This is a genomic window from Sphaerisporangium flaviroseum (genome assembly GCF_039537005.1).
Taxonomy (GTDB): Bacteria; Actinomycetota; Actinomycetes; order Streptosporangiales; family Streptosporangiaceae; genus Sphaerisporangium; species Sphaerisporangium flaviroseum.
In genome coordinates this window covers 254,426-485,111 of sequence record NZ_BAAAZR010000002.1, presented here as the reverse complement: position 1 = coordinate 485,111, position 230,686 = coordinate 254,426, and the positions used below count along the sequence as shown (strand labels likewise).

General features: G+C 70.2%; 200 protein-coding genes, 1 other RNA gene, 2 pseudogenes and 2 riboswitches (2 of these 205 cut by a window edge). Of the genes and pseudogenes, 94 read left to right on the top strand and 109 right to left on the bottom strand.

The features are described 5' to 3' along the window. Positions 1-1,651, bottom strand: the 5' portion of a protein-coding gene (locus tag ABD810_RS08425; RefSeq protein WP_344936428.1) for a hydantoinase/oxoprolinase family protein. Its footprint begins 461 nt before the window's first position; 1,651 of the gene's 2,112 nt are visible here — the first part of the coding sequence; the start codon lies at positions 1,649-1,651; its stop codon lies beyond the left edge, outside the window. A 153-nt stretch (positions 1,652-1,804) separates the two neighbouring features. Between ABD810_RS08425 and ABD810_RS08420 the strand changes: the two genes are divergently transcribed. Further along, complete coding sequence (locus ABD810_RS08420) at positions 1,805-3,076, top strand: hypothetical protein (protein WP_344936425.1); 1,272 nt, start codon at positions 1,805-1,807, stop codon at positions 3,074-3,076. Positions 3,077-3,245: 169 nt separating this feature from the next. Here the strand turns inward: ABD810_RS08420 and ABD810_RS08415 are convergent, their stop codons facing one another. From ABD810_RS08415 to ABD810_RS08395, 5 genes are all read right to left on the bottom strand, one after another. Then, positions 3,246-4,148, bottom strand: a complete 903-nt coding sequence (locus ABD810_RS08415) for a hypothetical protein (RefSeq protein ID WP_344936424.1) — start codon at positions 4,146-4,148, stop codon at positions 3,246-3,248. 220 nt (positions 4,149-4,368) lie between these two features. Further along, positions 4,369-5,106, bottom strand: coding sequence for an SRPBCC family protein (locus ABD810_RS08410; protein WP_344936422.1), 738 nt, complete (start codon positions 5,104-5,106; stop codon positions 4,369-4,371). A 156-nt stretch (positions 5,107-5,262) separates the two neighbouring features. Further along, complete coding sequence (locus ABD810_RS08405; protein WP_344936420.1) at positions 5,263-6,516, bottom strand: tetratricopeptide repeat protein; 1,254 nt, start codon at positions 6,514-6,516, stop codon at positions 5,263-5,265. 11 nt (positions 6,517-6,527) lie between these two features. Then, complete coding sequence (locus tag ABD810_RS08400; protein ID WP_344936418.1) at positions 6,528-7,262, bottom strand: hypothetical protein; 735 nt, start codon at positions 7,260-7,262, stop codon at positions 6,528-6,530. 58 nt (positions 7,263-7,320) lie between these two features. After that, positions 7,321-8,070, bottom strand: a complete 750-nt coding sequence (locus ABD810_RS08395) for a Crp/Fnr family transcriptional regulator (RefSeq protein WP_344936415.1) — start codon at positions 8,068-8,070, stop codon at positions 7,321-7,323. 268 nt (positions 8,071-8,338) lie between these two features. Here ABD810_RS08395 and ABD810_RS08390 point away from each other — a divergent pair, with 268 nt between their 5' ends. The 3 genes from ABD810_RS08390 to cydB all read left to right on the top strand — a co-directional run bounded on the left by ABD810_RS08390 (position 8,339) and on the right by cydB (position 11,978). After that, the gene (locus ABD810_RS08390) at positions 8,339-9,337 is read left to right on the top strand and encodes a polysaccharide deacetylase family protein (protein WP_344936413.1); all 999 of its coding nucleotides are present in this window, start codon (positions 8,339-8,341) and stop codon (positions 9,335-9,337) included. A 220-nt stretch (positions 9,338-9,557) separates the two neighbouring features. Beyond that, the gene (locus tag ABD810_RS08385; RefSeq protein ID WP_344936410.1) at positions 9,558-11,006 is read left to right on the top strand and encodes a cytochrome ubiquinol oxidase subunit I; all 1,449 of its coding nucleotides are present in this window, start codon (positions 9,558-9,560) and stop codon (positions 11,004-11,006) included. A gap of 9 nt (positions 11,007-11,015) precedes the next feature. Beyond that, complete coding sequence (gene cydB, locus ABD810_RS08380; protein ID WP_344936408.1) at positions 11,016-11,978, top strand: cytochrome d ubiquinol oxidase subunit II; 963 nt, start codon at positions 11,016-11,018, stop codon at positions 11,976-11,978. Between the two features lie 38 nt (positions 11,979-12,016). On the opposite strand, the gene ABD810_RS08375 is transcribed toward cydB, so the two are convergent. The 6 genes from ABD810_RS08375 to ABD810_RS08350 all read right to left on the bottom strand — a co-directional run bounded on the left by ABD810_RS08375 (position 12,017) and on the right by ABD810_RS08350 (position 19,647). After that, complete coding sequence (locus tag ABD810_RS08375; RefSeq protein ID WP_344936406.1) at positions 12,017-13,426, bottom strand: family 16 glycosylhydrolase; 1,410 nt, start codon at positions 13,424-13,426, stop codon at positions 12,017-12,019. Between the two features lie 167 nt (positions 13,427-13,593). Then, a complete protein-coding gene (gene cutA / locus ABD810_RS08370) occupies positions 13,594-15,984 on the bottom strand; it encodes an aerobic carbon-monoxide dehydrogenase large subunit (protein WP_344936404.1) in 2,391 nt (796 codons plus the stop codon). Next, entirely contained in the window at positions 15,981-16,469 is a 489-nt protein-coding gene (locus ABD810_RS08365; RefSeq protein ID WP_344936401.1) for a (2Fe-2S)-binding protein, read from the bottom strand. The genes cutA and ABD810_RS08365 overlap by 4 nt, the downstream gene beginning before the upstream one ends. Next, positions 16,462-17,355, bottom strand: a complete 894-nt coding sequence (locus tag ABD810_RS08360; protein ID WP_344936399.1) for an FAD binding domain-containing protein — start codon at positions 17,353-17,355, stop codon at positions 16,462-16,464. The genes ABD810_RS08365 and ABD810_RS08360 overlap by 8 nt, the downstream gene beginning before the upstream one ends. Then, the gene (locus ABD810_RS08355) at positions 17,352-18,728 is read right to left on the bottom strand and encodes a uracil-xanthine permease family protein (RefSeq protein ID WP_344936397.1); all 1,377 of its coding nucleotides are present in this window, start codon (positions 18,726-18,728) and stop codon (positions 17,352-17,354) included. Before ABD810_RS08355 ends, ABD810_RS08360 begins: the two co-directional genes overlap by 4 nt. 433 nt (positions 18,729-19,161) lie before the next feature. Then, entirely contained in the window at positions 19,162-19,647 is a 486-nt protein-coding gene (locus ABD810_RS08350) for an Lrp/AsnC family transcriptional regulator (RefSeq protein WP_344936394.1), read from the bottom strand. Between the two features lie 127 nt (positions 19,648-19,774). Between ABD810_RS08350 and ABD810_RS08345 the strand changes: the two genes are divergently transcribed. Next, positions 19,775-20,527 carry a PQ-loop domain-containing transporter gene (locus ABD810_RS08345; protein WP_344936391.1) on the top strand — a complete coding sequence of 251 codons (753 nt, stop codon included), beginning with the start codon at positions 19,775-19,777 and terminating at the stop codon, positions 20,525-20,527. Between the two features lie 240 nt (positions 20,528-20,767). Here ABD810_RS08345 and ABD810_RS08335 read toward each other — a convergent pair. Continuing rightward, positions 20,768-21,310, bottom strand: a pseudogene (locus ABD810_RS08335) (ATP-binding protein); the annotation flags it as partial. Positions 21,311-22,125: 815 nt separating this feature from the next. On the opposite strand from ABD810_RS08335, the gene ABD810_RS08330 reads away from it, so the two are divergent. From ABD810_RS08330 to ABD810_RS08320, 3 genes are all read left to right on the top strand, one after another. After that, complete coding sequence (locus ABD810_RS08330) at positions 22,126-22,671, top strand: hypothetical protein (RefSeq protein ID WP_344936389.1); 546 nt, start codon at positions 22,126-22,128, stop codon at positions 22,669-22,671. Between the two features lie 275 nt (positions 22,672-22,946). Continuing rightward, positions 22,947-23,228 (top strand): hypothetical protein, encoded by a 282-nt coding sequence (locus ABD810_RS08325; RefSeq protein WP_344936386.1) that lies wholly within the window; start codon positions 22,947-22,949, stop codon positions 23,226-23,228. Further along, entirely contained in the window at positions 23,225-23,746 is a 522-nt protein-coding gene (locus tag ABD810_RS08320) for a DUF433 domain-containing protein (RefSeq protein WP_344936384.1), read from the top strand. The genes ABD810_RS08325 and ABD810_RS08320 overlap by 4 nt, the downstream gene beginning before the upstream one ends. Positions 23,747-23,922: 176 nt before the next feature. On the opposite strand, the gene ABD810_RS08315 is transcribed toward ABD810_RS08320, so the two are convergent. Continuing rightward, complete coding sequence (locus ABD810_RS08315) at positions 23,923-25,488, bottom strand: PucR family transcriptional regulator (RefSeq protein WP_344936382.1); 1,566 nt, start codon at positions 25,486-25,488, stop codon at positions 23,923-23,925. A gap of 155 nt (positions 25,489-25,643) precedes the next feature. Between ABD810_RS08315 and ABD810_RS08310 the strand changes: the two genes are divergently transcribed. The 4 genes from ABD810_RS08310 (at position 25,644) to ABD810_RS08295 (ending at position 32,052) form a co-directional block, all read left to right on the top strand. After that, on the top strand, positions 25,644-26,540 hold the full coding sequence (locus tag ABD810_RS08310) for an oxamate carbamoyltransferase subunit AllH family protein (protein WP_344936379.1): 897 nt from the start codon (positions 25,644-25,646) through the stop codon (positions 26,538-26,540). 86 nt (positions 26,541-26,626) lie between these two features. Beyond that, complete coding sequence (locus ABD810_RS08305) at positions 26,627-28,009, top strand: AllF/FdrA family protein (RefSeq protein WP_344936377.1); 1,383 nt, start codon at positions 26,627-26,629, stop codon at positions 28,007-28,009. Continuing rightward, positions 28,006-29,388 (top strand): YlbE family protein, encoded by a 1,383-nt coding sequence (locus ABD810_RS08300; protein WP_344936375.1) that lies wholly within the window; start codon positions 28,006-28,008, stop codon positions 29,386-29,388. The genes ABD810_RS08305 and ABD810_RS08300 overlap by 4 nt, the downstream gene beginning before the upstream one ends. Before the next feature lie 174 nt (positions 29,389-29,562). Next, on the top strand, positions 29,563-32,052 hold the full coding sequence (locus tag ABD810_RS08295; protein WP_344936372.1) for a protein kinase domain-containing protein: 2,490 nt from the start codon (positions 29,563-29,565) through the stop codon (positions 32,050-32,052). Here the strand turns inward: ABD810_RS08295 and ABD810_RS08290 are convergent, their stop codons facing one another. Together ABD810_RS08290 and ABD810_RS08285 are read right to left on the bottom strand one after the other, a co-directional pair. Further along, complete coding sequence (locus tag ABD810_RS08290) at positions 32,053-33,657, bottom strand: metallophosphoesterase family protein (protein ID WP_344936370.1); 1,605 nt, start codon at positions 33,655-33,657, stop codon at positions 32,053-32,055. 81 nt (positions 33,658-33,738) lie between these two features. Further along, a complete protein-coding gene (locus ABD810_RS08285) occupies positions 33,739-35,331 on the bottom strand; it encodes an FAD-binding oxidoreductase (protein ID WP_344937561.1) in 1,593 nt (530 codons plus the stop codon). Between the two features lie 97 nt (positions 35,332-35,428). On the opposite strand from ABD810_RS08285, the gene ABD810_RS08280 reads away from it, so the two are divergent. From ABD810_RS08280 to ABD810_RS08270, 3 genes are all read left to right on the top strand, one after another. Further along, the gene (locus tag ABD810_RS08280; RefSeq protein WP_344936368.1) at positions 35,429-37,018 is read left to right on the top strand and encodes a glycerol-3-phosphate dehydrogenase/oxidase; all 1,590 of its coding nucleotides are present in this window, start codon (positions 35,429-35,431) and stop codon (positions 37,016-37,018) included. Positions 37,019-37,194: 176 nt separating this feature from the next. Continuing rightward, positions 37,195-38,103, top strand: a complete 909-nt coding sequence (locus ABD810_RS08275) for a sucrase ferredoxin (protein WP_344936366.1) — start codon at positions 37,195-37,197, stop codon at positions 38,101-38,103. A 112-nt stretch (positions 38,104-38,215) separates the two neighbouring features. Further along, on the top strand, positions 38,216-38,527 hold the full coding sequence (locus ABD810_RS08270; protein WP_093171423.1) for a WhiB family transcriptional regulator: 312 nt from the start codon (positions 38,216-38,218) through the stop codon (positions 38,525-38,527). 358 nt (positions 38,528-38,885) lie between these two features. Here the strand turns inward: ABD810_RS08270 and ABD810_RS08265 are convergent, their stop codons facing one another. The 5 genes from ABD810_RS08265 to ABD810_RS08245 form a co-directional block, all read right to left on the bottom strand. Next, positions 38,886-39,542: a phosphoribosyltransferase gene (locus tag ABD810_RS08265; RefSeq protein WP_344936363.1), complete on the bottom strand. Its 657-nt coding sequence runs from the start codon at positions 39,540-39,542 to the stop codon at positions 38,886-38,888. A gap of 1,521 nt (positions 39,543-41,063) precedes the next feature. After that, positions 41,064-42,173, bottom strand: a complete 1,110-nt coding sequence (gene rsgA, locus ABD810_RS08260; RefSeq protein ID WP_425566869.1) for a ribosome small subunit-dependent GTPase A — start codon at positions 42,171-42,173, stop codon at positions 41,064-41,066. Between the two features lie 404 nt (positions 42,174-42,577). Beyond that, positions 42,578-43,831, bottom strand: coding sequence for a serine hydroxymethyltransferase (gene glyA / locus ABD810_RS08255; RefSeq protein ID WP_344936359.1), 1,254 nt, complete (start codon positions 43,829-43,831; stop codon positions 42,578-42,580). A gap of 22 nt (positions 43,832-43,853) precedes the next feature. Further along, positions 43,854-43,933, bottom strand: a riboswitch (ZMP/ZTP riboswitch). Beyond that, the gene (locus ABD810_RS08250) at positions 43,932-44,942 is read right to left on the bottom strand and encodes a YihY/virulence factor BrkB family protein (protein WP_344936357.1); all 1,011 of its coding nucleotides are present in this window, start codon (positions 44,940-44,942) and stop codon (positions 43,932-43,934) included. Its footprint overlaps the riboswitch before it by 2 nt. Before the next feature lie 212 nt (positions 44,943-45,154). Next, positions 45,155-45,958: a TIGR03084 family metal-binding protein gene (locus ABD810_RS08245; protein ID WP_344936355.1), complete on the bottom strand. Its 804-nt coding sequence runs from the start codon at positions 45,956-45,958 to the stop codon at positions 45,155-45,157. A gap of 498 nt (positions 45,959-46,456) precedes the next feature. On the opposite strand from ABD810_RS08245, the gene ABD810_RS08240 reads away from it, so the two are divergent. The 6 genes from ABD810_RS08240 to ABD810_RS08215 all read left to right on the top strand — a co-directional run bounded on the left by ABD810_RS08240 (position 46,457) and on the right by ABD810_RS08215 (position 51,842). Next, positions 46,457-48,139 (top strand): nitrite/sulfite reductase, encoded by a 1,683-nt coding sequence (locus ABD810_RS08240; RefSeq protein WP_344936353.1) that lies wholly within the window; start codon positions 46,457-46,459, stop codon positions 48,137-48,139. A gap of 43 nt (positions 48,140-48,182) precedes the next feature. Further along, positions 48,183-48,326: an Insertion element protein gene (locus tag ABD810_RS08235; protein ID WP_114029255.1), complete on the top strand. Its 144-nt coding sequence runs from the start codon at positions 48,183-48,185 to the stop codon at positions 48,324-48,326. 76 nt (positions 48,327-48,402) lie between these two features. Beyond that, positions 48,403-49,131, top strand: a complete 729-nt coding sequence (locus ABD810_RS08230; protein ID WP_344936350.1) for a phosphoadenylyl-sulfate reductase — start codon at positions 48,403-48,405, stop codon at positions 49,129-49,131. Then, the gene (locus ABD810_RS08225) at positions 49,113-49,955 is read left to right on the top strand and encodes a sirohydrochlorin chelatase (protein WP_344936348.1); all 843 of its coding nucleotides are present in this window, start codon (positions 49,113-49,115) and stop codon (positions 49,953-49,955) included. Before ABD810_RS08230 ends, ABD810_RS08225 begins: the two co-directional genes overlap by 19 nt. 184 nt (positions 49,956-50,139) lie before the next feature. Next, positions 50,140-50,958, top strand: a complete 819-nt coding sequence (locus ABD810_RS08220; protein WP_344936345.1) for a class I SAM-dependent methyltransferase — start codon at positions 50,140-50,142, stop codon at positions 50,956-50,958. Between the two features lie 116 nt (positions 50,959-51,074). After that, complete coding sequence (locus tag ABD810_RS08215; protein WP_344936341.1) at positions 51,075-51,842, top strand: hypothetical protein; 768 nt, start codon at positions 51,075-51,077, stop codon at positions 51,840-51,842. 7 nt (positions 51,843-51,849) lie between these two features. On the opposite strand, the gene ABD810_RS08210 is transcribed toward ABD810_RS08215, so the two are convergent. After that, on the bottom strand, positions 51,850-52,146 hold the full coding sequence (locus ABD810_RS08210; RefSeq protein WP_344936337.1) for a helix-turn-helix domain-containing protein: 297 nt from the start codon (positions 52,144-52,146) through the stop codon (positions 51,850-51,852). Positions 52,147-52,341: 195 nt separating this feature from the next. On the opposite strand from ABD810_RS08210, the gene ABD810_RS08205 reads away from it, so the two are divergent. From ABD810_RS08205 to ABD810_RS08195, 3 genes are read left to right on the top strand one after another with little or no spacing between them, the layout of a single operon-like run. After that, the gene (locus tag ABD810_RS08205) at positions 52,342-53,253 is read left to right on the top strand and encodes an SPFH domain-containing protein (protein WP_425566868.1); all 912 of its coding nucleotides are present in this window, start codon (positions 52,342-52,344) and stop codon (positions 53,251-53,253) included. Then, positions 53,250-53,501: a type II toxin-antitoxin system antitoxin gene (locus ABD810_RS08200; RefSeq protein ID WP_344936334.1), complete on the top strand. Its 252-nt coding sequence runs from the start codon at positions 53,250-53,252 to the stop codon at positions 53,499-53,501. Before ABD810_RS08205 ends, ABD810_RS08200 begins: the two co-directional genes overlap by 4 nt. A 3-nt stretch (positions 53,502-53,504) precedes the next feature. Beyond that, a complete protein-coding gene (locus ABD810_RS08195; RefSeq protein WP_344936331.1) occupies positions 53,505-54,137 on the top strand; it encodes a GOLPH3/VPS74 family protein in 633 nt (210 codons plus the stop codon). A gap of 49 nt (positions 54,138-54,186) precedes the next feature. On the opposite strand, the gene ABD810_RS08190 is transcribed toward ABD810_RS08195, so the two are convergent. The 3 genes from ABD810_RS08190 to ABD810_RS08180 all read right to left on the bottom strand — a co-directional run bounded on the left by ABD810_RS08190 (position 54,187) and on the right by ABD810_RS08180 (position 56,610). Next, the gene (locus tag ABD810_RS08190; RefSeq protein ID WP_344936329.1) at positions 54,187-54,990 is read right to left on the bottom strand and encodes a DUF1707 SHOCT-like domain-containing protein; all 804 of its coding nucleotides are present in this window, start codon (positions 54,988-54,990) and stop codon (positions 54,187-54,189) included. 118 nt (positions 54,991-55,108) lie between these two features. Next, positions 55,109-56,050, bottom strand: coding sequence for a maleylpyruvate isomerase family mycothiol-dependent enzyme (locus ABD810_RS08185; RefSeq protein WP_344936327.1), 942 nt, complete (start codon positions 56,048-56,050; stop codon positions 55,109-55,111). A 2-nt stretch (positions 56,051-56,052) separates the two neighbouring features. Next, positions 56,053-56,610: a sigma-70 family RNA polymerase sigma factor gene (locus ABD810_RS08180; protein WP_344936325.1), complete on the bottom strand. Its 558-nt coding sequence runs from the start codon at positions 56,608-56,610 to the stop codon at positions 56,053-56,055. Positions 56,611-56,742: 132 nt separating this feature from the next. On the opposite strand from ABD810_RS08180, the gene ABD810_RS08175 reads away from it, so the two are divergent. The 7 genes from ABD810_RS08175 (at position 56,743) to glgX (ending at position 65,367) form a co-directional block, all read left to right on the top strand. Continuing rightward, the gene (locus ABD810_RS08175) at positions 56,743-58,371 is read left to right on the top strand and encodes an isovaleryl-CoA dehydrogenase (RefSeq protein ID WP_344936322.1); all 1,629 of its coding nucleotides are present in this window, start codon (positions 56,743-56,745) and stop codon (positions 58,369-58,371) included. A gap of 138 nt (positions 58,372-58,509) precedes the next feature. Continuing rightward, a riboswitch (guanidine-I (ykkC/yxkD leader) is annotated at positions 58,510-58,608 on the top strand. Positions 58,609-58,656: 48 nt separating this feature from the next. Further along, positions 58,657-59,811 (top strand): agmatinase family protein, encoded by a 1,155-nt coding sequence (locus tag ABD810_RS08170; protein WP_344936319.1) that lies wholly within the window; start codon positions 58,657-58,659, stop codon positions 59,809-59,811. Beyond that, positions 59,808-60,797: an ABC transporter substrate-binding protein gene (locus ABD810_RS08165; RefSeq protein ID WP_344936315.1), complete on the top strand. Its 990-nt coding sequence runs from the start codon at positions 59,808-59,810 to the stop codon at positions 60,795-60,797. The genes ABD810_RS08170 and ABD810_RS08165 overlap by 4 nt, the downstream gene beginning before the upstream one ends. Beyond that, positions 60,794-61,639, top strand: coding sequence for an ABC transporter permease (locus ABD810_RS08160; RefSeq protein ID WP_344936312.1), 846 nt, complete (start codon positions 60,794-60,796; stop codon positions 61,637-61,639). Before ABD810_RS08165 ends, ABD810_RS08160 begins: the two co-directional genes overlap by 4 nt. After that, positions 61,636-62,403: an ABC transporter ATP-binding protein gene (locus tag ABD810_RS08155; protein ID WP_344936309.1), complete on the top strand. Its 768-nt coding sequence runs from the start codon at positions 61,636-61,638 to the stop codon at positions 62,401-62,403. Before ABD810_RS08160 ends, ABD810_RS08155 begins: the two co-directional genes overlap by 4 nt. 41 nt (positions 62,404-62,444) lie before the next feature. Then, positions 62,445-62,873: an OsmC family protein gene (locus tag ABD810_RS08150; protein WP_344936306.1), complete on the top strand. Its 429-nt coding sequence runs from the start codon at positions 62,445-62,447 to the stop codon at positions 62,871-62,873. Positions 62,874-63,237: 364 nt separating this feature from the next. Next, on the top strand, positions 63,238-65,367 hold the full coding sequence (gene glgX / locus ABD810_RS08145) for a glycogen debranching protein GlgX (protein ID WP_344936302.1): 2,130 nt from the start codon (positions 63,238-63,240) through the stop codon (positions 65,365-65,367). A 33-nt stretch (positions 65,368-65,400) separates the two neighbouring features. Here the strand turns inward: glgX and ABD810_RS08140 are convergent, their stop codons facing one another. Next, positions 65,401-66,225 (bottom strand): class I SAM-dependent methyltransferase, encoded by an 825-nt coding sequence (locus ABD810_RS08140; protein ID WP_344936299.1) that lies wholly within the window; start codon positions 66,223-66,225, stop codon positions 65,401-65,403. 34 nt (positions 66,226-66,259) lie between these two features. On the opposite strand from ABD810_RS08140, the pseudogene ABD810_RS40975 reads away from it, so the two are divergent. Continuing rightward, positions 66,260-66,457, top strand: a pseudogene (locus tag ABD810_RS40975) (TetR family transcriptional regulator); the annotation flags it as partial. A gap of 245 nt (positions 66,458-66,702) precedes the next feature. Here the strand turns inward: ABD810_RS40975 and ABD810_RS40970 are convergent. The 5 genes from ABD810_RS40970 to ABD810_RS08110 form a co-directional block, all read right to left on the bottom strand. After that, a complete protein-coding gene (locus ABD810_RS40970; protein WP_425566867.1) occupies positions 66,703-67,191 on the bottom strand; it encodes a helix-turn-helix transcriptional regulator in 489 nt (162 codons plus the stop codon). A gap of 32 nt (positions 67,192-67,223) precedes the next feature. Continuing rightward, positions 67,224-67,634 (bottom strand): VOC family protein, encoded by a 411-nt coding sequence (locus tag ABD810_RS08125; protein ID WP_344936294.1) that lies wholly within the window; start codon positions 67,632-67,634, stop codon positions 67,224-67,226. A 96-nt stretch (positions 67,635-67,730) separates the two neighbouring features. After that, entirely contained in the window at positions 67,731-67,862 is a 132-nt protein-coding gene (locus tag ABD810_RS08120; protein ID WP_344936292.1) for a hypothetical protein, read from the bottom strand. 155 nt (positions 67,863-68,017) lie between these two features. After that, positions 68,018-68,428 (bottom strand): hypothetical protein, encoded by a 411-nt coding sequence (locus tag ABD810_RS08115; RefSeq protein ID WP_344936289.1) that lies wholly within the window; start codon positions 68,426-68,428, stop codon positions 68,018-68,020. 148 nt (positions 68,429-68,576) lie between these two features. Then, the gene (locus tag ABD810_RS08110) at positions 68,577-68,972 is read right to left on the bottom strand and encodes a hypothetical protein (RefSeq protein ID WP_344936286.1); all 396 of its coding nucleotides are present in this window, start codon (positions 68,970-68,972) and stop codon (positions 68,577-68,579) included. A gap of 168 nt (positions 68,973-69,140) precedes the next feature. Between ABD810_RS08110 and ABD810_RS08105 the strand changes: the two genes are divergently transcribed. Further along, on the top strand, positions 69,141-69,863 hold the full coding sequence (locus ABD810_RS08105; RefSeq protein ID WP_344936283.1) for a pyrimidine reductase family protein: 723 nt from the start codon (positions 69,141-69,143) through the stop codon (positions 69,861-69,863). Further along, a complete protein-coding gene (locus tag ABD810_RS08100) occupies positions 69,860-70,966 on the top strand; it encodes an ATP-dependent DNA ligase (protein ID WP_425566866.1) in 1,107 nt (368 codons plus the stop codon). Before ABD810_RS08105 ends, ABD810_RS08100 begins: the two co-directional genes overlap by 4 nt. Before the next feature lie 89 nt (positions 70,967-71,055). Here the strand turns inward: ABD810_RS08100 and ABD810_RS08095 are convergent, their stop codons facing one another. The 3 genes from ABD810_RS08095 to ABD810_RS08085 form a co-directional block, all read right to left on the bottom strand. Further along, entirely contained in the window at positions 71,056-71,526 is a 471-nt protein-coding gene (locus tag ABD810_RS08095; RefSeq protein WP_344936281.1) for a hypothetical protein, read from the bottom strand. 87 nt (positions 71,527-71,613) lie between these two features. After that, positions 71,614-72,033, bottom strand: coding sequence for a hypothetical protein (locus ABD810_RS08090; protein WP_344936279.1), 420 nt, complete (start codon positions 72,031-72,033; stop codon positions 71,614-71,616). Between the two features lie 143 nt (positions 72,034-72,176). Further along, positions 72,177-72,911 (bottom strand): AfsR/SARP family transcriptional regulator, encoded by a 735-nt coding sequence (locus ABD810_RS08085; RefSeq protein WP_344936276.1) that lies wholly within the window; start codon positions 72,909-72,911, stop codon positions 72,177-72,179. 298 nt (positions 72,912-73,209) lie between these two features. Between ABD810_RS08085 and ABD810_RS08080 the strand changes: the two genes are divergently transcribed. The 3 genes from ABD810_RS08080 to ABD810_RS08070 all read left to right on the top strand — a co-directional run bounded on the left by ABD810_RS08080 (position 73,210) and on the right by ABD810_RS08070 (position 75,596). Then, on the top strand, positions 73,210-74,661 hold the full coding sequence (locus tag ABD810_RS08080; protein ID WP_344936273.1) for an aldehyde dehydrogenase family protein: 1,452 nt from the start codon (positions 73,210-73,212) through the stop codon (positions 74,659-74,661). Between the two features lie 123 nt (positions 74,662-74,784). Next, positions 74,785-75,024: a helix-turn-helix domain-containing protein gene (locus ABD810_RS08075; RefSeq protein WP_344936270.1), complete on the top strand. Its 240-nt coding sequence runs from the start codon at positions 74,785-74,787 to the stop codon at positions 75,022-75,024. Further along, complete coding sequence (locus ABD810_RS08070; protein ID WP_344936267.1) at positions 75,021-75,596, top strand: Clp protease N-terminal domain-containing protein; 576 nt, start codon at positions 75,021-75,023, stop codon at positions 75,594-75,596. The genes ABD810_RS08075 and ABD810_RS08070 overlap by 4 nt, the downstream gene beginning before the upstream one ends. Before the next feature lie 9 nt (positions 75,597-75,605). Here ABD810_RS08070 and ABD810_RS08065 read toward each other — a convergent pair whose 3' ends face one another. Together ABD810_RS08065 and ABD810_RS08060 are read right to left on the bottom strand one after the other, a co-directional pair. Further along, entirely contained in the window at positions 75,606-76,964 is a 1,359-nt protein-coding gene (locus ABD810_RS08065) for a 6-phospho-beta-glucosidase (RefSeq protein ID WP_344936265.1), read from the bottom strand. Positions 76,965-77,031: 67 nt separating this feature from the next. Continuing rightward, complete coding sequence (locus ABD810_RS08060) at positions 77,032-77,790, bottom strand: DeoR/GlpR family DNA-binding transcription regulator (protein WP_344936263.1); 759 nt, start codon at positions 77,788-77,790, stop codon at positions 77,032-77,034. Between the two features lie 133 nt (positions 77,791-77,923). On the opposite strand from ABD810_RS08060, the gene ABD810_RS08055 reads away from it, so the two are divergent. Further along, entirely contained in the window at positions 77,924-79,075 is a 1,152-nt protein-coding gene (locus ABD810_RS08055; protein WP_344936261.1) for a carbohydrate kinase family protein, read from the top strand. Between the two features lie 40 nt (positions 79,076-79,115). Here the strand turns inward: ABD810_RS08055 and ABD810_RS08050 are convergent, their stop codons facing one another. The 3 genes from ABD810_RS08050 to ligD (ABD810_RS08040) form a co-directional block, all read right to left on the bottom strand. Continuing rightward, positions 79,116-79,781 (bottom strand): class F sortase, encoded by a 666-nt coding sequence (locus ABD810_RS08050; RefSeq protein WP_344936259.1) that lies wholly within the window; start codon positions 79,779-79,781, stop codon positions 79,116-79,118. A 51-nt stretch (positions 79,782-79,832) separates the two neighbouring features. Further along, the gene (locus ABD810_RS08045; protein WP_344936257.1) at positions 79,833-80,348 is read right to left on the bottom strand and encodes a hypothetical protein; all 516 of its coding nucleotides are present in this window, start codon (positions 80,346-80,348) and stop codon (positions 79,833-79,835) included. Positions 80,349-80,530: 182 nt separating this feature from the next. Next, the gene (gene ligD / locus ABD810_RS08040; protein ID WP_344936255.1) at positions 80,531-81,541 is read right to left on the bottom strand and encodes a non-homologous end-joining DNA ligase; all 1,011 of its coding nucleotides are present in this window, start codon (positions 81,539-81,541) and stop codon (positions 80,531-80,533) included. Positions 81,542-81,692: 151 nt separating this feature from the next. Between ligD (ABD810_RS08040) and msrB the strand changes: the two genes are divergently transcribed. Next, the gene (gene msrB, locus ABD810_RS08035) at positions 81,693-82,094 is read left to right on the top strand and encodes a peptide-methionine (R)-S-oxide reductase MsrB (RefSeq protein ID WP_344936252.1); all 402 of its coding nucleotides are present in this window, start codon (positions 81,693-81,695) and stop codon (positions 82,092-82,094) included. 395 nt (positions 82,095-82,489) lie between these two features. Here msrB and ABD810_RS08030 read toward each other — a convergent pair whose 3' ends face one another. The 3 genes from ABD810_RS08030 to hemG all read right to left on the bottom strand — a co-directional run bounded on the left by ABD810_RS08030 (position 82,490) and on the right by hemG (position 85,459). After that, entirely contained in the window at positions 82,490-83,107 is a 618-nt protein-coding gene (locus tag ABD810_RS08030) for a hypothetical protein (RefSeq protein ID WP_344936249.1), read from the bottom strand. 149 nt (positions 83,108-83,256) lie between these two features. Continuing rightward, positions 83,257-83,898: a hydrogen peroxide-dependent heme synthase gene (hemQ, locus tag ABD810_RS08025; protein WP_344937553.1), complete on the bottom strand. Its 642-nt coding sequence runs from the start codon at positions 83,896-83,898 to the stop codon at positions 83,257-83,259. Positions 83,899-84,013: 115 nt separating this feature from the next. Then, entirely contained in the window at positions 84,014-85,459 is a 1,446-nt protein-coding gene (gene hemG / locus ABD810_RS08020) for a protoporphyrinogen oxidase (RefSeq protein ID WP_344936246.1), read from the bottom strand. Between the two features lie 135 nt (positions 85,460-85,594). On the opposite strand from hemG, the gene ABD810_RS08015 reads away from it, so the two are divergent. Continuing rightward, positions 85,595-86,650: a DUF4349 domain-containing protein gene (locus tag ABD810_RS08015; protein WP_344936244.1), complete on the top strand. Its 1,056-nt coding sequence runs from the start codon at positions 85,595-85,597 to the stop codon at positions 86,648-86,650. A gap of 18 nt (positions 86,651-86,668) precedes the next feature. Here the strand turns inward: ABD810_RS08015 and hemE are convergent, their stop codons facing one another. Next, positions 86,669-87,706 carry a uroporphyrinogen decarboxylase gene (gene hemE, locus ABD810_RS08010; RefSeq protein ID WP_344936241.1) on the bottom strand — a complete coding sequence of 346 codons (1,038 nt, stop codon included), beginning with the start codon at positions 87,704-87,706 and terminating at the stop codon, positions 86,669-86,671. 714 nt (positions 87,707-88,420) lie between these two features. Here hemE and ABD810_RS08005 point away from each other — a divergent pair. Both ABD810_RS08005 and ABD810_RS08000 read left to right on the top strand, forming a co-directional pair. Further along, on the top strand, positions 88,421-89,023 hold the full coding sequence (locus tag ABD810_RS08005) for a DUF3000 domain-containing protein (protein ID WP_344936238.1): 603 nt from the start codon (positions 88,421-88,423) through the stop codon (positions 89,021-89,023). Beyond that, the gene (locus tag ABD810_RS08000; RefSeq protein ID WP_344936236.1) at positions 89,020-90,267 is read left to right on the top strand and encodes an HRDC domain-containing protein; all 1,248 of its coding nucleotides are present in this window, start codon (positions 89,020-89,022) and stop codon (positions 90,265-90,267) included. Before ABD810_RS08005 ends, ABD810_RS08000 begins: the two co-directional genes overlap by 4 nt. Positions 90,268-90,279: 12 nt before the next feature. On the opposite strand, the gene ABD810_RS07995 is transcribed toward ABD810_RS08000, so the two are convergent. The 3 genes from ABD810_RS07995 to dxs form a co-directional block, all read right to left on the bottom strand. Beyond that, the gene (locus ABD810_RS07995; protein WP_344936234.1) at positions 90,280-91,308 is read right to left on the bottom strand and encodes a LacI family DNA-binding transcriptional regulator; all 1,029 of its coding nucleotides are present in this window, start codon (positions 91,306-91,308) and stop codon (positions 90,280-90,282) included. Positions 91,309-91,410: 102 nt separating this feature from the next. After that, positions 91,411-92,883 carry an amino acid permease gene (locus ABD810_RS07990; RefSeq protein WP_344936232.1) on the bottom strand — a complete coding sequence of 491 codons (1,473 nt, stop codon included), beginning with the start codon at positions 92,881-92,883 and terminating at the stop codon, positions 91,411-91,413. Between the two features lie 117 nt (positions 92,884-93,000). Beyond that, positions 93,001-94,902, bottom strand: coding sequence for a 1-deoxy-D-xylulose-5-phosphate synthase (gene dxs, locus ABD810_RS07985; RefSeq protein ID WP_344937550.1), 1,902 nt, complete (start codon positions 94,900-94,902; stop codon positions 93,001-93,003). A gap of 284 nt (positions 94,903-95,186) precedes the next feature. Between dxs and ABD810_RS07980 the strand changes: the two genes are divergently transcribed. Together ABD810_RS07980 and ABD810_RS07975 are read left to right on the top strand one after the other, a co-directional pair. After that, a complete protein-coding gene (locus ABD810_RS07980; protein WP_344936230.1) occupies positions 95,187-95,936 on the top strand; it encodes a neutral zinc metallopeptidase in 750 nt (249 codons plus the stop codon). 109 nt (positions 95,937-96,045) lie between these two features. Further along, positions 96,046-96,864, top strand: a complete 819-nt coding sequence (locus tag ABD810_RS07975) for a neutral zinc metallopeptidase (protein ID WP_344936228.1) — start codon at positions 96,046-96,048, stop codon at positions 96,862-96,864. 11 nt (positions 96,865-96,875) lie between these two features. On the opposite strand, the gene ABD810_RS07970 is transcribed toward ABD810_RS07975, so the two are convergent. The 6 genes from ABD810_RS07970 to ABD810_RS07945 all read right to left on the bottom strand — a co-directional run bounded on the left by ABD810_RS07970 (position 96,876) and on the right by ABD810_RS07945 (position 103,241). Then, complete coding sequence (locus ABD810_RS07970; RefSeq protein WP_344937548.1) at positions 96,876-98,078, bottom strand: ROK family transcriptional regulator; 1,203 nt, start codon at positions 98,076-98,078, stop codon at positions 96,876-96,878. 177 nt (positions 98,079-98,255) lie between these two features. Next, positions 98,256-99,506, bottom strand: a complete 1,251-nt coding sequence (locus tag ABD810_RS07965) for a sugar ABC transporter permease (protein ID WP_344936226.1) — start codon at positions 99,504-99,506, stop codon at positions 98,256-98,258. Further along, a complete protein-coding gene (locus ABD810_RS07960) occupies positions 99,503-100,279 on the bottom strand; it encodes an ATP-binding cassette domain-containing protein (protein ID WP_344936224.1) in 777 nt (258 codons plus the stop codon). Before ABD810_RS07960 ends, ABD810_RS07965 begins: the two co-directional genes overlap by 4 nt. 96 nt (positions 100,280-100,375) lie before the next feature. Further along, positions 100,376-101,497 (bottom strand): sugar ABC transporter substrate-binding protein, encoded by a 1,122-nt coding sequence (locus ABD810_RS07955; RefSeq protein WP_344936222.1) that lies wholly within the window; start codon positions 101,495-101,497, stop codon positions 100,376-100,378. 229 nt (positions 101,498-101,726) lie between these two features. Further along, on the bottom strand, positions 101,727-102,452 hold the full coding sequence (locus tag ABD810_RS07950) for a sulfite exporter TauE/SafE family protein (RefSeq protein WP_344936220.1): 726 nt from the start codon (positions 102,450-102,452) through the stop codon (positions 101,727-101,729). Positions 102,453-102,899: 447 nt separating this feature from the next. Beyond that, positions 102,900-103,241 carry a VOC family protein gene (locus ABD810_RS07945; protein WP_344936218.1) on the bottom strand — a complete coding sequence of 114 codons (342 nt, stop codon included), beginning with the start codon at positions 103,239-103,241 and terminating at the stop codon, positions 102,900-102,902. Between the two features lie 198 nt (positions 103,242-103,439). On the opposite strand from ABD810_RS07945, the gene ABD810_RS07940 reads away from it, so the two are divergent. The 6 genes from ABD810_RS07940 (at position 103,440) to ABD810_RS07915 (ending at position 107,295) form a co-directional block, all read left to right on the top strand. Next, positions 103,440-104,168, top strand: coding sequence for a VOC family protein (locus ABD810_RS07940; RefSeq protein WP_344936216.1), 729 nt, complete (start codon positions 103,440-103,442; stop codon positions 104,166-104,168). Positions 104,169-104,435: 267 nt separating this feature from the next. Further along, a complete protein-coding gene (locus tag ABD810_RS07935) occupies positions 104,436-104,762 on the top strand; it encodes a PadR family transcriptional regulator (protein ID WP_344936214.1) in 327 nt (108 codons plus the stop codon). Next, entirely contained in the window at positions 104,759-105,115 is a 357-nt protein-coding gene (locus ABD810_RS07930; RefSeq protein ID WP_344936212.1) for a DUF1048 domain-containing protein, read from the top strand. The genes ABD810_RS07935 and ABD810_RS07930 overlap by 4 nt, the downstream gene beginning before the upstream one ends. 1 nt (position 105,116) lies before the next feature. Further along, the gene (locus ABD810_RS07925; protein ID WP_344936210.1) at positions 105,117-105,443 is read left to right on the top strand and encodes a DUF1048 domain-containing protein; all 327 of its coding nucleotides are present in this window, start codon (positions 105,117-105,119) and stop codon (positions 105,441-105,443) included. A 359-nt stretch (positions 105,444-105,802) separates the two neighbouring features. Continuing rightward, complete coding sequence (locus ABD810_RS07920) at positions 105,803-106,291, top strand: RNA polymerase sigma factor (protein WP_344937545.1); 489 nt, start codon at positions 105,803-105,805, stop codon at positions 106,289-106,291. Then, positions 106,288-107,295 carry a hypothetical protein gene (locus ABD810_RS07915; protein ID WP_344936208.1) on the top strand — a complete coding sequence of 336 codons (1,008 nt, stop codon included), beginning with the start codon at positions 106,288-106,290 and terminating at the stop codon, positions 107,293-107,295. Before ABD810_RS07920 ends, ABD810_RS07915 begins: the two co-directional genes overlap by 4 nt. A gap of 357 nt (positions 107,296-107,652) precedes the next feature. On the opposite strand, the gene ABD810_RS07910 is transcribed toward ABD810_RS07915, so the two are convergent. The 3 genes from ABD810_RS07910 to ABD810_RS07900 form a co-directional block, all read right to left on the bottom strand. Then, positions 107,653-107,877 (bottom strand): helix-turn-helix transcriptional regulator, encoded by a 225-nt coding sequence (locus ABD810_RS07910; protein WP_344936205.1) that lies wholly within the window; start codon positions 107,875-107,877, stop codon positions 107,653-107,655. Between the two features lie 13 nt (positions 107,878-107,890). Further along, positions 107,891-108,292, bottom strand: coding sequence for a hypothetical protein (locus ABD810_RS07905; protein WP_344936202.1), 402 nt, complete (start codon positions 108,290-108,292; stop codon positions 107,891-107,893). 906 nt (positions 108,293-109,198) lie between these two features. After that, positions 109,199-110,794 (bottom strand): NsdA family TPR-like regulatory protein, encoded by a 1,596-nt coding sequence (locus ABD810_RS07900; protein ID WP_344936199.1) that lies wholly within the window; start codon positions 110,792-110,794, stop codon positions 109,199-109,201. A 642-nt stretch (positions 110,795-111,436) separates the two neighbouring features. Between ABD810_RS07900 and ABD810_RS07895 the strand changes: the two genes are divergently transcribed. After that, positions 111,437-111,841: an ATP-binding protein gene (locus tag ABD810_RS07895; RefSeq protein ID WP_344936196.1), complete on the top strand. Its 405-nt coding sequence runs from the start codon at positions 111,437-111,439 to the stop codon at positions 111,839-111,841. 350 nt (positions 111,842-112,191) lie between these two features. Here the strand turns inward: ABD810_RS07895 and ABD810_RS07890 are convergent, their stop codons facing one another. The 3 genes from ABD810_RS07890 to ABD810_RS07880 all read right to left on the bottom strand — a co-directional run bounded on the left by ABD810_RS07890 (position 112,192) and on the right by ABD810_RS07880 (position 116,734). After that, on the bottom strand, positions 112,192-115,002 hold the full coding sequence (locus tag ABD810_RS07890) for an aconitate hydratase (RefSeq protein WP_344936193.1): 2,811 nt from the start codon (positions 115,000-115,002) through the stop codon (positions 112,192-112,194). A 202-nt stretch (positions 115,003-115,204) separates the two neighbouring features. Further along, positions 115,205-115,936 carry a metal-dependent hydrolase gene (locus ABD810_RS07885; protein WP_344936191.1) on the bottom strand — a complete coding sequence of 244 codons (732 nt, stop codon included), beginning with the start codon at positions 115,934-115,936 and terminating at the stop codon, positions 115,205-115,207. Positions 115,937-116,176: 240 nt separating this feature from the next. After that, positions 116,177-116,734 carry an MFS transporter gene (locus ABD810_RS07880; protein WP_344936189.1) on the bottom strand — a complete coding sequence of 186 codons (558 nt, stop codon included), beginning with the start codon at positions 116,732-116,734 and terminating at the stop codon, positions 116,177-116,179. Between the two features lie 183 nt (positions 116,735-116,917). Here ABD810_RS07880 and ABD810_RS07875 point away from each other — a divergent pair, with 183 nt between their 5' ends. The 3 genes from ABD810_RS07875 to ABD810_RS07865 all read left to right on the top strand — a co-directional run bounded on the left by ABD810_RS07875 (position 116,918) and on the right by ABD810_RS07865 (position 119,073). Beyond that, positions 116,918-117,649, top strand: a complete 732-nt coding sequence (locus ABD810_RS07875) for a PadR family transcriptional regulator (protein WP_344936187.1) — start codon at positions 116,918-116,920, stop codon at positions 117,647-117,649. A 7-nt stretch (positions 117,650-117,656) separates the two neighbouring features. After that, positions 117,657-118,163 (top strand): DUF1707 SHOCT-like domain-containing protein, encoded by a 507-nt coding sequence (locus ABD810_RS07870; protein WP_344936185.1) that lies wholly within the window; start codon positions 117,657-117,659, stop codon positions 118,161-118,163. Positions 118,164-118,428: 265 nt separating this feature from the next. After that, positions 118,429-119,073: a DUF6879 family protein gene (locus ABD810_RS07865; RefSeq protein WP_344936182.1), complete on the top strand. Its 645-nt coding sequence runs from the start codon at positions 118,429-118,431 to the stop codon at positions 119,071-119,073. Between the two features lie 21 nt (positions 119,074-119,094). On the opposite strand, the gene ABD810_RS07860 is transcribed toward ABD810_RS07865, so the two are convergent. The 3 genes from ABD810_RS07860 to ABD810_RS07850 are packed head-to-tail and all read right to left on the bottom strand — an operon-like array spanning position 119,095 to position 124,068. After that, a complete protein-coding gene (locus ABD810_RS07860) occupies positions 119,095-121,608 on the bottom strand; it encodes a polynucleotide kinase-phosphatase (RefSeq protein WP_425566864.1) in 2,514 nt (837 codons plus the stop codon). Further along, a complete protein-coding gene (locus tag ABD810_RS07855; RefSeq protein ID WP_344936178.1) occupies positions 121,601-123,088 on the bottom strand; it encodes a 3' terminal RNA ribose 2'-O-methyltransferase Hen1 in 1,488 nt (495 codons plus the stop codon). The genes ABD810_RS07860 and ABD810_RS07855 overlap by 8 nt, the downstream gene beginning before the upstream one ends. A 56-nt stretch (positions 123,089-123,144) precedes the next feature. After that, positions 123,145-124,068, bottom strand: coding sequence for an LLM class F420-dependent oxidoreductase (locus ABD810_RS07850; RefSeq protein ID WP_344936176.1), 924 nt, complete (start codon positions 124,066-124,068; stop codon positions 123,145-123,147). 86 nt (positions 124,069-124,154) lie between these two features. On the opposite strand from ABD810_RS07850, the gene ligD (ABD810_RS07845) reads away from it, so the two are divergent. Beyond that, the gene (ligD, locus tag ABD810_RS07845) at positions 124,155-125,147 is read left to right on the top strand and encodes a non-homologous end-joining DNA ligase (protein WP_344936172.1); all 993 of its coding nucleotides are present in this window, start codon (positions 124,155-124,157) and stop codon (positions 125,145-125,147) included. A 3-nt stretch (positions 125,148-125,150) separates the two neighbouring features. Here ligD (ABD810_RS07845) and ABD810_RS07840 read toward each other — a convergent pair whose 3' ends face one another. Both ABD810_RS07840 and ABD810_RS07835 read right to left on the bottom strand, forming a co-directional pair. Then, complete coding sequence (locus ABD810_RS07840) at positions 125,151-125,348, bottom strand: transposase (protein WP_344936170.1); 198 nt, start codon at positions 125,346-125,348, stop codon at positions 125,151-125,153. A 171-nt stretch (positions 125,349-125,519) separates the two neighbouring features. Then, on the bottom strand, positions 125,520-126,059 hold the full coding sequence (locus tag ABD810_RS07835; RefSeq protein WP_344936168.1) for a MerR family transcriptional regulator: 540 nt from the start codon (positions 126,057-126,059) through the stop codon (positions 125,520-125,522). Between the two features lie 71 nt (positions 126,060-126,130). On the opposite strand from ABD810_RS07835, the gene ABD810_RS07830 reads away from it, so the two are divergent. Next, positions 126,131-126,751, top strand: a complete 621-nt coding sequence (locus tag ABD810_RS07830; RefSeq protein WP_344936166.1) for a class I SAM-dependent methyltransferase — start codon at positions 126,131-126,133, stop codon at positions 126,749-126,751. A gap of 127 nt (positions 126,752-126,878) precedes the next feature. On the opposite strand, the gene ABD810_RS07825 is transcribed toward ABD810_RS07830, so the two are convergent. Continuing rightward, the gene (locus ABD810_RS07825) at positions 126,879-128,144 is read right to left on the bottom strand and encodes a class I SAM-dependent RNA methyltransferase (RefSeq protein ID WP_344936164.1); all 1,266 of its coding nucleotides are present in this window, start codon (positions 128,142-128,144) and stop codon (positions 126,879-126,881) included. After that, the gene (locus tag ABD810_RS07820) at positions 128,141-130,171 is read right to left on the bottom strand and encodes an APC family permease (RefSeq protein WP_344936161.1); all 2,031 of its coding nucleotides are present in this window, start codon (positions 130,169-130,171) and stop codon (positions 128,141-128,143) included. The genes ABD810_RS07825 and ABD810_RS07820 overlap by 4 nt, the downstream gene beginning before the upstream one ends. 123 nt (positions 130,172-130,294) lie before the next feature. On the opposite strand from ABD810_RS07820, the gene ABD810_RS07815 reads away from it, so the two are divergent. Further along, positions 130,295-130,963 (top strand): potassium channel family protein, encoded by a 669-nt coding sequence (locus ABD810_RS07815; RefSeq protein ID WP_344936159.1) that lies wholly within the window; start codon positions 130,295-130,297, stop codon positions 130,961-130,963. Then, positions 130,963-131,622 (top strand): potassium channel family protein, encoded by a 660-nt coding sequence (locus ABD810_RS07810; protein ID WP_344936157.1) that lies wholly within the window; start codon positions 130,963-130,965, stop codon positions 131,620-131,622. Before ABD810_RS07815 ends, ABD810_RS07810 begins: the two co-directional genes overlap by 1 nt. 171 nt (positions 131,623-131,793) lie before the next feature. Here ABD810_RS07810 and ABD810_RS07805 read toward each other — a convergent pair whose 3' ends face one another. From ABD810_RS07805 to valS, 6 genes are all read right to left on the bottom strand, one after another. Next, on the bottom strand, positions 131,794-132,471 hold the full coding sequence (locus ABD810_RS07805) for a DUF3159 domain-containing protein (RefSeq protein ID WP_344936155.1): 678 nt from the start codon (positions 132,469-132,471) through the stop codon (positions 131,794-131,796). A gap of 116 nt (positions 132,472-132,587) precedes the next feature. Beyond that, complete coding sequence (locus ABD810_RS07800; protein WP_344936152.1) at positions 132,588-132,977, bottom strand: OB-fold nucleic acid binding domain-containing protein; 390 nt, start codon at positions 132,975-132,977, stop codon at positions 132,588-132,590. Positions 132,978-133,028: 51 nt separating this feature from the next. Beyond that, the gene (locus ABD810_RS07795) at positions 133,029-133,700 is read right to left on the bottom strand and encodes a DUF3710 domain-containing protein (RefSeq protein ID WP_344936150.1); all 672 of its coding nucleotides are present in this window, start codon (positions 133,698-133,700) and stop codon (positions 133,029-133,031) included. A 22-nt stretch (positions 133,701-133,722) separates the two neighbouring features. Beyond that, positions 133,723-134,157: a dUTP diphosphatase gene (gene dut / locus ABD810_RS07790; RefSeq protein WP_344936148.1), complete on the bottom strand. Its 435-nt coding sequence runs from the start codon at positions 134,155-134,157 to the stop codon at positions 133,723-133,725. A gap of 189 nt (positions 134,158-134,346) precedes the next feature. Next, positions 134,347-135,492, bottom strand: a complete 1,146-nt coding sequence (locus ABD810_RS07785; RefSeq protein ID WP_344936145.1) for an AI-2E family transporter — start codon at positions 135,490-135,492, stop codon at positions 134,347-134,349. Between the two features lie 135 nt (positions 135,493-135,627). Continuing rightward, on the bottom strand, positions 135,628-138,186 hold the full coding sequence (valS, locus tag ABD810_RS07780) for a valine--tRNA ligase (protein WP_344936142.1): 2,559 nt from the start codon (positions 138,184-138,186) through the stop codon (positions 135,628-135,630). Positions 138,187-138,264: 78 nt separating this feature from the next. Between valS and ABD810_RS07775 the strand changes: the two genes are divergently transcribed. Further along, on the top strand, positions 138,265-138,573 hold the full coding sequence (locus ABD810_RS07775; RefSeq protein WP_344936139.1) for a DUF4235 domain-containing protein: 309 nt from the start codon (positions 138,265-138,267) through the stop codon (positions 138,571-138,573). A 72-nt stretch (positions 138,574-138,645) separates the two neighbouring features. On the opposite strand, the gene ABD810_RS07770 is transcribed toward ABD810_RS07775, so the two are convergent. From ABD810_RS07770 to ABD810_RS07750, 5 genes are all read right to left on the bottom strand, one after another. Then, complete coding sequence (locus ABD810_RS07770; protein WP_344936137.1) at positions 138,646-140,025, bottom strand: alpha,alpha-trehalose-phosphate synthase (UDP-forming); 1,380 nt, start codon at positions 140,023-140,025, stop codon at positions 138,646-138,648. A 203-nt stretch (positions 140,026-140,228) separates the two neighbouring features. Continuing rightward, positions 140,229-141,035 (bottom strand): hypothetical protein, encoded by an 807-nt coding sequence (locus tag ABD810_RS07765; RefSeq protein WP_344936134.1) that lies wholly within the window; start codon positions 141,033-141,035, stop codon positions 140,229-140,231. Positions 141,036-141,051: 16 nt separating this feature from the next. Next, entirely contained in the window at positions 141,052-141,351 is a 300-nt protein-coding gene (locus ABD810_RS07760) for a DUF4193 domain-containing protein (RefSeq protein WP_114029376.1), read from the bottom strand. Between the two features lie 275 nt (positions 141,352-141,626). Then, positions 141,627-143,003, bottom strand: coding sequence for a sensor histidine kinase (locus ABD810_RS07755; RefSeq protein ID WP_425566877.1), 1,377 nt, complete (start codon positions 143,001-143,003; stop codon positions 141,627-141,629). Between the two features lie 206 nt (positions 143,004-143,209). Further along, positions 143,210-143,863: a response regulator transcription factor gene (locus ABD810_RS07750; RefSeq protein WP_344937540.1), complete on the bottom strand. Its 654-nt coding sequence runs from the start codon at positions 143,861-143,863 to the stop codon at positions 143,210-143,212. Between the two features lie 327 nt (positions 143,864-144,190). Here ABD810_RS07750 and ABD810_RS07745 point away from each other — a divergent pair, with 327 nt between their 5' ends. After that, the gene (locus ABD810_RS07745) at positions 144,191-144,355 is read left to right on the top strand and encodes a hypothetical protein (protein WP_344936126.1); all 165 of its coding nucleotides are present in this window, start codon (positions 144,191-144,193) and stop codon (positions 144,353-144,355) included. Between the two features lie 67 nt (positions 144,356-144,422). Here ABD810_RS07745 and ABD810_RS07740 read toward each other — a convergent pair whose 3' ends face one another. Continuing rightward, complete coding sequence (locus tag ABD810_RS07740; RefSeq protein WP_344936124.1) at positions 144,423-145,223, bottom strand: inositol monophosphatase family protein; 801 nt, start codon at positions 145,221-145,223, stop codon at positions 144,423-144,425. Next, positions 145,220-147,163, bottom strand: coding sequence for a prolyl oligopeptidase family serine peptidase (locus tag ABD810_RS07735; protein WP_344936121.1), 1,944 nt, complete (start codon positions 147,161-147,163; stop codon positions 145,220-145,222). The genes ABD810_RS07740 and ABD810_RS07735 overlap by 4 nt, the downstream gene beginning before the upstream one ends. A 111-nt stretch (positions 147,164-147,274) precedes the next feature. Between ABD810_RS07735 and ABD810_RS07730 the strand changes: the two genes are divergently transcribed. Next, positions 147,275-148,237: a ferrochelatase gene (locus ABD810_RS07730; RefSeq protein WP_344936118.1), complete on the top strand. Its 963-nt coding sequence runs from the start codon at positions 147,275-147,277 to the stop codon at positions 148,235-148,237. 36 nt (positions 148,238-148,273) lie between these two features. On the opposite strand, the gene ABD810_RS07725 is transcribed toward ABD810_RS07730, so the two are convergent. Next, a complete protein-coding gene (locus ABD810_RS07725; protein ID WP_344936115.1) occupies positions 148,274-149,545 on the bottom strand; it encodes a lytic transglycosylase domain-containing protein in 1,272 nt (423 codons plus the stop codon). Positions 149,546-149,748: 203 nt separating this feature from the next. Here ABD810_RS07725 and ABD810_RS07720 point away from each other — a divergent pair, with 203 nt between their 5' ends. Then, positions 149,749-150,933: an MFS transporter gene (locus ABD810_RS07720; protein ID WP_344936113.1), complete on the top strand. Its 1,185-nt coding sequence runs from the start codon at positions 149,749-149,751 to the stop codon at positions 150,931-150,933. 78 nt (positions 150,934-151,011) lie between these two features. Beyond that, the gene (locus ABD810_RS07715) at positions 151,012-152,292 is read left to right on the top strand and encodes a D-arabinono-1,4-lactone oxidase (protein WP_344936111.1); all 1,281 of its coding nucleotides are present in this window, start codon (positions 151,012-151,014) and stop codon (positions 152,290-152,292) included. Positions 152,293-152,307: 15 nt separating this feature from the next. Here the strand turns inward: ABD810_RS07715 and ABD810_RS07710 are convergent, their stop codons facing one another. After that, positions 152,308-153,165: a hypothetical protein gene (locus ABD810_RS07710; RefSeq protein WP_344936109.1), complete on the bottom strand. Its 858-nt coding sequence runs from the start codon at positions 153,163-153,165 to the stop codon at positions 152,308-152,310. A gap of 684 nt (positions 153,166-153,849) precedes the next feature. On the opposite strand from ABD810_RS07710, the gene sepH reads away from it, so the two are divergent. Further along, complete coding sequence (gene sepH, locus ABD810_RS07705) at positions 153,850-156,555, top strand: septation protein SepH (protein ID WP_344936106.1); 2,706 nt, start codon at positions 153,850-153,852, stop codon at positions 156,553-156,555. Positions 156,556-156,764: 209 nt separating this feature from the next. Here the strand turns inward: sepH and ABD810_RS07700 are convergent, their stop codons facing one another. After that, a complete protein-coding gene (locus ABD810_RS07700) occupies positions 156,765-158,492 on the bottom strand; it encodes a PH domain-containing protein (RefSeq protein WP_344936104.1) in 1,728 nt (575 codons plus the stop codon). A 214-nt stretch (positions 158,493-158,706) separates the two neighbouring features. Continuing rightward, positions 158,707-159,222: a PH domain-containing protein gene (locus ABD810_RS07695; protein WP_344936102.1), complete on the bottom strand. Its 516-nt coding sequence runs from the start codon at positions 159,220-159,222 to the stop codon at positions 158,707-158,709. A 471-nt stretch (positions 159,223-159,693) separates the two neighbouring features. Here ABD810_RS07695 and ABD810_RS07690 point away from each other — a divergent pair, with 471 nt between their 5' ends. Next, entirely contained in the window at positions 159,694-160,668 is a 975-nt protein-coding gene (locus tag ABD810_RS07690; RefSeq protein WP_344936100.1) for an ATP-binding cassette domain-containing protein, read from the top strand. After that, on the top strand, positions 160,665-161,477 hold the full coding sequence (locus ABD810_RS07685) for an ABC transporter permease (RefSeq protein WP_344936098.1): 813 nt from the start codon (positions 160,665-160,667) through the stop codon (positions 161,475-161,477). Before ABD810_RS07690 ends, ABD810_RS07685 begins: the two co-directional genes overlap by 4 nt. A 45-nt stretch (positions 161,478-161,522) precedes the next feature. Here ABD810_RS07685 and ABD810_RS07680 read toward each other — a convergent pair whose 3' ends face one another. Further along, positions 161,523-165,227, bottom strand: coding sequence for an AfsR/SARP family transcriptional regulator (locus ABD810_RS07680; RefSeq protein ID WP_344936096.1), 3,705 nt, complete (start codon positions 165,225-165,227; stop codon positions 161,523-161,525). Between the two features lie 129 nt (positions 165,228-165,356). Here ABD810_RS07680 and ABD810_RS07675 point away from each other — a divergent pair, with 129 nt between their 5' ends. The 6 genes from ABD810_RS07675 to ABD810_RS07650 all read left to right on the top strand — a co-directional run bounded on the left by ABD810_RS07675 (position 165,357) and on the right by ABD810_RS07650 (position 172,098). Beyond that, positions 165,357-165,899 carry a YbhB/YbcL family Raf kinase inhibitor-like protein gene (locus ABD810_RS07675; RefSeq protein WP_344936094.1) on the top strand — a complete coding sequence of 181 codons (543 nt, stop codon included), beginning with the start codon at positions 165,357-165,359 and terminating at the stop codon, positions 165,897-165,899. A 183-nt stretch (positions 165,900-166,082) separates the two neighbouring features. Continuing rightward, on the top strand, positions 166,083-168,068 hold the full coding sequence (locus tag ABD810_RS07670) for a hypothetical protein (protein ID WP_344936092.1): 1,986 nt from the start codon (positions 166,083-166,085) through the stop codon (positions 168,066-168,068). A gap of 81 nt (positions 168,069-168,149) precedes the next feature. Continuing rightward, positions 168,150-170,417 carry a SulP family inorganic anion transporter gene (locus tag ABD810_RS07665; protein WP_425566863.1) on the top strand — a complete coding sequence of 756 codons (2,268 nt, stop codon included), beginning with the start codon at positions 168,150-168,152 and terminating at the stop codon, positions 170,415-170,417. A 60-nt stretch (positions 170,418-170,477) separates the two neighbouring features. Beyond that, complete coding sequence (locus ABD810_RS07660; RefSeq protein WP_344936088.1) at positions 170,478-171,491, top strand: NAD-dependent epimerase/dehydratase family protein; 1,014 nt, start codon at positions 170,478-170,480, stop codon at positions 171,489-171,491. Positions 171,492-171,525: 34 nt separating this feature from the next. Continuing rightward, entirely contained in the window at positions 171,526-171,651 is a 126-nt protein-coding gene (locus ABD810_RS07655) for a hypothetical protein (RefSeq protein WP_344936086.1), read from the top strand. Between the two features lie 213 nt (positions 171,652-171,864). Then, the gene (locus tag ABD810_RS07650; protein ID WP_344936084.1) at positions 171,865-172,098 is read left to right on the top strand and encodes a cell division protein SepF; all 234 of its coding nucleotides are present in this window, start codon (positions 171,865-171,867) and stop codon (positions 172,096-172,098) included. Positions 172,099-172,184: 86 nt separating this feature from the next. Here ABD810_RS07650 and ABD810_RS07645 read toward each other — a convergent pair whose 3' ends face one another. After that, positions 172,185-172,757: a hypothetical protein gene (locus ABD810_RS07645; protein WP_344936082.1), complete on the bottom strand. Its 573-nt coding sequence runs from the start codon at positions 172,755-172,757 to the stop codon at positions 172,185-172,187. A 454-nt stretch (positions 172,758-173,211) separates the two neighbouring features. Here ABD810_RS07645 and ABD810_RS07640 point away from each other — a divergent pair, with 454 nt between their 5' ends. Together ABD810_RS07640 and ABD810_RS07635 are read left to right on the top strand one after the other, a co-directional pair. After that, entirely contained in the window at positions 173,212-174,087 is an 876-nt protein-coding gene (locus ABD810_RS07640; protein WP_344936080.1) for an SIR2 family NAD-dependent protein deacylase, read from the top strand. Further along, positions 174,084-175,886 (top strand): nSTAND1 domain-containing NTPase, encoded by a 1,803-nt coding sequence (locus tag ABD810_RS07635; protein ID WP_344936078.1) that lies wholly within the window; start codon positions 174,084-174,086, stop codon positions 175,884-175,886. Before ABD810_RS07640 ends, ABD810_RS07635 begins: the two co-directional genes overlap by 4 nt. On the opposite strand, the gene ABD810_RS07630 is transcribed toward ABD810_RS07635, so the two are convergent. Further along, positions 175,870-176,862 (bottom strand): pentapeptide repeat-containing protein, encoded by a 993-nt coding sequence (locus tag ABD810_RS07630; protein ID WP_344936076.1) that lies wholly within the window; start codon positions 176,860-176,862, stop codon positions 175,870-175,872. The two genes, ABD810_RS07635 and ABD810_RS07630, sit on opposite strands and share 17 nt — an antisense overlap. A gap of 159 nt (positions 176,863-177,021) precedes the next feature. Here ABD810_RS07630 and ABD810_RS07625 point away from each other — a divergent pair, with 159 nt between their 5' ends. Further along, entirely contained in the window at positions 177,022-178,872 is a 1,851-nt protein-coding gene (locus ABD810_RS07625; RefSeq protein ID WP_344936073.1) for a glycoside hydrolase family 43 protein, read from the top strand. 199 nt (positions 178,873-179,071) lie between these two features. Here the strand turns inward: ABD810_RS07625 and ABD810_RS07620 are convergent, their stop codons facing one another. After that, the gene (locus ABD810_RS07620) at positions 179,072-179,641 is read right to left on the bottom strand and encodes a TetR/AcrR family transcriptional regulator (RefSeq protein WP_344936071.1); all 570 of its coding nucleotides are present in this window, start codon (positions 179,639-179,641) and stop codon (positions 179,072-179,074) included. Between the two features lie 74 nt (positions 179,642-179,715). Between ABD810_RS07620 and ABD810_RS07615 the strand changes: the two genes are divergently transcribed. Then, positions 179,716-180,240, top strand: a complete 525-nt coding sequence (locus ABD810_RS07615; protein WP_344936069.1) for an FBP domain-containing protein — start codon at positions 179,716-179,718, stop codon at positions 180,238-180,240. Between the two features lie 407 nt (positions 180,241-180,647). Then, positions 180,648-181,520 carry a hypothetical protein gene (locus ABD810_RS07610; RefSeq protein WP_344936067.1) on the top strand — a complete coding sequence of 291 codons (873 nt, stop codon included), beginning with the start codon at positions 180,648-180,650 and terminating at the stop codon, positions 181,518-181,520. A 175-nt stretch (positions 181,521-181,695) separates the two neighbouring features. On the opposite strand, the gene rnpB is transcribed toward ABD810_RS07610, so the two are convergent. From rnpB to ABD810_RS07590, 4 genes are all read right to left on the bottom strand, one after another. Further along, positions 181,696-182,091: RNase P RNA component class A (gene rnpB, locus ABD810_RS07605), an RNA gene on the bottom strand. A 92-nt stretch (positions 182,092-182,183) separates the two neighbouring features. Beyond that, on the bottom strand, positions 182,184-183,377 hold the full coding sequence (locus tag ABD810_RS07600) for a bifunctional RNase H/acid phosphatase (protein ID WP_344936065.1): 1,194 nt from the start codon (positions 183,375-183,377) through the stop codon (positions 182,184-182,186). Continuing rightward, on the bottom strand, positions 183,374-184,114 hold the full coding sequence (locus ABD810_RS07595; RefSeq protein WP_344936063.1) for a zinc ribbon domain-containing protein: 741 nt from the start codon (positions 184,112-184,114) through the stop codon (positions 183,374-183,376). The genes ABD810_RS07600 and ABD810_RS07595 overlap by 4 nt, the downstream gene beginning before the upstream one ends. Further along, positions 184,115-184,930, bottom strand: a complete 816-nt coding sequence (locus ABD810_RS07590; protein WP_344937537.1) for a Nif3-like dinuclear metal center hexameric protein — start codon at positions 184,928-184,930, stop codon at positions 184,115-184,117. Positions 184,931-185,014: 84 nt separating this feature from the next. Between ABD810_RS07590 and ABD810_RS07585 the strand changes: the two genes are divergently transcribed. The 5 genes from ABD810_RS07585 (at position 185,015) to menC (ending at position 190,749) form a co-directional block, all read left to right on the top strand. Beyond that, the gene (locus ABD810_RS07585; protein ID WP_344936061.1) at positions 185,015-186,457 is read left to right on the top strand and encodes a flavin-containing monooxygenase; all 1,443 of its coding nucleotides are present in this window, start codon (positions 185,015-185,017) and stop codon (positions 186,455-186,457) included. Positions 186,458-186,645: 188 nt separating this feature from the next. Continuing rightward, the gene (locus tag ABD810_RS07580; protein ID WP_344936059.1) at positions 186,646-187,725 is read left to right on the top strand and encodes a dipeptidase; all 1,080 of its coding nucleotides are present in this window, start codon (positions 186,646-186,648) and stop codon (positions 187,723-187,725) included. After that, entirely contained in the window at positions 187,722-188,822 is a 1,101-nt protein-coding gene (locus tag ABD810_RS07575) for a M20 family metallopeptidase (RefSeq protein ID WP_344936057.1), read from the top strand. Before ABD810_RS07580 ends, ABD810_RS07575 begins: the two co-directional genes overlap by 4 nt. Continuing rightward, complete coding sequence (locus ABD810_RS07570; RefSeq protein ID WP_344936054.1) at positions 188,819-189,643, top strand: GNAT family N-acetyltransferase; 825 nt, start codon at positions 188,819-188,821, stop codon at positions 189,641-189,643. The genes ABD810_RS07575 and ABD810_RS07570 overlap by 4 nt, the downstream gene beginning before the upstream one ends. Then, a complete protein-coding gene (gene menC, locus ABD810_RS07565) occupies positions 189,640-190,749 on the top strand; it encodes an o-succinylbenzoate synthase (RefSeq protein WP_344936051.1) in 1,110 nt (369 codons plus the stop codon). The genes ABD810_RS07570 and menC overlap by 4 nt, the downstream gene beginning before the upstream one ends. 27 nt (positions 190,750-190,776) lie before the next feature. Here menC and ABD810_RS07560 read toward each other — a convergent pair whose 3' ends face one another. The 3 genes from ABD810_RS07560 to ABD810_RS07550 all read right to left on the bottom strand — a co-directional run bounded on the left by ABD810_RS07560 (position 190,777) and on the right by ABD810_RS07550 (position 194,673). Continuing rightward, positions 190,777-192,321 carry an AMP-binding protein gene (locus ABD810_RS07560; RefSeq protein ID WP_344936048.1) on the bottom strand — a complete coding sequence of 515 codons (1,545 nt, stop codon included), beginning with the start codon at positions 192,319-192,321 and terminating at the stop codon, positions 190,777-190,779. Between the two features lie 91 nt (positions 192,322-192,412). Beyond that, positions 192,413-193,492: an acyl-CoA dehydrogenase family protein gene (locus ABD810_RS07555; RefSeq protein ID WP_344936046.1), complete on the bottom strand. Its 1,080-nt coding sequence runs from the start codon at positions 193,490-193,492 to the stop codon at positions 192,413-192,415. Next, positions 193,489-194,673 (bottom strand): acyl-CoA dehydrogenase family protein, encoded by a 1,185-nt coding sequence (locus ABD810_RS07550; protein ID WP_344936043.1) that lies wholly within the window; start codon positions 194,671-194,673, stop codon positions 193,489-193,491. Before ABD810_RS07550 ends, ABD810_RS07555 begins: the two co-directional genes overlap by 4 nt. A 180-nt stretch (positions 194,674-194,853) precedes the next feature. Between ABD810_RS07550 and ABD810_RS07545 the strand changes: the two genes are divergently transcribed. Beyond that, positions 194,854-195,198, top strand: coding sequence for an avidin-fold protein (locus ABD810_RS07545; RefSeq protein ID WP_344936040.1), 345 nt, complete (start codon positions 194,854-194,856; stop codon positions 195,196-195,198). Positions 195,199-195,202: 4 nt separating this feature from the next. Here ABD810_RS07545 and ABD810_RS07540 read toward each other — a convergent pair whose 3' ends face one another. Continuing rightward, on the bottom strand, positions 195,203-195,847 hold the full coding sequence (locus ABD810_RS07540) for an Lrp/AsnC family transcriptional regulator (protein WP_344936036.1): 645 nt from the start codon (positions 195,845-195,847) through the stop codon (positions 195,203-195,205). Positions 195,848-195,966: 119 nt separating this feature from the next. Here ABD810_RS07540 and ABD810_RS07535 point away from each other — a divergent pair, with 119 nt between their 5' ends. The 7 genes from ABD810_RS07535 (at position 195,967) to ABD810_RS07505 (ending at position 203,753) form a co-directional block, all read left to right on the top strand. Then, positions 195,967-197,580, top strand: a complete 1,614-nt coding sequence (locus ABD810_RS07535) for an ABC transporter substrate-binding protein (protein WP_344936033.1) — start codon at positions 195,967-195,969, stop codon at positions 197,578-197,580. Beyond that, positions 197,555-198,652: an ABC transporter permease gene (locus ABD810_RS07530; protein ID WP_344936030.1), complete on the top strand. Its 1,098-nt coding sequence runs from the start codon at positions 197,555-197,557 to the stop codon at positions 198,650-198,652. Before ABD810_RS07535 ends, ABD810_RS07530 begins: the two co-directional genes overlap by 26 nt. 64 nt (positions 198,653-198,716) lie before the next feature. Then, on the top strand, positions 198,717-199,568 hold the full coding sequence (locus ABD810_RS07525; RefSeq protein WP_344936028.1) for an ABC transporter permease: 852 nt from the start codon (positions 198,717-198,719) through the stop codon (positions 199,566-199,568). Continuing rightward, positions 199,565-200,425 carry an ABC transporter ATP-binding protein gene (locus ABD810_RS07520; RefSeq protein ID WP_344936025.1) on the top strand — a complete coding sequence of 287 codons (861 nt, stop codon included), beginning with the start codon at positions 199,565-199,567 and terminating at the stop codon, positions 200,423-200,425. Before ABD810_RS07525 ends, ABD810_RS07520 begins: the two co-directional genes overlap by 4 nt. Further along, a complete protein-coding gene (locus tag ABD810_RS07515) occupies positions 200,422-201,336 on the top strand; it encodes an ABC transporter ATP-binding protein (protein ID WP_344936023.1) in 915 nt (304 codons plus the stop codon). Before ABD810_RS07520 ends, ABD810_RS07515 begins: the two co-directional genes overlap by 4 nt. Further along, positions 201,333-202,313, top strand: a complete 981-nt coding sequence (locus ABD810_RS07510; RefSeq protein WP_344936021.1) for a M24 family metallopeptidase — start codon at positions 201,333-201,335, stop codon at positions 202,311-202,313. The genes ABD810_RS07515 and ABD810_RS07510 overlap by 4 nt, the downstream gene beginning before the upstream one ends. A gap of 81 nt (positions 202,314-202,394) precedes the next feature. Beyond that, complete coding sequence (locus tag ABD810_RS07505) at positions 202,395-203,753, top strand: sensor histidine kinase (protein WP_344936019.1); 1,359 nt, start codon at positions 202,395-202,397, stop codon at positions 203,751-203,753. A gap of 57 nt (positions 203,754-203,810) precedes the next feature. Here the strand turns inward: ABD810_RS07505 and ABD810_RS07500 are convergent, their stop codons facing one another. From ABD810_RS07500 to ABD810_RS07435, 14 genes are all read right to left on the bottom strand, one after another. Continuing rightward, complete coding sequence (locus tag ABD810_RS07500) at positions 203,811-204,791, bottom strand: AurF N-oxygenase family protein (protein ID WP_344936017.1); 981 nt, start codon at positions 204,789-204,791, stop codon at positions 203,811-203,813. Between the two features lie 121 nt (positions 204,792-204,912). After that, positions 204,913-207,594, bottom strand: a complete 2,682-nt coding sequence (locus ABD810_RS07495; protein ID WP_344936014.1) for an exo-rhamnogalacturonan lyase family protein — start codon at positions 207,592-207,594, stop codon at positions 204,913-204,915. A gap of 58 nt (positions 207,595-207,652) precedes the next feature. Beyond that, on the bottom strand, positions 207,653-208,198 hold the full coding sequence (locus tag ABD810_RS07490) for a hypothetical protein (protein WP_344936012.1): 546 nt from the start codon (positions 208,196-208,198) through the stop codon (positions 207,653-207,655). Beyond that, a complete protein-coding gene (locus ABD810_RS07485) occupies positions 208,195-209,025 on the bottom strand; it encodes a carbohydrate ABC transporter permease (protein WP_425566862.1) in 831 nt (276 codons plus the stop codon). Before ABD810_RS07485 ends, ABD810_RS07490 begins: the two co-directional genes overlap by 4 nt. After that, a complete protein-coding gene (locus ABD810_RS07480; RefSeq protein WP_344936010.1) occupies positions 209,022-209,972 on the bottom strand; it encodes a carbohydrate ABC transporter permease in 951 nt (316 codons plus the stop codon). Before ABD810_RS07480 ends, ABD810_RS07485 begins: the two co-directional genes overlap by 4 nt. A 48-nt stretch (positions 209,973-210,020) precedes the next feature. Then, positions 210,021-211,298, bottom strand: a complete 1,278-nt coding sequence (locus ABD810_RS07475) for an ABC transporter substrate-binding protein (RefSeq protein ID WP_344936008.1) — start codon at positions 211,296-211,298, stop codon at positions 210,021-210,023. Between the two features lie 291 nt (positions 211,299-211,589). Continuing rightward, complete coding sequence (locus tag ABD810_RS07470; protein ID WP_344936006.1) at positions 211,590-213,203, bottom strand: cellulose binding domain-containing protein; 1,614 nt, start codon at positions 213,201-213,203, stop codon at positions 211,590-211,592. Between the two features lie 327 nt (positions 213,204-213,530). Beyond that, complete coding sequence (locus ABD810_RS07465; RefSeq protein ID WP_344936004.1) at positions 213,531-215,237, bottom strand: formylglycine-generating enzyme family protein; 1,707 nt, start codon at positions 215,235-215,237, stop codon at positions 213,531-213,533. Between the two features lie 290 nt (positions 215,238-215,527). Further along, positions 215,528-217,063 carry a glycoside hydrolase family 43 protein gene (locus ABD810_RS07460; protein ID WP_344936001.1) on the bottom strand — a complete coding sequence of 512 codons (1,536 nt, stop codon included), beginning with the start codon at positions 217,061-217,063 and terminating at the stop codon, positions 215,528-215,530. A 22-nt stretch (positions 217,064-217,085) separates the two neighbouring features. Beyond that, positions 217,086-220,082, bottom strand: coding sequence for an endo-1,4-beta-xylanase (locus tag ABD810_RS07455; protein WP_344935999.1), 2,997 nt, complete (start codon positions 220,080-220,082; stop codon positions 217,086-217,088). 197 nt (positions 220,083-220,279) lie between these two features. Then, complete coding sequence (locus ABD810_RS07450; RefSeq protein ID WP_344935997.1) at positions 220,280-221,653, bottom strand: glycoside hydrolase family 5 protein; 1,374 nt, start codon at positions 221,651-221,653, stop codon at positions 220,280-220,282. A gap of 61 nt (positions 221,654-221,714) precedes the next feature. Continuing rightward, a complete protein-coding gene (locus ABD810_RS07445; RefSeq protein WP_344935995.1) occupies positions 221,715-222,572 on the bottom strand; it encodes a carbohydrate ABC transporter permease in 858 nt (285 codons plus the stop codon). After that, a complete protein-coding gene (locus ABD810_RS07440; RefSeq protein WP_344935993.1) occupies positions 222,569-223,567 on the bottom strand; it encodes a carbohydrate ABC transporter permease in 999 nt (332 codons plus the stop codon). The genes ABD810_RS07445 and ABD810_RS07440 overlap by 4 nt, the downstream gene beginning before the upstream one ends. A gap of 410 nt (positions 223,568-223,977) precedes the next feature. Continuing rightward, positions 223,978-225,270 (bottom strand): extracellular solute-binding protein, encoded by a 1,293-nt coding sequence (locus ABD810_RS07435; RefSeq protein WP_344935991.1) that lies wholly within the window; start codon positions 225,268-225,270, stop codon positions 223,978-223,980. A gap of 247 nt (positions 225,271-225,517) precedes the next feature. Between ABD810_RS07435 and ABD810_RS07430 the strand changes: the two genes are divergently transcribed. The 4 genes from ABD810_RS07430 (at position 225,518) to ABD810_RS07415 (ending at position 229,441) form a co-directional block, all read left to right on the top strand. Then, positions 225,518-226,534: a LacI family DNA-binding transcriptional regulator gene (locus tag ABD810_RS07430; protein WP_344935989.1), complete on the top strand. Its 1,017-nt coding sequence runs from the start codon at positions 225,518-225,520 to the stop codon at positions 226,532-226,534. Between the two features lie 236 nt (positions 226,535-226,770). Next, complete coding sequence (locus tag ABD810_RS07425) at positions 226,771-227,802, top strand: Gfo/Idh/MocA family protein (RefSeq protein WP_344935987.1); 1,032 nt, start codon at positions 226,771-226,773, stop codon at positions 227,800-227,802. Between the two features lie 29 nt (positions 227,803-227,831). Beyond that, on the top strand, positions 227,832-228,770 hold the full coding sequence (locus tag ABD810_RS07420; RefSeq protein ID WP_344935985.1) for a DUF6807 domain-containing protein: 939 nt from the start codon (positions 227,832-227,834) through the stop codon (positions 228,768-228,770). A 20-nt stretch (positions 228,771-228,790) separates the two neighbouring features. Beyond that, entirely contained in the window at positions 228,791-229,441 is a 651-nt protein-coding gene (locus tag ABD810_RS07415; protein ID WP_344935983.1) for a cupin domain-containing protein, read from the top strand. Between the two features lie 13 nt (positions 229,442-229,454). Here ABD810_RS07415 and ABD810_RS07410 read toward each other — a convergent pair whose 3' ends face one another. Then, on the bottom strand, positions 229,455-230,686 hold the 3' portion of the coding sequence (locus tag ABD810_RS07410) for an MFS transporter (protein ID WP_344935981.1). Its footprint extends 55 nt past the window's final position; only the last 1,232 of its 1,287 coding nucleotides appear in the window; its start codon lies beyond the right edge, outside the window — the gene reads right to left on this strand; its stop codon occupies positions 229,455-229,457.

Sequence of the window (230,686 nt, the reverse complement as noted above, 5' to 3'; positions counted from 1 at the left end):
CGACGGGCCCGGCCGGCGCGGGCACGCGCACCTCGTACGCCTGGCCGTAGTAGCGCAGGTCGGCGCTTCGCGCGTAGACGTGCCGGTCGCCGGGGAACCCCTCGCGGTCGAGTGCGCCGGCGGCCTGGGCCTCCAGGTCACCGAGGATGGCCGCGGCCGTCTCCAGGGACAGCTCGCGGGTGACGTGCGTGCGGACGTAGTCGTTCTTCACATCGACCGTGAGCAGCCCGAACGCCGACACGTTCCCCGGGTTGGCGGGCACCACGACCGCCGGGATCGACAGGATGTCTATCAATCGGCACACCAGCAGCGGCCCCGAACCTCCGAAGGCGACCATCGGGAAGTCGCGCACGTCGAGCCCGCGCTTCACCGTGATCTGCCGGATGGCGTTCGACTGGTTAAAGGCGCTGATCTCCAGGATTCCGGCGGCCGTGCGTTCCGGCGTAAGGCCGAGCTTGCCGGCCAGTGCCTCGATGCCGGCCCTGGCCGCGCCCGAGTCCAGCGGGATCTCGCCGCCGAGCAGGTGGGGCGGCACGCGGCCGAGGTAGACGTGGGCGTCGGTGACCGTCACCTCGGTGCCGCCCTTGCCGTAGCAGATCGGGCCGGGGTCGGCTCCGGCGGACTTCGGGCCGACCTTCAGCGTGCCCTCGGGCGAGATCCAGGCGATGGAGCCGCCGCCCGCACCGACGGTGACGATGTCGATCATGGGGATCTTGCAGGGGTACCGGCCGATGGTGCCCTCGGTGGTCAGCGACGGCTCGCCGTCGACGACGACCGCGACGTCGGTCGAGGTGCCGCCGCCGTCGAGCGTGATCACCGAGGGGTGCCCGGCCGTGCCGGCGATGAGCGCGGCGCCGAGCGCGCCCGCGGCCGGGCCGGACAGCACCGTCGTGATCGGCTGGTGCACCACCTCGGCCGCGGAGAGTACCCCTCCGTTGCTCTTCATCACCGAGAACGGCATGCCCAGGCGGGACGCCAGGTTCGCGATGTAACGCCGCATGGTGGGTTTGACCGCCGCGTCCACCAGGGTCGTGACCGAGCGCTCGTACTCGCGGTACTCGCGCAGGACGTCACTGGACAGGGACACGACCGCGTCGGGATGCTCGCGCTCCAGCACCTCGCGCATGCGCCGCTCGTGGGCGGGGTCGGCGTACGAATGCAGGAAGCACACACCGATGGCGTTGATGCCCTGGTCTCGGAACCACCGCGCCACCGCCACGGCCTGCGCCTCGTCGAACGGCCGCACCTCCTCGCCGAGATGGTCGAGACGCCCGCCCACGGTCTTCACGCGATGCACTGGCACGATGCGCGGCGGCTTGACCCAGAAGTACGAGTTGCCGTACCCGTCCGGGACGCTCTGCCGGGCGATCTCCAGGATGAACTCGAATCCCTCGGTCGTGACGAAGCCCAGGTCGACGGGGCGGTCCTCGAGCAACTGGTTGGTGGCCACGGTCGTGCCGTGCACGATGCCGGCCACCTCCGAGAGGCTCCGTCCGGACAGGACCTTGTGCACGCCGTTCATGAACCCGTCGGCGGGGTTGGCCGGGGTGGAGGGGGTCTTGGTGGTGGTGATCTCACCGGTCTGCTCGTCCACCGCGACCACGTCGGTGAACGTGCCCCCGGTGTCGACGCCGATACGGACGCTGCGCATGCTCTCAGTGTTTACTGAACGTCTCCAGCCACCGGAATCAGCAAGCTTCGCCAAGGAATCGACCTCTCATCGGCAGTTCTCGCCGTTCGGCCGGGTGCAGGACCCGGTCACCCGCACCGGGAACCTCGCGCTCGGGGGAACGGTAGTAAGGGCATGGAGCGACGCGACTTCTTCACGATAACGGGCGGTCTGGCCGGCGCGGCACTGCTCGCGTCCTGCACGCGGGACCCGGCGGGCACTCCCGCCTCCCCCGTACGGGCACAGGCGAGCGGGACCCCGGCGCCCGCGGCCCACGTGCTCTACGCCGACGTCTCGACCAACCTGTCGGCCATCGACGCCGGTACCGGGGCCACGATCTACTCCTCGGCACGGCCGGTGCCGGCGGCCGACTGGAGCCGCCTCTACACCGTGTCACCGGCGGGCCGGCTGCTGACGCTGGACGCCCGTACCGGCAGGGAGCTGAGCCGGACGCCGGTCCCGCCCGGGCTCGTCGCCCGCGCGGTGTCCCCCCTCGGGACCAGTGTGGTGCTCGGCGCCCCGGCACAGGCCGACCCGTACGGCAAGCCCGGGCGCCGCATCACGACCCTGGTGGTCGCCGACCCCAGGGAATCCACCGCGCCGCAGGTGCTGCGCCTGGACGGCAACTTCGAGCCGGACGGCTTCTCCAGCGATGGGAGCGTGCTGTTCCTCCTGCAGTACCTCCCCGCGACCGCCCCGGAGGGCTACCGCGTCAAGGCGTACAGCGTTGGGCAGCGGAAGTTCCTCAGCCTGCTCACCCGCGACAAGACGCCGGTGCCGAAGGGCGCCGAGGAGACCATGCGAGGGGAAGGCCGTATCGCCGTGATGGACACCAGCGGCCGGCGGCTCTACACGCTCTACACCCACCAGCCCGACCACCTGCACACCCGTGACCTGGTCGCCGGCCGGACGACGGGCGTCCACGCTTTCGTCCACGTACTGGACCTGACGCAACAGTGGGCCTACTGCCTCGACCTCCCCGAACCGTTCGGACGGGGCCCGGCGGAGAACCACACGCTGGCGATCTCCTATGACAGCCTGTACATCTACGACGGCACCACCGGCACGCTGGCCCAGGCCGCCACCGAGTCGCTGGCGATCGAGCGGACGGTGTCGATCGGCGCCTCCTCGGGGACCGCGTGGGCCTCCGCCGCCGGCGACTCGCTGTACATCGCCGCCGGTCCCTCGGTACGGGCCGTCGGCACCGGCGCCCTGACCATCCGGGGCGCGTGGCGGTTGCCGGCCGCCGCCCTGGGCGTCGCGATCTCCCCGGACGAGAAGAGCGTCTACGCGGGGATCAGCGGCGGTGTCGTGCGGCTCGACGGCCAAGGAGGGCGCGAGCTCTCACGGCTGGCGGTGCCGGGCATCTCCCGGCTACGCCATGTCGCCTCCTCGCCGACCGGGTGAGCGAAAGAGCGGGCGAGCGGGGAGCCACGGGGGAGAGAGGCCGAGCCGCGGAGCGGGTGAGACCGAGCCGCGGAGGGTGCGACCGAGCCGCGGAGCGGGTGCGACCGAGCCGACGTGCGGCGAGCGGGCCCTCGGACCGGCCCGCGGGCCGGACCGTATGATCCGCGGTTCAGGGTTCGGAGGAGATGTCCTCCATGCGGGCCGCGAGCTGGGCGGGGTCGCCGCCGACCAGCGCCGAGGTGGCGCGCCACCAGGCGAACCACTCTCCGCTGCGCCACATCCAGTCGACACGCTCGATCGCCGTGATCACGTCGCCCTTGACCTCCCACCACGGGCCCACCTGCTCCTCCGTGGCGCCGTGGCGCAGCGCCCACTGGCGGAGCCGTTCGCCCGCGTTACGGTCGACCGTCACGGCGTAGGGGTCGGGGTTCTCGCCGGGCAGCGGGTGCGGGCCGAGCCCCGCCGCCACGCCCCAGCTCCACTGGGTCTCGGCGGGCCCGGAGTAGCGCAGTGACGCGAAGTCGAGGTTGGAGCCGAGCGTGCCGTCCGGCCGTTCCAGCACCACCGCGTCCAGGCGGCCTCCGGCGTCGAACGAGACGACGAGGCGCCGGCCGGGAACGGCGTCGCCGGGAAGCTCGACGCGGTCCTCCCCCTGCCAGGAGTTGAGGTCGACCGACCCGATGGGCACACCCCACGCCGCGTCTGCCGAGTCGTCGGCGATCCACGCGGCCAGCATCTCCAGCACGGTGAGATCGGTCCACGGTTCGATGGCGGTGTTGGCGGCGAGCACCTCATCGGGAGCGGGGATCTTCCCGCCGCGTCCCGCCGTCCACCAGCCCGTGCCCAGCAGTCCGGTGCCGGTGAACAGGCCGGCGATGGCGGCCAGCTCGGAGGACCGCCGGGTGAGCGACGCTCCTTGAGCCAGCTCGACGCAGCGGGCCATGCGGTCGTCGCCGAGCACGGCTTTCGCCTGGCTCAGCAGTAATCCGGCCGTCGGGTGCTCCTCACCCAGAAGATCGCGGATGAGTCGTCGGGCCTCCGATCGAGCGTCCTCCGCACGGAACTCACGCATATCACCACGTTACGCCGGGAGATCCTCTTCCGCGAGGTTCCGTAACAAGCTCGGGATCTACCTGGAGCTGAGACGTGCCGGCCCATCGGCGACGCGGCCGTCCCGTCCATGGCCGGACGCAAGCCCGGCCGTCAGCCTGGTCGCCTAAAGGGTCCATCGATCGCCGGCGCGGGCACGCCTCCCCGTTGCCGGAGGCAGGGGAAAGATCTAACGAACCCGGCTACCGGCGGCCGGTGCGCCCGAGCAGCCACCCGATGACCGCGCTGCCGAGGGCGACGCCCGCGCCCATGCCGAAAGCCGTGAGCACCGGCCAGACCGGAGCGGAGCCGGCGCGCTCGGCTCGGGGCCGCTCGAACACCTCGCCCGTCGCGGCTCGGGGCCGCTCGAACACCTCGCCCGTCGCGGCTCGGGGCCGCTCGAACACCTGGCCCGCGACGCCGACCGCCTCGGCCAGGGCCGGGGCCCCGGCGCCCGGCGACGCGAGGACCACCTCGGCCGGGCCGCCGGCCGGCGGCGCGCCGACCTGGAGATGCTGCTCGACCGCGCTGAAGAACTCCCCGGCCGTCTTCTTGGCGACCGAGCCCAGCATGCGCTGCCCCACGCCGCCGATCATGCCGCCGACGACGGCCTCGGCGTCGTAGTCGACCCGGGTGGCGCCGCCGTCGGCCTCGCTCAGCCGGATGCGCACGGTGGCGTCCACGGTGCCGGGGGCTCCCGCGCCGCGCGCGCGGAGCGTGAACCGCTCGGGCTCCTCAGGGTCGGACAGGGCGACCTCGCCCTGGTAGACACCCTTGATCGAGGCGACCCCCGCGCTCACCGTCATGCGGTAGGTGTCGGCGCCCGTGGCCTCGAGCCGCTCGCATCCGGGGATGGTGCGGACGAGAACCGCCGGATCCCGGAGCGCGGCCCACACCCGCCCTCGATCGACTCCGACGAGGGCACTGCCGACGACCTTCATGGACACCTCCGATGCCGAGAGACTAGAGACTTGCCCGCGACCTGGATAAGGGCAACATCTGCCTGGCGGTGGCTCCCGGGCTCGTCAGGTTGCGCCGGGTCACCGTCACCCGTCCCGTGTGCACGTCACGCTAACACCACCGCCAGCACCGGCGGGCTAGGAGATGTCGTCGCCGGTCATCGCCGTCCCTCCGTTGAGGCTGTAGGCGGGCCTGACGCCGGACACGAGCGCTCCGTGCCCGGCGACGACGCCGTTGTAGTAGTGGTGGACGGTCGTGGATCGTTCCCGTGTGGAGCGCTGGTGTTCCCACGCTTCCAGGCGCCGGCGCAGCTCGGCGCGGTCGATGAGGCCGCACTCCCCCATCGCGGCCAGCGTGATGTCCCCGTATTCGCCGGTGAACGCCTCGTTCAGCATGTGCGCGATCAGGCGCCGGTCCGTGTGCCGGACCTTCGGGACGGCCTCCCCCATGTGCCGCCGGAACGCGGCGAGATCGCGCAGTTCCTCGTCGATCCCCGCATGGTTGACCAGCGGATAGGGACTCTCCGGGCACAGCCGGGCGGCCCTGTCGAGGAACGCACGCGCCTGCTCGTGGTCCCTGGGCGGCTCCAGCATGATGAGCGCCGCCTCCACCAGCAGGCCGGCGCCGGCCTGCCGCGCGGCGAGCCCCCCAGGACGCCCGTCCTGTTCCCGGCCCGGCTCCTCAGGCGGGGCGCCCGGCCCGGCCCGCTCTGGCGGGGCGATGAAGTCCTGCCCGTGTTCCAGCAGCTTGCAAGCGGCCGGCCGGTCGCTCTCTGCGACCAGACGCGCCAGGGCGATCCACGCCTCGACCGCCAGCGGCCGATGCGCCAGCACCGTACGGAACGCGCGCTGGGCCCCCGGCTCGTCCCCCATCTCCATCAGGCAGGTGCCGAGGAGGTACCACGCCGTGGGCGCCGGATCGGCTCCCGGGTCGGGGAGCACGGTCACCGACGAGGACAGCTCGGCTACCGCTTCGGAGTACCGCCCGAAGCAAAGGTGCAGGCGCGCGCGCTGGATCCCCACGCAGGCCCGCTTGCCGGGGTCCGTCGTCGCCGCCGTGGCCAGGTCCAGCGCCCGCGCCGCGTCCTGGAGGCTCACGCCGTGGTCGATCCAGATCTGCGCCGCGTTGGTCAGCGCCACCGGGTCGTTGGGCGACAGTTGCAGGAGCGCGCCGTACCCGCGCAGGGCCTCCGCCGGCTCCCCACCGGCGTGCTGCCCTATCGCCGCCTTCAACGCCTCGGCGTACCGGCGGCGCTCCTGCTCGGAGAGCCCTACGCCATCGTGCTCCCGGCGTCTGAGCGAGGCCCGGTGCGCGTGCAGCGCCCGTACGACGGCCAGACCCGCGACGGCGATCAGCGACTCGGTCCCGTTCCTGCCGTCTTCGCCATCCATAGCCGCTTCCGTCAGTACTCGTCGATGTTGACGATGGGTCCGTACAGCGTGGAACGCTCCCGCGCCGGTGAACGGTTGGCACGGGCCTGGCGCGAGAAGGGTAGCCTGCCCCCGACGGTGTCCGGGAGGCCGATCCAGGCCTCGGCGACGACCTCGCCCGCGTTCACGGTCACCGGGCGGAACATGTGCTTGCGCAGATCGCGGTGCTCGTGCTCGATCACGTCCTCGAAGAGCTGCGCCGAGACGATGACGGCCAGGTCGGCGTCCGGGTTCCGCTCCAGCGCGCGGCGCGGCTCCTCACCGTCGCGCAGGTGGCACACCATGGCGACCGCCCTGCCGGCGAACCCGCTGTCGCCGACCTGCGTGGGGCCCTGGTGGAACGCCACACGAAGCCGCAGCCGCTCGGGGTCGTCCCTGCGCAGCTGGCGGTTGTGCCGGCGGAGGGCGAGGCGCATCTCGCCGATGAAGCCGGCGATGACGCGTGCCTCGCTCACGCCCGATGGCAGCAGGAGCAGCAGCCCGTCTCCCTGTTCCTCTCGGTACATGACGGTGGTGGTGCCGCTCTCGACGGGGGTGCCGCGCTCGGCGACATAGAGCCGGTCGAGACCGGCCTCCTTGCCCACGTCGGCGATCACCTCGGCGAGGCGGCGCCGGATCTTCCTCCGCTCGGGATCGGTACGCCGGCCGTTCTCCTCGACCTCCAGCGCGATGCAGAGCCGACGGACCTCTCCGCTCAGGTCGTTCACCGGTTCCCTCCTTGTGATGAGGCGGCGGGGCTGGAGTGCACACAGCGACCCGCCGCGCTCACGCCGGAACCTCATAGTCCAACGGGTTGCCGCCGAGTCCGGCGAAGGTCTGCAACCGGCGAAGGTCGTGGACGACGATGTGGGGGTAGCCCGTGCCGAGGACGCCGGCCCTGCGCAGCACGCTCAGCGCCTTGTGCACGGTGGGGTCGGCGGCGCCGACGAGTGCCGCGAGCTCCGGCTGGGTGAAGGTGACGCCGATCTCGACGCCCTCGCGCACCGGCTCGCCGTACGACCACGCGAGCTCGACCAGGACGCGGGCCAGCCGCGTGAGGGCCGAGAACGTGTCGTATTCGACCCGGCGGCGGGCCGTCCAGCGCGCCTGGTCGACGGCCGCACGGTCGACCGCAAGGGAGGCCTCAGGACAGCTTCGGAGGAAGCCGACGAAGGCGTCCTTGGTGATGAGCTGCACCAGGCAGGGCCCGGCCGCGGTGACAGTGGCCGCCCGGGGCCGGCCGTCCAGGGCCGCGGACTCCCCCACGAGGTCGCCGCCGGCCCGTATGCCCAGCAGCGCGACCTTGCCGTTCTCGGTGCTCGCCGTGACCTTGGCGCAGGCGTCCACGAGCAGGAAGACGTCGGTGCAGCGGTCGCCCTCGACCATCAGCGCCTCGCCCACCGTGTACTGCCGCGGGCGCCCCAGCCCGAGCAGTCCTTCTCTGGCGGGCTCGCTGAGGCCGCCGAGGAAGCTCCCCCGGGGCCAGCCGCCTACCTTGCGAATCACGCGGCGCCGTCTGGGTTCGGGGCCGGTCATGGTGATCCTCCCAGTGTGATGGGCTCAGGGCCGGATGGTTGAAGGCCGGGCCCCCATGACCGGCCTTCCGCGGATGAGGGGTGGTGCCCACGACGGTTCGAGCAGCTCAGTGAGCGTTTCCTGTGGATCTGGACTGGCCTCACCGTGCTTCGGATGTCGCGAAATTCGTTTTGCCCTTCAACTATGCGTAAGAGTCCTTGCGAAGACCTTGCGGCCGACCAGCAGGAAAACCAGTCTGACCGTGGGCTTTCTGCAAGGGATCGTCTCGATGGCAAGATGGCTCACCATGATCTCGGGACGGAAGGCGGTACGCGCCGCGCTTGGCATCGCACTGGCCGGGGTCTGCTCGGCGAGCGGCACCTCGGTCCCTGGGGCCTCGGAAGCCCCATCGGCATCGAAGGCAGCCCTCGCGGCGCCACCTGCCGCGTTATCCGGCGCGACTCCAGCGGCACTCGCGGACGCGACCCCCGCACCCGTGTACCCGCCCCCCGCCGCGTCGCCCGGCGTGACCCCCGCGACGTCCCCCTACCCCAGCCCTTCGCCCTCGGCGGTGACCACTCCCGCCCGGCCCGCGGGGGCGCTCCCCCGCCCGGGTGAGGTCGGCCGCATCAGGAAACGCGCGAGCTCGTCGCCTCCGGTGATCAGCGCCATCCCGACGAAGCGCAAGGTCGTCTTCCTCACCATCGACGACGGCTGGGAGCAGGATCCGGGCTTCGTCGAGCTGGTCAGGGAGCGCGCGGTGCCGATCACGGTGTTCGCCCTGCGCGACGCGGTGGAGGCCCGGGGCGTGCCGGACGCCTCCGCGGCCGGCGGGCGGTACGTGGGCGCGGGCAAGTGGTCCTACTTCCGTGAACTGCGCGATCTCGGCGTGCCGATCGAGGACCACACGCTCACCCACCCGAACCTGTGGCAGCTCGGGTACAAGGCGCAGAAGGCCGAGATCTGCGGCTCGGCGAAGGTCATCACCGAGGAGACCGGGCGCCGCCCCACGCTGTTCCGCCCGCCGTTCGGCAACCTCAACGAGACGACCATCCGGGCCGCCAAGGCATGTGGCATCTCGGCCGTACTCCTGTGGACGGCGAGCGTGCAGCCGGGCGGGAAGATCTCCTACCAGACGCCGGACATGCGACTCCATCCCGGCGACATCCTGCTGCTGCACTTCCGGCCCCATCTGGCCAGGGATTTCCGCATCCTGCTCGACAAGATCGAACGGCGTGGCTTCGAGCTGGGCGATCTGGGCGCCTACCTCCAAGCGGGCGGGATCTGACCTTTACTCCGCCGGGCGGCGTACTCCGTCATCAGCCCCGTGGGTGACGCGCCGGGCACGCACGGCGAGCGATCATTGCATACGCCGCCAGGAGGATCCGGCGCCGGTGTGACAGAGATCGCAAGGCTCGCGGTGCCTTCCTCGGCTCTTTGCTCTACAGCCTGTAGTACTACTAGAAGTAGAACTACAGCTTGTAGAGCTCGTGCACTAGTGAGGGGAAATGGACGCACTGGACCTGGCGCGGTGGCAGTTCGGGGTCACCACCGTGTACCACTTTCTCTTCGTACCCCTCACGATCGGCCTGGGCGTCTTCGTCGCCGGGCTGCAGACGGCCTGGCACCGGACCGGCAAGGAGCACTACCTCAGGCTGACCAGGTTCTTCGGCAAGCTCTTCCTGATCAACTTCGCGATGGGCGTGGTCACGGGCCTCGTGCAGGAGTTCCAGTTCGGGATGAACTGGAGTGAGTACTCCACGTTCGTCGGTGACGTGTTCGGCGCGCCGCTGGCGATGGAGGCGTTGCTCGCGTTCTTCCTGGAGTCCACGTTCCTCGGCCTGTGGATCTTCGGCTGGGACCGGCTGCCCAAGAGGATCCACCTGGCGTGCATCTGGGCCGCCGCCATCGGGTCCAACCTGTCGGCGTACTTCATCCTCGCGGCCAACGCCTGGATGAAGCACCCCGTGGGCTACGAAGTGGTCGACGGGCGGGCGAGGATGACCGACCTGTGGGCGGTGCTGACGAACTCGACGGCCCTCGCCCAGGTGCCGCATGTGGTCGCCGCCGCCTTCATCGTCGCCGGGGCCTTCGTCATCGCGGTGAGCGGCTACCGGATCCTGCGCGAGCGCCGTGACGCCACCGGGGACACGACCGTGCCCTTCACCCGGACCCCGCGCGGACGGGCCGCCCGCGTCCCGGCCGAGCCGGCCATGTGGCGGACGAGCCTTCGGGCCGCGCTGGTCATGACGGCGATCGCCGGGGTGGTCGCCGCGGGCAGCGGCGACACGTCGGCCCGGTTGCTCCACGAACAGCAGCCGATGAAGCTGGCCGCGGCGGAAGGGCTGCGGCACGACGTCGAGGGCGCGCCGTTCTCCCCCGTGCCCGGCATCGAGGTGCCCAAGCTGCTGAGCCTGCTGTCGGCGCACGACCCGTACGCCGAGATCCAAGGGCTCGACGACATCCAGAAGCGGTACGAGCAGAGCTTCGGCCCCGGTGACTACCAGCCGAACCTGCCGGTGGTGTACTGGTCGTTCCGCGTCATGATCGTGTTCGGGCTCTCCACGGTGGGCCTCTCGGTCCTCGGCCTCTGGCTGACCCGGCGCCGCCGCACGACGCCGGAGTGGTTCGCCCGGGCCTGCGTGCTGGCGCTCCCCCTGCCCACCCTCGCCATGATCTCCGGATGGCTGCTCAGCGAGATCGGGCGGCAGCCCTGGACCGTGCAGGGTGAGCTGCTCACGGCCGCGAGCGTGTCCCCGGGAGTGAGCCTGAGCGAGGTCGCGATCTCCCTGTCGGTCTTCACGGTCCTGTACGGCGTGCTGGCGCTCGCCGAGGCCAGGCTGCTGGTCCGCCACATCAAGGCCGGCCCGGAACCGGTCACGCCGATCGTCGAACCCGGCCGTCCCGGCGACCTCGACGCCGAGCCCGCCCGGCTCGCACCGACCCTCATGTACTAGGAGACCGCCATGGAGCTCACCACCGTCTGGTTCCTGGTCATCGCGTTCCTGTGGACCGGCTACTTCGTGCTCGAAGGCTTCGACTTCGGTGTCGGCGCGCTGCTTCCCCTGCTCTCCCGCGACGAGGGCGAGCGCAAGCAGATGCTCGCGACGATCGGCCCGGTGTGGGACGGCAACGAGGTCTGGCTGATCACGGCCGTCGGCGCCATGTTCGCGGCCTTCCCCGCCTGGTACGCCGGGCTGCTCAGCGGCTTCTACCTGCCCCTGGTCATGGTGCTCATCGGGCTCATCATGCGTGGCGTGTCCCTCGAGTGGCGCGGCAAGGTCCTGGCAAGGGAACGCGCGCTGTGCGACGCCGGCATCGTGGCGGGAAGCGTGCTGACCGCGTTCCTGTGGGGAGGGATCTTCGGCAACCTGCTGTACGGCAGCCTGCCCGGCACCCTGCTCGGCGGCGCGCTGTCGCTCACGCTGGCCGTCCTGCACGGCGCGGTGTTCGTCGCGCTGAAGACGACGGGACCGCTGCGCGCCAGAGCCCGCCGCGCGGCGCTGGCCGCCGCCGTCGTGGTCCTTCCCGTCGCCGTCGTCGCGCTTCCCGCCCTGCCGTCGGCGAGCACGGCCGAGGCCGCCGGATCCGGCGGGGCGGAGGTGGCGGGCGCCGGCTGGACTTCCCATCCCCTGTTGTGGGCGGCGGCCCTGGCCGCCATGATTGCCCTGGCCGCCGCCGTCGCGCTGATCTGGCGGCGGCGCGAGGGCTGGGCGTTCACCGCCACCGCCGCCTCGATCGTGCTGATCACCGGCACGCTGTTCGGAACCCTGTGGAGGGCCCCGCTACCCGGCCTCACCGTCGCCGAGGCGGCCTCCGGCCCGTACACGCTGGGCATGCTCACGTGGATCGGGCTGGCCGCGCTGCCGTTCGTGCTGGCCTACCAGGGCTGGACCTACTGGGTCTTCCGCAGGCGCGTCACCGCCTGACTCAGGCAGGTGCCGCCCACGGCGTCGATCCGCCTGCCCTAGCGCTGCCAGACGCGCACGTAGTCGACCTGGAAGTCGGCCGGGAAGACGGTCGAGGCGTCCGGGTCGCCCAGCCAGCCGCCGACCTGGAAGTTCAGCCGCAGGTTGAACTTCCGGTTGTAATTTAAGTCGCCGCCGAGCGTGTCCTTCAGCCACGTGGGCGTGTTGCCCTCCCGCCGCCAGATCTCCCTGCCGTCGACGTACCACCGGATCACGCCGGGCTCCCACTCGGTGGTGTAGGTGTGGAACCCGTCCCCCGGATACCCGCTCGGGAAGGTGTACCGGAAGTCGTTCTTGGTGGGCGTGTAGTCACGGAAGATCGCGACGGTCGACGCCTTGTAGTACTGGGAGCCACCGGGGAGCTCGGTGACGTCGATCTCACCGTTGCCGCCGTCGTTGGGCCTCATCCAGAAGGCGGGCCACAGTCCCTTGGAGTTGGTCGGCCCGTTCGGCGACTTGGCGCGGGTCTCGAACCGGCCGTAGGTGAACGACGCCTTGCCGCCCATGGTGTCGACGTAGCCGGTCGAGTAGTGACGGGTCCCGCCGGCGCAGGTGCGGTCTTCCTTGATGGCCCGCAGCGTCAGCATGCCGTTGCTCACGAAGTTGTTCTGCGGCCGGCTGGTGATGCAGGCGCGGTCGTAGTCCACGGAGCTGTCCCGAGTGTTCCACTTGGTCTTGTCGAGCGTGGTGCCGTTGAACTCGTCGGACCAGACGAGCCGCCACCCGGGCGGGTTCGTCGCCGTCGCGGTGGGCTTGGGCGTCGCGGTCGCGGTGGGCTTGGGCGTCGGCGACGCCGTGCCGCCCGCGGTGTAGGACACGATCAGGCGCGGCCGGATCGCCGTGCCGGCGTTGTCGGCGGAGGCCCAGTAGACGCGGCTGTTCCGGGTCGACTGGCGGACGGCGAACGTCACCGCGCCGTTGCCCGTGACGGCGGAGGACACGTCCCAGGCGTTGTAGCCCTGGGTGACCGCCGTGCTGGAGTCCAGCGCGGCGCCGAGCGTCGGCCGGGTCGCCCAGGTTCCCGCGCCCGAGGCGCCGCCACTGGCCTTGTAGGCGGTGGTCGTGGTCGCGGTGAAGGCATTCCAGGAGTACAGCTCCAGGCGGGCCGTCACGTTGGTGGCGCCGGAGGGCAGGCCCGAGACCGTGAACCCGACGACCGCTTCCCGCTCGCCGTTGGGATTCCCCTCACAGGAGGCCGGGCACGTCACCAGGGTCGTCTTGGCGCTGCCGTCGCCGTCCTGGGGCACCTGCGAGTAGGAGGTGTCGGCCGTCGGCTTGATCGTGACGCTCTGCGCCGCCGCGGAGGCGACACCGCTTCCGCAGATCATGGCGACGGCGCCGGTGGCCACGATCGCCGCGACGGCACGCTTGCGTAAGAAAAGCGGGCTCGTCGATCGCGGGTCAGCCATCTTTCTCCCCCTCAAATGTCACCAGAGCACTCCCGTGAGTGATCCTTGATCATGTGAATTGGAAGAAGATAACAGCCCAGATCAGGCCCCGTCGGTTTTTCGTTTTTTGGACGGTTCCAAGGTCAGAAAGGGGTTCGACGGCCTTTTCCCGAGGTTCCCGGCCCTGGTCAGGATCGCGGGCGGTCACGCAGTTCGTACAGCTCAGAGGGTGAGATGGGCATGCGGTCGATGGTGATTCCCTCGGCGTCCTCGACGGCCGAGGCGATGACGGCGGACACCGGAATCACCCCCGCCTCCCCCGCGCCCTTGATTCCCAGAGGGTTCAGCGGCGACGGCGTTTCCAGGTGCGCGGTCTCGATGAACGGGACCTCGGTCGCATAGGGCATCAGGAAATCCATGAACGAGGCGTTCAGCAACTGGCCGTGGCCGTCGTAGACCATGCGTTCGTACAGCGCGCCGCCCACGCCCTGGGCGACTCCCCCGTGGATCTGCCCCTCGACGATCATCGGGTTGATGAGGTTGCCGCAGTCGTGCACCACCGCGTACCGCAGGATGCGGATCTCCGCCGTGTCCGGATCGGTCTCCACGATGGCCGCGTGCATGCCGGAGGCGAACGTCGAGCGGACGGGAGAGTAGTAGTCGCGCCCCTCCAGCCCCGGCTCGTCACCCTCGTCCACAGGCGGCCGGTCCATCGAGGCGACCCCGGTGAACTGGGTGGCCCGCTTGGTCTCCTCGTCGAAGGCGTACCGCAGGGGGTTCGACAGCACGGCGACCGTCGCCAGCGGGATGGAGGCCCCGGGGTTGCCTGCGACCCGGACGACGCCGTCCTCGATCTCCAGGTCGCGGGGATCGGCCTCCAGCGCCTCGCCGGCGATCCTCAGCGCCTTGTCGCGCACCTTGCGGCAGGCCAGGGCGATGGCGTTGCCGCTCATCACGGCGGCCCGCGAGGCGAAGGTGCCGACGGCGTAGCCGAAGCGCCGGGTGTCGCCGGTCACCACCGAGACGCTGTCGAGCGGTACCCCGAGCTCGGAGGCGGCGATCTGCGCGAACACCGTCTCGTGGCCCTGCCCCTGGGAGGTCAGGCCGGTCGAGACGTGCACCCTCCCGTCGGAGGTGACCTGCACGTGCCCGCCCTCGTACGGCCCGACGCCCGTGCCCTCGACGTAGCAGGCGAGACCGATGCCGAGCCGCCGGCCCTCGGCGGCCGCCTCGGCCTTCAGGGCCGCGAAGCCGTCCCAGCCGATCAGCTCCTTGATCATCCGCAGTGACTCGGGATAGTCGCCGCTGTCGTAGATCAGCGGGCGGCCGTCCTGGAAGATCAGGCCCTGGTCGAAGGGGAACTCGTCGGGCTGGATGAAGTTGGCCGCGCGGACCTGCGCCCGGTCGAGGCCGAGGTGGGCCGCGACGCGGTCCATGGTGCGCTCCATGCAGAACACCCCCTGCGGGCGCCCGGCCCCTCGGTAAGGCGTGACCTGCACGGTGTTGGTGTAGATGGAGGAGAACTCCACGCGGTAAGCGCCGATGCGGTACGGCCCGAGAAGCTGGGTGGAGGTGATGATCGGCACGATGATGCCGTACGGGGTGTAGGCCCCGTGGTCGTGCAGGATCGTCACCTCGAGCCCCAGGATGTGGCCCTCGTCGTCGAACCCCACGCGCACGTGCTGCACCTGGCCCCGCTCGTGGGCCGAGGAGATGAAGTGCTCGCGCCGGTCCTCGGTCCATTTCACCTCCTGGCCGAGCAGCATCGCCGCCCAGGGGACCAGCACCTCCTCCGGCCAGGGATGCACGATCTTCACGCCGAAGCCGCCGCCGACGTCCGGGGCGATCACCTCCACCGAGGGCAGCGGCAGGCCGAGCTTCGCCGCGATGGCCATGCGCACGCTCGTGGAGGTCTGCGTGGAGGAGAACACGCGCAGTGACCGGTCGTCGGCGTCCCACCGGGCGTACACGCCGCGGCCCTCCAGCGGCATGGAGGCGCTGCGCTCGAAGTCGAGCCGGAACGACAGCGTGTGCGGCGCCGCGTCGATGGCCTCGCCCGCGCTCCTCCCCTGGGGCGAGGGCACCTCCTGGACCAGGTGGGCGCCGACGTTGCCCGGCACGTCCTCGTGGACGAGGTGGGCGCCCTGCGCGGCCTCCTCGATGCCGACGACCGGCTTGAGGAACTCGTACTCCACCTCGATGAGCGCGGCGGCGTCCTCGGCCAGGTAGCGGTCGCGGGCCACCACCATGACGACCGGCTCGCCGACGTGCCGGACGATCTCCCTGGCGAGCGGGTAGGCGGTGCGCCCGTGGGTGAGCGCGGGATGCGGGATCAGCAGCGGCAGCGGGTCGCGCACCCTCTCGGGCAGGTCCTCCCAGGTGTAGATGGCGACCAGGCCGTCGACGTCGAGGGCGGCCGACACGTCGATGTCGCGGATGCGGGCGTGGGCGTGCGGCGAGCGCACGAAGGCCGCGGCGAGCGCGTTGCCTCCCAGGTCGTCGACGTAGCGGCCCTGACCGGTGATCAGCCGCCGGTCCTCCCTACGCTGGACCGGCTCGCCGAAGAGCTTCGTCGTCACGCCTCATCACCCATTAGCTCGGCCGCGCGGTGGACCGCCTTGACGATGTTCTGGTAGCCCGTGCACCGGCACAGGTTGCCCGAGATCCCCTCGACCACCTCGTCATCGGTGGGCGTGGGGTTGTCGCGCAGCAGCGCCGTCGCCGTGCACAGGAAACCGGGGGTGCAGAAGCCGCACTGCAGCGCGTGGCATTCGGAGAACGCCCGCTGGACCGGCGACAGCGACCCGTCGGGCCCGGCCAGCCCCTCGACGGTGGTGATCTCGTGGCCGTCCACGGTGACCGCGAAGGTCAGGCACGACCGCACCGGCGCGCCGTCGAGCAGCACCGTGCAGCATCCGCAGACGCCGTGCTCGCAGCCGACGTGGGTGCCGGTCAGGCCGAGCTCGTGGCGCAGGCAGTCGGACAGCAGCCGCCGGCCCGGCACCCGGGCCTGGCGCACGACCCCGTTGACGGTCAGCGAGATCTCGTGCAGCGCCTCAGTCATCGACCGGCTCCCCTCGCTCCGTCGCCGCCTCCTGGGCGGCGATCTTCAAGGCACGCTCGGCCAGCACTCCGGTCAGGTGCCTTCGGTAGCCGGCCGTCGCGTGGATGTCGCCGTCGGGATCGATGCGATCTCGTACGGCTCGCACCACGGCGGCCCAGTCGACCGAGGCGGCGGGCCGGTGGGCGCACACCTCCGACACGTCGAGCAGGACCGGGACCGGGCCGACGCTCACGCAGGCGACGCGCGCCGAGGCGATGCGGAGATCCTCGTCGAGGGCCACCAGGGCGGCGGCGCCGGCCATCGCGTAGTCGCCGTGCCTGCGCGCGACCTCGCAGAAGGCGGTTCCGGAGCGGGGGCCGAGCGAGGGGAAGAACGCCGAGACGGCCAGCTCCCCCGGCTCGACGGCCGACTCCATCGGGCCGGTGAAGAACTCGCTCGCCGGCACGTCGCGCTCGTCGCGCCCGTGCCGTGCCAGCCGCACCGACCCGTCGAGGACGGTGAGCACGGCGGGCAACTCGGCGGAGGGGTCGGCGTGGACGAGGCTGCCCACGACGGTGCCGCGGTTGCGGATCACCGGATGCGCGACCAGCTTGAGCGCCGTGCGGAGCAGCGGCTGCGCACGGGCGGCCGAGGCGGACCCCTCCACCGCCGCGTGCCGCGCCAGCGCGCCGACGCGAACGCCGCCGTCCCGCACGTCGATGGTGTCGAGAGCGGTGATCCGGTTGATGTCGATCAGATGCGACGGGGCCGCCAGGCGCATGTTGAGCAGCGGGATCAGGCTCTGGCCACCGGCCAGCACCTTGCCGTGCGCCCCCGCCTCGGCAAGGACCTGGAGGGCCTCGCCGAGGCCGGTGGGGGCGTGGTAGTCGAATGCCGAGGGCTTCACGTGCTGCTGTCGCTCCCTTCCACGCGGGCCGGCGCCGGCCCGGGTTCACCCGTGGCCGGGGAACGTCCGGCGATCACGCGCAGCAAGTGGTACCCGCCGAGCACCACGATCGTGCCGAGGGCGATGCCTGCGAGCGAGAAGCTGCCGGTGATCTGGTGCGACACCGGCCCGATGGCAAGGATGATGCCCGCTCCGATCGGCACCATGTTCACCGGGTCGGAGAAGTCGACGCGGTTCTCGATCCAGATCTTGGCGCCGAGCACGCCGATCATGCCGTAGAGGATCACGGTGATGCCGCCGAGCACGCCGCCCGGCGTGGCCGCCACCAGCGCGCCGAACTTCGGCATGAACCCGAACAGGATCGCCACCACGGCGGCGATGTAGTACGCGGCCGTGGAGTAGACGCGGGTCGCCGCCATGACCCCGATGTTCTCGGCGTAGGTCGTGGTGGGCGAGCCGCCGACGGCGCTGGCCACCGCGGTGCCGACACCGTCGGCGAAGATCGCGCGGCCCATGTACGGGTCGACGTCGGTGCCGGTCATCTCGCCGACGGCCTTGACATGCCCGATGTTCTCGGCGATCAGCGCGATCACCGCCGGCAGCACCAGCACGATGGCCGAGACGGTGAAGCCGGGCCCGTGCAAGTGCGGGGCGCCGAACAGGTCGGCATCCGCGACCTTCGAGAAGTCCACCCGGGGATGACTGTCGACCTTGCCGATCGGCGCGTTCAGCGCGGTGATGTTCCCGAAGACCCTGTCAGCGCCCCAAGAGAGCGCGAATCCGACGACCAGGCCAAGCAGGATGCCGATGCGGCCGACGAAGCCCTTGAAGGCCACGAGGATCACGGCGGTCACCGCCATGGTGATGAGAGCGATCCACGGGTCCTGCGGCCAGTAGATGTCGGCCACCACGTACGCGAGGCCGAACCCGATGAGCATGACCACCGCGCCGGTCACCACAGGCGGGAAAATGCGGTTGATGGCGCCGACGCCGAGATAGTGGACGGCCACACCGACCAGGGCCAGCACGACACCGGCCACCAGGATGGCCCCGGTGATCGTCGTCTTGTCACCGCCGGCCGCCGTGATCGCCGCCGCCCCGCCGACGAACGAGGCCGACGTGCCCAGATAGCTGGGAATCTTGCCCTGCACGATGAGCAGGAACAGGATCGTGGCGACGCCGGACATCATGATCGCCACGTTCGGGTCCAACCCCATGATCACGGGGAAGACGAACGTCGCGCCGAACATGGCGATGACGTGCTGCGCGCCGAACCCGACCATCCGCGGCCAGCTCAGCCGCTCGTCGGGCCTGACCACCTCGCCGGGAGCGAGACCGCGCCCGTCGCCGTGCAACTTCCATCCGAAGGCCATGAATGCCCCTTCACTGACCGGGCCGGGCGGTCGGTGGCCACCCCGCAGGCGGACCTCCGCGGCGTCGTACCGTTATTGCCGTTGTGGCTTGATGCGGGCACATTAGACCAGTCCCGGGCCGTCCACATGGTAAGGACTTGCCAAACGTGCCCGCCTCACCAGCACTGTTATTGCGCACCATCCCCTGCGAAGAAGGGTGAGCGCCGAAATCCCCCAGCCGACCACCACCGCGAAGCATGACTCGATCCCCATCACCCCCGGCGAAGCCGGTCACTGCCGCCACACCGGCCGAGACCGGGCGTACCTCATCGGAAATGGGCCTCGCTGCGCTCGGGCTGTGCTTCCAGGGCTTCACCCGCCTCCGAGGTGCCGATGTGATCGCGAGTGCCTCAGAACCAACCCACGAAGTCGGCGAACCTTTCCGATCACGGCATTAGTGGTGGCGGGTGATGGCGTTGGATTGAGGTGCGGTTGGGAAGGGCCGCTCGTTGACGATGCGTTTCATGACGATCGTCGAGGTGAGCCGCCGTACACCGGGCAGGGTGGCGAGCTTCTCGTCCCGAAGCCGTTGGTAGGCCGCGATGTCGACGGTGGCGACGCGGACGAGATAGTCGGGTTCCCCGAAGAGCCGTTCCGCATGGCGCACCTCCGGGACCGTCGCCAGGCCGCTCTCGAACGCCGCGATGGTCCCCGCGTCCTCTCGGTCCATCGTCACGGCCACCAGGACCTCGAAACCGAGATCGATCGCGGAGGGGTCGACGACAGCCCGATATCCGCGGATGGCACACGTCCGTTCCAATTCGCGCAGCCGCCGGTGGCACGGTGCCACGCTCAGCCCGACCCGCTGCGCCAACTCGGTCACAGTAAGCCGCCCCTCAACCTGCAGCACGGCAAGAATCTTGCGATCTGTCGCATCCATAGCAAATAACCTAGCCGACTTTTCCCCCTACAAGCAGAAGATAGCAAGCCTCTTTCGGCCATTTCGGCATATTATTGCTCAGCAAGCCGAGCTATCAGTTCCAACCTGAGGTGGACGGCAATTACTCATGGGACAACTGGTCGACTACCTCCCGGTCGCCGCAGCGATGTTCGGGATCCCTCAGTACCTGCCACAGATAATCAAGCTGCGCGTCACGCACGACACCGCAGGAGTTTCATGGTCGTGGGCGACGCTCACCAGTCTCAACAACACCGCCTGGCTTGTGTACTTCATATTGTCCGGGTACTGGACGGCCATCGTGCCGTCCTCCGCTGCGGCGCTCCTCGCCGGCGCGGTTGCGACGATGCTTGCCATACGCGGTAGTGCCACGTCCCAGGCCGCGGTGCTGATCGGTGGTTGGACGGCGCTCCTCGTCGCGGGATACACCGTCGCCGGGCACACAGGCCTCGGCAACCTGCTCACCATGGCGTCCATCATTCAAGTCACGCCCTCGATCTGGACCGCCTACCGGACAAGACACCCCACTGGTATCTCACGCTTGACCTGGATGCTCATCTTCGGCGAACTCTCCTGCTGGACCATCTATGGCCTCCACAGGTCTGATCCGCGCTTGATCACACTTGGCATCACCGGCGTGACCGCAAGTGTTCTCATGCTCACCCGGATATGGCGCACAAGCACCAGAAAGCCGTCGAGGTGGCGCCCCACGTTACTCCAGGCACAGCGTAGGCGGAATCCACATCATATTTCCGTAAACCGGCCGCTCGGCTTCGAAGATCCGCCCTGTACGGCTAATAGAAATGAAGGGACGTTGCCAAACGAAGAAGATCGTTGTTCGCAAGCCGGGGCCGATCCGTGAATCCATTTCATCCTCATGCGGGGTGAACGGCGTGGTGGTTCTGTAGGACGGCGATGGCCTTGACCAGGTGGCCGGCTTTGTTGGGGCAGCATCCGAGCTTGCGGAGGATGCGCCAGCTCTTGAACTGGGCGTCGGCGCGTTCGCCGGGACCGCGGAGCTGGCGTGTGAGCGGTTGGCGATCACGGCTGACGTGGTCTCTTGATCAGGCTGACGTGCGAGGTAGGCCCAGACCCTGTGGCCGGTCGCCGGGGTGCCCTGGAAGCCGACGCGATCCGCTACGGCGGTCACGATGAGGAGCCCGCGTCCGTCTTCCTCGCAGGAGTCTTCCCATTGGTCGTGGTCACCGAATCGCGGACTCCCGCCTCCGCCGAGGTCGTACACGGTGATCAGGACGCTCACCGCCGCCGCCGGGGTGCGGAGGGGCTCCTGGTGCGGTGAGGTGAGAGTGATCTCGACGGTGAAGTGACCGCCGGGAGATCCGCTGCGGGTGTGGCGGACGGCGTTGCCCACCAGTTCGCCGACGACGAGTTCCGCGTCGTCGGCGAACGGAGTGCTGCCGAGCAGGAAGCGGACGAACCACCTCGCCTCTGACGCCTGGTCCGGCGCACCAGGGAAGGCACGCCGCCAGCCCTCACGCGGTCGCGTCACTTCATCGAACTCCCGAGAAATGAGGCCGACCCTTCGTATCTGTACTGGTGGACTACCAGTGGGGTCCAAGCCTTCTGCATGCTCGCTTGGTGACGTCCAGATGACGCCATCGATGTACCCTCGCGTCGCCCACATCGCGCAAGCTCCAGCGGGGCGAGGCGCTTCTGTACTACGCCGGGGCGCTGACGCAGAAGCGAGAGATACCAGCCGCCACAGAGCGGATCCGCGCGGTTGCACAGATCATGGTGGGCCACACCTCCCGCCAATTCGGGGACTCCGTCCGACAGGCCCGCGCGCGCCTCCAGCCATGGGCGGGCGACAAGCACGTCCGCAACCTGGACGAGGAACTCCGGTCTCTGGGCGTCACCACGGCCGATGCTGTGTGATGTCAGCCGTCGGTTTCGCGGAGCAGCCGGTCGAACGCGCGACTGGAGGCGGGCGACCCCTGAAACTCGATCGAGCAAAGGTGATCACATTGGCACCTCGGAGGCGGGCGAAGCTCTGAGAACACAGCCCGAGCGAAGCGAGGCCATTTCCGACGAGACAGGCTGTCAATTGTGGTGAGTTCGATACGGCGCGGACGCTGCGTCCGACCGCGCGCACGAGTTGGGTTGAGGGCGTTCCGGGATGGGTGGCGAACGTGACGACGTCCGTTGAGAAGGCTACGGCCCACCTTCACCGCTGACAAGACCATCGTCGATGAGGCCGCCACCCGCACCGCCGTCAACGAGGTCATCGCAACGGAGTGACATGGTCTCCTGACGACGGCAGCGGCTTCACAATCCTATCTCCAGACAACTAACCATGATCCGCACATCACGCAGTCCGCAGGGTTTCCGTAGGATTGAAATGTGTTCTTCGAACCCCCGCCAGCTCAGGAAGAAGCGACTCGCGCACCCAAACCTGGACGGCCGACCTGGTCCGCTCCCCCGGCGGACGAGATGGGCGCGGTGATGGTCAGCGGACTGATACTGGCCCGCACCCCGAACGTCGCCATCACCGTGCCGACGATCCAGGCATTCAGCATCGGCTGCCTGATCAACGTGGACATCGTCATGCGACGGCAGACACTGTCCCCCGACGACTTCCAGGCCCTCGAGCTGTCTGTGTTCCCTCACATGATCACCGGGGTGAAGGCCGATCAGCCGTTACCGGACCAGCTGCTGCGCTTCGGCGTGCGCTTCGCCGACGGCGCCAAGGCCACCACCGTTGGACAACGTTTGGACAGAACACAACTCCCGCAGGATCCGCCACCGGGCCCGCAACTGTCGCTGTTGCTCCCCGGCATGTCCCTGCGAAGCGGTGACGACGACGCAGGTGTCACGACCTGGGGGCTATGGCTGTGGCCATCGCCCCCCCGGGAGAGGTTCGAACTCGCTGTGGAGTGGCCCGTCGGCGGGATCGAGCTGAGCATCGTCGAACTCGACGGCGCAGCCATCGTGGCCGCTGCCCAGCAGGCGGTCCCGTACTGGCCGGGACCCTCACAGGACAGGTAGAGCCCTACCATCTTCGTGTGCGGAGGAGGGCCTGCCTGGCAGTCCGCCATCGTGTTCGGTGCATGGGCTGAAGAATCGGAAGCTCTTACACCACACCCGTGGACGTGACCCGGTTCTCGGCTGTTCGGCCAGATGACTTCACCGTGGAGATCATCCTCACCTCACCGCGCCAGGCACCCTCTGCACCCCTCCGCCGCTCTCAGGCGTCGGTCATGACCGTTCCCTGTCCTCTACGGACCTCGGAGGCGAAGCGAGGCCCATTTCCGCGACGAGACATGCCCATCGTCGATCCCACCGCGTGGGCCGAGGGTCCCGGTCGCGACACCACCCCGGTGACGGTGGCGATGTGCGGCGACGACCCGGCGGCCCTGCGCGTGGTCGGCGAGCTGGTACGCCAGGTCGGCGGGGTGCCTGCCGTACTGGGTTCGCTGGAGCGGGCCCGCCAACTCGAAGAGACCGCCGGTTTCGTCATCGGCCTGGCCTTCGCCGGCGTCGACCCCCGCTCCGCCATCCCCCACGTTTTCTCAGAGAGGAGCCGACCGGGAGCCATGAGGTGACGTGGGGCGAGATCGTGGAGGCCAGCTACCTCCGGGCGTATCGTCAGCGCAACGTATCGATGCAGAGGTTGCGCCCCCTGATCGCCGACCTGCGTCGTGAGTTCGGCGTGCCCTATCCTCTGGCGCACTTCAAGCCGTTCGTGGACAGCCGTCGCCGCTTCCTGCTGGAGATTCAGGATCAGCTCGACATCCCGGCAGGGCTGCGCATGGTGTACCAGGTGAGCGACAACCAATTCGTGCTGGACCACCGGGTGATCGACTTCCTCGACCGAGTCGACTTCAGCGAGAGCGGCGATCAGGAAGCACAACGCATCCACCCCTTGGGACGTCACTCCCCGGTCGTCATAGACCCGATGCTGTCATCGGGTGCCGCGACCGTACAGGGCGTACGCACAGAGGTTCTCGCCGAGCTCGTGGACGCTCAGGTCCCCGTGGAAGAGATCGCCGAGGAGTTCGGCCTCCCGGTCTCCTCCGTCAAGGCGGCTCTGGTCTACGAGTGGGGTGCGGATGCGGCCTGAGGTGCCATGAAGCCGGTCAAACCTCGCTGGTACATCGACGCCGACACACTTGGTCTGGCCCATGTCCTTATACGCGCCCGCCGGGATGTGACCTTTTGCGGCGACGACGGGCAACGTCATCGAAAGTCGTGGACGATGTCTCCTGCGTGATCCAGGAGGGCGGTGCGTGGTGTCGCTCAGATGCCTCGCATGCGAAGCACATGAAGGGCCAGTGTGAGGTTGAGGCGGAGGTGGGCGTCCTCGGTGAAGTTGCCGAGCATGCGTTCGAGCTTGCCGATGCGGTAGCGCAGGGTGTTGTAGTGGAAGTGCAGGCGGCGGGCGGTCTCGGCCACGTTGAGGTTGGTCTCCAGCAGCACCTGCAGGGTGCGGCGCAGGTCGGCGTTCTCGGCGTCCTCGTCCAGTGCCAGCGGGCCGAGCGTCTCCTTCACGAACGAGTGCAGCTCGGCGGTGTCGTTCACCAGCGACAGGAGCCGGTAGACGCCGAGCTGGTCGAAGTGGGCGACCGCGCCTGGCCCGTGGAGCTGGCGCCCGACCCGGGCCGCCTTCAGCGCCTGGCCGTACGCGTCGGGCAGGAGCTCGGCCCCCTGGGCGACCCTGCTCATGCCCGTGGAGAAGGTCGCGGGCTGGCAGTCGGCGAAGGCCGACACGGCGTCCTTGGCCAGGCGGGCCATGTCGACGCCCGATCCGACGATGGCCACCACTTCGTGGGAGAACCCGGCCACGGCGCCGCGCGGGTCGTGCCGCCGCAGCGCGGCCACCCACGCGGTCAGCAGCCGGTCGGGAGCGATGTCCCACTCGGGGTCGATCTCGGCGACGAGCACGCCGACGGGCCGTTCGAGATCCCAGCCGAAGGCGCGGGCGCGCGTGGCGACCCTGGCCCCGCCCCGGCCGGTGAGCACGTCGCGCAGGAAGTCGGCGCGGTACTTGCTCTCGACGGCGGCGACCGCCTCCTGCCGGGTCACCACCAGGGCCGCCACCGTAGCGGCACGTTCCAGAATGCCGATATCGCCGTCCCGGACGGCTCCGGCGGGGCTGTGGGCGACGATGCGGCCGTGGTGGTGGCCGCCCGCGACGACGGGGACGACCGTGTAGTCGCCGCTCGACATCGCGGGGGCGGCCCGCAGCGCGATGGCGTCCCCCGCCGACTCAAGGACGTGACCGGCGGGGTCGACCACGGCGACGGCCATGTCGAGCAGCCCGGCAACCTCGGCGACGACCTCGCGCAGCCCGCCGCCGGCCAGCACGATCTGCACGAGCGCGCGGTGGGCCTCCTCGGCCCGGGCGAGCATCGCCGCCTGCCGGTTGAGGATGTCGGTGAGCACCTGGTTGAGGATGTCGTCGAAGCCGACGTCGTTGGGCAGCAGGATGAGGGGGAACCCGAGGCGGTCGGCCTGCTCCACCATCTCGGCGGGAAGCTCGTCGACGTACCTGCCGAGCTTGATGCCGAGGGCCGCCAGACCGCGCTCGTCGAGGTCGGTGACCAGCGTGCCGAGCGACTGCGGGGTGTTGCGCAGGGGGTAGCCGGTCGTCAGCAGCAGCTCGTGGGGTTTGACCCACGGGAGGATGTCCGGCACCTCCATGACGTTGAGCCGCTGGACGATGCGATCGAGACCGGCCCTGCCGCCGATCAGGCGGGCTCCGGCCAGTGTGGAGACGCCGAGCACCTCCCCCACGGACACGCCGTGAATGATGGTGCCCGTGGAGGCCAAACGCATCGCCGGGGGTGCTGGGTCTGCTGGCATGGTCATGCTCCAGGGTGGAACGCCGTTTCAGAGATTCTGACGGAACAGGGCATCTGTCAACAAGAGCCAACTCACCGCAGAAGTGTTGTCAGCTTTCTCCGTACGGTGCTCTCCAGGACCGTTCTACGGTCTCCCCAGACTCGCGGGGAGGCCGAGTGACACTGGGGACGCGTACACGGATCCGACATCGTGAGCCGGCACAGGGAAAGGCGTCCGGCGCGGCGAGCACCGCTCTTCGCCCGGCGCTCGAATCTCCGCGCCGGCCCGCGAGGGTGCTCGCGGTGTTCCCGCTGGGCGTCTATCTGGAGATCCGCACCGACGTGGAGCCGTTCGTCGTGGCCGTCGTCACCGGCGAGGCGACGCGGCTCCCCAACGCCGTCGTGCTCGGCGATCCGCTGCCCGCCACCTCGGCGGGCGACGAGGCCGCCGTGGGCGACGGATGCATCGAGATCGGCCGCGTCACCGTGCGCGTCCGCCGCTGGTGGGACCCCGCCCCCGCGCTCGGCCCGCTCGGCGTGGACCGGCTGGCGCAGATGCTGCCGAGGTTCGCCCAGATCTGCGATGACTCCGCCCGCAGGCCGGGGCTCGATCCCGATGGCGCCGGGGCACTTCTCGCCTCAGGGTGCGCCGAGGGCTCGTTGACCTCGGCCATCACCGCCGCCGAACAGCTCATGGGCCTCGGCCCAGGCCTGACGCCCAGCGGCGACGACATGCTGGCGGGCGTGATGGTCGCCCTACGCCAGTTCGGCCGCGCGGCGGGCGTGGGCAAGGCCGTGTGGATGGCCGACTGGCTGGCGGCGACCGTGGCGTTCGACGCCCGCACGCGCACCACCCCGATCTCGGCGACCCTGCTCCACTGCGCGGCCCAGGGCCAGGCGTGCGCGGAGGCGCTCGCCGTGCTGCGCGGGATCGCCGGTCACCATCCGCTAGGACCGGCCGTGCGCGGCCTGCTCCGGCTCGGCCACACCTCCGGCGCCGACCTGGCCTGGGGTCTGCGGACCGGCTTGGCCGCGGTCGCCCGTCTCGGCGGGAGTCCGGTACCTGGCCGGTGAGCCATCGGCTGAAAGCTCCCCGCACACGGTGCGGCGAGCGATGATCGACAGATGAGCGACTTCATGCGAGGGGCGGTGAGCGACCGTTGACCACGAGCACCGATCTGGTGGAGGTACGCGCCGGGCTCTATCACGACTCGGTGAGCTTGATGCGGATCAGCCAGGCGCTGAGCTCCCGCCCGGGCGTCACCGTCGCCGTGGTGGCCATGGCGACCGAGCTGAACCTGGGCCTGGCCCGTGAGGTCGGATTCGAGATCCCGGCCGCCGGCCCGACCGACCTGCTCGTCGCCCTCCGGGCCGGATCCGAGGCGGCGCTGGCGGACGCGGCGCAGGAGCTCGACCGGCAGTTCGCCGCGCTGGCGAGGGGCGGGCCGTCCGGCGGGGCGCGGGCCGAGACGGCGCCGCGCACCATCAGATCCGCCGCCAGAGCGTGGGAGGCCTCGCTCGCGCTGGTCTCGGTGCCCGGTGAGCACGCCTTCGCCGAGGCGATGGACGCCATCGACGCCGGCCTGTCTGTGATGATCTTCAGTGACAACGTGCCCGTCGAGCAGGAGGTCCTGCTCAAGGAGCGCGCCAGGGAGCGCGGCGTGCTGGTCATGGGTCCCGACTGCGGCACGGCCGTCGTCGGCGGCGTGGGGCTGGGTTTCGCCAACGTGCTCCGCCCCGGGCCCGTGGGCGTGGTGGCGGCCTCCGGCACCGGCGCCCAGCAGGTCACCAGCCTGCTCGACCACGCGGGGGTGGGGGTGAGCCACGTTCTCGGCGTCGGCGGCAGAGATCTGTCGGCGGCCGTGGGGGGTCGTTCCACCCTCATGGCCCTTTCGGCCCTCGACGACGACCCCGCGACCGAGCTCATCGTCCTGATCTCCAAGCCCCCGGCCCCCGAGGTCGCCGACACCGTGCGCCGGGCCGTCGAGGGCCTCTCCACTCCGGTCGTCACGGCCCTGCTCGGTCCTGGGCAGGACGACCTGACCGCGGCCACCGAGAAGGCACTGTGCGCCCTCGATGTGCCGGTCCCGCAGTGGGCCTGCTGGACCGTCCCGCAGGAGCCGCGTTCCGGTGAGCTGTCCGGGCTGTACTCCGGCGGCACGCTGTGCACGGAGGCGCGGATCATCGCGGGGACCGGCGCGTTCACCGACTTCGGCGACGACGACTACACCCGGGGCCGCGCCCACCCGATGATCGATCCCACCCTGCGCCTGGAGGCGCTCGGGCACGCCTCGGGCGTCGTGCTGCTCGACGTGGTGCTCGGCCACGCCGCGGAGCCCGACCCCGCCGGCCGGCTGGCGCCCGCGATCCGCGAGGCGCGCGCGCGCGGGACGGCCGTGGTGGTGGCCCTGGTCGGCACCGAGTCCGACCCGCAGGACCTGCGCCGCCAGGCGGACGACCTGGTCGCGGCGGGAGCGTCGGTGTTCACCTCCAACGCGGCCGCCGCCCGGCACGCCGCGAGCCTGACCGGGAGGGTCCAATGAGGTTGTCGATGCTCGACGGCGAGCCCCGCGTGATCAGTGCCGGCGCCGCCGTGATCGCCGAGGCGCTCGACCAGCAGGCCGTGCCGCGCCTCGGGGTCGACTGGCGTCCCCCGCTGCCGGGGACCTCCGCGGCCCTGGCCAAGGTGCTGGCCGACCCCCGGCGTGAGCGCGCGAACGAGGTGGCCGTCGGCCGCCTGCTGTCCGCCCGCCCGCGACTCGTCGGTGTGCGTCCCGCACGGGAGGTGCTCGACCTGCCTCCGCGCACGTTCTTCCACGCCGGTCCGCCCATCGACTGGGAGCGCGCCTCGGGCCCCATGCGGGGGGCCCTGATCGGCGCCGCGATCTTCGAGGGCCTGGCCGCGGACGCCGAGGAGGCCGAGCGCCTGCTGGTCTCCGGAAGCGTGAAGCTCGACTCCTGCCACCACCACCGCACCGTCGGGCCGATGGCCGGGGTGGTGAGCCCGTCGATGTGGATGCTGGAGGTCGTCGACGACGAGCACGGCCGCACGGCGTACTGCTCGCTGAACGAGGGCCTGGGCAAGGTGCTGCGGTACGGCGCCTACGGGCCGGAGGTGGTCGAGCGGCTGCACTGGATGGGCGAGGTGCTCGGGCCCGTGCTGGCGGCGGCCCTGGCCGTGAGCGGCCCGATCGACCTGCGGTCGCTGATCGCCCAGGCCCTGCAGATGGGCGATGAGCTACATAACCGTAACCGCGCCGCCACATCCCTCCTCGTCCGCGAGCTCGCTCCCGCGATCGTCGACGCGTCACCGCAGCAAGCGGCCGCTGTTCTGCGCTTTGTCAACGGCAATGACCATTTCTTCCTCAACGCCGGAATGGCGGCGGGAAAGGTCAGCGCCGACGCCGCCCGCGACGTCCCCGGATCCTCTCTCGTGGTCGCCATGGCGCGGAACGGGACCGATTTCGGGATCCAGGTGTCGGGGCTCGGCAACCGATGGTTCACCGGACCGGCGGGGGTGCCCGACGGTCTCTATCTGGGGGCCTACGGGCCGGACGACGCCAATCCCGACATCGGCGACTCCACCATCACCGAGACCTCCGGCCTGGGCGGATTCGCCATGGCCGCCGCCCCCGCGATCGTGCGGTTCGTCGGCGGGGACGTGTCCGACGCGATCGCCGCGACCCGGTCGATGTACGAGATCACGCTGGCCGAGCACCCGGCGTATCAGATCCCCGGGCTCGGCTTCCGGGGGACGCCGACGGGCATCGACCTCGTCCTGATCGCGAGGACGGGGCAGCTTCCGGTCGTCAACACCGGCATCGCGGGCCGCGTGGCCGGAACCGGGCAGGTCGGCGCGGGTCTGGTGAGCCCGCCCGCCGAAGCGTTCACCGCGGCGCTGGCCGCGCTGGCCGCAACGTAAAGGAAGACCGAATTCCCTTTGACCCAACTTTGACCCTAATATCAGTGGCCAGTCTCACAGTCCAGACGACGCACACGATCTATACATGATCCGTAAATGGGGATATGACGCGGACGAGCGTGAATTGGGGACCGCGGTATGACGACCGATCGCGCGCTCGGGAGGGCGCCCTCCATGACCGAGGGTAGTAAGAGCCCCCTGGGCGATGCCGGGGTCGCACCAGAGGGTCAGGGGCGGCTGGTGGGCCGCAGGTACCGCCTGCTGTCACCGGTCGGCCGCGGCGGCATGGGAATGGTCTGGCACGCCCACGACGTGCTGCTCGACCGCGACGTCGCCGTCAAGGAACTGATCCTGCCCTTCGGGCTCGATCACGCGGGCAAGCAGGTCGCCCACCGTCGCATGCTGCGCGAGGCCAGGTCCGCCGCTCGGCTGAGCCACCCCGGCATCGTCACCGTCCACGACGTCGTGGAGGAGGACGGCCGTCCCTGGATCGTCATGGAACTGGTCCGCGCGTGGTCGCTGGAGCAGGCCGTACGGCAGAGCGGCCCGCTGCCCGTCGTGCAGGCCGCCGAGATCGGGGTCCGGGTGCTCGACGCGCTCCGGCACGCCCACGCCGCGGGCATCCTCCACCGGGACGTCAAGCCCGGCAACGTGCTTCTCACCGCCGACCGAGTGGTGCTCACCGACTTCGGCATCGCCGCGATCGAGGGTGATGTGACCATCACCCAGACCGGGCTGCTCATGGGCTCGCCCGCGTACATCCCGCCGGAGCGGCTGCAGGGCCGGCCGATCACCCACGCCGCGGACCTGTGGTCGTTCGGTGCGACGATCTACGCCGCCGTCGAGGGCCGCCCGCCCTACGAGGGGCCGGACGCGGTCGCGGTGCTCGGCGCGGTGCTGACCCAGGAGCCCAACCGCCCGCAGCGGGCGGGCGCGTTGCTTCCTGTCATCGAAGGCCTGCTGCGCAAGAACCCCGCCGACCGGATGCCGGCCGCCCAGGCCGCCGACCTTCTCGAACGGGTGCTGCGCACGCACGGATCCGGACTCCCCCTCAAGGGCGGCGACCGGCCCCTCTCTACACCCCTGCCCACGCAGGCCGACTCGACCCCGGTGCATATGCTCCCTCCGCTCGACCCGCCCTCGGGGCCGATGCCCTCGCGCATCATCGAGACCCCCTCGGGACCGGTACGCGTTCCATTCGACCCCAACTCCCCCGACCACTTCGAGGCGGCCGACGGTGGCCGCCCCGATCCGTTCCGCGCCCGCGGCGGCGAGTCCCAGACGGGCTCGCAGGGGACCCCGTACGGGGCCCCATCCGGATATGACGCCCTGGACGGATCCTCCGGCCCGCAGCGCGGTTCCTTCGAACGCAACCCGGGGCAGCGCGACTCCTTCGAGGGGCCGAACGGCCCGGCAGGCTCCCGGCCGAGCCCGTACGACGCGTTGCGCAGCCCCTCGGGGCCGCAGCCCATGCCGGTCAACCCCTACGACACGCTGCGCAGCCCTTCAGGGCCCCTCCCGAACCCTTATGACGCGCTCAGGAGCCCGTCGGGTGCCGAGCAGCGCCCATATGACGCGTTGCGTTCCGCGTCCGGCGGTCAACCGGCCGATCCCTACGACGCGCTGCGCGGCCCCTCGGGGCCGCAGTCGATGCCGGTCAACCCCTACGACGCGCTGCGCAGCCCTTCGGGACCGATCCCGAATCCCTATGACGCTCTCAGCGAGCCGGCCGGACCCCGGCCGAACCCCTACGACCCGCGAAGCGGCGGCCCCGCCGATTCACGTGACTCGCTGGTGGCGGGGGCGCCCGGAGCCCGCGTGTGGCCGGCGGGGTCCTCGTCCAACCTTGCCGACAAGCTCGCCAAGGACCTCTCCGGTGATCCTTTCGGCGGCCCGGCCGCCAGAAGCGACTCCCAGAGGGAACGCGTGGCCGAGCTCGACGCCCGCATCCGCCGTCGCCGGTTGCAGGAGGTCGAGGACGACGACGACTCCCGTGAGGGCCGTTCTCCCGTCATGCTCATCCTGGCCGGTGTCGGCGTCGTAGGCGTGGTGGCCGCCCTGCTGTTCGTGCTGTGGCCCGGCGGCGCCGAGCCGCCGCAGGACCTCGCGACCCCGCTCGTCGCCACCAGCGCCCCCGCCGCCCTGGACGACCCCGGCGACCCTGGTGAGCAGCCGTCGGCGCTGGCCGCCCCGGACGACCAGGCAACGCCGGCCAAGATCCCGGCGAGCTTCCGGACGCACACCGGCGCCGGCGCGTCCGTCGCGGTGCCCAAGGACTGGACGGTGTCGACCTCCAACGAGGCGGTCACCTACCTTGGCCCGAAGAGCTCAGGACGCCGGATCCAGGTCAAGAAGGTGCCCTCGACCGGGGACGACGGCCTCGCCGCGCTCACCAAGGCCAAGGACGAGGCGACCCTGACCGACTACGCGCAGAGCCGGCTGGAGTCCTCGCCCTTCGGGGACGGCAAGTGGGAGTCGAGCGTCTGGGAGTACACCTACACCGCCCTGACCAACGTGACCACGCACGCCGTCACCTGGCACATCACCATCGACGGCGACACCGCCTACGAGGTCACCTTCACCGCCCCCGACGCCGAGTGGGACCAGGAGGACAACCGCCAGACGATGGCCGTCCTGTGGAGCAGCTTCAAGCCCGCTTCCTGATCAGCCGCCCGCCGGCGCGGGCGGCGAGCCGATGGGGATCGCGACCTCGTCCTCCATCGGGGGATCGATCTCCTGGGGCAGGCAGCCCGTGGCGGCGAAGCAGCGGATGCGCAGCACGCCGTCCTGCACGGAGAAATGCAGGAAGCTCTTGAAGAACGGCGGGGTGTCCCAGTCGGACAGCTCGGAGAACCACCGGTGGAAGGTGCGCCCCACCGGCAGGCGGAAGGGCATGGGCCAGCCGCCGAGGATGCGGGCCGCCCACTTCATCCGCATCGTGATCTTCACCGGCTTTCCCGCCTCGATGGGCGGGGAGCCTGGGGAGCCGTCCGTTCCCGCCGCGCCGTCCGTGTCGTCCCCCGTCCCGACGGGACGCGGCGGGGTGTTGCCGATGTGCCTGGACATCAGCACCAGGCCCTCGTCGGGGGTGAGGTAGAGCCAGGGCATGCGGAGCCGTTGCCGGTAGAGGTTGCTGTAGAACGACAGCGAGTCACCCCGAAGCGGGTAGCACTTGAAGTCGTCCTCGCGCACGCCTCCCACGTCCACGCGCGGGATCGTGTGGGTGGCGTGCATGAACGCCCCGCCGCCCCCGGAAACGATGTACTGGATGATCCGTTCGCCCACCTGCACCGGGTAGCGCTGGTAGTTGTGGGTGTCCCCGCCGACGGCGGCGACGTAGTTGTACGCCGGGTCCCTGACGATCTCGTCGACGGTGCCGCCGTCCTCGATCGGGCAGGGGTGGTAGGTGTTGCGGTCGTAGATGGGCTTGCCGGTGATCAGCACCTTGGGGCGCGGGTCGGCCGAGACCCGCCGCAGCCACGCCCCCTGGTCGCGGTCGATGGTGCCGCTGATGCCGGTGTCGATGCCCACGAGCAGCAGACCGGGCAGGTCGATCACCCAGTACGGCGCGGGCTGCGCGGCCTGCTGCCCGGGGAGCGAGCGCCGTGCCCGCGCCGCGGCGAGACGGGTCTCGTCGACGGCCTCCGGCTTCCTCCAGAACAGGCCACGCAGGCCGGCGGGCGAGAGCGAGAACCCCCGGCGCTCCACGGCGAGCGGGGGCGCGTCGCAGAAGACCCGCATGAAGCCGCCGAGCCCGTCGTACCAGTCGTGGTTGCCGGGGATGGCATAGATCGGGGCGGGATAGTCCTTGTAGGGACGGAAGAACTTGTCGTCGTACTCGTTGCCGGAACCGGTCGGGTAGATCACGTCGCTGGCGACGACCGCGAAGGCGGTGCCCGAGCCGATGGCGAGCAGGCCGGGAACCGCGGCGTACTGCGAGGCGTCGCCCTCACCGGTGTCGCCGACGACGAGAAACCCGTACTCGGCGCCAAGATCGGGCTTTATGCGGAAATCAGGGTCGACGCCCTGCTCCGTACGTGCCGCCACCCAGCGTCGGCGCACCTCGTTCGAGGGATCGCCGAACAACTGGGCCAGGATCTCGTTGCGCGACCGCAGCAGCGTCTTCGGCGTCAGCCAGGAGAAGCTGTCCTCGTTCGGACGCAGCGCCTGGAACGTGCCGATCTCCTGGCACGACCATCCGGCTCCTTCTTCGGAGACCCGGGACGAGCCCCTCTTCCCGCGCGCGGCTGCCCGTTCCACATCGACCATGACCCTATCTTTGCCATGATCTTGGCGGCTCGCACGCCCGATCGGCCAACCGGACTCCAAGACGCGCCGGAAAGGTGAACGTCAGGGGATCAGCACGCCGGGGTTGAGGATGCCGACCGGGTCGAGGCGGTCCTTGACCGCGCGCAGGATCTCGACGCCCAGCTCGCCTATCTCGGCGGCGTAGGCCGTCCTGTGGTCCCTGCCGACGCCGTGATGGTGCGAGATCGTGCCCCCCGCGAGCCCGATGGCCTCGTTGACCGCCCGCTTGGCGATGTCCCACTGCCCGAGGGGATCGTCGCTCTGCGCTGTCACCACGGTGAAGTACAGCGACGCGCCCGTGCCGTACACGTGCGACAGGTGGCACATCACCAGCGGGCCGCTGCCCGCCGAGGGGTCCGCGGGCCCGAGTGCCACGCTGAGGACGAGCCGCACGGCGTCGTAGAGCCGGGGGATCCCCGACCAGAAGCACGCCGTCTCCAGCGTCTCCACCGTCGCCCCCGCGGACAGCAGCGCGTCCCGCAGGTACGGCGCGCTGTAGCGGCCGTGGGCCCAGGCCTCGCCCGGCTCGGGGCCGAGGTAGATGCCGCCAAGCCCGGAGAGCGTCTCGGCGGTCCGCTCCCGCCGGTAGGTGACGTCGGTGTCCTCGCCCTCGTACCCGACGATGGCGAGGCAGCCCGCGTCGGCCTGGAACCCGCCGATCTCCCCCGGCTTGGCCAGGCCGACCATGGTCTCGGCCTCGTCGGACAGGCGCAGCACCGTGGGCAGCGGCCCTTCCTGCGCAACGCGGCGCAACGCCGCCGTACCGGCCTTGAACGAGGCGAACCGCCAGCCTTCGTACACCTTCTCCGCCGGCGCCCGGCGCACCCGCAGCCGGAGGGAGGTGATGACGCCGAAGGCGCCCTCCGAACCGAGGATGAGCTGGCGCAGGTCCGGCCCGGCGGCGGATTTGGGCGCCCGGCCGAACTCCAGCGTGCCGCGCGGGGTCGCCACGGTGACGCCGACCACCATGTCGTCGAAGCGGCCGTATCCCGCCGACGCCTGGCCGCTCGACCGTGCCGCCGCGAAGCCGCCCAGGGTGGCGTACTCGTAGGACTGGGGGAAGTGGCCGAGCGTCAGCCCGTACCCCGCGAGCAGTTGCTCGGCCTGCGGGGCGCGCAGGCCGGGCTCCAGGTCGGCGACCATGGACTCGGCGTCCACCGAGACCAGCCGGTTGAGCCGGGCCAGGTCGAGGGCGATCACACCGGCGAATCCCTGGCGCGAGGCCACCAGCCCGCCGACGACCGAGGTGCCGCCGCCGAATGGCACCACCGCGACCCGGTGGTGGGCGCAGATGCGGAGCACTTCCAGCACCTCGTCGTGCGAGCTCGGCAGCAGCACCGCGTCCGGGGCCTCGAATCCGTCGCCGGCGCGCATGCGCAGCAGGTCGGGAGTGGACTTGCCCCGCGTGTGGCGGATCCTGGCGTCGTCGTCGAACCGGACGTGCTCGGCGCCGACGGCGTTGCGCAGGTCGGCGAGGACCAGCGGTGACAGGGCCGCCGCGTGCAGCCTGACCTCGCCGAAGCTCGCGGCCGGCTCGGCGGGCTCGCGCACGCCCAGTAGCTCGCGCAGCAGCTTGCGTACGGGCTCGGGTAGTTCGGCGGCCTTGGCGGGGTCGCCCCAGCCGGACCAGAGCATCGGTTCGACCGAGCTGTCGGGAGTTTCCACGTTCTACACTGTGACACGCCCGGCCTTGGTGTCCCGTCCGGGCGCTCCCTTGAGAGGTGCCCGGATCGTGAACTCCCCGCCCGGCCCGTACGCGGGCGCTTCGTCCGGCCCGCCGGCAGGGTCCTCTCTCAACGCCGCGCGGCGTGCCCGCGAGCTGGCCGAGGTCCGCGAGACCGTCGTGGACGTGCTCGTCGTCGGCCTGGGCGCCACGGGGGCCGGGGTGGCGCTCGACGCGGCGTCCCGGGGCCTTTCCGTCGCGGCGATCGACGCGCACGACCTCGCGTTCGGCACCTCGCGGTGGAGCTCCAAGATGATCCACGGAGGACTGCGCTACCTCGCGAAGGGCCAGATCGGGGTGGCCAGGGAGAGCGCGGTCGAGCGCGGCGTGCTGCTGTGCCGCACCGCTCCGCACCTGGTCCGCGCCCAGCCGTACCTGCTGCCCCTGACCCCGGAGGTCGGAAGGAGCCAGGCGGGGGTCGTGATGGCGGGCTACCGGCTCGGAGACCTGCTGCGGGCCTCGGCGGGCACCCCGCGGCGGCTGCTGCCCGGCCCGTCCCGCGTCACGGCCTCCCGCGCCCGCGCCCTTGTGCCCGCCCTGCGCCCGGACGGCCTGCGGGGCGCGCTGGCGTCCTTCGACGGCCGGGTGGTCGACGACGCCCGGCTGGTGGTCGCGATCGCGAGGACGGCCGCCGCTCACGGGGCCCGGGTGCTCACGCGGTGCCGGGCCTTGAGCATCTCCGGTGACGGAGCCGAGGTCCGCGACGAGCTGGACGGGGACACGTTCGCGATCCGCGCCCGCAAGGTGATCAACGCGACCGGCGTGTGGGCGGGGCGGCTCACCTCCTCGGTGTCCATGCGGCCTTCCAGGGGCACCCACCTGGTCCTGCGCCCCGGCACCCTCGGCGAGCTCCGCGCGAGCATGCATGTGCCGATCCCAGGCGAGGGGACCCGGTTCGTCCTGGTCCTCCCCCAGCCTGACGGCCGCGTCTACGTAGGGCTCACCGACGAGCCGGTGGACGGCCCGATCCCCGACGTGCCCGAGGTCCCGGAGACCGATGTGGCGTTCCTCCTGGAGGTGCTCAACTCGGTTCTGGAGGTTCCGGTGGCCCGCGCGGACGTGGCCGGGGCCTACGCGGGCCTCAGACCGCTGCTGACCGGCGAGGGGCGCACTTCCGACCTCTCCCGCAGGCACTCGGTCGTCAAGGCCCCTGACGGCGTCGTGACGATCGTCGGCGGCAAGCTCACCACCTACCGCAGGATGGCAGAGGACGCCGTCGACACGGCGTTCCCGGACGCGCCCGCCGCCCGTACGGCGCGACTGCCGCTCGTGGGCGCGGATGGCCACCGGGCCCGGAGCTCCGGCGGGCACGCGGGCGCGGGTGGCGATTCCGGAAGGGGACGGGTCCCCTTCCGGCTGGTGGAGCGGTACGGCTCTGAGGCCGCGGCCGTGCACGAACTGGCGGAGCGGGAGCCGGAGCTGGCCGGGACGCTGCCGCTGGGCGTCACCCTGGCCGAGCTGGCGTGGGCGGTGCGGCACGAGGGCGCGCTGGACGCGGGCGACCTCCTCGACCGGCGCACTCGGATCGGCCTGGTGCCCGAGGACCGCGCCGCGGCCCTGCCCGCGGCGGAACGGATCCTGGCCGACCACTCCCGCTAGTCCTCCGGCCGGCCGCCGGGCAACCCTCTTGGCGTAATCGGGGGGGTGAGGTATCTCACAGCCCCCATTCGCATAGGCCCATGACTGATGGACACCCCTGAATCCTGCGCCCCCACGCGCACGAACGTAACCGTTAGGTTAGTCTTACCTAAGCCACCGGGGAGGAGGGTTGCGTGATGAGCGAGCGGGCACGGGGATGCGGACATCCCGTCGGTAGCCACACAGGCGAGGTGCCGACGCTGGCGAGCGCGACGGTCGGCGCCCGCTTCTGGCTGCTCGTCGAGCACACCGGCCCGTGGGCGTCCCATCTCTCGGAATGCGCGCTGCCCGCCGAGGTCCACGCGCTGATCGAACGCGCGACCGAGCTCGGCGTGCGTCCCCAGCTCATCAGGCGGCCCGGGCGCCGCGACGAGGCGGCGGGGCCGCTCAGGATCCTGGTCGCGGACACCACCGCGGAGGTCCCCTGGCTGGCGGAGGGCTTCTTCGACGACCCCGGAGATCTTGACCTGGGATCTCTCGTGCGCGGAGTGGTTCCGGAGTCCTGCATACTGGTGAAGGAGCCGGTGTTCCTGGTCTGCACACATGCCAGGCGCAACGCGTGTTGTGCCCGCATCGGCCTTCCCATCGCGCGGGTTTTAGGTGAAAGCCTGCCGGGAAGAGTGTGGGAAACCACTCATGTGGGCGGCGATCGGTACGCCGCTAACCTTGTGTGCTTGCCACACGGGCTTTACTACGGCAGCATGTCTCAGGCTGCCGCGATCGCGGCGGCAAACGCGTACCGGCACGGCGAGATCGTTCTCGACCGTTTCCGGGGACGCGCAGGTATCCCTGAGCCATCGCAGGCCGCCGAGCATTTCGTCCGGGCACATACGGGCGAGCTCTCGGTAGGCGGAGTGGCCGTGGAATCCACCAGGTCGGACGGTGACGTCACCGAGGCGGTTGTGCGCCACGGGGACGTCCGGTTCCGGGTTGTGGTCGAGCGGACGGTGTTCGCGCCGTGCGGTACGGCATGCGCCGACACGATCATGACCTACAGGCTGGCGGCGCTGGAGCCAATCCGGTGCGGCACGCCCGTGCTGACCTGAGGCTCAGACTGAGCCGGGAACACCACGGACTATCACGGCGTTGGAATCAGGGACGCCATAAGCGTCCTATGCGGCACAAACACGAAATACCTCTCACCTAAGGTGGTTTCTCATGTCTCAGGTACGTCGGCAGATCGCCCGCCCGCGCCCCAGCTGGGGTTGGCAGGATGACGCCGCGTGCCGGGGAGAGGACCTTGTGCTGTTCTTCGGTCCTGACGGCGAGCGTCAGCCGGAGCGCGACATTCGTGAGCGCAAGGCCAAGGCCATCTGCGCCCAGTGCCCTGTCCGTGCGGAGTGCCTCGACTATGCCCTTTCGCGTCCCGAGAAGTACGGCACGTGGGGCGGGCTGAACGAGGACGAGCGCGCGTCCGAGCGCCGTCGGCGCATGCGGCGTGCCGCGAGCGCTGGCATCAGTGCTGCCTGAACCTCCACCGGCATGTTCTGTCCAGCGTGATCATGCGGCTTTTCCGCTCCTGTACGCCTCCAGGGCCGCAATTGCCGCATGATCACGCGGGCGCCCGTCCCGCCGCGGACGGCGCCCACCGCTTCCCCCAGTCCCCTACGCAGGCGAATCCCCCGTTCACCGCCTTTGCCGCAGCAGGCGGAGAACATCCGTTCCCCCTGCAGGCGGAGAGTCACCGCCCGCGCCAGAGCAGGCGCAGGACGGGAGAACCTCCGCCCCCCCGTTCCCCCTGACGCAGACGGGGAGTCACCGTCCGCGCCGGAGCAGGCGCAGGGCAGGAGCACCTCCGCTCCCCGTTCCCCCTGACCCAGACGGGGAGTCACCGTCCGCGCCGGAGCAGGCGCAGGACATCCGCGTCGGTCAACTGGTCGAACCGTACGTACCACTGGCCGACGGCGCTGAACCCGGACGGGGTGGCGATCACGACCACCTCGTCCGCCTCATCTCTGAGTGCCGCGACCGTCCTTGACGATCCCACAGGCACCGCCAGCACCAGCCTGCGCGGCCTTGCCGCCCGTATGGCGCGCAGCGCCGCACGGGCCGTCCCGCCCGTCGCGAGCCCGTCGTCGACCACCACGACGTCCCGCCCGGCCAGCCTGGGAAGCGCGCGCTCTCCCCGGTAGGCGGTCACCCTTCTCGCGAGCTCGCGCCGCTCCTGCTCGACGACCGGCGTCACATCCTCCACGCTGATCCTCAGCCGGGACAGGAACGCCACGTCGAACACCGGCTCCCCGCCCTCGGCGATCGCCCCCAGTCCCAGCTCCGGCTGATCCGGATGCCCGATCTTGCGAGTCACGAGGACGTCGAGTGGCGCGTCCAGCCGCTCGGCGACCGGCGCCGCCACCGCCACGCCCCCGCGCGGCAGCGCGAGGATCACCGGGTCGGCGAGACCGATGTCCGCCAGCATCTCGGCGAGCAGGGCGCCCGCCTCCGCCCTGTCGGCGAAGGGCAGGGACACCCGCCGACTAGCGCCCATGCCATCAACGTACCCCTTCGCCCCGCAGCCAAGCCGCCGCGGGCGAGAGGCAACCACACCCGCCCCTCGCCCGCCACCAGGACCGACCCTCGCCCCCGCCTTAGGACCGACCTTCGTCCCCGCCCCAGGACCGACCTTCGTCCCGGCCGCCAGGACCGGCCTCACGCCCCGCGAACCGACCATCAGCGAGCATGAACACCACGATCGGCCGGCAAGAATGGGCCCCGACTCACCCGCCCACCCCAGACTCCCCGCCGCACCACGGCACCGGATTCACCGCGCCACCCCCCACCACACCGGCACCGCAATTCAGGAACCGGGCACCAGAGGTGATCGACGCCCGCACCCCCCGCGAACCGACCACCAACGAGCATGAACACCACGATCGGCCGGCAAGAATGGGCCCCGACTCACCCGCCCACCCCAGACTCCCCGCCGCACCACGGCGCCGGATTCACCGCGTCACCCCCCGCCGCACCGGCGCCCCAACACACGATCGGGGGCACCAAAGGTGATCGACGCCCGCACCGCCGGCCACCCGGCCACCCGGCCATCCGGCCACCCGGCCATCCGGCCATCCGGCGAACATGAACACCACGATCGGCCGGCAAGAATGGGCCCCGACTCACCCGCCCACCCCAGACTCCTCACCGCACCACAGCGCCGGATTCACCGCGTCACCCCCGGCCGCATCGGCGCCGCAATTCAGGAGCCGGGCACCAGAGGTGATCCGCGCCCGTCCCCTCGACCTCACCACATCCAGCCCAGTGGCCGCTTTCAGGTCCCGTGCTCGCGATCGTGTCTGGTCGCGATGGGCTGCGGCCGCAGCTCTCGTCACCGGCGAGACCTCACAACCGGCGCCCGGTGAGACTTCTCAACCGGCGCCGACGCGGCGGGAGGCGGGGCGGCGAATCCGGCGCCGTGATACGGCGGACAACCCAGGGTGGGAGGGCGAGCCGGGGCCCAATCTTGCCGAACCACTCTCCACGGGTTGCTGCCCGCCGAGACCCGAGTCGACGGGCCACCCGGGAGCGCACATCACCTCCGGCGCCCCGACCCTGTGTTACGGCGCCGACGCGGCAGGAGACGGGGCAGCGAACCCGGCGCCCTGCTACGGCGGGCAACCCGGGGTGGGAGGGCGAGCCGGGGCCCAATCTTGCCGAACCACTCTCCACGGGTTGCTGCCCGCCGAGACCGAGTCGATGGGCCCCCCGGGAGCGCACATTACCTCCGGCGCCCCGACCCTGTGTAACGGCGCCGACGCGGCGGGAGGCGGGGCGGCGAATCCGGCGCCGTGATACGGCGGGCAACCCAGGGTGGCGAGCCGGGGCCCATTCTCGCCGAACCACTCCACGGGGTCATCTCGCCGGATCCTGCTGATCGGTCCCGCCGCTGACCGCGGCACCCCTCCCGGCTCCCTGGGTACCAGAGACGCCCCTCACGCCCGCTCCTGCCAGGGCCGGCCCTGGCCCCATTGCCAGGCATGGCCCCCGTTACCAGGCATGGCCCCCGTGGCCGCTTTCAGGGGCGGCCCCTGCCCCGCATGGACTTGTGGATGACCTTCCACTTGCGGGTCTCCTCCGACTGGAGCCGGGCGTCGGTGCGGCGTGCCATCCACGCCGCCTCGCGCTGGAGCTTGCGCCAGCTCTCCAGGCGGCGTTCGGGCAGCTCTCCCGACTCGAGGGCCTCCAGGACCGCACAGCCGGGCTCGCTCTCGTGGGCGCAGTCGGAGAACCGGCACTCCTCTGCCAGCTCCTCGATGTCGGCGAACACCAGGTCGACGCCACGGCTCATCTCGTACAGGCCCACGCGCCTGATGCCCGGCGTGTCGATCACCAGACCGCCGCCGGACAGCGGGATCAGCTCGCGGTGCACGGTCGTGTGACGGCCCCGGCCGTCACTCGCCCGCACCTGCTGGGTCTCCATCACCTCCTCGCCCGCCAGCGCGTTGACCAGGGTCGACTTGCCGGCGCCCGAGGCCCCGAGTATCACCGCGGTACGCGAGCCGCCGAGATGGTTCCGCACCACCTCGACCCCCTCGCCCGTGACCGAGCAGACGGCGTGGAGGTCCACACCCGGCGCCGCGGCGGCCACGTCGTCGAGCAGGCCAGCGAGATGCTCCCCCACGAGATCGGACTTGGTGATCAACACGACCGGCCGGGCTCCGCTCTCCCAGGCCAGGGCGAGCAGCCGCTCCACCCGGCCGAGGTCGGCGAAGTCGGAACCGTGCAACGCGGGCTCGGCGACGAACACCACGTCCACGTTGGCGGCCAGCACCTGCCCCCGCGAGTCGCCGGACAGGCCGCCCCGGGAGTCGCGGCCGACCCCGCCTCGCACGAAGGCGGTCCTTCTGGGCAGGATCGCGTCGAGCTCGTAGCGGCCCTCCGGCAGCCTCGTGAGGGCGGCCCAGTCCCCCACGCACGGCAGGGCCACCGGGTCGTCCACCGTCGCCCGCCGCAACGGGGCGGCGTACTGGGCCAGGTGGTGACCGTCGGAAGTGATGACGTCGGCGGCGCCGCGATCGACGCGGGCCACGCGGGCGGGGACGGCACCGCCCGGAAGAGCGGCTGCGAGAGAGTCGTTCCAGCCGAGAGATGAAAGATCATGACCGAGAGTGGTCAACTGTGGCACCCTTCAGGAACCGGGCGCCTGCGGCTTCAGCGCGTGAGCGGCACCCGGGAGAAAACGGACATGGGCATGGTCATCAGAAAGACCCGCATGCTGTCCTCACCTCCCGGTCGTCACGGCCGCCTCCCTCAGAAGCGGCGAAGCCGGACCCACTTTATCGCGGGCCCGGCTCTCGCGGGCAACACATTTACGACCGGCACTCGCCTCAGGCTGACGACACTCGCCTCAGGCCACCACGATCGCCTCAGGCCGAAGGCACTCGACTCAGGCCACCACGATCGCCTCAGGCCGAAGGCACTCGGCTCAGGACACCGCGATCAGCTCAGGCCGAAAGCACTCGGCTCAGGCCACCACGATCGCAGGCCGAAGGCACTCGGCGCTCAGGCAGGGGGCCGGGAACCCGGCGCTCAGCTCAGGCCGGGGGCCGGGAACTTGGCGGTCAGTTCGCTGACCTCTCCGTGGACGCGGGCGATGACGTCCTCGGCGTCGCCCTTGGCGATGGCGGTGACCACCTCGTCCATCCAGGCGCCGATCTGCCGCATCTCGGCCTCTCCCATGCCGCGGCTGGTCACCGACGGCGTGCCGATGCGAAGGCCGGACGGGTCGAACGGCTTGCGCGGGTCGAACGGCACGGTGTTGTAGTTGGTCTCAAGACCGGCGCGGTCGAGGGCCTGTGCCGCCGGCTTGCCCGCCGCGCCCTTGGACGTCAGATCGATCAGGATGAGGTGGTTGTCGGTGCCACCGGAGACCAGGTCGAACCCGCGGCTCGACAGCTCGTCGGCCAGCGCCTTGGCGTTGGTCACGACCTGCCGGGCGTAGGTCTTGAAGTCGTCGGTGGCCGCCTCGCGCAGCGCCACGGCGATCGCGGCCGTGGTGTGGTTGTGCGGGCCACCCTGCAGACCGGGGAACACGGCCTTGTTCAGTGCCTTGCCGTGCTCCTCTGAGGTGGCCATCAGCATGGCTCCGCGCGGGCCGCGCAGCGTCTTGTGCGTGGTGGTGGAGATGACGTCGGCGTGACCCACGGGCGAGGGGTGGGCGCCACCGGCGATCAGGCCGGCGATGTGGGCGATGTCGGCCGCGAGGACGGCTCCGACCTCGCGGGCCACCTCGGCGAAGGCAGGGAAGTCGATGGTGCGCGGGATGGCGGTGCCGCCGCAGAAGATGAGCTTGGGGCGGTGCTCCAGCGCGAGCGACCGTACCTCGTCCATGTCGATGCGGCCGGTGTCCTGGCGGACCCCGTACCTGACCGGGTTGAACCACTTGCCGGTGGCGGAGACCGACCATCCGTGGGTCAGGTGGCCGCCGAACGGCAGGCCCATGCCCATGACCGTGTCGCCCGGGTTCAGGAACGCCATGTAGATCGCGAGGTTCGCAGGCGAGCCGGAATAGGGCTGGACGTTGGCGTGGGCGACCCCGAACAGCGATTTGGCACGCTCGACGGCCAAGGTCTCGACCTGGTCGATGACCTGCTGGCCCTCGTAGTACCGCTTACCGGCGTAGCCCTCGGAGTACTTGTTCGTCAGGACGCTGCCGGTGGCTTCGAGAACGGCCCTGGATACGTAGTTCTCCGAGGCGATCAGCTTGACCGTGTCGGTCTGGCGGCGTTCCTCCGCCTTGATCAGCTCGGCGATCTCAGGATCGACGTCGGCAAGAGAACTCATGGCTCTACCCTTCGTTGGCTCTGGCGGAGACCCAGGCGCCCGGCCCCTGCCCTATTCGCTCCCCGGTGGTAGCCCACCCAGACGCGCCAGTCACGTCGCGTTAGACGATAGCGGACTCACCGTTTCGGCTGCTCCCGTCGCTCGGCCACAGGCGGTCGAGCTCGGCGTTCAGCGTCGCGCCGATGAGCACCGCGAGGGCCGTGATGTAGAGCCACAGCAGCACCGCGATGGGGGCGGCCAGCGAGCCGTAGATGGAAAGCGGCGTGAACCAGGCGGCGAGCACCTCGCGCAGGATCGCCGCGCAGGCGATCCAGATGAGCAGCGCGAGCAGCGCGCCCGGCACCTCGCGCCACCAGCGCGTCCGTACGGGCACGCTCACGTGGTAGAGCAGCGTGAGCACCAGCACCGACCCGATGACCACCACAGGCCAGTACAGGACGCCCACGAGCCCGCTGTACTGGGGGAGGGCGCCGGACAGCATCGTCGGGCCGATCACCAGCACGGGGATGACGATCAGGCCGATCATCAGCGCCGCCAGGTAGAGCCCGAAGGACAGGATGCGCGTGCGGATGATGCCCCGGGTCTCACCGAGGCCGTAGGCGATGGAGATCAGGTCGACGTAGACGAACAGCGCCCGCGACCCCGACCACAGCGCCAGCAGGAAGCCCACCGAGATCAGCGAGACCTGGCCGCCCTTGAGCACGTCGTCGAGCAGGGGTTGCACCACCCGGTCGACCGTGTTGCCGGTGAACAGCAGGTGGGCCTGGTCCAGCACCCACCCCCGGGTCTCGGCCACGGTGCCGGGGCCGAGGACGCCGCTCAGGTGGCCGAGCAGTCCGATGAGCCCGAGGACGAACGGGGGCAGCGAGAGCAGGGCGAAGAACGCCGCCTCGCCGGCGAGACCGGTCACCCTGTAGTTGAACCCGGCGATCGTCGTCGCGCGGACCAGCGCCCAGATACGAGAGCAGCGCACGGCGCCCCAGAATCGGGAACCGCGGATGGCGGTGAGGCCGGCACTGGCGTTCTGCCTGGCCCTGGCCCTGACCAACCTCCAGCGAGGTATCCGCCTGCGAGGGCCGGACGACCTGGTCGGAGCGTCAGTGGACGTCATGGCATCCAAAGGTATTCGCAACATGGCCCTACCACGACCCCACGCAGCAATGATCTCGGCTCGTGGCCGTCTACCCAGAGAGACGCGGCTCTATCTGGCAAGCGATAGGCAGCTTCCCACAGCGGCTTTTGCGGACGGGCAAAAACCGGTCCATCATCCTTCCAAAAGCCGGTCAAGAGGGCCGTACGACCGCGGCCGGCGGGCCCCGAGCGTCACGCCAGAGCCCGCGCCTGGCCGGCGGGGCGTCCCCTGCCCGGCGGGCCCGCGAACGCCTGGGCGAACGACGTCCACGTCGTCGCCGTCTCCCCGCGCACCTCCAGCGCGGTGTCGGCCAGGTTGCAGCGCTGGGTGACCAGAAGGCAGAAGTCGAGCGCCGGGCCCTTCACCAGGTCGGCGGCGTCCTCGGGACCGTGGTTCCAGGGCGTCCCATCGGGGAGCGTCAACTCGACGCGCACCGGATCCGACGGCGGCTCCATGCCCCGAAGGGCAAAGCCGTATCCGATGGCCCGCACCCCGAGCAGGGCCACGTGCCGCAGGCGGGTGGTGGGCACCCGCACGATGTCCAGCGCGTCCGCCACGTCCTGCCCGTGGGCCCACGTCTCCATCAGCCGCGCGGTGACGAAGGAGGCGGCCGACATGTCCGGCCCGTACCAGGGCAGCCGCGCCTTGGGGTCGAGGGTCTCGAAGACGTCGATGCTGCGGGCGCGAGCCGTGCGGAACCAGTCGAGGACCTGCTCGGGCGAGAGGCTGCGCGCGGCCACGGCGATGTCGTCCACCGCGGAGTCGATGCGGTTGTTCAGGACGGGCAGCGCGGCGCGGAAGCCGTCGGGGTCGGTCGCCGCCGTGGTCGCCGCGTCGTCGAACCAGGCGAGGTGGCTGATCTGGTCGCGCACGGCCCAGCCCTCCGCCGGCGTCGGGCGCTCCCAGCCCTCCGGGTCCAGCGTGCGGATCATGGCCGTCAACTCGGCGCTCTCGGCCCTCAGGTCGGCCAGCAGCTCGGACATGGAGACGGCCATGGACACCTCCGAGGTACGTGGGGCTGGCGCCAGCGTAACCGAGTCATGTTCTAGAAGGAACAGGAGGAATATGGGGGATGTGATCTGCCAAGACTGCAAGGAGTACCGGCACGACCAGTGCCGGGGCGGCTCGTGGTGCGACTGCCAGCACCGCCCCGCGGACGAGCCTCACGAGCCTTCGCTGGTCTGGGCGCACGAAGGCTGAGCGCGCCCGGAGTCCAGAGTGTGGACCCGATATTGGACATACGGCGTGTGCAAGGTATCGTCAGGGCCATGCCAGTGGACCCGTTGCTCGTCGTGCGACGTCACGTCGACTTCTTGCGCGTCCGCAGTGCCATCTGTAGCGACGCCCGTTGATCGTCGCCCCCTGTTGACTTCTGCCAGCACGGGCGCGTAGACAGGCGTCCTTTGTTCTGCCCCCGCACTCACCGTCGAGCCGGGAGGCTGCCTGTTCGCGCGTCCGTGTGACCCGATGACCATCTCGGCAAAGGACGCACCATGACCAGCCCGCCCAGGCCTGCGAACCGCCACCACAAACGCCCGCGAGGGGAAGGCCAGTGGGCTCTCGGTTACCGCGAGCCGCTCAACAAGAACGAGGAGAACAAGAAGAACGACGACGGGCTCAACGTCCGTCAGCGGATCATCGACGTCTACTCGAAGCGGGGCTTCGACTCCATCGACCCCGCGGACCTGCGCGGCCGGTTCCGCTGGTTCGGCCTCTACACCCAGCGCAAGCCCGGCATCGACGGCGGCAAGACCGCGATCCTGGAGCCGGAGGAGCTCGACGACCGGTACTTCATGTTGCGCGTCCGCATCGACGGCGGGCAGCTCAGCCTGGAGCAGTTGCGGACCATCGCCGACATCGCCAACCGGTACGCCAGGGGCACGGCCGACGTCACCGACCGGCAGAACATCCAGCTCCACTGGATCGAGGTCGAGTCGGTGCCGGCGATCTGGGAGGCGCTGGAGGCCGTCGGGCTGTCCACCACCGAGGCCTGCGGCGACACCCCGCGCGTCATGCTCGGATGCCCGCTGGCCGGCATCGACTCCGACGAGGTGATCGACGCCACCGCCCAGATCGACGACACGGTGGCGCGCTACATCGGCGACCCTGCGTACTCCAACCTGCCGCGCAAGTTCAAGTCGGCGATGAGCGGCTGCCCGGCGCACTGCACGGTCCACGAGATCAACGACATCGCGTTCGTGGGAGTCGTCGACGAGCGGGGCGAGAAGGGCTTCGACCTGTGGGTGGGCGGCGGCCTGTCGACCAACCCCATGCTGGCGAAGCGGCTCGGCACGTTCGTCCGGCCCGAGCAGGTGCACGAGGTGTGGGCCGGGGTCATCGGCATCTTCCGTGACTACGGCTACCGCCGGCTGCGCCACCGCGCCCGCATCAAGTTCCTCATCAACGACTGGGGGGCCGAGCGGTTCCGCGAGGTCCTGGAGAAGGAGTACCTCGGCTACACGCTCCCCGACGGGCCCGCGCCCGAGCCGCCGCGAGGCGGCCGACGCGACCACGTCGGTGTGCACCCGCAGAAGGACGGCAACTTCTACGTCGGCTTCGCCCCCAAGGTCGGGCGGCTAGACGGGGACAAGCTCAACCTGATCGCCGACATCGCCGAGCGGTACGGCTCGAACCGCGTCCGCACGACCGTCGAGCAGAAGATGGTCGTCCTCGACATCGCCCCCGACAAGGTCGACGGCATCGTCGCCGACCTGGAGGCGGCCGACCTGCAGGTCAAGCCCAGCACGTTCCGGCGCCAGACGATGGCCTGCACCGGCATCGAGTTCTGCAAGCTGGCGATCGTCGAGACCAAGGCGCTGGCCTCAGACCTCATCGACGAGCTTGAGCGCCGGCTGCCCGGCTTCACCGACCCCCTGACCATCAACGTCAACGGCTGCCCGAACTCCTGCGCCCGCATCCAGGTGGCGGACATCGGGCTGAAGGGCCAGCTCGTCACCGACGCCGGCGGCAACCAGGTGGAGGGCTTCCAGATCCATCTGGGCGGCTCCCTCGGCGTGAACCCCGGCTTCGGCCGCAAGGTCCGCGGGCTCAAGGCGACCGCCGCCGAGCTTCCGGACTACGTCGAGCGCGTCCTGAAGAACTTCCAGGGCCAGAAGAACGACGGGGAGAGCTTCTCCGAGTGGGTCCAGCGCGCCGACGATGCGGACCTCAAGTGACGCGCGCCCAGAGCCCGCGCACCGGGCCGGACGGGGGGCACTCGTGAGCGAGCGCGCGGTCCCTTTCCACTGCCCGTACTGCGGCGATGAGGACCTCGAACCCTACGAGGGCGACGGCGGCTGGTACTGCCGGTCGTGCGCCCGCGCCTTCAAGCTGAAGTTCCTCGGCATCGGGGTGCGCTCATGATCGGCGGCAGGTCCCGGGACCCCCTGTACCCGGCGGCGCCCGCACACATTGACGAACGAGGATTGGTGAGCAAGCCATGACACTGGTGCAGATCGAAACGGGATTGGAACGCCAGCGGGGCGTGCTCGACCTGCGCGGCATCGTCGACTCGGCCGCCGAGTTCCTCGAGGACGCCTCCGCACGCGAGATCATCCGCTGGGCGGCGGCGACCTTCGGCGACCGGCTGTGCCTGACCTCCTCGATGAGCGACGCCCTGCTCATCGACCTGGTCAGCCGGGTGAAGCCGGGTATCGACGTGCTGTTCATCGACACCGGTTACCACTTCGCCGAGACGATCGGCACCCGCGACGCCGTGCAGCAGGTGTACGACGTCAACGTGATCAACATCAAGCCATCCCGCACCGTCGCCGAGCAGGATCGTGACCTCGGGCCTCGGCTGAACGGCCGCAACCCCGACCTGTGCTGCTACCTGCGCAAGGTGGAGCCGCTGAACCGCGCGCTCGAGCCGTACCTGTCGTGGATCTCCGGCATCCGGCGCGACGAGTCGCCGACCCGGGCGAACACCAAGGTCGTCGAGTGGGACGCCAAGCGCCAGATGGTCAAGGTCAACCCCATCGCGCGCTGGACGCAGGACGACGTCGACAACTACATGGCCGACAACGGCGTGATCATCAACCCGTTGCACTACGACGGCTACCCCTCGATCGGCTGCGCCCCCTGCACCCGCCAGGTGGCCCCCGGCGAGGACCCCCGCAGCGGACGCTGGGCGGGCCTGGGCAAGATCGAATGCGGCATCCACCTCTGAACCCCCGCCAGAGCCGGCTCCTGACCTCGCTCCCGGGGCGCTTGCCGCCTCTGGTCGCGGTGGCGCACGGGTCGCGGGACCCGCGCGCCTCCGCCACGGTGGAGGCCCTGCTGCACGAGGTACGGCTGGCGCGCCCCGGCATCCCCGTCCGGGTGGCCTACCTCGACCATTCCCGGCCCTCGCTTCCCGAGGCGCTGGCCGGTCTGGATGAGGCCGTGGTGCTGCCCCTGCTGCTGACCGAGGCCTACCACAGTCGCGTCGACATCCCTTCCGCGCTCCGTGAGGCGTGCGCGAGCCGCCCGCGGCTCTGCGTCCACCAGGGGGCCACTCTGGGCCCGCACCCACTGCTGATCGCGGCCCTGGAGCGGCGGCTCGCGGAGGCGGGGGTGGAGATCGGCGATCCCGGCACCGCCGTGGTGCTGGTGTCGGCGGGTTCGAGCGACCGCCGGGCCAACGCGGTGATCGCCCAGATGGCGCGCTCGTGGGCACGCTCGCGTTCCTGGCACTCGGTCACCCCCGCCTACGCCTCCGCGACCGCCCCCACCCCCGAGCAGGCGGTACTCGGACTCCTCGACGGCGCCTCAGACCCCGAAGCGATCCGTGGCACCGGTCCCGAGCCGATCCGCCGCGTCGTGGTCGCGCCCTATCTGCTCGCCTCCGGATACTTCGCCGACAAGGTGCGCCGGACCGCCCTGGACGCGGGCGCCCACGCGGTGGCCGACCCTCTCGGCCCGGCCCCCGAGCTGGTCACCGTCCTGCTCGAACGCTACGTGGAAGCCGTCCGGGCGTTCCGTGCCGGGACGTTCATCCCCGCCACCGCCTGACCCGGCCACTCCCCCGCCGACCCTGCCGTGGCAGGCGTCCAGACCATGCCGATCGCAGGCGTCCAGACCATGCACTGGCGGTGTCCCGCCCATCCCGTCCACTCCTGCCGCCGATTGACGCTTTAGCACCGCTAAGTTACCCTTAGCGCTGCTAAGGACGGCGACCACAAGGACCGGGGAACCCATGGACCGCGAAAAGATCACCCTCAGCGGCACCCAGGAGACCATGCTGGCCACCCTCTACGGCAGGGCGCTCGACAGCCGCGCGCCGAACTCCATCCTGCGCGACCACGAGGCCGCCAAGGCGGTGGCCCGCATCGACTACGACTTCCGCAAGACGGGGATCAAGGGCACGAGCGCGGCGGGCGTCGCCCTGCGGGCCAAGCAGCTCGACGACTGGACCACCCAATTCCTGGCCGAGCACCAGGAGGCCACCGTGCTGCACCTGGCCTGCGGGCTGGACACCCGGGTCCACCGGATCCGCCCGCCCTCCACGGTCCGCTGGTTCGACGTCGACTACCCCGAGGTGCTGGAGTTGCGCGAGCGGCTGCTCCCCCGCCCCGAGGGCGACTACCGGATGATCGGCGCCTCGGTGACCGGCGACGAGTGGCTGGAGGAGGTGCCGGGCGACCGCCCGACGGTGGCCGTCTTCGAGGGACTGTCGATGTACCTGCGCGAGGAAGAGGGCAAACGGCTCATCCAGCGGATCACCGCGCGGTTTCCCAGCGGCATGCTGCTCTTCGACTGCTACGGCACCTTGGGCATCCGGTTGCAGAAGATGGTGCCCGCGGTGCGCAACGCCGGCGCGACGCTGCACTGGGGCATCGACGACCCCTCCGAGCTCGAGGGCTGGCACCACGGGCTCACGCTCCTTGACGCCGTACGCAGCGTCGACATGCCCGGCATGGACAAGATGCCGGCCTCAGGCCGGTTGAGCATGTGGGTGCTGGCCCACCTCCCCGGCTTCCGCGACGTGGGCCGCATCCTGCGCTACCGGTTCTAGCGCCGCGTCGCGCCGGGGCTTCCCGCGTGACAGCCTCCGTTCGGTTCCCGGGAACTCGCTGGATCATCCGGGATCGGCATGGGACCATGAGGCTGGGTCTACGAGAGGCGGCTGCCATGATGGACGGTGCCGCCGGCTATGGCCTCACCTTCCTGCTGGCCCTGGTCTCGGCGACGGTCTTCCTCATCCTGCGGTGTCAGCGCATCGGCCGGCCGTTCGGGCCGAGCAGCCGATGGCTGGCCCTGGTGGTGATCGTCCTCACGGCACTGGCCACGACCGCCGTGGCCCTGCTGGTGACGGGGCTGAGCGACAAGCTCCACACGCTGGTCGGCGTCGTCGCGCCGAGCGGGCTGTGGCTGGGATACATGCGCCAGCGTCAGGACGGGCGCCGCTCGCTCGCACAGGAAGTGCTCACGTTCTGGCTCGCCTCGCTGCTGGAGCGGCTGCACCAGACGATGGCGGAGGATGCGGCGATCTGGTGCGAGCAGCGGGTGGACGAGAACTGGAGCGTGCACCAGCTGAGCATGGCCGCGGAGCACTACCACGAGCGCATTCGCCAGCGGCTGTCGGCGGAGGAGCGGCGCAGGGAGCGCGTGCAGGCCCGGCTGCAGGCGATAGAACGGCGGCTGGACGTCGCGGCGCTCATCGAGGACGGCGCGAGCAAGTCGAAGGTGGTCGCCGCGCTCGGCAGCTCCTCGGTGACCAGAACGGTCCGCTACCAGCGGTATCTCAATGACTTCGGCCGGCTGCACGGGGTGCTCGTCCACGACGCGGAGCGTGAGCTGCTGCGCCTGCTCGACTCGGCCTATCGGTGCGGGCTGCGGTCACTCGCGCGCTACGACCCGGCCGTGCTCGACCTGACCAAAGAACGGGCGCATCCGTGACGGGGCCTCACCGGTCGTCGAGAAGTACGGCCGTCGCCTCGAGCCCGTGCAGGTTGAATTCGAAACGGGTGCCGAGTGCGTCGAGCACCGCGCCTACCGTGCGCAACGTCAGATTCTCGTCCCCCGACAGGATCTGGCTCACCCGCCCGGGAGACACGCCCATGAGGGCGGCCAGGTCGGCACGGGAGATCTTGTGCTGGCGCATATACCACGTGATCTCGTCGGTGATCTCCTGGGCGAGACCGCCGGGCTCAGCCGACAGGCGCTCCTCGGCGGACCGATCCTTCTGACGTCGTAGGCCCATTGCGAGCTCGCTCTCGTCCTGACATCCTCAACGACTCAACATTAGCTCTACCTAAACCTTTAGTCAAGCCTAAAGTCCCGGGCGCTCCGCTCGCCCCTCGCGGCCACACCGGACCCCTCCGGGAGGGTTTGAAAAGTGATATCACTTTGCTATGGTTTTGTCATGCGGAACAACCCCCAAGGAACGGTGGCAGTGATGGACAAAGTCGATGAGGTAGCTGTGGCGATGCCCGCGCCGCAGGTCAATGAGCGCCGCCCGCTCAGCATGTCCGGCTGGCCCATCCTGGGGCTGGTGCTGCTCCTGACCGTCGCCGGCATCCTGCTGATCAAGCAGGCGGCGGCCGGCGACACCTCGCCGCTCATCGCGGTGGGCGTCGTGCTCCTGGTGGTCGCGTTGCTGTTGCTCAGCGGCATGATGGCCATCGCCCCCGGCGAGGCCAGGGTCGTCCAGCTCCTCGGCCGCTACCTGGGCACGGTGCGCACCGACGGGCTGCGGTGGGTGCTTCCGTTCACCCAGCGGCGCAGGATCTCGACCAGGATCCGCAACCACGAGACCGACGTCGCCAAGGTCAACGACGCCGACGGCAACCCCATCGAGATGGCCGCGGTCGTGGTGTGGCAGGTGGAGGACACGGCCAAGGCGGTGTTCGAGGTGGACGACTTCGCGGAGTTCGTCGCCATCCAGACCGAGACGGCGGTCCGGCACATCGCGGGCAGCTACCCCTACGACTCCCACGACGACGACCAGCTCTCGCTGCGCGACAACGCCGACGAGATCACCGGCAAGCTGTCGGCCGAGATCTCCGCCCGCGTCCTGTCGGCGGGGGTGCGGGTCATCGAGTCGCGGGTCACCCGCCTGTCGTACGCTCCGGAGATCGCCCAAGCCATGCTGCGGCGCCAGCAGGCGGGTGCGATCGTCGCGGCACGCAAGCAGATCGTGGAGGGCGCGGTCGGCATGGTCGAGGCGGCCCTGCACCGCCTCGACGCGGCGGACGTCGTCGACCTGGACGACGAGCGCAAGGCCACCATGGTCAGCAACCTGCTCGTCGTCCTCTGCGGCGACCGGGATGTGCAGCCGGTGGTCAACACCGGCTCCCTGTACCAGTGAGCGAACGGAAGAAGATCCTGCTGCGGCTCGATCCCGCGGTCCACGACGCGATCTCCCGGTGGGCGGGTGACGAGCTGCGCAGCACGAACGCGCAGATCGAGTTCCTGCTCCGCCGGGCGCTCGCCAACGCGGGCCGGCTGCCGGGCGACGTGGGCCGGATGCCCCGGCGCGGGCGCCCGCCCAAAGACGATGACGGCGACGACCATGCCGCCGAGAACGGCGGCATCGGCGACGAAGAGAAGGAGTGACCGGTGGATCTTCCCAAGTCCCTTCCCGAACGGCTCTACCTGCTCGCCTACGACACCGAGCGGCAGCGGATGACCGCACGGTCCGATCTCGGCTACATGATGCGCGCGGGCATCCTGGCGGAGCTGCTGATCCAGGGTCACCTCGCGGACGCGACCGGTGGCCCCGTCGTACGAACGCCGGCGGTGTCCGACCCCCTGCTCGACGGCGTGCTCCAGCAGATCGCCGCCTCCCGCCGGCGCACCTGGCAGCACTGGGTGGGCAAAAGCTCGCGCGCCAACGTGCGGGAGGTGCGCGAGCGCCTGGAGTCCGACGGCTGGATCCGGGTCGAGCACGTCCGCATACTCGGCCTCCTCCCCATGGCGAAGGTGACCGTCCGCGACCCCCGTGTGGTGAAACGGCTGCGCACCACGGTCACCACGACCCTGCGGGGAGGGCAGCCGGTCGCGCGGCTCGACCCGAGGGACGCCGGGCTGACGGCCCTGGCCGCCATGACCCGGCTCAAGACCGTCATGCCCCGGGCCCAGTGGCGCGCGGCACGCGGGCGGAGCGAGGAACTGGCCGACCCCATCGCACCGGTGCCGACGGCACTGCGCAAGGCCATCCAGGCCGCCGCGGCGGCCGCCGCCGCCGGGTGACACTCGGACCGGGACCTTTCAGATGATCTCGGCCGGTGCCGCGGGACCGTCAGCCACGCGGCGGGACGGGTGGGTCGGGCGGGTACGGGGGCATGTGGCGCGAACCCCTGCGGAACTGGCGGATCTCCTCGCGATGCTCACGCAGTATGTCGTGGTGCGCGCGGTGCAGATCGTGGCGCACCGCGCGCAACTGCTCGCGGAGGTCCTGGCGGGCCTCGGTCCGCCTCTCCAGCAGCCAGTCGCTCCAGGCGAACCACGCTCGCCTGATGGGCTCCGCGCGCGAGTCGCCGACGACCTTGACATCCCCCATCAGGGCATACGCCCGGATTCTGATCACCGGGACGTTCTGCCCGGATGGCGCCTCCAGGACGTCGACCTTCTTGTCGCCCATGACCGCGACGCCGCTCAGGTCCACGTCCACGCCGTCCGGAACGATGATCTTGACATCGCCCATCACCGCCGTGGCGACGATCTCGATCTCGTTCGATCGCACCTCCGCCTCGCGAAGGTCGATCGTCACGTCGCCCATCACCGCGACCGCGCCGATCTCCTGGTCGACACGCCACTTGCCACGCCGCTTGGTGTCGCCCATGACGGCGACGTACCAGCGCCGGGACTTGCCCGAGGCCCGGGACGTGGGAGCGCCGGCCGGGTAGGGCCGGGGCGCGCCGCCCTGGGGCAGGTCGGCGGTGATCTGGGCAAGCTCGGCATGGGTGGCGGCGAGGTAGGCCGCCTCGGTGCGCTCGGTCAGCTCCGACAGCGTCAGGCGTCCATCGACGGACGCCTCTCTCAGCTGCTCGACCACGGCCTCACGCTCTGCGTCCGAGGCGCGCATACCACCCGCGTCGTTCATGCCACGAATCTAGCGCGCCATCCCGGGCCGTCCGATCCTCCGAAAGGAGGAAAACCATACGGATCCCGACATGGCGCTGTTGCCGGACCGCCGGGTCACGCGGAACGGCGATCGTCCGTCAGGGACCCGACATGGCGGGAGCGGCCGCCAGGACGTCGCGGGCCAGTCCTGCGTCACCGGTCACCTCGGCGGGGAACGTCGCGGGGGCTCCGCGACCGCCGAGCAGGAAGCAGAAGGCGACGACGTCACAGGTGATCTCCGCGTCCACCGGGGAGCCGTCGTCGGGGACGGCGGTGCGGGACACGTCAAGCGGAACGTGCCAGGTCCCACCCCCCGGGCCGGTCAGCGTGAGCCGTACGGCGCGGCCTCCCCCGTCGGCGCCGGCGAACAGCATCGTCCACGGCAACAGGCGCGCGCAGAAGTCGGCCGTCGAGTGGATGTGCGGGGCGATCGGCCGGGGACGGGGCAGCCCGATCACCGTGGCGGCGTCGTCGGTGTGGATCCAGGTCTCCAGCATCCGGGCGAGCAGGTGGTCCGACACCGGGAAGCCGATGCCGCCCGGCTCGATCGTCGCGGTGGGCTCCATCGAGGCGGCGCGCTCGCAGATCGCGTCGGCCTGGGCACGCCAGTCGGCACGGGTGCGCTCGGGCGACAGGTCGCCCACGAAGGCGATCATGTCGGCGGTGCGGCTCAGGACCTCGTTGGCGGCCAGTGGCGGGCCCGCCACCGGAACGCCGATCTGCGCGGCGACCAGGCTGTCGGTGGCGGCGAGATGGGCGACGAGCTGCTGCAGCGTCCAGCCCTCGACGATCGTCTGTGACCAGTCGGCGGGCGAGGCGGAGGCCAGCAGGGCGTCCATGGCGGCGACCCGTCCGGCGTAGGGGGCGGCGAAGCCCTGGGTGACGGCGGGACGGCGGGCGGCGCGCGCCGCCGTCAGGAGCCGTGAGAGGGCTCCGGGAGGCGGGCCGCCACAGGCCTCGGCGATCACGTCGAGACGCAGGCGGGTGACCGGATCGGAGGCTGCGGGGATCTCCTCGCCAGGGTGCACGTGGCCGTCCATCGTCACACCTCCTTGTCGGCGAGCTCGTCGGCGAGCCTTCGGAGGCCCAGGCGGATCCGGGACTTGAGCGTTCCCTCCGGAAGTCCGAGCTCCTCGGCGGCCTGCCGGTATGTACGGCCACGGTAGTACGCCAGTTCGATGGCCTCGCGTAACCCTCCGGGGAGCCGGCTGACCGCCACTCGTACCCGGGCGGCCTCGTCGGCGGCGAGGACCCAGTCCTCGAGCGGGCTCGGCTCGGGCTCGGCCAGCCGGGGGCCGAGGGCGGAGACGCGGTGGCGCTCCTCCGCGCGGACGTGGTCGACGGCGCGGCGGTGCGCGATCGTCGATAGCCACGAGCGCAGCGAGCCCCGGTCGGGGTCGAAGGCCAGCGGGCGCTCCCAGAAGGTGACGAAGACCTCCTGGACGATGTCCTCCGCGACGACGCGGTCACGCGTCACCCGCAGCGCGAGGCCCAGCACGAGCGAGTACAGCCGGTTGTGCACCTCGCCCAGGGCGCTTTCGTCCCCACCGACGACGCGTTGGTGAAGCAACCGGTCGTCGGTTGTTCCAGGCGCCTCCACCGGCCCCACCCCTCCTAGGTCAGCGACCCGAGCATCCCACTGTTCTCGTGAAATGTTGAGATGGATGGCGAAGCGCGTACAAGAGACGCGCCTCGAAGTCAGACAAGCGCATCGAATCGCCCGGAGGCTCCCTTGACGCACGATGTCTTCAACCAGGTCCCCCCGCTCACCGGTCACGATGTGTCCGCAGATCCCACCCTGGTTGAGGGCCTGGCACGTCAGGACGCCGACTGGGCCCTCGGGGAACTGCGCACCCTTGGGACGCTCGCCGGTTCCGCCAAGGCCCAGGAGTGGGGCCGTCTCGCCAACGACCACCCCCCGGTCCTGCGCACCCATGACCGGTACGGCAACCGGATCGACGAGGTGGAATTCCATCCCGCGTGGCACGAACTGATGACGGTGGCCGTCGGGCACGGCCTGCACGCCACGGCGTGGACCTCCCCGCGGCCCGGCGCGCACGTGGCCCGCGCCGCCAAGTTCTACGTCTGGTCCCAGGTGGAGGCCGGTCACGGCTGCCCGATCTCGATGACCTACGCCAGCGTGGCGGCGCTGCGGCACACCCGGGCCCTCGCGGCGGAGTGGGAGCCGCTGCTGGCCTCGCGGAACTACGACTTCGGGCTGCGGCCCGCCGCCCTCAAGCGTGGCGTGCTCGCGGGCATGGCGATGACCGAGAAGCAGGGCGGCTCGGACGTTCGCGCGAACACCACCAGGGCGGAACCGCTCGGCGACGGCGGCTACGCGATCACCGGGCACAAGTGGTTCAACTCGGCGCCCATGTGCGATGTGTTCCTCGTGCTCGCGCAGGCGCCCGGCGGGCTGTCGTGCTTCCTGCTCCCGCGCGTCCTGCCGGACGGCTCGCGCAACGCCATGCGGATCATGCGCTTGAAGGACAAGCTCGGCAACAAGTCGAACGCCTCGGCCGAGGTCGAGTACGAGGGCGCGCTGGCCTTCCTGGTCGGAGAGGAGGGCCGGGGGATCAGGACCATCATCGAGATGGTGAACATGACCCGGCTCGACTGCGTCATCGGCTCCGCCTCCGGCATGCGGTACGGCGTGACGCAGGCCGTCCACCACACGAGTCACCGCCGGGCGTTCGGCAAGGCGCTCGCCGAGCAGCCGCTGATGCGCAACGTGCTCGCCGACCTCGCGCTGGAGTCCGAGGCCGCCACCGCGGTCATGGTCCGCCTGGCGGGAGCGACCGACAAGGCCATCCGCGGTGACACCGACGAGGGCGCGCTGCGCCGTACGGCGCTCGCGGCGGCCAAGTACTGGGTGTGCAAGCGCGCCCCGGCCCACGCGGCCGAGTCCCTGGAGTGCTTCGGCGGCAACGGCTACGTCGAGGAGTCGCAGATGCCGCGGCTGTTCCGTGAGTCCCCCCTCAACGGCATCTGGGAGGGCTCGGGCAACGTCGCCGCGCTGGACGTGCTCAGGGCCACCATGAAGGAACCCGAAGCCCTCGACGCCTTCTTCCAGGAGGTGGACCTGGCCACAGGCGCCGACCACCGCCTCGACGCCGCCGTCCTCGAGGTCAAGGACTCCCTCACCGACGTGGCCACCCTCGAGTACAGCGCCCGCCGGGTGGTCGAACGCCTCGCCCTCATCCTGCAGGCGTCCCTGCTGGTGAGGCACAGCACCCCCGACGTCGCCGACGCCTTCTGCGCCTCCCGGCTGGCCGCCGACTGGGGCCACGCCTTCGGCACCCTCCCCCCTGGCCTGGACCTCGCTCCGATCATCGACAGGGCCACCGTCAAGATCGCCTAGTGGTCTCGCGGCGTCCGTGTCCTGACGCCTTGCGGGAGCCCGGTGCGGCGCTGTGCGTAGTACGTCACCGATCCGGTACGGACGGGAAACGCGGAGGAAACAGCCCACGGCTGTCATGAGAGGGACTCACCGGCTGCGGTGAGGCGCACCTAGGGTTCCGCCCTCCTGTGTGAGGGGCTGGTCCAAGAGGTGCAGGCGGCCTCGGCCGTTCCACGGCGGGACAAAAACCCGGGAGACAGTCATACCGGCTGCCTCCCGAGTGAGGCGTTCTCGAAAGGGAGTGCCGTGGGCCACCTCCACGACAACTACGGACCCGAGGCCCGCTACGCCGTCGAACGCGAGGCCGAGCTTCCGCTCACCATGCACCGGCGCGAGATCGAGCGCGGGCTGGAGTACGGCCTGCCGGGCGCGGACTCGATCGTCGACCGGACCATACCGACCTTCTCCCGGGGAGAGCTCCCGCACTTCGCCGGGATCAACACGTTCCTCAAGGCGCCCTATGTCGAGGACGTCCGGCGCTGCGGCGAGTTCGACGTGGCCGTGCTGGGCGCGCCGTTCGACGGGGGCACCACCTACCGCTCCGGGACGCGGTTCGGCCCCCAGGGCATCCGCAAGATCTCGGCGCTGTACGGGCCGTACAGCTTCGAGCTGGGCGTGGACCTGCGCGAGTCGATCACGATCGCCGACCTCGGGGACGTCTTCACCATTCCGGCCAACATCGAGAAGACGTTCGACCAGATCAGCAGGGCGGTGTCGCACGTCTACGCGAGCGGGGCGTTCCCGGTCGTGCTGGGCGGCGACCACTCCATCGGCTATCCGACGGTCCGGGGCATCGCCGAGCACGTTTCCGGAAATGTCGGCATCATTCACTTCGATCGGCACGTCGACACCCAGGAGACCGACCTCGACGAGCGGATGCACACCACGCCGTGGTTCCACGCGACCGACATCCCCAACGTGCCCGCGAAGAACCTCGTGCAGATCGGCATCGGCGGGTGGCAGGCGCCCCGGCCCGGGGTGAAGGTCGGCAGGGAGCGCGGCACCACCATCATGACGGTCACCGACTGCGTCGAGATGGGCATCGAGGCGGCCGCCGAACGCGCCCTGGAGGTCGCCTGGGACGGCGCGGAGGCGGTCTGGCTCTCCTTCGACGTCGACTGCCTGGACGCGGCCTTCGTCCCGGGCACGGGCTGGCCAGAGCCCGGCGGCTTCCTCCCCCGCGAGGTCCTGAAGTTCATCCAGCTCATCGCGGGCGCCAGGCCGCTCGCCGGGATCGAGGTGGTCGAGTGCGCCCCGCCGTACGACAACGCCGAGATCACCGCGCTCATCGCGACCCGGGTCATCTGCGACACCATCGGGTGCCTGGTGCGCGCCGGCCACCTCCCGAAGCCGCCCGCCACGAACCCGAAGCCAGAGAAGTCCGAGAGGGGAGCCGCATGATCTCCAGGCGCCTCATCCTGCCCGCCGCCATCCTGCTGGTCCTGAGCGCCGCCTGCGCCGGCGAGAAGCCCGCCGCGCCGACGGCCGCCGCCGGGGCCTCGAAGGTCAGGCTCGGCTTCAGCGCCTGGCCGGGCTGGTTCCCCTGGCAGGTCGCCGAGGAGCAGGGGCTCTTCGCCAAGAACGGCATCGACGTGGAGCTGAAGTACTTCGACAGCTACACCGACAGCCTCAACGCCCTGGCGACCGGGAACATCGACGCCAACAGCCAGACGCTGAACGACACCCTGGCCTCGGCCGCCGGAGGTGCCAAGGAGACCGTGGTCCTGGTCAACGACAACTCCACCGGCAACGACCAGATCATCGCCAGGGACGGGATCAAGAGCCTCGCCGATCTCAAGGGCGGGACCGTGGCGGCCGAGCAGGGCACCGTGGACCACTACCTGCTCCTGCTCGCCCTGCGGAAGGCCGGCCTGACCGAGGCCGACGTGACGTTCCAGCCGCTGCCCACAGACGCCGCGGCCGCCGCCTTCGTCGCGGGCCGGGTGGACGCGGTCGGCGTCTTCGCCCCCTTCACCACCACCGCGCTCAAGCGGCCGGGCAGCACCACGATCGCCAGCTCCGCCGACTTCCCCGGCGCCATCCCCGACCACCTGGTGGTGAGCAGGGACATGATCGGCCGGGACGCCAAGTCCGTGCAGGCACTGGTGACGACCTGGTTCGACACCCTCGCCTGGATCGGGCAGAACCGGCAGAAGGCCATGGAGATCATGGCCAGGCGCGCGGGGGTGAGCGTCGCCGAATACCAGACCTACGACAAGGGCACCACGATCTTCACGCTGGAGCAGAACCGGGCGGCGTTCGCCGACGACCTGCCGGCGCGTGCCGAGCAGATCTCCGACTTCCTGCTCAGCAGCAAGCTCGTCGACACCGCCCCCTCCTTGGAAGGGCTGCTCGAACCCCGATTCGTCCAGGCGGTCCAGCCGTGACCGGCCAGGCCGCCGCCGAGGTGGCCCAGGTGGCGATGCCGATGGACGATCCGCGTCCCGGACGGCGGATCAGGCTGCTGAACTCGGGCGTCTCCGCGCGCGTGGCCTGGGTCCTGCGCGCGCTGTCGGTGGCCGGGCCGGTCGCCGCGTGGTGGGCGCTCAGCGCCGGCGGCCTGGTCGACCCGGCCTTCCTTCCCTCGCCCGCCGCCGTCTGGACGGCGGGGACGGAGATGGCGCTGAGCGGGGAGCTCTGGTCGGACCTGACCGCGAGCCTCGGCCGGATCGGGCTCGGCTTCGTGCTCGCCGTGCTGATCTCCGTGCCGCTCGGGTTCACGATGGGCGCCCTTCCGTGGGCGCAGGCGCTGCTCGAACCGATGGTCGGGCTGCTGCGCTACCTGCCGGCGTCGGCCTTCATCCCGTTGCTCATCATCTGGCTGGGCATCGGCGAGGCCTCCAAGGTCGCGCTGCTGGTCCTCGGAGTGGTCTTCTTCAACACCCTGATGACCGCGGACGTCGTACGGCAGGTGCCCCGCCGGCTGCTTGAGGTGTCGGCGACGCTCGGCGCGGGACGGGTGCGAGTGGCCTCGAGGGTGGTCTTCCCGTACGCGCTTCCCGGCATGATCGACGCGATGCGGGTCAACGCGGCGGCCGCGTGGAACTTCGTGGTGGTGGCCGAGCTCATCGCGGCGACGTCCGGGCTCGGGTACCGGATCACCCGGGCCCAGCGGTTCCTGCAGACCGACCGGATCTTCGCGATCCTGGTGGTCATCGGCCTGATCGGGCTGACCATCGACATCACGCTGCGCCTGCTGCGCGGGCGGATCGGCAGGTGGGCCGCGTGACACTGCGTCTCGACGGCGTCGGCAAGGAGTTCGTGCCGGGCACACCGGTGCTGGCGGACCTCGACCTCACGATCGCGCCAGGGGAGTTCGTCTGCGTGGTCGGCGCCAGCGGCTCGGGCAAGTCGACCCTGCTCTCCGTGATCGCCGGGCTCACGCCGCCGACCTCGGGCCGTGTGCTGCTGGACGGGGAGGAGGTGACCGGGCCCGGCCCCGAGCGCGGGCTGGTGTTCCAGACCGCTTCCCTCTACCCGTGGCGCACCGTGGCGCGCAATGTCGGCTTCGGGCTGGAGGCGCTCGGCCTGCCGCGTGCGCGGCGCGAGGAGCGGGTCGGCCGGCTGCTCGACGAGGTGGGTCTCCGGCATCTCGCCACGGCCCTGCCGGGGCGCCTGTCGGGAGGCCAGCAGCAGCGGGTCGCCATCGCCAGGGCCCTCGCCTGCTCGCCCCGCGTGCTGCTGCTCGACGAGCCGTTCGGCGCCCTCGACGTGCAGACGAAAGAGGACATGCAGCTCTTCGTCCGTCAGGTGTGGCAGGACGTGCCCACGACCGTGGTCATGGTCACACACGACGTCGAGGAGGCGGTCTTCCTTGGTGAGCGCGTCCTCGTCCTGTCCTGCGACCCCGGGCGGATCGCCCGTGACCTCGTCGTCGACCTGCCGTCGGCCCGCTCACTCGAGGACAAGCGCTCCGCGGGGTTCCTCGCGCTGCGGGCGGAGGTGGAGGATCTGGTCCGTGCCGAGCACCGCGCTCATCAAGGGCGCGTGTAGGTTCGGCTAGGCAACGACCTCAGTATCTAAGGAGATCGCACATGGCGACGACACGTACCGCGACGACCCAGTGGAAGGGCGCGCTGCTCGACGGCTCCGGATCCGTCTCGCTCGACACCTCAGGGGTCGGGACGTTCGACGTCTCCTGGGCCTCGCGCGCCGAGCAGGCCAACGGCAAGACGAGCCCCGAGGAGCTCATCGCGGCGGCCCACTCCTCCTGCTTCTCGATGGCGCTGTCCCACGGGCTCGCCCAGGCCGGCACGCCGCCGCAGCACGTCGAGACGAAGGCCGACGTGACCTTCCAGCCGGGCGAGGGCATCACCGGCATCGTGCTCTCCGTGCGCGCCCAGGTGCCCGGCCTCTCCGCGGAGGACTTCCAGACCGCGGCGGAGACCGCCAAGGCCAACTGCCCGGTCAGCAAGGCCCTCACGGGCACCACCATCACGCTGAACGCCGAGCTGATCGGCTGACGCGCTGTCCCGGCCCCCGCGTGCTGCGGCACGTGGGGGCCGCGTCATGTCCGGTTTATATAGATATATCCTTTTAATGTATCTTTGTGGGGATATATACAGTTCTATCCGTTTCGTGTACGTTGTTGCCACACTCAGGGGTCCCGCCGTGACCGTCTTACGGGTTCCCTGCCTGACCAGAAGATCTGGTAAATCAGACTCGCGGCCCTAATATCGACGGTAGAGCCGGGACGTGAACATCCAGGTACGTGGCAACGGAGCCCTGACCGGAGAGGAGCCGACCGCGCATCGCGTGACGGTAAGGACACACAAGCCACACGATCGAGCTGCACCGCGGACCGTTCCACGACCACAATGAGGCTACATGCGTGAGGTCTGGCCTGGAGAGCCGTACCCGTTGGGCGCCACCTGGGATGGCGTGGGCACGAGCTTCTCCCTGTTCTCCGAGGTGGCCGAGCGGGTCGAGCTCTGCCTTTTCGACGACTCCGGCAACGAGACCCGCATCGAGCTCCCCGAGGTCGACGGTTTCGTCTGGCACGGCTACCTTCCCGGCATCATGCCCGGCCAGCGGTACGGCTACCGCGTGCACGGGCCGTACGACCCGTCCCGGGGACACCGCTGCGATCCGAGCAAGCTGCTGCTCGACCCCTACGCCAAGGCGGTCGAGGGCGAGGTCCACTGGGACAGGTCCCTGTTCTCCTACGATTTCGCCGACCCCGGGCAGCGCAACACCGACGACAGCGGCCCGCACATGCCCAAGAACGTCGTGGTCAACCCGTTCTTCGACTGGGGGAACGACCGCCCGCGCCGCACGCCGTACCACGAGACCGTGATCTACGAGGCGCATGTGCGCGGGCTGACCATGCGCCACCCGGAAGTGCCGGAGGAGCAGCGCGGCACCTACGCCGGCCTCGCCCACCCGGCGGTGATCGAGCACCTGCGCGGCATCGGCGTGACGGCGGTGGAGCTGATGCCGGTGCACCAGTTCGTGCCCGAGCACGCGATGGTGGCCCGTGGCCTCACCAACTACTGGGGCTACAACACGATCGCCTTCCTCGCGCCGCACAACGCGTACTCCAGCGCCGGGCAGCGCGGCGGTCAGGTGCTGGAGTTCAAGGGCATGGTCAAGGCCCTGCACGAGGCGGGCATCGAGGTCATCCTCGACGTGGTCTACAACCACACCGCCGAGGGCGACCACATGGGGCCCATGCTGGCCTACCGGGGCATCGACAACGCCTCGTACTACCGGTTGCTCGACACCGACCGCCGGCTCATGCTCGACTACACCGGCTGCGGCAACTCCCTCAACGTCCGCTCACCGCACGCGCTCCAGCTGATCATGGACTCGCTGCGTTACTGGGTCACCGAGATGCACGTCGACGGGTTCCGGTTCGACCTGGCCGCCGCCCTCGCCCGCGAGCTGCACGACGTCGACCGCCTGTCCTCGTTCTTCGACCTCATCCAGCAGGATCCGGTGATCTCCCAGGTCAAGCTGATCGCCGAGCCCTGGGATGTCGGGCCGGGCGGCTACCAGGTGGGCAACTTCCCGCCGCTGTGGACCGAGTGGAACGGCAAGTATCGCGACAGCGTGCGCGACTTCTGGCGCGGCAGTCCATCGGTGCTGCCCGAGTTCGCCTCACGGCTGGCCGGATCGTCGGACCTGTACGCGTCGAGCGGGCGCCGTCCGGTCGCCTCGATCAACTTCGTCACCTGCCACGACGGCTTCACCCTGTCCGACCTGGTGTCCTACGACCACAAGCACAACGAGGCGAACGCGGAGAACAACCGCGACGGCACCGACGACAACCGCTCGTGGAACTGCGGGGCCGAAGGCCCGGTCGAGGATCCGGCGATCGTACGGCTGCGCCATCGCCAGCGCCGCAACCTGCTGACCACGCTGTTCGTGTCGCAAGGCGTCCCGATGCTGCTCCACGGCGACGAGCTGGGCCGCACCCAGCAGGGGAACAACAACGCCTACTGCCAGGACAACGAGATCTCCTGGGTCGACTGGTCGCTGCTCAGGTCCGAGTCCGACCTGCTGGGCTTCATCCGCACGCTGGCCAGGTTCCGCAGGGAGCACCCGGTGTTCCGCCGCCGCCGGTTCTTCCAGGGGCGCGTTCCCGAGGGCGACATCCGCGACATCGTGTGGCTCACGCCGTCCGGCAAGGAGATGACCTCGGGCGACTGGCACAGCGGCTTCGGCAAGGCCATGGCCGTGTTCCTCAACGGCGAGGCGATCAGCGAGCCAGGCCCCCGGGGCGAGCGGATCACCGACAACTCCTTTCTGCTGCTGGTCAACGGCCACCACGAGAACATCACCTACACCCTTCCCGGCCCCGAGTTCGGGCCGGGCTGGCAGGTCGTCCTCGACACCTCCGACGAGGGCCCCGACTACGAGCACCACTCCGACGAGACCCGCGAACCCGGCGCCCTCATGGCGGTGACCAACCGCTCGATGCAGATCCTCCGCTCCACCATCCGCCGCGCGGAGTGAACGGTCTGTATGAGGTGACGGCGACAAGCCGGGTCAGGCGGTGCCGGTTCGAATCGCGGTGACCACCGCGGCGGTGTAACTCATCGTGAAGGCGCCACCCGACGCGTCGACCGCGGCCCCGACACCCGCCAGCAGCTCTTCCAGCTTGGCCGGCGGGAACAGGCTGTGGCCGCCGAAAGTAGGCAGCTGGTCGAGCCACTCGTCCCGGGTGTAGGACCGCTCCCATTCGAACCGCCACTGCTCCGGGTCGCTGAACGCGCCCACCGCTCGTATCCCGTCGGCCGCCTTGGTGAACATCACCGAGTACATCTCCAAGGCCGGCATCACCCGGTCGTAGACCGGCAAGCCGGGCATCACTCGGCGATACACCGCGGAGAAGGCCTCGGCCAGTTCGGGCGGGGGCTGGCCCACGTTCCAGAACACAGCCAGCCGGCCACCGGGCCGCAGCACCTGTGCCGCCTTGGCCGCTCCCGCGACCGGGTCCACCCAGTGCCAGGTCTGTCCGGCGATGACGGCGTCGAATGCCCGGCCGGCGGGGTCCCAGGCTTCGAACGCGGCCACCTCGACCTCGATCCCGCTCTTCCGGGCCAGGTCGGCCATCCGCGCGTCGACGTCCACCCCCAGCACCCTGGCGCCGGCCGCCTGGAACTGCCGGGCGGCGATGCCGGTCCCGCAGCCGACGTCGAGGACGTCAGGCCCGGGTGTGCCGGCGACGATCCGGTCGACCATGGCGTCGGGATAGCGCGGCCGGGCCCGGTCGTAGCGTTGGGGGTCGGAGCCGAACGACTCCGCCACCTGCCGCTGTTCATGAGGCTGCCGTTCGGAAGAACCCGCTCGCGACGGGGGTAGAGTGGGCATGCGCCCACCGTAGTGGGCAGGTGCCCACTCGTCAATGGGAGGGACCGGCGACCGAAGGAGATACACGGTGCCAACAGGGGTGGCCATCCGCGACCCGCGTGAGCAGCTGCTCGACGCCGCCGAGCGTGTCCTGCTCAGGGACGGGCCGAACGCGCTGACCAGCCGGGCGGTCACCACGGAGGCAGGCTGCGCCAAGGGTGTCCTGCACCGGCACTTCGCCGACTTCGACGCCTTCCTCGCCGAGCTCGTGCTGGACCGCATCGGCCGGATCGACAACCAGGCCGCCGCCCTGCGCGAGGCCGCAGGGACCGGCACCGTCGCCCACAACCTCACCGGCGCGCTGATGGACCTGTTCGGGTCGGTCGCCGTGGCGATCGTCGGCCTCGTCATCTCCCGCGATGAACTGCGCGCCCGGCTGCGCCAGGCCGGGCCGGCCGGCGTCCCGGTGCTGGCGGAGGCCACGGCCATGGTCGCCTCCTACCTCACCATCGAGCGGGAGATGGGCCGCATCGCGGCGGATGCCGACGTCGACACGCTCGCGCTCACGCTGATCGGGGCCGGGCACCTGCTGTTCGCCGGCCGGGGAGGCGCCCCACCGGAGGCCGGCGCCGTCGACAGGGTCGTGACCACCGTCATCGCCGACGTCGTGCAAAGACGACTGCTCGGGTGACCACCGGCCCACTGGTCGAATCCGGCCTCGGTGACGCTGAGGTCGCCACGACGCAGCAGCGCCATCGCCCGCTCGATGCGACGTGTCATCAGATAGGCGTACGGCGGCTCGCCGTAGGCGAGCCGGAACTGGCGGCTGAGGTGCCCGGCCGACATGTGCACACTGCGGGCGAGTTCCTCGACGTTCAGCGGCTGCGCGTACTCCCGGTCGATCCGATCGCGGACGCGGCGCAGTCGCGCGAGGTCGTTCAGGCGCTGTGCCGCGGTGAGTGCGCGCCCCCATGCGGGATGACACATGAGCGAACTCCCTTGATCGATTACCGCACGGCTCAGCGAAGTTCCTGGATGCGGACCAGGTTGCCGGCGGGATCGCGGAAGGCGCAGTCGCGGATGCCGTACGGCTGCTCCGTCGGCTCCTGGACGACCTCGGCGTCGCTCGCCTGCACCTTCGCGAAGGTGGCGTCGAGGTTCCGGGTGGCCAGCAGGATCCAGCCGTAGGTGCCCTTGGCCATCATCTCGGCGATGGTGCGGCGCTCGTCCTCGGTGACGCCGGGGTCGGCGGCCGGCGGCGCCAGGAGGATGGACGTGCCGGGCTGGCCGGCGGGGCCGACCGTGATCCAGCGCATCTTGCCCTTCCCGACGTCGCTGCGGACCTCGAAGCCGAGGGTGTCGCGGTAGAAGACCAGGGAGGCGTCCGGGTCGTCGTGCGGGAGGGAGCTCGCGTGAATGGTGATGTCCATGGCCACCACGTTATCCGCGGCTCGGCGACCGGTGCTTCTCGAATCCTGACCGGTCCGGCCGGCACGAACAGGACCACTCACCTCGGGCGGCGCCGGTCACATGGTGGTCGCGGTCAGGAGGACCAGGATGAAGGTGACGACCCCGGCCAGCCCATGAAGGATCACCGCGAGGAGCCTGAGCCGGTACATGGTCCAGGCGGCCCGCGAGCTCGGGCGCCGGGTGATCACTCGCCCGGCACCCCGACCGCCCGTTCGCTGACCGAAGCGCTCGGCCTCGCCCTCCAGTCGGAGGTCGCGGTCCGCGCCCGGTCACTGGCCGGCGCGGTGCGCACCGACGGCACCAGGACCGCCGCGGAGCCGCTGGTGGCCGCGGGCTCCCGAAGCTAGATCACGTCCCACAGCGTCGCGACGACGATGGTCACCAGCATCACGGCCACCGAGACGACACCCACCACCCGAAGCGGGAACTCGCGAGGGTCAATGCTCGTGTACGCGAGGTACCGCCTCATCCAGTCGTAGCTCAGCGACACAAAGCCAAAGGCGGCCGTCACGGCGACCCCGGCGACGCTGGGGCCACCGGTGTTGGCGGCGATCAGGAAAAAGTAGGCCAGCTCGGAGCCGCCGATCACGATCGCCGTGAGAGGCCCCCACTCCCGCCACGTCGACCTGCTCTGCGCCGCATCCTCCCGGGCGCGGCGTGCGATCTTGCGCCGCTCCCACCCCGTCAGCCGCCGGCGCCGCCCCCAAGGCGCGGACCCAACCCTGCTCGCCTGCCGGCGAGCACGTCTTCTCATACGCCGTTCGCTCGTGTTGTTCTTCCCCATGCCCGCCCTTCCCCGGCACCCCCGTGCTGATCGTGAAACGAATCCGGGGAACACGAGGTTCCGCCCCCCCGCCCGATCGCGTCGCGACGTACCGCGCCCCGGGCACAACGGGCGATGCTCACATGGTGGTCGCGGCCAGCAGGACGAGGATGAAGGTCACGACGGCCGAGAGACCGTGGAGGATCACGGCGAGGACGGGGAAGCCCTGCTCCGCGCCCCGGGCATGTCTGCCGCCGCCGATCCAGCGGGTGAACATCGCGAAGCCGAGCAGTGCGGCCAGGCAGAGCAGCCCCAGCGAGAGCCAGATGTAACCCCCTCGGGCGGTGAGCACGAAGGCCACCCACGAGCCGAGTGAGCTGACTCCGAGCGCGGGGTGCATGAAGATCAGCGCGGTGGGAAACCGGGTCACCTTGGTCTTCTGCTGGCGTAGCCCTCCCCCTGCCAGCCAGAGGGAGAGGAGATAGATCCCGAACCCGGCCGTAACCAGCCACACCGCTACAGTGACCGTCCGCACGCGCACCCTCCCACTTCGGAGACCTTCGTCCTCCCATACATCTCGGGACAGTCTGATAACGCTACGCGCTCCATACCTGACATTTCGTTTCATATTCCGAAGCGGTATTCCACGCCGTCCCGATCCCGCTCACCTATGGGCGGCCGAGCCTGTGCCAAGGTAGAGAGCGTGCGACGCATCCTTCCCACACCAGCGGACGACGTCGACCTCGCCGATGCCTACGCCTACCCCCGCGGCGACTGGCTGCGCCTCAACATGGTCGCGGGCGTCGACGGGGGCGCCTGGCTCAAGGGCCTGTCCGAGGGCCTTTCCGGCAAGGGCGACCGGCGCGTCTTCGGCGTCCTGCGCGGCCTCGCCGATGTGGTGGTGGCCGGTGGCGCGACCGTGCGCACCGAGGGGTACGGCCCGGCACGCCCGCGCGTGTCGTGGCGGGAGCTGCGAGCGGGACGGCCGCTCGCGCCGCCCATCGCGGTCATCACCCGGCGGCTCGATCTCGACCTGGCGAGCCCGCTCTTCACCCAAGCCGAGCCGTACGCCAGGACGATCGTGATCACCACCGAACGCGCGCCCAAGGACCGGTGCGACGAGGCGGCCAAGTACGCCGAGGTGATCGTCGCCGGCGAGGAGCGGGTCGACCTCGCCCTGGCCGTGGGCCTGCTGCGCGAGCGCGGGCTAGGCAGGGTGCTCTGCGAGGGCGGCCCCCGCGTCAACGCGCAGATGGCGGCGGCGGGGCTGGTGGACGAGCTGTGCCTGACGATCAGCCCGCTGCTGGCCGGCGGTGACGCGGCGCGCATCCTCAACGGCCCGGCGTCCAACATCCGCCTGCGCCTCTCGCACGTCCTGGAGGAAGAAGGCTTCCTCTTCTGCAAGTACACCCGGGAGCCACCATGAACCTTCCCGCACAGCCGAACCTGCCTCCCGAGATGAGCCTGCCGGTCGCCCCGCCCGTGGCGCCGATGCTGGCCAAGGCCATCAAGGAGTTGCCGTCCCAGGACGGGACCCTGCTGTACGAGCCGAAGTGGGACGGATTTCGCTGCATCGTGTTCCGCGACGGCGACGAGGTCTACCTGGGCAGCCGCAACGAACGCCCTTTCAACCGCTACTTCCCCGAGCTCATCGAGGCGGTCAAGCGTGAGCTGCCCGAGCGGTGCGTGGTCGACGGCGAGATCGTGCTGCGGCAGGGTCAGATCCTCGACTTCGACGCCCTCCAGCAGCGCATCCACCCGGCGGCCTCGCGGGTCAAGCTGCTCGCCGAGCAGACCCCGGCGTCGTTCGTCGCCTTCGACCTGCTCGCCCTCGGCGACGAGAGCCTGCTGGAGACCCCGTTCGGCGAGCGCAGGGCCCGTCTCGTCGAAGCCCTGGCCGCCGCCGGTGACCGCGTGCGGCTGACTCCGGTGACCGACAGCGACGAGCGCGCCGGTGAGTGGTTCGAGATGTTCGAGGGCGCCGGGCTCGACGGCATCGTGGTCAAGCGCACACACCAGCCGTACGAGCCGGACCGGCGCACCATGTTCAAGGTCAAGCACGAGCGCACGGCCGACTGCGTCGTCGCCGGATACCGCGAGCACAAGTCCGGCCCGATCGTCGGGTCGCTGCTGCTCGGCCTGTACGACTCGTCGGGCGTGCTGCACCACGTGGGCGTGGCGGCGTCGTTCCCGATGGCGCGCCGCGCCGAGCTGGTCGACGAGCTGAAGCCCTACCTCCTGAACGACCTGGGCGCCCATCCCTGGAGCTCGTGGATGTCGCAGGACGAGAGCACCACCCAGCGTATGCCCGGCGCGATCTCCCGCTGGAGCGCGGGCAAGAACCTGTCGTTCATCCCGCTCGCGCCCGATCTGGTGGTCGAGGTGGCCTACGACCACATGGAGGGCAACCGGTTCCGGCACACCGCCCAGTTCCGCAGGTGGCGCACCGACCGTACTCCCAGCTCCTGCACCTACGAGCAGTTGGAACAGCCCGTGGGCTACAACCTGGACGACATCCTCGCTCGCTGAGGGCCGGCGTATCCGTGGCGGGGCCACGAGGGGACATGGGCGGTGATCCCATGTCCCCTCCCCCTCAGGGGGTGTCTCTACGAGCGGCGCTAATACCGGTCCATCATCCTTCTCTCAGACCTGTCCCGATCGCGCCGCTCCGACCGGCCCCGGTCCCGATCCCGGTCCCGGTCGCGCCGCTCCGAGCGGCCCCGGTCGCGGTCCCGGTCCCGGTCGCGGTCGCGCCGTTCGGACCGGCCTCTGTCCCGGTCACGGTCCCGGTCCCGGTCACGGTCCCGGTCGCGGTCGCGGTCACGGTCGCGCCGCTCGGACCGGCCCCGGTCCCGATCACGGTCCCGGTCCCGGTCGCGCCGCTCCGAGCGGCCCCGGTCGCGGCCACCGTTGTCGCTCGGCATGACGAGGAACCCCGGTGCCGTCGTCGCCGAACCCTGCCCGGTGACGCCGGTGACCACCGCCGTCACCGGGCGCGGCGCGGCCGCGGCCTGTGCGGTTCCCGCCGAGCCGACTGCCAGCGCGAGGAGCGCCGGGCCGAGAAGAATCATGCGTCGCCTGCCTACCATGGCCGGCTCCTTTCCACGTCCGGCCACCCGTAGCGAACCGTCGACGGTCCAGGTGGCCATTCCTGAGGTGGATACGGTGTCGCCGGGTCAGTAGTCCCTGCTCGGCTTCTTTCCGGTCTTGCTCTTCTCCTGCTTGCCCTTCTTCTCCTGCTTGCCCTTCTTCTCGGACTTCGACTTCGTGCAACTCGTGTATCCGATGTCGTAGCCGGAGGAATATCCGCGCTCGTAGTCGGCCGCCTCCGTCAGGCTGCGGCGCGGCTTCTTCCCCGACTTGCTCTTGGCCTCGCAGGCGCTCATGCCCGACGAGTAGCCCTCTCCGAAGCCTGTCTTGTAGTCATCCCGGTCCCGCGGTACGACGCGGAGCCCTTCCGTCCCGGCGACGCGCTCGGCGCCGACGATCGGCGTCACGGAGCGCGGAGCGGCCGAAGCCGGAGGCGCTCCGGTGGACCAGAGCGTCAGCGAGAGGAGTGCCGGGCCAAGCAGTATCAGCCGATGCTTGCCTACCATGGCCGACTCCTTTCCATGTCCGGGCCACCCATGATGATCTTCCGCGACCCAGGTGGCCGTCCTTGGGGTCGAACCACATGGTGTCCGGCTCCGCGCCACCGCGACGTGACACGAACGTGACTCCGGAATGACGGGGTACGGCCTCAGCCGTGGGCGATGGCGCGGAGACCGCCGACGAGATCGCTCACGAGCGGCGTCGGGCGAAGGCGGAGTTCCTCGGCGAGATGGTGCTCGTAACGCTCGTAGTCGCGCAGGGCCTCGGCCTGGTTCCCCTCCGCGAGGTGGGCGCGGATCAGCGCGGCGTGGGCGCTCTCGCGCAGCGGCTCCGCCCGTACGGCGACCCCGGCGGCGGCCACCGCGTCGGCGAACCGCCCGGCCCGGATGAAGTCCTCAGCGAGGGCTTCCAGGGCGTGCAGGCGTAGCTGGTGCCACTCCTCGGCGCCCTGAACCACCCAGTCGTCGTACCAGCCGGGCAGCAGGTCGACGGACAGCGTCTCCACCGACGTCGCGCTGAGGTCCCCGTCGGGTGTGGGGGTGCTCGGGTCGAGGATGCGGCGGGCAAGCGACCGGGCCTCGTCGATGTCGACCCCGGCGGCCGGGCTCAGGCGCACCTCGGTGGCCCCGATGTGGAGGACCTGCCGCCCGACCCCCTCCAGGCGCGCCAGCGCCGAACGCAGGCTCGCGTAGGCCCGCCGCTCGGGCCGGTCGGGCCACAGGGTTCCCGCCATCAGGGTTCGGGGGACGGCCTGGCCGCAGAGCGCGATGAACGACAGAAGGCGCTCCGAGCCGCCCGAGACCGTTACCTGCTCTCCCCCGGCCAGCAGCCGGAAGCCTCCCAGAAGATCGACCCGCAGGGCGGGCCGGTCACCGCTCTCCATAAATCTGCTGCCTCTCGGGTGGAAAGCGAGTCGTCTCGTGAGCAGCCCTCCCGTCGCCGTCCCTCCCGGCTATGTACCCGGTTGATGGTGATTTGTCCCGTTTCTTTGGCCGATCATGAGATCCGTGGAACCCGTGGCGGGGATCGCCTCGTCACGCCGGCGTCATCCACCGGTCACGCCGGTCCCGCCATCATCTGTGCCGCCGTCCACGGTCCGCGCCCGGTCGTACCGCTTCCCGTAATCTGTTGAGCAAGCGTACGCTTGGTCGGGATCGGAACGGCTGACGCGGGAGTTGAGGATGGCGGAGAGCATCACGGAATACCGCAACCTGATCGGGGGCAGGCTGGTGGCCGCCGCTGACGGCCGCACGCTGGACTCGGTCAACCCGGCCACCGGTGAGACCTGGGCGCGCATCCCCGCGAGCGGGCGGGCCGACGCGGAGGCCGCCGTCGCCGCCGCGCGCGAGGCGTTCCCCAGATGGTCGGCCATGCCCGCACTCGGCCGCGCGGCGCTGCTACGCAAGGTCGCGGAGGTCTTCGCCGCCAACGCCGAGGAACTCGCCCGGATCGAGACCCGCGACAACGGCCGCATCCTGCGCGACACCCTGAAGCGGGACCTGCCCGGCATGACGTACCTGTGGCAGATCGCGGCCGGAGACGTCATCGACGCGGTCAAGGGAGACACGGTCATCCTCGGCCCCGACACGCTCGGGTTCACGCGGCGCGAGCCGTACGGCGTGGTGCTGGGCATCATCCCGTGGAACTCCCCCATCTCGACATTCTCCGCCAAGGCCGCGTACGCGCTGGCCGCCGGCAACACGGTGATCATAAAACCGGCCGAGCAGGCGTGCGCGTCGGTGCTCCGGCTCGGCGAGCTTCTGGCCGGGGTGCTGCCGCCGGGCGTGCTCAACATCGTCAGCGGGCTCGGCGAGGAGGCCGGAGACGCGCTGGTGCGGCACCGCGGGGTCAACAAGATCAGCCTCACCGGCTCCACGCAGACGGGCCAGGCCATCACCCGCGCCAGCGCGGACGCATTGAAGCCCCTGACCTTCGAACTGGGAGGCAAGTCCCCCAACATCGTGTTCGCGGACGCGGACCTGGACGCCGCCGCCCAGGGTGTCACGGTCAACTCCGTCTACACGGGCAACGCCGGGCAGGTGTGCGTCGCGGGATCGCGCATCCTGATCCAGCGGCCGGTGTGGCAGGAGATGATCGAGCGCGTCACCGCCATCGCCGGCGGCCTCACGCTGGCCGATCCGCTCGACCTCGCCACGACGATGGGCCCGATCGTGTCGGCGGGCCAGTACGAGCGGGTCACCGGCTACCTGGAGATCGCCGAGAAGGAGGGCGCGGAGCTGGTGTTCGGCGGTACGACCGGAGCCGCCGTGGTGCCCTCCATGCCCGGCGGCTACTGGGTCGCGCCGACGCTCTACACGACCACGGACAACTCGCTGCGCGTGTGCCAGGAGGAGATCTTCGGCCCGGTGGCGGTGGCCATCCCCTTCGACACCGACGCGGAGGCGCTGGCGATCTCCAACGACTCCTCCTACGGCCTGGCCGCCGGGGTCTGGACCCGTGACCTCGGCAGGGCGCACCGGTTCATCCGCGACCTGCAGAGCGGCACGGTCTGGGTCAACACCTTCCGCCAGATGCCTCCGGGCCTGCCCTTCGGCGGGGTCAAGGACAGCGGCTACGGCCATGACGCCGTCCTCGCGTACACCCGGGAGAAGGCGGCGATCATCCAGACCTGATCCTCCCGATGGCATCCGGCGCCGGCCGACGCCGGCAAGCCCGTGCGCTTCTGCCGATGCCGGTGGGACCTTGCGCGTCAGCCAATGCTGACAAATCGGTGCTCGTCAGCTTATGCTGACACCATGAGTACAGCGACCGAACTCGCCGAGGCCGCCGGCGGCAGCGATCCCGCGACGGGTCTCGCCGCCGTGGCGGCCCTGCGCAGGCTCATCGAGGAGCTGGAAGCGGTGCACGTCGGGAATGCCCGCGCCCAGGGCTGGTCGTGGGAGGCCATCGCCGACGCCCTCGGCGTGAAGCGGCAGACGGCACACCGGAAGCACGCACATCGGGTCATGGAGCACACAGCGGGGAGCCACGAGTGACCATTTTCGGGAAGTTCACGCCATCCGCACGCCAAGCCATGGTCGAAGCGGGCCTGCTCGCCGCCGACGCCGGCCACGACCTCCTCGACGAGGACCTCATCCTGCTCGCCCTGGCCAAGACCCGCCCCTTCGACGAGCCCCTCGGCGGCTTCGATCTGACCACCGAGGCCGTCCGCACCGCCATGACGGCCGCGGGCGGCGGAGCCGTGCGTCCGCACGACCGCGAGTTGCTCGCCACGCTCGGGATCGACCTGGACGAGGTCCGCCGTCGCGCGTCCGGCCTGGCGCGGGTGGACGATCCGGCGCGGTGGACCCTGTTCCGCTCCCGGTGGCGGCCCCTGGCGATGATCCTCTCCGGCCCGGCGCACGATCTGGTGCTCACCGGCAGGGCGAGGAAGGTCGTCGAGGTCGCCATGAACTGGCACGGCTCCACCGGGCGGGTGACCGGCGAGGATCTGCTGCGCGGGCTGCTCGCCGACGGCTCCAACCGGTCGGTCCGCATCATGGGCGGAAACGGTGTGGACCTCCGCCGCCTCGCCACCGACCTGCGGTTCCTGCGCACGGCGGCCTGACCCGCGAGGTCACCGCCGTGGCACGGTGTGCAGGACCGACGCCAGCTCGGGGATCCGGGCGCGGTAGCCGTCCAGGAGCCGGCGTGCGACCGAGACCGAGTCGACGAGCGGGTGCGAGGCGAAGGCCCGCAGCGCCGCCCCCGCCGAGCCGGTCACGGCCGCCTCGATGGTGAGCTGCTCGACGGCCTTGACCTGCTGGACCAGCCCCAGGAACTGGCCCGGCAGCGGCTTGGTGGCCAGCGGTCGCACGCCGCCCGCCTCCACGACGCAGGGGATCTCCACGACCGCCTCGGGCGGCATCCCGGCGACCGCCGCGCCGTTGCGCACGTTGAGGATCATGGTCGTGCATCCTCCCCGGGCGATGGTGGACATCAGCGCGAGCGCGATGCCTTCGTACCCACCGGCCACCAGGTCGGCCACGTCCCGCTCGCCCGCCTGCGTGGTGTCGCGGGTCTCGGCCATGTAGGAGGCGTCGCGCTCCCTGCGGGTGCGGCGCCACTCGGCCAGGGCGTGCTCGGGCTCCCGCAGCACCGCCGAGTAGAAGCGGGACTGCTGCTGGAGCAGCGCCTCCCCCCGGGTCTGGGCCGCGGCGCCGATCGCCGCCACCGCCTCGCGCGTGAAGTAGTAGTAGTACAGGTATTCGTTCGGCAGCGCGCCCAGCGACCGCACCCACTCGGAGCCGAACAGCCGCGCCTCCTCCACCCTCTTCAGCGCCGCCTCGTCGGCGAGCAGGTCGGGCAGGACGTCGCGGCCCTCGTACGACAGCCCGCGCAGCCAGCCGAGGTGGTTGAGGCCGACGTAGTCGGGGGCGGTGCGGCCGGGGTCGAGGCCGAGCGACCGGGCGGCCCGGCGGATCAGCGCGACCGGCGAGTCGCAGATGCCGATCACGTGCTCGCCGAGCACCCGCTGCATGGCCTCGGTGATCATGCCGGCCGGGTTGGTGAAGTTGATGACCCACGCCCGTGGCGCGACGGCGGCGACGCGCTCGGCGACGTGCAGGGCGACCGGGATGGTGCGCAGGCCGAAGGCGATGCCGCCCGGCCCGATCGTCTCCTGGCCGAGGAGCCCGAGATCGAGCGCGACCCGCTCGTCGGCCGTGCGGCCTTCGAGGCCGCCCACCCTGATGGCCGAGAACACGAACGTGGCGTCGCGCAGTGCGTCATCCAGGTCGGTGGTGGCGCGCACGCGCGGCGGGTCGTCGTGCCCGGCCGCGAGCTGCGCCAGCACGTGGCCGACGGCGGCCAGGCGCTCCTTGGAGACGTCGTACAGCACGACCTCCTCGACCCGCGGCCTGCCGGTGTCACGCAGCAGCGCGCCGTACACGAGAGGGACGCGGAAACCGCCGCCACCGAGGATCGTCAACCTCATGCCTGCTCCTTGCCCCTGCGATCACCGTGCCGCGGTGCGTTCCCGGGCACCTGGCCCGCCTGCCCGGTCACGTCAGGACCACCTTCGCGCCCGCCGCGGCCAGGGCCTCCAGGGTCGCCTGGTCGGCGCCCTGGTTGGTGACGACCACGTCGAGCTCCTCGGGGCCGCACACGCGCAGCGCGCCGTTGCCGGGGAACTTGTGGCGATCGACCAGCAGGACCACCTCCCCTGCCGCGGCCATCATGGCCCGCTTCAGCGGCACCTCGGCGAGCGTGGAGTCGGTCACCTGGCCGTCGGGCCGTACGCCGCTCGCGCTGAGGAAGACGCGGTCGGCGCACACCTGGCGAAGCGCCTCCTCGGTGAGCACGCCGACGAGCGAGTGGTAGGTGCGGCGCAGCATGCCACCGAGCAGCAGCAGCTCCACGTCCGGGTCGGCGCGCAGCACGTCGACGACGGCCAGGCTGGAGGTGACCACGGTGACGCGGCGGCCGCCGAGATGGCGGGCGAGCCGCACGGTGGTGGTGCCGATGTCGAGCAGCACGACGTCGCCGTCCCGAACGAGCCGGGCGGCACGAGCGGCCACGGCGTCCTTGTCCTGCTCATCGATGCTCGCGGCCCGTGCGAAGGCCAGGCCGTCGTCGGCGTCGAGGTTGGCGAGCGCTCCCCCGCGCACGCGCGTGAGGGTGCCGTCGCGGTTCAGAACCTCCAGATCACGCCGGATGGTCGAAGGGCTGACGCCAAGCTGGGCGGCGAGGTCGCGCACGCTTGTCGCCCCTGCGAGGCGGACTCGCCGCATGATCTGGGCATGTCTGACGTGCTGGAGCACGCCAGGATCGTATCAGTCATTCTTGCGCGCAACTAAGCAAAACTGAGCATCAATGCCCGTCCACTCTTGATGCGGACAGCCGGAACGTGCAAGAGTGCGCACATTCTTCGCACCGTCGAGGAGGACCCACTCCGTGTCTGCCCAGGCCTATGACCCGCTAGCCGACCAACGCAGCCCAGACGGGCCGGAGTTCGACGTGTTCACCGCGGGCACGGTCTTCCTCGACATCGTCTTCACCGGGCTCCACGCGATGCCGGCCGTCGGCACCGAGGTCTGGGCCGACGGGATGGGGTCGTGCCCAGGGGGCATCGCCAACCTCGCCATCGCCTCGAGCCGCCTCGGCCTGCGCACCTCCATGGCCGCCGCGTTCGGCGACGACGACTACGCCGACTTCAACTGGCGCATCCTGTCCGAGCAGGAGTCGGTCGACCTGTCCCGGTCGCGCCGGTTCCAGCAGTGGCACTCCCCGGTGACGGTCTCGATGGCGGTGAACCGCGACCGCAGCATGGTCACCCACGGCCATCCCCCGCCCATGGCCTCGACGGAGATGATCGGGCGCCCGCCGCGCTCCAGTGCCGTGATCGCGCCGCTGTCCTTCGAGGAGCCGCTCGGCAGCGCCGGCACCCGCACCTGGGCCGACCTCGCGCACGACGACGGCGCCCTCATCTTCGCCGACGTGGGCTGGGATCCCTCCCAGACCTGGTCTCCCTCTCTGCTCGACCAGCTTGCCGTCTGCCACGCCTTCATGCCGAACGCGGTGGAGGCCATGGCCTACACCAGCACCGAGACCCCCCGCGAGGCCCTCTACGCCCTCGCCGACCGCGTGCCGCTGGCCGTGGTCACCGACGGCGCCAACGGCGCGATGGCCATCGACTCCACGACGAGCGAGGAGGCGTACGTCCCGGCGTTGCGGGTGACCGCTCTCGATCCGACCGGAGCCGGCGACGTCTTCGGAGCGGGCCTGGTGCTCGGCACCCTCTCGGGCTGGCCGCTGGCCGACCGCCTCGCGTTCGCCGGAGTGTGCTCCGCGCTCGCCGTGCAGCAGTTCGGCGGCTCCCTCGCCGCACCCGGCTGGGGGGACATCGCCGACTGGTGGCACGACGTGCGGTCCGCCGCAGGGCACAGCGGCGCCTACATCGACTCGCTCGTGCGCAGGTACGCCTTCCTGGACAAGCTCGTCCCCACGGTGCCCGTGGGAGCCGTCCGCCGGGCCGCGGCGACCATGTCCCGGCACGCCGACGTGGGCGCCGGCCCCGGTGAGGCCGCGGAGAAGGACAACAGGTGAACACGGTCGCCCGGCCGCGGGGCGCCGGGCACCGGCCTCCTCACTTCGGCGGGTAGTAGCGCTGGGCCAGGTGGCCGTAGACGATCAGGTTGTCCTTGTAGCTGTGCCGCCGCTTGTCGAACGCGCCGCCGCAGGTCACCAGGCGGATCGCCGCGTACTTGAGCCTGCCGTACACCTTGGCGGCCGGGAACGTGCTCTTGGCCACGCGCTCGGTGCCGTCCACCACGAAGATCGCCACCGACCTGTCCTGCCGCATCACCTGGATCTCGTCGCCCCGGACCACCTGGTGGAGGCCGGCGAACACGGCCGGGCCCGAGCGGGTGTCCAGATGCCCGAGGATCACGGCGGCACCCTTCGCCCCCGGCGTCGCGCCGTAGCGGTACCAGCCCGCGATGTTCGCGGGGCTCAGCGGCGGGATCTCGACCGCTCCTGCCCGGTCCACGCCCAGGCGCATCAGCGGCGCCGCCACGCCGATCCTCGGAATGTAGACGGCAGCCGGAGGGGACGCCTTCATCGGCTTGGCCACCGCGCCGAGCAGCCGGCCAGGTGATCCCAAGGGGACGGCGGCCCTCGCGCCTTTGGGCGTCGCGGCCTGGGCCTGCCGGCCCGGCGCCTCGGACGGCCCGCCGGCCCGCGAGAGCGCGCCGCTCACGCCGATGCCGAGCAGGGCGACGCCGGCCAGCGTGACGGCGGCCGCGCCGGCCATGATCAATCGCTGGCCGGGCGGCCGTCCGTCCGCGCCGGGAGCCATCGGGCGCTAGCGCTCGCCGGAGGCCGGGCGGCGGCGCCGTACGGCATAGCCCGCGAGACCGGCACCGGCGACCAGGAACGCTCCTCCCGCGGCGAACGGCCAGGTGGCGGGGTCCTCGGCCAGCCCTCCGGCACCGGTGTGCGGGGCGCCTCTCGGGATGTAGGGCTCCCCCTTGTCGTCCTCGGGCCGCCAGCCGGGGGGCGGGCCGGCCGGAGGAGCCGACCAGCTCGACTCCCCGAGCCCGCTCGGCGAGTCGTCGGGCCAGGGGACGCTGGAGAAGCCGTCGCTCGGGGTGTCGTCCGGGCCGGGCCCGTTCGACCAGCCGTCGGTGGGGGCCGGATCGCCGGACTCACAGCCCAACGGCAGGATCGGCAGGTCAAGGCAGGTCTCACGCACGAGAGGGTCCTGCGCCCGCGTCTGCGCGGAGGCCGTGCCCGCTCCCGCCGCCAGGCAGACGCCGCCGGCCACGAACGCCGACATCGCACCCGCGGCGGCCAGACGTCGCGCTCTTGAGTTCGCCACAGCTCTGCTCCCGTTGCCCTCAGACCACAAGTGCCCCGATGTACGGAAGAGCCTTCCGAACTATTGGACCTGACGTCAAGTAACGTGATCGATAAGTTACTCACGAGCGCTGCCGGGGCGCCGCGTCGGCCCGTGTCCGCGTCGGCCGGCACGCCGGAGCTACGCTCCGGCCGCCGGCCGGGTCAGTCTTCGCCGCTGGACGGCCTTGCCTTACTGGGCTGGACGCGCTTGGGCTCGCCCGGCATCTTGGGGTAGTTGGGCGGGTAGGGCATGTCGCCGCGCTCGTCCTTGGCGTACGACTCCAGCAGCGGCTCCAGGGCGAACGCCTGGTCGTCGATCTCGCGGTGCAGGTCGCCCAGCTTGGCGAACCTCGGCGGGACGGTGCGGATGTCGAAGTCGCGGGGGTTGACGTCGGCCAGCTCCTCCCAGGTCACCGGCGTGGACACCGGGGCATACGGCCGGGCCCGCACGGAGTAGGCGCTGGCGATGGTGCGGTCGCGGGCGTTCTGGTTGTAGTCGATGAAGACCTTCTCGCCGCGCTCCTCCTTCCACCAGGCCGTGGTGGTGAGGTCGGGGCGGCGCCGCTCGACCTCGCGGGCCAGCGCGATGGCGCTCTGCCGCACCTCGGTGAACGACCACCGGCGCTCGATGCGCACGTTGATGTGGATGCCCCGGGTGCCCGAGGTCTTGGGGAACCCGCGCATGCCCAGCTCGTCGAGGACCTCTCGCACGGCGAACGCGGCCCGCCTGGCGTCCTCGAAGTCGGTGCCGGGCTGGGGGTCGAGGTCGATGCGCAGCTCGTCCGGATGCTCGACGTCGTCGGCGCGGGTGGGCCACGGATGGAAGTCGATCGTGCCGAGGTTGGCGCAGTAGGCGATGGCGGCGACCTCGGTCACCCGCAGGGCGTCGGCCGAGCGGCCACTGGGGAACCGGATGGTGACGGTCTGCAGCCAGTCGGGGTGCCGGGGCGGGACGCGCTTTTGGTAGATCGCCTCCGACTGCACGCCGTCGGGATGGCGCTTGAGGTAGGTGGGCCGGTCCTTGAGCGCTCTGAGCGCGCCCTCACCGACGGAGACGTAGTACTCGACCAGCTCACGCTTGGTCGCCCCGAGGTCGGGGAAATAGATCTTGTCCGGGTTGGTGACCTTGATGACCCGGTCCCCGACATTGAGCTCGATAAACGGCGACGCCATGCCCTCGACCGTACCCTGCGGCGCTGACAGAAACCGGGACGGGACGGTCCGCCCCAGAAGACCCGATCACCCCTCCGCTTACGCCCCGGCTCCGGGGGCCCTGGCATCCACGTGCGCGCACAGGATCCACGTGCGCGCATAGGCTGGAGGCATGGAGAAGGTGGTCAAGAGTGACGCCGACTGGCGTGTCCAGCTGTCCCCCGAAGAGTTCCGGGTGCTTCGCCAGGCGGGCACCGAGCGTCCGTTCACCGGAGAGTACGTCGACACCAAGACGGTGGGCGTCTATTCGTGCCGCGCCTGCGGGGCGGAGTTGTTCCGCTCCGAGACCAAGTTCGACTCCCACTGCGGGTGGCCGTCGTTCTTCGAGCCGTCGGACACCGAGGCCGTGACCCTCATCGAGGACCACTCCCTCGGCATGTCCCGCGTCGAGGTGCGCTGCGCCCGGTGCGATTCCCACCTGGGGCACGTCTTCCACGGCGAGGGGTATCCCACCCCCACCGACGACCGTTACTGCATCAACTCGGTCTCGCTCCGCCTGGAGCCGGCCGAGTAGGCGAGAGCTTTCGCGCGAGGTCACGGGCCGCCGGAACGCGGCCCGCGACTGTAATGGACGGCATACGGAAAGTAATATCCGGTGCATGCGGTCGTGAGGCCCGGGTAGAACGGATGTGGGCCTCCGCCCGAATGAACAACAGGTTCCGTCCCGCCCGGGGAGCCGTGTGCACCTCCGCCACAGATGGGAGACCATCGAGGCCATAGGCCAGGTGGTCACACAGCGTTGCGAGGTCTGCGGCAAGACCAGGGTGCGGGTGAGGACCCCCAGGCCCGGTAAGTGAACGAGCCCGCATCGAGCCTCGGGCCCTTGCGTCTAGCCTCGGGCCCTTGCGTCTAGCCTCGGGCCCTTGCGTCTAGCCTCGGGCCCTTGCGTCTAGCCTCGGGCCCTTGCGTCTAGCCGGGATCCGGATGCGTGAGCCTGCACGAGGTGTCGTCCGGGCCGAGGATGTTGGCCAGGACCGGGTTGCCGTTCTGACCGAACTCCGCCTGGACGAACACGACCGGGTGCTGGTCGCCGACCTCCTGGACCAGGTATTCGAGCCCCCGCTTGCACAGGTCGATCGCGCTCTTGGAGTTGTGGGCCGTCTCCGGCAGGTTGGTGTAGATCCGGAGGTACTTTCCGACCGTCCTGATGTCGGTGATCCGCTTCACCGCCTTGTCGGCGACCCACCGCGTCTGGAAGTAGTTCACCGCCTTGGCGTCGGTGTGCTTCGACGGGCCGGCCGCGGTCTTCGCCGCGGGTCGCGACTTCTTGGCCCGGGCGCTCGCGGTGGTGACGTCCGGACCCCCCTTGGCCGGGCTGTCGGCCACCACGGGCGCTTTCGGCGTGGGCGGCGTGGCACCGGACGCGGCCGAGCCACCCCCCTGCCGCCCGAGGACCGCGCCGATCGCCAGAGCGGCGACCACGATGGCGGCCAGCGCGACGAACCCCTCTAGTACCGCTGTCCGGCGTGACTTGCGCCGCCGGTGTCCCCCTCGCCTGGAACGTGCCAGACCGCTGCCCCTGTTCACCCTCTGCCTCACGTCGACACGGGAATTACCCACGAGTATGCCAAAGATCGCGAACTCGCGTGGGTTGTTCCTGCGATAACACTACTGAGGCGTTTGTGATCTAAGTTACGCATGCCCCAGAGTGGGGGGACATGGCGGGCTTTGACCGTTTATGGTAGGGCGGCCACCAGCTCCTCCAGGGGCTTGCGGGTGCCGGTGTAGAAGGGCACCTCCACGCGGGTGTGCCTGCGGGCCTCCGAGGCGCGCAGGTGCCGCATCAGGTCGACGATGCGGTGCAGCTCGTCGGCCTCGAAGGCCAGGATCCACTCGAAGTCGTTCAGCGCGAACGACGCCACCGTGTTGGCCCGCACATCGGGGTAGTCACGGGCGAGCTTGCCGTGCTCGGCCAGCATGGCGCGGCGCTCGGCGTCCTCCAGGAGATACCACTCCAGGGACCGCACGAACGGGTAGACGCAGACGTAGCCGCGCGCCTGCTCCTCGGCCAGGAAGGCCGGGATGTGCGACTTGTTGAACTCGGCGGGACGGTGCAGCGCCATCACCGACCACATCGGCTCGCTGGCCCTGCCAAGGGCGGTGCGCCGGAAGCGGCCGTAGACCTCCTGGAGATCCTCCGGCGTGGAGGCGTGCCACCAGAACATGTAGTCGGCGTCGGCCCGGAAGCCGGCCACCTCATAGCACCCCCTGGTCACGACGTCCTTCTCGGCGGCCTGCGACAGCACGGCCCCGACCTCCTGCGACAGGTCCTGGCGATCGCCGGGAAGGGGGTCGCGCACCCGGAAGACCGACCACATGGTGTACCGGATGACCTGGTTGAGGTCGCGCGCCTTGGGCCGCGCACTGCTCTCCGTCACTGAACGCACTCGCCTTCCATCGACAGCTTCACTCACCTGGGCACGGCCGGACGGCTCACCGGGAGCCGGCCGCCGGCTCGTCCTCACGCCATTCTCCTCCGCGCTCCTGCCGCAGGTGCGACAGGATGCCCAGTGCGGCCGTGCGGGCGGTCGCCACGCAGGCGGGGATGCCCAGCCCGTCGTACGCGGCCCCGCACACGGCAAGGCCCGGCTGGACGGCCACGGCGGCTCGGATGCGCGCGACCCGGTCGAGGTGACCGACGTCGTACTGCGGCAGGGCGCCACCCCAGCGGCTCACCCGGCTGGACAGCGGCAGCCCGCGGACTCCCATGATCTCGGCCATCTCCCCCATGGCCAGCGCCACCAGCTCGTCATCGTCACGCTGGAGGACCAACTCCTCCCCCAGCCGCCCGATGGAGCAGCGCAACACCAGCACGCCGGGGTCGGCCTCGGCCAGATGGGGCCACTTCACCGTGCTGAACGTCACGGCCTTGACCGGCCGGCCCTCGACCGGCGGCACGAGATAACCGCTGCCGCTCGGCGGCTCGGGGAACGCGGCGCGAGGGTAGGCCAGGGTGACGATCGCCATGCTGGCGTACTCGATGCGGGCCAGCTCCGCGGCGGCCTTGGGCACCTCGTGCGCGAGCAGCCGACCCGCCGGCGCCGCGGGCACCGCGACGATCACCGCGTCGGCCTCGATCGTCTCCGGTTCTCTTGTGGCACCGGTCACCAGGCGCCAGCCGGAGGGTGTGCGCCTGAGCTCGCGGACCATGACGCCGGTCCTGATGTCGGCGCCGGACGCCGCCGCGACGGCCTCGGGCAGGCCGCCCATGCCGCCCTTCAGCGTGGTGAACACCGGGCCCGCGTCCTTGGGGGAACCGGCGATCGCGCGGGCCGCCCTCAGCAGCGAGCGCTCGGTGCGGGCGGCCGTCGCGACGTGGGGCATGGTCGCGTCCAGCGAGAGGAGCTCGGCGCGCCCGGCGTAGACACCGCCGAGCAGCGGCTCCACCAGCCGGTCGACGACCTCGCCGCCCATTCGCGCCCCGATGTACGCCGCCACCGAGACGTCAGAGGTGATCAGGGTCGGGGGGAGGATCTGGTCGAGCGGCACCCGGGCCAGCCCCGCGGGCGACAGGATGCCCGAACGCCCGAGCCGCAGGATGTCGGAAGGAACGCCCATGACGTGACCCTTGGGCATCGCCCGCAGCGCGCCCCTGCTCCAGATCGAGGCGCCGACCGGAGCTGGATGGACCAGCTCGTCGCCGAGCCCCACCATGCGGGCGAGATCCTTGCCCTCGGGGCGGCGGGCCAGCATGGCCTCCGCGCCCTCGTCGACGGAGATGCCCGCGATCTGCGAGGCGCGCAGCTTGCCGCCGACGCGCGAGGCCCCATCGAGCACGGTCACCGCGAGGCCGTCGTCCTCCTGGCGGAGAAACCATGCCGCGGCCAGCCCGGCGATGCCCCCGCCCACGACCACGACGTGCCGCCGAGTCCCTTCCATGTCTTCAGACGTTACCCGCCTCGGGACACCTCCCGGGCTGGCCACGGCGTGGCTCCGGGCCGGGAGGCGGAGAACGTGACGCCATTGTGACGCGACCCGTCAAACTGCGCGCACGCCGTTCTCGTCAACAAGGACATGAGCAGATTACGGTGCCTCCCGCCCCTGATGGCCGCCATGGCGGCCGTCGTCCTCGTCGTGTCAGGTTGCGGAGGCGGGGCGGATACGCAGTCCAACTCGGGTGCCGCACCCGCGGCCCGGCCCGCGGATCTCGGGCCCGCGGCCCCGGACCAGGCCGGCAAGGAAGGCGGAGCCTCCGAGGGACAGGACTCCCGGGCCACCACGGCGGACTCCTCCAACGTGAAGATCCCGGACCGGGCCATCGTGTACACCGGCGAGATGACGGTCCGTGCCACGGACGTCGCCGCGTCGGCCGAGAAGGCCAAGCAGATCGTCACCGGCGCCGGGGGCCGCCTCGACCGGGAGGAGTCGTCCTCGTACGGGGGCGAGGGCAAGTCCACCCTCGTCTTCAAGATCCCCCCGGAGCGCTACCCGGCCGTCGTCGGCCAGCTCGGCAAGGATCTCGGCAAGCGGGAGTCGCTGAGCCAGGGCACCGAGGACGTCACCGAGCAGGTCGCCGACGTGGAGAGCCGGGTGAAGTCGGGCGAGGCCGCCCTCGACCAGCTCCGCACGCTGCTGAGCAAGGCCAAGACCATCGGCGAGGTGCTGTCGGTCGAGCGGGAGATCTCGGGCAGGGAGGCCGAGCTGGAGTCGCTGCAGGCCCGGCAGAAGTCCCTGGCCGCACAGACCAGCGCGGCCACGCTGACCCTCAACATCGTCGGCACGGCCGCGGTGGTCGTCGAGCCCGACACCGAACCGCCGGGCTTCCTCAACGGCCTCAAGAGCGGCTGGAACGCCCTGGTCGGCACCACGAAGGTCGTCCTGACGCTGATCGGGATACTGCTGCCCTGGCTCGTCGTACTGGCGGTGCTGTGGCCGGCCTTCCTCGCGGTACGGCGGCGCGTGCGGCCCAGGACCACGGCCAAGGAGGCGGCGCCGGACGCGCCGGCGGGTCCCGGGGAACAGGAGCCGCACCGGCCGGAGGTGACCCCTCAGCCCGCGACCGCCGGTGCGCGAGGCTCCACGGCCACGGAGACGACCGTGACCAAGCCCGAGGGCGTTCCCCCCATGTAGGCGTGGGACCGGCGCCGATCAGCGGGCGGAGGCCTCGTGCACCAGGTCGGTGAGGCGGGCGAGCTGGCCGGGGTCGGTCGTGGGCAGCACCCCGTGGCCGAGGTTGAACACATGGCCCTCGGCCGCCCGGCCCTGGGCGAGGATGTCGCGGGAGCGCCGCTCGACGACCTCCCAGGGCGCGAACAGGATGGCGGGGTCGAGGTTGCCCTGCAGCGCCTTGCCTGGCCCGACGCGGCGCGTGGCCTCGTCGAGGGGCACGCGCCAGTCGACGCCCACCACATCGGCTCCGGCCTCGCCCAGCAGGCCGAGCAGCTCGCCCGTGCCCACCCCGAAGTGGATGCGCGGCACGTCCAGGTCGGCCAGCCCGGCGAAGATGCGGCTGGTGTGGGGAAGGACGAACTCGCGGTAGTCGGCGGGTGCGACGGCGCCGACCCAGGAGTCGAAGAGCTGGAGCGCCGAGGCGCCCGCGGCGGCCTGCACCCGAAGGTAGGCCAGCGTGATGTCGGTGAGGCGGCCCATGAGGGCGTGCCAGAGCTCGGGCGCGCCGTACATCATGGCCTTGGTGTGGTCGTGGTTCTTGGAGGGGCCGCCCTCGATCAGGTAGGACGCCAGCGTGAACGGCGCGCCGGCGAAGCCGATGAGCGGGGTGGCGCCTAGCTCCTTCGTCAGCGCCTCGATCGCCTCGGTGACATACGGCACGTCACCGGGGTCCAGGGCGCGCAGGGTGCCGACCCCCGCGAGGTCCCTGATCGGGCGGTCGACGACCGGGCCGACGCCCGGCTTGATGTCGAGGTCGATCCCGATGGCCTTGAGCGGCACCACGATGTCGCTGAAGAAGATCGCCGCGTCCACGCCGTACCGCCGCACCGGTTGCATCGTGATCTCCACGATGAGGTCGGGGGTCGCGCACGCGGTGAGCATGGGGACGTCGGCGCGCACCGCGCGGTATTCGGGCAGCGAGCGTCCCGCCTGCCGCATGTACCACACCGGAGTATGCGGCACGGGCAGCCGGCGGCAGGCACGGACGAACGGGGACTCGGCGGTCTCGGGATTCACGTCTCAAGGGTGCCATGGGAGGTGGCCGGTCCACGCACCGCGTGCAGGGTGGACACGCCTTGTGGCGGGTCCGTGCCGCCAGATACCAAAGCTTGCCGCGAAAAAGATATTTACCCGGGGGATGTCCGGTGATGATGATGGAAGCACCTATCAGTCCACTATGTCGGGTTCGGCGGGGCCGGTCCGTGTCCGAGCCGACGCCGGCCGCGCCAACCCGTTGCCATCCGCAGGTACAGTACGTCTCACGTGAGGTCCGTGATCATGCCGTGGCGTGTTCAAAGGTTCGTCAAATCACCGCGCGGCGCTGATTCGGTGACCACTTTCGGGACACGCCGAGCGCGTTGCGGGGAAATGTCGCCGTGACGTGTCAACGTCGGACCAGCCCTCGAGTTCACGGACAAGGCGCGCGGGGGGAATCGCCGGCCAGGCGACGCGCACTCCTGTCCGTGCGAGATCTCGATCTTGGGACCCGACGAAAGGCCCGCGATGACCGCGATGTGGAGTTCCTCCGAGCACCGCACTGTGCATTGTGCGCTCCGTGCCGGCGAACGGGAGTTCAAGCGCCAACCCCGTCTCGGCAGGCGGGACGACCACCACGACCATGCCTACGTGGAGCGTGGCGTCGCCCCGGTGATGGCGGCTTGATCACCACCCATGTCCCCAGCGCATACCCCCCTGCTTCCGGCCCCGCCCGCTCCGGCCTACGCTGCCATCATGACCATCGGTGACGCGCCACCGGCCCCTGCCGCTTTCCGGCGGGCGCTGGAGAGCCTTCGTCCTACCGAGGTCAGGCCCGAGATCGAGCTGGAGGACATCCCCGCCCCGCAGCGGCTGGCCCCCTACTCCGGCGCGGTGGGCGCGTCCGTCTACCGCGACGACGACGAACTCGCGGTCGGCCGGCTGATCATGTTGTTCGACCCCGACGGCCAGCGAGGGTGGGACGGTCCGTTCCGGCTGGTAGCCTACGTGCGCGCCGACATGGAGCCGGAGATCACCTCCGACCCCCTGCTCGGGCCGGTGGCGTGGAGCTGGCTGACCGAGTCCCTCGACTCCCACCAGGCGCGCTACGCCGCCGCGGGCGGCACGGTCACCCGGGCCGTCTCCGAGGGGTTCGGCAACAAGGCCGACGACCCGGTCACCACCGAGCTGGAGCTGCGCGCGTCGTGGTCCCCGCTCGAGGAGGATCTGTCGGCGCACGTCGCCGCCTGGTGCGACCTCATGTGCCTCGCGGCGGGTATCCCACCCCTGCCACCCGATGTCGCGGCCCTCCCGCCACGGTCCGCGCGTCGCGAAGATCCGGAGTCCTTCAGGACGTGACCGACGACGAACTCATCCCCGCATCCGAGATAGTGCCGCTTCTGGAACCCCGCGAGGGCATCCCGCCGGTCATCGAGGACCCCGCCGCCCTCGCGGCGGCCGTAAGCGCGTTCGCCAAAGGCACCGGCCCGGTCGCCGTGGACGCCGAACGCGCGTCCGGTTACCGCTACAGCGGCCGTGCCTACCTCGTGCAGCTCCGCCGCGCCGGCGCGGGCAGCGCGCTGATCGACCCGATCGCCTGCCCCGACCTGTCGGAGCTGGACGCCGCGCTGGCCGACGCCGAGGTCGTCCTGCACGCCGCCACGCAGGACCTCGCCTGCCTGGCCGAGCTCGGCTTCACCCCCCGGCGGCTGTTCGACACCGAGCTGGCCGGAAGGCTACTCGGCTACGAGCGTGTCGGCCTCGGCACGATGGTGGAGAACGTCCTCGGCCTGCGCCTGGAGAAGGGGCATTCGGCGGCCGACTGGTCGCACCGCCCGCTCCCCGAGGACTGGCTGCGCTACGCCGCGCTCGACGTCGAGGTGCTCATCGAGCTGCGCGACGTGCTCCACGACGAGCTGGCCGCCAGCGGGAAGCTCGAATGGGCGCAGGAGGAGTTCGCCTCGATCCTGGCCGCTCCCCCGTCGCCGCCGCGCACCGACCCCTGGCGGCGCACCTCCGGCATCCACCGGGTGCGGACCCTGCGCGGCCTGGCCGTGGTTCGCGAGCTGTGGACGCTGCGCGACGAGCTCGCCCGTGACACCGACCTGGCACCCGGCCGGGTGCTGCCCGACTCGGCGATCGTGACCGCCGCGCTCGAGCAGCCGCGCACGACCAAGGCCCTGACCGAGATCCCGCCGTTCACCGGGCGCAGCGCCCGGCGCCACCTGCGCGAATGGCTCAACGCCATCGGGCGGGCGCGCGTGCTGTCCGAAGCCCAGCTCCCGCAGCCGAGCGGTCCGGGCGACGGACCGCCGCCGGCGAACCGCTGGGCCGACCGCGACCCCGCCGCGGCCAAACGGCTGGCCGCCGCCAGGGCGGCCGTCGCCGCGCTCGCCGAGACCCACCACATGCCCACGGAGAACCTCCTCCAGCCGGAGGCCGTCCGGCGGCTCACGTGGGAGCCGCCCGCCGACCTCGGCGAGGAGACGGTGGCGGCGCGGCTGCGCTCGCTGGGTGCCCGCGAGTGGCAGATCGCCCTGGTGACGGCTCCGCTTTCGACGGCGCTGATCCGTCTCGCCGACCAGGACCAGTTCGAGAGCTGAGTCGCGCGCCCTTTACGAAGTAAGGTCGCCCTGGGCGCCGGTGAGCCTCCTGACGCTCTCGCGCAGGACGACCTCACCCTCGATGGACTCCTTATGGGGCACGTCGGTGAAGGACAGGGCCAGGTCGAGCGCCAGCGACCCCATGTGCGCCAGCGGCAGCCGCACGGTCGTCAGCGCCGGCACCAGGTCGCGCAGCGAGGCGATGTCGTCGAACCCGGCCATCGACAGATCACCCGGCACGTGGACCCCCTGCTCCCTGAAGGCGGCAAGCGCTCCCACCGCCATCACGTCGTTGACCGCGAACACGCAGGTGACGTCGGTGTCCATGCTCGTCAGCGCCACCGCCGCGGCATGCCCGCCGTCCCTGTCGAACCCGCCGTGCACCACGACCGGCGCGGGCAGCCCCAGCTCGGCGAGCCCTTCGGCGAACCCGGACGCGCGATCGAGGGCGGTGTAGAGGTACTGCGGCCCGGCCAGCACGGCGAAACGGCGGTGGCCCTCCCCGGCGAGGGTGAGGGCCAGCTTGCGCGCTCCCTGGCGGTTCTGCGGGACCACGGCGTCGGTGCCGAGGAGGTCCTGCCCGATGACCGCCACCCGCCCCCCGGCGGCGCAGTAGAAGTCGAGCTCGCCGCGCAGCCGCCGGATCATGGCCTCGTCGGTGGTACGCGAACCGGCGATCAGCACGACGCGGGCGCGCTGGGCGTTCAGCGTGGCGACCAGGGCGATCTCCCGCTCGGGGTCGCGGTAGGTCGTGCCGAGGGTCACCACCATGCCCTGCAGGTCGGCGGCCCTGATGGCCCCGTCGGCGATGGCCGCGAAGTAGGGGTCGGTCAGGTCCTGGATCACCAGGCCGACGACGTTGCTCGCTCCCCGCGCCAGCGTCTGGGCCGTCACGTCGACGCGGTATCCCAGCTTGGCGGCCGAGGACTCGACCCTCGCCCGCATGGCCGCGCCGACCTGCCGGCTGCTGCCGTTCAGCACCCGAGAGGCCGTCGCCAGCGACACCCCCGCGTGCCTGGCGACGTCTTCCAGCGTGACCATGGTCGTCCTCCCGTGCCTGTGCCCCTTTCATTGTCCAGCGGTCACGGGTGTTCCACGCACGTGTCCGGTGTCCAGGCCCGGTCATCTCATCCCCGTACGGCGTTACTTGACCGGCATCGCCGGCTCGTCGCCCACCCGGCTGTGCCGCCTGCCGTACACGAAGTAGAGCGCCACCCCGATCGCCATCCAGATGATGAACCGCAGCCAGGTCTCGACCGGGAGGTTCAGCATCAGGTAGACGCAGGCCAGCACCGACAGGGCCGGCACCAGCGGGACCAGCGGCGTGTGGAAGGAACGGGGCAGGTCGGGCCGGGTCCTGCGCAGGATGACGACGCCGACCGAGACCAGGACGAACGCGAACAGCGTGCCGATGTTGACCAGTTCGGCCAGGGCCGACAGCGGGATGAAGCCGGCCAGCAGCGCGGTGGCCACCCCGATGATGATCGTGATGCGGTACGGCGTGCCGAACCGGGGATGGACGGCGGCCAGTCCCCGGGGAAGCAGGTTGTCGCGGCTCATGGCGAAGAAGATGCGGCTCTGGCCCAGCATCAGGATCATCACGACCGTCGTCAGCCCGGCCAGCGCGCCGACGCTGATGATCGTGGCCAGCCAGTCCTGCCCGACGACACGGAACGCGCCCGCCAGCGGCGCCGAACGGCTGAGGCGGTTGTACGGCTGCATGCCCACCACCACCAGCGACACCGCGACGTACAGCACCGTGCAGATCGCCAGGGAGGCGATGATCCCGATCGGCAGGTCCCGTTGCGGCTTGCGGGTCTCCTCCGCGGCCGTGGCCACCACGTCGAAGCCGATGAAGGCGAAGAAGACGACGGCCGCCCCGGCGAAGATGCCGAAGACGCCGTACGCGACCGGGGTGAGGCCGAACATGACCTGGATCAGCGGCGCCTGGAGGCCGCCCTCCGCGGGGAGCGGCTGCGAGGGCGGGATGAACGAGGCGTAGTTCGCGCTCCTCACGAAGAACAGGCCCGCCACGATGACCAGGAGGATCACGGCCACCTTGATGCCGACCACGACCAGGTTGAAACGGGCGGACAGCTTGATGCCGGCCACCAGCACGCCCGTCAGGACGAGCACCACGACGACGGCGGGGATGTTGAAGGTGGCCTGCTCGCCGGCGAACGTGGCGGGCAGGTGGACGCCGAACGTGGCGAGCAACTCGGAGAAGTATCCGGACCAGCCGACCGCGACCACCGCACCGCCGAGGGCGAGCTCCAGCATCAGGTCCCAGCCGACGATCCACGCGGGGAACTCCCCGAGCGTGGCGTAGGAGAAGGTGTACGCCGACCCGGCCACCGGCACGGTCGAGGCGAACTCGGCGTAACACAGCGCGGCGAGCGCGCAGACGACGCCCGCGATGACGAACGACAGGGCGACGGCCGGCCCGGCGGTGTCCCTGGCCACCTGCCCCGTGAGGACGAAGATGCCGGTGCCGACGATCACGCCGACACCGAAGACGGTCAGGTCGAGGGCGCTCAGGCTGCGGCGGAGCCGATGTTCGGGCGCCTCGGTGTCCTGCATCGACCGCTCGACGGACTTGGTCCGGAAGATGGACATCGGCACGCCCCCTGATCGTCACTGACCACTCAGGACGCCTCCTTACGAAAGCGCAGGCCATGCCTACCCCAAGAGCGGACGAACATTCCTCCATCGCCCCGCCGACGAGCCGGGATGTCAGCCCGCGGGGTGGTCCTCCAGCATCGAGGAGCGCCGGGCGACCGCCTCGGTGATCTGCCGGGCGAGGTCCTGGCCGGTGAGTCCGATCTCGGCGAGGATCTTGGCCCGCTTGGCGTGGTCGAGGAACCGCTGCGGCACCCCGAACGTGCGCACCGGGACGTCGACACCCGCGTCCCTGAGCAGGCGGGCCACCGCGTCGCCCACCGCGCCGACGCGGCCGTTGTCCTCCACGACCGCGACCAGCCGGTGCTCGGCGGCGGCGCCCACCAGGGCCTCGTCGAGCGGCTTGACCCAGCGCGGGTCGACCACGGTGGCCGAGATGCCCTGCGCGTCCAGCAGCGCGGCCGCTTCGAGCGCCATCTGGGCCATCGGGCCCGCGGCCACCAGCAGCACGTCGGCCTCGTCGCCCCGGCGCAGGATGTCCATCTGGCCGAGCCTGCCCACGGCCTCGATCTCGGGGCCGACGGCGCCCTTGGGGAAGCGCACCACGGTGGGACCGCTGTCGATCCCGACCGCCTCGGTCAGCAGCTCGCGCAGCCGTACGGCGTCGCGGGGCGCGGCCACGGAGAGCCCGGGCACCACCTGGAGGATGGACAGGTCCCACATGCCGTTGTGGCTCGCCCCGTCGTCGCCGGTGACGCCCGCGCGGTCGAGCACGACCGTGACCGGCAGGCGGTGCAGCGCGACGTCCATGAGGAGCTGGTCGAAGGCCCGGTTGAGGAAGGTGGCGTAGATCGCGACGACCGGGTGCAGGCCGCCGAGCGCGAGGCCCGCCGCGCTGGTCAGGGCGTGCTGCTCGGCGATGCCGACGTCGTAGGTGCGCTCGGGGTAGGCCTCGGCGAACGCGGCGAGGCCGGTGGGGTGGAGCATGGCCGCGGTGATGGCCACGATGTCGTCGCGCTCGGCGCCGAGGCGCACGAGCTCCTGGCTGAACACGTTGGTCCAGCCGTGCGGCTTGGGCTGCTCCTCGCCGGTCAGCGGGTCGAACGGCTGCGGGGAGTGGAAGCAGTCCTCGTCGTGGTTCTCGGCGTGCGAGTAGCCGTGCCCCTTGGTGGTGAGGACGTGCACGATGACCGGCCCGCGGAAGTCGCGCGCCTTGCGCAGCGCCACCTCGACCGCCTGCTCGTCGTGGCCGTCGATCGGGCCCACGTACTTCAGGCCGAGGTCCTCGAACATCACCTGCGGCGCGAGGACGTCCTTGATGCCCTTCTTGACGCCGTGCAGCGTTTCGTACAGGGGGGTGCCGACCACGGGCACCCGGCCGAGGTTCTGCTTGACGAACTCCAGCATGTGCTCGTAGTTCTGCGTCATGCGCAGCGAGGACAGGTGCGAGGCGAGCCCGCCGATCGTCGGGGAGTAGGACCGGCCGTTGTCGTTGACGACGATCACCAGCGGCAGATCGGGGTCCTTGGCGTGACCGGCGATGTTGTTGAGCGCCTCCCAGGCCATGCCCCCGGTCAGCGCGCCGTCGCCGATCACCGCGACGACCGTGCGGCCGGTGTCGCCGCGCAGCTTGTACGCCTTGGCGAGCCCGTCGGCGTAGGACAGGGCGGTGGAGGCGTGGGAGTTCTCGATCACGTCGTGGTCGGACTCGGCCTGGCTCGGATAGCCCGACAGGCCGCCTTCCTGGCGCAGCGTGGCGAAGTCGGCGGCGCGCCCGGTGAGCATCTTGTGGACGTAGGACTGGTGGCCGGTGTCCCACAGGATGCGGTCGCGCGGCGAGTCGAACACCCGGTGCAGGGCGATGGTCAGCTCGACCACCCCGAGGTTGGGGCCGAGGTGGCCTCCTATGCGGGAGGTGGTGGAGACCAGCAGGTCACGCAGCTCGGCCGCGAGGGCGGTCAGCTCAGCGGGCTCCAGGCGCTTGAGATCTTCCGGACCCTTGACGGACTCCAGCAGGCCGGTTGGCCCCGAGTCCGGACCATCTGTTCGCTGGCTCCGCTCGCTCACGGAATCATCCCCTCCGCCTACTAATCGACCAGCCTGAGTCTATTTGCCCTAGGGGTGACCCTGCGGCACTCCGGGCTTGGCCTAAGGGTCCCACTCCAATGGCGTCCGAGTGCCGAACACACAAAACCTCCAGATTTTGTCCACACTAGAGCGGTTTTACGACACGTGGGCAGTTCGCATACCCTCGCGGCACCATGCGGACGCCTTCTCTCGCCTTCCTTCTGGTCATCATCGTGACCCTCCTGCCTGGGGCTACGGCTCACGCGGCCCAGGACGCCGACCCCATCGTGCACGCGGAAGCCCTGACGAGGAACCCGCTGTACAAATCAGGCCCTCTTCCAGGCACTCCGTGCGCCGAGCCGCCGGTGAAGGCCGGCGACGTGGCCTCGGTGCGCGGCTATCTGACCCCGCTCGTGAAGTGCCTGGACCAGGCATGGGCGGCCCAGTTCGCCAAGGAGCGGCTGCCGTTCGAGAAGCCGGCTGTGAGGTTCATCACCAGGCCCGAGAAGATCTGCGGCGACGCGTGGGGCGAGCACGTCCAGGCGATCTACTGCAGCTCCACCCGCCAGATCGTGGTCATGCTGGACAAGAGCGTCGTCGACCGGCCGGAGGACCTGTTCCTCATGGACGTGATCGCGCACGAGTACGGCCACCACGTGCAGAACATGGCGGGCATCTGGCGCGCCTACGACCGCCTGCCGAGCGACGACGACGCCGAGTCGTACGAGCAGACCCGCCGGCACGAACTTCAGGCCGAGTGTCTGGCCGGAGCCTTCATCGGCAGCGTCTGGCCCTCGCTGCGCCGTACGGCCGAGGACTGGGAGACCCTCCTGGACGACGACCGTGAGAGCGGCGACGAGACCGGCGAGGCCCGCACCCACGGCAAGGGGCGGAACATGGCCGACTGGCTGGACCGCGGCTACCGGGCGGCGGGCCCCGCCGGCTGCAACACCTGGTCCGCCAGTGCGGCGGCGGTCGCCTAGCGCCCCTCCCCCGGCCTCAGCCCGCGGCCGGGTGGTCCTCCGCGAGCGTGAGCCGGTATCTGGCCCATTTTGGGCCTTTAGCGGGATATAGCGGCTACTCTCCTCTGCTGTGATCACTCGAAAGCCCTCCACAGCGCTGGTCGCCGGGCTGCTCGCGAGCCTCTCCCTCGCCGGCACCGCGTACGCGGCTCCGGCGTCGGCGGCCGGCTATCCGATCAGGAACAACGCCGCGCTGACCCGGAGCACCCTGTACAGCTCGGGCGGGCTCCCCGTCGCGACCTGCCCGGAGCCCCCGGTCACCCCGGGCAACGTGACCTCGGCCAAGAGGTATGTCATGCCGCTCTTCGACTGCCTCAGCCGGTCGTGGGCGGCGCAGCTGAAGAAGGCCCGCATCCCCTTCTCCAAGCCGCGCCTGCAGTTCATCTCCAAGCCACAGCGCGTGTGCGGGGAGAAGTGGCCGAAGAACGCCCAGGGGCTCTACTGCCCCGCGTACCGCCGGATCGTCGTCCTGCTGGACAAGAACCTGACCGAGCAGGCGCAGGAGCTGTTCCTGATGGACGTGATCGCCCACGAGTACGGCCACCACGTGCAGAACCTCGCCGGCATCGAGCGTGCCTTCAACCGCCTGCACTCAGGGAGCAAGACCGAGTACTACGAGCAGTACCGGCGCCTGGAGCTGCAGGCGGAGTGCTTCGCGGGGGCGTTCATCGGCAGCGTCTGGGACTCCCTGGACCGGGACTACGACGACTGGCGGTTCCTGCTCGAGGTCACCCGCAAGAGCGGCGACGAGAGAGGCAAGATCCGCGACCACGGCAAGGGACGCAACATCGCCAACTGGCTGAACCGCGGCTTCAAGGCCGCCGGCCCCGCCGCCTGCAACACCTGGGCCGCCGGCTCGACCATGGTGGCCTCGACCCCGGGAACCTGACCGGCGGGCGGCTAGGGGCCGACGCGGGCGAGGGCGTCGAGGGGGTCGGCGAGGACCTGGGCGAAGGCCAGCTCCGCGGCGCCCACCAGGGTGGTGTCGTCGCCCAGCACCGGGGTGCGCAGGCGCAGGCTCTCTCGGGAGGCGTGCAGCACGTCGGTGACGATGCGGCTGCGCACCTGCGCCGCCGCGCCGAGGTAGATCTCCCTCAGGATGCCGCCGAAGATGACGATCTCTGGGTTGAAGATGTTCACCAGGTTCGCCACGCCCAGGCCCAGCCAGTCGCCCACCCGCGCCAGGGCCTCCTGCGCGACGATGTCGCCGCGGTCGGCGGCGTCCACGACGGCTCGTACCGCGTCGCGTCCGATCTGCCGGCCGAAGCGGCCGGCGGCCTCCAGCAGCGCCCGCTCCCCCACTTCGGCCTCCAGGCAGCCACGCGACCCGCAGCCGCAGGGCCGCCCGCCGGCGTTGATGACCATGTGGCCGACCTCGCCGCCGTAACCGCCCTGGCCGCCCAGCAGCTGGCCCGCCGCGATGACGCCGCCTCCGATGCCGACGTCACCGTGCAGGTAGATGAGGTCACGGCAGCCCGCGCCGACACCTCGAGCCTGCTCCGCCATCGCGCCGAGGTTGGCGTCGTTCCCGACCGCGACCGGGATGCCGAGCGCCAGCCTGGCCTCCAGCTCCTGGCCGAGCGGGATGTCGGACACCCCCATGTTGGGGCTGAACCGGACGACACCGTCGGAGCTGCGCACGCCGCCGGCGAACGCCACGCCCACCCCGACGCAGATCGTGTCGGAACGGGTCTTCTTCAGCATCTGCTCGGAGAACGAGGCCAGGCGCCCGACGACGTCCTCGAGGACGAACGGCCCGCGCTGCCGGGCCGCCTCACGACGGTCCAGGATCACCCCGCCCAGCCCCACCCGGGCGGCGACCAGCCTGTCGACGCCGATGTCGAACGCCAGGACGTACACCCGCGCCGACTCGGGCCGGACCACCAGCGAGGGACGTCCGGCCCGGCCCGTCTCGCGGGGGAGCTCCTCGCGCACCAGCCCGGCCGCGGTCAGATCGGCGGTCAGCGCCATGATGGTGCTGCGGTTGAGCCCCATTCTGCTGGTGAGCTCGGCCCTGGAGGTCGGCCCGCCCAAGTGGACGTGGCGCAGGAGGACGCCCAGGTTATGGCGCCGGATCTCCTCCTGTGAGGGGCCCGCGCGCATCATCCGAGGTCCTCTGGTTCCTTGTGCATCCGGTGGGGGGTCAGCGGCAACGCCGCCGGCGGCAGGACGCCCCGGCGCGGCGGCGGGCCGTCATCGGCACGCCGCCGGTGTCCATAGGAGATCAACGGGGCGAGCGTGACCTCCGGGTCCCGCACGAGACCCGGTTCTGACCCGAGATCATCTCAGGCCCGAGGCGGCGGCGCGCTTGCGGGAGAGGGCGTCGACCCCGGCGGCAAGCAGCAGCACCGACCCGGTGACGATGTACTTCACGCTGGCGCTGTAGCCCATCAGGCCCATGCCGTTGTTGATCACCGCGACGACGGCGCCACCGAGGATGGCGTCGAGCACTCTGCCCTTGCCGCCGAACAGGCTCGTGCCGCCGATCACCGCGGCGCCGACCGCGAACAGCAGCACGTCGCTGCCGCCGGTGTTGGGGTCGACCGAGCTGGCCTGCGAGGCGGCGATGATGCCGCCGACCGAGGCCATGCCCGAGCAGATGACGAAAGCACTGATCCGGATACGGTCCACGCTGATGCCGGCCCGGCGGGCCGCCTCGGCGTTGCCACCGACGGCGTAGACGTGCCGACCGAAGGCGGTGCGGCGCAGGACGAACGTCCAGAGGATCAGCAACGCCAGCACGATCGGGACGACGATCGGCACACCCTTGAGCGAGACCAGCAGGGCGTTGCGGCTGCGCTCCAGGTTGAGGGCGTAGACCGCGAGCCCGCCGAGGACCGCGATCAACCCGACGCGGAAGGCGATGACGGTCGCGGGATCGGCCACCAGGCCCCGGCGGGCGCGGCGGCCCGATCGCACGATCTGCACGGCGGCGTATATGGCCACGCAGCCGATATAGAGGGCCCAGCCGAGCGTCGGCGGCAGGTTCTTGTTCTCGATGGCGATGATCGTCTGGTCGCGGATGGCTATGTTGGTGCCCTCGTTCACCAGGATCAGCAGCAGGCCCTGGAAGGCGAGGAAGGCGGCCAGCGTGACCACGAAGGAGGGGATGCCTAGCTTCGCGACCAGCACGCCCAGCGAGGCGCCGATCACCACACCGGTCACGATCGCGGCGACGACGGCGATGTACCAGGGCTGGCCGTTGTTGGTCAGCGTGACGGCGAGCACCGCGGCGCAGACACCGCTGGTGAAACCGGCGGACAGGTCGATCTCGCCGAGCAGGAGGACAAAGACCAGACCCATGGCGATCACGGAGATCGCGGCCCCCTGGGTGAGCAGGTTGGCGAAGTTGATCGAGGACAGGAACACCGGGCGCAGGATCGCGAAGGCCGTGCAGAGTACGACCAGCCCGAAGACGGCGGGCAGGGCACCCATGTCACCGCCGCGCACCCGTTCCAGGTAACCGCGGACGTTGCCGCCGATGGTCGGCGCCTGGGCGACGGGCTTCTCGGGAATCGTTGTCGTACTCATGCGGTGACTCCGTTGGCGTTCTTCAGGCCGAGCTCTCCGCTACGCCCCGAGGTGATGAGCTCGACGACCTGGGAGTGGGTGACATCGGCCGTCTTGACCTGCGCGGCCATCCGCCCGAGATACAGCGCCGCGATCCGGTCGGACACGGCGAAGACGTCGTTCAGGTTGTGGGAGATCAGGATCACCGAGAGGCCGTTGTCGGCCAGCCGCCGCACCAGCTCCAGGACCTGGGCGGTCTGGGCGACGCCGAGTGCCGCGGTGGGCTCGTCGAGGATCACGACCTTGCTGTTCCAGAGCACGGCCTTGGCGATGGCCACGGTCTGCCGCTGCCCGCCCGACAGGCTGGAGACGAGCTGGCGGATCGACTTGACCGTGCGGACGGATAGACCGTCGAGGGTCTTGGCCGCCATCTCCTCCATCGTGGCCTCGTCCAGGACCAGCCCGCTCTTCTTCTCGCGGCCGAGGAACATGTTCTGGACGATGTCGAGGTTGTCGCAGAGCGCCAGGTCCTGGTAGACGATCTCGATGCCCAGCTCGGCCGCCTCGCGGGGGCTGGCCACGTGGACGGGCTTGCCGTCGAAGATGTACTCCCCCGCGTCGATCGAGTGGATGCCGCCCAGGCACTTGACCAGGGTGGACTTACCGGCGCCGTTGTCGCCGACCAGCGCGGTGACCTCCCCCGCGAACGCGGAGAAGGCGACGTCATGCAGGACCTGCACGGGACCGAAGCTCTTGTCGAGCCCGCGGATCTCCAGGACGGGTTGGGGTGACACGTTGCTCCTCAGAGACTGACGGTACGGCTCGCGCGTCCCGCAGGGGAGGCCCCATTTGGAGGCCTCCCCGGGTGGCGCGTGCCGTACCGGACCTCGTTACTGGATTCCGGCCTTGGTGCACTTGTCGGCGAAGTCGCCGGTGCACAGCTCGTCCTTGCTGACGTATCCATCGGCGACGACGTCCTTGACGTTGTCGATGTAGATCGCCTGCGGGTCTAGCAGGACCGAGGGGACGTCGCGGCCGGTCTCGGTGTCCTTCACCGAACCGCTGGCGGTCGGCTTCTCACCCTTGGCCAGGGCGATCGCGAGCTCGGCCGTGGCGTCGGCCTCTTTCTTGACCGCCTTGTAGACCGTCATGCACTGGTCGCCGTTGAGGATGTTCTGTAGGCCCTGGACGGTCGCGTCCTGGCCGGTGACCGGCACCTTGCCGTTGAGGTTCTGCTTCTTCAGCACGGTGATGGCGGCGTTGCCCAGACCGTCGTTGGCGGCGAGAACGCCCGCGATCTTGGACTCGGAGGTCAGCATCTGCTCGAAGATCGTGCCGGCCTTGGTGTTGTCCCAGTCGGGCACCGACTCGTCCGGGCCCTTCTTGTACTCGCCCGAGTCGTACTTCGCCTTGAGAACGCCGTCGTAGCCCGCCTTGAACAGCGTGGCGTTGTTGTCGGTCGGCGAGCCGTTCAGCTCGGCGATGATCGGCTTCTCCACCTTCTTGTCGGTGAGGCACTTGACCAGGCCCTCACCCTGAAGGGTGCCGACCTTGGTGTTGTCGAAGCTCACGTAATAGGAGGCGCTGCCGCCCAGGGTCAGGCGGTCGTAGTCGATGGTGGCCACGCCCTGCGACTTGGCCTTGTCCAGCACGGCCTTGCCGGTGCCGCTGTCCAGGTTCACGATGACCAGTACGGTGGCGCCGTTGGTGATCATCTGGTCCGCGATGGTCTGGAAGGCGGTCTTGTCACCCTGGGCGTTCTGGATGTCGTAGTCCACGTTCGCGGCCTTGAAGGCCTCTTCGAGGTACTTGCGGTCCGCGGTCTCCCAGCGGGCCGACGACTTGCTGTCGGGAAGGATGACGCCGATCTTGCCCGGTTTGGCGGCGGACGACGCGGACGCGCTGCCGCTGTTCTGTGCCGTGGTCGTGCCACCGTCATCGCCCCCGCAGGCGGTGAGACCGAGAGAGAGCGCCGCCGCGGCGGCGGTCAGGCCGAGGATCCCCTTGCGCATGGATGCACCGGGTCCTTTCTGCAGAGATGGCCACTGGAGGCGTGGCATGGGGGTCTGTTTTGGGAGGTGCCCGGCCGAGCTCTGACCGGGGATGAACGGCTCACACCGGGTCTCGGCTTGGCCGTTTCTTTGAATGTTGTTTGCGGCAACGTATTCCGTCCCGCGCCCGGGCGCCAGACCTGTGACGGCCAAAGTTTGTTGTCTCCGGTAACAATCAGGAAACGCAAGATTAACCGGTGAGGCTCTGCGTGATCAGCACGAAGGCCGAGGCGGCGGCCACCACGAGAATCCCCGCGCGGACGCGCCCGCCGTCCAGGAAACGCCGCAGCGGGCCCGAGACCGCGAAACCCACGATCATGAAGGGGATCAGCGCCGCGCCCGCCAGCAGCGCACGGCCGGGAAGCCTGCCCACTGCCGCGAGGATGCCTAGGGACTGCGCGGCGGACAGGAAGAAGTACATGGCCAGGGTCGCCCGGATCTGCGGCCCCTTGGCGTGCTGGTAGACGATCCCCATGGGCGGGCCGCCGATGCCGGTCGCCGTTCCGGTGATGCCCGACAGGAAACCGGCGGTGGTGAGCGTCGCCCCGTTCCTCGGGATGGCCACGGCGGAGGCGGTGACCGCGACCGCGATGAGCACCATCACGCCGACGAGGATCCCGAGCGTCTGGGTGCTGACGTAGACGACGATGGCCCCGCCGATGACGCTTCCCGGCAGCCTGCCCAGCAGCGCGAACCCGAGGCCTCGCCAGTCGACCTTCCGCCACTCGGCGGCGAGGGTGAACAGCGGCAGCGTGACGTTGACGACCTGGATGGCACCCGGCATCACCGTGGGATCGAGCACGGTGATCATCGGTGCCGCCACCAGGCCCAGCCCGAACCCGACTCCTCCTTGAACGATCGCCCCAATAAATACTGCCAAACCGCCAAGAAATAGCAGAAATACCTCATGACTCATGAAGGGCACGCTAGAGGTCGGCGACCTGTGACCCGCAAGCGGATATCACCGGCCCGGCACGCTGCGGCGCGCCCTCACCCCACGACGTCGTGCGTCCCGTCGACCAGGATCGGCGTCACCGACGTGCCGTTCAGTTCGGGCACGTGATGAGCCTCCAGCGACCGGAAATGGTCTGCCACATCGGCCCGGCTGGACCTTGGGCGAGCACGGACTTGAACGGCCGGCACGGGCGGGCAGGGAGGAACGGCAAGAATGGACGGGGGTGCACGGTCGGCGAGTATTGGCCCCGACTCACCCACCCACCCCAGCTTCCCCGCCGCACAACGGCGCCGACTTCACCGCGACACCTCCCACCGCGTCGGCGCCGCAAGCCCGCAACAAGTACGGCAGTGCACGACGACGGTCCCAGCTCAGTGCTGACCGGCTGTCATACCGGCCGGAGGCCTGTCACAGGGGAGCGCCGCCGAACCCGATCTCGTTCCCGTCGGGATCGCAGTAGGTGATCTTGCGCACGCCGTTGTCGTAGGTCTCCCGCTTGGCCGGGTCGAGTCCTCGCTCGGCGATCTGCGCGACGAGCGCATCGAGGTCGTCGACGAAGATAGTGTGCATGGCGTGGCCGGCGTGATCGGGCCGCTGCTCGATGAACACGTACCGATGTTCCGCGAGCTCCCACACGGCTTCCGTGTCGTTCGGGAAGAACGTCGGCGGGCAGCCCAGCAGCCGTTCGTACCACTTCAGGGCCACCGCACGGTCGGCGACCGGAATTCCTGCGAACAAGTCGAGCGCCATCCTGTGATCATATGGATCCGGCCGGTTCCGTCACCAATGGCGAGTGGCCCGCACCCTCGTACGCGCCCCGACCAAGATGTCTCAGGCGTGCTCCGACCGGCCACCAACCGGACCGGCGCACATCAGCGTGGAACGATCCATATGCGAGGTTCGTCGAGGGGTGTAAGCATCGTCGGACGACCTGGAAGGTGGAATGACGTGAGTGACGATGCGATTCGGCCCAACGAGACGACGGTGCCGTTGATGCCGTGCGCATCGGTAGAGAACACCTTGGCGTTCTATGAGGCGCTGGGATTCGAGGCGACCTACAAACAGAGCAAGCCCTATGTCTATCTGGCACTCAAGTTGAGCGGATTCCAACTGCACTTCGGCCCGGCGCCCAAAGGGCTGGATCCGGCCCGTGAGGAGTCCGGAGGCTGCCTGGTCATGGTCGACGCCGTGGCGCCGTACCACGCGGCGTTCGTCGCGGCGATGCGCCGGGTCCACGGGAAGGTGCTGACTTCCGGCCCTCCGCGGATCACCCGCTACCGGCCAGGCGCGTCCCGATTCACGCTGATCGACCCATCAGGCAACTCGATCATATTCATCCAGCGCGACGAGCCGGCCGAAGTGGAGTATGGCGGCTCGAAGAAGCTGGCAGGCCTGGCCAAGGCGCTCGACAACGCCCGGATTCTGCGTGAGTTCAAGAACGATGATCTGCAGGCTTTCCGCGCGCTCAAGTCCGCGGTGCGCAGGCACGGCGCGGACGCCCCGGTGGTCGAGCGGGGCATCGCCCTGTGCCACCTCATCGACCTGGCCATGGTCCTCGGCGAGCCCACCGATCCGTGGGCGGCCGATGTGCGCGGTCTGGAGCTCACCCCCGACGACAGGCAGCGCATCGAGTCGGAACTCGGGCATCTCCCCGGACTGCAGGAGTGGCTTCCCTGAAGGATCGTCACACCGTGGAGATCCCCTGTGCGCTCCCATACCCGCCGGGCCCTCCTCCAGTTCACTTCTCGTCGGCCGTCTGTCAGGTCCGAACTCACCAGCCTTAGACCGACCGGCAAATGGATCACTTGAGGCGGCGGGCGCACCAGCGCGGCGCCGATGATTCGAATCGCTTCCGTGACCCCGCGCTCGCCGTACTACTCCGTGGTACCGTATAGTGGTACTCGGTAGTACGCAGTACTGGGAGGAGCGAAGAGGAGACCCGCGATGGACGACCTGACGGAGATGCTGAAGGGCACGCTTGAGGGCTGCGTGCTCGAAATCATCGGCAGCGAGGAGACCTACGGGTACGCCATCACGCGCCGGCTGAATGAACTCGGCTTCGCCGACGTCGTCGAGGGGACGGTCTACACCATCTTGCTGCGACTGGAGAAGAACGGGCTCGTTCAGGTGACGAAACGACCGTCCGGGCTGGGCCCGCCGCGCAAGTTCTATGCGCTCAACGACGCGGGGCGCAAAGAACTCGCGACGTTCTGGGCGAAATGGGAGTACCTCTCATCACGAATCGACAAGCTCAAGGTGGGCGGAAGATGAACTTCTGGGAGACCATTACAGGCAGCGATCTCACCAGGGAATTTAAGGCGTTCGAAGCCCGGGCCGCGGTATTGCCGGCCGACTACCGAGCGGCGTGGGAAGAGATCAAAGGTCATCTTTTCCCCTACGGGGACTTCACAGGTCGAAACCTGATGCCGATTCTCGACGGTGCTCTGGGACTGCTCGAAGAGACGGCGGCCGCTGGGCAGAGCATTCACGAGGTGCTGGGTGACGACATCAGGGGCTTCTGCGCGGCGCTGGCCGGCGGAGAAGGGGCTCAGAGCTATCGCGACCGGTGGCGCGAGCAGTTGAACCGAAACGTCGCAAGGAAATTGGGCCGGTTAGGAGGCTGACGTGGGCATCCAGGACATCATCGAGGGCAAGAAGCAGTGGCGGGCGCACATGGCGCGGGTCAAGGCACTCCCACCGGATTACCAGATCGTCTACAAGGAGATTCAGAAGTACTTCTTCAAGGTCGGACCGATCGACTTGTTCGACGGGTCCCTGCTCACAGGGATTGTCGATTTCTTCGAGGAGGGCGTCGCGGCCGGCAAGGGAGTCCTGGAACTCATCGGCAACGACGTCGCTGCCTTCTGCGACGACCTGGTCAAGGACTCCCGCACCTACGCGGAAATCTATCAGGAGTCCATCAGCGGGAAACCCGGCACGGCCGAGAAGTAAGACCCGACCGGCAGCTCAGTGCTGCTCCGTCGATGCTGCTCCGTCGACTGCTGCTCCGTCGATGCTGCTCCGTCGACTGCTGCTCCGTCGACTGCTGCTCTGTCATGAACTGGGGTCGCATGTGCGGCGCCGACGCGGCGGGGGGCGACGCGGTGAACCCGGCGCCGTTGTGCGGCGGAAACCTGGGGTGGGCGGGCGAGTCGGGGTCCATTCTCGCCGATGATCCTTTGAGTCGTGCTCGCCGATGATCGGGGGTAACCGGCGGGCGGTACCGGCAACGGCCACCGGAGATCAGGGTCGGGGGAATGAGTGTGTGACCTCCTCGGTGGTGGTGCCGTCTCTTAGGGTGTGACACTTCCATCCCTCACGCGGAGGCGGACATCGGCACCCGGATCGAGCAGCTCTACCGGGAGCACTGGCCCCTGGTCTGCGGGTATCTGCTCCGCCGGACCCGCGACCCGCACCTCGCCGAAGACCTCGCGCAGGAGACCTTCGTCAAGGCCACCCGAGCACTGCTCGGCTGGCGCGGGGAGTCCGCGGCCGCCTGGCTGCTCAGCATCGCGCGCAACGTGCACGTCGACTACCTGCGACGCAACCGGATCTCACTGCCCCTGCCCGGCCCGGACGAACTCGGCGCGCCCGAGCATGCCACCGACGACGCCGTCGCGGTCCGCGACGTGCTGGACCGGCTGCCCGAGCGGCAGCGACGGCTTCTCGTCCTCGTCTACTTCGACGGGTTCACGCTTGCCGAGGTGGCCGCGATGACCGGCCGAACGACCTCGTCGATCAAGACCGCCCTCTGGCGCGCCCGCGCCGCCTTTGCCGACATGTACGGAGCCACCCGATGAGCGACCAGATCGAACCGGCACGGCAGGAACCGGCACGGCAGGCGCCGCCGGGCGCGGCATCGGAGACGGCAGCGACAGAGACCGCGGAGGCGGAGTTCGACATCCCCGATTTCGACGCACGAAAGACGCGCAGGGCCGTGCGCAGGGGCATCCTGCGCACTAGTTTCACGGTGCTCGCCACGCTGATGGTGATCTCACTGGTGGCGACCATCGGCTCGCCCTGGGTGCAACGGCGGGGCGATCGCGTGCAGCGCATGTATCAGGTGCTCGGCACGGCGCTACAGATGGCCAACCCCGGCTACAACATCGAACTTGGCATGCCCAGCGCCTCCCCGCTGTCGCTCTCCTTGGAGGCGAGCATCAGGCCACTCCGCGCCGTCGGAGGTTTCTCCACCGGAAGGGACTTCGGCGACCAGAAGGACGAGCTGACGCAGGACTTCTTCGGCCATGTGCAGCGTCCACCGCTCGGCTTCGCCACCGAGACGCCGCTGACCTACGGCCTGTACAACGTCGGGACCGGCAACCAGCCCAAAGAGCGGATGCGCGAGGTCCTCGCGCGCCTGCCGGAGACCATGGACGCGCTGGCCGTGGTGGAGTTCACCACTCCCCTCACCCCGGCCCAGCTACTGGCCTTCGGCAAGCAGTACCAGTCGTGTCCGGATCTCGTCGTCTACGAGCACCGGCCGCGGTTCACCCCGATCACCTGGAGCCCGGGTTTGGGGTTGATGAACACCACCGCCCCACCCTTCAGAGGCGAATGCGTCGACTACGTCCCGCGAGGACTGGCGGACTTCCGCACCTGGGTGGGCTCCCTTCGCGATCACGACGACGCCAACCTCAGGCAGTTCGGCCTGAGCCTGGCCAGGCTGCGCACATCGGCGGCCGAGGGCAAGGCCTACGCCTACGTGGACGAGCTCTCCAGCATCGACCGCCTCCGGAAGATCATCGAAGACCCTCGCGTCAGGACCATCCGGGTCGCCGACGTTTCCTACCCGCTGGAGTAACAGCCCCGTGGATGGTCGCAGGGGAGACAGTGCCGTTCAAGTAGAGGGACGACGGGACGCCAACGAGGGCGGCAAGGATGGTCGGGGAGACCGGCCAGAATTGGCCCCGACTCACTCACCCACCCCAGGTTTCCCGCCGCACACGGCGCCGACTTCACCGCACCGCCTCCCGCCGCATCGGCGCCGACTTAAGCTGCTTCGCGTTTCGTGGAACGCCACGGACAGTGTCACTCTCGGGCTGCGTCATTCGCCTATGGGCGCTGGCCATAATCTGCTGGAGATTGTCCCAGCGAAGAACGGGGGCTCCATCTCTGCCCGCTCGCTCGCGCCGACTGGCTGGAAGCCGGCCTGAGGCGTTCAGGATCGGTCCGGGTCGTTCGTCGTGTCCGCCCGGTCGGGCAGGAAGATCTCCTCGATGGTAAGGCCGAAGACGTCGGCGATGGTGAACGCCAGGGGCAAGCTGGGGTCGTACCGCTCGGTCTCGATGGCGTTGATGGCCTGTCGGGAGACTTGGCACCGGTCGGCCAGGGCGGCCTGGCTCCACCGGCGGGCTGCTCGCAGTTCGCGTAGTCGGTTCTTCATGGGTGCGGCGCCTTCATCGGTGCAGGCGGGTGCGCAGGTCGGCGATCACAAGCCAGATTGCCACCCCGCCGATGAGGATCAGCTGCGTGAGCTGATGGAGCTGGATGACGCCCGTGGCGTCGAGCACGGTGGCCACTTGCAGTGCCACGAGGACTGCCGCGAAGGCGATGGCCATGCTTTCCAGCTGGATCTTCCGCAGGTATTCGTCTGCACGCCGGAACGCCCGCAGCAGGACCCAGGCCACGGCGAGCGCGAACACGGCGGTCACCGCAATCCACCAGGCCTTCTGAACGGTGCTCTGGTCGGGATCACTGCCTAGCGCCAGGGCCACAGGGCCCAGAGTGGCCACGGGTAGGCCGTCGATGAGGACAGCGCGGCGGGCCGCGCGCGTCACTTGGTCCTGCTGTTTCACCATGACACGAAGGTAAAGCTACCCTTCCATACAGTCAAGCTTACCTGACTTATTGGAATGCCCACCTTACATTCTTGCCATGTTGAACACGAGAGGACCCCTGAGCCTGACCCGACGCTCGCTGCTCGGCGCTGCCGCGGCGTCGGCCATCGCCCAGCCTCGACGCGCCGCGGCTTCACCCGGTCCGGTCATCCGCTGATGGATCGACCGTCTCCCTCGGACGGTCGCAGCGTTGATGCAACACACTGCACGACCGAGCAGCAGAAGCAGCAGACGCCAACCGTCGGGAAGGGAATACCACCAACCCGAGCACGGACGTGAACGCGTCCAACAACGGTGGGCGGCAGGGCGGCAAGAAGGGACTGGGAGAACGAGCGGCCAGAATTGGCCCCGACTCGCCCACCAACCCCAGCTTCCCCGCCGCACACGGCGCCGACTTCACCGCACCACCTCCCGCCGCATCGGCGCCGACTTAAGCAACACCGTACGACTGAGCAGCAGCAATAGAGGTGGGCCACCAGCCAGTGGTCCAGCTCGACAATCGCCAACCGTCGGGAAGCCACTACCCACCAACCCGAGCACAGACCTGAACGCGTCCAACAACGGTGGGCGGGAGGGCAGCACGAACAGACACTCATGATCATCACGGAGTGGGTCAACATTCACGCGGAACCACAGGGTCGACACGGGAGAACGACCGGCCAGAATGGGCCCCGACTCGCCCACCCACCCCAGCTTCCCCGCCGCACACCGCCCGACTTCACCGCGACACCTCCCACCGTGGGGACCAAGCTCGTGCGCGTGGCAGGGTGGACGGGGTGCCGTTGTCATGGGCGCACACCGGATAGGTGGACGGGATCGCCCGCCAGGCCGCCGCCACCGGCTGCGCGGCGTTCAGGGACGAGCCGTTCAGGAGAGCGTGGACAGGGAGCGGAGCTGGTCGTCAAGGGCGCGGACGTGTTTGTTGTCCGCCCATGGCTGGAGCCGGGAACCGGCTTGCCGAATGGAGTGTGCCAGTCGTGCCGAACTGTGCCCGACGGTGATCTCAGCTGCCATGTGGATCCTGGCAGCGGCGGCGGCGATCTCACGCTTCTGGATGAGCGCTTCTGCCGAGTTCAGCAGGGTCCGGCCGCGCAAGAGCTTCGACGTGATCCCAGAGGTGAGTGTCCGGTCGGCCGACTTCAGCGCCTCATCGGCGCGCCCCCACGCGAGCATGCAATCGGCCGAGCGACTCTGCATCGCGTTGTCCGACCACCAGTACAAATAGATCGGGTCGGTGTCATCCCTCATTCGTCCTGCGAGATTCACCGACCGCGCAAGAGCGTGCTCGCTTTCTCGTACGTCGCCGGTTCTCGCCAGCACTTGAGCCAAACCCATGGCATGGGCGGACTTCATGACGTCACTCTCGCTGCGCTGCGCCCATCCTTGCGCGGCGAACATGTGGTCCAAGGCCCTGCCGGGCTTGCCTTGATACAGCGCCATCCACCCCAGACAGGCATGCACATAGGCGATCATCGTGGGATCGGCGTTCTCGTGCGCGGCGCTCAGCGCGTCCTTGTAGCGGAGCCCGGCCTGGGTGTAGTCCATGAGGTCGTTGCACAGGTATCCCGCCAGCTCGCTCAACTCGGCATAGGTATTAACCAGACGATCGCGGAGTCCCGGTAACAATGATTCCCGCTTGAGCAGTTCCGCCACGAGACCGCGTTGAGCATCCACGACGGGCAGCACGCTTTGGGGACCGAACTCGTCATCGAGCTGCCGGCAGGCCACGTTCAGCTTCTCGATGATCTGGACACTTTGGGAGTCGACTCGGCCGGACGGACCCACGATCAGCGCCAGCCGATCTTTCTCCGGTGGAGAAAGTCGACGGAGCAGGAGCAGGGCCGGAGCGCCGCCGAGCGCGAGGGCCAACTCAAACAACATGTCGCGGCGTCGCATGTCGGCCTCCTCGGCTCCGAGGGCGCGGAGCAGGGCGGCGCAGTCGGCGGGGGCGGGGACCCGGGCCAGGAAGACCGGGACGCCTCTGCCGCCGGTGCGCACCGCTGCTGAGTCCATGCTGACACGGGCGGCGCTCGCGCAGGAGGCGTGGCGAGGCTGCGGAGAAGCGAGATGGCGATGGTCCGTACGGTCGATGAGATCGCGGTCGCGGGCGGAGTATGAGGAGAATGTGTCGTCGGTGATCAGGCGGCGGGCGGCCGTCCGGTAGATCTGGGCGAACAAGCCCAGGGCTCTGGCGGATGGGCGTTTCCCCCGGAGCGGCCACGTCTCGTAGTCGTACAGTCGGCTCTCACGCAGGCAGGCCGTGCCGGCAGCGTCGAGATCGTTGTAGGCGGCGACGACCTCGGCGGCGGTACGCCCGTGGGCGTACCGATGCAGGCGAAGAGGGCTCACATCATGGAAGAGCCCGAACACCTCCGCGACCTGCTCGAACGTCAACCCCATGGCGCGCAGACGCTCACTACGCACGCGGCACTCGCGCAGGATGCGATACCCCTCGCCGGACATGGGTCGTGCACACCTCCCTCGCGACTGTACGAACACATGTTCTCACGTACCGTGACTGATCGGCTACCGAAAATGACCGAGAAGGTGATGTCACTTCTCCGTCGTGGGAGTGGTCACCGTCGTACGACTGACGTCTCTGCAGCTCACCGGGCCGTTCCCCGGGGGACCGATCGTGAGTCGAGCAGGGGTCGGCGAAGGGCGCCGCACGGGCCAGAGTGCTGGCTTGTCCGCACCCCTTGGTTCCCCGCAAGGAGGTGGCCCCGCATGGCCGCCGATCCGAAACCTACTCCCCCGTCCGCCACAGACGAGGCCCTCCCCTACCTCTACGGAGGGGAGCCCGCGCCATGTCCCAGCGAATCGGACCCCGTTCCACGTCCCTTCGAATTAGACGCCGCTGCACGTACCCACGGACCGGACGCCATTCGACGTCCCCACGGGCAGGAGGCTGGTCCACGTCCCTACGGACCGGACGCCGCTCCACGTTCCAGCGGACAGGAGGCTGTTCCACGTCCCCGGGCAGACGAGGCCGTGCCAGGGCTAGCGGGGCACGTCGTTCTCAGTACCGAGGGAGGTCTCGTCGCGACTCCAGGGGGTCTCTTCACGCCGGAAACGTCCGAGAAGACGCCAGTACGGCCGCGTTCGGTGGACCTGCTGTGGCGGCGGGTGTTCCCGGGGCGGCCGGAGCAGGCATCGCAGGCTCGCAGGTTCGTACGGCTCGTGCTGGCCGGCGCACCGATCGTCGAAGAGGCGGAGTTGATCGTCTCCGAACTGGCGGGCAACGCACTGCGCCACACTCGCAGCGCGCCCGACGGCTTCTTCGTCGTCGAGGTCACCTGGAATGCCACGGATGTCCGGATCGCAGTGCGGGACGACGGAGGAAGCGGCGTGCCCCGGTTGGGCGGCACGGAGCCCTCGCCCGACGAGGAGGGCGGGCGTGGGCTGGTCATGGTGGCTGCGCTGGCCACGCGCACAGGGTATGACGGCTCTCCCGAGACCGGACACACCGTTTGGGCACTCCTGGAGCAACGGCCCTCCGCCCCCGCCTAACGGCGCAAACGGTCGGCTCCGGGCCGTGTGTTGCGGTGCCTCGGGGCCGTGTGTTGCGGCGCCGATGCGGCGGGAGGCTACGCGGTGAACTCGGCGCCGTTGTACGGCGCGGTGAGCTCGGCGCCATGCGCGGCGCGAAGCCTGGGGTGGGTGGGCGAGTCGGGGCCCACTCTCGCCGACCATCCTCCCAGCCGACGCTCGCCGTCATCTCAGTTCACCCCGGGCGAGTCACAGCCCACGCCGACGATGTCCGGAAACGTCGAACAGCCCGGCGGATGGGTGTGCCGCCGGGCTGTTCTCTGTGTCGGAGTGATCCCCGAGAGCGAGGCCGCGGCCTCGCCGTACCCTGCTCAGCTCTTGGCGAGCAGGGAGCGCAGGACATACTGCATGATGCCGCCGTGACGGTAGTAGTCCGCCTCGCCGGGAGTGTCGATGCGGACGACCGCCTCGAACTCCTTGTCCCCTGTTCTAACCGTGACGGTCCCCGGGGTCTTGCCCGCGTTGAGCTCCTCGACACCGGTGATGTCGAAGGTCTCCTCGCCGGTCAGGCCCAGAGAGGCGGCGGTCTCGCCCTCGGGGAACTGCAGCGGGAGCACGCCCATGCCGATCAGGTTGGACCGGTGGATGCGCTCGTACGACTCGGCGATGACCGCGCGCACGCCCAGCAGCGCCGTGCCCTTGGCCGCCCAGTCACGCGAGGACCCGGAGCCGTACTCCTTGCCCGCCAGCACGACCAGCGGGATGCCGGCCTCCTGGTAGTTCACCGAGGCGTCGTAGATCGAGGAGACCGGGCCGCCGTCCTGGGTGAAGTCGCGGGTGAAGCCGCCCTCGGTGCCGGGCGCGATCTGGTTGCGCAGGCGGATGTTGGCGAACGTCCCCCGGATCATGATCTCGTGGTTGCCGCGGCGGGAGCCGTAGGAGTTGAAATCCTTCGGGCCGACGCCGTTCTCCTTGAGGTAGCGTCCGGCGGGCGAGTCCGCCTTGATCGAACCGGCCGGGGAGATGTGGTCGGTCGTGACCGAGTCGCCGAGCAGCGCGAGCACGCGCGCACTGTGGATGTCGGTGACCGCCTCCGGCTTGCTCGGCATGCCGTCGAAGTACGGCGCCTTGCGGACGTAGGTGGAGGACGGGTCCCACTCGAAGGTGTCGCCGGTCGGGATCGGCAGCGACCGCCAGGCCTCGTCGCCCTTGAACACGTCGGCGTAGTCGCGCCGGAACATGTCCTCGCCGATCGAGGAGTTGACGACCTCGGCGATCTCCTCGGTGGAGGGCCAGATGTCCTTGAGGAACACCGGCTCGCCGTCCGGGCCGGTGCCGAGCGGCTCGGTGTTCAGGTCGAGGTCCATCGTGCCCGCGAGCGCGTACGCCACGACCAGCGGCGGCGAGGCCAGGTAGTTCATCTTGACGTCGGGGTTGATGCGGCCCTCGAAGTTGCGGTTGCCGGACAGCACCGCGGCGACGGCCAGGTCGCCCGACTGCACGGCCTCGGAGATCTCTTCGGGCAGCGGCCCGGAGTTGCCGATGCAGGTGGTGCAGCCGTAGCCGACGAGGTTGAACCCGAGCTTGTCGAGGTACGGCGTGAGGCCGGAGCGCTCGAAGTACCCGGTGACGACCTGCGAGCCCGGGGCAAGCGAGGTCTTCACCCACGGCTTGCGGGTGAGGCCCTTGTCCACGGCGTTCCTGGCCAGCAGCGCGGCGCCGATCATGACGTAGGGGTTGGAGGTGTTGGTGCAGGAGGTGATCGCGGCGATCACCACGGCGCCGTGGTCCAACTCGAACGACGTGCCGTCCGAAAGCGTGACGGGGGTCGGCTTGCGGGGCCGCTCGCGGATCGGCTCGGCGCCCGGCGAGGAGGCGGCGAGGGGCCGGTCCTCCTTCTTGCCGTGCCCGTTGGCCTGTGCGTTGGAGGCCGGGGCATCGGAGGCGGGGAACGACTCCTTGCCCTCCTCCGTGCCGTTGCTGTCGTTGATGTCACCGGTGTCGGGGACGAAGACGCGCACGTCGCGCCGCCAGGTCTGCTTGGCCGAGGACAACGCGATGCGGTCCTGCGGCCGCTTCGGGCCGGCGATGGAAGGGACGACGGTCGACAGGTCGAGCTCGATGTACTCGGAGAAGACCGGCTCCACGGAGGGGTCGTGCCAGAGGCCCTGGGCCCTGGCGTACGCCTCCACCAGCGCCACCTGCTCGTCGCTGCGGCCGGTCAGCTTGAGGTACTTCACCGTCTCGTCGTCGATCGGGAAGATCGCGCAGGTCGAGCCGAACTCGGGGCTCATGTTGCCGATCGTGGCCCGGTTGGCCAGCGGCACCGCGGTGACGCCGTCGCCGTAGAACTCGACGAACTTGCCGACGACGCCGTGCCCGCGCAGCATCTCGGTGATCCGCAGCACCAGGTCGGTGGCGGTCGCGCCGGGGGGAAGCTCGCCGGTCAGCTTGAAGCCGACGACGCGCGGGATCAGCATGGAGATGGGCTGGCCGAGCATCGCGGCCTCGGCCTCGATGCCGCCGACGCCCCAGCCGAGCACGCCGAGGCCGTTCTCCATCGTGGTGTGGGAGTCGGTGCCGACGCAGGTGTCGGGGTAGGCCTTGCCGTCGCGGATCATGACGACCCGGGCGAGGTGCTCGATGTTGACCTGGTGCACGATGCCGGTGCCCGGCGGGACGACCTTGAACTCGTCGAACGCGGTCTGGCCCCAGCGCAGGAACTGGTAGCGCTCGTGGTTGCGCTCGTACTCGCGGTCGACGTTGCGCTGGAAGGAGTCGGGGCCGCCGAAGAAGTCGACGATGACGGAGTGGTCGATGACCATCTCGGCCGGGGCGAGCGGGTTGATCTTGGCGGGGTCGCCGCCGAGGTCGCGTACGGCCTCGCGCATGGTGGCGAGGTCCACCACGCAGGGCACGCCGGTGAAGTCCTGCATGATCACGCGAGCGGGCGTGAACTGGATCTCCACGCTCGGCGCCGCCTTGGGGTCCCACCCGCCGAGCGCGCGGATGTGGTCGGCGGTGATGTTGGCGCCGTCCTCCGTGCGCAGCAGGTTCTCCAGCAGGATCTTCAAGCTGTACGGGAGGCGCGCCGACCCCTCGACGGCGTCCAGCCGGTAGATCTCGTAAGCCGCGTCACCGACGCGGAGGGTGTCACGGCTGCCGAAGCTGTTGGCGGACACGGAGACTCGCCTCCCTCATTTCGCACTCATCGTCACTGATGATGGGTCGCACACTATGTCTGGTTCGCCCCATAGATCCTGCCGCACCGGTGGAGTGCCATCGCCAGTCAGGCTGCCCTAACCCACCTTGGAGCGCAGCGGATGTCTCGATGTCAAGATATCGGTCGTTTATCTCGACATCAAGTTACTCGCTGGTAGGCAGTCAGATGGACTCCGGCATGAGGCGCGCCGCGAAGAGCGCGATCACGACGATCGACAGCACCGGGCCCAGGATCTTGATCTCGAACGCCCTGCCGGTCTTGATCCCGATGCGGTACGGCAGGACCCAGCGGTGCTTGAGCGGCCACAGCACCGGGCACCCCCGTTCGGTCAGGCAGTCGCCCGTCACGTGGGCAAGGCTTCCGATGGCGACGGCGAGACCCAGCCAGAGGTACCCCACACCCTGGGAGTGGAATGCGACGAAGGTCCCCGCCGTCAGGCCGATGTTGACCAGCGCGGAGGTGATCGTCTTGCCCGGGATGCCGATGCCGACCGCCCGCAACGCCAGCCCGATCATCAAGATGACCACGATGTCGCGGCCGATCGGGTAGTGATCGGCGAGCATGTGGCATCCCAGGCCGGCGGCGATCGCGAACAGCAGCGAATGGGTCGCGTGCCGGTGGCCCCCGCTGGCCCAGTTGAACGCCTTGCTCAGCATCCAGGTGGCAGGCCCGAACGTCTGGGCGATGGTGGCGTGGGGGTGGTCGAGATCGGGGAGCATCGCCGCGCCCGCGCAGACGATCGCCCCGGCGATCAGCTCAGCCGGTGAGAGCACGTTGGCCACGATCGGCGTCAGGCCGCCCGCGATCCCCCCGGCCATCGGGAGCGCGGCGAGACCGGGCGCGACGAGCAACCAGGCCGCCGCCCCACTCAGCGCGTGCGTATGTCCCATCATGCGTAGATCACGATCGGGCACCTTACGGCAAAATCTCGGCGTTACGCCGGAACCCTCTCACCAATCCCCCGGCGTGTCGCCTCGCCGCGCCGCCACTGCCCCGTGGCCGGCCCGCCCTCTGGAGTACGCACCGGCCGGGCCATGACCGGGTCCGGAAATGAGAAGACGGGACCGTTCCGCTCCAAGAGCACCCCCCAGCCCTCTCAGAGCAGAACGATCCCGTCCGAATCCTGATAACGCTCAGATCTCGGGGTCTGTTCCCGTGCTGGCGTGATCTGCGTCACTTCCTCCTGCGGAGGTCGCCGCCGCCAGCTCCCGATCGGTCACCGCGCGCAGGAACGGCACGAACAGCAGGGCCGTGGTCCCCGCGAAGACCGCGAAGGTCATACGCACTCCCACCAGCTCGGCCAGCAGTCCGGCGAGACCGGCGGCGACCGGCAGAGCGCCCCATCCGAGCAGCCGGGAGGCGGCCCCGTACCGGCCCAGCAGATGGCCCGGAACCACGGTCTGGGCGATGACGCGGGAGTTGACCGTCCACAGCGTGCCGCCCATCCCGCCGACCAGCGCCGCGGCGCCGACCGCCCACGGCACCGGCAGGACGGCCGGGACGATCATCATCACGAACGTGCCGACCAGGTCGAGGAACAGCGCCCACCGCATGCCCACCAGCCGGTTCACCACCGAGGTGAGCAGCGCTCCGGCCAGGCCGCCGACGCCGATGGCGCTGATCAGCAGGCCGTACGCGCGAGCATCGAGCGCGTGGCACCACTCGCCGACCGTCCCGAAATCACCCGGCACCCCGGCGACAATCCGGCACCACTCGCCGACCGTCCCGAAATCGCCTGGCCCCCGGCGCCCGCTCCCCCGGGCGGACGAGATGACTTTTCCTCGCGCGACCGCTTGCCCGTCAGAATGTTCTCGATATATCTTTGAAGCATCGAGAACGGTCGAAGGCCGATCGTCACGCAAGGGGGAACGACAATGACGCACACGTACCCAATGGGAGGAACTCCCTGGCCCGACCCGCGGGCGCTTAAAGGCGCCGCGTACGCCGCGCTCGGCTCCATGGCCGCCGCCTGGCAGCACGGGCACCACCACGGCCCTGAGGACCACCCTCACGACGAGAACCCCCGTGACCGCCGGTTCCGCGGCCACCGGGGCCCGCGCCCCTTCCCCTTCGACTTCGGACGCGGCCCCTTCGGGCCCGGCTTCGGATTCGGGGGCGGGCGTCCGCCGTTCGGGCGGGGTGGCCGCAAGGCCAAGCGCGGCGACGTCCGCGCCGCGATCCTGGCCCTGCTCGCCGAGGAGCCGCGCAACGGCTACCAGGTCATCCAGGAGATCGCCCAGCGCAGCCAGGGAGGCTGGAAGCCCAGCCCCGGCGCCGTGTACCCGGCTCTCCAGCAGCTCACCGACGAGGGTCTCGTGCGCGCGGAGGAGAACGACGGCCGCAAGACCTTCCGGCTCACCGAGGCGGGCCTCGCCTATGTGAGCGAGCACCCCGACGAGGTGCGCGCTCCCTGGGAGGACATGACACCGAACGTCGACGACAGCGTCTACGAACTCTTCGATCTGTCCCGCCAGGCCGCCGCGGCACTCTTCCAGATCGCGCAGACTGGTAGCGACGGGCAAATCGGACAGGCGAAGCAGATCCTGGCCGAAACCCGCCGCAAGCTCTACCAGATCCTGGCCGACGGCGACACCTCGGAGGAGTGACCCCTCGATGACCTCGCGGGACGATCTGCGGATCGGTGACGCGGAACGCGACGAGGTGATGGCCGCCCTGCGCGAGCACTTCGCGCGGGGCCGCCTCACCTACGAAGAGCTGGACGAACGGCTCGACAGCACCCTGGCGGCCCGTACGGCCGGCGACCTGAGGCGGCTGACGGCGGACCTGCCCGAGCCCTCCTCACCCCGTCCCACCGCCTACCGCGACCGGCGGGCGCACGGCTGGGCGCCTCCACGACCCGCCGAGCTGGGAGTGTGGAACTCCCCCATGGCCGAGGTCCGTCGCGAGCGGATCCAGCGGCACCGCCGCCACCACGGCCGGCCCCCGGTCTTCCTGTCCGTTCTCGCGATCGTCCTCATCGTCTCCGCGGTGGCCGGCTCGCTCGGGCCGCTGTTCGCCGTGCTGAAGGTGATGCTGTTGATGGGGCTGATCTTCGCGTTCGTGAGAATGGCGCACCACCGGCACCACCACCGGCACCCACGCCTCGGACGCCGCTTCTGACCTCCCGCGAGGCCGATCGACCACGACCGGGCGGACCTTCGCGGTCCGCCCGGCCGTCGCCGTGCCCGCCCGCCGTCCGGCGATTTGGGTCTTGACGCTCCGAGTCGACCGTCTCATGATCGGCCTGTCTTCCGGGCCGTCGTCATTCCCGGGTTTCGCCTCGTGCGGGTCCGGGCATGGTGGCGCACGTCCTCCGCGATGACCTCGCGCCACCAGCCTGTGGCGAGCCGCCTTTGGCTCCGCATCCGATGACGAGGAGTAGCCGATGGTCCCGATAACGGACAATCAACTTGATTGCCACGTTTTCGAGTGGGTGCGCGAGGTGGAGGCGGCGGTCCTGCCGCCTAAGGTGTACGGCGCGGAGTTCCGCGAGGCGTACGAGAGCGCGGAGGGCGTGGTCTGGAAGCTCGAGCGCGCGCAGAACTTCTACGAGCCCTACGAGCCGAGCTGGGTGGCGATGACCGAGGGCGAATGGGAACGTTCCCTCCAGCTGATCGGCGAGCTGCGCGGCTCGCTCCCCGCCGAGTACGAGGGGTACGCCGAGTTCCGGCGCGTCCGGGTCGTGGAGCCGCCCCTGACGCCCTACATGCAGTGGGAGCTGCACGTGCTCGCCGCCCGCGCCGAGGCCGGGGAGCACGCCCGCGTGGTGCCCGCCTCGGCCGTCCGGTCCTACGAGGCGTCCGGTCCGCTGCCCGAGCTGCTGATCTTCGAGTCCACCCTCATGTACGAGGTGCTCTACGACGCCGAGGGCGCCCACCTCGGCGGGCGCCGCATCACCGACCACGACGTGATCTCGCCCTGCCTCGCCGCCCTGGCCGGGCTGTACGAGCAGGGCGAGGAGCTCGCGGCCTACCACCGGCGGGAGGTCGTGCCCCTGCCGGCCCCGCCCGCCCGGCGGGCCGTGTCCTGACACGACCCGCCGCTCACGGGCTCAGAGCCGGGGGTCGACGGGCTCCGACTCCAGGGCGAGGACCGCGAAGACCGGCTCGTGCACCCGCCAGAGTGGTTCGCCGCCGGCCAGCCGGGCCAGCGACTCCAGGCCGAGCGCGTGCTCACGCAGGGCCAGCGACCGCTTCTTGCCCAGGAAGCGGCCACGCAGCACCTCCAGGCTCTCGGTGTAGTCGGGCCCGTAGATGATGCGGAGGTACTCCCGCCCGCGCACCTTGACCCCCGGCTGTACGCGTTCCGCCACCGGGCGCGCGGGCTTGACGACCATCCCCTCGCCCCCCGCTTCGGTGAGCGAGGTCCACCACTCGGTGGCGGCCGCCCGCGACTCCTCGGACTCCAGCGAGACGAAGACGTGCCGGGTCGGGGTGATCACCTCGGAGTCGAGGCGCGCCAGCGTGGACAGGTGCCAGGCGTGCGGTTCCTCCCCCGCCGTCGCCCGCCCCTCCATGGCGAGGATCTGGAACGGCGCGAGCCGCACGCCGGAGAGCCCGGACACCGGCCAGCAGTACCGCCCGTAGGCGTCCCTGTACCGGGCGGCGTTGCCGGAGCGGCGCCGGGTGCGATCCAGGAGATCGCCGACGTCCAGGCCGCGCCCGGCCGCCGCCTCCAGGGCGGCGACCGCCTCGGGCAGCACCGCCCCGGCCGCCGCGCCCACGGACGCGTACTGCTCGCGGATCAGGCTGCCGGCCTTCGCCGACCAGGGCAGCAGCTCGGCGTCGAGGACCAGCCAGTCGGTCCCGAGGTCCTCCCAGAGCCCGGCCCGCGACACCGCCTCCCTCAGCCGGGACACCAGCTCGGCCATCAGATCGGGATCGCCGAAGAACGGGCGCCCGGTGCGGGTGTGCACGATCCCGCAGGTGCCGTCCGCGACGCCGAACCGCGCGGCGGCGACGTCGGGGGTCCGCGTCAGCACCACGACGGCCCGCGAGCCCATGTGCTTCTCCTCGCACACCACCTCGGCGACCCCGGCCCTGCGGAACTCCTCGAACGCCTCGGCGGGGTGCTCCAGGTAGCCCTCCAGCGACGAGGTCTCGGGCGGGGCCATGGTCGGCGGCAGGTAGACGAGCCAGCGCGGGTCGACGGCGAACCGGCTCATGATCTCCAGTGCGGCGGCGGAGTTCTCCTCGCGGATCTTCACCTTGCCGCCGGTCCGGGTCTCGACGTAGCGGGTGCCCTGCACGTCGCCGATGTCGAGCAGTCCGGGGTCGCGCTCGGTGACCGGGGCGAGCGGGCGGGTGGGCTCGTACCAGACCTCACGGGCGGGTACCGAGACCAGCTCGCGCGTGGGGTAGCGCAGCGCGGTCAGCTTCCCGCCGAACACGCAGCCGGTGTCCACGCAGATGGTGTTGTTGACCCACTCGGCCTCGGGGATCGGCGTGTGGCCGTACACGACCATGGCCCGGCCCCGGTAGTCCTTGGCCCACGGGTAGCGGACGGGCAGGCCGTACTCGTCGGTCTCACCGGTGGTGTCGCCGTAGAGCGCGAAGGCGCGCACGCGGCCGGAGGCGCGGCCGTGGTAGGCCTCCTTCAGACCGGCGTGCGCGACGACCAGCCCGCCGCCGTCGAGCTGGTAGTGGCTGATCAGTTTGTCCATGAAGGACCTGGCGGCCTCGCGGAACTCCTCCGGCTCGGCGGCAAGCTGCTCCAGCGATCGCTCCAGGCCGTGGGCGACCGTGACCTTGCGGCCGTTCAGCGCCCGGACGAGCTTCTGCTCGTGGTTGCCCGACACGCATAGCGCCGTCCCGGCGGCCACCATGCCCATGACCAGGCGCAGGACCCCCGGCGAGTCGGGACCGCGGTCGACGAGGTCACCGACGAAGACGGCGGTCCTGCCCTCGGGGTGGGTGGCGCCGTCGGGCCTGCCGGCGTCGTCGCGCCGCAGTTCCCAGCCGAGCGCTTCGAGCAGCGTCTCCAGCTCGGCGCGGCAGCCGTGCACGTCCCCGATGACGTCGAAGGGGCCGGTCAGGTCACGCCGGTCCGTCCAGGCCCTCTCGTAGGTGATCGTCGCGTCGTCGATGTCGTCGCCCCGCAGCACGTGCACCTTGCGGAAGCCGTCCCTGGACATCTTCGACAGCGACCGGCGCAGATCCTTGCGCTGCCGGGTGATCACGTGGGAGCCGAAGGCCCTGTCGGGGCGCAGGGCGTTGCGGGCGACCGCGACCTCCTCGGGCACGTCCAGCACGATCGCGTCCACGAGCACGTCGTGGCTCTTGGCCAGCTCGATGAGCTTCTTACGCGCGTCCCACTGGACGTTGGTGGCGTCCACGACCGTGAGCAGCCCGCGCCTGAGCCGCGTGCCGACGATGTAGTGCAGCACGTCGAACGCGTCCGGGGTCGACTCCTGGTCGTTCTCGTCGTCGGCGACCAGGCCCCTGCAGAAGTCCGAGGAGATCACCTGGGTCGGCAGGAAGTGCTTACGGGCGAACGTCGACTTGCCGCTCCCCGACACCCCCACCAGCAGGACCAGCGACATGGCCGGCACGCTGATCTCAGCCACGGCTGAACACCCCCATCTGGGTCGGCGGTCCGATCTCGGGGTCGGCGTCGCCGACCGGCCGGTACGTCACGCGGTAGCCGTACTCCTGGCACACCTCTTCGGCCCAGGCGGTGAACTCGGCCCGGGTCCACTCGAACCGGTGATCAGGATGCCGCATACCGGTCAGGAACTCGTACCGGACGTTGTACTCGCTGTTGGGCGTCGTCACGACCACGACGCGCGGCCTGGCGGTGCCGAACACGACCCGTGCCAGAGCGGCCAGCCGGGGCGGGTCGACGTGCTCCACCACCTCCATCAGCACGGCGGCGTCGTAGCCGGCGAACCGCTCGTCGGTGTAGGTCAGGGCGCCCTGGAAGAGCTGGAGGCGGGCACGCCGGGCGTCGGGCATACGGTCGAGCTTGAGGCGGCGGGCGGCCACCGCCAGCGCCCGCGCCGAGACGTCCACGCCGGTGACCTTCGCGAACTCGGGGTTCTTCAGCAGTTCCCCGACGAGCTGGCCGGATCCGCAGCCAAGGTCGATGACGGTACGCGCGCCCGCCTCGGCGAGCGCCGCGACGACCGCCTCCCTGCGCAGCAGGTTGAGCGGCGGCCGGGCCGTGGCCTCCGCGACGGCCCCTTCGGCGTCCTGCGCGCCGTCGGCGGCCTCCGGTACCGCGGAGTTCTGCGGAGCGGGCGCCGTGCCCATGGAGACCGGCTCGGCGGCCTCCTCCTCGATGGGGGGCTCCAGATCCTCCTCGACGTCGTCCCCCAGCTCCGCCAGGCGGGCGAAGGCGGTGCCGGTGAGGCTCCGGCGGTGGCCGAGGTAGCGGCGCGTGATCCGTCCCCGCTCCGGGTGGGACGCCAGCCAGCCCTCCCCGGCGCGGATCAGCTTGTCGACCTCGTCGGAGGCCATCCAGTAGTGCTTGGTGTCGTCGAGCACCGGGAACATGACGTAGAGGTGGTTCAGGGCGTCGGCCAGCCTCACCGGCCCGCGCAGCACGAGCTGTACGTACCTGGAGTCGCCCCACTCGGGAAAGCCGCCGTCGAGCGGGACGGCCCGCGCCTCCACCTGCCAGCCGAGCGGCTCGAAGAGCTGGTGCGCGAGCTCGGGACCGCCCCGGCAGGGCAGCACCGGCACCGTGATCTCCAGCTCGATCGGCCCGGCCACCAGCTCGGGCCTGGCCTTGCACAGTCCCGCGCGGGCGGTCCTGAAGACGTCCGCGAGCGCGACGGCCAGCATCGAGGAGGCGGCGTACGGGCGGTCGTTGACGTACTGGCCGAGGCTGAAGTCGGGCGAGGAGGCCCCGCGCGAGCGCACCAGCCGGATCGGGTCCACCTCCAGCATGAGCGCGGCCGTGCAACGCTCCGGAGTGGCCTCGGGGTAGAAGACCCGGGCCACTCCGAACGACTGGCCGAACTCCTGCACCCGGTCCGGGTGCTTGTGGAGCAGGAAGCCGAGATCGGTGGCCGGCCGCGTGGTGGTCGAGATCGTCAGGAGCACGCTGCCCGATTTTTCCCTATTTCCGAGCCGGCTGACCACCGATTTCCCGCGCCGGCTCAGAGGTGCGGAAGGATCTCCGCGGCGATCAGCTCCAGGTGCTCGATGTCCGCCAGGTCGAGCACCTGGAGGTACAAACGCTCGCTCCCGGCCTCGGCGAACCTGCCGATCTTGTCCAGGACCTCCTCGGGGGTGCCGGCCAGGCCTTCCTTGCGCAGCTCGGGTACCTCCCGGCGGATGGCGGCCGCCCTGCGTGCCAGCTCCGCCTCGTCGGCGCCCACGCACACCACCTGCGCGGCCGAGTAGACCATCGACTCACGGCCGGCGGCCTCGCACGCCTGCCGCACCCGGCCGTAGGCCGCCGCGGTGTCCTGGAGATCAGCGAAGGGCACGTTGTACTCGTCGGCGAACTTCGCGGCGATCCGGGGCGTCCGCTTGGCACCGGTCCCACCGATGATCACCGGGGGGCGAGGGTGCTGGGCGGGCTTGGGCAGCGCCGGGGAGTCGGCGACCCGGTAGTACGCGCCCTCGAAGGAGTACGTCTCACCCGGCTTGGTGGTCCACAACCCGGTGACGATCTCCAACTGCTCCTCGAAGCGGGCGAAACGCTCGCCGAGCGGCGGGAACGGGATGCCGTACGCCTTGTGCTCGGCATCGAACCAGCCGGTGCCGAAGCCGAACTCGACCCGCCCGCCGCTCATCCGGTCGACCTGCGCGACGCTGATCGCGAGCGGGCCGGGCAGCCGGAAGGTCGCGGCGGTCACCAGCGTGCCGAGGCGGATGGTCTCGGTCTCACGGGCCAGGGCGCCCAGGGTCACCCAGGAGTCGGTCGGGCCCGGGTCGGGGTCCACGTCGCCCATGCTCAGGTAGTGGTCGGAACGGAAGAACGCGTCGAAACCGAGGCGCTCGGCGGCCTGGGCCACACGAAGCTGGTCCTCGTAGTCGGCCCCCTGCTGGGGCTCGGTGAAGATCCTTAATCTCATGGGGCCCATTATCTCGGCTTGCCGGATGAATCTTCGGGGCGGTATAGGGGTTCGTACACATCAGCTCAGCGGGTAAGAAAGCGCCCATGGGAGGACTTCCTGCCTACACACCGATGCTCGCCCAGATCGGCCCGCTGCCTGCGCCGGCCGAGGACGACGCATGGGGCCACGAGATGAAGTGGGACGGGGTACGGGCCCTGGCGTACATCGAGAACTCCGCCCTGAAGCTCATCTCCCGCAGCGGCAAGGACGTCACTGTCGCCTACCCCGAGTTGTACGCCCTGGCCGGCGCGGTGGACGGACACGACGTCGTGCTCGACGGGGAGATCGTCGCCTTCGACGACGCCGGGCGCCCGAGCTTCTCGGCCCTCCAGCCGCGGATGCACCAGCGGCGCGACGAACGGGTGCGGAAGCTGGCCCAGACGACCCCGGTGACCTACATGCTGTTCGACATCCTGCACCTCGACGGCGACTCCTCGATCGCCCTGCCGTACGTCCAGCGCAGGGAGCTCCTGGAGAGCGTCGTGTCGGCGGGCGCCCGGTGGCAGGTACCGGCCTGGTTCCGTGACGACGGCGCGCACGCCTTGGAGCTGAGCCGGCAGCTGGGCATGGAAGGCATCGTCTCCAAACGGCTGCAGTCGCCCTACCGTCCCGGCCGCAGAACACCCGAGTGGACGAAGGTCAAGAACTTCCGGGCCCAGGAGGCCGTCATCGCGGGCTGGACGCCCGGACGGGGCCGCCGGTCGTCGACCATCGGCTCGCTGCTGCTGGGCGTCCACGAGGGCGACCAACTCCTCTACGCGGGCAACGTCGGGACGGGGTTCACCGAGGACACGCTCCACGAGTTGAGCGAGATCCTGGCCCCGCTGTCCCGCGCCACCTCGCCCTTCGACGGGCCGGTGCCCCGCGAGCAGGCCAAGGACGCCCGCTGGGTCGATCCGGTGCTGGTAGGAGAGGTGCAGTACGCGGAGTGGACCCCTGACGGCCGCCTGCGCCACGCCTCCTGGCGAGGCCTGCGCGACGACAAGGATCCCCGCGCCATCACCAGGGAGGCCGAGCCACCACAGATGGCGGGATGAGCCTCAGCCCTGACGGCGCGCGGCCGCGTTCGGCAGGGTGATCAGCTCGACGAGCTCGTCCAGATCCACGTGGGCGGCGACCTCGGTGACCGAACGGCAGTAGGCCACCAGGAACCCGTACTGGCGCACGCGCAGCAGAGGCCGCCCGTCGAGCTTGATCGCCTGGACCTCGAACCCGCGGCCCCCCACCCATCGCGCCATGGCCGCATCGTAGGAAACGTCAGGTCAAGACGGTGCAAAGCCGACGATCACGGTCAGCCGCGAGGAAGATCGGCCTCGAAGCGGGTGACCGGCGAGGCCAGGGCGGCCTCGGACGGGCTGCCGGGCTCGGGCCGGGCGACGAACCGCCCGCAACAGGACGGCAAATCCGCCCTACGCGGGCTCCGTCGTCGGACATCCGATCGCGCCCGGCGACGTCGGGCAAGGGCCGACCTGCCTGCCGAGCCGGTTCGGCTCCTCCGGCAGTCCACTTCGGCGCCTCGAATGAACCTCTTCGTGAGCCTCTTCGAGAGAGGATCCCGCCAGGAACGCCGCGACCCCGCCGGTGAAGTTGGCGCACTCGAAGATGTCCTTGTGCGGGCAGGCCAAGCCGTGGGCGATGGCGGTGCGTGCCGCCTGAGCCTGGGCGATCCGTTGATCCAGCTCGGCCAGCTTGCGTTGGTACAGCTCGCGCCATCCGTCACCGGCCGGCGAACGAGACGCGATGAACGCTTTGACCTCTCGCAACGTGAAGCCGACATCTCTCAGCATCACCACCACGCCGACCATCCCGACCGCCGATGGCGGATAACGCCGTTGGCCGGAGACCCGGGCCGGCGCCGGTAGGAGGCCGAGCTCCTCCCAGTAGCGCAGAGCGGAGGTGGCGACACCGGTGCGGCCGGCCAGCTCACCGATCGTCAACTGCTCATCCATTTGACTTCAAGCATACTTGAAGTCGTTGACTGGCGATCATGCAGACAGCAGGCACATCTCCCAAGCAACGCGTGATCAGGTACCTGGTGGGCCAGGCGCACCACCCCCGGGGCATCGCCGGGTGGGCGGTCGGCTATATGTTCGCTCATCGCGCCTCCAACCGGCAGCGCAACATCTGGGCGGTGTCGTTGCTGGACGTGCGGCCCACCGACCGGGTGCTCGAGATCGGCTTCGGTCCCGGCGTCGCCATCGCCGAGTTCGCCGGCCGCGCCACCCGGGGCCACGTCTTCGGCATCGACCACTCGCAGGCCATGGTCCGGCAGGCCGCCCGTCGCAACGCCGCCGCCGTCCGCGCCCACCGCGTGCACCTCACGCACGCCTCCGTGGAGCGGTTGCCGAGCTTCGGCGATCCGCTCGATGCCATCCTCGCCGTCAACTCCGTGGGGTTCTGGCCCAACCCGGTGGAGCGGCTTCGCGAGCTGCGCCACCTGCTCGGCCCCGCGGGACGCATCGCGCTCGTCAGCCAGCCCCGCTGCCCCGGCGCCACCCGCGACACCACGGCCCGAGCCGCCCGAGAGCTCCAGGACATGCTCACCCAGGCCGGCTTCACCCATCTCCGGGTCGAAACCCTTGACCTCGACCCGCCCGTCGCCTGTGTACTCGCCACCAATCCAACCGGCACGCCGTCATGACCACAGCCACTGATCACCTCTTCCCCGGCTAAGGAGCCCAGTGCATTGGTGTAGCGGCCACGCTCCCAGCCAGGCGGCGGGTCCGATGAGAACGGCGATCCCTAAGGCTGGAGATCACGGCCAGAGGCTAGGCGACATCCTTGACCAGCAGTGCCACGCACTCGACGTGGTGGGTCATGGGGAACGCGTCGAACGCCCGCAGGTCCACGGCCGGGTAGCCGCGTTCGGCGAACCATGCCAGGTCGCGGGCCAGGGTGGCGGGGTCGCATGACACATAGACGATGCGGGCGGCGTCCAGCCCGGCGACGCGGTAGACCACCTCACGGCCGAGGCCGGTGCGCGGCGGATCGGCCACCACCACGTCGGCGCGCTCGACCCCGAGTCGGTCGAGGGCGTCCTCGACCCGGCCGCGCTCGACGCGCGCCTGCGGCAGGTCGCGCAGGTTGTGCCGGGCGTCCTGCACCGCCCGTGCGTCGGACTCGATGCCGAGAACCGCTCCCTCGGGCCCGGTGGCCTCGGCCAGACCCGCCGCGAACAGGCCGACACCGCAGTACAGGTCGAGCGCCCAGTCGCCGGGACGCACCGCGGCGAACTCCAGCACCGCGTCCAGCAGGGTGGCCGGGGCCCCGGGATGCACCTGCCAGAAGCCGCTGCCGGTGACCTGGAAGTCACGGTCGCCCACCCGTTCGGTGAGACCGGCGCGGCCCCGGACCGCCCGGGCGTGCCCGCGGCCCTCGTCGACCAGAACGTACGAGTCCGCGCCCAGGTCGGGCACCGCGACCGTACGGTGGCTCCTCGGCGTGACGACGACCGCCCGCTCCCCCGTGGACGTCGTGATCGGCTCCACGCTGGAGGCGCCCCGCCAGTTCCTGCGCTCGACGCCGACCCGCTCGACCTCGGGGTGGGCGATCAGGCAGGCGTCGACCGGCTCGATCTCGTGGGAGCGGTGGCGGCGCAGCCCCGGCACGCCGTCGGGGGTGACGGCGAACTGCACGCGGGTGCGCCAGCCCAGGCCGTTCGGGGAGCCCGGAACCTCCTCGACGTCCACCTTCATGTCGATACCGGCGAGCCTTTGGAGCTGCTCGGCGACGACCTCGGCCTTGAACCGGCGCTGGGCGTCGAGCGTGGCGTGCTGCCAGTCGCAACCCCCGCACCTGCCGGGCCCGGCGAACGGGCACGGCGGCGTGACGCGGTCGGGGGACGGGTCGAGGATCTCGATCGCGTCGGCCCGCAGGAACCGGGTGGTCTCCTCGGTGACCTCGGCCAGCACGCGCTCGCCCGGCAGAGCGTGGCGCACGAAGACCACCCGGCCTTCGTGCCTGGCGACACACCACCCACCGTTGGCCACGCGCTCCACGTTCAGTTCGATCGGCACCTCGGTCCCCCCGCTCACGTTTTGACCTGGTCATCCTTACGTGCCACAGCGTACGGCCGGCGCACCGACCCGGGGGCGAACGACTCCGGGCGGCCCTTGAGCCGGTCGGAGGAGACCAGCTGCCACGGCACACTGGTCACCATCACGCCTGGCTGGAACAGCAACCGGCCCTTCAGCCGCAACGCGCTCTGGTTGTGCAGCAAGTGTTCCCACCAGTGGCCCACGACATACTCGGGGATGAACACCGTGACCACATCGCGGGGAGAACGACGGCGCAGGCTCTTGACGTACTCGAGCACCGGGCGGGTGATCTCGCGGTACGGCGAGTCGAGGATTTTCAGGGGCACCGGGATGCCCCGCTCCTCCCACTCCTTCTGAAGCTGCCTGGCCTCGTCGGTGTCGACGCCGACGGTGATGGCCTCCAGCGTCGAGGGGCGGGTGGCCCTGGCGTACGAGAGGGCGCGCAAGGTCGGTTTGTGGATCTTGGACAGCAGCACGATGGCGTGGTTCCTGGCCGGCAGCATCGACTCGTCGACCTGCGTGTCCTCCGGCACGACCAGCTCGGCGGCCACGTTGTCGTAGTGGCGCCTGATGCCGCGCATCATCAGGAACAGCATGGCCATGGCGGCGCAGGCGATCCACGCGCCGTGGGTGAACTTGGTGACCAGCACGACCAGCAGCACCAGGCCGGTCACCGTCGCGCCGAAGGCGTTGATCACCCGCGACCGTTGCATCTGGGCGCGCTTCTTGGCGGCGGTCTCGGTGCGCAGCAGCCGGTTCCAGTGCCGCACCATGCCGATCTGGCTGATCGTGAACGACACGAAGACGCCGACGATGTAGAGCTGGACCAGGCGGGTGGTCTCGGCATGGAAGGCGTAGATCAGCAGCCCGGCCATGGTGGCGAGGATGACGATGCCGTTGCTGAAGGCCAGCCGGTCACCGCGCGTGTGCAACTGGCGCGGCAGGTAGCGGTTCTGCGCGAGCACCGAGGCCAGCACAGGGAAGCCGTTGAACGCGGTGTTGGCCGCGAGCACCAGGATCAGCGCCGTCATCGCGGTGATGACGTAGAAGGCGGGCACGAAGTTGCTGAAGACCGTCTGCGCGACCTGGGCGATCACCGGCCCTGGGTTGGCGACCACCCGGCCCGTCTGGTCGAGCAGTTTGCTGCCCTGTGACGGATCGGCGAACTTCGCGTCCGTGATGTACGCCAGGGCCGTGATGCCGGCGAACATCGTCGCGGCGAGCACGCCCAGCGCCAGCAGGGTGTTCGCGGCGTTCTTCCCCTTGGGCTTCTTGAAGGCGGGCACGCCGTTGCTGATGGCCTCCACGCCGGTCAGCGCGGCACAGCCGGAGGAGAAGGCACGCAGCAGCAGGAAGATGAGGGCGAAGCCGCCGACGCCGACGCTGTCGCCGGTGACCGTGTAGCCGGCCGAGGGGGCCTTGAGGTCGGTGCCCATCGCGAGCCGCACGCCGCCCCAGATCATCAGTCCGAAGACGCTGACCATGAACGCGTACGTGGGGACGGCGAACGCCAGACCCGACTCCCTGATGCCCCGCAGGTTGAGGACCGTGAGGATGGCCACGATCACCACCGCGGCGGCGACCCTGCGATCGGCCAGGAAGGGAAGCGCCGCGCCGAGGTTCTCCACGCCGGACGAGACCGACACCGCCACGGTCAGCACATAGTCGACCATGAGCGCGCTGGCGACCACCAGGCCGTAGTTGGACCCGAGGTTCTCGGTGGCCACCTCGAAGTCGCCACCGCCGCTGGTGTAGGCCCGCACGTTCTGCCGGTACGACGCCACCACCGTCAGCAGGATCACCACCACCGCGGCGGCGATCCAGGGGGTGTAGTGATAGGCCGCCAGGCCGGCGATGCCGAGGGTGATCAAAATCTCCTGCGGGGCGTACGCCACCGAGGAGAGCGCGTCACTGGCGAACACCGGAAGCGCGATGCGCTTGGGCAGCAACTGCTCATGTGCCTGCGCACTTCGCAGGGCGCGCCCCACAAGTAGTCGCTTGACCAGATCTCCAACCTTGACCACGACTGACGATGCTAGTCCTCAGGCCAGGTGCTCCTCACACGGAGCTGGCAGAACGGGCCATACTTGGCCTCGTAGCTGTATAAGGTCCAGGAGTTGCCGCCTCAAAGCCAACGGCGGGGGAGCATGCATATCGTCATCATGGGGTGTGGCCGGGTCGGCTCGACCCTTGCCCACATCCTCGAGGACAGCGGTCACTCGGTCGCCATCATCGACCGGGATCCGCAGGCCTTCCGGCGGCTGCGCGCGGGCTTCCGCGGGCGCCGTGTCACCGGCATCGGTTTCGACCGCGATGTGCTGGAGGAGGCCGGCATCGAGTCGGCCGCCGCCTACGTCGCGGTGAGCAGCGGTGACAACTCGAACATCATCTCCGCGCGCGTCGCGCGCGAGACGTTCGGTGTCGACAACGTCGTCGCCCGCATCTACGACTCCCGGCGCGCCGAGGTCTATCAGCGGCTGGGCATCCCCACGGTGGCGACGGTCCGGTGGACCGCCGACCAGATCCTCCGCCGGGTGCTGCCCGAAGGGGCCGAGCCGCTCTGGCGCGATCCCACGGGCGTGATCACCCTCGCCGAGGTCGCCTACAACTCGGCCTGGATCGGCACCCGCACCAGCACGATCGAAGAGGCCGCCGGCACCCGGGTCGCGTTCCTCAACCGCATGGGCGAAGCGCTGCTGCCCAAGCAGGGAACGGTGCTGCAGGAGGGCGACATCCTCCACGTGATCGCCGGTGACAACGACATGGACCGGATCAACAAGGTGCTGACCGCCGCACCCGAGGAGGAGTCCCACTGATGCGCGTCACGATCGCGGGCGCGGGGGCTGTGGGCCGGTCCATCGCCGCGGAGCTGCTGGAGAACGGCCACGAGGTCCTGCTCATCGACATCGACCCCAAGGCCATCAAGATCGACAGTGTGCCCCGGGCGGAATGGCTGCTCGCCGACGCCTGTGAGATCTCCTCGCTCGACGAGGCCGGGCTGAACGCCTGCCACGTGGTCATCGCCGCGAGCGGCGACGACAAGGTCAACCTGGTGGTGTCGCTGCTGGCCAAGACCGAGTACGGCGTCCCGCGGGTGGTCGCCCGCATCAACCACCCCAAGAACGAGTGGCTGTTCAACGAGTCGTGGGGCGTGGACGTCGCGGTCTCCACGCCGCGCCTGCTGTCGGCCCTGGTCGAGGAGGCGGTCAGCGTCGGCGATCTGGTGCGGCTGATGACGTTCCGCCAGGGCCAGGCCAACCTGGTGGAGCTGACGCTTCCCGAGGACGCCCCCGTCGTCGGCCAGCGGGCCGGTTCGGTGCCCTGGCCGCAGGACTCGGCGCTGGTGGCGATCCTCCGCGAGGGCCGGGTGCTGGTGCCCACCGACGACGACCCCCTGGAGGCCGGCGACGAGCTGCTGTTCGTGGCCAGCCAGGAGGTCGAGCAGGAGCTGGCACACCTGCTCGCGCCCCACTGAGCCTCCCGGGCGGGGTGGGCGGCCGCCCACCCCGGCCACGCCGGGTCGTGCAGCGCCGGGCGACCGGCACCGTGGGTCCGGCGCCGGGGGTCCGGCGCGCGGTCCCCACCTCGCGAGACCTCTCGCCGGGCGCGCGAGGGCGCAGGCTCGCCTTGGTGGCGGGCCCGCGGGTCAGGTGCTCGGCGTGGGGCCGCTCGGTGCGATCGGGGTCCTGCCCCGGGCGAGCACCCAGACCATGGCGGCCAGTGCGGCCACCTGGACCGGCCAGCCCAGCGCGACCTTCGCCACCCCGAGGGCGGCGACCTGGTCGGCGTAGTAGAGCGGCAGCTGCACGACCACGCGCAGCAGGCACGGCAGGATCAGCAGCCAGGTCAGCCGCGAGCAGAGCCGCACGATGCCCGGGTCCTGCCGCCAGCCGGTCGGGTCGCCGGTCACCGAGCCGATGAGGAACCCGACCACCGGCCATCGGACGACGATGGAGAGCACCATGGCGGCGGCGTAGCCCCCGTTGTAGAGGATGCCGGGCAGGAAGACGTCCTTGGCCTCACCGGTGCGGCTGGCGAAGAACGCGCCGATACCGATGCCGATCAGGCTGTTGATCACGAACTGCGGCGTGGAGCGCTGCGCCAGCCGCACGAGGAGCAGCAGCACCGCCACACCGATGCTGATCATCAGCGAGGGCTTGAGCTGCTCGGTGACGATCCACGTGATGGTGAAGGCGACCGTGGGCACGGCCGCCTCGATGATGCCCCGCACGCCGCCGAGCGCCTTGGCGAGCTGGGCCCGGATCGCGGCCTCGACGGTGTCGTGCGCGATCCCCTCCTGGGTGGTCGTGCCGGAATTGCTCACAGGCACGCTCCCCAGGCGCTCGCCGGCCGGTGAGGACGTGTCCCGGCCCTGGCGGCCGTCGTCGCGCCGCCTCTCGGATGCATGGTCATTGGTCTCCTCGCCTGGCGGAACCGTGGTCACTGGCCGCTCGCTGGGCGCAGCTCGTAGCGGGGGTTGAACATCACCTTACGGCCATCCTGGACGCTGACCAGGCCCTCGGCCCGCACCACCCGCCCCGGCTCGATACCGACGATCTTACGACGCCCGAGCCAGACCAGGTCGATCACATCAGACCCGTCGTAGAGCTCCGCCTCCAGGGAAGGCGCGCCGCCCCGTGGGCGCAGGGTCACCGTGCGGAGCGTGCCCGCGACGCAGAACCTCCTGCGCTGCCCGCACGAGGCAATGGGCGTCGCTCCGTGACGGTCGAGGTCCTTCTGGAGCTCCGCGGCCTCCAACTCGGCCTGGCTTGTGGTCAATCGCCGGAAGAAGCCGCGCAGCCCGCGTTTGGCGGGCTCTGCCGTACTCATCTCTCGTCCAACTCCTTGGGGAGCCCCATGCGATCCTGCCCGCAGCTTACGTCAGCGAGTCTCGGTGATCTCAGGTCCACGCTCGAACGGATTGAGAGCGGGCCTGCCCTCCTCGGCCGCGTGGTTCTCGACGGCCTGCCGGGCCTCGGCGGGCAGCCGCAGCTCGATCGGCTCTTTGGGGGCCATCGGCTGGTCGCCGCGCACCACGACGATGTCGCGGACGATCTCCTCGAGGGTCTTGGCCGCGTCGGGGTCGGCGATCGCCCGGCCGCTGAGGACACCGCGCAGGAACCAGCGGGGACCGTCGATCCCGATGAACCGGACGGGCTGCACGGCGCCGTCCTGCTTGATCTCGGCGGCCAGCTCGGGACCGAAGGGGCCCTGACGCTCCTCGCAGCTCCCGCCGCCGGCGGTCAGCTCGCGGGTCAGCTCGGCGCGGACCTCGTCCCAGATGCCGCTCTTCTTGGGCGCGGCGAACGCGTGGACCTGAAGAGCGCTCTCGTTGACCAGCACGACGGCGCCGACGATCTGGTCTCCGGCGACATTGAGCTGGACCTCGAACCCCGGCCCGATGGGCAGCCGCATGCCGCCCAGGTCGACCCGCTCGGTCTCGGGATGGGGCTCGTCGGCGTCCCACGGTCCCGACTCGCGGCCGGGAACCGGCGCGCCCTCGGCGACCGGTGCCGGCTCCTCTTCTTCCGCATGACGGCGGCGTCGGAACACTTCGTTCACACTCCTTATCGACTTATCGACCGGTGGAGCCGAACCCGCCGGCGCCGCGCGCCGACCCGGGGAGCCGCTCCACCTCGTAGAAAGCTGCCTTCTCCACCCGCTGGACGACAAGCTGGGCGATGCGGTCACCGCGCCTGAGCCGCACCGCGTCCTTGGTGTCGGTGTTCAGCAACGTGACCTTGATCTCGCCGCGGTAGCCGGCGTCGACCGTGCCCGGCGCGTTGACCAGCGTGACGCCGAACTTGGACGCGAGCCCGGAGCGCGGGTGCACGAAGGCGGCGTACCCGTCGGGCAGCGCGATGGCCACGCCGGTGCCCACGATGGCCCGCTCGCCGGGCAGCAGCTCGACGTCCTCGGCGGCGTGCAGGTCGGCTCCGGCGTCGCCTGGATGGGCGTACGCCGGAAGCGGCAGGCCGGGGTCGAGCCGCTGGATCAGCACCTCGATCATGGATTCACCTCGTAGTCGTGGAACCGCGCTCGGCTGAGGATGTGACCCTGCCGGCCGGACCGCGCGGGACGCGCCCGGGCCGTGCCGGCGAACGGTCCTCCGGGCGCGCCCAGGCCGCCCTCAGCCTCAAGGTACGCCCTCCGCGGGACCGGGGCGGAACGGGTGTGCATGGAGTCACGAACCGAGACCTTACCCGCTGTGCTGCGGCGACATGTCCTTCCCCGCGGCGGGCGCACGGTCCGCGGGTGGTTCGGGCGCCGCCGGTGGCCCCTCGGGCGGGGGCTCGTGCGGGGTGGCGGGCGGCAGCTCCGGCGGATTCCTGCGGAGCTCGGGCAGAGCGCGGTAGACCACGGCCGCGATCGGCACGGCGATCGCCGCGCCGGCGATGCCGCCGAGGATGCCGCCGATGGCCAGCACCAGGATGATCGCGAGCGGGTGGAACTTCACCGCCCGTCCGACGATCAGCGGCTGGAGCACGTGGTTCTCCAGCTGCTGCTCGACGACGAGGATGCCGATGAACACCAGCGCGAACACCGGCCCCTTGGCCCCGAGCGTCACCAGCGCGGCGAGACCGCCCGCGAAGAAGATGCCGACGATCGGGATGAAGCTGGCCAGGAAGATCAGCACCGCGAGCGGCGCCCAGAGCGGCACCCCCATGCCGAACAGCACGATGCCGATGATCACACCGTGGATCCCGGCCACGATCACGGTGCCGTGGATGTACTGCGAGAGGGTGTGCCACGCCGCCCGGCCCGCGCGGTCGACACGGGGCGCCGCGGACCCGAAACCGCGCAGGAACCACATCCAGATGCGGTCGCCGTCCTTGAGCAGGAAGAACGTGATGAACAGCAGCAGGACGATCGACGCGAGCACCTCGATGAACACCGCCGCCGTCGACAGCAGGGTACTGGTGATGGCGCTGCGCTGCGCGTTGATCTGCTTGGCGACCTCCTCCACCATGTCGGTGAGCTGGGTCTGCTTGAGGTGGAGCGGGCCGGTCAGCAGCCAGCCCTGGACGTCCCTCGCGGTCTTCTGGATCTGGTCGACCAGCCCGGGGAACTCGTCGTTCGCCCGCGTGCCGATGATGAACCCCAGACCGCCGATGATGGCGAACGCGAACAGCATGGTGATCCACGTCGCCCAGATGGGGCGCAGGCCCCCTCTGCGCAGCCGGTCGGTGATCGGGAACAGCAGGGCGGTCAGCAGGAGGGCGATCGCCATCGGCAGGGCCACGAAGCTGAGGCGGACGATGATCTGCGTGGAGAAGTAGATCACCACACCGATGACGATGAGGCGCCAGCTCCACGCCGCCATCGCCGAGAGCACCGGTGGCACGGTACGTTCGTCGGTTTGCCGTTCCGCGATCACATCTCCAGACTGGCACGTCAGAGCGCCGAATGCGCGCACGTTACGGTCCCGTCCACGTCCAGACCCGCTGATGCCACGCTCGCCCGCCAGGCCATATCTCCTTTAGACCGGAAAAGCCGGGCCGGTCCCGGCGAGCGTGACCTCGACGGTGATCTCGCCCTCCCGCGCGTCAAGGACGAACTCGTCGACGGCGCCCGCCGCGCAGAGGTCGTCCTGCCCGTGCCGCACGAGCTCGACCGCGGCGCCCGCGACGCTCAGCCGCGCCACCTCGGCCCGCATGGACAGCTTGGCCGAGGACTTGGCCTTGCGTACCTGACGGAGCACCTCGGACACGGCGGGGAGCACCGCCGGGTCGCCCGCGGAGACGATCTCGGCGACCGTCGGCCAGGTGGCGCGGTGGACGGAGCCCTGCCGCCACCATGACCAGACCTCCTCGGTGACGAAGGGCACGAACGGCGCGAACAGCCGCAGCATCACCTCGAGTGCCTGCCGCAGCGCCGCGCGCGCCGAACCCGCTCCCTCGTCGGATCCGTACGCGCGGGCCTTGACCAGTTCCAGGTAGTCGTCGCAGAACTCCCAGAAGAACCTCTCGGTGACTTCCAGTGCCCGGGTGTAGTCGTAGGACTCGAACGCCGCCGTGGCCTCCTCCGCGACCCCGGCGAGCCGGGCGAGCATCGACCGGTCGAGCGCCTCGGTGGCCTCGCCGCCCGCCTCGCCCAGGCCGAGCACGAACTTCGAGGCGTTGAGTATCTTGATCGCTAGGCGGCGGCCGACCTTGATCTGGCCGGTGTCGAACGCCGTGTCGGTGCCGGGCCGCCCTCCGGCCGCCCAGTAGCGCACCGCGTCGGAGCCGTACTCCTGGAGCAGGCCCATGGGCGTCACGACGTTGCCCTTGGACTTGGACATCTTCTTGCGGTCGGGATCGAGGATCCATCCAGAGATCGCCGCGTGCCGCCAGGGGGGCACGCCGTGCTCCAGGTGCGCCCGGACGACCGAGGAGAACAGCCACGTGCGGATGATCTCGTGCGCCTGCGGCCGGAGATCCATGGGGAACACCCGCTCGAACAGGTCCTGGTCACGCTCCCAGCCTGCGACGATCTGCGGTGACAAGGAGGATGTCGCCCAGGTGTCCATGATGTCGGGATCGGCGGCGAAGCCGAACGGCTTGCCCCGCTGGTCCTCGGCGTAGCCGGGGGGCACGTCGCTCGACGGGTCGACGGGCAGGGCCTCCTCGCACGGCACCATGGGCGCGTCGTAGATCGGCTCGCCCTCCGAGTCGAGGGGGTACCAGACGGGGATGGGCACGCCGAAGAAGCGCTGGCGGGAGATCAGCCAGTCGCCCGCGAGGCCCCCGACCCAGTTGTCGTACCTGACGCGCATGTGCGGCGGGTGCCACCGCAGCTCCTTGCCGCGGTCGAGCAGCCCCTCCCGCAGCACCGGGTCGCGCCCGCCGTTGCGGATGTACCACTGGCGGGTCGTGACGATCTCCAGCGGCCGGTCGCCCTTCTCGTAGAACTTGACCGGGCGGGCGACCTTCCTGGGCTCGCCCTCCAGCTCGCCGGACTCGCGGAGCATCTCGACCATGCGTTCCTTGGCGCTGTGGGCGGTCTTGCCCGCCAGCTCGGCGTACGGCTCCGCGGGGACGCCCTCGGGCGGCTCGGGCAGCAGGCGCCCGTCCCACCCGATGACCGGGCGGGTCGGCAGGTCGAGCTCGCGCCACCAGATGACGTCGGTGACGTCGCCGAAGGTACAGATCATGGCGATGCCCGAGCCCTTGTCGCGCTCGGCGAGGCGGTGGGGCAGCACGGGCACCGGGACGCCGAAGACCGGCGTGCGCACGGTCTTGCCGAACAGCGGCCGGTAGCGCTCGTCGTCGGGGTGGGCGACCAGGGCGACACAGGCCGGGATGAGCTCGGGCCTGGTGGTCTCGATGAACACACCGCCGGCGTACTCGGTGTCCGGGACCCCGCCGAACCGGATGCGGTGGAACGCCCCCGGCCACTCGCGGTCCTCCAGCTCGGCCTGGGCCACGGCCGTGCGGAACGTGACGTCCCAGAGGGTGGGCCCCTCCGCGACGTACGCCTCCCCCCGGGCCAGGTTGCGCAGGAACCCGCGCTGGGAGGCCGCCCGGGAGGCGTCGTCGATCGTGGCGTAGGTCAGCGACCAGTCGACCGAGAGCCCGAGGTGGCGCCAGAGCTCCTCGAACGCCTTCTCGTCCTCCTGGGTGAGCCGCTCACACAGCTCGATGAAGTTGCGCCGCGAGACGGGCACCTGGCGCTTGGGATCGGGCTTGGCGGGGGGCCGGTAATCGGCGTCGTAGGGCAGGGAGGGGTCGCAGCGCACGCCGAAGTGGTTCTGCACGCGGCGCTCGGTGGGCAGGCCGTTGTCGTCCCAGCCCATGGGGTAGAAGACCTCACGACCGCGCATGCGCTGGAAGCGGGCGATGGTGTCGGTGTGCGTGTAGGAGAAGACGTGGCCGACGTGCAGGGACCCGGACACGGTCGGCGGCGGCGTGTCGATCGAGTAGATCTGATCGCGCGTCTTCGACCGGTCGAACCGGTAGGTGCCGTCGGCGTCCCAGCGGCCTGCCCATACCGACTCGAGCCCGTCGAGGGAGGGCCTGTCGGGAACCGTGGCATGGCGCAGTCGCTGTTCTGTCATGCCGCCCTATGGTATGGCGTCACAGTGCCGTCCGGCACGAGGGACTAGGGTTCAGCTAGATCGACGAGGGGAGAAGTCATGGCCAAATCGGATGAGTCCGAAAAGCAGGACATGGCGTGGCGGATCATCGGCGCGGTGGTCGCGCTCGGCGTGGGCTACGCCGCCCGCAAGACCATCGAGTTCGGCTGGCAGAAGACCACGGGCAAGAAGCCGCCGGCCGATCCCAACTCGCTGGAGACCGGCCTCGCCGAGGCGATCGGCTTCGCCGTGGTGCTGGGCGTCGGCATGGAGGTCGCCCGCATCGTCGCCACCCGCACCGCCCACAAGAGGTACCGCGCGTGGAAGGCCATCCCGCAGAAGGCAGAGCGGGTGATCAAGGGCTCTTGACGGGCGCGCCGCCCTGCCGTGCCGGCCACACTTCGGTGACCGGCACCGGCAAGGCCGGGCCCATGCCCGGTCTCAGCGCTCCAGGGCCGCGAGGAACTCCCCCGCCCACCGGTCGACGTCGTAGGTCGCCACGCGGCGGCGCATCGAGCGCATGCGGCGCGACAGCTCGTGCGGCGTCGCGCGCATGGCCGCGACCATCTGCCGCTTGAGCCCCTCCACGTCGTAGGGGTTGACCAGGAACGCGTGCTTCAGCTCGTCCGCGGCTCCGGCGAACTCGCTGAGCACCAGGGCGCCCCGCAGGTCGTGCCGGCAGGCCACGTACTCCTTGGCGACGAGGTTCATGCCGTCGCGCAGCGGCGTCACCATCATGACGTCGGCGGCGCAGTAGAGCGCGGCCAGCTCCTCGCGATCGTAGGACTGGTGGAAGTAGTTCACCGGCGGGACGCCGAGCACCCCGTGCTGGCCGTTGATCCGCCCGACCCGCAGCTCGATGTCGTCGCGCAGCAGGCGGTACTCCTCGACGCGCTCCCGGCTCGGCGTGGCGATCTGGACGAACACCGCCTCGCCCGGGCTGACGGTCTTGTCCGCCAGCAGCTCCCCGAAGGCCTTCAGCCGCTGGCCGATGCCCTTGGTGTAGTCGAGCCGGTCGACTCCGAGCAGCACGTGCTCGGGCTCTCCCAGCTCGGCACGGATCTCCTTGGCGCGGGCCAGGATATGCGGCTCGCGTACGAGGCTGTCGAGCTCCCCGAAGTCGACCGAGATGGGGAACGCCTCGGCGCGGACCGTTCGGTCGCCGAAGAAGATCTCCTGACGCTGGTTCTGCAGGCCGAGCTGGCGGCGGCAGAGCCGGATGAAGTTGGAGGCGCCACCGGGCCGCTGGAAGCCGACGAGGTCGGCGCCGAGCAGGCCTTCCAGGATCTCGCGCCGCCACGGAAGCTGCCAGAACAGCTCGGCGGGCGGGAACGGGATGTGGAGGAAGAAGCCGATCTTCAGGTCGGGCCGCAGGGCCCGCAGCATCGCGGGCACCAGTTGCAGCTGGTAGTCCTGCACCCACACGAGGGCGTTCTCGGCGGCGATGTCGGCGGCGGCCCGCGCGAACCGCTCGTTGACCGCGCGGTAGGCGTCCCACAGCACGCGGGAGTAGATCGGCGCGGCGACGACATCGTGGTAGAGCGGCCACAGCGTGGCGTTGGAGAAGCCCTCGTAGTAGAGCTCGACCTCATTGGCCGACAGCGGCACCGGGATGAGGCTCATGCCGTCGTCCTCGAAGGGCTTGAGCTCCTCATCTGGAGCGCCGTGCCAGCCCAGCCACGCGCCGTCGCGGCGTTGCATCACCGGCGCTATCGCCGTTACCAGGCCCCCAGGGCTACGTCGCCATGACGCGGTGCCGTCCGCGGCGATGGTCCTGTCCACAGGCAACCGGTTCGCGACGATCAGGAATGAGCTGCGCACATGTCCTCCCTCGTGATCGGTTTAGGACCACCTTACGAAACCGGGCGCAGCTCTCTGGACAGGCCCTCCGGCGCCGGAGCATGCACATTCCCGACTCAGTGGTGTGTTAACCCATCAACCGGGACAAATCGCCATTAGTCCTCAAGCCGGGAAAGATCTCCGAAAGCAGAGGGAAGAGGGAGAGGGGAAGCGCGAGGGGATGACTAGTCGGGGGAGGGCAGTGCCCGCTGGCGGCGCAGATCCTTGCGTACCGCCTCGGACAGCCGCCTTGTCGCGATCCGGTTGAGCGCGCCGCCGGCGACGGCGCCGGTCAGGAACGGGCCCAGTGTGGTCAGATGACGGCCGAGTGTGCGCAGGAGGCGCTTGCGTAAGCCCGCCTTGGCGGCGGCCCCGAGGGCCATCTGCACCGAGGCCGGCGACAGCGGATCCACGCCGCGCTGCTTGGTCCAGGCGACCGTGAAGGCCATGGCCCGCTGGGTTCCCGTGCCCTGCACCTGCACCCCGTACACCTCGTGCAACTCGCCGATGAGCTTGACCTCGATCGCCGCGACCACGAGGGTCTCCGCCACGAGCTGGGCCGGAGCGGAAAGCAGGAGCGGCGGCGCGGCGAACTCCGCCGCCGCCAGGGCTCCCCCGATCGCCCCGACCGCCATCGTGGCCTTGCTCGCGGTGCGGACAAGGTCGTCGGCGAGCTGGTCACCGCTGAGACCGTAGTGATGGTCCTGCAGTGCCGCGAGATCCCGGATGGGAAGCCGTGGCGCTATCGACGCGAAGACGTCGGCGAGCCAGCGGCCCCTCCCCGCACCGGTGGCACGGGCCCTCTTGCGGGCGGTGACCAGCGCCGCGCTGAGGCGGCCGAGCAGCCGTCGCCGCTCGGCCCCGTCCATGTCGCCCGCTTGGGAAAGCTTCCCGACGAGCTCGGCGACCTCGGCGTTGGCCGCGGCCTCCGTCCCCGGCGACCCAGGCCCCTCGGGCTGGTCCTGCGATGATCGATCCGTTCCAGAAGTCACGGACCCTCCCAGGGTCTCAGGCAGCGCATTCGCGGCAGATCTGCTGCCCGCCCTTGTCGGAGGCGAGCTGGCTACGGTGATGCACCAGGAAGCAACGCGAGCAGGTGAACTCGTCCGCCTGCCTGGGAATCACCCGGAGCGAAAGCTCCTCGTTCGACAGATCCGCACCAGGAAGCTCAAGCGACTCGGCGAGATCGGTCTCGTCGATGTCTATGCTCCCAGAGGACTTGTCGGTCCGCCGGGCCTGAAGCTCCTGAAGGCTGTCTTCACTCAGGTCGTCGTCGGTCTTGCGCGGGCTGTCGTAATCGGTGGCCATTTGCGTATTCATCCCCCTCGTCTATTGCTTGCGCGTCGCGCGTCGCGCGTCTGTAACGTCTGGGCGGTCCATCTTGTGCCCGTATCTCTCGGGGAATTTTGCAATCGGTACCCCGTGGGAACGGTGAACGAACCTCCTAACACGTGAGGGCCTTGCCGCCTTCGCCGCCCGGTTAGCCAAATATGGCGAAAACCTAAGCATTGGCGACAGGACCCATCGTGTTCGACGGCACATCCAACCACATGTCTGGCGTGAACGAGACGCCCCCCGCCGTATCAACCCGCCGGAAGTCTCACCGTCATCACAAGCCCCCCGCCTTCCCGTGGCACCGCCTTCACGATCCCCTGATGGGCACGGACCACCGCACGCACGATGGACAACCCGAGCCCCGCACCGCGAGCCGATTCCACGCGGTCGGAGTTGAGGCGCCTGAACGGCTCGAACAGGTCGTCCACCTCGTACGCGGGAACGTGCGGCCCGGTGTTGGCCACCTGAACAACGGGAGTGCCGTCCACCATTCCCGTTCTGAGCCAGACCTCTCCCGATTCGGGGAGATTGTGTTTGATCGCGTTCTCCACGAGGTTGGCGACGAGGCGCTCGACCAGCACCGGATCGCCCATCGTGGGCGAGGGGCGAAGATCGGTGTGGACGGCGACCCCCGACTTCTCGGCGAAGGACGCGTGCTGCTCCACGACCGTCTGCCCGACGTCGCGCAGGTCGACGGGCTTGCGAACCGCAAGCTCGCGCTCGCTGCGGGCCAGCAGCAGCAGGCCCTCGATCAGGTGCTCGTTCCTGGCGTTGGTCCCAAGCAGTGTGCGGCCCAGCACCTTCAGGTCCTCCGAGGCGTGCGGGTCGCCCAGCGCGACCTCCAGCACGGTGCGGTTGATCGCCAGCGGCGTGCGCAACTCGTGGGAGGCGTTGTCCACGAAACGCCGCTGCGCGTCGAAGGCGCGGTTGAGCCGGGTGAGCATGGCGTCGAAGGTGTCGGCCAGCTCCTTGATCTCGTCGTCCGGGCCCTGCAGGTCGATGCGCTCGTGCGCGAGCGAGGTCTCCGACAGCCGCCGGGCCGTGGTGGTCATCTTCTGGATCGGCCGCAGCGCCCGGTCGGCGACGAAGTACCCGAAGAGCAGAGCCAGGATGCCCACCCCGCCCAGCGCCAGCAGCGACCGCGTCAGCAGCTGGGCCCGGGCCGCGATGACGGTGTCGTGCCGGAACGAGTCCCACCTGTCGTTGATCATGGTCGTGAGGCCCGAGGGAAAGTCGTCGGGCACCTGGAACGGCAGCGGCGGCCAGGAGTCGTAGACGGCCTTGCCGACGAAGGAGTAGATCACGAAGACCAGAAGCGCTCCGGCCGCGAAGAACAGGGCGCCGTAGGTGAGCGTCAGCCGTACCCGGATGCTCATCCGCCCGGACATCTCACGCACCCGCGCCAGCAGGTGGTGGGCGACCGGGGCGGGGGCGACGGGCGGCGGGCCGTCCCACGCGGGAGGCCCGCTGGGCGGCGGTGGCGGCGTCTTCGGGCGGAACAGCCTGCGCGGGCTCTCGACGGTGAGCTGCTCGCTCCTCCAGGCGCCTCCCGGCGATCCGGCCGCGACGGCGCCGACCCGCGAGCCCGCGAACTCGGCGGAGGCCTTCGTGCCGGCGGACCGCATGGGACCGCGTGTGTCACCGGCCGTCGCGGACCTGGCCGAGCCTCGTGAACCCGCAGGACCCGCAGGATCGGCCGGATCTCCTTGATCGCCGCCCTCGTCCGGCCTGCCCGCGCCGGTCGCGGCGCCCGGGGGGACGATCATCGGCTTGGGCGAGGAGAAGGTCGGCCTCCCGGCGGCGCCCCCGGCCTCAGGATCGCGTTCCTCGCTCACAGCTTGTATCCCACTCCCGGCACGGTCTCGATCACCGCCGGCTCGCCCAGCTTCTTGCGCAGGGTCATCATGGTGACCCTCACCACGTTGGTGAACGGATCGATGTTCTCGTCCCACGCCTTGTCCAGCAGATCTTCCTGGCTGACCACGGCGCCCTCGGCCCGCATCAGCTCCTCCAGCACCGCGAACTCCTTCTTGGTGAGCGCGACCTCGACGTCGTCCCTGGTCACCAGGCGCTTGCCCGGGTCGAGACGTATGCCGGAACGCTCGAGCACCGGCGGCAGCGCCGGGGCGGACCTGCGCCCGAGCGCCCGTACGCGCGCCACGAGCTCCATGAACGCGAACGGCTTGGCGAGGTAGTCGTCGGCGCCCAGCTCCAGGCCCTCGACCTTGTCGTCCACCTCCCCCGAGGCGGTCAGCATCAGGATGCGCGTGGCCGTACGCTGCGCCACCAGCCGGCGGCACACCTCGTCGCCGTGGATCTTCGGCAGGTCACGGTCGAGCACGACCACGTCGTAGTCGATGTATCCGGTGCGCTCCAGGGCCCCCGCGCCGTCGTAGGCCACGTCCACCGCCATCGCCTCGCGGCGCAGCCCTGTCGCGATCGCGTCCGCGAGCACCCGCTCATCCTCCACCACAAGCACCCGCACGGCCCCTGGCACCTCCTGTAGTCCCGATCCGGCGCGATCGGCCACGTTTCCCGGCCCCGAAGCGACGCCTGGTCGCCACTGGCCGGGCAGCACAGCTCGCAGGCTCATTCTTGCCACATTTGGCTTAAGCGCATGGTAAGCACTCGCCGCCAGTGCGGCGGACGGGTGACATAAAGCACACCGCGGACATACGGCCTTCGTGGTTTAAGAGCGACAACCAGATGGGTAGACACGCAAGACCCACTCCCACGGCCGGGGAAGATTCTGTGCTCTCCCCAGGCTGTACGTGGCACCACTGCTCCTTCGCCCCTCGAGAAAGAAGGTGAGATGGGCGAGTTCACCACAACGATCGAACACCGGCTCGACCAGGCCTACAAGGGCCTCCAGGAGGCGCGCACCAGCGGCGACGACTTCCTCGCCGACACTCTCACCGCGGAGATAGAGGACCTGCGCCGGATCGCCGTCGACAACGGCGTCGCCATCCAGCCCTGACCAGCCTCATTCGACGACGTAGGTACCCATCCGATCCTTCCGGATGGGTACCTACGTCGTCTCTGTCCTAGGCGTCACGCTCCGGGTCCAGGGGGACCAGCAGGTCGTGGAGGTCCTGGAACAGGGCGGGCGCCGCGCACAGCGTCAGGTCCGGGTTGTACGGCCGGCCGCGCAGCCCGCCGATCCTCGCCCCCGCCTCGGTGGCGATCAGGCCGCCCGCGGCGAAGTCCCAGTACTGCGGACCCCGCTCGTAGTAGCCGTCCACCCGTCCCGCCGCCACCGAGCAGAGATCGGCCGCGCACGACCCGCCCCTGCGGATGTCGCGCACTTTGGGCAGCACGTGCGTGAGCACCTCGGCCTGCACGGCCCGCCGTCCCGGCAGGTAACCGAACCCGGTGGCGATCAGGGCCTGCGAGAGCGGCACCCCGGTGGTGCAGCTCAGCCGCTCCGCCGGAAGGCCCTGCCTGAACAGCTCCGCGCCGCCGCCCTTGCCCGCGGCGAACAACTCGCCGCGCGGCACCACGTTCACCACGCCGGCGACGATCTCGCCGTCGACCTCGACCGCGATGCTCACCGCCCAGTCGGGCAGGCCGTACATGAAGTTGACGGTCCCGTCCACGGGGTCGACGATCCAGCGCACGCGGCCCTGTCCGGTCTCGCCGCCCTCCTCCCCGAGGAACGCGTCGCCGGGCCTGGCGGCCTGGACCCGTGCCCTGATCAGCTCCTCCGAGGCCCGGTCCAGCGCGGTGACCACGTCGGTCCGGCTGGACTTGGTCTCGACCACCTCCGGCCGGGCGGGGCGCTCGGCCAGCAGCATGTCCCCCGCCTCGCGTGCGATGCTCACGGCCAGATCGAGCAGGTCGGTCATGCCACCGACTCCGGGCGCTTCCATTCCTCGCCGAGCACGTGCTGGCCGAGGAAGGCGAGCACGGTCTCGTACCAGGCGACCACGTTGCCCGGCTTGAGTATCCAGTGGTTCTCGTCCGGGAAGTACAGGAACTTCGACTCCACGGACGATCTGCGGAGGTCCCACCAGAGCCGTAGCGCCTCGCCGATCGGCACGCGGTAGTCCTTGTCGCCGTGGATGACCAGCATCGGTGTGCTGATGTCCTCCAGCCAGTGGTGCGGCGACAGCACGCGGTAGCGGTCGGAGCCTTGCGGGCCGAACTCCCGCTGCCAGTAGTGCGCCGAGTCCGTCGTCCCGGCGAACTGCTCCAGGCTCCACAGGGACGCGTGGGTGACGATCGCCCGGAACCGGTCGGTGTGGCCCGCCATCCAGTTGGCCATGTACCCGCCGAACGAGCCGCCCATGACGGCGGTGCGCTCGGCGTCGACGTCGGGCCGGGCGACGGCCGCGTCGGTGATCGCCATCAGGTCGGCGTGCGTGCGGGGACCCCAGACGCCCCAGCCGCGCTGGATCATGTCCTGGCCGTAGCCGGTGGACAGGCAGGGGTCGGGCATGAGGACGGCGTAGCCGTGCTCGGCCATGATCCAGGGGTTCCACCGCCACGACCAGTCGGTCCAGCTCGCGAGGGGCCCGCCGTGGATCCACAGCAGCAGCGGCACCGGATTGTCCGCGGAGGCGCCCGGGGGGAGCGCGAGCCAGCCCCTGATCTCCACGCCGTCGTCGGCGACGGCGGTCACCTCGGTCAGCGTTCCCGGGATGCCCACCGCCGGTGCCGGCGACGGCAGCTCGGTGACCTCCCCGCCGTCGAGCGTGATGCGAACGGGGGTGGCGGGGCCGGCGACCGAGCTGCGCAGCGCGTACAGGTAGCGGCCGTCGGGCGAGGGGCACGGTTCGAGATAGGCGGCGTCGTCCGGCGTGAGCCGTTCCGGGTCGCCCGTGAGGCCCACACGGAAGATCGGACGGCGTCCGTGGTCGTCGGCCGCCACGTACAGGGACTGCGAGTCGGCGGCCCACACGGTCGCCGACGGCGCCAGATCGGTGGTGCGCGGCGCGCCCTCTCCGGTGGCGAGGTCGACGATCCACAGCGCGAACTCGACGGCCCGATCCTCGGTGGCGTGCCGCTCGCGCCAGCAGGCGATGTGGCGCCCGTCGGGCGAGTAGGAGACGGGCCCGGAGAAGTCGTGCTCGTCGGAGGCGGCCAGCACGCGGCGCTCGCCCGTCGCGGTGTCGATCTCCACAAGCTCGGATCGCGAGCCTCCGGCCGGCAGCTCCATCACCCACATGCTGGCGACCGAGGAGCCGTCGGGGGACACCCCGAAGCTCGCCTCCACCAGAGCCCCTCCCGGATCGGGGGTCAGGTCGCGCGGCTCGGTCAGGCCGGGAAGGCCGGCGGCGAACAGCCGCGGCCGGCCAGGGCCGAGATCGCGGTCCCAGAAGCGGATCGGGTAGCCCTCGTGCAGGATCGCGCTGATCCCGGCGTCCTTCCTTGACTTGCGCCGGTCCGCCTCGGTGGCGGCCTCACCGTCGAGCACGTCGGCGTGGAAGACGACCGTGTCGCCGCCGACCTGGAGCCCCCCGATGCCTCCCGGCCTGTCCACCAGCCTGTACGCCTCGCCGCCCCTGGCGGGAAGCGTCCACAGCCCCGGCATCTCGTCCTCTGGCTGGTCCTTCACCGCGGGGTCGGGCCGTTGCGACACGAACAACAGGTCCCCGTTGGGGGCGAACTCGACGCCGGACTCGCCCTTCGCCGAGCGGGTCAGCCGGTGCGGCTCGCCGCCGGGCTCGATGGGCACATCCCAGATCGAGGTGCCGTAGGACTTCCCGTCGGGATTGAGCGACTGGACGACGGAGACCAGGCGGGATCCGTCAGGAGAGAGCCGCAGCGACAGCAGACGCGGCACGCCGACAAATTCACGAATGTCCTTAAATAGGCTCACTTCTCCGAACCTACATCCAGCGGCTCTCCGGCCCCTAGCGGCCCGCACTCCCTCGGATGGGGTTGGATGGGTGGCATGGCACGTTACGACGCGTTGCTGGTCGTCTCCTTCGGCGGCCCCGAGAAGCCCGAAGACGTGATGCCGTTCCTGGAGAACGTCGTCCGGGGCAGGGGGGTGCCTCGCGAGCGCCTCCTGGAGGTCGAGGCCCACTACCAGGGCGTCGGCGGGGTCAGCCCGATCAACCAGCAGTGCCGCGATCTGATCACCGCCCTGCGGCCGGAGGTCGACCTGCCGATCTACTGGGGCAACCGCAACTGGCATCCCTTCCTGGCCGACACGCTCCAGAAGATGGCCGCCGACGGCGTCACGCGGGCGGCGGCGTTCATCACCGCGGCCTACAGCTCCTATTCGAGCTGCCGGCAGTACCTCGACGACATCGCCCAGGCCAGGGCCAAGGTTCCCGGCGCGCCCGAGATCGTCCGGCTGCGCCACTACTTCGACCATCCCGGTTTCATCGCCGCCATGATCGACCACACTCGCGAGGCGCTCGACCGGCTCCCCGAGGAGGACCGCGACCACGCCCGGCTCGTGTTCACCGCCCACAGCATCCCGGTCTCCATGGCCGCCTCCTCGGGGCCGTCCGGCGGGGCGTACGAGGCCCAGTTGCGCGCCGCGGCCTCCCTGGTCGCGGGCGACCGGCCGTGGGACCTGGTCTGGCAGAGCCGCAGCGGGCCGCCGCAGGTGCCGTGGCTGGAGCCCGACGTGTGCGACCACCTGGCCACACTGCACGCGGCGGGCACCGAGGCCGTGGTCCTGGTGCCCATCGGGTTCGTCTCCGACCACATGGAGGTGGTCTACGACCTCGACACCGAGGCCGCGGGCGTCGCGCGCGATCTCGGCATGCGGCTCACCCGTGCGGCGACGGCCGGCACCCATCCGCGGTTCGTGTCCATGGTCCGCGAGCTGCTGGAGGAGCCTGAGCCGCTGCCCTGCGCCGCCACCTGCTGCCCCGCGCCACGGCCGCGCGGCGCGTCCTAGGTCACGTCTTCGGCAGGGCGCGGGGCGCCGGCCGGCTCACGAGTAGGCGTGGGCGTAGGCGTCGGCGATGCCCAGCACCTTGTTGACGTAGTCCCAGGAGTGGTTGTAGCGGTAGACCGCCGAGCGGAGCTTGGCGCCCCCGAGGCCCGCGCCGTTGGCGCACAGGTAACGCGCGGCGGAGGGCACCGCGTCGTACGCGCTCCAGATGTCCGCCTTGCCGTCCCCGTCGCCGTCGACCCCGTACGCCTTCCACGTGGCGGGCATGAACTGCATCGGGCCGAGCGCGCCCGCCGACGAGGGGCCGTTGTTGCGGCCGTGGCCGCTCTCCACCTGCCCGATCGCGGCCAGCACGGTCCAGGAGAGCCCGGGGCAGACGCCCGCGGAGATCTTGTACAGGTCGAGGAAGCTGGCTGGCCGCCCGACCAGGGAGGAGCCGGGCCGTCCGACCGCGACCGGTCGCGTCGCGCTCGGACGGGCCACCGGCACCGGCGGCCTGACCGTCCGTTTGGCGCCGATCACCACGATCTGCGCTCCCCGGCCCAGCAGCCGCTTGATCCGCGGGCTCACGACCGCCGCCTTGCCCGCCGGGGTGTGGACCAGGACGGCGACGCCGGGGATCAGGCCGAGGCCACGGCCGACCTCCTTGGTCACCAGCCCGTCGACGCCCGGCAGGCCGAACGGCGCGGACGCGGCGACCCGGAGCCTGGAGCCGGTTCCCGCCGGGTACTCGCCGCCCAGTTTCAGCATGTACCGCCCGGCGGTCTTGGACTCCGCGATGAACTCCCCGCGCGCCAGCGCGTTCCACACTTCCGGCTCCGCGGCCACGGCCTTGGGCGCCCACGGGCGGAACTCCGCCGGGTCGACCGCGAGCAGGTTCAGCGTGGCCGCCGAGAACCGGACCGCTCCCCCATCGGCCACGGTGACCTTGGTCACGTTCTCCAGCGTGGTGATCCTGCGCAGCGTCGCAGGGCCGATCGGCCTGCGGGCGATGGCGATCAACCTGGGCGGGGTGGTCCTCGGCGGGCGTCCCTCGGGGGACGCCGGGGTGCTCGCCGAGGGGGAAGGGCCCGCGGTGGGCGCCTTGGACGGCACCGTCGCCGGAGCGCCCGACCCGGACGGGAAAGGCGACGAGGGCGGGGAAGCGGAGTCGGACGGAGCCGGGAGCGGGGACACCGGCGCGGTCAGGTCACGGACGTTCGCCAGGGGGGTGCGCACCGCGCCGGACCGTGCGCCCGCCGGGTCGCGGGTGACCAGGAACGCACCGCCGGCGGCGGCGCCGAGGACGATGAGGAGAGCGAGCCCCGTCATGACGGCACGTGTCGGCACGAGCCGCGGACGATGGGACACTTGACCCACGTTAGACCCAGGAATCCTGATTCGTGTACGTTGCCCGGATATCACTTGCCGCCCCAGCGAGAGGTGCGCCAGGGTGAAAAGGGACTGTTCGACGCGTACCGGGGGTGCGCGAAAGGGGCGAGATCGTGGTCGGGCCGTATAGAGGGCTCTTCAGCATGCCCGGCACCAAAGGCTTCGTCATCGCGGGATTCGTCGGGCGTATGCCGATGTCGATGCTGGGCATCGGCATCGTTCTGCTCATCTCAACCCTTACCGGCTCGTACGCGACCGCGGGAGCGATCTCGGCGACCGTCGCCATCGCCTTCGCCGTCGCGGCCCCGCTGTCCGGACGGCTGGTGGACAGGTTCGGTCAGGCCAGAGTACTGGTTCCGCTGGTCTTCCTGCACGGTGCCGCGCTGATCGCGATGATGCTGTTCGCCGAGTACGAGGCGCCGATCTGGACCCTGTTCGCCTCGGGCGTGGTCGTCGGCGGGGCCGCCACCTCGCTCGGCTCGATGGTCCGGGCCCGCTGGTCGCACCTGCTCGGCGGCTCGGCCCAGCTCCACACGGCCTTCTCCTTCGAGTCCGTGGCCGACGAGGTCATCTTCGTCGCCGGGCCGGCCCTGGTCACCGGCCTCACGACCATGGTGAACCTCTACGCCGGCCTGATCGTCGCGCTCGTCTGCACGGTGATCGGAACCGTGGCCTTCGCCTTGCAGCGCAGGACCGAGCCCCCCGCGCGGCCGGCCATGGCGGAGGCGGGAAGCCCGATCATGATCCCAGGGGTCGCGCTGCTGTCCTGCGTGTTCCTGGCGATGGGCGCGGTGTTCGGCTCCGTCGACCTGATCACGGTGGCCTTCGCCGAGGACAACGGCGCCAAGGCCGCGTCGGGCCTGCTGCTCGGGGCCTTCGCCGGCGGCAGCATGGTCTCCGGGCTCTGGTACGGACTGCGGCAGTGGCGGATCTCGCTGCGCCACCGATTCGTCCGCGGCCTGGGGGTGTTCGCCATCGGGCTGACCCCGATCCTGGTCATCGCGGACACCAAGGTCATGGCGGTCGGCCTGTTCTTCGCCGGTCTGGCGATCTCGCCGACCATCATCACCGGCTACGCGCTCATCGAACGGCTTGTCCCCGCGCACCTGATGACCGAGGGAATGTCATGGATCTCCACCGCCGTCGGGTTCGGCGTGGCGCTCGGCGCGTGGGCCGGAGGGCGGCTGACCGACTCGTTCGGCGCGTCCAACGCGTACGCCTTCTCGATCGTCTCCGCGCTGCTGGCCGTGGCGATCGGCGTCGGCGGCAGCACCTGGCTCCGTACCCCTGAGACCGACGCGCCCGGGGCCCACTCCGCGGCGACGTGAGGCCTCCCGCGCCGTGGCCATCATGAGCTTTGTTCATGTATGGCCAATCCGCCTGGTTGGTGATTATCGTGCTCGGACATGAGCGCCGTCTTCCGGAACTGGGCGGGAAACCAGTCCATCACCCCTGCCGAGGTCCGCGTCCCCGCCTCGGCCGCCGATGTGGCGCAAGCGGTACGGGACGCCGCCGCGCGAGGGCTGCGGGTCCGCATGGCGGGCACCGGCCACTCGTTCACCGGCGTGGCGCTCACCGACGGCATCCTGCTGCGGCCGTACGCGCTGACGGGCGTCCAGGAGGCCGGTGACGGGCGGGTACGGGTGGCGGCCGGCACCCCGCTGCGCGTGCTCAACCAGGAGCTGGACCGGCGCGGCCTCGCGCTCGCCAACATGGGCGACATCACCGAGCAGACCGTGGCGGGTGCCATCCAGACCGGCACCCACGGCACCGGCAGGGAGATCGGCGGGCTCGCCGACCAGGTCACCGAGCTGGAGATGGTCCTGGCCGACGGGTCGATCACCACGGTGTCGGAGGGCGAGCTGTTCGACGCCGCCCGCGTCGGCCTCGGCGCGCTCGGGATCCTGACGGCGGTGACCTTCAGGGTCGAGCCGGCGTTCCTGCTGCGCAACGTCAGGCGGCCGATGCCCTTCAGCGAGATCCTCACCTCGCTGGACGAGATCACCGGCCAGAACGAGCACCTGGACTTCTTCTGGCTGCCGCACACCGACACCTGCCTGACCAAGCGCAACAACCGGTCGACCGGCCCGGCCGCGCCGCCGAGCGCCTTCAGGCACTGGCTCGACAACGTCTTGCTGGAGAACACCCTCTTCGGCGCCCTCTGCGCGGTCGGCCGGCGGTTCCCCCAGGCCATCCCCACCCTGAACGGGATCTCCGCGAGCGCGCTGACCTCCTCCGAGTACACCGACAAGGCGTACAAGGTCTTCACCAGCGTGCGGAAGGTGCGCTTCCTGGAGATGGAGTACGCCGTCCCGCGCGAGCGCCTCGGGCAGGCCCTGCGCGAGACACGCGACCTGCTGGACCTGCGGGACTGGCGGATCACCTTCCCCATCGAGGTGCGGGTCACCCCGGCGAGCGACGCGTGGCTGTCCACCGCCTACGGCAGGGAGTCGGCGTACATCGCCTGCCACATCTACCGGCCGACCCCCCACCCTGCCTACTTCGAAGGGGTCGAGGAGATCATGACCCGGCTCTCCGGGCGGCCCCACTGGGGAAAGCTCCACACCCGCGACGCCGCCTACCTGTCCACCGTCTATCCCCGCTTCGGTGACTTCGTGGCGCTGCGGGACAAGCTCGACCCGCAGCGCCTCTTCTCCAACGACCACCTGGACGTCGTGCTGGGCTGACCGGCCGCGTACCCCTTATTCGCCTGAGGTGCCGCTCTGTCCGTCACCCGGGTTCTGGGTGCCCGTGTCCGCGGTCGGCGCCACGCTGGCGTCGCCCGAGCTCTGCGGTGCCGGCGTCGCCGACGGAGCGGCCGGCTCCTCGGAGTTCGCCGGGGTGGGCTGGACCTGCTGGGACGGGCTCGCCGATCCCTTGGGGCGAGGGCTGGAGTCGCCCGCCGGGGTGGACGGTACGGGCGTGGGGGGCGCAGGCTCGTCGACCTTCCCGCCCAAACTGGTGCCCGAACCCTCCTGACCGTGGACGGTGGCGGCCAGGGGCTTGCCGCTGAGCAGTTCGAACGCCAGGATGCCGCCCATGCTCAGCGCGAAGGTGGCCACCGTGGCGACGATCAACGTCACCCAGAGCGGTCTGGGCGCGCCCTCCCGCCTTAACGGCGGCGTCTCGGCCGTCTCGGGATGCAGCGGAGTGGCGTCGGTGACGGTGGGCGGCAGGTCCGCGGGACCGTGGTCCCGTATGGTGGCGTGCACCGCCGTGGCCAGCCCCTCCTCACCTGGATGGGCGGCGGCCGTCTCCTCCTCCAGCGCCTCCCGTTCCCGCTGCCCGGTGATCAGACCGTGGGCCTCCTTGAGCCGGTCGCGGGTCCGCTTCAGATAGTGCGTGTAGACGGCGTTGCCCACCGTGGTGGCCGCGCTCGCCGCCGCGGCCCCGATGACCGTGCCGGTGACTCCGAGGAACGACGCCGCGACGGCCGCCGTGGCCGCCGCCAGAGCGCTGCCCGCGATCTGCGGAGCGCTGAGGTCCAATCCTTCCTTGCCGCCCATACCTGAGATCAGTCCCTTCTCGCAGTGGCGGTCGTCCGGCACATCGAGAGGCACCCCATCCATGGCCGGATCGGGGTACCACCGCATCACCTCTATCCGGGATGCCGGGAGATGAACATCTTTTTCCTTTTCCTCCGGCTTGGGGGTGGCGGAAATTGGGCGCGGCCCGGCCTCACCTCCGCCGCCCACCCCGCCGGACCTGCCGGGCCTCGCTTCCCCGTCCATCAGGACGCCTTCGAATCCATACCGATTTCTTTTGCCGCCCGGATCCCGCCGGCCCATCCCGGTCGCCACCCGTTACACGGCCGTCGCCCTACGGATCCGCCGGGGAGCGCACCGGCGCCTGTGCCACCGCGTCTTCACGGTCGCGGGGGGCCGGACGGTCCTTCGCGCCCTGTGCTGGAACACCCCGGGATTCGTGCCCTGACATCGGGATAAGCGGCGCGGCGTGGGGTAATCATCCGAGGTCCGAGCCTTTCTCAGGCCTCTTGGGTGAAGTGGAGGGCGGCGGCGGGCGTGATTCGCGAGAATCCGTCCAGGACGCCTAACCCGTTTGCTGCATATGGAGCAGCCGATAGATAGGGTGAAAGCGACATATATAACCGCCTCTCATCGCTTCCCACGCCTCCCAGGAAGGCGATGTTCGGACATGCCGGGTACGGTGCTGGCAGGTAACCGGCTCACGCGAGAGACTCAAGGGTCCGGGGGAAGATTGAGCACGACGACGAAGGGACTCGCATGCAGGAGCTCCGACTCGTCGCGGTGAGCGAGGACGGAACATACCTTGTGCTGGCTACGGCCGGCCGGGGTACACGGTTCACGCTTCCCGTCGACGAACGGCTCCGAGCGGCGGTCCGCGGCAACTTCTCCCGTCTCGGTCAGTACGAGATCGAAGTGGAGAGTCCGTTGCGCCCCAAGGAGATCCAGGCCCGCATACGTGCCGGGGAGACCGCGGAGGAGATCGCCGCCACCGCGGGTATCCCGGTCGAGCGTGTCCGCTGGTTCGAGGGACCCGTGCTGCAGGAACGCGAGTACACCGCGCAACAGGCGCAGCGTGTCGCCGTGCGCCTGCCCGGCGAGTCCACCCCGGGGCCCACCCTCGGCGAGCTGGTCACCGAGCGGCTGAGCCGCCGGGGCGTCCCCAGCGACGAGATCGACTGGGACTCCTGCAAGCGCGACGACGGCTTGTGGCGCATCAAGCTGGGCTTCGTGTGGAACGGTCACACGCGCCACGCCGAATGGCTGTTCGACCTCAGGCGCCGCCACGTCACCCCGTACGACGACGAGGCGCTGCGCCTCTCGGCGGCCGAGTACGTCGAGCCGGACGACGACGCCACGGTCACGCCGTTCGTGCCCCGGCTCGCCGCCAAGCTCGCCCCTGTCCCGGCGATCCCCGTCGAGGCGCCCACGACCCTGCCCGGAGTCGCACGGCACGAGCCCGTCGCGCGAAGCCATCACGAGCCCGTCGGGCGAAGCCATCACGAGCCCGCGCGGCCTGACCGCCCGGACCCCCGCGACCTGCCCGAGCCCGCCGAACCCGCCGCCTTCCGCCAGGACCCCACGCCCCTACGCGGCCCCGACCCCACCCCCCGGCACCTCGCCGACCCCACTACACACCACGGGCAGGTAGCGGACTCCGTCGCGCCGCACAGGCACGTAGCGGACTCCGTCGCGCAGCACAGGCAGGCCGGTGACTCAAGTCCCCAGCACAGGCAGGCCGGTGACTCCGCACCGGCCGGTCGGCAGGCGGCGGAGTACTCATCTGGCACTGCCGCCAGGCCCGCGCCGGAGCGTGGCCCTCGGCCGACGTTCGAGCCCGCCGTGCACCAGACCTACGAGCGCGCCCCCCAGCCCACCTTCCAACCGGCCGGCCACCCCGCTCCCGAACCACCGGCACGCCACACCGCCGACCAACCGGCACGCCACGCCCCCGAGCCGGCGGCCACCCAGGCCCCTGCTCCCCATCAGCGGGACGAGCATTTCTCCGAGCAGACCCACAATGCTCCCGAGCAGGCCCAGAATGCTCCCGAGCAGGGCCACCACATCTCCGAGCAGACCCACAATGCTCCCGAGCAGGCCCACCACATCTCCGAGCAGCGTCACCACTCTCCCGAGCAGTCCCAGGTTGCTCGCGAGCAGGTCCACGGCACTACTACGCAGGCCCACGGCACTTCCGGGCCCGCGGCGGCCTACGACGCTCCTGCTTCCGCTGCCGCTCCCCGTCAGTCGGCCGAGCCCGAGTTCGACCGCGCGCCCGCGGCGCCGGACGCCCCTGCCCCCACGCGGGAGGCACGCCAGTCCACCGCCCATCCGGAAGCCGCCACGTCCGAGAGCGCCGAACGCCCGCAGGTGGCCGCGTCTGACACGTCGGCTCACAACGCCGAGGCGCCTCTCCAGGCGGCCACGAGCCAGATGACGACCGAGGCCGGTTCCGAGGCTGCGACGGCTTCCGGAGCCGACACCGACTACGAGGTGGCGCGAGCTGCGGCGGCAGGGCCCGAGGCGATGCCCGCTTCACCCGCGTCTGCGCCCCGCACCGATGTCACCAAGGCCCTCGAAACCGACCCTCAGGGCGACGCCACTTCCCCAGCCAGGAACGCCGCGTCCGCCCCGTCCGACGACGCCACCGCCACTCCGGTACGCGCCACCGCGCCCGCCGCGACCAGCGACGGCCCGCCCGCCCCGGCGAACGAGAGTGCGCCCGCCCCGGCGAACAACGGCATACCCGTCCCGACGAGCGACGGTATGCCCGCCACAGCGAGCCATGGTGTGTCCACTCCGGCGCATGACGGCGTGTCCACTCCGGCGAGCGACGGTGCGTCCGCTCCTGCCGCCCGGGTCACATCCGCACCGGCGGCCGAGCCGAAGCCTCAGGTAGCGGCCGCGTCGCAGACACAGGCCGGACAGCCTCAGCCCACCCGACCCGAAGCCCAGACCACCCAGCCTCAGGGAACAACGCCCGAGGCCCGGACCACCCAGCCTCAGCCCACCCGACCCGAAGCCCAGGCCGACCAGCCTCAGGCCACAAGGCCCGAGGCGCGGGCCGCGCAGGCTCCGGTGTCCGAGGAGACCCGTACCGGTCAGGCCGTGGCCAAGCCTCCCCAGGCGAAGCCGGCACGACCGGCGGCCCCCACGGCCCGGCCCGCCGGGCAGCCTGTCAAGAAGGGTCAAGCGGCAGCCAAGAAGGCGGAGGAGGCCGAAGAGGCACCCGTCGCCGTGCCCGCCGCCCGTACAAGCGGCGAGAAGCCCGAACGGGCCGTCACGGCTGCCGAGCCGGACAAGGTCGACCAGCCAGAAAAGCCGGAGAAGGAGGCGAAGGTCGCCGAGCCGGCCATTCCTCCGCAGGCGAAGCCCGCCCGGCCCGCGCGCAAGGGAGGCCGGGGCCGCCGCGCCTCGGTCCCGACCTGGGACGAAATCATGTTCGGAGCCCGCCGCCAGGACTGAGCCCCGTCCCCTGAGCTCCGGGCATTCCTGGAGCTTCACCGCCCCACTCCCCACCGCCCCGGCGCCGAATCCAAACACACCACACCGACGGAAGCGGTAACCGCAGCGGACGCCACTCCCCCACCCGCTACAAGATCGCGAGACAGGACTTGGCACGGCGTCCACGGGTCGGGGAGGGGGTGGCGTCGGGGTTCGTACGGGGGTGTGGGTTAGGGGGACTTGGTGGTGAAGGGGGTGATCCATTCGGGGGTTACTTCGGCGGCGAAGTGGACGCCCTGGTCCTCGCCCGTGTCGATGGCGGCGTAGCCGCCGCTGCCCGCGCCGACGCCCGCGATCACGCTGAGCACTCCCGAGCGGCGTTGGAACCAGGTCTGGCGAATCGTCCAGCCGACCACGGCCCGGCGCTCCACCACCGCCTGTGTCCGGGGCAGCGACCCCGAACGGACCGACAGCCGCACACCGTCGTACGAATGGCCGAGCGACCGGTAGCGGTCCAGCCCCAGCGGAACGCCCAGGGCCGCCACGATCAGCGCGAGCGTGCCGATCCAGGCCCAGCCGAGCAGGAAGGCCGCGACGGCCACAGCGGCACCCGGAGCGACGGCCCGGAAAAGGCGCCTTCGCCGGGCCTGGACCGGATGAGGCCGCAGCCGGTTCTCGAACGGCCCGATCACCTCGGCCGCCAGCTTCATCGCGAATGCTCGCGGGGCGACGGGCAGCAACTGCCCTCTCGTGCGTGAATCACCGAGGCCTGTGACGATCGCCCACAACCGCACGACCTTCGCCCGCCGCTCCAGTACACCGTCGGCGATCTCGTAGCCCCGGATCCTGCGGTGCTCCAGTGACACGCTGCGCCGTGTGACCAGCCCCCGCTCGGCGACGAGGGAGGAGTCGCGGCGGCGGAGCGTGAAGTTCCAGTTGAAGATGGCGTACATGACGGCGCCTGCCACCGGCATGGTCAGCACCAGGATGACGCCGACGACGATCAGCAGGATCGGCCGGTGCCACAGCCACTCGCCCACGGTGATGGCCACGCGCTCGCTGAGGCCCAACCCGCTTCCCCACTGGAAGGCCAGGCCGATCGCACCACTCACCAGCACGAAGGGAGTGAGCAGGAACGCTCCGGACAGCGGCCCGTACATCAGCCACTTCCAGGGCACTCGCACGTAGACCCGGTCCTCCACGGCGGTGGCCGGGGCGCGGCCTGCGACGGGTCCGGCGGCGGCACCGGACTCCGCCCCCGCCCTCGCGGCGTGGCCGAGGCCGGGCCGGACGTCCCGGGCGCGCCGCAACAGGACCTCGCGCAGCCGCTCCGCCTCGGGAAGGGGAACGCCGTCAAGCTCTCCCTCCTGCTTCTCACCGCCCCCGGCTCCCGTGTCGACGCGTACGACGGCGAGGCCGAAAAGACGGTGGAGGGGCGGCGTCGTCACGTCGACACCCCGGATGCGTTCGAGGGGAATGGTCCTGACCGAGCGGCTGATCAGCGACCGCGTCAGCTCAAGCCGGTCACCGGCGATCTGGTAGGTGAAGGTGGCCCAGCGCACGGCGGCGTACCCGATCGAACCCACGATCGCGAGCATCGCCCAGACGAACGACGACGGCGAGAACCCGCCCACGAAGAGCACACCGGCCAAGGGCAGGAACAGCGAGGGCAGCATCCGCACGGGATCGATCAGCACCACCAGCGGGCTGAGCCGTGACGGCGCGACGCCCGTCGCCCACCTGTCCTGCTCCCCGGGCGGCCGTTCCGGCGTACGCCCGTCCAGGAACCCGGGCTGTCCCGGCTCACGGGACTGAGGAGGCACGCCACCGGCCGTCCACGCGTCCGGCCCAGCGTCCGGGCGCGGCCCAGGACCGGTCTGTGGGGGTCCAGCGGCGTCGTGCCCGCTGGACGGCCCAGATGGCTCCGCCCTGCCGGGAACGCCAGGATCCTCGGTCATGCCACATCGTCCTTATGTACAGGAGCGCGACGGGTGGAACCTGGGTCCTCGGTCATGTGGTCGCCCCTTTGATCACGAACGAGGTAGGCGGCGCCGAAGTCCGCGATCACCTGACCGCCCTTTTGTCCACAAGTCAGGCGGGCCGCGCCAGAGTCCGCGGCCATCGGGTCGTCCCGCTGATCAGGAACGAGGTGGGCGGTGCCGGGGGCTGTGGTCATGTCGCGTCGTCTCTTAGTTCGTGGGCGCGGTGGGCGAGGTCTTCCGCCAGACGGGCGGCCACGCCGACGTCGAGGCCCTTGATCGACGAGGAGCCGGCGTACGAGGCCGTGCGGATCTCGACGGTGGCGAGGCCCAGCAGCCGCTCGAGCCAGCCCTGGTCCTTGTCGACCGTCTGGATGCGGCTGACCGGGACGAAGACCCATTGCCGGCTGAACCATCCCGATCGCGCGTAGACGACGTCACCGGACAGCTCCCAGCGATGGACGGCATAGCGCCACAGCGGCTCGATGACGACGAACGGAAGCTCCACGACGGCTATCGCCACCGGCAACCACCAGATGCGCTCGGAAATCCACGACGGCACCCACGACCAGCCGGCGCCGGCGATCCAGGACGCCGCCAGTGCCGACCCCCCGACGAGCAGCAGGAAACCGAACAGTGCTTCCAGCAGCCACAGTGTGATCGCGCGGCGCGATACCCGATGAGCGGGGTCACGCAGGGGAGCTGTCACCTCATCAGACTAACTAGATCGCCGCGTTCGGCGGCACCGAGCCCGTCCCCGCATGACGAGCCGAGAACACTTCATCCGGAGCCGGCCCGACGCGGCTTTCCGAGATCACCGCCGCTGCTCCCTCCGTGTGCCGCTTCACAGTCCGCATCGAGATACGCGATCCAGCTCAGGATCCGCGGTCCACATCGAAATGCGTAGTCCAGCTTGATCCGCACTCCGCATCGGGATCCACAGTCCAACTGCTGGACCCGCGATCCGCATCGGGATCCACAGTCCAGCTTGATCCGCGGTCCGCTTCGGGATCCGCAGTTCACCTCGGGTTCCGTCCCTGTCAGCGATTTGTCAGCCGCCGTCGGCCGCCGGCGATGGTGGGTCAGAGAAATGTCAGTGTCATGGAGGAGACTTGGGCTCAGTCACCCGGACCGCGAGCCGCGCGTGACCATCAGCACACCCACTGAAGGAGTTGAAGTCATGCGATATGCGGTCCAGGCGGAAGGTCTGGTGAAGCACTATGGCGAGACGCGGGCATTGGACGGTGTGGACCTTGTTGTCCCGGAGGGCCGGCTGCTCGGAGTTCTTGGGCCGAACGGCGCGGGGAAGACCACCGCCGTGCGGATCCTCGCGACCCTTCTGCGGCCCGACGCGGGCCATGCCACCGTGGGCGGGTTCGACGTCACCAAGGAGGCGCACAAGGTTCGCTCCCTGATCGGCCTCACGGGGCAGTACGCCGCAGTCGACGAGACGCTGACCGGCGTTGAGAACCTCGTGATGATCGGGCGGCTGCTCGGCCTCACCCGTGCGCAGTCCAAGGGACGGGCCGGCGAGCTGCTGTCGCGTTTCGACCTCAGTGATGCGGGGGGCAGGGCCGCCAAGACCTATTCCGGTGGCATGCGCCGCCGGCTCGACCTCGCGGCGAGCCTGGTCGGGCGGCCCCAGGTCCTGTTCCTCGACGAGCCCACCACGGGCCTCGACCCGCGCAGCCGCACCGATCTGTGGGATGTCGTGCGTGGTCTGATGGCCGACGGCGTGACCGTGCTGCTCACCACGCAGTATCTCCAGGAGGCCGACGAGCTGGCCGACGACATCGTGGTGTTCGACCACGGCCGTGTCATCGCCTCGGGCACGTCCGATGAGCTGAAGGCCACCACGGGTGCCCAGGTGCTGCAGGTCAGGCCGGTCAACGGGGGCCACCTCGACATCGTCGCCGACGTGATGGCCGACATCATCGGCGACCGGCCCGACCTGACAGGCGGGCAGGCCACGGTGAACGTCAAGGACCTCACGGTCGTCCCCGCCATCGTGCGCCGTCTCGACGACCTGGGCGTCGTCGCGGCCGAGCTGAGCTTGCGCAAGTCCAGTCTCGACGAGGTGTTCCTGGCCCTCACCGGCCACCGCGCCGAGGATGAACCGGCTGTGGAAGCCGTCAAGGAAGAGGTGCCCGCGTGACCACCCTGACCGGGGCCGCGCCCGCGGCCGTCATCCCGGGTCGCATCGGCCCGGCCACCGCCCTGCGGCACACCATGACGCTCGCCTGGCGGAGTCTGGTGCAGATCAAGCACAACCCGATGGAACTGCTCGACCTGTCGGTTCAGCCGATCATGTTCCTGCTGCTGTTCACCTACGTGTTCGGTGGCGCCATCTCCGGTTCGACCAGCGAATACCTGCAGTTCTCGCTGCCGGGTCTCGTCGTGCAGAACATGCTGTTCGCCACGCTGACGACGGCGATCGGCCTCAGCACCGACATCACCAAGGGTGTGTTCGACCGGCTGCGCAGCCTGCCCATCGCCCGATCCGCGCCGCTCGCCGGGCGCATCGTCGCCGACACGCTTAAGCAGGTGTGGGCTTTCGCCCTGTTCGTCGGGCTCGGCGCCGTGCTCGGGTTCCGCATCCACACCGGCGTGGCCGGAGTTGTCGGCGCGCTCGCGCTGCTCCTGGGGTTCGCCCTGGCGATGTCATGGCTGTCCGTCCTCATCGGCCTCACGGCGTCCGAGCCGGAGAAGGTGCAGATCATCGCGTTCTCGGTGATGATGCCGCTCACCTTCACCTCCAACGCCTTCGTCCCCACCAAGACGCTGCCCGAGTGGCTGCAGAGATGGGTGGAGGTCAACCCGGTGACCCACCTGGCCGACGCGGTCCGCGGCCTGCTCAGCGGGGGCCCGGTCGCGTCCCACGCCACGATCTCGCTGATCTGGGCCGTCGCCATCGCGCTGGTCTTCGCGCCCCTGTCCCTGCGTGCCTTCCGCTCACGCGGCTGACCAGGCGAGGGGGCTACCGCTCACGCGGCTGACCAGGCGAGGGGGCTACCGCTCCGCGAGGTACTTCTCCGCAAGGGAGTCGATCTCCTCGCGCGACATGGATCGGCCGCGCTCGAAGCACCGGTGGTACTCCTCCGGGCCGAGCGCGGCCGTTGTCATTTCAGTGATCCGTACGTGGTCGTAGCCGATGACGTCGTCGATGCCGCGGAGGCGGGCCGCCGCCCCCAGCAGGGTCGCCGCCTTCGCGGCGTCCCCTTCGCACACGACCAGGCCGGCCAGTGCGATGAGCATGAGACCGAAGGCGGCGCCGTCATGGGCGTCCAGCGCCAGCCGCAGTGCCTCGGCGTGCGAGCGCCGCGCCGCTCGCAGGTCGCCTGCCTGCTCTTCGAGCAGTCCGAGAGAGGAGAGCAGCAGGGCGCGGAAATGCGCGGGGAAGACCGCCGGGTCCGTGGCGAGGCGGATCGCCTCTTCGTAGTGCAGTCTGGCGAGCCGGTGCTTCCCCTCCTCGCGGGCGAGGTCACCGCGCACACTGTGCACACCGGACTCCCCCATCCGGTCGCCCGCGGTCCGGCAGATGTCCAGCGCCTGGTCCAGCACCCTTTGCGCGCCGGCCCGGTCGCCGGAGGCGTTCAACGCCATGGCCAGGCGGGTGCGCATGTACGGGGTGTCCTCCACGGCACCGATCTCGTCGACCAGCGCGAGGGCCTCCTTGACGACCGCGATCGTCGTGGCGTCGTCTCCGCGGAGCGTGCTCACCTCCGCGAGGGCGCCCATGGCGGTGCCGACACCCCACCGGTCGCCCACGGCCCTGAAGCGGTCGAGTGCCCTGTGGACGTCGGCCTCGCCCTGGGCGATCTGCCCACGGTCGTAGTGGATGTGCGCACGTATGAGGTGGGCGGCGGCGACCACCCATGGATCGGGATCGTCGAAAAGCTCGGTCGCGAAGTGCTCGGGCTCGGGTGCGAGGTCCTGGAAGAGGCCCAGCACCGGCTCGGCGAGCGAGATCATCGCCGGCCATGGCCGCGGGACCGAGGCCCGGGCCAGGCGGACCCCTTTCAGCAGCACCACCTTGGAGTCGTGCCACTGGTTCGTACCGCCCGCCATGAGAATCCCGCAGACCGTAAGAGCGAGCGCCAGCATCCTGGGCTCGACACCGTCGGCGGCGCCTATGTCGGCCATGGCCGCATGGCCCAGAGGAGCATCGCCGTCCATGCCACCGGCGAACCCACCGATCGGACCGCCGGCGGCGACGCCGGGTGCGGCCGAGCCGGCGCCGGGAACCGCGCGGCCCGAAATGGCCGTGCCCGAAATGGCCGTCCCCGGAGCTACGGAGGTGCCGGCGCCCCCAGCGGTTTCGACAGTGCAGGGTGGGGGCGGGGTGAGGGCCCTGGGGGTGGTTACCAGGGCTATCACTTCGGCGGCGCGTTGGGCGCCCTCGGAGCGGCGGCCGGCGAGGAACCAGTACCACCCCAGCGCACCGACCAGGCGCAGCCCGAGATCGTGGTCCTGCGCACCGGCGGCCCAGCGCAGTGCGGCGGTGAGATTGTCGTGCTCGTCGGACAAGGTCGCGAGCCACCTCACCTGGTCGGCCCGGCGGAGCTCCGGTTCGGCCGTCTCGGCGAGACCTGTGAAGAACCGTGCGTGCGCGAGCCGTACGGGACGTTCCTCTCCCGACTCGCGCAGCCGTTCCATGGCGTACGCCCGGATGGTCTCCAGCATCCGGTAGCGCTCGTTGTCACAGATGACGAGGGATTTGTCGACGAGCCTGGCGAGGACGTCCAGCACCTGTTCCCGTGGCAGCCCTTCGCCGGAGCACACCGTCTCCACCGCGTCGAGCGTCGATCCGCCGGCGAAGGCCGCGAGCCTGCGCGCGAGCACCCGTTCGCGCTCGTCCAGCAGGTCCCAGCTCCATTCCACCACCGCTCGCAGGGTCTGGTGGCGCGGTAGCGCAGTACGGCTGCCGCCGGTCAGCAGGCGGAACCTGTCGTCGAGGCGGTCGGCGATCTGCGCGGCGGACAGCGTGCGCAGGCGGGCGGCGGCCAGTTCGATCGCGAGGGGCATGCCGTCCAGCTCGCGGCAGATGCGGGCGACCGCCACCGCGTCGCCGTCCACGACGTAGCCGGGGCGGGCCGTGGCGGCGCGGTCGGCGAACAGGTTCTGGGCGTGCTCGTGGTCGAGCGGCTGGACCGGCCAGAGTAACTCGCCGGTGATGCCGAGGGGCTCACGGCTGGTGGCGAGGATGCGTACGCCCGGGCACTCGGCCAGGATCCGGTCGGCGAGCCGCGCGGCGGCGTCGATCACGTGCTCGCAGTTGTCGAGGATGATCAGCTGCCGCCGCGAGCCGAGCCCGGCCACGAGCCGGGTGGTCAGATCGACCGACTCCGGGGGGACCGCGCCCGGCGGCCATACGGGTGCGCGGCGCGTGTCGCGCAGCCCCAGTGCGGCGAGCACCGCCTGCGGGACGCCTTGGGGGTCGCGGACCGGTGCCAGCTCGGCCATCCAGACGCCATCGGGCGTTTCGTCGGCCAATGCCTCGCCGGATTCGACGGCGAGCCTGGTCTTGCCCGCGCCTCCTGGCCCGAGCAGCGTGACCAGGCGATGTTTCGCCAGCATCGAACCGGTGTGCCGCACGTCCTTCTCCCGCCCGACGAAGCTGGTCAGCCGCGCGCGCAGATTGCCCTTCTTCCCACCCGGCACGTATACCCCCGGCGCCGGCTTCCCCCGCCCGGACGCGGACCCCTCCGATCGCCCGGACCCGCACCCGGATCCCTCCGATCGCCCGGACCCGGACCCGGATCCCTCCGTGAGACCGGACGCGGACCCGGATCCCTCCGTGAGACCGGACGCGGGCCCCTCTGTGTAACCGGACGCGGATCCCCGCGATCGCTCGAACCCGGACGCGGACCCCTCCGGTCGCCGCTGGTCGCGTTGGTGTGCCTCAGGGGGCGGGCCGGCTTGGGTGGGTGGGGATGGTTCGGGGGTGGTGGTGGGAAGGGGGGCTCCGCGCAGGATGGAGAGGTGGAGGGTGGCGAGTTCGGGTGAGGGGTCGGTGCCGAGCCGCTCGGCGAAGTCGGTACGTGCCGCCTCGTAGGCGGCGAGCGCCTCGACCTGACGCCCCGAGCCGTACAGCGCCCGCATGAGCTGCCCGCGCAGCCGCTCCCTGAGGGGATGGGCGGCGATCAGCGGGGAGAGCTCACCGGCCACCTCGGCGTAGGCCCCGAGCGACAGCCCGGCGTCGATCCGGTCCTCTATGGCGGCCAGGCGGAGCCCTTCGAGCCGGGCGATCTCCGCGTCCGCGGCCTCGACCCCGGCCAGATCGGCGAGTGCCGGCCCTCGCCAGAGGGCCAGCGCGTCCGTGAGAACCCGTCTGGCCTCGGCGGCGTCACCACGGGTGAGCGCCGCACGCCCCTCAGTGACAAGACGGACGAAACAGTAGGAATCAACTCGATCCAGAGATATAACCAACCGGTAACCTGACGTCTCGGCGGCCACCAGATCTCGGCCTAAAGACGCCCGCAGACGGGAGACCAGGGCCTGCAGCGCGTTGCCGACCGCGCTGGGTGGATCGCCGTCCCACACCCCCGAGACCAATATGGGAAAGGGCACCGTTTGTCCGGGACTGAGCAGCAGCAACGCGAGGAGCGTCCGCAGCCGCCGGCCACCGATGTCGATGCGGCCGCCGTCACGATCGACCTCCAGCGGGCCGAGCACGCGGAACGTCATGTGCGTGTCCGACTTCGCCCCGTCCATGCCTTGATTGTGGCTGATTCGAGCGCTTCACGCCGCCGCGCATTCGGTCGATGGGGTCAGCGCACCCTTCGGATCCGCGTAGCATCAGCGGGCATGGGGCAGCCGAGAAACTCCGTGCGCGATGGGCGCATGGGACGCAGCGGACGCATCGCCGTGGTCGCGGCGATCGTCGCGACGGCGGCCGCCGGCTGTGGCATCGTGGGTGGGGGTTCGCCGGTCGAGCGTTCGCTTGACGGGCTCAGCGTCTCCAGCCCGCGGTTCCGCGACGCGGCGCCCCTCCCGGCCGACTACACCTGCACGGGCAAGGTCGGGAACCCGCCGCTGCGGTGGTCGGGTGTGCCACAGAAGCAGACCAGGTCGATCGCCTTGGTGGTCGACGCCAACAACGCGCAGGGAGCGGCTGAAGTGCACTGGGTGCTGTTCGACATCAACCCGCTCACCACCGAGCTGGCGCAGAACAGCGTGCCCAGAGGCGCCCTGCAAGGCATGACCTCCAGCGGCAGGGTGGGCTACTCACCCCCATGCCGTCCAGATGACACCTATCGTTTCAGTGTCTACGCGCTCGATTCGAAGCTCGAGCTCAAGGAGGGTGCGAACCTCCGCGAGACCCTCGAGCGCATCGCCCAGCACACCATCGCCCGAGGCCGCCTCTCGGCGGCCCACATCGAGTGACATGCTGAGCACCGAAGGTAGTTATGGATACCAGATCTTCTCGTAGGGTGTGACAACGGTCATAGTGGTCGGACAGAATCAGATGCAATCCCTGTGCGCAGGTGGACAACGGGAGCAGATCGCGTCGATGGCCGCGCGGTCTCACCAGCGCCACTGGAAGGCCATGGCCATGAAGGTGGTGCAATGATCGCGGTCATATTCGGCCTCGTAGCCGTCGTGCTCCTCGTCCTGGTGGTCGTGGCACTCGGCATGCGGTCGATGAACCGCCGGGAGAGCAACCTGCCTCCCGAGCGACTGCGCAAGATGGCCGAGCAGGCGACCGATCCAACCGCCAAACGTCCTGGGCGTCCCGCCGAGGAGACGTTCTTCGAGAGCTTCCCCGAGGGCTTCGACGCCTTCCAGGAGCCTGAGCGGGCGACCGCCCGCCTGCGCCCGGGCAACGGCAGGCCCGCGTCCCGCCCCGCGGGGCGCCCCGGCGGCCGTCCGGCTCCTCGTGGCAAGCAGGCCGCCTCATCGCGCGGCCGCCGCGGCGTCGACGAGTGGGGCGACGCCGACGACTACGACGACGACTACTGGACCCGTGTCCGGGCCGACGACGGCGCTTTCGGTGGCACCATCGCGGCGCGCGTCGGAGCGAGCCGTCCCGACCTCGTCTCCCCTTCCGCCCCCGCCTCCCCGTCCGCCAGGCCCACCCCGCCGAAGGACAGGCAGGAGGCCGACGCGAACGCGGCCACCGTCCAGGCGCCCCTTCCCACCCGGCCGACCGGCCTCGCCGACCTGGTGGAGCCCGCGCGGAACACCTCCTCCGCCGCCGCGTCCGAGCGCACCGCCACCTTCTCCGCCCCGATCCCGCAGGCGCCCGCTCCGGCCGCGTCCGCCGCCGACGTGCTGGGCGCGATCGGCACGTCGCAGCAGTCCTCCCGCACGCGCCGTCCCTCGCGGCCCGACCCCGCCGACCCGCTCGGCATCGCCGACTCCGCGCGGGCGAAGCCCAGGCGGCGCTCCGACTCCGGCGGCGACCCCGGGCGCACCGCCCCCGGACGCGGCGCCGACCCCCGGCGCACCGACGCGAGACGCGGCACCGCGGGCCGCGCCGAGCCCGGTCGCACCGGTGCGGGACGACCCGACGCCGCGGGCAGTGCCGTCACCGGCCCGGCCGGCCGCCCCGCCACCGGCCGTTCCACGGCCGACCCCCTGTCCGGCGGCCCGCTGACGACCGGCCCGCTGCCCGGCGGTCCCCATCCGACCGGCTCCCTAGGGCACGACCCGCTGTCCAGCGGTCCGCTCTCCAACGGCGCGGCGTCCCGTGGCCCCCTGTTCACCGGACCGGGTTCCGGCGACCCCCGTTCCGGCAACTCCCCGGCCACCGGGCCCACGGAGGCCGCTCGCGGCGGCGCGTTCGACGCCGGGCGCTCCTCGACCGGCTCGTACGAGGCACCGCGCGCGACCGGCGGCGCACGTGGCACCGGTTCCCTGCCCACCCCGGGGTCGTACGATCCCCTGGGCACCACCCCGGCGACCGGTGACTCCCCCGCGGGCCAGTCCTGGCCGGCGCAGCCCGCCTACCCGGCCACCGGCTCCTACGACATCCTCGACGGCCCCGCCACTCCGGCGGCCGGTTCGTCGAAGGAGACGTGGAAGGCGTCCGACTACCAGTTGCCCTCCTACGACGGGTACGCGACCCGCGACACCTACACCCCCGAGACCTCGTACACCGCGGCGCCGCCCACCCCGGTGACGCCGTCCGCGCCTTCCTACGAGGTGCGCCCCGGCTGGGCGACGATCGACGACTCCGACTCGGCGAACGGGCCCACTCCCGCGGGCGGCCTGCCGATGGGCCCGTCACGCGCGGGCTCCGCGTATGACACGAACGCCGGTCGCGACCTGCCTCAGGCGCCGGGAGTCGACGACTCGCCCTCCGGATCGGCACTGGGCTACGGCGCCTACGAGGCCGACCGCTACTCCGCGCCGGACACCTCCTCCGCGCCGTGGCCGCAGCAGCCGAGGCCGAACACCGGCGGAAGCTGGCCGTCGTACGGCGAGCTCTACGGCTCGGGCACCGGCGGTGCCGTCACACCCGACCCGTCGCCGACGCAGTCGTCGCAGGCGTCGCCGCGCGGCGGTCACCGCCGACCGGCCGACACCGACTATCCCGACTATTACCGCTGATCGACCAGTGTTGTCCCGTCATATGTAAAACGCGGCGGCCAAAGCCTTAATCAAACGGCCGTCGCGTCGTATGGTCGGCACATGAACGGGGACACGCACAGTAGCCGACTGATAACCCAACGTGTCGTCTCGGTGCTGCGACACGACCTACCGGCCTCGCTGGTGGTCTTCCTGGTCGCCGTGCCCCTCTCTCTCGGCATCGCCGTGACCTCCGGCGCCCCGCTCATCGCGGGCCTGATCGCCGCCGTCATCGGCGGCCTGGTGGCCGGCCCGCTGGGCGGATCGGTCGTCCAGGTCAGCGGTCCCGCGGCGGGACTCGCCCTGATCGTGTCCGAGCTCGTGCGCACGTACGGATGGCGCGCCACCTGCATGATCACATTGATGGCCGGTGTGCTGCAGATCGTGCTGGGCTCGTTCAAGGTGGCGAGGACCGCGCTCGCCGTCTCTCCCGCGGTCGTCCACGGCATGCTCGCCGGCGTCGGCGTGGTGATCGCCCTGTCACAGCTTCACGTGGTGCTCGGCGGCCAGCCGGAGAGGTCCGCCGTGGAGAACATCCTCGAACTGCCGGACCAGATCGTGCACAACCACAGCCACGCGGTGGCGGTCGGGGTCCTGACCATCGCCGTGCTCATGCTGTGGCCCCGGCTGCCGCGAGTGCGCGTGGTCCCCGCCCCGCTCGCCGCGCTGGCGATCGCGGCGGCGACGGCCGGAGTGTTCGGCTGGGACATCGCCCGAGCCGACCTGTCGAAAGGGTTCAGCGAGTGGGCGACACCGGCGGTGCCGAGCGGCGACTGGCACGGCATCGCCGGCGCCGTGCTGCTGGTGGCGCTGATCGCCGGTGTGGAGTCCCTGCTGTGCTCGGTGGCGGCCGACCGGCTCCATCAGGGACCACGTGCCGATCTCGACCGAGAGCTGACGGGGCAGGGCGTGGCCAACCTGGTCTCCGGAGCCCTCGGCGGCCTGCCCGTGGCCGGGGTGATCGTCCGTACCACGACGAACGTGAGCGCCGGGGCGCGCAGCCGGTGGTCGACCGTCATGCACGGCGTATGGGTGCTGCTGTTCGCCGTCTGCTTCGGCTGGACCGTCACGCTCATCCCGCTTGAAGCGCTCGCGGCCCTCCTGGTCTTCATCGGCGTGCGCATGGTCAACCTCGGCACCGCGCGAGGGCTGCACGGGCACGGCGAGCTTCCGATCTACGTCCTCACCATGGGCGCCGTCGTCGTGATCGGGCTGGCCGAGGGGGTGCTGGTCGGTCTCGGCCTGGCCGCGCTGTTCGCGCTGCGCCGCCTCACCCGGGTGTCGGTCATGGTGCGCCTGGAGCCGGACGACCGCTGGCACGTCGTGGTGACGGGCTCGCTCACCTTCGTGGGTGTGCCGCTCCTCACCGACAACCTGCGGGCGATCCCGGCGGGCGCCACCGTCGACCTCGATCTCAACGTCGACTTCATGGACAACGCCGCCTTCGAGGCACTGCACGGCTGGCGCCTGGAGCACGAGCGCGCCGGCGGCACGATCGTGATCGACGAGATCCATGACGAGTGGTACACCTCGGCGGCGAGCGGGACGCGGGTCTCGTCGTCCAAGACGCCGCCACGGGCTCCCGACCGCTGGTGGCTTCCCCGGGCCTACCGCCGGGGCGGCCCCCTGTCCAGCATCCCGGTCCGGCACGGCGACGTCTGGGTGCCCCCTCGGACCGAGCCGCGCCGGCGGGGGGACGCCGTGCCCGACCTGCTGGCGGGCGCCGTCGACTACCAACGGCGCACGGCGCCCCTGATCCAGCCGTTCCTGACCCGCATGGCGCGAAGGCAGGAGACCTCACATCTGTTCATCACCTGTGCCGACTCCCGCGTGGTGCCCAGCCTGATCACCGCCAGCGGTCCCGGTGACCTGTTCACGGTCCGCAACATCGGCAACCTGGTGCCGAGGCACGGCGCGCCCCCTTCCGACGATTCGGTCGTGGCGGCGATCGAGTACGCCACCACCGCCCTCGACGTCCACACCATCACGGTCTGCGGCCACTCCCGGTGCGGGGCGATGGCGACGCTGCTCAGCGCCGGGGAGAAGACGAGCGGGCTGCCCGGCCTCGACCGCTGGCTGTGCCACGGCCACCACACCCTCGCGCGTTACATCCTGTCCTCCGGCGAGGAGGAGGACGAGGCCCCGATGGACCGGCTCTGCCGGATCAACGTCATGCAGCAGCTCGACAACCTGCGCACGTATCCCACGGTGGCCCAGCTGGAGCGCTCGGGGAGGTTGCAGCTGGTCGGCCTGTACTTCGACATCGGAACGGCGCGTGTGCACGTGCTCGACCGCGAGGGCTTCACTCCGGTGGCCGGCGTCCGCTCCTAGCGGATCCGCTGACCGTGAAAGTATCCGGCCGGAGCGGTTCCCGGGTCGAGAGTGGTCGCCATGAGAATTCTGGTGATCGGCGGCTCGGTGTTCCTCGGCCGGGCCATCGTCGAGGAGGCCCTGCGGCAGGGGCACGACGTCACGACCTTCAACCGGGGCAGGTCCGGAGAGGATCTGCCGGGGGTGACCGCCGTCCGGGGCGACCGCGAGGTCCCCGCGGACCTGGAAGCGCTCGCGGCGGGCCGTGAGTGGGACGCCGTCGTGGACGTGTGCGGTTTCACTCCCCGGGTGGTGGCCGCGTCGGCTCGCGCCCTCTCGGGACACGCCTCGACGTACGCGTTCATATCCAGCATCTCCGCCGTCTCCGACTGGCCGGCCGAGCGCGTCGACGAGTCGGCGCCCCGGTGGGAGTGCTCCCCTGACGCCGGGCCGGACGACGGCGACTACGGCGTGCTGAAGGCCGGGTGCGAGCGAGCGGTGGAGCACTACTTCGACGGCAACGCCCTGAACATCCAGCCCGGGTTGATCCTCGGCCCGTGGGAGAACGTCGGCCGGCTGCCCGCGTGGCTGCGCCGCATCGCCAAGGGCGGCCGGGTCCTGGCGCCCGGCGATCCCGGCCTTCCGATGCAGCTCATCGACGCCCGTGACATCGCGACCTTCACCCTGGATCAGGCGGCCAAGGGGGTGAACGACCGTTTCCTGCTCACGGGTCCCGCCGGGAACACCACCTTCGGCAGGTGGCTGGGCGACTGTGTCGAGGCCACCGGCTCCGGCGCCGAGCTCGTCTGGGTGGAAGACCGGTTCCTGCTCGACCACGGGGTGGAGCCGTGGACCGAGCTGCCCCTCTGGAACCCCGTCACGCCCGGGGAGGTGGGCGCGTGGGATGTGGTGACCGAGAAGGCCGAGGCGGCGGGGCTGCGCTGCCGTCCGGTCGGCGAGACCGTCCGCGACACATGGGACTGGTTGAAGGATCAGGACCACACCGCCCTGGAGAACCGTCTCCCCTCCTGGAAGCGGCACGGCATCGCCCCCGAGAAGGAGGCGCGGATCCTCAGCGAGTGGGACGCCCGCTGACCTGCTGCGGGCGCGGCCCGTCGCCTGGATCGTCGTGCGCTCTGCCGCGCGCACTACCGCCGCCGCCGTGACCGGCTCTGCGCCGCGCTTCGCACGGTCCCCCGGCATCCGGCTCGACGGCATCGCGGCAGGGCTGCACGAGGTGTACGGGCGTGCGTGACCGGTGTGGTGCAGGGGTATCTGCCGGGATTGGCGGACTAGTGCACCAGAAGGACCTGGGTCATAGTCACTGGTCCTCTTCGAGGGGTTTTAGCCCGTACGCGCACGGCGGGCGATCTTCGGTGTTAGCGTCTGCGACGTGGCGGATTCCGGAAGGACCAGCGGTCCTGATGAGCACGAGTTCGGGACGACCTCTCGGGGTACCCGGCCGGATATGAGCGTGATCAAGACGCTGCGCCCGCAGGACTACAACGAGGTCCTCTACGTGGGGCACTTCTTCCGCAAGGGCCTGCCCGTGGTCATGGACCTCACCGGCATGTCGGACTCGGACGCCAAGCCGCTCGTCGACTTCGCCGCCGGGCTGGTGTTCGGGCGCGGCGGGGACATGGACCGCATCGCGCCCAAGGTGTTCCTGCTGGTTCCCCAGGGCGTGGCGATCAACGCCTGAACCGGGCCCTCACCTGAGACGGCAGCGCCGCGCCCGGGATACCCCGGGCGCGGCACTCGCTGTCGCGTCGTCGGCTCTGGTGAGGCTTAGAGCGGCGGCGTGAGGTTGACGAACGCACCGCAGTTGCCGGGCCAGGCCGGGTTGCCTCCCGTGCCGGGCGTCGGGTTGACCACGCATGTCGTCTGGGCGACCAGACCGGTCAGGCTTCGTACCGTGACGTGCAGGTTGTTCCCCATCACGGCCAGGCTGACGTCGGTCACGTTGCCCGGGTAGTTCGCCAGCGTGGAGATGTCGTTCCACTTCGGGGTGGTGCGTGGGTCCCGGATGAACGTCGGGCCGTTGCCCTGGGCGAGCCCGATGAACTTGTTGTTCCCCTGGAACGCCGTGTCGATGCCGTCACCCCTGCCCCGAGGCCCGGGAGGACCAGGAGGACCGGGCGGGCACTTCTTGCAGCACTTCTTCCTGCTGGAGTTCCCGTCGTCACCGTCATCACCGACCGGTGGCTTCCGGGTGGTGGCGGTGACGAGGGCGGCGGGAGCGTGACCGGTGGTGTGCGTCACCCGGTGTCCCTGGACGGTGCGCACCTCCGTGCCTGCCTGGGCCGTGGCCGGCAATGACAGCGCGACGACTCCGCCGGTGATCGCCGTGGCGACCGCCAAGGACCACGCGGACCTACCAATGAAAGGACCTTTTCCCCGAGGAATCACTCGGTTCCCCCATATCACTTGAATTCCGATGAATCGGACCTTGTACGTGCCACTGCGGTAGCACTGCGACCAGGGAATACCCATTCAGTGAAGCAGTAACGCGGCACGAAAGTAGCGATAGATCAAACAGACGACACAATAACGAAAAGAAATCACGGGACCGCCGGCCCTGAACCATTTACCGGTAGCCGCTAATCGGGAATGCGGCCGTTATTGCGGCATTCGGCGGCTTTCCAGTTATAAGTAGCGATCAGCCGCCCAGAGGCCACATCAGGCCCGTTCCGGCTTCCGGGCGGGCGTGCTCACGAAGGATCGCACGTACAAGGTGCTATCACGGCAATTCACCAAAGGCTGGGCAAGGAGGCGAAGAAGGGGGATCCTAAAGGCACCCTCTCACGGAGTGTTCATGGACGATGCCGACTGGCGACGCCTCATCCACCAGTTGCGACAAGGCGACTGCACGCCAATGTTGGGTGCCGGTGCCGTCGCCGGCACGGTGCCCACCGCCGGCATGATCGCTGATGTGCTGGCCCACCGCTACGGCTATCCCTTCACCGACACCTGGAACCTCGCGCGGGTCACCGAGTACGCCAGCGTCATTTCACGTGACTCGATAGATGTCAAGGAGGAATTCCGCGCCCTGGTGTCGAGGGACGTGCCGGACTTCAATGACCCGAATGACGTGCACGGCCTGCTCGCCGAGTTCCCCATTCCCCTGTTCATCACCACCAACTACGACAACTTCATGCAGGACGCGCTCCTCTTGCGAGGCAAGTTGCCGACGTCGGTCATTCCGCCCTGGTACGAGGAGGTCCCCCGGCGGCCGACCGAGTTGGAGCGCTACTCGCCCAGTGTCGAACAGCCACTCGTCTACCACCTGCACGGCAGCATGTCGTCTCCCGAGTCGCTAGTGCTGACCGAGAGCGACTACCTGGAATACCTGGTGAAGCTCACGGAGGAACGGGTGACCGGTGGCTCGACGCTCGTACCACTGCCGGTGCTTCACGCGCTGACCGCCAAACCGGTGTTCTTCATCGGCTACAGCCTGAACGACTGGACTTTCCGCTTCCTCTTCCACGGTCTGCTCCGGTCCCTGTCCCGAGCCCAGCGGCGCAGGAACATCAGCGTCATGCTGGCTCCGTTGCACAGCTCGGAGGCCGGCGAGGAAGAGGCCAGGACCTTCGTTCTCAGGGATCTGGAGCGATTCAACGTCTCCATCTACTGGGGTACGGTGACCGACTTCTGCAAAGAGTTACGCCTCAAGATCGGAAGCTACCCGTGATCGGCAGGGAAGCCGGTGACGAGCGGCCGTATGTGGGGCCGGTCCCATACGGCTTTCACGACGCCACGAAGTTCTTCGGCCGGGCCCGGGTCGCCGCGGAGATCCATGATCTGTGGGAGGCCACTCAACTGGTGGTCCTGTACGGCCCGCGGGGATCGGGCAAGACCTCGCTCCTCAGAGCCGGAGTCCTGCCGCGCGTGGATCTCGGCGACGCGCACCTGCTTCCGGTCGGCCGGGTGGCGCGCGGGGCGGGCGGCGTCACGCCGGACCAGGGATGGGGCAACGTCCACGTGTTCTCCCTGCTGTCGCACTGGTTTCCCGACGAACGACCGGCGGACCTCAGCGGCGCCACGCTGACGGCCTTCCTGCACGACATCCCGGCCCGGTATGGCAGCGATGGTGATCCACTGACGGTTCTCGCGGCCATCGACCAGTTCGAGGAGCTGTACACGGCCTATCCGAGCCGCTGGCCGGAGCGCGCGGACTTCATGGAGCAGTTGCTCTCAAGCCTGAGCGACCACCCCCAGCTGCACGTCCTGCTCCTCCTGCGCGAGGAGCACCTCGCCGATCTCCTGGCCGACGAGGCCCGGCTGGTGCAGTTCGGTCAGCGCCGCCGCCGGCTGCCTCCCCTCCAGCAGAACGAGGCGTTCCAGGCCATCACGGGTCCGCTTGGCCGCACACAGCGGTTTTTCGCGCCCGGAGAGGCGCTGCGTCTGGCACATGACCTCGCGTCGATCAGCCTGCCCGACGGTATGGGGACCGAGGTGCAGGTGACGGGGCAGTTCGTGGATCCGCTGCGTCTGCAGATCGTCTGTTCGGCTACCTGGACGGGATTGGCCCGCGATCTGCACCAGATCGAGGTCCCGCACATCCCGCCGTTGAGCCGGCTGAGAGACGAACTGGCCGCCTGGTATCGCCGGATGGTCGCCGAAGTGGCGGCCCAGCTCGGGATGCCGGTCGACACCCTGTTCAGCTGGGTGGCGAGCACGTTCGTGGAAGAGGCACGTCGCACCAGGACCGCATGGGAGGGGCCGGCGACAACGCGGGGCATGCCCAACGAGGTGGTCAGGGCGCTCCGCTCCCGGCAGGTGCTGACCGAGGAGCGGCATCTCGGCGGTCGCTGGTACGGGCTCGGCAGCGACCGCTTCGCGGAAGCCGCCCTGCGTGCGGCCCCGCGGCGGGACCAAGCGTTGGTCCGCTACCGGCATCTGGCGGCGGCGGAGGACGCCTGGGTCCAGGGCGCGCTCGCGGCGGCCCGTCATCGCTGCCGGCTAGGCCTTCAAACGCCGTCCGAGGCCGGTGTGCACATCGACCTCCTCGCGCTGCTCGGCCACATGTGCTTCGTCGACGGCGCCCTCACCGAGGCGGCCGGCCATCTGGAGCAGGCGCTGGCACACGCGCACACGATCGGTGACGTCCAGCGCATCGGTGGCCTGTCGGCGGATCTCGGCCGGGCGTTCCGCCAGGCCGGGGACATGGAAGGCACGCTGGCCGTCCTGCATCGGGCGATCGCGCTGGACATCGACGATCCGCGCCTGCTTCGCGAGTTCGGGGGATCTCTGCAGGCGACGGGACGGTACGAGGACGCGCTTCGGGCCTACGGGAGGAGCCTGCAGATGGAGCCGGCTTCCTATGACGTGAGGCTGGCCCACGCGGACGTGCTCATCGACCTGGGCAGGTACGAGGAGGCGCTGGACAGCTCCAAGCTGGCCGCCGATCTGGCGGATAGCCCGTCGAGCCTCGTCCGCGCGCGGGCCGTCGCGAAGCTGGCCGGCGAGCGGCTCAGCCAGATGAGCTGAGCCAGGCCTCCGGGAGCACGACCTCGTCCCGGCGACGTCCGCTCACGAGCAGTCCTGACGGCGCGGGGCCGTCGGCCTTCCTGAAGTCGGCCCGCCCACCGGCGAACGTCACGCCTGCGAACACGGCCACACCTTCGTTCCATGTCGTATCGGAGAACGAGGCGGTCCCGGCGGTGAAGGTCACGCCGGAGAAGTCGGCGGTGCCCGCGAGGAACTTCGCGCCTGAGAAGCCGACGTCGCCGGTGAAAGCGACCCGCTCGAAACCCACCCGTGCTCCGATGAAGGCCACGTCGAGGAAGAACCGCGGACCGGACACGAAGCGTGCGTCGGCGAAACTGATCCGGCCCTCCTGGAGGACCGCTCCGGACAGATCGCCCCCGTCGAAGACCGCACCGGAGAAGTCGAGGTCGCATCCTCGCCAGGAGACCTCGCTGCCCGGCCGGAGGCGGGCGGCGATACACCGGAGCACCGTGTGACGAACCTCGCGGTAAGCCCGGCCTGCTATCTCGTCGTCGGTGACACTTTGGTAGGGAACGCGCAGATAGGCGCACAGGACGTCGACACAGGTCTGGCGGAGCGCGCGGGTGGGCGCGTCGTCTGCCAGACCAGCCAGCCCGTGGACGCCCGCCAGCCGGACCGCCGCCTCCGCGTGCCCCAGCTTGTCGGTCACTGTGGCGAAGCGTTCGTTGAACAGCGCGGTCGCCTCGCGCAGCTCGGCCGCTTCACCGACACGCTGACGCCGGTAGGCCATGACGAGCGCGACAACGCCACCGGCTCCCGCGACGACAGCGAAGGCGATCTTGAGGAGGTCGAACATGGTGGCACCGGTGAGCAGCGGTTCGGTGCGGACATCGGTCACCCCGAGGACCCGCAGGCCGACGAGGATGACCGTCACCAGCACCAGCGAGCCCGCCAGGGCCGCCAGGGCGAGGGCGAGCCAGATGGGAAGCAGACGCGGCGCTGCCTTCGTCGCCATGCGGCGATCCTACGGAGAATCGCTCCTTGCCGGTGGTGAAGGCACTCTTTCGCCGCACAGGGCTTGATCCCAGCGGAAATCACCTATGTACAACGTTGTATGCAACGTTGTACATAGGTGGGGAAAGGATCGTGAGCGAGCCGGATCGGGAGAGTCTTCATGGGTGCCAGAGTCGTTCAGCGCGTGGTCGCGACGTTCACCGGAGTGACCTGCCTCCTCCTGGCGGCTCCGGCCACGGCGACTCCGGTCACAGCAGCCCAGGTCACGGTGGCCACGGATGGCTCGCCGTCAGGCCTCGCGGCTGTGGGCGCCTCCGTCCCGGGCGGGGGCGCCGCGCGTCTCGGCGGTGGGCCGGGCACCTACGTGAACCCGGTCAGCCGCTCCTTCGCCGACACCTTCGCCGACCCTTCGATCGTCAAGGGCGAGGACGGCTGGTGGTATGCCTTCGGGACCAGCGATCCGCTGCGCGAGGGGGAACGAACGCCCCACTACCTCCCGATCTCCCGGTCGCGGAACCTGACCGACTGGAGCTATGTCGGGGACGCCTTCACCGCCGGGACACTCCCCTCGTGGGCCGACACCGCGGCGGGCGCGAGCCTGTGGGCACCCGACATCCGCCGTGTGAACGGCGAGTACCGCCTTTACTACGTGGTCACGCAGACCACCGTCACCCCGGAGCCGAACGACAACGCGATCGGGATGGCCACCGCGCCCACACCGGCGGGCCCGTGGACCGACTCGGGGGCACCGGTCGTGGGCCCGCGCAGGGGCGGTGGCGGCCCCGGCGACTTCAAGTGGACCTTCGACCCCGCCCACGCGGTCGACACCGACGGGACCGAGTATCTCGTCTACGGTTCCTACTACGGCGGGATCTTCATCACGACGCTGGACCCCACCGGCAGGCGCGCCACCGGCGAGCCCACGATGATCGCCATCGACAACCGCTTCGAGGGCGGCTACCTGCTGCGCCGCGACGGCTACTGGTACCTGTTCGCCTCGTCGGCCGACTGCTGCGCGGGCCCGACCACCGGGTACAGCGTCTACGCCGGCCGTTCCCGCTCCATCACCGGGCCGTACGTCGACCGTGAGGGCGTGCCGCTCACCGATTCGCGGGCCGGCGGCACGATCGTCGTCGCCCCGAACGGCAACCGCTGGGTCGGCACCGGGCACAACGCGGTCGTGACCGGCCCCACCGGGCAGGACTGGCTGCTCTACCACGCCATCGACCGCGCCGATCCCTACCTCGACGAGCCGTTCGGCATCAACGAGCGGCCCATGCTGATCGACCGGCTGGACTGGATCGGCGGCTGGCCGACCGTCCGGGGCGGCGCGTGGGCCTCGGAGGACCCGCAGAAGGCATCCGGCGCGGCCGTACCTCCGAAGCTCGCGCCCACTCCCCGGCTCGGCCCCCTCGACCGCGGCCGGAGCGACGAGTTCGACGGCGCGGGGCTGCGACCGGGGTGGACCTGGGTGCGCTCACCCCAGGGAGAGCTCAGCAGCGGGGCTCTGCGCTGGCCGACTCAGGACGCCGAGCTCAACCGCGAGAACAACACCGCTTCGGTCCTCCTGCGCGAGGCGCCCAAGGGAGACTGGACCGTCGAGACCAGGCTCCGCATCGACCTCGGGACCGACACCGTACGCAACTACCAGCAGGCCGGCCTGATCGCGTATGCCGGGGACGACCTCTACACCAAGCTCGTCCACGTCGCGATCTGGAACACCCGGCAGACCGAGTTCGGCAAGGAGATGCCCTACGCCGGCCGCATCGCCTACGGCGGCACGATCGTCGGACCCCCCGCCGACACGACCTGGCTGCGTCTCGTCCACCGCGTCGACAGGCGCAACGGGGAACACGAGCTCCGGGCGGCCACGAGCCGCGACGGCCGTACGTGGACCTTCGGCGGAGTCTGGACGCTACCCGCCGAGGCCGGCCTTCGGGTGGGGCTCATCTCCCTTGGAGGCACCGGGGCCACGGCCGAGTTCGACTACTTCCGCCTGCACCGCCGCTGACCGGGGTTCTCCGGCGGCACGTCGACTACGGCGGTCACCAGGCCGGTGACACGTCAAGCGTGGCGGTCACCAGCCGGTGACACGTCAAGCGTGGCGGTCACCAGCCGGTGACACGTCAAGCGTGGCGGTCACCAGCCGGTGACGCGTCGACTGTGGCGGTCATCAGCCCGGTGACGCGTCGGCTGTGGCGGCCAGGTCATCAACCCGCTGGCCAGTTTCTGAGGACGGTGTCGAGGGCGTCCAGGGTCGCGGACCACGAGGCGTCCGCCTCGCGCGGGTGGCGGCGGAACCCGCCCGCCGTCTCCAGACTCACGTACCCGTGGAACGTGCTGTGCAGCATCCGTACCGCGTCCGTCTGGCCGGGCTCCTGCAGCTCATATCCACGCAGGATCGCCCGCGTCATCTCCGCGTGCCGACGCCCCGCGCTGGTCGGCAACGCCTCCGAGTCGAGCTCCATCTGCGCCGCGGCGTACCTCCCCGGATGCTCTTTCGCGTAGTCCCGGTAGGCGTTCGCGAAGGCCACCAGCGCGTCCTTGCCCGCGCGACCGGCCAGGGCGGCGGCGGCCCTGTCGGCGAGCTCCGCCAGGGCCAGCAACGCCACCCTGACCCTCAAGTCCCGCGCGTCCTTGATGTGTGAGTACAGGGCCGCGGGCTTGACACCGAATCCGCGCGCGAGCGCCGAGACGGTCACGTTCTGGAAACCGATCTCGTCCGCCAGGTCCGCCGCCGCCTGGGTCAGGCGTTCCGCGGTCACTCCCGCGCGTGCCATGTGCCGCCCTTCTCGCTTTCTTACAGGCTTTAAGCATTTGCATACTACCGTTAAGAAAGCTAGCCTCGCCGCCCATGAGACCAGTCACCGAACACGACATCCGCACATCGTTCATCAACTGCTCCAAGGGCGAGGTCAAACGTCTCAACCTGCCCAATGACCTCGCGGACCGTCCCTGGGACGACCTCGACTTCCTCGGCTGGCGAGATCCGGGTGCGCCGGAACGCGCCTACCTGATCGCCGAACGCGACGGCCCTCTCGCGGGAGCAGAACGCGACGGCCCCCTCGTGGGAATCGCGCTCCGGGCCACATCCGGCGCGTCGCGCGGCTTCACCTCACGCAGTATGTGCTCGCTGTGCCTGACCACGCACACCAACGGCGGCGTGGCGCTGATGACCGCGCGCCGAACCGGCGAGGCCGGTCGCCAGGGCAACTCGGTCGGGCAGTACATGTGCACCGACCTCGCCTGCTCCCTCTACACACGCGGCAAGAAGGAGGCCCCAGGGGGCGGAACCATCGACGAGACCCTCACCCTGGAGGAGAAGATCGCCCGTGCCCGGGCCAACCTGTACTCCTTCCTGGACAAGGTGACCGTGTGACCACACGGGCTGTCCATACGCTGGGGCACGGTGCTGCCGGACCGAGCTGGACCGCCCTCTCCCCGGGCTCGCCGTCCCGCGTGCCACCGCACTTCAGTCCATGGAGTTGGAGGAAACCTTCTCCTGTCGAGTGGCGGTGAAGTGAACGAGTCCGTCCGACACGACGGCCGGCTGGGTACGCGCAACACCCAGCGGGCGGTCCGCAGTTGAGTGGATTCTCAGCGTCCCTCAGCGAGGTCACAGGTCGGGCAGGGCAGGCTTCACCGAGTCATCGTGCACGGAGCTGAGGAGTCGGGATGAGAGCCGAGGTGTGGAGCGGGTGGCGTAGGTGGCCGTGCGTTGCGGCGGTGTGGAGCGCGGCCTACGGTGTGGCCCACGTGTGGTGGCTGACAGACCCAGGGGCGCCGTTGGCTCCTCCTGAGGAGCCGTTCTCGCCTGGCCGGTGGATGGCGGTGACGCTCGCCTTCATGGCCACGGCGGTGTGCTCGGTGATCGCCGCCGGGATCGGACACCACTGGGCGGCGCCTGTGCGGTGGGGGCTGGTGGCGCTGGCGTGGGTGGCCGGCGCCGGGCTGATCGTTTATTCGTACATGCTCGCCATCAGCCTTGCCGCCATGCTATTCGGCCAGGTTGACCACTGGGGGAGCCTGTTGACCCGCGCGGCGGGAGCGACGGCGGGCGTGCTGACGCTGGCGTGTGCCGTCGCCGAGCAGCGCCGGGTCCGGCGGGCCTGCTTGCACTGCGCCCGAGTCCACGGCCGTTCGCCGGAGCGGCGCACCGATCCCACACCGCGGTGGGCCTACCTCGCCGCCTATGTCGCGATCGCCGGCTGCGGGGCTCGTGTGACCGCGCTGGTACTCGACTCCATCACGGCGCACAAGCCGCTGCCGTTCGCGCCCGGTTCGCCCTTCGGGATCTTCGTCGCCCTGCTGATCCTGGCCGGCACCCTTCTGCCGCTGGCATTGGTCCACCGGTTCGGCAGGATCTGGCCGCGCTGGGTGGTCCCGCTGGCAGGACGTCATGTGCCGCGATGGCTCGTGCTCGGACCCGCCTTCTTCGTCGGCGCGGGCTTGGCCGGCTACTTCGGCGTGGCCGGGATGACGGCATGGCTCCTCGGCAAGGGCAACCTGGCCCAAGCCCCGGTCTGGAAGGTGTCGATGGAGATGTTCGGCTACACGTTGTGGGGCCTGGGCCTGCTCGCCGCCGCCATGGCCTACTACGGTGTGACCAGGCCGGAATGTCCTTCCCCTGGGCTCGCCATCCCGCGCACCTCACCGTGAAATCCATGACCGCTTCGAGATCACGGCGCGCCCACGTACGAAGATGCGTCACCACGATCTGCGGCACGCCTTCGCCGGTACGGCGCTCGCCGAGGGCGTACTGCACCGTCTGATGACAGGTTCCCAGGGTTCTTGATCCTGTGAAGGACGTTTCCCCTGGTCATACGGTTAAGAGCGGACGAGTCGGCCTATAGGCCGGGTTTTGTCCTTCGCTTGCGCGAAGGGGCGACCATCCATCTAGGGCCGCCGTTGCCGGCGGTCTCAAGCGGTCTACCCGCGCGACTCGGGCGGGTCACCCTCGAACGCCGCGCGCGGGATCCTCCGGGGAGGAACCCTTCTTGACCTTGCTCCAGGTGGGGTTTACCGAGCCGCCCACGTCACCGTGGGCGCTGGTGGTCTCTTACACCACCGTTTCACCCTTACCTCCCCAGTTCGGAGAGGCGGTCTGTTTTCTGTGGCACTGTCCCGCGGGTCACCCCGGGTCGGCGTTACCGACCACCTTGCCCTGTGGAGCCCGGACCTTCCTCGGCGGGGCTTCGAAAAGCCCCGACGCGGTCGCCCGGCCGACTCGTCCGCTCTTCTCCTAGTTTACCGGAACACCGGCCGTCATTGATCCAGAAGCGGCCTCACCAGGTGGGATATGGCGCTCAGGGCGCCATGCGATCAGCGAAGGTGTGCGGTGTCGTTGAGCGCCCTGACCAACGACGGCCCGTCGGGGAAGTAGTCGATCGACGAGAGGGACGCCACGTCGAGGTGCATGCGGTAGAGCGCCTCCGGAGGCGCGAGCAGGGCGAAGCGCAGCAGGAGCTTGATGGGGGTCACGTGTGAGACGACCAGGACCGTCTTGCCCTGATGCTCCACTAGAAGCCTGTCCCTGGCCTCCTCGACCCGGCGGGCCGCCTCCTCGAAGCTCTCGCCACCGGGAGGCGCCACGGAAGGGTCGTCGAGCCAGGCGGCCAGCTCAGCGGGCCAGCGGCGCTGGATCTCGGTGAACGTGTGGCCTTCCCAGGCGCCGAAGTCGACCTCACGCAGCCCGTCGTCGACGATGACCTTGAGGTCGGCACGCGAGGCGACGGCCTCACCCGTCTGCCGGGCACGCCGCAGCGGAGAGCTGACGATCACGTCGATTTGGTACGGCTTGCGCGACAGCCGCGCGGCGGCGGCCTCGGCCTGGGCGACGCCTTTGGGCGTCAGCGCGGGGTCACCGATGCCGGAGAACCGGTGCTCGACGGAGAACGGCGTCTCGCCGTGGCGGAGCAGCAGCAGCGAGGTGGCGGTCCTGGAAGGCCCCATCCAGCCGCCGGCCTTCGACTCGGTGAGGCTCGCGACCGGTTCGGAGGCGACGGGGGCGACGGCGTCGACGGGCGGCCCGGCAGGCCCCGTGACGTCCACCGGCCCGGCGGACCCGGTCGACGCGGAGGCGGGGACGGAGTCGCCCTGCCACTTCGCGCCCTTGGCCGCGGCGTCCATGGCCTCGTTGGCCAGACGGTCGGCGTCGCGGTTGCGCTCGCGGGGAATCCACTTCCAGGTGACGCGCAGGCGCCTGGCCAGGCCGGCCGCTTCGAGCGCGAGCGGGCGCAGCCCTTCGTTCTTGATCTTCCAACGGCCGGCCATCTGCTCGATGACCAGCTTGGAGTCCATGCGGACCTCGACCGTGGCGCCGTCACCCGCGAGCGCGAGCACCGAGCGCAGGCCGGCGATCAGACCGTGGTATTCGGCGACGTTGTTGGTCGTCACCCCGAGACCGTCGGCCGCCTCGGCCAGCACCTGCCCATCGGGGGCCTTGACGACGGCGCCGTATCCGGCGGGGCCCGGATTGCCCCGGGATCCGCCATCGGCCTCGACGACGAGGTTCACAGGCCGGACTCGGGAGTGCGGACCAGGATCCTGCGGCACTCCTCGCAGCGGATCACCTCGTCATGGGCCGCCGCGCGGATGCGGTTGATGTCGGCGATCGAGAGGGAGACCTTGCACCCCTGGCACCGCCCGCCCTGCAGCATGGCCGCGCCGACGCCGTACTGCGCGCGGAGCTTCTCGTACAGGGTCAGCAGGTCGGCGGGGATGTCGGCGACGATGCCGCCGCGCCGGCCCTTGGCCTCCTCGCTCTCCTTGTCGATGCCGCCGTGCGCGATGTCGCGCTTCTCCTCCAGGGTGGCAAGGCCGGTGCCGATCTCGGCGCGCTCGGCCGTCAGCCGCGCCACCTGTGCCTCCGCCGCCTCCCTGCGCTCCATGATCTCCAGGACGATGTCCTCGAGGTCGCCCTGGCGGCGGTGGAGCGAGGCGATCTCGGACTGGAGGTTGGACAGGTCCTTGGGCGAGGAGACCTGGCCCGAGTCGAGGCGCTTCTGGTCGCGCTCGGCGCGGACCCGCACCGCGTCGACGTCGGACTCGGCCTTGGCCTGCTCCCTGGCGAGGTCGCCGATCTCGGTCTCCGCCGAGATCACCTCGGTGGCCAGACGGGCGAGCTTGGCCGAACGCTCGTCGATCTCAGCCAGCTCGGGCAGCGTGCGGCGGCGATGCGCCAGCCGGTCGAGGACGGAGTCGAGCTCGGCCAGCTCGAGCAGACGCTTCTGTGCTTCCGGGGCTGCTTTCACTTATTCCTCGCACTGTGCTGTTGTCGTCCAGGCGTCCGTGACCGTCTCGGAGACGCGCGTCTCCACACTAATCCCCTTGGCGGCCAACCCGGACGTGAGTAGCTCGGCCGCCTGGGGCAACCAGGGCCACTCGGTCGCCCAGTGGGCGGCGTCGATCAGCGCCGGTCCGGCGCCGGCCGCGCCGGACTGCATGAACTCGCTGGCCGGGTGGTGGCGCAGGTCGGCGGTGAGAAAGACGTCGGCGCCGTGGACCGTATCGAGAAGGGAGTCCCCCGCGCCGCCGCTGACGGCCACCGTGCGCACGAGGAGGGACGGGTCGCCGGCGACCCGCAGGCCCCACGCGGTGCGCGGGAGCCCCCGGGCGGCCTGGTCGGCGAACTCCTGGAGGGTGAGGGGCGTGTCCAGCTCACCCACGCGGCCGAGGCCCCGGTGTGGATCGTCGGGTGCGGGCCGGAGGGGGCGCAGTTCCCCGGAGAGCCCGACCGCCCTGGCGAGGGCGTCGGAGACGCCGGGGTCGGCCACGTCGGCGTTGGTGTGCGCGGTGTAGAGGGCGATGTCGTTCCTGATCAGGCGGTGGATCAGCGCGCCCTTCACCGTGTCGGCGGCGACGGTGGTCGTGCCCCGCAGGTAGAGAGGGTGGTGGGTGACGATGAGGCCGGCGCCCCACTCGAGCGCCTCGTCGGCCACGCTCGCCACCGGGTCGACCGCAAACAGGATCTTGTTCACGGGTTGCTTCGGATCTCCGCAAACCAGGCCTACAGCGTCCCAGGGCTCCGCCCAAGCCGGATCATACGTCGATTCAATTTCCGCGATGATCGCGGACAACGCTGTCGGGGACACGTGCGCAGACTATCGGCACGATCTAGTGTAAGTACGTCCTGACACCCGGAGGGCTGGCGAATGGCACCAACGGTAGCGATCATTGGGGCGGGCTTCGGCGGGCTGTGCATGGGGATCCAGCTGCGGAAGGCCGGGATCACCACGTACACCATCTTCGAGAAGGCCGGCGGCCTCGGCGGCACCTGGCGCGACAACACCTATCCGGGTGCCGCCTGCGACGTGCCGTCCCATCTCTACTCCTACTCGTTCGAGCAGCGTCATGACTGGACCCGGCGCTATCCGCGGCAGCAAGAGATCCTCGCCTACCTGGAGCACTGCGCGGACAAGTACGGCCTGCGCCCGCATCTGCGGCTGAACACCGAGGTCACGGCGGTGACGTTCGACGAGTCGCTGAACCGGTGGCGGGTGACGACGACCGAAGGGGACGAAGGGCTCTTCGACGTGGTCGTCTCCGGCGTGGGCCAGCTCAACCGGCCTCGTCTTCCCGACATTCCAGGGCTTTCCACGTATCAGGGCACCGCCTTCCACTCCGCCCGCTGGAATCACGATCACGACCTCACCGGGCGCCACGTCGCGGTGATCGGCAACGGCTCCTCCGCCGCGCAGTTCATCCCCCGCGTCGCCCGCGTGGCCCGCCGGCTCGACGTCTACCAGCGCACGCCGAACTGGGTGATCCCCAAGCCCGACGGGGAGTACGGGCCACGCGCCCGGCTGGTCTTCAAGCGGTTTCCCCTCATCCAGAGCGCCAACCGCGAGCGGATCTACCGGTTCATCGAGGGCGTGGTCTTCCCCGTGCTCGTCGGCGGGTGGAGCAGGCGGCTGCTCATGAAGCGGGCCCAGGACCACCTCGAGCAGCAGGTCCACGATCCCGAGCTCCGCGCCAAGCTGACGCCGTCGTACCCGATCGGCTGCAAGCGCATCGTGATCGACAGCGACTTCTACCCGGCGCTCACCAGGCCCAACGTGGAGCTCGTCACCGATCCGATCACCCGCATCGTGCCGTCGGGCATCGAGACCGCGGGCGGCACGACACGCGAGGCCGACACGATCATCTACGCGACCGGCTTCCAGACGACCGACTTCCTCGCGCCGATCGAGATCACCGGCAGGGAGGGCCGCCGCCTGCACGAGGTGTGGAAGGGCGGCGCGGAGGCGTATCTGGGCGTGGCCGTGCCGTACTTCCCGAACCTGTTCCTGCTCTACGGCCCCAACACCAACCTTGGCCACAACTCGATCATCCTGATGATCGAGGCGCAGGTCCGCTACATCATGGGCTGCCTCCCGCTACTGTCCGCGCACGGCCCGATGGAGGTACGGCAGGCCACGATGGACGCCTGGCGCCGGACGCTCGACCAGGCGATGGCCCGCACCGTGTGGGAGGCGAGCTGTCACAGCTGGTACAAGAACGCGGCCGGGAGGGTCACCAACAACTGGCCCCAGCCGACGACGGTGTACCGGAGGATCACCCAGGCTCCCCGCCCGGAGGCCTACACCTACCACTGACCTCCCTCGTCGCCGGTGAGATGCCCGGGGCCCTCGAATACCGATCAGCCGGGGCTGCGTATACGGTCGGATCAAACCGGACACTCCCTGATCGGGGGGTGCCCCTTCCGGCCGGCCGACTTCCGCGTCGTCCTCACGACGTCCGGGAAGGACCACCGGCAAGCTCGACGGGCGAGAGGAGTCCACACGTGTTCGCTGATCTCCATCAGGACGCGATCGTGGCAGACACCCATAACGACCTGCTCATGGCGGTCTCCGCGAGGCCGCCGGAGATGTGGGCGTCGTTCTTCCGCGAGCAGTGGCTGCCCCAGCTACGCGAGGGCGGCGTCGACGTGCAGGTTCTGCCGGTGTTCATCGACAGCCAGTTCCGCCCCGAGGGGTCTCTCCGGCAGACCCTGCGGATGATCGAGTGCGCCCACGTGCTTGCCGAGGGCAATCCCGACGAGGTCAGCATCTGCTACGACGGGCAGCAGATCGACGAGGCCCTGGCACTGGGGAGGATCGCCCTGGTCATCGCTCTTGAGAGCATGCCGGGGCTGGACGCGAGCGTGGAGCTGCTGCCCACTCTGTTCCGCCTGGGGGTCCGGGTGGCCTCCATCGCCCACTGGGGCCGTACGCCGCTGGCCGACGGCAGCGGGGAGGACGCCACCGGCAGCCGCCTCACCGCCCACGGCGTCGCGGCCCTGAAGGAGATGGAACGGCTCGGCATGATCTTCGACATCTCCCACCTGGGCGCGTCCGGCGTGGCCCACGTGCTGGAGATCGCCACCCGGCCGGTCATCGCCACGCACTCCTCGGCCCGCGCCCTGCGCGACCACCACCGCAACCTCACCGACGAGCAACTGCGCGCCGTCAGCGCCGGTGGCGGCGTGGTCTGCGTCAACTTCCTGGCACCCTTCCTGTCGGAGAACCCCGAGGAGTACACGGCGGAGCGGCTCGCCGACCACATCACCCACATCGCCGACGTCGCCGGCATCGACCACGTGGGCCTGGGTCCCGACTTCATGCGGGAGGTCATGACCGATCTGACGCCCCCCTGCTGCGAGACGGTCGCGTACGGCGAGATCGACTCCCTCGCGGCCATCCCCGGCCTCGAAGGGCCCCGCGGCATGCCCCTGGTCACCGAACAGCTTCTCAAGCGCGGCCTGACCGACGAGGAGATCCGCAAGATCCTCGGTGGCAACGTGATGCGGCTGTTCCGCGCGGAGCTCGGGCGTCCCGGGCCGGAGATCCCCCAGGCGGCGTCCGGCGCGGGGCACGTCAGATGATGCCGGGCGACCTTCCGGTCATGCTGGACGACCTGGAGGAGCTCGTCCTCTGCGAGTCGTTCTCGTCCGATCTCGGCGCGGTCGCGACCAGTGCGGGCGTGGTGGCCACGCTGGGGGCAAGGCACCTCGGCGTGCGGCCCGAGCCGATCGTGATCGACGGGGTCACCCATCTGCGCTGGAGCTTCGGCACGCCGCGCGTGCTCCTGCTCGGCCACCACGACACCGTCTGGCCGACGGGCTCGCTGCGCGAGCACCCGTGGTCGGTCACCGACGGCGTCGCCCGGGGCCCGGGGGTGTTCGACATGAAGGCCGGGCTGGTCCAGCTGTTCCACGCCCTGCGCTCGCTGACGTCGCTGGATGGGGTGTGCGTGCTGGTGACGGGCGATGAGGAGGTCGGATCGCCGACGTCGCGCGCGCTCATCGAGCAGAGCGCCGAGGGATGCTCGGCCGCGCTCGTGCTGGAGGCGAGCGCCGACGGCGGCGCGCTGAAGACCGCGCGCAAGGGCGTCTCGCGGTACCGGCTCGCCGTGCACGGGCGGGCCGCCCACGCGGGCCTGGAACCCGAGAAGGGGGCGAACGCCGGGGTCGAGCTTGCCCACCAGGTGGTGGCCATCGCCGCGATGGCCGGCCCGGAGAGCCCGACCAGCGTGACGCCGACGGTACTGACCGCGGGCATGAGCGAGAACACGGTGCCCGCGCAGGCCGTCGTCGCCGTGGACGTGCGCACCCCCGACCTCGCGGCACAGGGCCTCGTGGACACCTGGATGCGCGCCCTGTCGCCACGGCTGGCCGGGACGCGCCTGGAGCTGACAGGGGGGCCGAACCGTCCGCCCATGGACGCCACCTCCTCCTCGGCCCTGTTCAAGCTGGCCGAGCAGGTCGCGACCGAGCTCGGGCTCGGCCCTCTGCGGGGCGTGGCGGTGGGCGGCGCGTCGGACGGCAACTTCACGGCCGGGGCCGGCTGCCCCACGCTCGACGGGCTCGGCGCGGTGGGCGGCGGCGCCCACGCGGCGCACGAGCACGTGATCGTGGCGGAGATGCCCCGCCGCACGGCCCTGCTGGCGGGGCTGGTGGAAGCGATCCTGGAGGGGCGGTGACCCTCGTCGGCCAGGCCGCCGGGCAGGCGGAGGCGGCGGCCCGGCGCAGCGGGGTCCAGATACGCGAGCTTCGCGAGATCGCCGAGTTCGAGCTGGTCGTCGCCCTGTACGACGGCATCTGGAAGGCCGAGCCCGGCAACGAGCCCGCGAGTGTGGAGCTCATGGTGGCCCTGTCCCACAGCGGCAACTACGTGAGCGGCGCCTTCGACGGCACGAGGCTGGTGGGCGCGACGGTCGGCTTCCTCGCCGGCCCTCCGGGCACGGCACTGCACTCGCACGTCACCGGCAGCGTCACCGGGCGGGGCATCGGCTTCGCCCTCAAGCTCCACCAGCGCGCCTGGGCGCTCGCCCAGGGACTCACCCAGATCTCCTGGACGTACGACCCGCTGGTCCGCCGCAACGCCTACTTCAACATCACCAAGCTCGGCGCCCGGCCCGAGAAGTACCTGCGGTCGTTCTACGGGCGCATGGGCGACGTGATCAACGCGGGTGACGAGTCCGACCGGCTGCTGGCGGTGTGGCGGCTGGCCGAGCCGCACGTCGTGGCGGCCTGCTCGTCCGAGGCCGAGCCGCCGGTTCTCCCCGGCGGGACGGTGGTCGCGCTGGACACCGAGGCCGACCTTCCCGTGGCAGGGCGGGTGGACGGCCGGGTGCTGCTGGTCCGGACGCCCAAGGACGTCGAGACGCTTCGCCGTACCGACCCGGCGGCGGCCAAGGCGTGGCGTCACGCCGTGCGCGAGGCGCTCGGCGGGCTCATGGACGGCGGTGCGCGCGTGACCGGATTCACCGCCGACGGCTACTACATCGTGGAGCGACCATGAAGATCACCGGTATCGAGCTGCGCAGGATCGCGATGCCGCTGGTCTCGCCGTTCCGCACGTCCTTCGGCACCGAGACCGAGCGGGACGTGCTGCTGGTTCGAGTCGTCACGCCCTCGGCCGAGGGGTGGGGCGAATGCGTGGCGATGTCCGGGCCGCTCTACTCCTCCGAGTACGCCGACGGGGCCGCGGACGTCATGCGGCGGTTCCTCATCCCCGCGCTGACCGCCCTGCCGGACCTCGACGCGTACGCGGTCGGCCGGGCGCTGGAGCCGTTCAAGGGCCACCGCATGGCCAAGGCGGCGCTGGAGACGGCCGTGCTCGACGCCGAACTGCGCGCGGCCGGCAGGTCGTTCGCGGGGTTCCTGGGCGCCTCCCGCGACCGGGTGCCCTGCGGGGTGTCGGTCGGCATCATGGACTCGATCCCGCGGCTCCTCGACGCGGTGGCCGGATATCTGGACGAGGGCTACATCCGGGTGAAGCTCAAGATCCAGCCCGGGTGGGACGTGGCGCCCGTACGCGCGGTACGGGAGCGCTTCGGTGACGACCTGCTCCTCCAGGTGGACGCCAACGCCGCCTACACCCTCACCGACGCCCCCCACCTGGCCCGGCTCGACGACTTCGGCCTGCTGCTCATCGAGCAGCCACTGGCCGACGACGACCTGGTGCAGCACGCTGCCCTGGCCAGGCGGCTGCGGACTCCTGTGTGCCTGGACGAGTCCATCGAGTCGGCCGCGCACGCCGCCGCCGCCATCTCCCTCGGGTCCTGCTCGATCATCAACATCAAGCCCGGCCGGGTGGGCGGTTACATCGAGGCCCGGCGCATCCACGACCTGTGCCGGGCGCACGGGATGGCGGTGTGGTGCGGCGGCATGCTGGAGACGGGTCTCGGCAGGGCCGCCAACGTGGCGCTGGCGGCCCTGCCGGGCTTCACCCTGCCGGGCGACACCTCGGGATCCAGCCGCTACTTCGCGACCGACATCACCGAGCCCTTCGTCCTGCGGGACGGCCATCTGCCCGTCCCCACCGGCCCGGGGCTGGGGGTGGACCCGATACCGGAGATCCTGGACAAGGTCACCACCTCCACCGAGTGGATCGCCGCCTCCTGACGCTCCGGCGACATGGCGGCCGGGTCGTCACGAGTCCTTGGACAGGCGGAGGTAGTCCTCCCGGACCCGGTAGCGGGAGAGCTTGCCCGTCGGGGTGCGCGGCAGCTCGTCCCGGTACTCGACCACCCGGGGATGCTTGAAGCGCGCGATGCGGGGCTCGCAGTGCGCCAGCAGCTCGGCGGTCAGGTCCGGGCCCGGGCTGACCTCGGGGACGGGCTGGATCAGCGCGACGACCTTATGTCCCCATTCCTCGTCGGGAACCCCGATCACCGCGACGTCGGCCACGGCCGGATGCTCCAGCAACGCGGCCTCGATCTCGGCGGGGTAGATGTTGACCCCGCCCGAAATGATCAGGTCGGTACGGCGGTCGCAGAGGAACAGGAAGCCGTCCTGGTCCAGGTAGCCGATGTCGCCGGGCGTGTACCACTCGCCTCGCTTGCTGGCGGCCGTCTTACCGGGGTCCTTCCGGTACTCGAAGGCGCCGATGACGGACTTGACGTAGACCATGCCGGGCTCCCCCGGAGGCAGCTCCTCGCCGTTCTCGTCCAGGATCCTCGCCTCGAACGTAGGCGCGGGGCGGCCGACGGTGCCGGGGCGGGCCAGCCAGTCGTGCGGCTTGACGAAGAACGCGATGGTGGACTCGGTCGAGCCGTAGTACTCGTAGAGCACCGGCCCCCACCACTCCATGATCGCCTTCTTGACGGCGACGGGGCAGGCCGCACCGGTGTGGATCACCTGCTGGAGGGACGACACGTCGTACTTCTTCTTGACGTCCGCGGGAAGCTGGAGCATCCGGTGGAACATCGTTGGGACCATCATCGCGTTGGTGACGCGGTACTTGTCGATCAGCTCCAGGATGTTCACCGGGTCGAACCTGGGGGTGATGACCACGGTGTGCCCGAGGTTGAGCGCGATGGAGGTGTGCGCGCACGGCGACGAGTGGTACATCGGCGAGGTGACCAGGTGGACCGCGTCCCCGGGCCGCAGGTCGCACACCTCTCCGGCGAACCACGTGGTGAGCGGGACGACGTCCTCGGGCGCGGAGCCGGACAGCGACCGCTGCACGCCCTTCGGGAATCCGGTGGTGCCGGAGGTGTACCACATGACCGATCCGCTGGAGCGGTTCTCCGGAGTGCCGGGCGACCGTCCCTCGGCGAGCCCGGCGTGCCCCGCGTACACCACCTCCTCGGGGATCCCGGCGGAGGCGCACGCCTCCTTGACGGTCCCCGCGAGCACGCCGTCGATCTCCCCGTACACCACGATCTTGGCGTCGCAGTCGCCGAAGATGTACGCGATCTCGGCGGCGGTGAGGTGCCAGTTGACGGGCACGTAGTACAGCCCGATCTGGCCGGTGGCCAACAGCATGATCACCGCGTCGATGCCGTTGGGCAGCACGCCCGCGACCACGTCGCCCTTCACCAGCCCGCGCGACCGCAGCCCGTTCGACACCTGGTTGACGCGGGCGAGCAGCTCGCCGAACGTGGTGACCGATCCGTCGGTGTCGACCACCGCCCTGCGGTCAGGGTCGGCCTCGGCGATCCGGTAGAAACCAGGCAGCTCGCTGATGTCCATGGGCAACTCCTCGATCGCGGGTCGGGTCACATCACGAGATGACGGGAGTCGGCCGGGTCAGGAGACCTTCTGTCCAAGGCCCGGCGGGTGGTCAGATGACGAGGTCGGCGAGGCGGGTGCGGTGGGTCCGGGACGGGCCGAACAGCACTTCATCGCTCTTCGCCCGCTTGTAGTAGAGATGCGCGTCATGCTCCCAGGTGAAACCGATACCGCCGTGGAGCAGCAACTGGCCGCGCGCCACCTCGAAGCAGGCGCGCCCGACGTACGCCTGGGCGAGGGCGGCGGCCTCCGCCAGCTCCGCCGGCGACTCGTCGGCGGCCCACGCGGCGTACCGCACGATCGCGTCGGCCTGCTCCAGCTTGCAGTGCATGTCGGCGAGCTTGTGCTTGACCGCCTGGTAGGAACCGATCTGGCGGCCGAACGCCATCCGGATCCTGCTGTAGGCCACGATCGCGTCGAGCCCCGCGCGCAGCACGCCGAGCTGCTCGGCCGCGAGCGCGACCGACGCCAGGTCGAAGGCCCGCGCGAGCGCCCGCCCCGCGGCCTCCCCGCCTCCGGCGAGCCGGCCGTGGGCGTGGTCGAGGGTGACGCGCGCCTGGCGGCGGGTCAGGTCGAGGGTCGTCAGCGGCGTGCGGCCGACGCCCTGCGCGCCCGCCTCGACGGCGTGCACCGTGACCTGGTCACCGGTGCCGGCGACGACCAGGATGACGTCGGCGTCGGCTCCGTTCGGTACCGCGGGAAGCTCGCCGCTCAGCGTGTCCCCCGACGCGGTGACGGCGCCCGGCTGCCCGGGGAACGGCGCGACGGTGGCCACCGTGGTCCCGGACGCGATGCCCGGCAGCAGCTCCTTGACGGCGCCGCCCTCGGGCAGCTCGGTCAGGACGATGGTGGCGAACACGGTGGCGAGCAGCGGTCCGGGCAGGAGCGCGGCGCCGGTCTCCTCCAGGGCCACGGCCAGGTCGGCGTGGCCCGCGCCCGCGCCGCCGTACTCCTCGGGGACGATCAGGCCGGCCAGCCCCAGCTCGCCGTTCAGGCGCCGGTAGACGGCCCGGTCGTACCCGTCGGGACCCTCGGCGTCCTCGCGGACCTTGCTGAGCGGCGAAGCGGTGCCGAGGAAGCCGCGGACCGCGGTACGCAGTTCCCGCTGCTCGGCGGACAGGACGAGTTTCATGACTGCGTACCGACTTTCAGGTCCTTGAAGGGCACGTTCTTGTCCACCCGTGGCTCCGGAGGCAGGTTCAGCACCCGATCGCCGATGATGTTGCGCATGATCTCGTTGGTGCCTCCGCCGAGGGACATGGCCGGGGCGAGGGCGATGGCACCGGCCAGCCCGCCCGCGCCCTCGTACGCGACCGCCTCGGGCCCGGCCAGCGAGACGGCGAGGTCCGCCTGGAAGTTGACGAGCTCGGCGAGCAGCAGCTTGGCCGCGCTCCCCCGCGCGCCGGGGAAGACCCCGGCCTTGGTCTCCTGCGAGAGCTTGGCGTTGAACAGCGCGAGCGCGCGGCTCCTGATGTGGAGCTCGACGAGCCCGTCGCGTACGAGGGGATCGGAGGTGTCGACGATCTTGCGCAGGGAGTCGAAGGACGCGGGATTGTCGCGCTGCCCGCTCATGCCGACGCCACTGGAGATCGACAGCCGCTCGTGCAGAAGAGTCGTGACGGCGCAGCTCCAGCCGTCGTTGACCTGGCCCACGACGTTTCCCGGCGCGATGTACACGTCGTCGAAGAAGATCTCGTTGAAGTGCGCACGCCCGGTCATGTCCTTCAGCGGCCGGACGGTGACGCCGTCGGCGTGCATGTCGACGATGAACATCGTCAGGCCCTTGTGCTTGGGCACGTCCACGTCGGTGCGCGCGAGCAGCAGGCCGTAGTCGGCGTGCTGGGCGACCGAGGTCCACACCTTCTGGCCGTTGACGACCCAGCCTCCGTCGTCCGACGGCACGGCCCGGGTCTGCAGGCTGGCCACGTCGCTGCCCGCGCCGGGCTCGGAGAACAGCTGGCACCAGATGTCCTCGCCGCGCAGCAGCTTCTTGATGTGGCGGGTCTTCTGCTCGGGCGTGCCGAGGTCGACGAGCGTGGGGCCGCACATGCCGAGGCCGATGGAGAACACGTAGGTCGGCAGCGTGACCTCGCTCGCCTCGGTGGCGAAGGCGCGTTCCTCGGCCTGGGTCAGCCCCTGGCCGCCCCACTCGGCCGGCCAGGTGATGCCGGAATAGCCCGCGTCGTAGAGCCGTGCCATGAAGTCCTTGGCCGCGGCGAGCCCGTCCTCCTCGGTGGCCCCTTCGGCGCGGGCTCCGGGGGCGTTGGCCGCGAGCCAGGTCCTGGCGCACCGCTGGTATTCCTCGAGATCCATGTTCACTCCACCACGTGGACATCAGTGAGCACTTACTCTAACGAGCGGCGAATCGGGCGTACAGATCATCCCTCTGTTCCGCCATCGACCGCAGACGGATCACCACACCAGCCCGGAACTGGTGAGCGAAACGTCCAGCCGGGCCGCGCCCGGGCCGGAAGGTGGGCACGATGCGGAGCCGTGAGCGACAGCAACCTTCTCAACGGCCGCACTTTCATCATGATCAGCTCGACGGCGAGCGAGGTGAGCGCCGACGATCCCACCCGGTTCGTCTACGAGGAGGAGGACGGCCTCATCTGGGGCGGCTACGGCGGCGACACCGTCACCCACGGCCGCTTCGTCGGCACCAGGGAAGCCGATCGGGTCGAGATCACCTACGTCCACGCGCTGAAGGCGGGGGGACGGGCGGGAGGCCGCAGCTCCAGCCGCATCGAGTCACTGCCCGACGGGCGCCTTCGCCTGATCGAGGAGTTCACCTTCGACGGCGACGACACCCCGCAGGTCAGCGTGTGCGAGGAGGCCTAGCGGGTCAGGTCTGCCGGCGCATGTCGGCGCGGCCCTCCGCGGCGCCGACGAAGCGCATCTTGCCCAGGGGCACTCCGGCCGGGGGCGGCGGGTCGGCGGCCGGCGGGCGGCGCGGCGCCTGGCGGGGGCGGTGGTCGGAGGGGAGCACGTACGGCCGCTTGAGCACTTCGTCCAGGATGAAGACGGTCTCGGTCGCCTTGACCGCGGGAATGCTCGCCAGCCGCTCGGTCACCAGCGCGTGCACCGCGGCGACGTCGGCCATCCTGACCTGGATCATCGCGTCGTGCTGCCCGGTCGTGATCGCGCAGTACTCCACTTCCGGCATCTGCGCGAGCTGGGCCCGGAACTGCTTCCACATCTGCTGCCGCACCGTCACGAAGACCAGCGCGGTGATGCCGAGCCCGGCGCGTACGTGGTCGACCTCGGCGGTGAACCTCTTGATCACCCCGTCTGCCCGCAACGCCTCGAACCTGGTGTAGGCGCTGGCACGAGAGATCCCGACCCGCTCGGCGAGCGCCGCCACCGAGATGCGGCCGTTCTCCCGCAGCACTTCGAGGATCTTCATATGGATCGCGTCGAGCTGGAGGCCGATGCCGATCCGTCCAGGGACGCCGGTCCCGGACGATGGCCCGCCTGACATTTCGGTCATACCTGGTTCCTATGCGTCAGATCCGTCTCGGCGTACTGCCATGAGCTGGACGTTCTAGCGGACAATCCTGGACGACACGCTAACAATCGTCTACATAGCCCAATTCCGGAGGACACAGAATGGCGACCCGTCCGCGGCGCCGTACGGCATGGCAGGCAAAGGCGGCGCTGCTGCCGGTCCTGCTCACCGGCGCGCTCTCCCTCGCCGCCTGCTCCGGTGGCAGCACGCCCACCACGTCGTCTCAGAGCGGCGGCGCGAGCAAGACCCTGGTGATGGACGCCTCCTTCACCCTCAAGACCGCGGACCCCGGCCGCAACTACGAGCCGACCGGGCTGATCATCGGCAAGGCGCTCTACGACACCCTGCTGACCTTCGAGGGCACCGACGTCACCAAGCCGCTGCCCTCGCTCGCCGAGTCCTACGAGCAGTCGCAAGACGGCAAGACGCTCACGCTGAAGCTGAGGCAGGGCGCCACGTTCTCCGACGGCTCCCCCGTCACCGCCGACGACGTCGTGTTCTCCCTCGACCGCGTGCGGGAGATGAAGGGCAACCCGTCCTTCCTGCTCGACGGGGTCAAGGTCGCCAAGACCGACGAGACGACCGTCACGCTGACCTCCAAGATCGCCAACCCGGCGCTGCCGTTCATCCTCCCGAACCCCGCGCTCGGCATCGTGAACTCCAAGGTCGTCAAGGCGAACGGCGGCACCGCCGACTCCTCCGACAAGGCCGAGCAGTACCTCAACGGCGCCTCCGCCGGCTCCGGGCCGTACCAGCTGGAGTCCTTCAACGCCCAGTCGCAGGTGGTGCTGAAGGCCAACCCCAAGTACTGGGGCGCCAAGAAGCCCGCCTACGCCAAGGTGGTGCTCCGCAACGTCGAGTCCGCCACCCAGAAGCTGAACGTCCAGCGGGGTGACAGCCAGCTCGCCCTCGACCTGTCCGGCGACCAGATCAAGGGCGTCAGCGGGAACCTCCAGACCACCAAGACGGCGTCGGCCAACGTCGTCTTCCTGCTCGCCAACCAGGACTCCGGCGTCAGCAAGGTGACCAACAATCCCAAGGTCGTCGAGGCCATCCGCAAGGGCGTCGACTACCAGGGCCTGCTGGAGCTCGCCGGTGAGGGCTCGGTGCAGGCCCCGGGCGTGATCCCGACGATGTTCCTGGGCGCGCTGTCCCCCGACCAGGCGGTCAAGCGCGATGTGGAGGGCGCCAAGGCGGCCCTGGCGGCCAGCGGCGTGAGCGCCCCGAGCATCAAGCTGGAGTACCCCAGCGACATCACGCTCCAGGGCCTGTCGTTCCAGCCGTTCGCCGAGCGCATCCAGGCCAACCTCAAGGAGGTCGGCATCACCGTCGAGCTGGCCCCCGCCCCGGTGGCGACCGCGCTGGAGAACTACCGCAACGGCAAGGAGGAGCTCGGCCTGTGGTACTGGGGCCCGGACTATCCGGACCCGACCGACTACCTGGTCTTCCTCCCCGGCAAGACGGTCGGCCTGCGCGCCGGCTGGAAGGCGGGGGCCGACAAGGAACTGGAGGCCGTGGGCGACAAGGCCGCCACGACCATCGGCGACGACGAGCGCAAGCAGCTCTACACCGACATCCAGAACAAGCTCAACGCCTCGGGGCCGTTCATCCCGCTGATCCAGCCCAGCCAGAACATCGTGACGGCCGCCTCCGTCACCGGCCTCGCGTTCCACCCCGTGTGGACGGTCGATGTCGCAGCCCTCGGCGCCAAGTGACGCTCCCGCGGGTGGTACGGCTCCGCGCCGTACCACCCGCACGGGCACGCGCAGGCCTCTGGCGAGGTTCCTGCTCCGCAGGATCGCCGCCGCGGTGCTGCTGGGCTTCGGGATCACGCTGGTCACGTTCGTCCTGACCAACCTGGTGCCGGGCGATCCGGTGACGGCCAACCTCGGCCAGAGCGCGCTCGGCGATCCGGCCATCGTGGCCCGGTTCCGGGCCGAGCACGGTCTGGACAAGCCGCTTCCCGCGCAGTACCTGACGTATCTGGGCGGGCTGCTCCAGGGCGATCTCGGCATGAGCCAGCAGAGTCACCGTCCCGTCCTCCAGGACCTGGCCGAGTTCGTGCCGGCCACGATCGAGCTGGCGGGCGGGGCGATCGCGATCTCGCTGGTGGCGGGGGTCGCGTTCGGTGTCGTCGCCGCGCTGCGCCGCGACCGGCTGTCGGACCAGGTCCTGCGGGTCATCAGCCTCGTCGGCATCTCGGTGCCGACGTTCTGGCTCGCGCTGGTGGCCTTCTACGTGTTCTTCTTCCGGCTCCAGATCACCCCGGGCAGCGGTCGCATCGCCCCCGACATGAGCGCTCCGCCCGACGTCACCGGCCTGTACACGATCGACGCCGCGCTCGCGGGGCAGTGGGACGTGTTCTCGTCGGCCGTGGGGCACCTGATCACCCCCGCGTTGGTGCTGGCCGCGTACACGATCGGCCTGCTCACCCGCTTCACGCGCTCGGCGGTGCTGGAGGTGCTCGGGCAGGACTACGTGCGCGCGGCCCGCGCCAAGGGCCTGCCGGGCAGGGTCATCCTCTTCCGGTACGTGCTGCGCTCGGCGCTCGTGCCGATCATCACGGTCGCCGGCCTGGCGTTCGGCAGCCTGCTGTCGGGCACCGTGCTGGTCGAGTCGGTCTTCGCCCGGCCGGGCATCGGCCAGTACGCCTACAAGAGCGCCACGACCCTCGACCTGCCCGCCGTCATGGGCGTCGGGCTGGTGGTGGGCGCGGTGTACGTCCTGATCAACCTGGTGGTCGACATCCTGTACGGGATCATCGACCCAAGAGTGAGGCTCTCGTGATCGCGCACGGGGTCATCGGCCGGAAACGCTCCGGCATGGCCGTCCATCCAGGAGAGAGGCTGTGGTGAGGATCCTCTCGCGCCTTCCCGAGGCGTGGCGGCAGCCGCTGGCCATCGTGGGCGGTGTGGTCGCGGTCGCCTGGCTGGTGGTCGCCGTCGCGGCTCCGCTGCTGGCGCCGCACGACCCGCTGGCCCAGGACCTGCCGCGGCTGGCCTCGCCCGGCCCCGGTCACTGGTTCGGCACCGACCAGCTCGGCCGCGACATCCTGTCCCGGGTCATGTACGGCGCCCGCGTGTCCATCCCGCTGACGCTGTTGCTGGTGGCGCTGTCGCTGCTGATCGGCGGCGTCCTCGGCGCCTGCGCCGGATATTTCGGTAAATGGGTGGGAGAGGGGATCATGCGGCTGGCCGACCTGGTCTTCGCGTTCCCCACCGTGATCCTCGCGATGGTCGTCGCCGCGGCCCTCGGGGCGAGCCTGACCAACGCGGTGCTGGCGGTCCTGGTCGTGGCCTGGCCCTCCTACGCCCGGGTGACGCGCGGCCTGGTCCTTGGTATGCGCGAGCGCGAGTTCGTGCTCAGCGGGCGGCTACTCGGCTTCTCGGCCTGGCGCTCCCTGCGGGTCGACGTGCTGCCCAACGTGACCGGTCCCGTCCTCGTCCTCGCCACGCTCGACATCGGCACGGCGCTCCTGCTGCTGTCGGGGCTCTCCTTCCTCGGGCTCGGGGCCAAGCCGCCGTCCCCTGAGTGGGGCGCGATGGTCGCCGCCGGGGTGGACGTGTTCGACAGCTGGTGGGTCGCGACGTTCCCCGGCCTGGCCATCCTCACCGTGGTGCTGGCCTTCAACTTCCTCGGCGACACGCTGCGCGACGCCCTGGACCCCCGTACGGCCCGTGCCATCAAGGAGCGTGCGCTATGAGCGGGCCTGTGGCACCGGTCCTGAGCGTGGAGGACCTGACCGTCTCCATCGGCGAGCACGACATCCTCCGCGGCGTCGGCATCGACCTGCGGCCCGGCCGCGTCCACGGCCTCGCGGGCGAGAGCGGCTCGGGCAAGACCATGACGGGGCTCGCCACGCTCGGCCTGCTCCCCCACGGCGCCCGCACGACCGGCCGTGTCCTCCTCGACGGCCGCGACCTGCTCGACCTGTCCCAGCGCGACCTGAACAAGGTCAGGGGACGCGAGATCTCGATGGTCTTCCAGGACCCGGCGACCAGCCTCCACCCGATGCTGTCCATCGGCCGCCAGCTCACCGAGCACATGCGGCACCATCTGCGGATCGGCAAAGCCGAGTCGCGTGCCCGGGCGATCGAGCTGCTCGGGCAGGTACGGATCCCCGGCCCGGCCGCGGCCTTCGAACGCTATCCGCACCAGTTCTCCGGCGGCATGCGCCAGCGCATCGCCATCGCGATCGCCCTGGCGTGCGGCCCGAAGGTGCTGATCGCCGACGAGCCGACCACCGCGCTCGACGTGACCGTCCAGGCGGGAGTGCTGCGGCTGATCAGAGGCCTGTGCGACGACCTGGGGCTCGCCGTGCTGCTGGTGACCCACGACCTCGGTGTCATGTCGGCGGTCGCGGACGAGGTCAGCGTCATGAAGGACGGCCTGGTCGTGGAGACCGGTCCCCGCTCCCACGTCCTGCGCGAACCCGATCATCCCTACACCCGCGCCCTCCTGGACGCGCTGCCGAGGCAGGGCCCGGCCGCGCGACCGGGCGAGATCCTGGACCCACCGCCCGCAGCGGGCGTGGACACGCTTCCGAGGGAGGGCTCGTGAGCCTGCTGACCGTGGACGACCTGGTCGTCGACCACCGGACCCCGGGCCGTCCGGCCGTACGGGCGGTCGCGGGGGCCAGCCTCAGCGTGGCGGCCGGCGAGGTGGTCGGGCTGGTCGGCGAGTCGGGATGCGGCAAGTCCACCCTGGCCCGCGCGGTGTGCGGGCTCACGGCCGCCGCCGGCGGGACCATCGCGTTCGAGGACGGCGAGGTGACCCGCCTGGGCCTGCGCCGCAGGGACCCGGCGCTGACCAAGATCCAGATGGTCTTCCAGGATCCCTACGCGTCGCTCAACCCCCGGCGGCGGATCGGCGCGCAGATCGCCGACGGCCTGCGGACCGCAGGCGACCGCGAGACGACGCCCGGCGACATGCTGGAGCGCGTCGGCCTTCCAGCCCGGATGGCCGGCCGCTACCCGCACGAGTTCTCCGGCGGGCAGCGCCAGCGGATCGCGATCGCCCGCGCGCTGGCGGCCCGCCCGTCACTGCTCATCGGGGACGAGCCGATCTCCGCGCTCGACGCCTCGGCCCAGGCCCAGGTGGCGACGCTGATGCGCAACCTCGCCGTCGAGTCCGGCGCGGGCCTGCTGTTCATCAGCCACGATCTGTCCGTCGTCCGGCTGATCGCGGACCGCATCGCCGTGATGTACCTCGGGAAGATCGTGGAGACCGGGCCGACCGCCGAGATCTGGGCCGATCCGCGCCATCCCTACACCCAGGCGCTGCTGCGGGCGATCCCCGAACCGGACGGGCTGGGCCGGCTGCCCCAGGAGCTTCCCGGAGACGTGCCCGACCCGGCGGACCCGCCCACGGGGTGCCGGTTCCATCCTCGCTGCCCGATGGCGATGGACATCTGCGCGGAGAAGGAGCCGCTCCCCGGGCCGGTGTCCTGCTGGCTGTACCCGCCCGCATGACCGGCGAGGTCATGGCGGCCGTACTCGCCCGGATGGCGGAGGCGGGACTGGACGCGCTGGTCCTGCGGCCCTCCCCCGACCTGCGGTACGTCACCGGGCACGACGCCTCGGGGTTCCTCGTGCTCACCCCCGGCCTGCCGCCGGGGTTCGCGGCCGACGCCGCGGAGGCGGCGGCGCTGATCCCCGCCTCGGTGTCCCGGGTGGGGGTCGACGCGCAGATGCGGGCACACGAGCTGTTCGTCCTGCGCGTCGACGCCGATCTGGTGCTGGCGTCGGCGGTGCTGGACCCGCTGCGCATCACCAAGCGCCCGGACGAGATCGCCTCGATCGAGCGGGCGGCGGCGGCGGCCGACCTCGTCCTCGCCCTGGCCCGGGACCTCCCGTGGTTCGGCGTCACCGAGGGCGGCATCGCCCGGCGGCTCGCCCTGGAGTCGGGCGCCGAGGGACTGGTCTCCGTCGTCGTGGCCGCCGGGGAGAACACCGCCCGGCCGCGCCACGTGCCGGCCGGCAGGGTCATCAACCCGGGCGACGCCGTCTCGATCCGGGTGACGGCCGTGCACGACGGGTACCACGCGCACGCCAGCCGGGGGTTCGTCGTGGCCGAACCCCCCGAGGACTTCGACGCGCTCTACGCCGTCCTGCTGGCCGCGCGAGACGCCGCCGCCGACGCCGTACGGCCCGGTGTGCCGGCCGCCGCCGTCGACGACGCCGCCTGGACCGTGCTGGACGAGAGCGGGTACGGCCCCTACGTCACGCGCGGGACCGGGCACGGGGTCGGGCTGGACCGCCGCGAGGGGCCGTGGCTCACCACCGCGGACCGGACCGTACTCGCCCCTGGCATGACCATGACGATCGAGCCGGGGATCCACGTGCCCGACCTTTACGGGGCCAGGGTCGGGGATGTGGTGGAATGCACAAAAAACGGAGCCCGGGCGATGAACCGAGCACCGCGCACACTGCAGGTACTTGATCCATAGTTTGTGCCATCTTGCCCTTTCACTGGCCTGGCCGCGAATGATCCGGATTTAGGGTGATCATGAGGCGGACAGGGGGGCACGGTGAGGCTCTGGCGCGACTGGTCCGTACGGGCCCGGCTGGCATGGGTCGCCGGCGCCGTTACGGCCTTGGCGTGCCTGGGCGTCAGCATGCTCGTGTTCGTGGGCGTCCGCGACCTGGCGATGAGCGAGCGCAGGCAGGAGATCACGCTGGCCAACCTCCGCATCGCTCGCATGATCAGAGTGGGCGACCTGCCCCGGATCCTGCCCCCGCAGAGCGTGGCCGCCATCCAGGTGGTGGACGAGGTCGGCCAGATCGTGTCGTCGACCAAGGAGATGGCGGGCAAGCCGCTGATGGCGCCGTTCGTCCCCCCGAACGAGCTCGTCCCGGCCCAACAGGTGACCTGCTCGGTGCCAGCGTTCCCCGACACCTGCATGGGCGTGGTCGCCATACGGTTCTACCGCTACACGGGCGACTGGCTCATCTACGGCGCCGACCCCATAGTCCCGTGGTACGTCGATCCCATGCTCGTGGCGATCCTCGCGGCGGGCTCGCTCATTCTGATCGCGGCGACGGGCTTCGGCACATATCGCATCGTGGAGCGGGCCCTCGCCCCCGTGGACAGCGTCTGCAGGGAACTGGTGGAGATCACCGCGTCGGACCTGAGCCGGCGGGTGCCCCTGCCCGCCAATCGCGACGAGATCCGCAGCCTCGGGGAGACCGTTAACGAGACCCTGGACCGCTTGCAGCAGGCGGTGGAGCGGCAACGGCGTTTCGCCTCCGACGCCGGGCACGATCTGCGCAGTCCCATCACCGCCATGCGCACGCAGGTGGAGGACGCGCTGCTGCACCCCGACGACACCGACTGGATCAAGACCTCCGAGTCGGTGCTGGTGAGCCTGGACCGGCTGCAGGCCATCGTCACCGACCTGCTGATGATCGCCCGGCTGGACTCCAGCGAGAAGGTCACCCACGACTTCATCGACCTGGCCGAACTCGTCCGCACCGAGGCCCGCCGCCGCTTCCGCGGGAAGCGGATCGTGCTGGACCTCCAGCCCGGCGTGGTGATCAGCGGTGACCGGCTCCAGCTCATCCGCCTGCTCACCAACCTGCTCGACAACGCCGAACGGCACGCCACCTCCACGGTCACGATAGTGGTGCGCCGGGAGGACGAGCGGGCCGTACTGGAGGTGGTCGACGACGGCGAGGGCGTCGCGCCCGAGCAGCGGGAGGTCGTCTTCCAGCGCTTCATCCGCCTTGCCGCCGGCCGCGAGAAGGACAAGCAGGGCACCGGGCTGGGCCTGGCCATCGCCAGGGAGATCGCCGAGCACCACGGCGGCACCCTCGCCATCGAGGACGCCCCCAGGGGCGCGCGGTTCGTCCTGAGGCTCCCGCTCCTCGCCGTACGCCGGCATGAGTGACCCGCGGGCGGGCGCGCCCGCCGGGCGCCTCCGCACGGGACGCCCGGCGGGCGCGAACTAGGCGGCGCGGGGCTCGTCCCAGATGCCCATCGCCTTCCAGACGCGGCGGCTGAGCCCGTTGACCAGGCCGAGCTCGACGCACAGCTCCCTGGTCCTGCCCACGGAGTCGCGGATCTGGGCGGCGGTCTCCGGGTTGTCCTCGTAGACCTCCTTCACCACGTCATCGGGGATGTGGAACCTTCTGATCATCGCGCCTGGCGGCGAGAGCATGACCCTGGCCATGAGCCCGAGGATGAGCGGGGCGATCAGCCCGAGGGCGAACCGCCTGGCCCGCGACAGCGCGGGCACCCTGCGGCGAAGGTAGTGCCGGGCGAAGGAGATGTGCCTGGCCTCCTCCGCGACGTGGATGCGGATGATCGCCTCTTCGAGCGGATGATGGATCTTGCCGTCCTTCAGCATCTTGCGCTGGACGTGGTCGATCGGGTCCTCGCCGCCCAGCACGAAGACGAAGAACAGCTCGGTGGAGATGAGGGGGATCCACGGCACCCCCTGCGCCAGCACGCTGAGGTGCCGGGGCATCCCCCGGATCGGGAGCTTCGTACGGTTGACGAACTCCTGGAACATCATGCCGTGATGTCCCTCTTCGATGGTCTCGTGGTAGACGTACCGGAACTCCGGTGACCCGTTGGGCAGCCGGTAGGCGTAGTTCAGCAGGCCGCGCTTGAGCAGGTTCTCGAACTGCAGGCCGACCTTCATCGCGGTGGCCACCCGCCACAGGCCCATCGTGGCCCGGATGTGCTGGGGCTGCCCCTGGTACCACGGATGGCTGCCCAGCGCGTCGACCAGCGGCATCTCCCAGCGCGGATCGGTCTGGTCGACGGCGAAGTCCGGGTCGTCCCAGGGGATGTCGACGTAGGGCTCCCAGTGCTTCTCGACCGACGCCTTCGACAGGCGCTCGATCACCGCCTCGTAGGCCCGCTGCCCGGGGACCCGCTCGTCGTGCTCGATGTCCGGAGTGAGGTTCTTGGCAGGCGTCATCGCGCACTCCCATCACGTTGCCGAGAACCGCAATTGTACGACCGATCCAATAACCTGAAAAGGCGCTTCCGGCGCGAACCCCGTACCGCCCATGGCGGTACGGGGCCGGGCCGTCGGACGGTCAGGGGCCGGTGATCTTCGAGCCGATGAGGGCCAGGTTCTGGATGGCCGCCAGGCCGTACAGGGCGGTGGTGTTGGTGGAGACCCAGATCGCCTCCTCGGTGGGGTTCAGCGTCGTGGCGACCTTCTCCGACCTCCAGGGCAGGTTCGGGCCATAGCCGTCGCCGGTGTAGAACTCCTGCCACGCCCGGGCCGCCAGATCGTCCCGGGCCAGCCGGACCGCCGCGTAGGCGGTGAGGCGGGAGTGGCCCTGCCTGAGGATCAGGTTGCCGAACGCGGCCCCGGTCTCCGCGGTCTGCTCGGCCGCGGTGCCGTTGAAGAGCCGGCAGTACTGCAGCCACGCCTTCTCGAACTCCGGCATCTCGATCAGGTCGATGAGCTCGGCGCAGATCTCCACCTGGCCGAACATCGCCGACAGGTGAGAGACGGCGACCTTCTTCTCCGCCGGGGCGAACTCGCCGGTGGACAGGCTGTAGAGGCCCTCACCGGTGACGAAGCCGTTGGGCATCGCCGCGATGGTCCGCATGGTCGCCTTGAGCTTCTTCTCCGCGATCGGGTCGCCGCCGCGTTCCCACTCGGTCAGCCACGCCGCGGCCAGCCCCGACCAGTCGGTGCCGAGACCGATGGCCAGGGCCTCCGGATCCGGCGTGTAGGGCTCGGTCCGGATCTTGCGGAGCGGGTCGAGCGCCATGAACGTCTTGTCGGAGTCCACCAGCGCCCGCATGAGGTCGCCGACCCGCTCGTCGGCGGTGAGGAAGTAGAAGATCCGCCGGTAGGCCGCGGTGGAGATGCGCTGCTGCTTGGCGCTGCACCCCCAGTGCTGCACGTTGTGCCGGGTGCCGAGGCCGGCCCAGGGGCCGAGGTGGTAGACGTCCACCTCGCCGGTGTGCCGGGTCATCGCCTCGGCGAACCGGTAGATGTCGGCCCGGCCCGAGCGCAGGAACGCGTACCAGAGCCACAGGTCCGGTGACAGCTCGGAGTTGTCCCAGGCGTACCCGCCGACGTCGTAGCGCCACACGTGGCGGTCCTCGTCGTAGGTGTGCATGATGTCGCCGTAGTTCCAGAACCCGTACCAGTGCCGCTGCTCGACCTGCCCCTTGTAGTAGGCGAAGAGGAAGTCCAGGTGGTCCTCGATCGCCTTGGCGGCCGGGACCGACCGGTCGACGGGGGCGAACAGGCCGCCGAACACCTTGGCCGCCACCAGGTGCCCGACCGGGTTGACGAGCTGCGGCGGGGTGCGCGCGGCGTCGGCCATCGCGGCCAGCCGGTCGGCGGCGGGGGTCGCCTCCACGGCCCAGAACGTCAGCTCGCCGGTGCGGGCGATGCCGTACGGCGTACCGAACCCGGGTTCGTAGTCCTCGTAGGTGATGTTGAGTCCTTCGAGCTGCTCGGGATAGGTGTCCTGGCCCAGGCCGTCGTGGTAGAACCGCGTGTCCATCGGGCCGGCCTCCGGCGACCACATCCAGACGGTCACCTCGGCCTCGTCCGACGCGGCGCCCCGGATGTCGAGCTGGGTCGGGTGGCGCTGCCAGAAGTCGCGCAGCCCGAACGCCAGCCCGCCGGAGACGCCGCCGACGTACCCGAGCCCGGAGGCCCGCTTTCCCTGGTCGACGTCGACCCAGCCGTATCCCTTCTTCGTCCGCTTCTTCACCGTGAAGCCCTCGGCGGAGAGCTGGCTGAGCGTGTGGTCGCCCCAGTCCGGGATGAGGTGGACGCGGCTGCTCACCCGGGTGTCCCAGGTGGAGATGTCGGGGAGTCTCGTCCCGGCGACCTGCGCGGTGCGCACCGCGGCCCCCGGGTCCCGGCGCAGGCCGGTGATGCCCTTGACCGCCTCGGTCAGCATGCCGTGCCCGTCGCCGACGAACCTCACGTGCCGGTTGTACGGTTCGTCGCGCATGGGCACGCCGACCCGTACCCCGAGCCCCGCGATGAAGTCCTGCCGCCCGTCGCGGTCGAAGACGAACGTGTGCATCATGCGGATGCTCTCGGCGCCCGCGTAGAAGTAGAACCGCACGGTGAACGGCAGCCACGCCTTGCCCTTCTTGTTCTGGTGCCTGCCTTCGACGCGGACCACCGCACGGGCCGGTCCTGATCCTGACTGCTCGACCGTGACCTTCTGGATGTCGCTCGTATACCGGTCGAGCTGCGTCGTGCTCTCCTCGTCGTCGTCGATCCTGGCCTGCCTGAGGTTGACGAGCCGGAGCCTGCGCGCGACCTCGACCTCACCACGCCAGACCTGGCTGATCAGCTCCGAGCCGTCCTTGCGAACGCGGACCCTGATCACGCCGGTGTCCACGTCGACGTGGTTGCGGGCGTCCTTGACGGTGACCGGCCTGGCCGGGGCGGCGGCCGTACCGGCCTTGAGGGTGTAGGACTCGGCCGGGGCGACGGCGGCGACCGCGTGGGCGGTCCACTTCAGCGAGCCGTCGGGCCAGTAGGCGATCGGCCAGCTCTGGACGGGCACGGCGGTACCGTCGGCGGCGGCCAGCGCGAACGTCTGTCCCTTGGGCACCGCCCCCTTGGGCCAGGGTGTGCCCCAGGTGGATCCGGCGGGGAGCCCGGGGCTGCCCTCCAGCCACTTGATCGTCACCTCCGGTACGGCCGCGGCGGCGGAGGCGTTGTGGAACAGGGACGGCAGGGGCAGGGCGGCACCGGCCCCGGTCGCCACCATCCCCTTCAACATGTCTCGTCGGGCGATTTCCGGCATGGCTGAACTACACCTCCGTGCATAGCTGGTCAGGTCAGGCGTGCAGTGGAGACATTCGGGCGTCCACGGCGACGGCGGCGAGGACGAGCTGGCCGAGGGCCAGCGGGGTGACGAGGGGAAAGGCCGAGCAGACGACCATGGCGACGACCACCGCCATGGCCAGCAGCGCCGTCCCGTACAGGTCGGCCTGGACGGCGGAGCGGAACGCCCGCGGCCAGCCGAGCCCGGGCCGCCACGCCGCGGCGCACCGCAGGGCGAGCGCGGCGGCGGCCAGCGCCACCAGCGGGACCAGCACGGCGAGCGCTTCGTGCCCGGGAAGCCCGGCCCGCACGGCCACCCAGTCGAGCGTCAGCACCAGGCCAAGCGCGACCGGCGCGGCGAAGCCGAGCGGCCCGGCGCGGGCCACGGCGACCAGACGGCGGCCGTAGGGCCGCACGCCGACCGACGTCCGCTCCGCGTCGCGCAGCAGCGCGCACCCGGCGGTCACCGCGGCGAACGTGGTGACCAGCGGCAGCGAGGCGAGGAACACCAGCACTCCCAGCAGGAGCGACTCCGACAGGAGTGTGAACCGGCGGCTCATCCCTTGAGTCCCGAGGTGGCCAGGCCCTGGACCAGGAAGCGCTGGAAGGCGGCGAAGAACAGCAGGATCGGCACGAGGGAGAGCACCGACAGGGCGAACATCGGGCCGAAGGACGCGGCGCTCTCCTGCAGGTCCACGAACTGGCGCAGGGCCAGGGGCAGCGTGAGCCTGTCCGGCGAGGACAGGTAGATGAGCTGGGTGAAGAAGTCATTCCAGGTCCAGATGAACGTGAAGATCGCCGTGGTGATCATCGCGGGCTTGATCAGAGGCAGGGTGATGTGGGCGAAGATCCGGACCGGGCCGCAGCCGTCGATTCTGGCGGCCTCGTCCAGCTCACGCGGGAGCTGCCGGATGAACTGGACCATCAGGAAGACGAAGAACGCGTCGGTGGCCAGGAACTTCGGCAGCACCAGCGGCCAGAACGAGTCGACCATGCCGAGCTGCTGGAAGATCGTGTACTGCGGGATCAGCACCACGTGCTGCGGAAGCATGATCGTGGCCAGCATGAACGCGAACAGCGGGGTGCGCAGCCGGAACCTCAGCCTGGCGAAGGCGTAGGCGGCCAGCGAGCAGGTGACCACGTTGCCGATCACCGCGCCGCCGGCCACGATCGTGGAGTTGAGGAAGTACCGCCAGACCGGGGTGTCGGCGGCCCCGCTCAGCACCGAGGCGTAGTTGCCCAGCGTGAAGGTGTCGGCCCACAGCCCCACGCTGGAGGCGATGCTCCCGCTCGGCTTGAACGAGCTGGCCAGCAGCCACAGGATCGGGTAGAGCATCACGCCGAGCGCGGCCAGCACGGCCACGTGCCAGATCGTCCGGCGGATCACCGCTCGCCACCCCCGTAGTGGACCCAGGAACGGGCCGACCTGAAGATGAAAGTAGTGACGAGCGCGATGCCCACCAGCAGCACCCAGGCCATCGCCGAGGCGTAGCCCATCTTGAAGTCGACGAAGCCCTTCTGCCACAGGTAGAGCGTGTAGAACAACGTGGAGTCGCCGGGGCCGCCGGTGCCGTTGCTGACGATGAACGCCGCGTTGAACACCTGGAAGGCCCTGATCGTGTCGAGCACCAGGTTGAAGAAGATCACCGGCGAGAGCATCGGCACCGTGATGGACCAGAACCGCCGCCACCATCCTGCGCCGTCCACCGAGGCCGCGTCGTACAACTCGGCCGGGATCTGCTTCAGCCCGGCCAGGAAGATCACCATCGGGGCGCCGAACTGCCAGATGCCCAGCAGGACGAGCATCAGCAGCGCCAGGTCCGGGTCGGTGACCCAGCCGCCGGTGTCGACGCCGAAGAACGACAGGATCCGGTCGGCCGCTCCCTCGGTGGAGAACATGGCCCGCCACACCAGAGCCACCGCGACGCTCGCGCCGAGCAGGGACGGGGCGTAGAACGCCGAGCGGTACAGGCCCTGCGCGCGGCTGGCCCGGTCGAGCAGCAGGGCCACGGCCAGCGCCGCCACGAGCTGCGCCGGGACGGACAGGACCACGAACTTCACCGTCGCCCAGACCGCGTTCACGAAATGGGGGTCCGTCGTGAACAACCGCGCGTAGTTGTCGAGGCCGACGAACGAGGGCGCCGTGAACAGGTCGTAGTCGGTGAAGGACAGGTACAGCGAGGCGAGCATCGGGCCCACGGTCAGCAGGACCGCGCCCGCGACCCACGGCGAGAGGAACAGGTAGGCCACCCCCGGCCGCTCGCCGTAGGCCGTCCGGGGCGGGGCGGCGGAGGGCGCGGCCCGCGCCCGCTCCAGCGTGGAAGGACGTGTCACCGCGCCCGTCCCCGTGAACGTTTCATGAGCACATCTCCTCGGCCCGGGTCAGCCGGCGATCGTCTGCTGGGCCTCGGCGAAGTACCGCTTGGCCGCGTCGGCCGGGGTCGCCTTGTCGTACATCACGTCCTGGTAGTACTTGTCGAACAGCGTGAACAGCGTTCCCGCGCCCTTCGGGGGAGCCGGCGGCCCGGGCTTGAGCTTGCCGGCGACGAGTTCCTCGTACTCGTAGACCTGCTTCCAGGCCCCGGTCAGCGTGGGCGCGATCAGCGCGCGGTTCTTCATGTTGGCGGGCAGGCCGCGCGCCATGCCGAGGATCTTGGCGGCCTCGGGGTCGTTGATCACGAAGTCGGTCAGCTTGAGCGCCGCCGCCCGCTGCTTGGTCCTGGCGGACACGCTGAGCAGCATGGGCGGCTCGCCGTACAGGCCGAGGTCGGCGCCCACCTGCGGCAGCGGCGCCAGTGCGTAGGGGTTGTCGTAGGCCTCCCAGGCGTTGGGCGCGATCGTGGAGTCCGGCTGGAACTCCGAGGCCGACAGCTTGCGCGGCACCGGCGTCCCGGCCGGGTTCACCGCGGTGATCTCCCCGGGAGTGGCGGCGCCCGCCTTGCGGAACCTGGTGGCCATCTCCCACCAGGTCAGGACATCCTGCTCGGTGTAACCGAGCGCGCCGTCGGCGGTGTACAGGCCCTTGCCCTGCTGCGACAGCCACACCTTGAACCACGACTCGATGCCGCCGAAGTCGCTGGCGCCGTAGACCTTCCTGCCCGTCTTGTCGCTGATCTTCTTGGCGGCCTCGAAGTAGTCGTCCCAGGTCCAGCCGAGTTTCGGCTCGTTGGCCCCGGCCCGCTTCCACAGCACCGGGTTGTAGACCATCACGACGGCGGTCTGCCCGAGCGGCAGGCCGTACAGCTTGTCCCCGAGCGTGCCGAGCCCCATGACGTCGGGCTTCAGGTCCGCCGTCTGGATCTCCTTGCCGACATGCGGCCGAAGGTCCAGCACGGCGTTTCGCTCGGCGTACTCCCGCAGGTGACGGTCGCTCATCTGCATGACGTCGGGCGCGTTCCCGCCCGCGGTCTCGGTGGCGAGCTTCTGGAAATAGGCGTCGTAGATGGCGGTGCTCGTGACGACCTTGATGTTCGGGTTCTTCTTCATGAAGAGCTGGACGACCTCGTTGGTGATCTTCGCCCGCTGGTCGCTCCCCCACCAGGCGAAACGGATCGTCACCTTGCCATCGCCGCTCTGACCGCCGCCACCGCCGCCACAGGCGGCCGACGCCACCATCAGGCCGGCCGCGAGCGTTCCCGCCAGAACCTTACGTATGAGCATCTCGTCTCCTGTGGGGAAGCGCTTTCCCTGGGATGAGGCCCGAAGGCCTCGACGGACATGCTGTTAGCGCTCACCTCGGTGTGTGACGAAGCGCTTCGACTTCGGGCCCGTCACAGGCACCTCAATGTTTACAAGCTCTTTACCGGGGATTAAAACGTTTTCGTCAAAGAAGCACAAGACCCTATTGTCGGCGCCCTTCCCGCCCCGCTCAGGCCTGCGCCTGAGGGCGGACACCGCCCTCGAGGCACAGGCCGAGTCACCGGTGGACCGAGGTCGCTCGGATGGGCTTGATCACCTCTTCGCGCAGGCGGCGCCGTTGAGCGTGAAGGCCGCCGGCGCGGCGTTGGCGCCGCTGTAGGTGGACTGGAAGCCGAAGCCCGCCGTGCCGCCGTTCGCCCCGATCGTGCCGTTCCAGCCCACGTTCTTCACCGTGACCTGGGTTCCCGACTGCGTGGTGACGCCGTTCCAGGTGTTGGTGATCTGCTGGTTGCCGGTGAACGCGAACGCCAGGGTCCAGCCGTTTATCGCGCTGCTTCCGCCGTTGGCGATGGTGACGTCGGCGGTGAACCCGTTCCCCCAGTCGTTCGTCTTGTAGGTCACCGTGCACCCGCCGGGCGACACGGTCGGGGTCGGGGTGGGCGTCCGGGTCGCGGTGGGCGTCGGGGTCGGGGTGGGCGTCAGAGTCGGGGACGGAGACGGTGAGGACGTCGGGCCGGTGCCGCTCTTGGCCGCCATACGGGTCGAGTGCGCGCGGAACACGGCCAGAGCGGGATCGCCGCTCTTCACGCTGTGCGGGTCTCCCCCGGCGTTCTTGTCCGGGTACCACCAGAAGGCCGAGCCGTCCCCGCCCCTGGCCTCGAAATCGGCGAACAGCGAGGTCCACCAGGTGACCCGATCGGCGTTGCCCTCGGTGTTGAACTCCCCCATGAAGAACGGCTTGCCGACCACATCGTGCGAGTCGGAGATCCACCGGCCGATCAGGGTCCTGGTCTGGTCCAGGGTCAGGTTGGCCCAGCTCGCGTTCGGATAGGGGTGCGCGGAGGTGAAGTCGATGAAGGGCGACTGGTGGATGTAGACGAAGGGGTTGCCTTCGTCACCGCCGAAGCCGTACCTGGACTCGTGCCCCTCCAGGCCGGCGCCCACCATATGGTTGGCGTCGATGCTCTTGACGTAGGAGGCCATCTCGTCGACCCACTTGCGCAGGGTGGCGCCGCTCCTGTTCTCGTCGGCGCTGACGTCCTGGTAGCGCGGCTCGTTCATGAGCTCCCAGGCGAAGATGCCCGGCTCGTCCTTGTACTTGAGTCCGCTGTAGTGGTTGGTCCGGTTGAGCGCGTGGTTGACGTAGTTCTTGTACTGGGTGAAGCAGCCCGGGCACCTGGCCTTGTCGAAGAACACGGCCCGGCCGGGGTGCCCGCCGTTCAGGCCCTCCCACGCGAGCCGGGTGTCGATGCCGCCGTAGGCCTCCCAGTAGTTCTCGAACACCGGGATGAGCCGGATGTCGTGGGCCTTGGCCGACTCGATGACGTAGTCGAACAGCGCGAACTGCTGGTCGTTGTAGACGCCCTTGGCGGTCTCGAACCCGTGCCAGCTCTCGTGGCTGAACATCCACAGCCGCAGCACACTGACCTTGTCGGCCTGCAGCTCGGCCATGTGCGCGTCGATGCGAGCCTTGTCCATGTACTGCGTCTCGGTGTCGCCGTAACTGCCGCCGTAGGTGAAGACGTCGTAGGTGTTCGCCCCGGCGAAGTAGTACGTCTTACCACTCACGCAGAAGTGGACGCCGCAGCGCTGCACGAATCCCGAGATCGCCGCGTTGGCACTCGGCAGGACGAGCGCCACGGCACCGGCCGCAAGAACCAGGACCAGCGACAGCAGCGGATAGACCAGTCTGGTCCGTCTTCTCATGGATGTTCCTCGGGCCGGCATGGCAGTGGGAGCGCTCCCGCCAACATAGAGCCCGCCTGCCCCCTCGCCACGGTTCCGGCCGCCCGCCGTGCGCCGTCACACCGGACAACGGCTTGACCTGGTCAGCGTCCGACCAGCCGCTTCCGACCCCATGAAATTTTCACCCCCACCACCACCTCTTGACGGCGACAGTGCCCGCCTGTTCGGACGATGCTCGCCTACGAGACCGCCCTGGGCCGGCGGATGCGCGGCTGAGCTGAAGATCACGCACGTGCGGAAAACGGGGTTAGGCGAGGTTCGCCGCGTGCACCGATACGTCGATCTGGCTCACCTGTTCCGCCCCCATGGCAAGGGCGAGTCCTTCGCTTCGCCGTCGATCTCGGGTGGCCGTCGTTCACTGATATGCCGAAACGCGTCCTGCGCGACCCAGCGTTTCTCGGCATCCTCGATGTCGATCTGAACGAGCCGCACCCCCACGTTGCCTCTGCTGGAGGAGCTCCGAGTGAGATGTCGTAAGCGGAAGCACGATGCGTGGTCCGCCAGAGACCTGAAGCTTTCTCCCGCCAACCGATAGTGGGCACGCCTGCTCGGTTCCCTGCACCACTCGACGATCTCATGAACATTGCCGCAACAGTCGTCGATGCCATGCCGCGAGCGTCCTCCTGGCAATGTCCCCACCGGTTGAAGGCGCCCCTTCTCTTCCCAGGAGTACGTGAGATTCGCCCGGAGTGGGTCCGCCGGCTCGGAGCCCCAGGGAAAGAGGGAGTGTTCACATCCCGCTAGCGTGATCCACTCGGCGGCAGTCGGTACAGCCCACATCTTCCCCGATCGGTAGGCCCTCTTGTTGCACTGGACGAGCAGTCTCGTCAGGTTTTCCGCCAACGCCTCTTCTGGCGCGGGTCGCTCCAGTTCGATGACGTAGGGATAACCGGCCCGGCCCTCCGCCGGTTCCAGATCATGCAGCAGGCGAACGGCGTCGCCCATGGTCAGGGGATACCCTGTGGCCGCGAAGCGGTAGTCGCACAGTTCGCCGGCCGGGATGGATTTCAGTCTGCCGGCGAAGTCGTATCCGTCGGACTGACGGTATGTCCGGGTGAGGCTGCGGAGCCTGCCGAAATGGTGTCGCATCTGAGGTGTGGCGTCGTCGGTCAGCTTACGTTCCTCGACACCGAGGGCCTGATGGAGCTCTTTGCGCAGGACTGGATCGTCGCGAACGACCTCGAAGAGCAATCCCATGACTGAGGAGAAGCGACTGGCGGACTTATCGGCCTTCTTCACAATGTCTTCGACCATCTGCTCTATCGGCCAGGCCGTACGCGGCCCTGAAGCGGCCCGCCGCAGGAGATCGAAAAGAGACGCCCAGGCCATGCGCAGCTGTGTCTCCCGGGCCTGCTCCTTGGCTTTGAGGATCTTCTGACTCTGCTCGATGAGCCACAACCGCGAACCTGGATCTTGCTTGGCCGGGTGCAGGACCATGTCTGCGGCGAGCACGGCCAAGAACTCCGCCACGGAGGTGACGCGCACACCAAGCCCGTGAAATCGAGTCACCGCCTCCACGACCCCGCCCCTGGCCAAGATGGCCTCCAGGATCGCGAGCACGTTCTCCAGCGCATCATCCTGAGCGGCGTCGAGCGGCTTGCGATCTCCTCGGAGGATGTCGGCGGGCGCGGAATGAAACTTCACGTCGTAGCGGGCCAGCAGGTTCGTCAGACGGATGCTGAAGTCAGGCTCGTCGCTTGCGGTCGCGGGCGGTTGCAGGTTCCGGACCTCCACTCGGCCCCAGGTCGCCCCCCACCGCTCTGCGACGGCTTCCGACTCTCCGCAGGCGATCACGCAGTAATAGAGCCCATCACGCGTCGGATAGCGGTGCCCCTTGATGTAGTCGTGCAGCGAGGAGGAGGAGTACTTTCCGTCGATCCGCCTGGCCATCTTCCGCGTAGACGGCCTCCCTCTAAGGACGTGCAGGCGGCGCAGGAGAAGCTGCAACTCCTCCTTTGTCGTGACGGAGGCTAAGTCAACATCGTCGGCTTCCATGAGGCGACCACTAGCCGTCCAGTTTTGTCCAGACATGTCACGACAGCGTAGAAGAACGGCCAGTCGCTGTCTCGGAGTGTTCGAGTATCTACTGGACATCGCCCCCATCGGGTCTTCTGGATACGCAATCACCCGAGACCGAGGAGGCTCCGATGAACGAGGTCTGTCGCCACGCCAAGCTGTACTGGCGTATCCGTATCGTTCTGGAATTCGTGAAGACGGCGCTCTGGGCCGTTCTCCAGATCGCCTGGCACTCGTGGCCCTGACGGCTCACCTTGTGGGTGGCGCGCCTAGACGGCCGGCAGTGGGAGGTACTCGAACCAGTCGAAGTCGGCGGCGGTGCCGGTGGGGTTGCCTTCGCCGGAGAGGTACATGCCGATGTAGGCGCCGATGAAGCCTCCGGCCACCGAACTGCTGAGCACCCGGCCGTCCACCGGCTCGCCGAGCGGTTTCCACTCCCCCGGCGAGGTCGCGTACGACATCTGGTACTCCTGGCCGTGCGCCTCCACGCCGAGCCAGATCCGCCCCGGTGGCACGTCGGCCCGTACGAGCACGCGGTCGACGCCGGCCTCTCGCCTGATGACGACCAGCCCACTGGTCGTCATGACCAGCAGGATGTGGAAGTCGTCGTTCTGGACCAGGGCCAGCCCGGCGCGCTCGTCGTTCTCGGGGGTGAACTCCATGGCGGCGTGGACGGCGAAGTTCTCGTGCTGCTGCCGCCGGGCGATGAGGCTGGGGTTGGTCCACTCCGTGAGCGACTCCGGCCGGCCCCGAAGGCGCAGGTGCCCTGGGCGCTCGGTGAGCGTCCAGTACGGCTCACGCGGTGTGCGAAGGTGGTTCCAGTGGGGCGCGAGCCGCGTGGCGTCGAAGTTGTCGCAGGCGGGTGCGGCCGGCCACCGGTGCGGGGGCAGGTCAGGCCCTTCGGCGGTGAGCTCGACCGGGCCGGCCACCGGCCAGCCGTCCTCCCATCGCACGCGCGTGAGGAAGGTCTCCCGGCCGAGGTTGTAGTGATGGCCGCCGTACGGCCGCATGGCGAGCAGCACCATCCACCACTCGCCCCCCGGGGTCTGTACCAGGTCGGCGTGGCCCGTTCCGACGATGGGGTGGTCGCGGCCGAGGTTGCGGTGGGTGAGGATCGGGTTGCGCGGGCTCCCGGCGTACGGCCCGGTCACGTTCTGGGCGCGCGCGACGCTGAGGGCGTGGTCGTGGTCGGTGCCGCCCTCGGAGACGAGCAGGTAGTAGGTCTTGCCGATCTTGTAGATGTGCGGCCCCTCGGCCCAGACCGCGCCCTTGACCGCGCCGTCCCAGAGCACGTGCTCCTCTCCGAGCAGCTTCATGCCGTCGAGGTCCAGCTCGCGCAGCCAGACCTCGGTGTGGCCTTCGTACCGCTGGGGCCGGGCGGGGCGGCAGCCGTGCGCCCACACCCGCCCGTCGTCGTCGAAGAACAGGGACGGGTCGAACCCCTCGGAGTCGGCGAGCCAGTACGGTTCGCTCCACGGCCCGGCGGGGTCGGTGGCGGTGACCAGGAAGTTCCCCGACTCCATCAGGCCGTCCACCAGCGTGGTGATCATGTAGAAGACGCCCTCGTGGTGTCTCAGCGTGGGCGCGTAGATCCCCCCGCTCGGCCGGATGCCGTCCACGGGGAGCTGCGACGCCCGGTCGAGCACGTGCCCGATCCGCCGCCAGTGCACCAGATCCCTGCTGTGGAAGATCGGCACGCCGGGGAACCACTCGAAGGTCGAGGTCACCAGGTAGTAGTCGTCCCGCACCCGGCAGATCGACGGATCCGGGTGGAACCCCGGCAGGATCGGATTGCTGAAACGCACCACGCGCGGCCTTTCGGTCTGTTCACTTGACCAGCTCGAGCACTCCCCAGCCCGCCGTGCTCAGGTAGGACCGGCCAGAAGCGTCGTTCCAGGTCACGGCCGCGGTGCGAGTGGCGCCCGTGGCGTCGTTGACCTGGATGTCGAAGCCGAGGAGGTCTCCCCTGGCCGGCGAGATCGTCGGCAGTTTGATCGACGCCTCGACGACGTAGCCGCCGGGCACCACCTTGGCCGCGCTCGTGAGGTTGTCCTTGATCGCGAAGGCGTCGAACGTGCCGCCGACGCTCTGCCGGCCCGAGAAGGAGACGCGGTACTGCCCGTCGTCATCGTCGTATCCCTTGGTCTTGCCGTTGCCCGGGTCGACGAAGATCTCGACGGAGTCCTGCTCCCACGGGTTCTGCGACTCCTCGCTGAGCTGCGGGTCGGTGACACGCGCGAGCACGTACAGGCGCCCGGCGTCCCACAGCGCCCGCACCTTCGCCGTCGCACCGGTGGTGCCCTGGATCCAGGTGGCGGTACGGATCTCGGGGGCCTTCGCCCAGGCCGCCTCGGCGACCCCGTCGACGACGGGGGTGCCCTTGGGCGCCGCGGCGTGCCTCACGGCCGGGGTGAGGGTCAGCTCACCCTTCCAGGAGACGTCGCTCCTGGCATCGTGGGCGAGCAACTCGAACGGCAGCTTCCCGCCGAGCGCCGCCGAGGCGGGCAGGAGGGCCTCGACGCGGTATCCGCCCTGGACTGCCCGGGTGCGGTACCACCGGGCCCGCCCGTCGCGCCTCATCACATGGCCGGTGTCACCGAGCCGCACGGTGACCGTGTCCGCCGCGCCGCGCGAGGGGTCGCGTACCTCGGCGAGGACGGCGAGCCCGGCGGAGGACCAGCGTGCCTGGAAACCGGCGGCCAGATCACCGACCCGGGCGATCGGGGTGTCGGGGAGCAGGTTCCACTGGAGCTCGCGCTCGCCGTCGATCGTGACGGTGGCCTGCGGCGCGTCGAGCCGGCGGGTCAGCGGCGGAAGCCTCGCCGGGTCTGCCACGCCCCAGTAGGCGGGCTTGGCCTGCAGCTCGTCGTCGAACAGCAGCGGCGGGTTGAGCCGGGTGATCGGGAAGGACGACAACCATGTGCCGTCGTCGGCGAGGCCCCAGACGGTGACCGAGGACAGGTGGGACGCCTGGCGGCGGAAGACGTCGAAGATCTCCTTGTAGCGGTACCCCTGCTGGGCCAGGACCTCGGCCGGCACCGTGGTGTAGGAGGAGACGAAGTCGGTGTAGACGCTGACGTCCAGCTCGGTGACCTGCTGGTCGACGCCGAGCCCGGCGAAGAGCTCGATCGTCTTCTCGATCTCCGAGGCGGGCGGCTGCTCGATGTTGACGTGGAGCTGGTGGCCGACCGCGTCCACGGGCACGCCTTCGGCCTTCAGCTTCCTGACCAGCTCGAAGAAGGCCTGGCGCTTGCGCGGCAGCTCGGTGTTGTAGTCGTTCAGCACCAGCTTGGCGGCCGGGTCCACCTCGTGGGCGACGCGGAACGCCGTGCGGATGAAGTCGTACCCGGTGACCTCGAACCACGGGCTGCGGCGCATGCCGTCCGGCTGGTTCTCGTCGACGACCTCGTTGACCACGTCCCACGTCTGGATCCTGCCCTTGTAGCGGCCCACGACGGCCCTGACGTGGCTCTCCAGCCGCCGCAGCAGCAGGGCCTTGTCCTCGGGCGTGGCGGTCAGGCTCCGGTCCCCGTCCTTGAACACCCAGTCGGGGGTCTGGCTGTGCCAGGCGAGCGTATGTCCGCGGAACTTCAGCCCGTGCTCGGTGGCGTAGTCCACCAGGTGGTCGCTCTCGGCGAAGGTGAACTCCCCTTCCCGCGGCTCGGTGGCGTCCCACTTCAGCGCGTTGCCGGGGGTGACGCTGTCGAAGTGCTTGGTGAGCAGTTTCCCGTGCTCGCCGAGCGTCTGGGCCCGCGCGATCGCCGCGCCCACGTCGAAGGACGGCACGTCCTTCAGCGACGGGATGTCGGCCTGGATGGGCTTGGGCGGCACGTAGGCCAGTGTGAAGTCGTCGATGTAGAACGGGAAGGTGCCGCTTGCGGATTCGACGTACACGCTGAGGAAGTCCACGTCGTAGGCGAGCGTGTATGAACCTTTCAGCTGCGTCCACCCGCCGGCCGTGATCGCGGTGGGCGCCACCACCCGGTCGTAGCTAGCGGTGCCGGCCAGCCGCCGCTCCACCGAGAGCCCGAGGTCACCGGAGGCCGTGTCCGGGCCGAGCCGCACCCACAGGGACAGCGTGTACTTCGACCCCTTGGTCATCTTGCCGAGCACGCCGAGGGAGGGCCCGTCCCAGGAGGCCGACCTGCCGGTGGTGAGCAGGGCGGCGGTGCCGCCGTGGGCCTCGGCGGTGCTGACCGCCAGGGACGCGGAGGCGCGCGGTGACCATCCCTGCGCGCTGCCGCTCTCGAAGTCGCTGGTCACGCCCGACTGGCCGGGGTCGCTGCTGGAGGTGATCGTGATGTCGTCCAGGTGGTACTGGCTCGTGGCGTCCGAGCTCTCCGCGTAGAGCTGCAGGGTGGAGTCGGCCGTGTAGGTGTACGTGCCCGCGATCTCCACCCAGGCGCCGTCGGTGACCGTGCCCGCGCCGACCCGCTCGTAGACCGCCGTCCCGCCGGCGGGCGTGCGCTCGACGGTGAGGGCGATCGTGCTGGACGGCTGACCGGACGCGAGGCGCGCGTGGGCGGTGATCGCGTACGTCACCCCCTTCTCCAGTGGCGGGCTGATGGCCGCGCCGTGCCAGGTCTCGGTCCTGCCGGTCGTCAGCAGGGAGCCGCTCCCCGAATGCGCCACGTCCGGGGCCACCCTGACCGAGACCCCGGAACCTCGTGGCGTCCATCCCTGCGTGGTGCCGTCTTCGAAGTCATATTTCGCGATTTGTACCGCCTCGGCGGCTTCCTGCACCGCCTGCGCCGCGGGGGACGACAGGACGGACAGCGGAAGGCATAACAGGAGCGCCGCCACCCAGGAACGGGGTAACCGCATGCTGGTCTCCTCAAGGTCAGGTAGAGGAAGTACGGATCAGTGGCCATCGGCTCCCCGCCGTAGGGCGGCGCCTGCTTCGCCGTACCACGACCCACGGTCTCGGCGCCGGCGAGCCGGGCACGGGCGTGGGAGGCGGGGGGAGGTCGGGTCGGGTCGCGGTCACGTGGGATCGTAGGTGCAGGTCAGGTGGGGTGAGATCAGGCGAGGTTGGAGGTGAGGAGGTCGAGCAGGGGGTCGCGCCGCACGCAGTTGCCGAGCGCGAAGGAGTCGGCCAGGGCGAGCAACTCGCCGTCGTCCAGGCCATCGAACAGGGAGGCGTACTCCGGCACCAGCGCCTGCGCGATGAGGATGTGCCGGATGAGGTCGTCCGCCTGGTAGCGGGCACCCCAGGGATACGGCTCCCACAGGGGGAACTCGCTCTCCACGAGATGGTGCAACGGCGCCAGCACGTCACCCGACTCCTGCGTGGTCGAGCCCCAGCGGTCCGCGCCCAGCCGCTTCTTCTTGGCCACGAAGTCCCCGAACCGCCCGAGGTACGGCCCGGCGGGGTCGGCGTGGACCAGTCCTTGGAGCCCCACGTCCTTGTAGGTCCACAGCGACCAGCCCGCCTCGTACCCGTCGAAGATCTCGAGCTGGTCGGCCAGGATCTGGTAGCGCTGCTCGTCGATGGCCGGGTCACCGGTGTAGACCGGACCGAACTCCCCGACCCACAGCGGCGTGCCGGTCTGCCGCTGGAAGGTGGTGCGCTTCTCGAAGGCCCGCTCCAGGTGGCCCCGGTCCACCCACTCGCCCAGCGTGTACCCCGGGTACGGCCCACCGTGGGCGAACCCGGCGAGCGCGTAGTCATGGCAGACGAACACGGTGTTCTCGTACACCTCACGGAAGATCGAGAAGTCCGTGGAGTAGGTGTTGCCGTCGAGGAAGAGCACGTGCGCGGGGTCCACCGCGCGCAGCGCCTTCACCAGGCGATCGTAGAACGGCCCGATCACCCGGCCGCCGACGTCGCCGGGCTCGTTGATCGGGTTGTATCCCGCCACCCACGGGTTGTCCTTGTAGTGGTCGGCGATCGCCTCCCACAGGTGGACGGCACGGTCCTGGAAGTGCCGGTGCCGCCAGAAGGAGGCGACGTGGGTGGGGTTGTCGGAGTGCCAGTGCTGGTTCTGGGAGCCCGGCAGCGCGTGCAGGTCGATCACGCTGTAGATGCGGTGCTCCGCCAGCAGGTCGATGACGCGGTCGAGGTGGCGGAACCCGGTCTCGATGATCTCCATCGGCCGGTCGTCGGACTCGAAGTGGCGGTAGTTCACCGGGATGCGCACGCAGTTGACGCCCATGCCCGCGAGCAGGGCGGCGTCCTCGGGGCCGAAGAACGACGTCAGCAGCCGGTCGAAGAACAGCTCCTGCCGGTCCTCTCCGATCACGTTCCGTACGGCCTCGCGCATCGAGGATTCGTTCGCGGGGTAGCCGGTGATGAAGTTCTCCATGTTCATCCAGCCCCCAAGGCCCACTCCGCGCAGCCTTACGGCGGTGCCGTCGGCGGCGACGAGGCGGGATCCGGACACACGCAGGGTCATCAGCTACTCCTTGGGTCAGAGCCGTACAGGCCGCAAAGCTCGGAATACCGTGGGACGCGGGTCATCCCTTTGTCGCTCCCGCGGTGAGTCCGCCGATGAGCTGACGCTCCGCGACGGCGTAGAACGCGAGGGCGGGAACCATCGCGAGAACGACATAGGCGAGGATCCGGGCGGTTTGGGCGGAGTACTGTCCGTAGAACTGCTGGACGCCGAGCGGGATGGTCCACCAGTTGGGGTCGTTGAAGATCACCAGCGGCAGGAAGAAGTTGTTCCAGCTCGCCACGACGGCCAGCACCGACACGGTGGCCAGGGCGGGCCGGGCCATCGGCAGCAGGATGCGCCAGAAGAAGCCGAACGAGGTACAGCCGTCGATCGTCGCGGCCTCCTCCACCTCCCGGGGGATCGTCCGGAAGAACGCCCGCAGGATGATGATCGTCATGGGGAGTCCGAAGGCGGCCTGCGGCAGGATCACGCCGAACGGGTTGTCCAGCAGCCCCATGGTCCGCAGCAGGACGAACAGCGGCAGGATCGCCACGGCGAACGGGAACATCAGCCCCATCGCGAACAGCGTGTACAGGAACTCCCTGCCGCGGAAGGCGAAGCGGGCGAACACGTACGCCGCCATGGCGGACAGGCCGACGACGATGAGCGTCGTGGCGACCGCGACGAAGACGCTGTTGACGAGCTGGCGCCAGAACGAGGCGGCGAACAGCACGTCGGTGTAGTTCTCCGGGACCCATGGCGAGGGCAGGCCGAAGGGGTTGGTCGACAGCTGGCCGGTGTCCTTGAAGCCGCCGATCAGAGCGAACAGCAGCGGCACGACGACGAACGCGCCGAGCACGAGCACGACCGTGTGCAACGAGATGGTGCGGAGCCTGCCGAGGCGGGAACCTGACTGCTCCTTGCCGTGCGTGGTCATCGCTGGTCTCCCATGGTCGTGATCGCTCCTTGGGTGTCGCGGCGCATGACGAACCGCTGATAGCCGAGCGCGAAGACCAGGCTGATCAGGAACATCACGACGCTGATGGCGCTGCCGTAACCGATCTGGGAGCGCTTGAAGCCGAACTGGAACATGGTGACGGCCATGGTCTCGGAGGAGTGGATGGGCCCACCGGCGGTGAGCACCCACACCAGGTCGAAGAGCTGGATCGCCCCGATGATGGACAGGAAGACGCTGATGCGGATCGTCGGTCCGAGCAGCGGCAGGGTGACGTAACGGAACTGCTTCCAGGGGGTGGCGCCGTCGATCGCGGCCGCCTCGCCGAGCTCTTTGGGGATGCCCTGCCGGCCCGCCAAGTAGAGGATCATGTGGAAGCCGAAGTACTTCCAGGTCATGACCACGAACAGCGACATCATGACCGTGGACGGCTCGGCCAGCCAGCTCGACTGCAGACTCTCCAGGCCGACGGCACCGAGGATCTGGTTGGCCAGGCCCGTCTCCGGCGAAAGGATCATGGTGAACAGCACACCGGTGATCACTTCGGAGAGCACGTACGGCGCGAAGAACAGCAGCCGGTAGAACGCCCGGCCGCGCATCTTCTGGTTGAGCAGCATCGCGATCGCCAGGGACAGCGGAAGCTGGATCACCAGCGACAGGATGATCAGCAGCGCGCCGCGCCGCAGGTCGCCGAGGAAGACCTCGTCGGCGAACATCCGGGTGTAGTTGTCCAGCCCGATCCAGTTCTCCGGCAGACCACCGAGCCCGTTCCACTTGAACAGGCTCGTGTACGCGGCCACGGCGATCGGCGCCAACACCAGCAGCAGGAACAGCACGAGCGCCGGCAGCAGGAACAGCGTGATCGTCGCCAGACCCCTGAACCGGCGACGACGTGAGGAGGGGGTGGAGCCCGGGCTCGCCCTACGCGGTAGGCCCGCCGCGGTCTTCGGCCGGTCGGTCAGCACGGGTCGTGTCATCGTCTTCCCCCAGCGTGGAGCCCCGGGCACAGCCCTGGGGAAACGCGGCACGGTGCCGCTCGGTGGCAGGTGGATGGGCGCCGTCCGCGGGAACACCCGGGGAGGGCGCCACGCGGTGGCGTGTGGGAATGTGCCCCTCCGCGGGAAGACCCGCGATGGGCGCCCCGCGGTGGCGGATGGAAGGGCGCCCTCCACAGCAAGATCCCAAGGAGGACGCCTCGCGGTGGCGGATGAGACCATGCGGTCTGCGGGGCCGCTCCGAGGAGGGCACCCCGAGGCGGTGGGCGTGCCGTAGCGGGAACCACGACGCCACCGAGCCCGTGAGGTACACCACCGGCGAGCGCCGGCCCGAGCCGGGCCCGCCGCCGGTCACGGCGTGCGTGGTTCCCACTTCGCTGTCCGCGCCTTCGTTACTCGGACTTGGCGGTCTCGGTGATGGCCTGGGTGACCTGCTCGGGGGTCTTGGAGCCGGCGATCAGCGCGGCCACGCTGTCGTTGACCTCCTGCCCGACGGCGGGCGGGTAAGCCTGGTCGAGGTAGAGCTGGAACCCGGTGGCGCCGGCGAGCTGCTTGGCGACGACGGCGAGGTTCGGGTCCTTCACCACGTTCTCCTCGCCCTTGAGCACAGGCTGGATGCCGCCGGTCTGCACCGCCTGGGCGTGGATCTCCTTGCTGGAGAGGAACTTCAGGAAGTCCACGGCCTGGGCCGGGGCGTTCACGCCGACCGCGTAGCCGCCGCCGCCGCCGAAGGCGTCGGTGGCGGAGCCCTTGCCGCCGTCGACGGCAGGGAACGGGAAGAAGCCCAGCTTGTCGCCCAGACCCTTGCCCGCGTCCGCCTCGACGGTCGGCGCCCACTGGCCCATCAGCTCCATGGCGGTCTTGCCGTTGCCCATGAGCGCGGCCTGACCGTCGGGAGTGGAGTAGGACGCGCCGAGGAAGCCCTTCTGGAACGGCTGCAGGTCGGCCAGCTCCTTGAGCTTCTGGCCGGCCGCGATGAAGTCGGGCTTGTTGAAGTCGTCGTCGATCGCGGCCTGCTTGAGCGCGTCCAGGCCGGCGATGCGCATGGCGAGGTAGGCCCAGTAGTAGTGGCCGGGCCACTTCTCCTTGCCGGCGAGCGCGATCGGGGTGAGGCCGGCCGCCTTGAGCTTCTTGACGACGTCGAGGAACTCGGTCCAGGTGGCGGGCGGCGCGGTGACGCCTGCCTTCTCGAACAGCGTCTTGTTGTACCAGAAGCCGACCATGCCGATGTCCTGCGGCACCGCGTAGGTCTTCCCGTCGAACTGGTAGGCCGCCAGCGCGGCCGGGGTGAAGTCGGCGATCCAGGTGGCGGCCTCGGACGAGAGGTCCTTCACCAGGCCGGCGTCGATCTGCTGCTTCAGCACGCCACCACCCCAGGTGGTGTAGACATCCGGGGTCTTCCCGGACTGCGTGACCGTGGAGAGCTTGGCCTTGAACGCCTCGTTCTCGATGGGGACGTTCTTGATCGTGACGTTCGGGTGCGCGGTCTGGTACTCCTTGACCTTCTGCGCGTAAAAGCTTTTCATTGGTTCGGTGGTGGAGATGTTCCACCACTCGATGGTGACCTTGCCGGCCGACGTGGTCCCCGTCGCCGTCCCACCCGTGTTCGTCTGCCCGCCGCAGCCTCCCGCCAGCAGCACCGCCGTCGCGGCCAGTAAGACCACACTTCGCCGACTCAACGACATCCTCGTGGTTCCTTCCTCATTTATGCACCCGCTGCGAGACCTACGGACTCCGCGCCGAGAACTTTGAAACTTTCTTTGACACCCCCGAATATTTCGTGACCCGGAGAGTACGTAAACCCCCCGTAATACGTCAATAGCCGCGCAGGAGCGTGTTCACGATGCCGAGGACAGCATGCCGTCCCGAAGTGCACTCAGAACAGCGGCTCCGGCTGGGAACTCCCGAAAGCTTTCGGATACACTCCGTCGCATGTCAGTGAAGAGGCGGGTCACCATCGCTCTGATCGCCGAAGAGGCGGGGGTGTCGGTCCCCACGGTCTCCAAAGTCGTCAACGGGCGCCCCGAGGTCGCACCGGAGACGCGCCGCCGCGTCGAGCGCCTGCTTCACGAACACGGATACAAACGGCGCACCGGCCAGGGGGACGGCCCGGTCGGCCTGATCGACCTCGTCTTCGCCGAGATCGAGAGCCCGTGGGCGATGGAGATCATCCGCGGGGCGGAGACCGCCGCCCGCGAGGCCGAGGCCGGCGTGGTGGTCTCGGTCCTGCACACCCACTCCGGTCCGGGCCGTGACTGGCTCGACCGCATCGCGGCCCGCCGCACCGACGGTGTGGTCCTGGTCGCCTCGCGTCTGACCCGTCGGCAGCACGGCCAGCTCCTGGCCCGTTCCATCCCCTTCGTCATCGTCGACCCGGAGGGCGAGCCCGCCGCCGACGTCGCATCGGTGGGGGCCACCAACTGGCATGGCGGCCTCGCCGCCACGCGCCACCTGCTGGAGCTCGGACACCGCCGCATCGGGATGATCGGCGGGCCGCCCGAGATGCTGTGCAGCCGGGCACGCATCGACGGCTATCGCGCCGCCCTGGAGACCGCGGGGGTGGCCGTGGACCCGGAGCTGATCCGCTACGGCGACTTCCTCGTCGACTCCGGCCACGTGCACGGCAAGGCGTTCCTCGAACTGCCCGACCCGCCCACCGCGATCTTCGCGGGCAGCGACATGCAGGCCTTCGGCGTGTTCGAGGCCGCGCGCCGGGCCGGGCTGCGCGTTCCCGACGACCTGAGCGTGGTCGGGTTCGACGACCTGCCGCTCGCGCGCTCGGCGTGGCCGCCGCTGACCACGATCCGCCAGCCCCTGGAGGAGATGGCGGCCCTGGCGACCCGCATGGCGCTGGAGATCTCGCGGGGGGTCTCCCCCGAGAACCGCAGGGTCGAGCTCGCCACCGACCTGCTGATCAGGGACAGCACCGTCCCGCCGCGTACCGCCTGAGCGGCCTTCCCATCCGAAAGTTTCGCACCCTCCTCTTTCGTGACATGAGGAGGTCTTGACGTATGCCACTATGCCGCTTTAGTTTCAGGGCGCGAAAACTCTCGTAAAACTTCTGAAACTTTCGGAAGGAACCCGGTGCCCAGACGAGCGTACGTCACCATCGCCGCCGGGCCGGGCCTGGCGCGGAAGCGCCACGGCGACGACGGCGCCCAGGTCCTGGTGGGGAGGCACACGGGATGATTCGCGTCGCCATCGTCGGCACGGGCGGCATCGCCGACCTCGGCCACATGCCCGCGCTCGCCGCCGAACGCCACCGGGTCCAGGTCGTGGCCGCGGTCGACGTCGACGGCTCCCGGGCCAAGGCGTTCTGCGCCGCGCACGGCATCCCGCAGGCGTACATCGACCTCGGCGAGATGCTGGCCCGCGAGCGGCCCGACCTGGTTCACATCTGCACACCGCCCTACCTGCACGCGCGCCAGGTCGTGGAGTGCCTGCGCGCCGGAGCGTGGGTCTGGTGTGAGAAGCCGCCGTGCCTGTCACTGGCGGAACATGATCGGATCACGGCGGCGGAGAGCGGCACCTTCGCCGCCGTGATCTTCCAGCACCGCTTCGGCTCCGGCGCGCGCCACCTGCGGCGGCTGGTCACCGGCGGGGAACTCGGCCGCCCGATGGTCGCCCTGTGCGTGACGGCGTGGTACCGCGACCACACGTACTACTCGGTGCCCTGGCGCGGCAGGTGGGAGACCGAGGGCGGCGGCCCGACCATGGGGCACGGCGTCCACCAGATGGACCTCATGCTGTCGGTGCTGGGCGACTGGGAGGAGATCCGTGCCATGGCCCGCCGGATCGACCGCCCGGTGGAGACCGAGGACGTGTCGATGGCGTCGGTCAGGTTCGCCAACGGCGCCATGGCCTCGGTGGTCAACAGCGTGCTGTCACCCCGCGAGGAGAGCTACCTGCGCTTCGACTTCGCCGAGGCGACCGTCGAGTTACGGCACCTGTACGGGTACAGCAACGACAACTGGACCTGCACTCCCCCGCATCTGTGGAAGCCGCCGGACGACGTGCCGAGCTCCCACGCCGCCCAGCTCACGTACCTGCTGGACGCCTACGAGCGCGGTGAGCGACCGCCGCTCAGCGGCGCGGAGGGGCGCCAGACGCTGGAGTTCGTCACCGGACTGTACGCCTCGGCGTTCACCGGGAGGCCCGTGCGGCGCTCCGAGCTCACCATGGACAATCCGTTCTACCATCGCCTCGACGGGGGGTGACCTGTGACAGGCACCGGACGGATGGCCCCATGAACGCGAGCGCCCTGAGGGACACCGGCACCGAGTTGATCGCCGAGGTGGCCGGCGTCGAGCTGATGCGGTACGTCTACCGGCCCGCCATGCCGGCCTTCGAGGGGGTCAAGCCGTACTTCCATCCGCTGCGCACGACGGCGGGGGACATCGTCACCGGGTACCGGCCGCACGACCACCGCTGGCACAAGGGCCTGCAGATGACGGTCTCCCACCTGTCGGGCCAGAACTTCTGGGGCGGGGGCAGCTACGTGCGGGAGCGGCGGGACTACGTCGACCTGCCCAACGTCGGGTGGATGCGGCACGAGGAGTTCACCGCGCCCGGCCGCGAACGCCTCACCTGGCACACGCAGGCGGGTGAGCACTGGGTGGACGAGGTGCGTGAGCTGAGCGTGGGGGACGTCGAGGACGGCTCCTGGGCGCTCGGGCTCGCCACCTCGATGACCAACGTGCGAGGGAAGCCGCTGCGCTTCGGCAGCCCGACGACCGAGGGCAGGCCCATGGCGGGGTACAGCGGGCTGTTCTGGCGGGGTCCGCGATCCTTCACCGGCGGGCAGGTCATCGCCGGCGGCGGGCAGGGCGGCCCCGAGATGATGGGGCGGACGGCCTCGTGGCTCGCCTACGTCGGGGAGCACGACGAGGTGGACCGCGCCTCGACCCTGCTCTTCCTCGCCGAGCCGGGTACCACCTGGTTCGTGCGCACCTCCCCCTTCGCCGCGGTGAACCCCTCGCTCGCGTTCTTCGAGGAGGTGGAGCTGCCACCCGGCGAGACGTGGAGCCACCGCTACCGCGTGGTGGTCGCGGACGGCGCATGGGACCGCGATCGCCTGGAGGCGTACGTGCGAGCCCATCCGCTGCGGACCGGCGAGGAGGCTCCGACGACGGCGGCGGACGCGCGGGCCCGTTCCCTGGAGACGGATGCGAGGGCGCGGCCATGAGCTTTCCTGGAGGTGTGGGCGTGTCCGGTCTGCGCGTCTACGACTGGGCCGCGGCCGACGGGGTCTGCGGCGGCTCTCCGCACATGCACCTGCTCTGCTCCGAGGCCTACATCGTGGTCGAGGGCACCGGCTCGGTCCAGACGCTGACCTGGGAGGGGTACGCCGTGACGCCCCTGGAGCCGGGGGCCGTGGTGTGGTTCACCCCGGGGACCATCCACCGGTTGGTCAACGACGACGGGCGGCTGCGGATCGTCGTGGTCATGCAGAACAGCGGCCTGCCCGAGGCCGGGGACGCCGTCTTCACCTTTCCGCCCGCCGTGCTGGCCGACCCGGCCGCGTACGGCGAGATCGCCGCGATCACCGACGCCGAGGGGGCACGGCGCCGCCGTGACGTGGCGATCGAAGGCTTCCTGCGGCTGCGGGACCAGGGTCGTGACACCCTGGCGACGTTCCACCGCCAGGCCGCCGCCATCGTCTCGGGCAAGCTGGACGCCTTCGAGAAGCGGTGGCGGGACGGAGCCCTGCAGGCCGCCGAGGTCACAGGTGTGCACCTCCAGGCGCTTCGCGAGGGGAACGCCGACCACCTCAGGGACGCCCGGATCCTGACCGCGGCGCCAGAGGCCCGGCTCGGCATGTGCGGCCGGCTCGACACCTACCTCCTCGGCGGATGACCGCGCCGGTCGGTCAGGGGACGGAACGGATCTTCCACACCAGGCCCGCTCCGAGCAGGCCCAGCGCGGCGGCGGTGAGGTACAGCACGGGATAGCCGCCCATGCTCGCCACGATCGGACCGGCGATCACCGGGCCGAGCACCTGCGGGCCGGAGTTGGCGATGTTGATGACCCCGAGATCCTTGGCCCGGCCGGCCGCGGCGGGCAGGACCTGGGTGACCAGGGCGTTGTCGACCGACAGGTAGATGCCGAAGCCGATCCCCATGATGACGGCGGCCACCATCACCATCGTCCACTGCGGCCAGAACGCCATGATCACGGCGGGCACGGCGCTGATGACGCCCGACACCGTGACCAGGGTCTTGCGGCGGCCCAGGCGGTCGGAGATCACGCCGCTGGTCACCGCGGTGAGCACCACCGTGACCGTGTAGATCAGGATCAGCACGAGCAGGCCGTCCTCGGCCTTCTGCCCGGGGAAGAGCCGCTCGTAGTGGACCGCGTCGGTGAGGAAGTAGAGCAGGTAGAGCAGGGCGATCGCGTTGCCGAGTTGCATCAGGAAGCGCGTGAGCCAGGCCCAGGCGAAGTCGGGGTGGGCACGCGGGCTGATCCAGAAGCCGCGCAGGAACTCCCGGGCGCTGAACGGCGGCCGGTGCTCGGCGGGCAGCCGGGCGTCGGGGGTGGTCAGCACGAACGGGAGCACGCAGAGGGGGATCAATCCGCCGATCAGCAGATATCCGGATTGCGTGGTGGTGGCGACCATCGTCACGAGAACGACCGCGAGCACCACCCCCATCGTCTGCGGGATGCCGATCCACCCGGACACCTCGCCGCGCTGCCGCACCGGAACGTGGTCGGGAACGCCCGCCGTCAGCGCGGCCTGCATGGCGTTCAGCCCGGCCTGCGCCAGGCACCAGCCGATCGCCACGCCGACGACCGTGCCCTGGAACGCCAGGAAGGCCAGGGCCAGGCCACCCGCGAGCCCGCCCAGCAGCGTCCAGGGATGGCGCCTGCCGAAGCGCCCCGTCGTACGGTCGGACAGCGCTCCGGCCAGCGGGTTGAAGACCATCGCCACGGCGGCGCCGATGCCGGTCACCCAGGCGAGCGTCGCCTCCTTGCCCAGTGGGTCCGCCAGCGCGATCTGCTTGGGCAGCAGCACCTGCAACGGGCCGAAGTAGCCCATCCACAGGGCGAGGTTCGCCAGCGAGATGAGGGCCACCCAGCGCGCCCCCACCCGCCTGACGGGCT

Excerpts from the sequence above, each read along its gene's own strand:
- glyA (WP_344936359.1), bottom strand. The coding sequence starts at position 43,831 with ATGAGTTCTCTTGCCGACGTCGATCCTGAGATCGCCGAGCTGATCAAG.
- ABD810_RS07470 (WP_344936006.1), bottom strand. The coding sequence starts at position 213,203 with ATGAGAAGACGGACCAGACTGGTCTATCCGCTGCTGTCGCTGGTCCTG.
- ABD810_RS07445 (WP_344935995.1), bottom strand. The coding sequence starts at position 222,572 with ATGACCACGCACGGCAAGGAGCAGTCAGGTTCCCGCCTCGGCAGGCTC.
- ABD810_RS08300 (WP_344936375.1), top strand. The coding sequence starts at position 28,006 with ATGAGGTTGTCGATGCTCGACGGCGAGCCCCGCGTGATCAGTGCCGGC.
- cydB (WP_344936408.1), top strand. The coding sequence starts at position 11,016 with ATGGAGCTCACCACCGTCTGGTTCCTGGTCATCGCGTTCCTGTGGACC.
- ABD810_RS07725 (WP_344936115.1), bottom strand. The coding sequence starts at position 149,545 with ATGACGGGGCTCGCTCTCCTCATCGTCCTCGGCGCCGCCGCCGGCGGT.
- ABD810_RS08100 (WP_425566866.1), top strand. The coding sequence starts at position 69,860 with ATGAACCTTCCCGCACAGCCGAACCTGCCTCCCGAGATGAGCCTGCCG.
- ABD810_RS07510 (WP_344936021.1), top strand. The coding sequence starts at position 201,333 with ATGACCGGCGAGGTCATGGCGGCCGTACTCGCCCGGATGGCGGAGGCG.
- ABD810_RS07495 (WP_344936014.1), bottom strand. The coding sequence starts at position 207,594 with ATGTTGAAGGGGATGGTGGCGACCGGGGCCGGTGCCGCCCTGCCCCTG.
- ABD810_RS07885 (WP_344936191.1), bottom strand. The coding sequence starts at position 115,936 with ATGATGGGACATACGCACGCGCTGAGTGGGGCGGCGGCCTGGTTGCTC.
- ABD810_RS08185 (WP_344936327.1), bottom strand. The coding sequence starts at position 56,050 with ATGGACGGCCACGTGCACCCTGGCGAGGAGATCCCCGCAGCCTCCGAT.
- ABD810_RS07490 (WP_344936012.1), bottom strand. The coding sequence starts at position 208,198 with ATGAGCCGCCGGTTCACACTCCTGTCGGAGTCGCTCCTGCTGGGAGTG.
- ABD810_RS07555 (WP_344936046.1), bottom strand. The coding sequence starts at position 193,492 with ATGAAACTCGTCCTGTCCGCCGAGCAGCGGGAACTGCGTACCGCGGTC.
- valS (WP_344936142.1), bottom strand. The coding sequence starts at position 138,186 with ATGACAGAACAGCGACTGCGCCATGCCACGGTTCCCGACAGGCCCTCC.
- ABD810_RS08270 (WP_093171423.1), top strand. The coding sequence starts at position 38,216 with ATGTCTCAGGTACGTCGGCAGATCGCCCGCCCGCGCCCCAGCTGGGGT.
- ABD810_RS07560 (WP_344936048.1), bottom strand. The coding sequence starts at position 192,321 with ATGGACATCAGCGAGCTGCCTGGTTTCTACCGGATCGCCGAGGCCGAC.
- ABD810_RS08050 (WP_344936259.1), bottom strand. The coding sequence starts at position 79,781 with ATGGCCGGCGCGGCCGCCGTCACGCTGGCCGGCGTCGCCCTGCTCGGC.
- ABD810_RS08125 (WP_344936294.1), bottom strand. The coding sequence starts at position 67,634 with ATGGACATCACCATTCACGCGAGCTCCCTCCCGCACGACGACCCGGAC.
- ABD810_RS08165 (WP_344936315.1), top strand. The coding sequence starts at position 59,808 with ATGATCTCCAGGCGCCTCATCCTGCCCGCCGCCATCCTGCTGGTCCTG.
- ABD810_RS08065 (WP_344936265.1), bottom strand. The coding sequence starts at position 76,964 with ATGAGGTTGACGATCCTCGGTGGCGGCGGTTTCCGCGTCCCTCTCGTG.
- ABD810_RS07865 (WP_344936182.1), top strand. The coding sequence starts at position 118,429 with ATGGTCCCGATAACGGACAATCAACTTGATTGCCACGTTTTCGAGTGG.
- ABD810_RS07835 (WP_344936168.1), bottom strand. The coding sequence starts at position 126,059 with ATGGATGAGCAGTTGACGATCGGTGAGCTGGCCGGCCGCACCGGTGTC.
- ABD810_RS07675 (WP_344936094.1), top strand. The coding sequence starts at position 165,357 with ATGGGACGCAGCGGACGCATCGCCGTGGTCGCGGCGATCGTCGCGACG.
- ABD810_RS08345 (WP_344936391.1), top strand. The coding sequence starts at position 19,775 with ATGGGACAACTGGTCGACTACCTCCCGGTCGCCGCAGCGATGTTCGGG.
- ABD810_RS07740 (WP_344936124.1), bottom strand. The coding sequence starts at position 145,223 with ATGACCGACCTGCTCGATCTGGCCGTGAGCATCGCACGCGAGGCGGGG.
- ABD810_RS08295 (WP_344936372.1), top strand. The coding sequence starts at position 29,563 with ATGACCGAGGGTAGTAAGAGCCCCCTGGGCGATGCCGGGGTCGCACCA.
- ABD810_RS07630 (WP_344936076.1), bottom strand. The coding sequence starts at position 176,862 with ATGGCGACGAAGGCAGCGCCGCGTCTGCTTCCCATCTGGCTCGCCCTC.
- hemG (WP_344936246.1), bottom strand. The coding sequence starts at position 85,459 with ATGGAAGGGACTCGGCGGCACGTCGTGGTCGTGGGCGGGGGCATCGCC.
- ABD810_RS07550 (WP_344936043.1), bottom strand. The coding sequence starts at position 194,673 with ATGGATCTCGAGGAATACCAGCGGTGCGCCAGGACCTGGCTCGCGGCC.
- ABD810_RS08190 (WP_344936329.1), bottom strand. The coding sequence starts at position 54,990 with ATGAACGACGCGGGTGGTATGCGCGCCTCGGACGCAGAGCGTGAGGCC.
- ABD810_RS08385 (WP_344936410.1), top strand. The coding sequence starts at position 9,558 with ATGGACGCACTGGACCTGGCGCGGTGGCAGTTCGGGGTCACCACCGTG.
- ABD810_RS07915 (WP_344936208.1), top strand. The coding sequence starts at position 106,288 with ATGAGCGACCAGATCGAACCGGCACGGCAGGAACCGGCACGGCAGGCG.
- msrB (WP_344936252.1), top strand. The coding sequence starts at position 81,693 with ATGGAGAAGGTGGTCAAGAGTGACGCCGACTGGCGTGTCCAGCTGTCC.
- ABD810_RS07775 (WP_344936139.1), top strand. The coding sequence starts at position 138,265 with ATGGCCAAATCGGATGAGTCCGAAAAGCAGGACATGGCGTGGCGGATC.
- ABD810_RS08150 (WP_344936306.1), top strand. The coding sequence starts at position 62,445 with ATGGCGACGACACGTACCGCGACGACCCAGTGGAAGGGCGCGCTGCTC.
- ABD810_RS07615 (WP_344936069.1), top strand. The coding sequence starts at position 179,716 with ATGAGACCAGTCACCGAACACGACATCCGCACATCGTTCATCAACTGC.
- ligD (WP_344936255.1), bottom strand. The coding sequence starts at position 81,541 with ATGGCGTCGCCGTTTATCGAGCTCAATGTCGGGGACCGGGTCATCAAG.
- ABD810_RS07440 (WP_344935993.1), bottom strand. The coding sequence starts at position 223,567 with ATGACACGACCCGTGCTGACCGACCGGCCGAAGACCGCGGCGGGCCTA.
- ABD810_RS07930 (WP_344936212.1), top strand. The coding sequence starts at position 104,759 with ATGAACTTCTGGGAGACCATTACAGGCAGCGATCTCACCAGGGAATTT.
- ABD810_RS07990 (WP_344936232.1), bottom strand. The coding sequence starts at position 92,883 with ATGTCCATCTTCCGGACCAAGTCCGTCGAGCGGTCGATGCAGGACACC.
- ABD810_RS07745 (WP_344936126.1), top strand. The coding sequence starts at position 144,191 with ATGGGCGAGTTCACCACAACGATCGAACACCGGCTCGACCAGGCCTAC.
- ABD810_RS08350 (WP_344936394.1), bottom strand. The coding sequence starts at position 19,647 with ATGGATGCGACAGATCGCAAGATTCTTGCCGTGCTGCAGGTTGAGGGG.
- ABD810_RS07950 (WP_344936220.1), bottom strand. The coding sequence starts at position 102,452 with ATGAGTCATGAGGTATTTCTGCTATTTCTTGGCGGTTTGGCAGTATTT.
- ABD810_RS08415 (WP_344936424.1), bottom strand. The coding sequence starts at position 4,148 with ATGCGTGAGTTCCGTGCGGAGGACGCTCGATCGGAGGCCCGACGACTC.
- sepH (WP_344936106.1), top strand. The coding sequence starts at position 153,850 with ATGCAGGAGCTCCGACTCGTCGCGGTGAGCGAGGACGGAACATACCTT.
- ABD810_RS08015 (WP_344936244.1), top strand. The coding sequence starts at position 85,595 with ATGAGCAGATTACGGTGCCTCCCGCCCCTGATGGCCGCCATGGCGGCC.
- ABD810_RS07660 (WP_344936088.1), top strand. The coding sequence starts at position 170,478 with ATGAGAATTCTGGTGATCGGCGGCTCGGTGTTCCTCGGCCGGGCCATC.
- ABD810_RS07680 (WP_344936096.1), bottom strand. The coding sequence starts at position 165,227 with ATGGACGGGGCGAAGTCGGACACGCACATGACGTTCCGCGTGCTCGGC.
- ABD810_RS07575 (WP_344936057.1), top strand. The coding sequence starts at position 187,722 with ATGATGCCGGGCGACCTTCCGGTCATGCTGGACGACCTGGAGGAGCTC.
- ABD810_RS08265 (WP_344936363.1), bottom strand. The coding sequence starts at position 39,542 with ATGGGCGCTAGTCGGCGGGTGTCCCTGCCCTTCGCCGACAGGGCGGAG.
- ABD810_RS07995 (WP_344936234.1), bottom strand. The coding sequence starts at position 91,308 with ATGGTCACGCTGGAAGACGTCGCCAGGCACGCGGGGGTGTCGCTGGCG.
- ABD810_RS07625 (WP_344936073.1), top strand. The coding sequence starts at position 177,022 with ATGGGTGCCAGAGTCGTTCAGCGCGTGGTCGCGACGTTCACCGGAGTG.
- ABD810_RS08405 (WP_344936420.1), bottom strand. The coding sequence starts at position 6,516 with ATGGATGGCGAAGACGGCAGGAACGGGACCGAGTCGCTGATCGCCGTC.
- ABD810_RS08075 (WP_344936270.1), top strand. The coding sequence starts at position 74,785 with ATGAGTACAGCGACCGAACTCGCCGAGGCCGCCGGCGGCAGCGATCCC.
- ABD810_RS07690 (WP_344936100.1), top strand. The coding sequence starts at position 159,694 with ATGCGATATGCGGTCCAGGCGGAAGGTCTGGTGAAGCACTATGGCGAG.
- ABD810_RS07815 (WP_344936159.1), top strand. The coding sequence starts at position 130,295 with ATGCATATCGTCATCATGGGGTGTGGCCGGGTCGGCTCGACCCTTGCC.
- ABD810_RS07850 (WP_344936176.1), bottom strand. The coding sequence starts at position 124,068 with ATGAGATTAAGGATCTTCACCGAGCCCCAGCAGGGGGCCGACTACGAG.
- ABD810_RS07420 (WP_344935985.1), top strand. The coding sequence starts at position 227,832 with ATGAACGCGAGCGCCCTGAGGGACACCGGCACCGAGTTGATCGCCGAG.
- ABD810_RS08205 (WP_425566868.1), top strand. The coding sequence starts at position 52,342 with ATGGACAAAGTCGATGAGGTAGCTGTGGCGATGCCCGCGCCGCAGGTC.
- ABD810_RS07540 (WP_344936036.1), bottom strand. The coding sequence starts at position 195,847 with ATGACCGAAATGTCAGGCGGGCCATCGTCCGGGACCGGCGTCCCTGGA.
- ABD810_RS08285 (WP_344937561.1), bottom strand. The coding sequence starts at position 35,331 with ATGCTCTGGTCCGGCTGGGGCGACCCCGCCAAGGCCGCCGAACTACCC.
- ABD810_RS08215 (WP_344936341.1), top strand. The coding sequence starts at position 51,075 with ATGATGGACGGTGCCGCCGGCTATGGCCTCACCTTCCTGCTGGCCCTG.
- ABD810_RS08315 (WP_344936382.1), bottom strand. The coding sequence starts at position 25,488 with ATGCCAGCAGACCCAGCACCCCCGGCGATGCGTTTGGCCTCCACGGGC.
- ABD810_RS08325 (WP_344936386.1), top strand. The coding sequence starts at position 22,947 with ATGCCCATCGTCGATCCCACCGCGTGGGCCGAGGGTCCCGGTCGCGAC.
- ABD810_RS07585 (WP_344936061.1), top strand. The coding sequence starts at position 185,015 with ATGGCACCAACGGTAGCGATCATTGGGGCGGGCTTCGGCGGGCTGTGC.
- ABD810_RS07875 (WP_344936187.1), top strand. The coding sequence starts at position 116,918 with ATGACGCACACGTACCCAATGGGAGGAACTCCCTGGCCCGACCCGCGG.
- ABD810_RS07620 (WP_344936071.1), bottom strand. The coding sequence starts at position 179,641 with ATGGCACGCGCGGGAGTGACCGCGGAACGCCTGACCCAGGCGGCGGCG.
- ABD810_RS07935 (WP_344936214.1), top strand. The coding sequence starts at position 104,436 with ATGGACGACCTGACGGAGATGCTGAAGGGCACGCTTGAGGGCTGCGTG.
- ABD810_RS08245 (WP_344936355.1), bottom strand. The coding sequence starts at position 45,958 with ATGGCCGTCTCCATGTCCGAGCTGCTGGCCGACCTGAGGGCCGAGAGC.
- ABD810_RS07810 (WP_344936157.1), top strand. The coding sequence starts at position 130,963 with ATGCGCGTCACGATCGCGGGCGCGGGGGCTGTGGGCCGGTCCATCGCC.
- ABD810_RS07665 (WP_425566863.1), top strand. The coding sequence starts at position 168,150 with ATGAACGGGGACACGCACAGTAGCCGACTGATAACCCAACGTGTCGTC.
- ABD810_RS08250 (WP_344936357.1), bottom strand. The coding sequence starts at position 44,942 with ATGACGTCCACTGACGCTCCGACCAGGTCGTCCGGCCCTCGCAGGCGG.
- ABD810_RS08420 (WP_344936425.1), top strand. The coding sequence starts at position 1,805 with ATGGAGCGACGCGACTTCTTCACGATAACGGGCGGTCTGGCCGGCGCG.
- hemQ (WP_344937553.1), bottom strand. The coding sequence starts at position 83,898 with ATGTGGTCGGTCTTCCGGGTGCGCGACCCCCTTCCCGGCGATCGCCAG.
- ABD810_RS08275 (WP_344936366.1), top strand. The coding sequence starts at position 37,195 with ATGAGCGAGCGGGCACGGGGATGCGGACATCCCGTCGGTAGCCACACA.
- ABD810_RS07800 (WP_344936152.1), bottom strand. The coding sequence starts at position 132,977 with ATGAGTACGGCAGAGCCCGCCAAACGCGGGCTGCGCGGCTTCTTCCGG.
- ABD810_RS08220 (WP_344936345.1), top strand. The coding sequence starts at position 50,140 with ATGGACCGCGAAAAGATCACCCTCAGCGGCACCCAGGAGACCATGCTG.
- ABD810_RS08395 (WP_344936415.1), bottom strand. The coding sequence starts at position 8,070 with ATGACCGGCCCCGAACCCAGACGGCGCCGCGTGATTCGCAAGGTAGGC.
- ABD810_RS07425 (WP_344935987.1), top strand. The coding sequence starts at position 226,771 with ATGATTCGCGTCGCCATCGTCGGCACGGGCGGCATCGCCGACCTCGGC.
- ABD810_RS07910 (WP_344936205.1), bottom strand. The coding sequence starts at position 107,877 with ATGAAGAACCGACTACGCGAACTGCGAGCAGCCCGCCGGTGGAGCCAG.
- ABD810_RS08410 (WP_344936422.1), bottom strand. The coding sequence starts at position 5,106 with ATGAAGGTCGTCGGCAGTGCCCTCGTCGGAGTCGATCGAGGGCGGGTG.
- ABD810_RS08140 (WP_344936299.1), bottom strand. The coding sequence starts at position 66,225 with ATGCCCACTCTACCCCCGTCGCGAGCGGGTTCTTCCGAACGGCAGCCT.
- ABD810_RS08390 (WP_344936413.1), top strand. The coding sequence starts at position 8,339 with ATGGCAAGATGGCTCACCATGATCTCGGGACGGAAGGCGGTACGCGCC.
- ABD810_RS08090 (WP_344936279.1), bottom strand. The coding sequence starts at position 72,033 with ATGGTAGGCAAGCATCGGCTGATACTGCTTGGCCCGGCACTCCTCTCG.
- dut (WP_344936148.1), bottom strand. The coding sequence starts at position 134,157 with ATGATCGAGGTGCTGATCCAGCGGCTCGACCCCGGCCTGCCGCTTCCG.
- ABD810_RS07870 (WP_344936185.1), top strand. The coding sequence starts at position 117,657 with ATGACCTCGCGGGACGATCTGCGGATCGGTGACGCGGAACGCGACGAG.
- ABD810_RS08375 (WP_344936406.1), bottom strand. The coding sequence starts at position 13,426 with ATGGCTGACCCGCGATCGACGAGCCCGCTTTTCTTACGCAAGCGTGCC.
- ABD810_RS08365 (WP_344936401.1), bottom strand. The coding sequence starts at position 16,469 with ATGACTGAGGCGCTGCACGAGATCTCGCTGACCGTCAACGGGGTCGTG.
- ABD810_RS08095 (WP_344936281.1), bottom strand. The coding sequence starts at position 71,526 with ATGGTAGGCAGGCGACGCATGATTCTTCTCGGCCCGGCGCTCCTCGCG.
- ABD810_RS07840 (WP_344936170.1), bottom strand. The coding sequence starts at position 125,348 with ATGGCGCGATGGGTGGGGGGCCGCGGGTTCGAGGTCCAGGCGATCAAG.
- ABD810_RS07970 (WP_344937548.1), bottom strand. The coding sequence starts at position 98,078 with ATGCGCGCGGGCCCCTCACAGGAGGAGATCCGGCGCCATAACCTGGGC.
- ABD810_RS08210 (WP_344936337.1), bottom strand. The coding sequence starts at position 52,146 with ATGGGCCTACGACGTCAGAAGGATCGGTCCGCCGAGGAGCGCCTGTCG.
- ABD810_RS08085 (WP_344936276.1), bottom strand. The coding sequence starts at position 72,911 with ATGGAGAGCGGTGACCGGCCCGCCCTGCGGGTCGATCTTCTGGGAGGC.
- ABD810_RS40970 (WP_425566867.1), bottom strand. The coding sequence starts at position 67,191 with ATGTGTCATCCCGCATGGGGGCGCGCACTCACCGCGGCACAGCGCCTG.
- ABD810_RS07730 (WP_344936118.1), top strand. The coding sequence starts at position 147,275 with ATGGCACGTTACGACGCGTTGCTGGTCGTCTCCTTCGGCGGCCCCGAG.
- ABD810_RS07520 (WP_344936025.1), top strand. The coding sequence starts at position 199,565 with ATGAGCGGGCCTGTGGCACCGGTCCTGAGCGTGGAGGACCTGACCGTC.
- ABD810_RS07955 (WP_344936222.1), bottom strand. The coding sequence starts at position 101,497 with ATGCGCAAGGGGATCCTCGGCCTGACCGCCGCCGCGGCGGCGCTCTCT.
- ABD810_RS07700 (WP_344936104.1), bottom strand. The coding sequence starts at position 158,492 with ATGACCGAGGATCCTGGCGTTCCCGGCAGGGCGGAGCCATCTGGGCCG.
- ABD810_RS08290 (WP_344936370.1), bottom strand. The coding sequence starts at position 33,657 with ATGGTCGATGTGGAACGGGCAGCCGCGCGCGGGAAGAGGGGCTCGTCC.
- ABD810_RS07945 (WP_344936218.1), bottom strand. The coding sequence starts at position 103,241 with ATGGCGCTCGACTTGTTCGCAGGAATTCCGGTCGCCGACCGTGCGGTG.
- ABD810_RS07475 (WP_344936008.1), bottom strand. The coding sequence starts at position 211,298 with ATGCTCATACGTAAGGTTCTGGCGGGAACGCTCGCGGCCGGCCTGATG.
- glgX (WP_344936302.1), top strand. The coding sequence starts at position 63,238 with ATGCGTGAGGTCTGGCCTGGAGAGCCGTACCCGTTGGGCGCCACCTGG.
- ABD810_RS07720 (WP_344936113.1), top strand. The coding sequence starts at position 149,749 with ATGCCCGGCACCAAAGGCTTCGTCATCGCGGGATTCGTCGGGCGTATG.
- ABD810_RS08225 (WP_344936348.1), top strand. The coding sequence starts at position 49,113 with ATGCGGCATCCACCTCTGAACCCCCGCCAGAGCCGGCTCCTGACCTCG.
- ABD810_RS08115 (WP_344936289.1), bottom strand. The coding sequence starts at position 68,428 with ATGAGAAGACGTGCTCGCCGGCAGGCGAGCAGGGTTGGGTCCGCGCCT.
- ABD810_RS08005 (WP_344936238.1), top strand. The coding sequence starts at position 88,421 with ATGACCATCGGTGACGCGCCACCGGCCCCTGCCGCTTTCCGGCGGGCG.
- ABD810_RS07670 (WP_344936092.1), top strand. The coding sequence starts at position 166,083 with ATGATCGCGGTCATATTCGGCCTCGTAGCCGTCGTGCTCCTCGTCCTG.
- menC (WP_344936051.1), top strand. The coding sequence starts at position 189,640 with ATGAAGATCACCGGTATCGAGCTGCGCAGGATCGCGATGCCGCTGGTC.
- ABD810_RS08230 (WP_344936350.1), top strand. The coding sequence starts at position 48,403 with ATGACACTGGTGCAGATCGAAACGGGATTGGAACGCCAGCGGGGCGTG.
- ABD810_RS07430 (WP_344935989.1), top strand. The coding sequence starts at position 225,518 with ATGTCAGTGAAGAGGCGGGTCACCATCGCTCTGATCGCCGAAGAGGCG.
- ABD810_RS07450 (WP_344935997.1), bottom strand. The coding sequence starts at position 221,653 with ATGACCCTGCGTGTGTCCGGATCCCGCCTCGTCGCCGCCGACGGCACC.
- ABD810_RS07500 (WP_344936017.1), bottom strand. The coding sequence starts at position 204,791 with ATGACGCCTGCCAAGAACCTCACTCCGGACATCGAGCACGACGAGCGG.
- ABD810_RS08240 (WP_344936353.1), top strand. The coding sequence starts at position 46,457 with ATGACCAGCCCGCCCAGGCCTGCGAACCGCCACCACAAACGCCCGCGA.
- ABD810_RS07465 (WP_344936004.1), bottom strand. The coding sequence starts at position 215,237 with ATGGAAGCCGACGATGTTGACTTAGCCTCCGTCACGACAAAGGAGGAG.
- ABD810_RS07715 (WP_344936111.1), top strand. The coding sequence starts at position 151,012 with ATGAGCGCCGTCTTCCGGAACTGGGCGGGAAACCAGTCCATCACCCCT.
- ABD810_RS08080 (WP_344936273.1), top strand. The coding sequence starts at position 73,210 with ATGGCGGAGAGCATCACGGAATACCGCAACCTGATCGGGGGCAGGCTG.
- ABD810_RS08355 (WP_344936397.1), bottom strand. The coding sequence starts at position 18,728 with ATGGCCTTCGGATGGAAGTTGCACGGCGACGGGCGCGGTCTCGCTCCC.
- ABD810_RS07640 (WP_344936080.1), top strand. The coding sequence starts at position 173,212 with ATGGACGATGCCGACTGGCGACGCCTCATCCACCAGTTGCGACAAGGC.
- ABD810_RS07435 (WP_344935991.1), bottom strand. The coding sequence starts at position 225,270 with ATGTCGTTGAGTCGGCGAAGTGTGGTCTTACTGGCCGCGACGGCGGTG.
- ABD810_RS07455 (WP_344935999.1), bottom strand. The coding sequence starts at position 220,082 with ATGCGGTTACCCCGTTCCTGGGTGGCGGCGCTCCTGTTATGCCTTCCG.
- ABD810_RS07900 (WP_344936199.1), bottom strand. The coding sequence starts at position 110,794 with ATGTCCGGCGAGGGGTATCGCATCCTGCGCGAGTGCCGCGTGCGTAGT.
- ABD810_RS07905 (WP_344936202.1), bottom strand. The coding sequence starts at position 108,292 with ATGGTGAAACAGCAGGACCAAGTGACGCGCGCGGCCCGCCGCGCTGTC.
- ABD810_RS07965 (WP_344936226.1), bottom strand. The coding sequence starts at position 99,506 with ATGAGTACGACAACGATTCCCGAGAAGCCCGTCGCCCAGGCGCCGACC.
- ABD810_RS07760 (WP_114029376.1), bottom strand. The coding sequence starts at position 141,351 with ATGGCCACCGATTACGACAGCCCGCGCAAGACCGACGACGACCTGAGT.
- ligD (WP_344936172.1), top strand. The coding sequence starts at position 124,155 with ATGGGAGGACTTCCTGCCTACACACCGATGCTCGCCCAGATCGGCCCG.
- ABD810_RS07530 (WP_344936030.1), top strand. The coding sequence starts at position 197,555 with ATGTCGCAGCCCTCGGCGCCAAGTGACGCTCCCGCGGGTGGTACGGCT.
- ABD810_RS07650 (WP_344936084.1), top strand. The coding sequence starts at position 171,865 with ATGAGCGTGATCAAGACGCTGCGCCCGCAGGACTACAACGAGGTCCTC.
- ABD810_RS07755 (WP_425566877.1), bottom strand. The coding sequence starts at position 143,003 with ATGCGGTCCGCCGGCACGAAGGCCTCCGCCGAGTTCGCGGGCTCGCGG.
- ABD810_RS07535 (WP_344936033.1), top strand. The coding sequence starts at position 195,967 with ATGGCGACCCGTCCGCGGCGCCGTACGGCATGGCAGGCAAAGGCGGCG.